Consider the following 226,981-nt stretch of genomic DNA (forward strand, 5'->3'; position numbering starts at 1 on the left):
CCGGGCACCCCGATCACACGACACCCCCGGTCGACCACCACACCTCGCCGGGCACCCCGATCACACGACACCCCCGGTCGACCACCACACCTCGCCGGGCACCCCGATCACACGACACCCCCGGCGCAGGCGCGGGCGCCTCGCGCGGGCGGGGCGCCGGGCGCCGGGATCACGCGACACGCGGGGTCGAGCGCCACCCGTCCCGGGCGCGAGTCGCCGAAGATCGCGCTCCACCGAGTGCGAGTCGCCGAAAAATGCGCTTCGCCGAGCGGTGAAGAGCACTTTTCGGAGACTCGGCGGTGCGGGCGCCACTCGCCACTCGCCACTCGCCACAAAGTGTCGTTCGCGGAAGAGGGAAGAGCACTTCATGGAGACTCGCGGTCGAGCCCCGCGGTTCGCGTCGGTCGGGCCCCCACGGCAGTTCTCGTCGACCGAGACCCCACGCGGTGGCTGTCGTCGACCGGGCTCGCGCCCGCGGCTCTCGTCCGCCGGGGCCCCGCGCGGCGGTTGTCGTCGGCCGGGGTCGGACGCGGCGGCTCTCGTCGGCCGGGCTCGGACGCGGCGGCTCGCGGCGGCCGGGGTCGAGCGCCGCGGTTCTCGTCGGCCGGGCTCGGGCCCGCGGCTCTCGTCGGCCGGGGCCCCGCACGGCGGCTCTCGTCGGTCGGGCTCCGGCCCCGCGGTTCGCGTCGGCCACGGGGCCGGACCACGGGGCCGGGGCCGGGGCCGTGGGGCGCAGCCCCCTCGTCCGACGGGCGACCCGGAGGGCGAGCCCCGATCAGCTGATCGCGGCGCCCGCGAGCGCCGCGAGGGCACGACGGTCGGGCTTGCCCGAGGCGAGCAGCGGCCAGGGGTCGGCGACCACGATCCGCACGGGTCGCGCCGCCGGGCCGAGGCCCGAAGCATCCGTCGTCTCGCGGAGGCGCCCGAGCTCGAACTCCTCATCGCCGACCACGACGCCCACCGTGCCCGCGCTCACGACCACCGCCGCGCGCTCGCCCCACTCCGCGTCCGACACCGCGACGACGACGGCGTCGCCGTAGCCCGGCAGGCGGCGCACTGCTCGCTCGACCTCACCGAGCACGACCTTCACGCCGCCCGAGATCATGACGTCGTCGGCGCGTCCGCGCACGCGCAGCCGGCCGGTCGCCTCGTCGAGTTCGCCGAGGTCGCCGGTTCGGTACCAGCGCACGCCGCGGTCGACGACGAAGGCCGACGCGGTGCGCTCGAGGTCGTCGAGGTAGCCGTCGGCCAGGCTCGAGCCGCTGAGCTCGATCGTGCCGCTCCGGCCGGGGCGGCCCGACGCGTCGACGAAGCGGATCCGGGTGTCGCCGATCGGCTCCCCGTCGTACACGCAGCCGCCCGCGGTCTCGCTCGAGCCGTACGTGCGCACGATGCGCGCGCCGAGCGCGTCGGCACGGGCCGCGACGTCGGCGCCGAGCGCCTGCCCGCCGACGAGGATCGCGTCGAACGACCGCAACGCCGCCGCGATGAACGCGTCGCGCTCGGCCGCCTCGACGACCCGTCCGAGCTGCACCGGCACGAGCGACGTGTAGTGCGGCACGTCGGGCAGCATGCGGGCGGATGCCTCGGCGAATGCGGCAGGTCGGAACGCGCCGTCGGCTGCTGAACCGTCGGCTCCGCCGCCGAGCACGATCGTCTCGGTGCCGGCGAGGATGCCCCGCACGAGCACCTGCGCGCCGGCGATGTAGTGGCCCGGCAGGGCGAGCAGCCACTGCCCCGGCCCGCCCAGTGCGTCGTGGGTGGCATGGGCGCTCGCCTCGAGCGCGTCGGCCGACAGCACGACGCGCTTCGGCCGGGCGGTCGACCCGCTCGTCTCCACGACGAGCGCGACCCGGTCGCCGACCTCGCCGGGACGATCGCCGGAGCGCTCGCCGCCCTCCACGGCGGGCCCGGCGGAGACAGCGGGCACGGGCCAGACGGCCGGGCCGCCGGCGAGCGCCTCGGCGAGCGCGACGGTCAGCGCCGAGACATCCGACGCCGTAACCTGCACGAGCGGTTTCATGTAACCGGCCGAGTCAGAAGTGCCACGGATAGGGTCCCCAGTCGGGGTCGCGCTTCTCGAGGAACGAGTCGCGACCTTCGACCGCCTCGTCGGTGCCGTAGGCGAGCCGGGTCGCCTCGCCGGCGAAGACCTGCTGCCCGACCATGCCGTCGTCGACCGCGTTGAACGCGAACTTCAGCATGCGGATCGCGGTCGGCGACTTCGTGAGGATCGTGCGGGCCATCGCGATCGCCTCGCGCTCGAGCTCGGCGTGCGGCACGACCCGGTTGACGGCGCCCATCTCGTAGGCGCGGTCGGCCGAGTACTCCTCGGCGAGGAAGAACACCTCGCGCGCGAACTTCTGCCCGATCTGGCGCGCGAAGTACGCCGAGCCGTAACCGGCATCGAAGGAACCGACGTCGGCGTCGGTCTGCTTGAAGCGCCCGTGCTCGCGCGACGCGATCGTCAGGTCGCAGACCACGTGCAGCGAGTGGCCGCCGCCCGCCGCCCAGCCGGGCACGACTGCGATAACGACCTTCGGCATGAACCGGATGAGCCGCTGCACCTCGAGGATGTGCAGCCGCCCGACCGCGGCGTGCCCGTGCGGGTCGGCCGTGCCGCCCGCGCCGTCGACGATCGCGGTCTCGGCGTCGGAGTACTTGTACCCGTCGCGGCCGCGGATGCGCTGGTCGCCGCCGGAGCAGAACGCCCAGCCGCCGTCCTTCGGGCTCGGGCCGTTGCCCGTCAGCAGCACGACGCCGATGCGCGGGTTCGTCCGCGCGTCCTCCAGGGCGCGGTAGAGCTCGTCGACCGTGTGCGGCCGGAAGGCGTTGCGCACCTCGGGCCGGTCGAACGCGATGCGCGCGATCCGGCCGTCGAGCGAGTGGTGGTAGGTGATGTCGGTGAACGACGCCGCGGCCGGAGCATCGGCCCACGCGCTCGGATCGAACAGTTCGGAGACCTCGGCGCTCATGCCGTCCAGCCTATTCGGCCTCGCCGCGCGCGGCCCACGGCGGCAGCGCCGTCAGACCCCGGTGCCCGTCGCCCCGGCGAGCATGCCCGTCACGAGCGCGTACGCCATGGTTCCGACGGTGAGTGCGCCCCATACGAGCGGGATCGCCGCCGCGATGACGACGAGGATGCCGCCGATGCCGATCGCGAGGTTGCGGCCCGTCGACTCCGCGGGCACCTCGGTCGTCTGGAGCCCGATCTCGTCGATGCCGCCTTCACCCATGCGTTCCACCCTATTCGCGCCGCTGCGCCGGATGCCAGACTTGGCCCATGCCGCCGACCGCCCCCGCTGCACTTCCCGCGCTCGATGACCTGCTCGCCACCGCACGGGTCGTGGCGCTGCCGCTCGTGACCCGGTTCCGCGGCATCGACGTGCGCGAGGCGATGCTCGTCGAGGGCCCCGAGGGATGGACCGAGTTCAGCCCGTTCGCCGAGTACGACGACGACGAGGCATCCGCCTGGCTGGCCGCGGCGATCGACTACGGCTGGAACGCGCCGCCGCCCGCCCTGCGCGACCGAATCCCGGTGAACGCGACCGTGCCGGCCGTCGACCCCGACAGCGTGCCCGCGGTGCTCGCACGGTTCGCCGGCTGCCGCACGGCGAAGGTGAAGGTCGCGGGCTCCGACCAGACGCTCGCGCAGGACGTCGCGCGCGTGCGCGCCGTGCGCGAGGCCCTCGGCCCCGAGGGGCGCGTTCGCGTCGACGCGAACGGCGGCTGGAACATCGACGAGGCCGAGCACGCCATCCACGCGCTCGCGCCGTTCGACCTCGAGTACGTCGAGCAGCCGTGCGCGACGGTCGACGAGCTCGCCGAGATCCGCCGGCGCACGAAGTACATGGGCATCCCGATCGCGGCCGACGAGAGCGTGCGCCGCGCCGACGACCCGCTCGCGGTCGCCGAGGCCGGCGCCGCCGACCTCCTCGTGATCAAGGCGCAGCCGCTCGGCGGCATCCGCCGGGCGCTCGCGATCGTCGCCGAGGCGGGCCTGCCCGTCGTCGTCTCGAGTGCGCTCGACACGAGCGTCGGGCTCGCCATGGGCGCGCGGTTGGCGGCGTCGGTGCCCACGCTCGAGTTCGACTGCGGGCTCGGCACCGCGTCGCTGCTGGCGGCGGATGTCACGGGGGCGCCGCTCCTCGCCGAGGGCGGGTCGATCGGGGTGCGGCGGGTCGTTCCCGACCCCGCGCTGCTCGACCGCTACGCCGCCTCCGAGGACCGGGTCGACTGGTGGATGGAACGCGTCGGCCGCTGCCACGAGGTGCTGCTGCGCGACGCGCGGTGACCCCCCGAATGCGGGCATAACCGGCACCGTCGGTTAGGTTTGCCGAGTCTGCCGATTTCCGACACGAAAGCCATCGATGACTTCACCACGACGACGTCTCACCCTACTGTTCGCCGCCGCCGCAGCGGTCGCCGCCCTCGCCGGCACCATCGTGGGACCGGCCGCTCCCGCGACCGCGGCCTGGACCCCGCAGGTCGAGCGCCTCTCCGGCTCCGACCGGTACCAGACGGCGCTCTCGATCTCGAAGAAGTTCCCCACTGACCGGCCGCGGGTCTTCATCGCGACCGGCGAGGCCTTCCCCGACGCGCTCAGCGCCTCGTGGCTGGCCGGCGCGCTCGACTCGCCCCTCCTGCTCGTCCAGAAGAACACGATCCCGGCCGGCGTGGTCACGGAGATCAAGCGCCTGAAGCCCCGAACCATCGTCATCGCCGGCGGTACGGGCGCGGTGAGCAGGACCGTCGAATCCCAGCTCGCGAAGCTCGCCCCGGTCGATCGCGTCTCCGGCGCCGACCGCTACGAGACCAGCCGTCGCATGGCCGACTACTACCCCATCTGGGAAGACGGCGCCCAGTTCGTCGCCACCGGTCGGGACTTCGCCGACGCCCTCACGGCCGGGCCCGTGGCCGCCGACAACGGCGCCCCGGTGATCCTCGTCGACGGACGCCGCTCGTCGCTCGACGCCGCGACGAAGACGGCCATGGACCAGCACGACATCTACGTCTCGGCGATCATCGGCGGCACGGGAGCCGTCTCCTCCGGCATCGAGCGCCAGCTCAAGGGCATGATGGACCCAGCGGACGTCCTCCGCGTCTCGGGAGCCGATCGGTACGCCACGGCCGCGAAGCTCAACGGCCTCCAGTTCCCCGAGGACTACGACGTCGCCTACCTCGCCGTCGGCAAGAACTACGCCGACGCCCTCGCCGGTGGCCCCCTTGCGGCGAAGAAGGGCCCGCTCTTCCTCGTCCAGAGCACGTGCGTGCCCGGTGTCGTGCTCGACTCGCTCAACAAGGCCCAGCCCGCGAAGATCGTGCTGCTCGGCGGCAAGGGCGTGCTCAGCGACAACGTGGCGAGGCTCAAGCGCTGCGCCTGATCTCGGGCTCACCGATCGAGGGGTCGCGGCGATTCGCCGCGGCCCCTCGTCGATTCCGGGGCGTGGTCTCGATACGGCGCTGCGCGCCTACTCGACCGGCGGCGGCGCTGCGCGCCTACTCGACCGGCGGCAGCCGCTCAGCCCGTGATCGTGGCGCGCTCGAGGTAGGCCGTGATCGCGTCGCGGTTCTTGGCGAGGCATCCGATGCGCTGGTCGAGCTGCGCCCGTCGCTCGGCGAGCGACTCGGCCAACGCCCGCTGGATGACGGGCGTCTCGGGGTCGGCGACGCTCGCGAGGCACGGGAGCATGTCGAGGATCACCGCGGTCGGGATGCCCGCGTCGATGAGATCGCGCACCTGCCCGACCCGTTCGAGCGCCCCCTCGGGGTAGTCGCGGTAGCCGTTGCTCTCTCGCGTCGACGTGATGAGGCCTTGGGCCTCGTAGTAGCGGAGCAGCCGGGTCGACACCCCGGTCTGCGCGGCGAGTTCACCGATGCGCATGGCGCCTCCTCGAGATCGACTTGACCTTAACACTAGTGTCAAGGTTCGACACTGGCGCCATGGCTTCTCCGATCACCGCTTCAGCTCCCGTCGTCGACAGCCCGCCCCGGCGGGCGCGACTCCCCTACAACGGCCTGCTCGCGCTCGCCTCGATCGTCTTCGTCGGCGTCGTCACCGAGATCATGCCGGCCGGACTGCTGCCGCAGATGAGCGCCGACCTCGGCGTCACCGAGGCCCAGATCGGATGGCTCGTGGCCGCGTACGCGGTCACGACGGCGGTGACGGCCATCCCCCTGACCGCCCTCACCCGTGCGGTGCCGCGCAAGCGCCTGCTGCTCTCGCTCGTGGTGGGCTTCGCGCTCGTCAGCGGCGTCACCGCGATCGCCGGCGACTACACGACGATCCTCGTGGCGCGCACGATCGGCGGCATGCTCGCCGGGCTCCTCTGGGCGATCGCCGCCGGCTACGCCATGCGCATGGTCGAGCCCGAGCACTCGGGCCGTGCGCTGTCGGTCGCGATGGTCGGCACACCGCTCGCCTTCGCCTTCGGCCTGCCGATCGCGACGACCCTCGGCGCGGCGCTCGGCTGGCGGGCCGCGTTCGCCGTGCTCGCGGGACTCGCGCTCGTGCTCGCCGTGTGGGCGGCGGTCGCGCTGCCCGCGTTCCCCGGCGAGCGGGCCGGCTCCCGGCCGCCCGGACTCCGCGCCGTGCTGCGGCTGCCCGGACTCGTCGCCGTGCTCGCGACGACCGCGGCCTTCGTGCTCGCCCACAACGTCGCGTACACCTACATCGCCCCGCTGACGGTGCCGGCCGGCCTCGACGCGCACCTCGATGTCGTGCTGCTCGTGTTCGGCGTGTTCGCGGTCGCGGGCGTGCTCGTCTCCGGCGCACTGGTCGACCGGCACCTGCGCACCATGGTGCTCGTCGCCGCCGCTGCGCTCGGCACGGCGATGATCACGATCGGATGCCTCGCCGCCGAGCCGATCGCCGTGTACGCCGCGGTCGCGCTGTGGGGTGTCGCCTACGGCGGTGCGCCGACGCTGCTGCAGTCCGCTCCCGCGCGGATCGCGGGCAGTGCCGCCGACGTCGCGCAGTCGATGGTCGTCGCGACCTGGAACGGCTCGATCGCGGTCGGCGCCTTCATCGGCGGCCTCGTGCTCGAGGCGACGGGCGTCGCCGCACTGCCCTGGGTGGCGCTCGCGCTCGTCGCGATCGCCGCGCTCATCGCCGCGACCTCGCGGGCCGCGTTCGCGCCGCTGCGCTGATCGCAGGCCGTGGACGCTGACGGGGCGTGGTCTCGATACGGCGCTTCGCGCCTACTCGACCGACGGGGTCACGACGCTTCGCGCCTACTCGATCGACGGGAGTCACGGCGCTTCGCGCCTACTCGTCCCATGAGGCTCGACGGGCGTCGGCGTCAACCCCCAGCACTGGGTGCAGCATCCGGGTCGAACGCCACCGGGATTCAGGGTGCACACCGATGTCCGGCGCCGCCCGACCCGCGACGGTGGAGATCGTGCGTGCGCGCCGCGCCCGCACGAACCGATTTCCACCCGAAGGAGACCAGATGTTCAAGAAGACCATGACCACGATCGGTGCGGGCGTCGCGCTCGCCGCGGCGGGCGTGCTCGCGAGCGGCACCGCCGCCTTCGCGCACGAGTGTTTCAACCCGAACCGCTCGGAGCAGGGCAACGCCGGCGCGTCGAACTCGCAGTCCTGGCTGACCGTGCATGTCGAGGAGCTCACCGCCGGCCTGCCCGAGGCCGACGCCGAGTGCGTGCTCGACGCGTACGCCGCCACCGGGGCGCCGACGTCGTTCACGATCATGGTGAAGGGTGCCGTCGGCCAGGACGGCACGATCGCCTCGAACAACCCGCACGCCGACAAGGCCGGCGACGGCTCGGGCATCGACGAGGTCTTCGCCGCGCACGGCGACGACATCGTCGGCAGCTTCGCGGAGTGCGGCGTCGAGATGCCGTTCTGACGAGTCGCGGCGTAGCCCGTCCCGCCGGTTGAGTAGCGCCGCGCGCAGCGCGACGCGTATCGAAACCCGGTGACCTGTCTCGAGACCGGCTCACGGGGTTTCGATACGCGTCCGACTTCGTCGAGCGCTACTCGACCAGCGCGGCGACTACCAGAGCACGAGCGGCACTGGCATGGTCGACGAGTTCGCGTAACCGTCTCCGCCGGTGAACTCGCCGCGCAGGAGGTGCAGCCCCGCGGGCAGCTTCGGCAGCTTGACGTTCACGCGGCCGTCGTCGCCGGCGGCGAGCACGAGCTCGGCGAGCTTCGTGTCGCCCTCGTAGATCGCGAAGGTGCCGACCGGCGCCGAGCCGTCGACCGCGACGACCTTGCCGACGTACTTCACGACCGAGCCGGCCTTCGCGAGCGACTTGCTCGGCGCACCGACGGCGATCGTCGCGACCGCGGGCGGCGGCTGCTCGTCGACCAGCACGGCGACGCTCCGAGCGGGCACGGTGACCGTCCCGGTCGAGGCATCCCACGTCGTCTGCTTCACGACCGCGTCGGAGCCCGACGCCTGCGCCTCGGCGAGCGCGAAGTCGCGGCCGGCGAGCCCGGTGACGCGCTCCGACACCGCCGACGGCGACGCGTTGAACACGACCAGGGCGCCCTCGAGCTCGGGGTCGACGTCATCGCCCACGAGGTCGTCGACCTGCATGACGATCACGCCGGGCGTCGCGTCGGGTCCCGAGTTCGGGAACGACACCTTCTGGTCGATGAGCTCCGCGGAGCCCAGCTGCAGCAGGTCGACCGACGAGCGCACGCGCAGCAGGTCGAGCGCGGATGCCTCGGCGGCGGCCATGTCTGCGGCGGTGGGCTTCAGCGCGGGGTCGGCCAGGAGCGGCTCCATGATCGACCACTTGCCGCCGTTGTCCGCCTCGCCCGGCAGGCCCGAGCCGAAGGTCGACTCCTGACCGGTCCAGTCGATCCGGTTGAACCAGTCGCCCGAGTTGTAGCTGTTGCGGTCGAGCGACTTCGAGCGCAGCAGCTCGGTGCCGGCGTGCCAGAACGAGGGCGACTGCGAGAGCGTCACCGTCGCGAGCGACAGCGTGTTCATGCGCACGCGGTCGGCCATCGGGGTGTCCTGCGGCAGCTTGAACACCGAGAGGTCGTAGAGCGTCTCGTTGTCGTGGGCGTCGACGTAGTTGATGACCTCGTCGGGCTCGTCGGCGTAGCCTGCGGGCGCGCCGCGGTAGTCGAGCTCGTCGCCGCGCACCGTCTCGCCCGAGGCATCCTCGAGCTCGTAGGCGCGCAGGTTGCCCGCGAGGCCGAGCTTCACGAGGTCGGTCTGGTGCCCGAGGTCGGCGAGCTGGTCGGCCTGCGACGGGGTGCCCGGTCGCCCGTTGGGGTCGGTGCCGAGGCCCGTGCCGAAGCCCTGCTGGAACGTCGACGAGCCGTCGACGGGGCTGCCGCCGTGCACGGCGTCGCGCAGCCGGTCGTTGAAGGTGCCGATGCCGGTGCCGCCGAGCTGGCCCTGGGTCGCCTGCTCGAAGAGCGCGTTGTTCGCGACCTCGCCGAAGTTCCAGCCCTCGCCGTAGAGGTAGACGGCCTTGCCGTCGACTCCGTCCTGCTCGAGGGTGAGCTCGTCGAGCGCGGCGCGCACGGCAAGCATGTTCTCCTTCGAGTGGTGGCCCATGAGGTCGAAGCGGAACCCGTCGACCTTGTACTCGCGAGCCCACAGCACGACCGAGTCGACCATGAGCTTCTGCGCCGCCTCGTGCTCGGTCGCGACGTTCTGGCAGCACGTCGAGGTCTCGACCGCGCCGACGGCGTTGAGCCGCTGGTAGTAGCCGGGCACGATGCGGTCGAGCACGCTCTTGCCGCCCTGGCCCGCCTCGGCGGTGTGGTTGTACACCTCGTCGAGCACGACCTGCAGGCCGTCGGCGTGCAGCGCGCCGACCATCTCGCGGAACTCCGCGACGCGCGCGCCGCCCTCGGCGTCGACGGCGTACGAGCCCTCGGGCGCCTGGTAGTGGTACGGGTCGTAGCCCCAGTTGAAGCCATCGGCGTCGCGCACCTGCTGGATGCACGCCTGCTGCTCGGCCGAGGCGGGCCCGTACGAGGCGAGGTCGCAGTCGGGCACGGCCTGCGCGTCGCGGCGCTCCTCGATCGTGGCGAGGTCGAACGTCGGCAGCAGGTGCACCGTGTTGATGCCCGCGTCGGCGAGTTCGCGCAGTTGCGCCGTGCCGGCCGAGTCGCGCGTGAAGGCGCGGTAGGTGCCGCGCTCGGCCTCGGGCACGGTCTCGTCGCCGATCGAGAAGTCGCGCACGTGCAGCTCGTAGATCGCCCGGTCGACCGGGCGCTCGACGATCGGAGCCGGGGTCTCCGCCCACTGCTCGGGCGCGAGGGCCGGGTCGTCGAGGTCGACGACGACGGTGCGCGCCGAATTCGTCGTAAGGGCTACGGAGTACGGGTCGGTGACCGAGTTCGTCTCGATCTTCCCCGTCGTGGGCGCGTACACCTCGACGCGCCAACGGTACTCGTCTCCCTTCGCGAGGGATGCCTCGGGCACGGACCAGGCGCCGGTCTCGGCGTCGAACGTCGCGTCGAGGAGCTCGGGCTCTGCACCCGCGTCGGCACCGGCCGCCCATCGCTCGAGCTGCACCGACTGCGCGGTCGGCGCCCAGACGGTCGCGGTCGCCGCGGCGGCGTCGCCGCTGCCCGACCAGTGCGTGCCGAGCGTCTCGTCGGCGAGCGCACCAGCGTAGAGGTCGTCGAGCACGCCGGGCACCTGCACGCCCGTGAACGCGGTCAGGTCGTCGCCGACCCGCTGCGCGACGGCGAGCTGCTCGGTGAGGAGCCCCGCGACGTCGCTGCGGTCGAGTCCGACCGGTTGCAGCGCGAGGGAACCCTTCAGCGCGGGGAAGCGCTCGAGCTGCGCGTCGGTGAGCCCATCGGGATCGAGCGCGAGCTCGACCGCTTCGCCGCCGCCGGTCACGGCGCCGTCGGCCACGTCGAGGCCCGCGTCGGCCGCGTGCTCGATCGACCACGAGGCATCCTGCGCCGCCGCGCCGCCGAGCAGGTCGGCCGGCCAGGCGAGGGTGTCCTCGTCGACCCAGTGCGCGCGCGACTGGCCCGTGCCCGCGAGCGGCGGGTCGGAGACGACGATCTCGAGCACGTGCGTCGCGAGCGTGTACCGGAACTCGACGAGCTTGCCGCCCGTCGCGCTGAACGTGTAGTTCGCGCCGCCCGGAGCGCCGCCGACGCCGTAGTTCTCGTCCCAGCTGAGGCCGTGCGCGACCTTCACCTCGTACGAGCCGTCGGGGATCTTCGTGGTCGCGAACGTGTAGACGCCGTCCTTGTCGCCGTCCTGCATGAGCGAGGCGAGGCAGTCGGGCGCCCAGTCACCGGGGCAGCCGATCTCCTGCTGGAAGCTGCCGGGCAGCGTGACGACGGGGCCTTCGGCGGTCGACGAGACGACGTGCGTCTCGGGGTTCCAGTAGAACGTGATCGGCTTCGTGCCGTCGGTCGAGTAGGCGATGTTGCCGCCGTTCTGCTCGCCGTTCGCGCCGTAGTTGACGTCCCAGCTGCCGTTGAGCGCGACCTTGTACTCGTAGTCGCCGGCGGGCACGTCGAAGGTGCCCGAGTAGATGCCGTCGGCGCGCAGCGTGAGCTTCGCGGCCTCGCAGCCCGGCGTCCAGTCGCCGGCGCAGCCCATCTCGCTGTTGTGCGAACCCGGCACCGTGACGAGGTCGATCGGCTGCTCGGGCTCCTCGCCGCCGTCGGCGAGGTTCACGGCGTTGCCGACGCTTGCGTACGTCGAGGCCGCCGAGCGGTTGCCCGCGGCGTCGGTCGAGATCGCGCGGTACTCGAGGAGCGTGCCCTTCGCGAGGCCCTTCGTGTCGTGGAACACCCGCGGGCTCGTGTCCTCGGCGGTGCCGAGGAGGTGCCACGCGTCGTCGCCCGTCGCACCGGCGACGCGCCAGGCGAAGCTCGTCTCCTGCCAGGTCGAGTCGTCGACGTCGGCGGCGACGGCGCTCACGCCGGTCACGCCGGCGCCGGCGGCGGGCGACGCGACGGCGATCGCGGGCGCCGCCTCGGGCGCGCTCACCTCCCGGTCGGCGCGCAGCACGACGGCGCCGCGCGCGGGCACCTCGACGGAGACGACACCGTCCGCGTCGGCGACGACCGCCGGCCCGTCGGTGCCGTAGAGCGGCGCGAACGCGCCGTCATTCGTGAGCGTGGGCACGTTCACCGTGCGGGCCTCGTTCGCGTTGTTGGCCGCCACGAGGTACTCGATCTTCTCCGTGCGGTCGACCCGGCTGAAGGCGTAGACGCCGGCGCCGTCATCGACGTAGCGCTCGATCTGCGCGCCGGTGGCGAGCGCTGCGTGCGCCTGCCGCAGCTCCGAGAGCGCGGCGATGTGCTCGTAGAGCGGCGCATCCGTGCCGTAGCGGTCGACGCTGCCCGCCTGCTCGCCCGTCACGAGCTGCTGGTTCTGGTACTCGGCGACCTGGCTCGCGAAGAGCGACTGGCGCGCGTCCTTGTCGCCGCCGGGACCGGCGAAGCCCTGCTCGTCGCCGTAGTAGACGACGGGCTGGCCGCGGGTGAGGAACATCAGTTCGTGCGCGAGGACGTCGCGCTCGAGCGGGGCGTCGGTCGACTGCAGGAAGGAGCCGACGCGACCCATGTCGTGGTTGCCGAGGAACGTCGGCAGGGCGGTCGCCGACGAGTCGGGCGTCGTGTAGTAGTCGTCGCCCGCGAAGAGCGACTGCAGGTTCTTCGCCGAGTTGCCGGCGGCGAAGCTCACCGCCTGCGATTGGAACGTGAAGTCGAGCACCGAGCTCATGTCGGTGTCGCGCACGTAGGGGCTCAGCTTCTTGGGGTCGGCGTCGTAGACCTCGCCGAACATGAAGAAGTCGTCGTTGCCGGCGGCGTGCGCGTAGGCGAGCACCTCGGTCGCCCACTGCTCCCAGAACTCGAAGTTCACGTGCTTCGCGGTGTCGATGCGGAAGCCGTCGATGCCGAGGTCGATCCACGTGTCGTAGACGTCGACGAAGCCGTTCACGACGGTCGGGTGCTCGGTCATGAGGTCGTCGAGGCCGACGAAGTCGCCGTAGGTGACCGACTCGCCCTCCCACGTCGAGTCGCCGCGGTTGTGGTACAGCGTCGGGTCGTTGAGCCACGCCGGCACCTTGAGGTCGGCGTCGGCGGCCGGGATCGTCGGCGTGTACGGGAAGCTCGTCGCCGCGTCGAGGGCCGGGAAGTCGGCACCCGAGTCGGCACCCGCGAAGTCGGCCGGGTCGAACTCCGCGCCGGACGCGTCGCGGTACGGGCTCGTCGCCTGGTCGATGTACGAGTACTGCTGCTCCTCGTAGTCGATGACGTCGGCGGTGTGGTTCGTGATGATGTCGAAGTAGACCTTGATGCCGCGGTCGTGCGCGTCGTCGATGAGCGCCTCGAGCTCGGCGTTCGTGCCGAGGTGCGGGTCGATCTGGGTGAAGTCGGTGACCCAGTAGCCGTGGTAGCCGGCGCTCGCGTTCGCACCCTCGCCCTGCACGGGGCGGTTCTTGAAGCTCGGGGTGAGCCAGATCGCGGTCGTGCCGAGCCCCTCGATGTAGTCGAGCTTCGACCGCAGGCCTGCGAGGTCGCCGCCCTGGTAGAAGCCCTTGTCGGTGGGGTCGAAGCCCGTGGCGAGCCGGTCGCCCGTGAGGCCGCCCTGGTCGTTCGCGGGGTCGCCGTTCGCGAAGCGGTCGGTCATCACGAAGTAGAACGTCTCTTCGCTGCCGGGCTGGCGCACGGGTGCGGCGACGAGATCGGCATCGGATGCCTCGTCATAGGCGCCGCGCATGGCGGCCTCCGTCAGCTCGAGGCCGACCTTCTTGAGGTTGTCGTCGAAGACGACCCGAACGGCCGTGTCTCCCGCCACGGTCAGCGGGATGTTGTCGCCGCCGCCGTTGAGCCCGTACGCCTCGTCCCACGAGTCGTTCACGGCGACCTTGTACTCCCAGGAGCCGGCCGGCACCGTGAACTCGGCGGCGTAGACGCCCGCGGTCGCCGTCGGCGCGAGCTCGGTCTCGGCGCAGTCGGGCGCCCAGTCGCCGGCGCAGCCGAGCTCGGACTGCAGGCTGCCGACGAGGGCGAAGCTGCGGTCGTCGGCCGCCGCCGCGCTGAGGCCGAGACCGGGGGCGAAGCTCAGCGCCGTGACGGCGAGCCCTCCCACCAGCGCTGAGGCGAACCACCTGCGAGCGAGCGCGCGTTGCGTCATCCTTGACTCCCGATTCCCGGCACGACCTCGTGCCACCGACACTGCTCGCGAAGGTAGCAGCGCTCGCGCCGTTAATGCAAGCGTTTGCAATGCGGATGTCTCGTCGCGACATGATCGCCGGATTCCTGCTGCTCGGCACCGTGCAAACGCTGCCAGAATCATGGGTTCGTGGGTCGGCCGAGGAGCGCCCGAACGAAGGGGACGCGTACCGACGTCACCGCGGTCCGGCCCGGGCTGCCCTGGGCCGCCCCGGCCCGCCCCGCATGGGCACCTCTCCCCATCGCACCCCGCCCGCGCAGGACCTATGCTGCCTGCGGCGCGATCGACGGGCGCCACACCACCGATCGGAAGCAGCACATGACCCGAACCCGTTCCCGCCGCCTCGCCGCGACCGCCGCCGCGCTCCTCACCGCGGCCGCCGTCACCATGACCGCCGTCGCCCCGGCCTCGGCGGCCGTCTGGGAGCCCGGGGTGACCCGTCTCGGCGGCACCGACCGCTACCAGACGGCCGTCACGATCGCGGCGCAGTACCCGGCCGGCACCGACGCCGTCGTGATCGCGACCGGCGAGGCCTTCCCCGACGCGCTGAGCGTCGCGGCCCTCGCAGCCGAGCTGTCCAGCCCGCTCCTGCTCGTCCGCCGGAACGCGATCCCGGCCGGCGTCGCCGCCCAGATCGAGCGGCTCGACCCCGACCGCATCATCATCGCCGGCGGAACCGGTGCGGTCAGCGCCTCGGTCGCCACGCAGCTCGCCGCGCACGCCCCGGTGGAGCGCCTCGCGGGTGCCGATCGCTACGCGACGAGCCGCAAGATCGCGCAGTACTTCTACGGGGCCGACGACGAGCCCGCCGTCTACGACCTGCTCGCGACCGGGCGCGACTTCCCCGACGCGCTCGCCGCGACCCCGCTCGCCGTCGGCGCCGGGCCGATCGTGCTCGTCGACGGCAAGCGCTCGTCGCTCGACGCCGCGACGAAGCAGACGCTCGCCGCCACCCGCACGGACTGGGCTCTCATCGCCGGAGGCACCGGAGCGGTCTCGTCGGGCATCGGCAGGCAGGTCGCCGCGAGCTTCACCGACCCCGACACGACGCGGATCTCGGGTGCCGACCGCTACGCGACCGCGGTCGCGCTCAACGACTGGCTGTTCGCCGACCAGTACGACGTCGCGTTCCTCGCGGTCGGCACCGGCTACGCCGATGCCCTCTCAGGCGGGGCACTCGCCGGCACGATCGGCGCGCCGATCTTCCTCGTCGAGCGCAACTGCGTGCCGAAGGCCGTGAAGGACTCGATCACGAAGGCGCAGCCCGAGTACCTCCTGCTGCTCGGCGGCAAGGGCGTGCTCACCGACGACGTCGCGAAGCTGCGCGTCTGCAGCTGATCCGGTCGTCGCGGCGCAACCGCGACGAGGAACGGCGCCGCACCCGTGGGTGCGGCGCCGTTCGCCGTGCCGGTCGAGTCGTGCGCCGGCCATCGCCCTCGACACTCAGAGCAGCCGGGCGAACGCGCCGGCGCGGAACTGCTCCTCGCGCAGCCGCCGCGCCTCCTGCCGCAGCTGGTGCCGCCGCGCCAGTTCCTCGTGCTCGAGCTCGTGCTCGTGCTCGTGCGCAGCCGCGGTGCGCGTCGCACGGAACTCGGAGAGGCGCCGTGCCATCCATCCGAGCAGCGTCGAGCGGCGGGCCGGGCGGATCGCCGTCGATGCGGATGCGGCGAGTGCGGTGTCCATGATGATCCCCTGTCGTTCACGTGCCCGCCATCCGCGGGCCGTGAGACCATCCCACCGCGCGGCGCCCGACGGGGAATCGGCGAGCGCTACCGAGATCAGCCGCACTCGCTACCGAGATCACGACGAGAGCAGGTCGCGGTCCTCGGCGATCCGCACGGCCTCCTGCCGCGACGCGACGCCGAGCTTCGCGAGCACCGCCGCGACATGGCTGTCGACCGTGCGCACCGAGACCACGAGACGATCGGCGATCTCGGCGTTCGTGAGCCCGTCGGCGAGCAGCCGCAGCACGTCGAGCTGCCGATCGGTCAGGCCGTCGGGGTTACGGCGGGTGAGACTCGAAGGACCGCGCGGGATGCTGCGGACGCCCCGGTCGCGGAGGTCGGCCCTGACCCGCCGGGCGAGCGGCACGGCGCCGATCCGGTCGAGGATCGCGAGCGCCTCGAGGACGTCGGCTTCGTGGGGGCTCTCGGCGAGCGCGGATGCCTCGTGGTACGGCGCGCCGGCGGCTCGCCACGCCTCGGCGGCGCGGCGCCAGTCGCCGCGCGCCTGGATCGCGAACGGGTGCGGGTCGTCGTCGGCCACGTCGACCTCGTCGCCGGCGCGCCGCAGCACGTACGCCAGCTCCGCGCGCAGCGCCCGGGCGTCGCGGCGGTCGGCCACCTCGAACTCGGGTCGCGCGATCTCCCGTGCCGCATCGGGGTCGCCGCGGAGCAGCGCGGCCTCGGCCCTGGCGGCCGCCACCGGTCCGCGCCGCTGCAGCTCGCCGAGCTGTGCGGCGAGCCGGTGCGCTTCGTCGAGGATCGCGTCGGCGCCGTCGTCGCCGCGCCGGAGACCCACGGTGCCGGTCACCGTGAGCGCGACGCAGCGGGCGTGCGGCATGTCGGGCGGCGGGTCGACCCGTGCGAGCGCGTCGTCCCAACGGGCGCGGGCGAGGTCGAGCCGTGCCTGCTCCATGCGCTGGTACGTCGCGAACCCGATGAACTCCGACCGCTCGGTCAGCTCGAGCGCGCGGGTGAGGTGCCGTTCGGCGTCGGCGAGGCGGTACTGGTCGAGGAGCGCCCAGACGAGGTTGACGAACGCACGCGCGGCGTCTTCGATGTCGTCGATGCCGAGCGCCGCCTCGGCCGCCTCGAGGAGCTCGCCGACGCCGTCGTCGTCACCGACGAACAGCAGTCCAGTGCCGTGGTTGTTGAGCGCGTGCGAGAGCACTCGACGATCGCCCGTGCGGCGCGAGATCTCGATCGCCCGCCCCGCGAGGTCGAGCGCCCGGCTCGTGTCGTGCGCGAGCAGCGCGAGCTGCGCCTCGTTGCTGAGGGCCATCGCGTGGAGGCTCTCGTCGCCCACGTCGGCGAGCACGGCGGACGCCTCGCGCGCGGCGGCCTCGGCGTCGAAGCGGAGCCCGTCGAACCAGTCGAACCGCGAGAGCCACCGCAGGCTCGCGCCGAGCCGTCGTGCGTCGCCGAGCTCCCGTCGCAGCGCGACCGCCCTGGTCTGGGCGACCACCGCCGCGTGCGACGCGCCGACGGTGTACGACTCGATCGCGTACCCCTCGTGGAGCTCGACGAGCTCGTCCGCCGGGTACCGGTCGCGGTGGTCGAGCGCCGCGCGATAGTGCTCGGCCGCCTGGCGATGCGCACCCGACGCCGCGGCGTCGCGTGCCGCGCGCGGCGCCCACGCCACGATCGCGTCGATGTCGCCGGCGGCCCCGGCGTGGTGCACGAGCCTCGCCGGATCGGCCGTGCCTGAATCGAGCAGTGCGGCGAGCACGGCGCGCTCGAGCTCGATCCTCCGTGAGGCGGGCAGCGCGTCGACGACGGCCCGGCGCGTGAGTTCGTGCCGGAACCGCACACCGTCGGGCCTGACGTCGAGGAGGCCGCCCTCCTCGGCCGCGCGGAGCGCACCCGCTCCGCCGGGCACGAGCCGCCCGAGCAGCGCCGGGTCGACGGCCGACGGCACGACGGCCAGCTGCTCGACGTGGTCCTGCGTGAGCACGTCGAGCCGTCGCAGCCGCCCCGTGACGGCGTCGACGACCGTCCGCGGCACACCCGCTTCGTCGGCCGACGCGATGACCTCGCTCACGAAGTAGGGGTTGCCCGCGGTCGTCGCGAACACGCGGTCGGCGTCGAGCCCGCTGCCCGCGATGAGCGCGTCGACGGCGCCGGGGCTCAGCCGGTGCGGCGCGAGCCGGCCGACCCGGTCGCCGTGACCGAGGTCGCCGAGCAGCCTCCCGAGCGGGTGGTCGCGGTCGAGTTCGTCGCGATAGGTCACGACGAGGGCGGCCGGCAGTTCGTCGATACGCCGCGCGAGGAACCGCAGCGCGTCGAGCGTCGCCTCGTCCGCCCAGTGCACGTCTTCGATGACGAGCACCGTGCCCGAGGCATCCGACAGCTCGTCACGGAGGGCCGCGAAGACCTCTTCGCGTTCACCCGTGCGCAGCGCCTCGCCGAGCCGCGGGCCGACGGCCGACTCCAGGTCGCGCAGCGGCCCCAGCGGTCGGGGCGTCGACATGTCGTCGCACGCCCCGAGCAGCACGCGCACGCCACCGGGCGGATCGGCCCGGAGCGCGTTCACGAGGCTCGACTTGCCGATGCCCGCCTCGCCGTGCAGCAGCACCACCCGGCCGCGCCCCATCGACGCGTCGCTCGCCGCGGCGCGCAGCTCGTCGAGCTCACGATCGCGCTCGAGCAGCTCCCTGCCCATGCAGCGATCGTGCTCCCGGTCGCCCCGCACCGCAACCGTGCCCACCCTGAGGCTTCATCGCGCGAGTCGCCGAAAGGTGCTGCTCATCTCGGGACGAAGAGCACTTTTCGGCGACTCGAGAATGCGCGGCGGGTGATCAGCCCCCGGGACGGGGCGCGACGCGCGGCCCGGGCTCAGAGCCCCGAGTACGCGTGCAGGCCCTTGAAGAAGAGGTTGACGACGGTGAAGTTGAAGAGCACCGTCGAGAAGCCGATGATCGCGAGCCAGGCCGACCGCGAACCGCGCCAGCCGCGCGTCGCGCGCGCGTGGATGTACCCGGCGTAGACCACCCAGATGATGAAGGTCCACACCTCCTTGGTGTCCCAGCCCCAGTAGCGGCCCCAGGCGCGCTCGGCCCAGATGGCGCCCGCCATGAGCGTGAACGTCCAGAGGATGAAGCCGATGATCGTCACCCGGTAGGCGAGCGTCTCGAGGGTCGCCGAGTCGGGCAGCGTCGCGAGGAAGCTCTTCTTCACCGACTCGGCGCGCGCGACGATCGCCTCGCGCCGCGCCTGCATGAGCTGCACGACCGAGAGCGCGAAGCTCAGTGCGAAGAACCCGACCGACGCGGTCGCGACGAACACGTGGATGACGAGCCACGCCGACTGCAGGGCCGGCGGCAGCGGCACGACCGAGACGTAGAAGTTCACGGTCGCGACGCCGAGCAGGATGAGCACGAGCCCGGTGACGAACGTGCCGAGGAACCGCAGGTCGTGCTTGGCGAACAGCAGCACGACGAGGTACACGGTCGTGATGACGAGCGTGCCGGTGAGCGCGAACTCGTACATGTTCGCCCACGGCACCCGCTCGGCGGCGAGGCCGCGCAGCACGTCGGCCGTGAGGTGCAGGAGCCACGCGACGACCGTCATCGCGACGGCGACGCGCAGCGCGGGCGAACGACCGTAGTCGACGGTCGCGCCGTCGTCGAGGGCGCTCTTCCAGCGCGAGCGGCGACCGCCCGCCGCAGCCGCATCGGTCGAGCCGGATGCCTCGGCCGGAGTCGGAGCAGCGGTCGACGCCTTCGCGGCGGCAGCCGCCTGCAGCACGCCCACGCGCTCGCGCTCGCCCGTCGCGGCGGCGGCGTCGCCCGAGGCATCCACCGCCGCATCGGCCGCCGCCGAAGCCGCGGCGCCGCGCTTCGCGAGGTCGATCGCGTAGGCGATGAACGCGATCGCGTACACGGCCATCGCCGAGTAGACGCAGAGGACCGAGAGTTCGTCGAGGGTGGGCACGTGACTACCTTACGTCGTGGGTTTCGCGGTGTCGTCTGGGGATTCGGCGGCGGCGGCCGATGCGGGCGCCGCGTCGTCGGTGTCGTCGGGCACGGGCCCGGCGAGCCGGTCGGCGAACGCCGCGACCGCCTGCTCGAGGTTCGGGTCCTCGCCGCGGGCGAGCCCGGCGAACTCGAGCACGCGGGTGCCGTCGCGGCGCGTGGCGACCTTCATCCACATGCGGCGGCGCGGCACGAAGAGCGAGAGCAGCAGCCCGCCGAGGATGAGGATCGCGAACACGAGGACCCAGCCCTGCGTCGGGTCGTGGTGGATGTCGAACGACGCGAACCGCTTCACCGCCGTGTCGAACGCGCGGTCGTCGGTCGGCACCGCGTCGGTGCGGTCGGCCGCGACCTCGGCCGCCGGGGCGGCCCCGTCGCTGTCGTCGACGAACTCGACCGTGCCGCGCCCGCCGGGCAGCTCGGTGACCTGGCCGGGCATGAGTTCGATCGAGGCGACGTCGGTGTTGCGCCCGTTGAGCTGCGTCATGTCCGACGGGTCGAGCGTGTAGACCGAGGTCGGCTTGCCGGCGTCGATGCCGAGGTCGCCCTCGTAGACCGTGAGCGACAGCACGGGGTAGACGAGGTCGGGATACGTCGAGGCCGACGCCCCGTTGTCCATCGTCTCCTGCGTCGGGTAGAAGAGGCCGATCATGCCGAGCTGGTCGTCGAGCCCGTCGGTCACCTTGACGACACCGATCGAGAACAGGTTCGCGTCCTGCGGCAGGAACGGCACGGCGTCGTCGAAGACCACCTCGCCCGACGGGTCGCGCACGACGATGTGCGGCGCGTAGCCGTTGCCGAGCAGGTACACGTCGGTGCCATGGGTGCGCAGCGGGTCGTTGACCTTGACCGCGCCCTCCTCCACGGCGTCCGACTGGTCGGTCACGGTGACGTGAGCGGTGAAGTCGATGGGCTGGCCGAGCGCGTCCTGGTTCTGCGTCTCGTACACGGCGTCGAGCTCGCCGAGCGAGAGCTTGTACGGGTCGAGTTCGCTGTCGCTGAAGAAGCGGCCGGGGTTGAACGAGTCGAACGCGGCGAGCGTGTTGACGAACGACTGCCCCTCGACGATGACGCGCTGGCCGGCGAAGCCGAACCCGCCGCCGACGCCGACGGCGACGAGCACGCCGAGCATCGCCGTGTGGAACACGAGGTTGCCGGTCTCGCGCAGGTAGCCGCGCTCGGCCGACACGCTCGGGTCGCCCCGCAGCTCGTACGGCTCGACGCGGTACCCCTGCTGCTTCAGCATCTTGGATGCCTCGGCCACCGCCGTCTCGGCGTCGACGCCGTCGGGGAGGGCCCGCTCGGTGTAGCCGGCGAGTCGGTTCAGCCGGGCCGGGGTGCGCGGCGGCCGGGCGCGGAGCGCCTCGAAGTGGTGCTTCGTGCGCGGGATGATGCACCCGATGAGCGACACGAACAGCAGCAGGTACACGGCCGAGAACCAGGCGGACGTGTAGACGTCGAACATCTGGAACCGGTCGAGCACCGGCGCGAGGTCGGGGTTGTCGGTGAAGTACTGGGTGACGCCGTTCGGGTCGCTCGAACGCTGCGGCACGAGCGATCCGGGCACCGCGGCGATCGCGAGGAGCAGCAGCAGCAGGATCGCCGTGCGCATGCTCGTGAGCTGCCGCCAGCCGAAGCGCAGCCAGCCGACGAAGCCGAGCTTCGGCTGGGCGATGCCGTCGCCGCCGTCGCCCGGGGCGAGCGCCTCGGGCTCGGGCGAGTCGATGTGATCGGCCGGCCGCAGTGGGTCGACGCCGTGGGTGTCAGAGGACGAGGTCGATGCCACTCATCACTCCCTGCAGGTCGCTCATCCAGGCGGTCCAGAGGCCCGACACCATGATCAGGCCGATCACGATGAGCAGGCCGCCGCCGATGAGGTTGATGGTGCGGATGTGCCGGCGCAGGAACGCCAGCGACCCCGTCATCCAGCCGAAGCCGAACGCGACGAGGAGGAAGGGGATGCCGAGGCCGATGCAGTACGCGAGGCCGAGCACGACGCCCCGGCCGACCGACTCGCTGTTGAGGCTCAGCGTGAGCACCGCGGCGAGCGCGGGGCCGATGCAGGGGGTCCAGCCGAGGCCGAAGACGACGCCGAGGAGCGGCGCACCTGCGAGCCCGGTCGCCGGGCGCCAGCTCGGCTTGAACTGGCGCTGCATGAAGGTGAACTGGCCGATGAAGACGAGGCCCATGCCGATGAGCACGACACCGAGCACGCGGGTGATCGGGTCCTGCCAGGCGCGCAGCCATGCGCCCGCGGCACCGGCGAGGGCCGCGTAGATGAGGAACACGACCGTGAAGCCGGCGACGAAGAGCAGCACGCCCAGGAGCAGCCGACGGCGATTGCGGCGCTCGGTCGCGGCGTCGGCCGAGGCATCCGTGAACCCGCCGATGTAGCCGAGGTACCCCGGAACCAGCGGGAGGACGCAGGGCGAGAGGAACGAGATGACGCCCGCCGCGAGCGCGATCGGCACGGCGACGAGGAGTTGGCCGCTGTAGACGAGTTCCCCCGGCGACATCAGGCGTCCTGCCTGCGGGGCGCCGCGACGAGACAGCGCGAATTCCTGGCCGGCGACACGTCAGCTCTCCTCGAGCAGGCTGTCGACGAGCCCGCGGAGGATTGAGGCATCCTCGAGCTGGCCGAGCACCCGGGCGGCGACGCGGCCCTGCTTGTCGAGCACGAGCGTCGTCGGCACCGCGGCCGGCGGCACGTCGCCCGCGAACGCGAGCTGCACGTCGCCCTCGTTCACGTCGAGGATCGACGGGTAGTCGACGCCGTAGGTCTCCTCGAAGGCGGTGGCGTTGCCGGCCTGGTCGCGCACGTTGACGCCGACGAACGAGACACCGTCTTCGCCTTCGCCGTAGTGCTCGTAGACCTCCTCGAGGATGGGCGCCTCGACCCGGCACGGGGCGCAGCCCGCGTACCAGAAGTTCACGACCGTGACGTCGCCCGCGGAGTCGGCCGAGTCGAACTCGCCGCCGTCGGCGGTCTCGCCCGAGAACACGACGGGCTCGCCGCGCGAGCCCTCGTCGAACTCCGAGATGCTGCCGTCACCGGCGATGTAGTTCTTGCCGCTGCCCTCGCGGAACTGCTCGGCGAGCGGGTCGCTCGTGCAGCCCGTCAGCAGCAGCGCGGTCGCCGCGGCGAGCGCGACGATCCCGACCGTCGGTCGAGTAGCGCCGCGCGCAGCGCGACGCACCTCCGTCGGTCGAGTAGCGCCGCGCGCAGCGCGACGCGTATCGAGACCACGTGCACGAACACGCATCACACCGCACCCACATCCGTCGCCTGTGCGGCGAGTCCCGCCGCGGGATCCGTGTATCCCACCTCGACGAAGCGGCGTCCGGCGGCACTGCCTGCGGCGCCCTGCATCTCGAGGGTCGTGATGCTCGACAGCGCGCAGCGTCGTCGCCGCGGGTCGTGCGAGAGTCGTTCGTCGGCGAGGTGGCGGTGCACCATCCAGATCGGCAGCTGGTGACTGACGATGACGACGTCGCCGCCGTCGGCCCCCGACCAGGCATCCTCGATCGCCGCCATCATGCGGGCCGCGATCGACCGGAACGGCTCGCCCCAGCTCGGCTCCCACGGGTTCACGAGCAGGCCCCAGTTGCGGATGTCGCGGAGCGCGCCGCCCGGACCGCGCATGCGCTTGCCCTCGAAGCGGTTCTCGGGCTCGATCACGCGTTCGTCGAGCGTCGGGGTGAGGCCGAACGCCGCGGCGATGGGCTCGCCCGACTGCTGGGTGCGCTGCAGCGGCGACGTGATGAGCGCGGCGACGGGACGCCCGCGTGCGACGAGGTCGTCGGCGGCGGCCTTCGCCATCTGGCGGCCGAGGTCGCTGAGCCCGTAACCGGGAAGACGGCCGTAGAGCACGCCCTGCGGGTTGAACACCTCGCCATGGCGCACGAGATGGATCTGCTCGGCCGGCACGGGTTCCAGTCTAGAGAGCCGCATCCTTTGAATCCGCCGAGACCTCCGTCGGTCGAGTAGCGCCACCCGGTCGGTCGAGTAGCGCCACCCGGTCGGTCGAGTAGCGCCACCCGGTCGGTCGAGTAGCGCCCGACGAAGGAGGGCGCGTATCGAGGCCACCGGGCCGCGGAGACAGCTCTCGACAACGCGACCACATCACCACACCGCCGACGACCACATGCCACATGACCACACGGCGGAGCGAGCGAGGCCCCGAGCGAGGCGCTCAGGAGGTGGACACGCCGTTCGCGAGCCCCTCGAGCAGCTGCAGTGAGGGCACGAAGAAGGTCGCGCCGGTCACGGCGGTCGAGACGTCGAGGAGTCGGTCGTGGTAACCGGGCGGGTCTCCGAGGAACATTCGCTGCAGCATCCGCTCGATCACCCACAGGCGGCGGGTGTACCCGATGAAGTACGTGCCGTACTCGCCGGCCGCGGGGCTGCCGAACGGCATGTTGTCGCGCAGGATCTCGAGCTCGTCGCCGTCGTCGTCGGTGATCGTCGCGAGCGTCTTGTGGGCGCGCTGCGGCTCGGTGTCGTCGAGTTCGACGTCATCGGCCTTGCGGCGGCCCATGACGGCCTCCTGCTGCTCGGTCGTCATCGCGTTCCACATGGCGAGGTCGTGCAGGTACTTCTGCACGACGACGTAGCTGCCGCCGGCGAACGCCTCGTCCTCGTCGCCGATGAGGGTCGCGTCCGCCATGCCGCGCCCCGTCGGGTTCGCAGTTCCGTCGACGAAGCCGAGCAGGTCGCGCGCGTCGAAGTAGCGGAATCCGTTGACCTCGTCGACGACCTCGACCGAGTCGCCGAGCTGCTCGAACAGCAGCCGTTCGAACTCGAAGCAGAAGTCGGGGCGCTCGGCGCGGATGTGGAACAGCAGGTCGCCCGGCGTCGACGGCGCCGTGTGCTTCGGGCCGTCGATGGCGACGAAGGGATGCAGCTCCGCGGGCCGATCGCTGCGGCCGAGCCGATCCCAGGCGCCGGATCCGATGCCGACGATGCACGAGAGGTTCGCCCCGAGGTCGCGGAACCCGACCGACTTCACGAGGTCGTCGATGCCGGCGACGACGTCGAGGGCGGTCTTCAGCTGCTCCGGGTTCGCGCCGATCGTCACGGTGACGAAGACGGCCGACCGCGAGAGCGGCGCGTCGACCTGCTGCGCGTCGAACGGGACCCGGCGGCCTGCTGCGTCCATCGTGTGCTCCCCCTCGGTCGGCGACGATCCTGCGGCCACCCTAGGAGATCGCCGTCGGCAGCGTCACGCTTTCTCGGTTAGAGCGGCGCGGCCCACCAGTTCGGGAGGAGCATGCCGAGCAGTATGCCCAGAAGCACGGCGGCGACGGTCGAGAGCACGAACGCGAGCACTGCCTCGACGAGTCGCTTGCCGCCTCGACGTCGGGCGTTCGCGATCGCCATCCCGCCCAGCATCGCCATCCAGACCGCGCAGCAGAGGACTACAGCAGTCAGCAGCGTCCACATGCTGAGCGAAGCGAAGCGATGGGCGATCGCCGGCATGGCGAACGCGACGATGACGAGAGCGCCGGCCGCCGCCAACGTGATCGATCCGCACACCAGCGACGCGACGGCGAGGTAGTTCGTCGGCGAATGCGGACTCAGGTCGCGATAGCTCGCGAAGTACCTTGCGATTTCGGAAGGCTCGGGCTTCGGCCGGAAGTCGGTGTCGGACCACCCTGAGCCGTCCCACCATCGCTCGAGATCGTGGGCTTCGGGATCTGGGTACCAGCCGGGGTGAGGCGGCAGCGTCACGATTCGTGATCCTAACCAGGATCGGTCGGTCGAGACATGTTGGGCTATTACAGGATGAGCTGACCACCACTCTCGCATGCGGGGGTGGCGGTCGGCTCATCCTGTTCCAGGTCGGCCCGGCGGGTGGTTTCGATGCGCGTCGACTTCGTCGGCGCTGCTCAGCCGACGGAGAACCGCTCGAATCGGGGGGATCGCCCTGCTCAAGTAGACTTTCCCGCTGTGAACAACCGCACCCTCGTCAAGAACCTCGCCGCGCTGCCCGACGGCCCCGTCACCGTGTCCGGATGGGTCGAGACGGTTCGCGATCAGAAGAAGGTGCAGTTCGTCATCCTGCGCGACGAGACCGGTGCGGTGCAGCTCGTCAACCCGGCGACGCGCGAACTCGACGAGAGCCAGCAGGGCGACGCCGAGGCATCCGCCCGCCTGGAGACCACCGAGGCGATCTCGGCGCTCGCGCACGGCTCGTTCATCACGGTGACCGGCGACCTCAAGCACGACGAGCGCGTCAAGCTCGGCGGCATCGAGGTGAAGATCGCGACGCTCGACGTCGTCGCCGCCGCGAACCCCGAGACGCCGATCGCGGCCGACTCGAGCCTCGACAAGCGCATGGACTGGCGCTTCCTCGACCTGCGCCACCCGAAGCAGAACCTGATCTTCCGCATCCAGACGACGTTCCTGCACGCGCTGCGCGGCGTCTGGGTCGAGAAGGGGCTCATCGAGATCCAGACCCCGAAGCTCATGGCGTCGGCCTCCGAGTCGCGCGCCGAGCTGTTCGAGGTCGACTACTTCGAGGGCAAGGCGTACCTCGCGCAGAGCCCGCAGTTCTTCAAGCAGATGGCCCAGGCCGCCGGCTTCGGCGGCGTGTTCGAGGTCGGGCCCGCGTTCCGCGCCGACCCCTCGTTCACGAGCCGCCACGCGACCGAGTTCACCTCGATCGACACCGAGATCAGCTGGATCGACTCGCACGAGGACGTCATGGCGCTCCACGAGGAGCTCATGGTCGCCGGCTTCCAGGCCGTCGTCGACAAGCACGGCGCCGAGATCAAGGAGCTCTTCGACCTCGAGATCCAGGTGCCGAGCCGCCCGTTCCCGCGCATCCCGCTCGCCGAGGCGAAGCAGATCGTCGCCGACCGCGGCTACGTCATCCCCCGCACCGACGCCGACATGGACCCCGAGGGCGAACGCCAGATCTCGGCGTACGTCAAGGAGACCTTCGGCCACGACTTCGTCTTCCTCACCGACTACGCGTCGAGCATCCGGCCGTTCTACCACATGCGTCACGCGGATGACTCGGGCCTGACGAACTCGTACGACCTCATCTACAACGGGGTCGAGATCTCCACGGGCGCGCAGCGCGAGCACCGCATCGACGTGCTCATCGCCCAGGCGCTCGACAAGGGCATGGACCCCGAGGAGCTCGAGTTCTACCTCGACTTCTTCCGCTACGGCGTGCCGCCGCACGGCGGGTTCGGCATGGGCCTCGCGCGCGTGCTGATGCTCATGCTCGAGGAGCACTCGATCCGCGAGACGACGTACCTGTTCCGGGGGCCGACGCGCCTGCTGCCGTAAGCGACGGCGGACCGCGGCCTGCTGCCAGCCCCTAGGCTCGAACCATGGTCGATCTCACGCCGCTGGTTCGCATCGAGGGCGGCACGTTCCGTATGGGCTCGAACGAGTTCTACGCCGACGAGACCCCGGTGCACGACCGCACGGTCGACGTGTTCGAGCTCGAGCAGCACCCGGTGACGACCGAGCAGTTCGCGGCGTTCGTCGAGGCGACCGGGTACGTGACGGTCGCCGAGCGACCGCTCGACCCGGCCGACTTCCCGGGAGCCGACCCCTCAGACCTCGTACCCGGCGGACTCGTCTTCACGCCGACGCCCGGCCCCGTCGACCTGCGCGATTGGCGGCAGTGGTGGCGCTGGGGTGCCGGCGCGAGCTGGCGGCATCCCTTCGGTGCCGACGGCCCCGACGCCCTCGCCGAGCGACCCACCCACCCAGTGGTGCAGGTGAGCTTCGAGGATGCCTCGGCCTACGCCGAGTGGGCCGGCCGGCGCCTGCCCACCGAGGCCGAGCTCGAATACGCCCACCGCGGCGGCCTCGACGGTGCGCGCTTCGCGTGGGGCGACGACGAGACACCGAACGGCGAGGTCATGGTCAACCGCTGGCTCGGGCACTTCCCGTACGAGACGAGCGTCGGCTGGGCCGGCACGTCTCCCGTGAAGACGTTCGCCGCGAACGGGTACGGGCTCTACGACGTCGCCGGCAACGTGTGGGAGTGGACGACCGACTACTACACCCCGCGCCACATCGTCCCCGGCTCCGAGGCCGATGCGGTCGACGCGGGCGCCCGTCCGAACCTGCTCGCCGCGGCGTCGGCCGAGCCGGGCTCGCGCATCCCACGGCGCGTGCTCAAGGGCGGCTCGCACCTCTGCTCGCCCGAGTACTGCCTGCGCTACCGTCCCGCGGCCCGCTCGCCGCAGGCCGACGACACGGCGACCTCGCACATCGGGTTCCGCTGCGCGCGCACCGTCGGCTGAGCCTGAGCCTGAGCCTGAGCCTGCGCACCGCACCGCACCGCACCGCACCGCACCGCACCGCACCGCACCGCACCGCACCGCACCGGCACAAAGGGATTCCCGCGCTGCTGTGCAAGTTCCGCCTCACGATGAGGCGGAACTGGCACAGCTCGAATGCGTCTCCGACGCGGCGCGACGGCCGCCCGGCCCGGGCTGCGAAGGGCGACCGCGAGCTCAGCTGATCGGACCCGCGACCGCCGCGTCGAGCGTCGGGTAGACGCGACCGCCCGCCTCGAGTCCGGCGAACCAGCGCCCTCGGCGGGCGGACGCGGCGCCTTCGGCGGGCACGGCGGCGAGCCGCAGCTCCACCCCGTCGCCGGCGAGTTCGCGGTCGAGCTCGGCGAGCGCGTCGAGCACCGTCACCGAGACGACGTCGAGCCGGGTGAGCTCGAGCGCAGCGACGGTCGTGCCGGGGTTCGCGCGCACGGCGTCGAGCACGGCGCTCTCGTAGGCGAGCACGTTGGCGGTGTACATGGGGCCGAGCAGTCGCAACGGCATCACGCCGTCGCGCGGCGCGCCGACGTCGAGGCGCACCCGGTTGAGCTCGCGCAGGATGACGACCATGGTCGCGATGATGCCGACGGCGACGGCGAGCAGCAGTCCCGCCGTAAGGCCGACGATCGCCGTCGAGACGGCGATCCAGAAGTCGTTGTGGCTGATGCGCCAGAAGCGCACGAGCGAGCCGATGTCGATGAGCCCGACGACCGCGACGAACACGAGCGAGGCGAGCGTCGCCTGCGGCAGGAGGCTCAGCACGGGCCCGAGGAACAGCGCGACGAGCACGGCGAGCACGACCGTGACGAGCGTCGACAGCTGCGTGCGCGCGCCGGCGCCCTGGTTGACCGCGCTCTGCGAGAAGCCGCCGGCCGCGGGCAGCACTTGGAAGAACGAGCCGACGGTGTTCGCGGCGCCGGTCGCGAAGAGCTCTTGGTTGCTGTCGACGCGCGGCTCGCCCTGGCGGCGGATGCCGCGCGCGACGGCCGCCGACTCGAGGAACGCCATGATCGCGATCGCGCACGCGCCCGGCAGCATCGGCACGATGTTGGTGAACGTCGGCAGCTCGAAGGGCGGGAAGCCCTGCGGCACGGGCGCGATGAGCTCGACGCCCTGGTCCTCGATGCCCGTGAACGCGACGAGCAGGATGCCCGCGGCCACCACGATGAGCGGCGCCGGCACCTTCTTCAGGAACGCCTTCATGAGGAACATCGCCGTGATCGACGCGACCGACAGCAGCACGGTCGTGACGTGCGCCGTCGGCAGCGCCGCGAGGGCCGCGGCGAGCGAGCTGAAGAACCCCTCGCCCGACGGGTTCGAGGTCTCGCCGAGCAGCTTCGGCAGCTGTCCGACGGCGACCGTCGCCCCGACGCCGATCTGGATTCCGACGGTCGTCGCCTGCGAGATGTTCTCGACGAGCGAGCCGAGCTTCGCAGCCCGCGCGATCAGCAGGATCAGCCCGACCATGAGCGTGAGCGCGATGAGGTCGGGCACCGGGTCGTCGGAACCCGCCGCGACGCCTGCCGAGACGAGCGTGGTCGCCGTGAGCGTCGCGATGGTCGATGTCGTCGACACGCTCATCGCCCGCGAACCGCCGAGCATCGCATAGACGAGCATCGGCACCATGCACGTGTAGAGTCCGAGCTGCACGGGCAGGTTCGCGATCGTCGCGTACGCCATCGCCTGCGGGATCACCACGGCACCGGCCGCGAGCCCCGCGATCAGGTCGGCCCCGAGCCATCCACGCTGATAGCCCGCAAGGGTCGGGAAGAGTCTGAAGCGCCGGGTCCCCGGCACGGTGCTGCTCATCGGCTCACGCCCCGGGGAAGACGCGGGTCCAGTCGCGCTTCACGCTCACGACCGTGTAGCCGTTGGCGGATGCCTCGGCCAGGACCTTCTCGGCCCCCTTGTCGTACGGGATGTCGCCCCGGTCGGTGTCGTCGTCGTGCCGCACGACGAGGGCGAACCCGCCGCCCTTGCGCGTGAAGTCGAGCATGGCCTGGTCGCCGTTCGAGTTGCCGCCGGCGAAGAGCGGTCGACGGCCGATGCGGCTCCAGATGCGCACGGGCTTCTCGGGCCCGTCGTCGAAGAAGTCGAGCCCGCCGGCGTAGCGCACGTCGTGGGTCTCGGGATCGTACGAGAGTCCGAACGCAGAGCCGACGACACGCTCGGGCGGGATGCCGTAGTTCGCGAGGGTCATCGGACGCATGAAGTCGCGTTCGCCTCCCGAGACGATGTACACCGTGAAGCCGTGCGCCTCGAGGTAGCGCAGCAGTTCGACCATGGGCGCGTAGATCGTCTGCGAGTACGGCGTGCCGAGCGTCGGGTGCTTCGCCGTTGCGAAGAACTGCTCGACCGAGGCGGCGTACTCCTCGATGCTCGCGCCGGCGGTCGCGCCGACGACCGCACCGATGAGGGTCTGCAGGTCGGAGTCGTCGCCCTGGTAGTGCTTCTCCACCGCACCTGCGAGCCACGCGAGGTCACCGCTCACGACCGCCTGGTACGGCTGGCGCTCGGCGAGCGCGGGATCGGCCTCCGCCTGCTGCTTCCACTGCTCGACGAGGTAGGCGAGCTGGGTGACGAGCGGCTTCTCGGTCCACAGCGTGCCGTCGTTGTCGAAGACGGCGACGCGCTCGGCCTCGGGCACGGCGTCGGGGCCGGTCGTCACGCGCTCGACGAAGTCGACGATCGCCCGCCGGGTCTCGGTGTCGGCCCACGAGGGCAGTTCGTTCGGCATGGCGTTCCTCTCGGAGTTCGTCGCGCAGACGCGGAAACGGGGGCGCGAGGCATCCGCACCCCCGTTCCGCCATTCTGGCAGCGGGTCGATCAGTCGCGCGCGTACGCCGCCGCGAGGTGCGCCTCGAGGTCGAGATACGCGTCGTCGGCGATGTCGAACACCACGCGCGCGATCTCGCCGCCCGTGAAGTCGAACCCGTGCCCGTACAGCGACGACACGGGGTCGGCGCTGTCGCGACCGATCGTGAGGCCCTCGCCGCAGAGCGAGAAGTGGCCGAGCACGGTGCGGATCTGCTTCTCGCCGACCTGCTGGTCGTCGATGTAGAGCTTCACCGGGCCGACGCCCTCGCGGTACTCGCCCATGCCCTCCTTGGTGAACTCGACGCCGATGATGTGCCTGCCCGAGGCGGGCACGGGCGCCGAGACCCGGTCTTCCGGCGGGATGCCGAGGAAGTTGTACACGTAGTGCACCTGGCCGTCCTTGACGACGAGCGCGTGCCCGCCGAACCGCGAGCCGTGCGCGAAGATGACGCCCTGGCTGTCGGGGGTGAGCTCGACCTCTGCCGCGATCTTGTACGAGACGCCGTGCGTGTTCGCCGCGCTGCGCTCGGGGATCTCGCTCGTGCCCGGGTAGTACACGTACCGTCCCGACGGCGGCGCGGGCTGGTGGTACTCCATGTGGATGAACGTGTCGAAGTCCTTCGGGTTGCCGATGACCTGCAGGTCGTTGAGCGGCAGCACGTTGTTGGCCTTCGCCTCCTGCATCCACAGCGCCTTCAGCTCCTCGAGCTTCTCGGGGTACTGGTCTGCGAGGTCGTTCGCCTCGGAGCGGTCGACCTCGGTGTGGTAGAGCTCCCACACATCCTCGTCGAAGTGCCCCTTGCCGCTCACCGGGCCGTGCACGGTGACGGCCTTCCACCCCTCGTGCCAGATGCCGCGCTGCCCGAACATCTCGTAGTACTGCGTCTGCTTGTTCGTCGGCGCGTCGGGTGCGGCGTCGAACGACGGCACCATCGAGACGCCCGAGAGCGGGGCCTGCTCCACGCCGTTGTACGTGTCGGGGAACGAGACGCCGCACGCCTCGAGGATCGTCGGCACGATGTCGGTCGAGTGGTGGTACTGGTGGCGCACCTCGCCGCGGGCCGTGATGCCCGCAGGCCACGAGATCACCAGCGGGTCGGCGATCCCGCCCTGGTAGGTGTAGCGCTTGAACATCTTGTACGGCGTCGTGAACGCGGCCGCCCACCCCGTCGGGTAGTGGTTGTACGTGTCGGGCGAGCCGAGCTTGTCGACGAGCTTGAGGTTCTCTTCGAGGCTGTCGGGGTAGCCGCCGAAGATCTTGCCCTCGTTGACCGAGCCGTTCGGCGAGCCCTCGCCCGAGGCGCCGTTGTCGGCGCAGTAGATGACGAGCGTGTTCTCGAGCTGTCCCGACTCCTCGAGGTAGTCGATGATGCGGCCGACCTGCGCGTCGGTGTACTCGCTGAAGCCGGCGTAGACCTCGGCCATGCGGCTGAACATCGCCTTCTGCTCGTCACTCAGCGACGCCCACGGCAGCACCTCGTCGCTCTGCGAGAACGTGCCGTCGGGCATGGGGTTCAGCTCGGTGAGCGCCGTGTCGGCGGGCAGGATGCCGCGCTCGATCATGCGCGGGAGCACCCACTCGCGGTACGCCTCGTAGCCGTCGTCGAACTTGCCCTTGTAGCGGTCGATGTACTCCTGGGGCGCATGGTGCGGGGCGTGGTTCGCACCGGGGCAGAACCACAGGTACCAGGGCTTGTCGGGCTCGGTCTGCTTGACGTCGCGGATCATCTTGAGCGCCTGGTCGGCGAGGTCCTTCGACAGGTGGTACCCGTCCTCCGGCAGGTACGGCTGGTCGATGTACTTGTTGTCCTCGGCGAGCGAGGGGTACCAGTTGTTCGTCTCGCCGCCGATGAAGCCGTAGAAGCGGTCGTAGCCCTGCGCGAGCGGCCAGTTCTTCTTCGACGACCCGGCCGTCCACTCGTCGATCGGCACGTTGTGGTTCTTGCCGACCCAGAACGTCGACCAGCCGGCGTCGCGCAGCAGGTGCGCCATCGGCACGTTCGACGGCGGGATGTGCGAGTTGTAGCCGGGGAAGCCCGTCGACGACTCCGAGATCGTGGCGAAGCCGTTGAGGTGGTGGTTGCGCCCCGTGAGGAACGTCGAGCGCGTCGGCGAGCACAGCGCCGTCGTGTGCCACTGCGAGTACGTCAGGCCGTTCTGCGCGAGCCGCTCCATCGTCGGCATCTGGATGCGGCCGCCATACGGCGACCAGGCGGCCATTCCGGTGTCGTCGTAGAGCACGACGAGCACGTTCGGCGCTCCCTCGGGCGCCTTCTCCGGGAGGAATGCCTCCCAGTCCCCCTGCGAGTCCCGAACGTCGAGTTCGATCTTCCCCTTGAATTCACGCGCCACGGCGGTCTCTCCCCTTCGAATACGGGGAACCGACCCGTGTCCCCCCGCTCGTCACCCTAGCCACGGCCGCGAAGCGGCGCCAGAGAATCGGGGCGGATTCGGAGTGATGAGGAGTGCTCGCCACGGAGCCGAACGATCGGGAGCGCTCAGCCCTTCGCGCAGATCGCCGTCTTCAGTCGCACCGGGTCGACGCGCCAGTAGTCGTGCACCTCGCCGTCGATGAGCAGCACGGGGATCTCCTCCGCGTAGCGGTTGCGCAGCGCCTCGTCATCGAGGATCGACTGCTCCTCGAGGTGCACGCTGCACGAGGCATCCCGCTCGAATTCGGACATGACCGCCTGCACGACCTCGCGGGCGTCGTCGCAGAGGTGGCAGCCGGGCTTGCCGATGAGGGTGAGCTGGATGTCTCGGGCCATGCCTCGATCGTACGTCGGCGCTGAGGTCGGTCGAGCGGTGGGTTGAGTAGGCGCGAAGCGCCGTATCGAAACCTAGGCGCGAAGCGCCGTATCGAGACCACCGCCGCACACAGCGAAAAGCGCCGAACCCCGAAGGGCTCGACGCTCAGCTGCAGTCGCGAGCGACTACTTCTTGTTGCGACGCTGGTGGCGCGTCTTGCGAAGAAGCTTGCGGTGCTTCTTCTTCGCCATGCGCTTGCGACGCTTCTTGATGACGGAACCCATCAGAACCTCACAGAGAAAGATCGTGCCGGCCGCGCGAGTCGCAGCCGAAGGCAGAAAGCCTCGGAGTAGTCTAGCCGATTCCCGGAGCGTTCTCGTTCACACCGACGGGTCGAGGAGCGAGCGACGCGCGAGCCCGCGTCTCGAACGCGCTACCGTCGAAGGATGCCCGACCTCGTGATCCGCTCGACGACCGCCGACGACTGGCAGGCGCTGCGCGCGCTGCGCCTCGAGATGCTGCGCGACTACCCGATCGCCTACGGCGAGACGCTCGAGCACGCGCTCGAGGTCGACGAGGCCGGGTGGCGCCTGCGCGGTGCGCGCGGCGAACGGGCCGACCAGTCGCTGAAGGTCGCCATCGACGGCAGCCGTTGGGCGGGCACGATGGCCGGCTACATCCCGGATGCCACGACCGGTCCGATGCTCGTCGGCGTGTACGTCGCTCCCGACTACCGCGGCGAGACCGCCGGGGTCGCGGTCGCGCTGCTCTCGGCCGTCGAGGCGTGGGCGGCCGGGCACGGCGACACGCTGCGGCTCGAGGTGCACGAGACGAACGCGCGGGCGATCCGCTTCTACGAGAAGCTCGGGTTCACGTTCACCGGGCGCAACCGCCCCTATGAACTCGCCCCCGGAGGCCTCGAGCTCGAGATGATCAAGCCCCTGCGCTGACCCGCGCGGTCTCCCGCGCACTCCGCGCGCACTCCGCGCCGGGTGCGCGAGTCGCCGAAAAGCGCTCCTTACCTGCCCGCGAACCACACTTCGTGGCGACTCGCATCCGGCGCGCTCGCCGCCGCGCTCGCCGCCGGGTGCGCGAGTCGCCGAAAAGCGCTCCTCACCTGCCCGCGAAGCGCACTTCGTGGCGACTCGAATCCGCCGCCCTCACCCCCGCCTGCGCGAGTCGCCGAAAAGCGCTCCCCACCTGCCCGCGAACCGCACTTCGTGGCGACTCGCATCATGGCGCGGCGGGCGAAGCCCCGGGGACAGGCCCGGGCGCAGCCCCGGCGAGCCCGAGTGAGCCCGGGCGGGGCACGCCTAGCGAGCGAGCAGCGCCATGACGAGGCCGACGCAGGCCGCGGCCGAGGTGAGCCAGCGCACGTGGTTCCAGGCGAGCCATCCCGGCCGGAACGCCCGCCAGGCTGCGCCGAGCGCGGTCGCGTCGGTCGCGGGCACGGCGGCCAGCCGGTTGTTGCGCGGTACGTTGGCGCCGCCCGTGACGCCGATCGCCCCGACCACGTAGACGACCGCGGCGGCGATCAGCCACCACGTCGCGTCGCCGAGCGGGCCGACGAATCCGAGCACGACGAGTGCGATGAGCACGAGACCCGTGCCGAACAGCGCGAGCATGAGCGGCGGGCGCGGCGCGGTCGCGTTGATCTCCTGCATCGCCCGCGCGGCGTCGGCGGCCGGCAGGCGATCGAGCCCCTGCATCACGAACGTCGAGAACGCGAAGAACACGCCCGAGACGATGCCGGTGCCGACGATGCCGATGACGAGGAGGACGGTGGCGACGACGCTCATCGGGCCAGTCTGCCGGAAGCCGCCGACGGGCGGGAGAGCGAAGGGCTACTTGCGCTTGACGACGGCGGTGACCTGGTGGGCGGTGTCGGCGAAGGCCTTGCCGATCTTCGAGGCGAACGCGCGCTGCTCGTCGTTGAGCGCCTCGTCGTGCGAGTCGGCGCCGGCGAGGGTCGCGGCGTCGGCCGCGGCATCCGATGCCGTGAACGGAATCAGCCAGTCCTCGATGGTCTCGAGCGGCGCGCGGTCGAGCCGGTAGTACCGGTGCTGCCCCTCCTCGCGCACCGCGACGAGGCCCGACTCCCGCAGGACCTTCAGGTGCTTCGACACCGTCGGCTGGCTCGTGCCGAGCGCCGCGACGATCTCCGAGACGCTGATCTCGCCGCCCGACTGCGGCACCGTCGACTCGCGCTCGAGCAGCACGGCGAGGATGTCTCGTCTGGTCGCGTCCGCCACGACGTCGAAGATGTCAGCCATGCCCCAAGGCTAGTCATTCGGGCCGGGGAGTACCATGACAGTCGCGCCGGATGACGACTGACAGGGGGGTCGATGCGCGCAGAGCGAGTGAGCCGGCTCGGTCGCGTCGACCGGCGTTCATGGCTCGGGCGCGTCCGCGACGGCCTCGACAGCCTCGTCAAGAGCTCGCCGTCGCGGTTCGCAATCCTCGTGTTCGCCGCGCTGATCCTGCTCTTCACGCTGCTCTTCTCGTTGCCGATCGCGCGCGCCGGCGAGGCATCCTCCGCGCCGCTCCACGACGCGCTGTTCACGGCCGTCTCGGTCATCTGCGTGACCGGTCTCGCCACGGTCGACATGGCGACCTACTGGTCGCCGTTCGGCCACGCGCTCGTCTACATCGGCGTCAACATCGGCGGCGTCGGCGTCCTCACGCTCGCGACGACGCTCGGCTTCGTCATCTCGCGCCGGCTCGGGCTGCGCGCGAAGCTGATGGCGGCGAGCGACACCAACCCGTCCCGCATCCACGTCGGGCCCGTCGCCGAACGCCAGGCCGTGCGGCTCGGCGAGGTCGGCGGGCTGCTGTTCACCGTCGCCGTGAGCGCGTTGGTCATCGAGGGCGTCATCGCCGCGGCCCTGATGCCGAGCATGCTCGCCGCGGGATACGACGCCGGCCACTCGATCTGGTACAGCCTCTACTACTCGGCGATGGCGTTCACCAACACCGGCTTCTCGCCGAACCCCGGAGGCCTCGAACCCTTCGCTCACGACTACTGGATGCAGTCGATGCTCATGATCGGGGTGTTCCTCGGCGCACTCGGCTTCCCCGTGATCTTCGCGCTCGCCCGAGCCTGGCGGAACCCCCGCAAGTGGAGCGTGCACGTCAAGCTCACCCTCGCGACGACGACGATCCTGCTCTTCGCGGGCGCCGCGATGTTCCTGCTGCTCGAGTACGCGAATCCGAAGACGTACGGCCACCTCGACGCCGGGGCGACGATCTTCCAGTCGTTCTTCATGTCGGTGATGACGCGTTCGGGCGGCTTCGCCACGATCGACATGCACGACCTCTACGGCTCGAGCCAGCTCGTCAGCAGCATGCTCATGTTCATCGGCGGCGGCTCGGCGTCGACGGCGGGCGGCATCAAGGTGACGACGCTCGCCGTGCTGTTCCTCGCCGCGTTCGCCGAGGCGCGCGGCAATCCCTCGATGGAGGCGTTCGGCCGCCGCATCCCCCGCGACATGCTGCGGCTGTCGGTGAGCGTCGTGCTCTGGGGGGCGACGATCGTCGCGGTCGCGTCGATCGCGATCCTGCAGATCACGAAGGCGCCGTTCGAGAACGTGCTCTTCGACGTCATCTCGGCGTTCGCGACGTGCGGACTCTCGACCGGGCTCACGGCCGACCTCCCGCCCGAGGGCGTCTACGTCATGGCGGCGACGATGTTCATGGGCCGCGTCGGCACCGTGACCCTCGCCGCCGCACTCGCCGCGAGCCAGCGGCGCCAGCTGTTCAAACGACCGGAAGAGAGGCCCATCGTTGGTTGACAAGATCAGGCACGACGCCCCGGTGCTGGTGATCGGCCTCGGCCGGTTCGGTGCCGCCACCGCCGGGCAGCTCGACCGGCTCGGCCGCGAGGTGCTCGCGGTCGACACCGACGAGGGCCTCGTGCAGAAGTGGTCGGAGCGGGTCACCCACGCGGTGGTCGCCGACGCGAAGAACATCGACGCGCTCAAGCAGATCGGCGCACAGGACTTCTCGATCGCCGTCTGCGCCGTCGGCTCGTCGATCGAGGCGTCCGTGCTGATCACGGCGAACCTCGTCGACCTCAAGATCCCGCAGATCTGGGCGAAGGCGATCTCGGCGTCGCACGGCAAGATCCTGCAGCGCATCGGCGCGAACCACGTCATCTACCCCGAGCGCGAGGCGGGCGAACGCACCGCGCACCTCGTGTCGGGCCGCATGCTCGACTTCATCGAGTTCGACGACGACTTCGCGCTCGTGAAGATGTACCCGCCGAAGCCGATCCGCGGCAAGAACCTCACCGAGTCGGGCGTGCGCTCGAAGCACCGGGTCACCGTCGTCGGCGTGAAGAGCCCCGGCAAGCCGTTCACCTACGCGACCGAGAACACGGTGGTGTCGAACCACGACCTCATCATCGTGTCGGGCACCGAGGGCGACATCGAGAAGTTCGCGGCGCTCGAGTAGGGCGGTCGAACCGGCGCGTTGCGCGTATCGGGGCCACCGGGTCGGCGTGGATGACTCGGGGTGGAGTTGCTCGTGACCTCGCGGTGGTCTCGATACGGCGCTACGCGCCTACTCGACCGACCGGCCTCAACTCGATACGGCGCTTCGCGCCTACTCGACCGACCGGGCCGAACTCGATACGGCGCTTCGCGCCTACTCGACCGACCGGCCCGAACCGGCGCGTTAGGGTTCCGTTAGGAAGATTCACAAATTTGTGAATCGGGCGTAACATCGCGCTCATGACGACAGTGATCAGCGCCAGCGGCCTCGAGAAGCGATTCGGCCGCACCGTCGCACTCGACGGCCTCGACCTCGAGGTCGGCACCGGCGAGGTGCACGGATTCCTCGGTCCGAACGGCGCAGGCAAGTCCACCACCATCCGCATCGTGCTCGGCCTCGCCCGGGCCTCGGGCGGGTCCGCGACGCTCTTCGGGCAGGACCCGTGGAAGCGAGCCGGCGAACTCCACCGCCGCGTCGCGTACGTGCCCGGCGACGTCAGCCTCTGGCCGAACCTGACCGGCGGCGAGGCGATCGACCTGCTCGCGCGTCTCCGCGGCGGCGCCCGCGACAAGGCCGCCTACGCCGCCCGCAAGCAGCGCCTGCTCGAGGTGTTCGACTTCGACCCGCGCAAGAAGGGTCGCGCGTACTCGAAGGGCAACCGGCAGAAGGTCGCCCTCATCGCGGCCTTCGCATCGCCCGCCGAGCTCTACATCCTCGACGAGCCCACGAGCGGTCTCGACCCCCTCATGGAGCAGGTGTTCAACCGCGAGATCGCCCGGGTCTCGCAGGAGGGGGCGACCGTGCTCCTCTCGAGCCACATCCTCTCCGAGGTCGAGGAGCTCTGCGACCGGGTGAGCATCATCCGCGCTGGCACGACCGTCGAGTCGGGCACCCTCGCCGAGCTCCGCCACCTCACCCGTACCGAGATCGCGTTCGCCGCCGACGGCCTCGACCCCGTCGCCTTGGCGGCGGAGATCGACCGGCTGCCCGACGCGCACGATCTCCTCATCGACCACGGACGTGTCAGCTTCACGGTCGACAGCGACCGCGTGGCATCCGTGCTGCCCGATCTCTCGCGTCTCGACGTGCGCGGCCTCACCGTCTCGCCGCCCTCGCTCGAAGAGCTCTTCCTCCGCCACTACGGCGACGAACTCACGCAGCGCGCAGCGAGCGTCTCGGAGGAGGCGCTGGCATGAGCACCTTCGGCACGCTGCTCAGGCAGCGGCTGCGCCGCGACCGCCTGCAGCTGACCCTCTGGCTCGTCGGCACCGCGCTGCTCGCGTACGCCTCGGTCACGGCGGTCGCCGACACCTTCGGCGACGAGGCCGAGCGCCGCGAGATCCTGCAGGTCGCGACGGTGAGCCGCACGATCCTCGTGTTCCGCGGCACCCCCGACGGCACCGACCTCGGCGCGTACGCCTTCTTCGCGATCTTCGCGTGGCTCGCGCTCATGGGCGGGCTCATGAGCACCTTCCTCGTCGTGCGCCACACCCGCGCCGAGGAGGAGCAGTCGCGAGCCGAACTCGTCGCCGCGACACCCGCAGGACGGGTCAAGCCGACGGTGGCCACCCTCGTGCACGGCGTGGTCGCGAACCTCGTCCTCGGCGCGCTCGTCGCCGTCGCGTTCATCGCCGCGGGATACGAGCTGGAGGGCTCGTGGGTCACGGGTGCGGCGATGGCCGCCACCGGGATCGCCTTCGTGGCGTTCGGACTGGTCGCGGCGCAGCTCTTCCGCACCTCGCGCGGGGCGAACGGGGCGGGCGTCGCCGTGGTCGTCGGCGCGTACCTGCTCCGGGGCATCGGGGATGCCGCGGGCACGCCCTCGGACGACCTCCTGCACGTGACGCCGGCGTGGCCGAGCTGGCTGTCGCCCATCGGCTGGGGTCAGATGACGGGGGCGTTCGTCGACAACGCCCTCGCCCCGCTCGGGATCTCGCTCGGCGTCGCGACCGTGCTCGTCGCGGTCGTCTTCGTGCTCCAGTCGGTCCGCGACCAGGGTGCCAGCCTGCTGCCGGGCCGTCGCGGTCGGGCCGGGGCGAGCCCGGTGCTGTCGAGCTCGTTCGGCCTCGCGTGGCGCCTCAACGTCTCCACGCTGATCGCGTGGGCGGTGGGCGGCGCGGTCGCGGGGCTCACCGCGAGTTCGCTCTCGGGCCTCGTCGACCAGATCGGCGGCGAGGCGCCGCAGATCGCCGAGACACTGCAGAACGCGCTCGGCGGCGGTGCCACGCTCGAGCAGGCGTTCATCGCGACCTTCTACGGCATCATCGGGGTGCTCGCCGCCTGCTGCGCGGTGCAGGTCGGCATCCGCGCCCGCCAGGAGGAGGCGCACGGCACGGCCGAAGTCGTGCTGGCGACCCCCGTTCCGCGCACCCGGTGGCTGCTCGAGTACTGGGTCGTCGGCGTGATCGTGATCGCCGTCGTGCTCGGAGCGGCCCTCCTGGCCGGGCTCGTCGGCGCCGCGTCGTCGGAGCGCGCCGACGAACTCGTGCCGCTCATCTCGCAGGCCGCGCTCGCACAGCTGCCCGTCTCGCTCGTCTTCCTCGGGCTGACGCTCGTCGTGTTCGCCTACCTGCCGCGGTGGACGATCGCGCTCGGCTGGACGGTGGTCGGCGTCGCCGCCATCCTCGGCACGTTCGGACCGCTGCTCGGAGCCCCTGATTGGATGACCGACCTCTCGCCGTTCACCCATTCGCCGGTGCCGACGGGCGATGACGTCGACTGGTCGGGCGGGCTGTGGATGATCGCCATCGGGGTGGCGGCCGCAGCACTGGCCGTCGTGTCGATGCGGCGCCGCGAATTGGCCTCGGGGGCCTGAGAGAATCGGAAGATGGCCCGCGACGAAGTCTCACTCAGGGCGGCGGTCGACAAGTCGGTCGCCGTCCTGGCGGGTGCCGGATTCCCCCGCATGCCGGCGCGCGTGCTCATGGCGCTGCTCGTCGCCGACCGCGGGCTGACGGCGGCCGAGCTCTCGGAGGAGCTCGGCGCGAGCGCCGCGGCGATCTCGGGAGCGGTGCGCTACCTCGAGCAGCTCGGCGTCGTGCACCGCATTCGCGATCGCGGCAGCCGGCGCGACCGGTTCGAGTTCAGCGACGACGCCTGGTACCGGGCGATCGTGCAGAAGTCGCCGATCTACGGCATCATCGCCGACCTCTCCGATCGCGCCGCCGACGCGATCGACGACGAGCAGCACGCGGGCTCGCAGCGACTGCGCGACACCGCCGGCTTCTACCGCTTCCTCGACGGCAGGATGCCCGAGCTGCTCGCCGAGTGGGACGCGATGCGCGACGCCGCGACCTCCGCCCCGACCGCCGGTTGAGGCGCGCCGTCGCGCGCCACCCGACCAGCGGGAGGGATGAGCGGCCCGTAGGGATGCCGCGGGCGGGCGTTAGGGCTCCGTAAGGGTCGGCGCCGAGGCATCCACGGCGGTGTTGCATCGGGGGTGCAGCGCAGGGGCGCTGCCCGCCGCCGCGGGTGCGGGGCGGATCCCGAACCCTGGAGTCCCCGTGCTCGACATCGTCACCCTCATCGGCATCCTCGCCGTGTTCGCGGTCGTCGGCCTCATCGCCAAGGGGGTCGAGAAGCTGTGATCGTGTTCGAGCTCCTCGCCGCCGCGCTGGCCGTCGCCGCCGTCGTCTACCTCGTGGTCGCCCTCGTCAAGCCCGAGCGGTTCTGATGGACGTGCTGTTCGCCGTCCTGCAGGCGGCCACCCTCGCGCTCGTCCTCGGCCTGCTCTACCGCCCCCTCGGCGACGTCATGGCCCGCATCTACACGAGCGACCGCGACCTGAAGGTCGAGCGCGGCCTCTACCGCCTCATCGGGGTCGACCCCCGCGGCGAGCAGTCGTGGCCCGCCTACCTGCGCGGCGTGCTCGCGTTCTCGCTCGTCGGTCTGCTGCTCGTCTACGCGCTGCAGCGCATGCAGGCCGTGCTGCCCTACTCGCTCGGCCTGCCGGCCGTGCCCGAGGGCCTCGCCTTCAACACCGCCGCGTCGTTCGTCGCCAACACGAACTGGCAGTCGTACTCGCCCGAGCTGACCATGGGCTACACCGTGCAGCTCGCGGGCCTCGCGGTGCAGAACTTCGTCTCCGCCGCCGTCGGCATCGCGGTCGCCGTCGCCCTCGTGCGCGGCTTCGCCCGCCGCGGCTCGGCCACCATCGGCAACTTCTGGGTCGACCTCGTGCGCGGCGCGTTCCGGCTGCTCCTGCCGCTGTCGATCGTGGGCGCGATCGTGCTCATCATCGGCGGCGTCGTGCAGAACTTCAACGGCTTCACGGAGGTGTCGACGCTCGCCGGCGGCACCCAGCAGCTGCCGGGCGGCCCGGTCGCGAGCCAGGAGGTCGTCAAGCTCCTCGGCACGAACGGCGGCGGATTCTTCAACGTGAACTCGGCCCACCCGTTCGAGAACCCGACCGCGTGGACGAACCTCTTCGAGATCGTGCTCATGCTCGCGATCCCGTTCGCCCTTCCCCGCACGTTCGGACGCATGGTCGGCTCGAACAAGCAGGGCTACGCGATCCTCGCGGTCATGGCCTCGCTCTTCGTCATCTCGCTCGTCGCGCTGAGCGCGCTCGAGTCGGCCGGCAACGGCACGGCGCCCGAGCTCGCGGGTGGCGCGATGGAGGGCAAGGAGGCGCGCTTCGGCATCTTCGGCTCGACCCTGTTCGGCACGACCTCCACGCTCACGTCGACGGGCGCGGTCGACTCGATGCACGACTCGTTCACCGCCCTCGGCGGCATGATGCCGATGCTCAACATGATGTTCGGCGAGGTCGCCCCCGGCGGCGTCGGCTCGGGTCTCTACGGCATGCTCGTGCTCGCCGTGATCGCGGTCTTCATCGCGGGCCTACTCGTCGGCCGCACGCCCGAGTACCTCGGCAAGAAGATCGGCCCGCGCGAGATCAAGCTCGCGAGCCTCTACATCCTCGTGACGCCGACGCTCGTGCTCGCGGGGACCGCGCTGAGCTTCGCGATCCCGGGCGTGCGCGAGGACGTCGAGCAGGTCTCGATCTGGAACCCCGGCGTGCACGGCATGAGCGAGGTGCTCTACGCCTTCACGAGCGCGTCGAACAACAACGGCTCGGCGTTCGCGGGCCTCACCGCGAACACGCCGTGGCTCAACACGGCACTCGGCGTCGCGATGCTGCTCGGCCGGTTCGTGCCGATCGTGTTCGTGCTCGCCCTCGCGGGCTCGCTCGCCGCGCAGCAGAAGGTGCCCGAGACCGCCGGCACCCTGCCGACCCACAAGCCGCAGTTCGTCGGCCTGCTCGTCGGCGTGACCGTGCTCATCACCGCCCTCACCTACTTCCCCGTGCTCACGCTCGGACCCCTCGCAGAAGGACTCAGCTAGTCATGTCGCTCACCACCGCTTCGCACGGTTCGGATGCCTCGGCCTCCGCCGCCGCGGCCGAAGAGCACCACCCGCACCCGCACCCGAAGCCGAAGGTCCCCTTCGGGCCCCGGCAGCTCGTCGCCGCCCTCCCCGGCGCGCTGCGCAAGCTCGACCCGCGGCAGATGTGGCGCAACCCCGTCATGTTCCTCGTCGAGGTCGGGGCGGCGCTCACGACCGTGCTCGCGATCGCCGAGCCGTTCCTCGGCGGGCCCGCCGCCTCGGGCGGCAGCGCCGTGCCGCCGAGCTTCACCTGGGCGATCGCCGCCTGGCTGTGGCTCACCGTCATCTTCGCGAACGTCGCCGAGGCGGTCGCCGAGGGTCGCGGCAAGGCGCAGGCCGACACCCTCCGCAAGACCCGCACCTCGACGGTCGCCCACCGCATCGACCTCTACGACGAGGTGTCCGACGCCCTCGCCGAACGCAGCGCGCTGACCGACATCTCGTCGGCCGATCTACGCCTCGGCGACCTCGTCGTCGTGTCGGCGGGCGAGCTCATCCCCGGCGACGGTGACATCGTGCAGGGCATCGCCTCGGTCGACGAGTCGGCGATCACGGGCGAGTCGGCCCCCGTCGTGCGCGAGTCGGGCGGCGACCGCTCGGCCGTGACGGGAGGGACCCGGGTGCTCAGCGACCGCATCGTGGTCCGCATCACCTCGAAGCCCGGCGAGACCTTCGTCGACCGCATGATCGCGCTCGTCGAGGGCGCCGCCCGGCAGAAGACGCCGAACGAGATCGCGCTCGACATCCTGCTCGCGAGTCTCTCGATCGTGTTCGTCGTCGTCGTGCTGACGCTCAACCCGATCGCGTCGTACGCGGCGTCGCCCGTCAGCATCACGGTGCTCGTGGCCCTCCTCGTCTGCCTCATCCCGACGACGATCGGCGCGCTGCTCTCGGCGATCGGCATCGCCGGCATGGACCGGCTCGTGCAGCGCAACGTGCTCGCGATGTCGGGCCGCGCGGTCGAGGCCGCGGGCGACGTGACGACGCTCCTGCTCGACAAGACCGGCACCATCACGTACGGCAACCGTCGCGCGAGCGAGTTCGTGCCGATGCCGGGCGTCGACGAGGCCGAGCTCGTGCGGGCCGCGGCGCTCGCCTCGCTCGCCGACCCCACGCCCGAGGGCTCCTCGATCGTGGAGCTGGCGGCCGCCCGAGGCATCCGGTTCGATCATGCGCCGGCCGGCGAGGTCGTGCCGTTCACCGCGCAGACCCGCATGTCGGGGCTCGACCTCGCCGACGGCACGATCGTGCGCAAGGGCGCCGGGTCGGCCGTGACGGCGTGGGTCGAGGCATCCGCGCCCATCGACCGCGCGACCGCGGCCGAGCTCGAGCAGCGCGTCGACGCGATCTCGACCGGCGGCGGCACGCCGCTCGTCGTCGCCGTGCACCAGCCGGGTACGGCGCCCCGCCTGCTCGGGGTCGTGCACCTCAAGGACATCGTCAAGGACGGCCTCGTCGACCGGTTCGCCGAGCTGCGCGCGATGGGCATCCGCACCGTCATGATCACGGGCGACAACCCGCTCACCGCCGCCGCGATCGCGAAGGAGGCCGGCGTCGACGACTACCTCGCGGAGGCCACGCCCGAGGACAAGCTCGCGCTCATCCGCCGCGAGCAGGAGGGCGGGAACCTCGTCGCGATGACGGGCGACGGCACGAACGACGCGCCCGCGCTCGCGCAGGCCGACGTCGGCGTCGCGATGAACACCGGCACGTCGGCCGCGAAGGAGGCCGGCAACATGGTCGACCTCGACAGCGACCCGACGAAGCTCATCGACATCGTGCGCATCGGCAAGCAACTGCTCATCACCCGGGGCGCACTCACGACGTTCTCGATCGCGAACGACGTCGCGAAGTACTTCGCGATCATCCCGGCGATGTTCGCGGGCGTGTTCCCGGGGCTCGCGGCGCTCAACCTGATGCAGCTGCACTCCCCCGCGTCGGCGGTGCTGTCGGCGATCATCTTCAACGCGATCGTGATCGTCTTCCTCATCCCGCTCGCGCTGCGGGGCGTGAAGTACCGGCCCGGCGACGCGAGCTCTATCCTCAGCCGCAACCTGCTCGTCTACGGGCTCGGCGGCATCATCGCCCCGTTCATCGGCATCAAGCTGATCGACCTCGTCGTCAGTCTCATCCCGGGCTTCTGAGGTTTCGAGACGCGTCCTCCTCCGTCGGGCGCTCCTCAGCCAGCGAAAGGAAATCATGACCTCCACCCGCACCACCCTCCGCACCCACTGGGTCGCGCTCCGCGCGATGATCGCCTTCACCCTCGTGCTCGGCGTCGCGTACACCGCCCTCGTCACCGCGATCGGCCAGGTCGCCCTCCCGGCCCAGGCGAACGGCTCGCTCGTGCGCGACGCCGGCGGCGACGTCGTCGGCTCCTCGCTCATCGGGCAGTCGTTCGCGGATGCCTCGGGCGCGCCGCTGCCCGAGTGGTTCCAGGCCCGACCGTCGGCGGCCGGACACGGCTACGACGGCGGCGCGTCGAGCGGCAGCAACTTCGGCCCCGAGAACCCCGACCTCGTCGCGGCGATCGAGTCGCGGAAGGCGGGGATCGCCGAGGCCGACGGCGTCGCGCCCGACGAGGTTCCAGCCGATGCGCTCACCGCCTCGGCATCGGGCCTCGACCCGCACATCAGCCCCGAGTACGCGCGCCTGCAGGTCGCCCGGGTCGCCGAGGCGCGCGGCCTGCCCGAGGCCGAGGTCGCGCAGCTCGTCGACGAGCACGTCCGGGGCCGCGACCTCGGCTACCTCGGCGACGAGACCGTGAACGTGCTCGAGCTCAACCTCGCGCTCGCCGCGCTGGTGGGAGACTGACCACATGAAGCGGGGGCGATTGCGGGTGCTGCTCGGCGCGGCACCCGGCGTCGGCAAGACCTACACGATGCTCGAGGAGGGCCGAAGGCTCCGCGCCGAGGGTCACGACGTGGTCGTCGGCCTCGTCGAGACGCACGGCCGGCGGGCGACCGCCGAGATGGCCGAGGGCCTCGAGATCGTGCCGCGCCGCCCCGTCGAGCACCGCGGCGTCACCCTCGACGAGATGGACCTCGACGCCGTGCTCGCACGCCGACCCGAGATCGCCCTCGTCGACGAGCTCGCCCACACGAACGCACCCGGTTCGCGCCACGCGAAGCGCTGGCAGGACGTCGAGGAGCTGCTCGACGCCGGCATCGACGTCATCTCGACCGTCAACGCCCAGCACATCGAGTCGCTCGGCGACGTCGTGCTGCAGATCACCGGCGTGCCGCAGCGCGAGACCATCCCCGACCGGGTGCTGCGGGCCGCCGACCAGATCGAGGTCGTCGACCTCTCGCCGCAGGCGCTGCGCGACCGTCTCTCGGGCGGGCTCGTCTACCCCGCCGAGCGCATCGACGCGGCGCTGTCGAACTACTTCCGCCTCGGCAACCTCACGGCGCTGCGCGAGCTCGCGCTGCTGTGGCTCGCCGACGAGGTCGACCAGGCGCTCAAGAAGTACCGCGCGGAGCACGGCATCGACCGCAAGTGGGAGGCGCGCGAGCGCGTCGTCGTCGCCCTCACCGGCGGGCCCGAGGGCGAGACGCTGCTGCGCCGCGGCGCCCGCATCGCGGCTCGCGCCTCGGGCGGCGAGCTCATCGCCGTGCACGTCACGAACCCCGACGGCATGCGGGCGAGGCATCCCGGCGCCCTCGACACCCAGCGAACGCTCGTCGAGCAGCTGGGCGGCACGTTCCACCAGGTCGTCGGCGAGGACGTGCCGCGCACGCTCGTCGAGTTCGCGCGCGGGGTCGACGCGACCCAGCTCGTCATCGGCGTCAGCCGGCGGTCGCGGCTCGCTGCGGCGTTCTCGCCGCCCGGCATCGGCGCGACCGTGATCCGCGAGTCGGGCGACATCGACGTGCACATCGTCACCCACGCCGCCGCCGGCGCCGCGGTCTCGCTGCCACGGCTCGCGCGCGGAGCGCTCGGCCGTACGCGCCTGATCCTCGGCTTCGCCGTCGCCCTCGTCGCCGGGCCGCTGCTCAGCTGGGTGCTCACGCGTTTCCATACCGAGTCGTCGATCACGAGCGACGTGCTCGCGTACCAGTTGCTCGTGATCATCGTGGCGCTCATCGGCGGCATCTGGCCCGCCCTGTTCGCCGCCGTGCTCTCGGGCCTCACCCTGAACTTCCTCTTCATCGAGCCGCTCTACACGCTCACGATCGCCGAGCCCCGGCAGTTGCTCGCCCTGGTCTTCTACGTCGCGAACGCCCTGCTCGTGAGCTACGTCGTCGACCAGGCCGCCCGTCGCACCCGCGAGGCGCGCCGGGCCGCCGCCGAGTCGCAGCTGCTCGCGACCATGGCCGGCAGCGTGCTGCGCGGCGAGGACGCCCTGCAGGCGATGGTCACGCGAACGCGCGAGGCCTTCGGCCTCACGGGCGTGCGGCTCGTGGTCGACGGCGAGTCGGTGGTCGCCGACGGCGAACCCTCGAACGACGACCGCGTCACCCTGCTCTCGATCGCGGACCGCGCCGTCCTCGAACTGCACGGCCACGACCCGGACGCCTCGGAGCGGCGCCTGCTGCAGGTCATCGCCACCCAGATGGATGCCGCCCTCGAGCACGGCGCGCTCGCGCGTGCCGCGGAGACGGCCGACGCCCTCGCCGAGACCGACCGGGTGCGCTCGGCGCTGCTCGCCGCCGTCGGCCACGACCTTCGGCGACCGCTCACCTCGGCGTCGGCGGCGATCAGCGCCCTGCGCTCGGCCGAGGTCCGGCTGCCCGACGCCGAGCGGCACGAACTCCTCGACACCGCCGCCGAGAGCCTCGACTCGCTCGCCGAGCTCGTCACGAACCTGCTCGACGTGAGCCGCGTGCAGGCCGGCGCACTCGCGGTGCGGCTCGCGCCGGTGGAGGCGGCCGACGTCGTGTTCCCCGCGCTCGACGAGCTCGGACTCGGGCCGGGCGAGGTCGAGCTCGACCTCGCCGACGAGGTGCCGCCCCTCCTCGCCGACGCGGGCCTGCTGCAGCGGGTGGTCGTCAACCTCCTCGCGAACGCGGTGCGCCACTCGCCCACCGGCGAGCGCGTGCGACTGTCGGCGTCGGGGTTCCGCGACCGCGTGCAGCTGCGGGTCGTCGACCGCGGGCCGGGCATCCCGCCCGAGCGCCGCGACGAGGTGTTCACCCCGTTCCAGCGCCTCGGCGACACCGACAACGAGACCGGTCTCGGGCTCGGACTCGCCCTGTCGAAGGGATTCGTCGAGGGCATGGACGGCACACTGGAGGTGGAGGACACACCGGGCGGCGGCCTCACCATGGTGGTCGCGCTGCCCGTCGCGCCCGTCGAACGACCCGAACGACCCGCGGATGCCGCGACCGATGAGGAGGCACGATGAGGATCCTCCTCGCCGACGACGACGAGCAGCTGCAGCGCGCGCTGCGCATCACGCTCGCGGCCCGCGGGTACGAGGTGCTCCACGCGCGCGACGGCGCCGAGGCGATCGACCAGGCGGCGAACGGGCATCCCGACCTCATCCTGCTCGACCTCGGCATGCCGAAGGTCGACGGGATCGACGTCATCCGGGCCGTGCGGGCGTGGTCGAGCGTGCCGATCCTCGTGCTGTCGGGCCGCGCAGACTCGGGCGAGAAGGTCGAGGCGCTCGACGCCGGCGCCGACGACTACGTGACGAAGCCGTTCGCGATGGACGAGCTGCTCGCCCGCATCCGGGCGCGGTCGCGCCGGCCCGCCGACGAGGGCGACACGGCGGCCGTGCACCGCGTGGGCGACCTCGAGGTCGACCTGTCGGCCCGGGTCGTGCGGCCCGCCGATTCCGACGGCGCCCGCCGCGAGGCATCCGTTCGCCTCACGCCCACCGAGTGGCGCCTGCTCGAGCTGTTCCTCAAACACCCCGGCAAGCTGCTCACGCGCGAGATGCTGCTGAGCGAGGTGTGGGGGCCGTACCACGCGAACGACGCCGGGTACCTGCGGCTGTACGTGGCGCAGCTGCGGCGCAAGCTCGAGCCGGTGCCGTCGGAGCCCCGGCACTTCCTCAACGAGCCCGGGCTGGGGTACCGCTTCGAGCCGTAGTCCCGCCTTCCCGACGTCGTTTCTCGTGCGACAGCTCGACCACTCGGCCGGCCGGCCGGACCGTGTCCGCGTACCGCCGAGGGAGTACCTCGGGTGCCGCCGGCGGGCGGATGTGCGGCGGGGTCGGCGCGCGAAGGATCGAGTCATGACCGATCACACCTTCCGATTCGGCGCCGTCGTCGGGCGGCGCGGCACCGCGGCCGCCTGGGGCGCCACGGCCCTCGAGCTCGAGCAGGCCGGCTTCTCGACGCTGCTCGTGCCCGACACGCTCGGAACCGCGTCGCCGTTCCTCGCGCTCGCGTCCGCGGCGACGACGACCGAACGGCTGCACCTCGGCACGTGGGTGCTCGCCGCACCGCTGCGCTCGGCTGCCGCGGTCGTCCGCGAGGCGTCGACCTTGCACGAGCTGTCGGGCGGACGCTTCGAACTGGGCATCGGCGCGGGGCGCCCGGGCGGCGAACACGACGCCACGCGGCTCGGCGTCGACTGGGGCGCACCCGGCCGTCGCGTCGACGCCGTCGAGCAGGCACTCGTCGCGGTGCGGGCCGAACTGCCCGAGCTTGCGGTCGTGATCGCGGGCAACGGCGACCGGATGCTGCGCCTCGCGGGATCGCATGCGCACACGCTCGCGCTCGCGATGCCGCCGACCGCGACGGTCGACGAGGTCGCCGCGCTCACCGCCCGGGCGCGCGATCGAGCCGGCGCCGACCTCGAGATCGCGCTGCAGATCGCGGGCGTCGGCGATGCCCTGCCCGAGTGGCTGCTCAGCCGGCTCGGCCTGACGGCGGCCGGCTTGCGCGAGGCCGATGCCGCGGCGCTCCTCTCGGGCGACGTCGACCGCGATGCGGACCATCTCGAACGGCTGCGCGAGGTCGCGGGCGTCTCGTACCTCACGATGTCTCACGAGCACGTCGAGGTGCTCGCGCCGCTCGTCGGGCTGCTCGCCGGGCGCTGATCGCGCTCGTCGTCGCGGTTCGTCACCGTCGCACGTCGGCGCCCCTCAGCCAGCCGCCGCGGCGAGGCGCTCGAACCACGCGACGGCCGTCGAGCCGTCGAACGGGGGCTCGCGCCGACGCACCGCGGCGAGCACCGCATCGGCGTCGGCGCGCACCCGTTCGACGAGCTCCAGCGGATACCCGAACCGGATGGCGTGGTCGGCGAACTCGTCCTCGTCGTCGATGAAGGCGTCCTCGCCGTCGCGGGCGACCACGTCGAGATCGAGGTCGACGTACGAGACCGTGAAGCCCGAGGCATCCGCCCGCCAATCGGGCACCGTCGCGAGGTCGACGTACGTCGCGAGGCCGCGCGGGTGCCCGAGATTGAACGCCGGTATCCAGCCGGCCGGAGCGACGAGCGCGAGCGACGGCCAGTCGGCGACGAACTCGGCGCCCGGGCGGGCGAAGGTCGTGCCGACGGGGAAGCCGATCCAGTCGCCGTGCTCGTCGGCGCCGAGCCAGACGCCGTCGAACGCCCAGTGCGGGCTGCCGTCGTACTTCGTGCCGCGCACGCGCACGGGCGTGCCGGAGGTCGTCGGGCGGTCGGTCGGTCCCGGAGTGCTCACCCGCCCACCGTAGCCCGCACCGCACCGGCGCCGCCCCGCTACGCAAGGCCGGTCCGCGCACGCCGATGCCATGTCCGGAACTCGCCGGACACCGGGCGCGCGCACGGCGAGGCTGGAATCCCACCAGGAAGGCGGCCCATGGGAACCCTCACCTCGCTCGACGCGCACGCGCACCGCACCCGGCACACGGCGATCTCGCCCGCCATCCTCTATTTCGGCAGCCAGGTGTCGCTGCTCTCGACCGTCGACGAGGAGGGGCATCCGAACCTCGCGCCGAACTCGTCGGTGTGGTGGCTCGGGCAGACCGCGATGCTCGGCGTCGGGGCTCGCAGCCAGACCGGCCGCAACCTGCTGGCGAACGGCGAGGCCGTCATCAACCTGCCGTCGGTCGACCACGTCGACGCGGTCGACCGGCTCGCCCTCACGACCGGTCGCGACCCGGTATCCGAGCGCAAGGCGGCCGCGGGTTACCGGCACGTGCGCGACAAGTTCGCCGCGGCGGGCGTGCGGCCGATCGCGTCCGAGACGGTCGCCCCGCCGAGGGTGGCCGAGTTCCCGGTGCACCTCGAGGGCCGGGTCGTCGCGATCCACCCGATGGGCGGCGCCGTGTCGCCGGCCGAGGCGAGCCTGCTCGCGGTCGAGCTCGGCATCACGCGCGTGCACGTGGTCGAGTCGCTGCGGCTGGCCGGCCACGCGAACCGCATCGACCCCGAACGCTGGCGGCCGCTCATCATGAACTTCCAGCGCTTCTTCGGCACCGGCGACGAGGCCATGCCGTCGCGGCTCGCGAGCATCGACGAGGAGTGGTACCGCGGCTGACCCGGCCGGCGATGTCGCACGCCGGCCGGGCCGCCCCGCGGCATCCGTCAGCTCAGCTCGGCGACCGCGCGGCTCGCCTCGTCGACGGCGGCGTGCGTGTAGCCGAACGCCTGGGCGTCGGAGTTCGCGATCGTGATGTTGCCGTGCCGGCGCCGCGCCGCCTGGAACGGCTGCTGCTCGAGCGGCTCGAAGATCGCGGGGTCGGCGATCGAGTTGTACTCGTACGCGTAGCCGTGCGACCAGCGGTTCACGGTGATCGCGGCGATGTCGCGCTTCGCCTCGAAGCCGAAGTCGCCGAGCGAGCGCTGCATGAGATCGCGGATGTCTCGCTCGAAGTCCGCGAACGTCACCTGCAACAGCTCGCGGCGACCCGCCTTGTGCTGCTCGCGCGTGATGCGCTCGCCGGGCAGGTTCGGCGTCTTCGACAGCGAGACGACGATCGGCTCCTCGGGGTCGCGCGCCGACCGGTAGCCGCCCTGATCGGTCGGGGTGGCGAGGCCGAGGCTGTCCCAGAAGTGGCCGTACGGCGTCACGCGGGAGACGCCCGCGTTCGCGAACGCCGTCCAGTTCTTCACGGCGACGCGCGCGTAGACGAGCGGCACCTTCACGCCGTAGCGCATCGCCTCGACCTGGTCGGCGGGCAGCCCGTCGACGATGTACGACGAAACGGCGTTCCAGCAGGCCATGACGACGTGCTTCGCCTCGACCCGGTACGCTCTGCCGCCGTTCACGTAGTCGACGTCGATGGGCCCGCTCGTGCCGCTGCGGTGCCGTACCGCCGTCGCCATGCTGTTGAGCCTGATCCGCACGGGCGACTTCGGGTGGTCGAGGAGGGCGTAGTTCGCCGATGCGCCGATGATGCTCTCCTGGGTCTGCACCCCGCCGAACGCCTGCGGGATGAGCCGCGAGACGAGCAGGCGCGACACCGTGGCCCCGCCGTCGGGGAAGTAGTAGAGCTCCTCGTCGGTGGTCGTGAGCGACATCGCGGGCGTGCGGCCGATGCCCGGGTACGGCTCGGGGCTCAGCCCGAGGCCTGCGAACCCCGGATAGCCGACGCCCCAGCAGTCGCCCGCGGGCACGGCCTCGATGCCCGCGCCCCACAGGCCGTGCGGGCGCTTCTGGTAATAGACGAGCGCCTCGTCGCCCACGCCGACGAGGTTCTGCAGGTACTCGCGATAGGTCATGCGCGCGAGCGCCTGCTTCTTCTCGGCGTCGCTGAGGCCCGGCAGCACGTCGTCGGCGAACGTCTCGATGCGCATGATGTCGTCGCGGGCCTGCTGGGACAGGGGCAGGCGCGACACGAGCGACGCGGTCGACTCCCCCGGCGCCCGTCGCAGGAAGGTGTCGGCGCCGAACGACTCCTCGGGGAAGAAGTACCCGTTCGTGAGGCCCATCGAGCCGTAGAGCCCGGTGTCGACGCCCTCGGCGAGCTCGGCGAAGTCGATGCCGAGGTCGTCCATGAGCTCGAGCGACGGTGCGTTCCAGGTGTCGGGGCTGTCGAGGTTGACCATGCCGCCGTTGCTGAGCAGCGTTCGTCCGCGCACCGAGAACTCGTTGCGGTGCTGGTGGCCGCCGAAGTCGGCGAGCGCTTCGATGACGAGGATGCGTGCCTCGGCACCGAAGCGCTTGCGGTAGAAGTGCGCGGCCGCGAGACCGCTCACCCCGCCGCCGACGACCACGAGGTCGTAGGCCTCGCCGGTCGGCTTGGGCGTGCCGAACGAGGCCCCGCCGAACGTCGCGCCGTGGCCGGCCTGGCGCGCCGAGTCGGTCTGCCCGACGAGGCCCGTCTGCCGCGGGCGGCTCGCCGCCACGTGGCCTCCGCCGGCCTGGGCGTGCGCCGCCCCGCCCGGCACGGCGGTGAGCGCCGCCGCCCCCGCCACGACGGCCATGCCGTTGAGCAGGTCGCGCCGGCTGATGCCCGCCGACATCCCGAGTTCTTCGTCTCCGTGCTTCGCCATGTCAGACCCCTTCGTCGTCCACTTCGTCTGCGTCGTCTGATGCTCGCGGGACTCGCGGCCCCGCGTGCCCGCAGGCTAACGAGCGCGTTCGACAGGGGTCAAGGATTTCGTTGAACAATCTGCGAAGTCAGCTGATCTCGACTGCGATTCGACCTCGATCCGACGGATTCCGCACCCGTCACCCGACCCGGGTGGGAGGATTGAACCCGTGGACTGTTCGTACTTCGACGCCGGGCGCTGCACCTCGTGCGCGCTCATGGGTCGACCGTACGAGGCGCAGCTCGCCGACAAGCAGGCGCACGCCGAAGCGCTCCTCGCACCGTTCGCCGTCGGCCGATGGGAGGCCCCGGTCGCAAGCCGCGAGAACGCGTACCGCAACAAGGCGAAGATGGTCGTCGGCGGCACCGTGGATGCCCCGACCATCGGCATCCTCGACGCCGACGGGTACGGGGTCGACCTGCAGGCGTGCGGCATCTGCTCGGACGGTCACCGGGCCGCCTTCCCCACGCTCGCCCGGTTCATCACCCTCGCCCGGATCACTCCGTACGACGTACGCCGTCGCTCGGGCGAGCTCAAGCATCTCATCGTCACCGAGTCGCCCGACGGCGAGCTCATGGTGCGATTCGTGCTGCGCTCGACCGAGCCGGTCGCCCGGATCCGGAAGCACCTGCCGAACCTCCTCGCCGAGCTGCCGAACGCGCGGGTCGTGACCGCGAACGTCCTGCCCGAGCACAAGGCCGTGCTCGAGGGCGACCACGAGATCGTGCTCACCGAGGCCGAGACCCTGCCGATGCGGCTCAATGACGTGACGATGCACCTGCGGCCGCAGAGCTTCTTCCAGACGAACACCGAGATCGCGGCCGCGCTGTACGCCGAGGCGCGCAGCTGGATCCGCGACCTCGCCCCCGACTCCGCGTGGGACCTCTACTCGGGGGTGGGCGGCTTCGCCCTGCACATCGCGGGCGCGGGCGGCGAGGCGAGCGCGGGCCCGGCGGTCACCGGCATCGAGACGAGCGTCGAGGCGGTCGCGAGCGCCGAGCTGAGCCGAACGGACGCCGCGCTCTCGCGCCTCGCGTTCGCCGCCGGCGACGCGACCGACTTCGCGCTGCGCGCGCGGCCCGCCGACACCCCCGATCTCGTCATCGTCAACCCGCCCCGGCGCGGCATCGGCGCCGAGCTCGCACGCTGGCTCGAGGCATCCCCCGTCTCGCACGTGCTGTACTCGAGCTGCAACGCCGCCTCGCTCGCGAAGGACCTCGCGGCCATGCCGTCGCTGCGACCGGTGAAGGCCCGCGTGTTCGACATGTTCCCGCAGACGACGCACTTCGAGGTGATGGTGCTGCTCGAGCGCCGCTGATCCGATGCCGCAGGCCTCGAGCGGCGGCCGACTCACCTCGGCGTCGGGTCGCCGCCTCGCGAACTCGGCGTCGACGCCCGGTCCCTGCCCTCCGCGATCGCGACGATCAGGTTCTGCATGCCGGCGAAGATGATGCCGTGGAACGGGAGGATCGCCCACCAGTAGAGGCGTCCGGTCAGACCCCTGGGGAAGTACACGGCCCGCTGGATGTACCGGGAACCGCTGTCGCTGGGCTCGCATCGCAGCTCCAGCCACGCACTGCCCGGCAGTTTCATCTCGGCGCGGAGCCTGAGCAGGCGTTCCTCCTCGCAAGCCTCGACCCGCCAGAAGTCGATCGCATCCCCGACCGCGACCCGCGTTCTGCTGCGGCGCCCGCGCGCGAGGCCGACACCGCCGACCAGACGGTCGGCCCAGCCCCTGAGCGACCAGAGGATCGGCGTCGAGTACCACCCGTTCTCGCCGCCGATGCCGGCGATCACCGACCACAACGCGGAAACGCTCGCCGACGTGTCGCGCGAGCGATCGTCGGTGAACACGGTGCGACCCGCCCAGTCGGGGTCGCTCGGCAACGGGTCGCTGGGCGCCTCGGGCACCTTGGCATCGAGCCAGCTGGTCTCGACCTCGTCGTGCTCGACGCGGCCGAGCGCCAGCGACACCGCCTCGCGGTACGGCGTGAGCCCGCCCGGCGGCGGCGGGATGAACCCGTCGATGTCGTGGTTCTGCATGACGCAGTTGTTCTGCAGCGACTCGACCAGCGGCCGGGCCAGCGCACGAGGTATCGGGGTCACGAGATTGACCCAGTGCGACGCGAGGCTCGGCGTGAGGACCGGGAGCGCGGCGATCCCGCGCTGGGGCAGGCCCGCTTCGATCGCATACCCGTTCATCATCTGGCCGTATCGCCAGACATCCGGGCCGCCGATGTCGAGCGCCCGGTTCACCGCGGCCGGGAGGTGCGCGGCGGCGAGGAGGTAGTAGAGCACGTCGCGGACCGCGATGGGCTGGATGAAGTTCCTCACCCATCGGGGCGCGGGCATGTACGGCAGCACCTCGGTGAGATGGCGGATCATCTCGAAGGATGCCGACCCCGACCCGATCACGACCCCCGCCTGCAGGGCCACGGTCGGCACTCCCGATCCGAGCAGGACCTCTCCGACCTCCACGCGGGAACGCAGGTGGTCGGAGAGTTCCGCCTCCGGCGGATGCAGGCCGCCCAGGTACACGATGCGGCGGACGTTCGCCTCACGTGCCGCCCGGGATGCGACGAGCGCCACCCTGCGATCGAGGTCCGCGAATCGTCGGCCGCTCGTCATCGAGTGGATGAGGTACCAGACGACATCGACGTCCTGCGTCGCACGACCGACGACGTCGACGTCGCGGGCGTCGCCGACGACCACGTCCACGTCGGAGCCCCACGCGAACGCCGCCAACCGCTCGGGGCTGCGCACGAGGACGCGCACGCGGTAGCCCGCCGCGAGCAGTCGCGGCACGAGCCGCCCGCCGAGGTAGCCCGTCGAGCCGAGGACCAGCGCCCGCTCCGCGGTGCCGTCGCCGCGCAGGCGCGACCGCAGTGCGGGCTCGCGCCCGGTCGGTGCCGTCAGGGCGTCCACGCTCATTCCCCGACCACCTCCCGGAGCAAGCCCTTCAGCCTCCCGCGAAGCCGTCGACGCAGCAAGCCCCTCCCGCGAATCCACCCCTGTTCAGGCGTTTCATTCCGCGTCGGCTATACTGGAAGGTCACGCGAAAGGAGGTGACATGCGAAGGATCGGAATCATCCCCACGACCGTCATCATCGCGGTGTGGGTGTTCGCAATCGGATTCACGTTCGGTTACCTGAACGAGCTCGAGGCCGGCTCGACGTCGTCGGCGACGAGTGCGGGGCTGCTCTCCGGAGCTGCCGCCCTCGCGCTCGGTGCCGCCACATACCTCGTGGTGAAGCTCGTGCGTGCCGTGGCCCACGCCCGGCGCGGGCACGACGCGAAGCACGCGGGCTGAGGCCCGGGCGGTCGAGGGCGCTGGGCGCCCGACCGCGCCTCATCGGCCGGGGAGCGATGGTCGCTCCCCGGCCGACGTGCGTCTCGGAGGCGGGCTCCTCGTGACGAGTGCGATGCAGCTCGGCTCAGCCGGTCGCCCGCGCCAGGCAGAACCGCCGCACGGGTTCGGTCGGCACGAGTTCGGCGAGCTCGGCGTACTGCGCCGACGCCTCGGCCCGCCGACCGGTGCGCCAGTCGAGGTCGGCGAGCGCGAGCCTCGCATCGACCGCCGCGTACGGCGCCGAGCCCTCGGCGAGCGCGCGCAGTTCGCTCGACACCCGCCGCAGCAGGGCCGTGCGCTCCCCCGACGGCGGTGCGAGGAGGGCCCGATGCAGCTCGGCCGACAGCCGGGCGACCGTCACCGACGGGGCACCCCAGACCCGCTCGAGCGCGCGGTAGAAGCCGACGACCCGGTCCCAGTCGGTGTCGGCGAAGCTCGGTGCCGTGCTGTGCAGCCCGGCGATCGCCGCCTCGAGCACGAAGCGCCCGTCACCGCGCTCGGCGGCCGCGGCGGCATCGTCGAGACCGGCCTCGATGAGCCGTCGGTCCCACCGGAGTCGGTCGACCTCGTCGAGCGGCACGGCCGCCCCCGCCGCGTCGAGCCGCCCCGGCGGGCGGGCGAGCCCCAACCGGATCACCGCCCGGAGCCCGCGCACCTCGGCGTCGTCGGGGTACTCGGCCACGAGCGCGTCGGCGATCGAAAGCGCCTGCCTGCCGAGGTCGTCGAACGGCGTCTGCGGATCGAGCACGTCGCGATGCGCGTGAACATGCCGGCCACGCTCGCGAGCACGACGGGCAGCCGCACCCGCCGCTCGGGCGCCTCGGGCACGTGGAACCGCCCGCGCGCCTCGGCGAGCGCTCGCTTCGCACGGGTCAGCCGGGCGGCCGCCGCCGACGGCTGCACGCCGAGATGCGCCGCGATGCGCGGCACGTCGAGCCCGCACACGAGCCGCAGCGCGAGCACGAGCCGCGCCTGCTCGGTGAGTGCCGGGTCGCACGCGACGAAGAGCAGGGCGAGGCGGTCGTCGAGCGCGCCGCCGACGGGCAGGTCGTCGAGCCGGGATGCCTCGGCCGAGGCATCCTCGTCGCCCTGCAGCATCGCGAGGTCGGCGGCGACCCGCTCGGCGTGGCGCTGCTCGGTCGCCGCACGCCGGCGGTCGTCGAGCCACGCGCGCTTGCCGACGGTGATGCACCAGGCGGCGAGCGAGCCGAGGGGCGGGCCGTCGCCGGCTCGGGCGACGGCCCGCGCGACGGCCTCGGCCGCGTACTCCTGCGCGTCGTCCACGCTGCCGGTGTAGGCGGCGAGGGCGCGCACGATCCGCGGCCAGGCGTCGACGAAGTCCTCGCCGAGGCCGGCGACCGACTCGCTCACGAGGTGGGGAACACCTTGCGCCACTCGATGTGCCCGCCCGTCGGCACGAGCGCCGCGATCCGCCGCGCGACCTGCTCGTCGTCGGTCTCGACGAGGTAGTAGCCCGAGACGACCTCGGTCGTGTCGGGATAGGGCCCGTCGGAGTAGACGGCGTCGTCGAGCACCCGGTCGCCGGCGCCGGGGGTGACCCGGCCGCCGTGCCGCGCATTCTGCAGCGCGGCCCCGCCCACGAGGCGGGCGCCGAGCTTCACGACGGCCTCCTGGAACGCCTTGTGGGCCGGGAAGTTCGCCTCGGGCTCGCCGCCCGGCACTCCGCCGCCGGTGTTGAGGAACGCGTCCGAGTCCCAGTCGGGCTCGTGGATGAGGTACATGTACGTGTCGGTCATGGCGTCTCCTTCGTCTGCCCTCGCGGGCCCGTGACGACGTTCGTCACACCATGGTGACGAACTCGGCCGCTCGAAATCGACATCGGGCATAAAAACATCCGCCGGTTGCGCAGCGCAGCCCGTGCATCGACATCGAACGGGCAATGGTTGCCCGCCGCGCACCCGGCATCGGACCACCATTGCCCGTTCGTTGCTCCGACGTCGGCGGGGAGCCTGCCGCTCGGGTGCGAAGGATCAGAGGTTCGCCGTGAGCCGTGCGAGCTCGGCGAGCCGGTCGGCCCGGTCGCGCGGCACGCCGGGCACGCCCGGCCGCTGCTGGTCGGGGCGCGGGCCCGCGAGCGGCCGGTAGGCGACGCCGCGGCCGTCGAGCCAGGCGAGGTAGTCGGGCAGGCGCCGGGCGAAGTCGTCGGGGTCGACGGGACCGCCGTTCCACGCGACCTCGGCGAACGCGCCGAGCCGCGGGAACACCGCGTAGTCGAGCCGGTCGCGACCGTCGAGGTGCTCGCACCAGACGTTCGCCTGCACGCCGACGACACGGTCGGCGAACCACGACGACGCGTCGGCTGGGACCGGGTCGAAGGTGCCCACGTCCTCGAGCGAGAGCACGGTGCCGACCGGGATCGGCTCGTCGTCGCGGTCGGACTGCCGGTAGTCGAAGTAGGTCCAGAGGTCGGGGCACAGGACGACGTCGTGCCCCAGCCGCGCGCCGAGCTCGGCGCCGACCGGCCCGCGCCACGAGGCGACGACCGCGTCGGGTGCGGGATCGCGGCCCTCGAGCATCTCGTCCCAGCCGACGACGCGGCGGCCGTGGCCGCGCAGGCGATCGGCGATGCGCGCGAGGAACCACGACTGCAGCTCCTCCTCGGAGGCGAGCCCGCGTTCGGCCATCAGCTCCCGCGTGCGCGGGTCGGCGCGCCACCGGTCCTTGCGCACCTCGTCGCCGCCGAGGCCGATGAACTCCGAGTCGAACACCTCGCACATTTCGTCGAACACCGTGCCGATGAACTCGAGCGTCGACTCCTCGACGTTCAGCACCTCGTCGCTGATGCCGAACCGCGGCCACGGCTCGGCGACGCGCTCGCGCACCGCGTCGGCGCCGCCGACCCCGAACTCGGGATACGCGGCGAGGATCGCCTGCGCGTGCCCGGGCACATCGACCTCCGGCACGATGCGGATGCCTCGGCCCGCCGCGAATCGCACGAGCCCGCGCAGCTCGTCCTGGGTGTACCAGCCCTCGTGCTGGACCCCGTCGAGGGTCGAGCGCGGCCCGTGGCCGAGCTGCGTCTGCGAGCGCCGGCCGCCGACCTCGGTGAGCCGCGGGTAGGCGCGCACCTCGAATCGCCAGCCCTGGTCGTCGGTGAGGTGCAGCTGCAGCACGTTGATGCGGTGCGCCGCGAGCAGGTCGATGAACCGCTCGATCTCTGCGACCGGACGGAAGCGCCGTGCGACGTCGAGCATGACGCCGCGCCACGCGAAGCGGGGGGTGCCGTCGAAGCGCAGGCCTGACGCCGTGGAGTCGGTCGAGTAGGCGCGGAGCGCCGTATCGAGACCTTCGCCGTCGTGGTCTCGATACGCTCCGCTACTCGACCGACTCGGAGCGGTCACGCGCCCGCCGCCAGCTCGCGCGCACGGGCGAGCGCGGCGTCGGTCGCGCGGTCGAAGGTCTGCTTGAGCTGCGCCTCCTCGAGCACGGCGACGGCGCGCTCGGTCGTGCCCTTCGGGCTCGTCACGCGGCGGCGCAGTTCGGCCGGCTCCTCCCCGGAGTCCGCGAGCAGCTCGCTCGCACCCCGGAACGTGCCCTGCACCATGACCGCGGCCTGCTCGGGCGTGAAGCCCTTGTCGATCGCCGTGGCCGTGAGCTGCTCGATGAGGTAGAAGACGTACGCGGGCCCCGAGCCCGAGATCGTCGAGAGCGCGTCGAGCTGCGCCTCGGGCACGACGAGCACCTCGCCGACGGTCTCGAAGAGGGCGACCGCGAGCGCGAGGTCGTCGTCGCTCGAGCGCGTCCCCGGCGAGACGCCCGTGACCGCGCGCCCGACGACGGCCGGTGTGTTCGGCATCGTGCGGATGACGCTCACCGAGTCGGGCAGCAGCGACTCGAACGTCGCGACCGTGACCCCGGCGGCGACCGACACCACGACCGTGCCGGGCTCGAGCGCGTCGGCGACCTCGCGCAGCAGGTCGGGCACCATGGCCGGCTTCACCCCGACGACCACGACCTTCGCACCGGCGACCGCGCGGCGGTTCGCCGAGGCATCCTCGTCGGTGGAGTAGCTGGTCACGCCGGGCAGCCCGGCCAGCGCCGCCGCCTTCGCCGCGGTGCGGTTCGTCGCCCGGATGCCCTCGGCCTCGACGCCCGGCCGGAGGAGGCCCGAGAGGATGGCCCCCGACATCGATCCGGCCCCGAGGAAGGCGATGACGGGCAGCTTCACGACGGCGTCGGCACTCATGCGACCATCCTAGGTTTCGTGAACGCGGCCGATCTCGAGCGTCCGTAGGATTGACGCCATGAGTGCATCCGGCGGTACGAAGGCGATCATCGCGGCGTTCCTCGCGAACCTGGGCATCGCGATCACGAAGCTCATCGCGTGGGCGGTCTCGGGCTCGGCCTCGATGCTCGCCGAGGCGGTGCACTCGTTCGCCGACTCGGGCAACCAGGTGCTGCTCATCTTCGGCGGCCGCAAGGCGCGCAAGGCGGCCGACAAGGAGCACCCGTTCGGCTACGGCCGCGAACGCTACGTGTACGCGTTCATCGTGTCGATCATCCTGTTCGCGGTCGGCGGCGTGTTCTCGATCTACGAGGGCATCGACAAGCTGCAGCACCCGCACGAGCTCGAGAACATCTGGGTGCCGATCGCGGTGCTCGTCATCGCGATCGTGCTCGAGTCGTTCTCGCTGCGCACCGCGGTGAAGGAGTCGAACCACGTGCGCGGCACGCAGAGCTGGGTGCAGTTCGTGCGTCGTGCGAAGGCGCCCGAGCTGCCCGTCGTGCTGCTCGAGGACATCGCCGCCCTCATCGGCCTCGTGTTCGCGCTCTTCGGCGTCGGCCTCACCGCGATCACGCACAACCCCCTGTTCGACGCGATCGGCACGCTCATGATCGGCACGCTGCTCGTCGTGGTCGCGATCGTGCTCGGCATCGAGACGAAGTCGCTGCTCGTCGGCGAGGGCGCCGGCGACGACGACGTGCAGAAGATCGAGCAGGCGATCCTGGCCGGCCCCGAGGCCGAGCGGATCATCCACATGAAGACCCTCTACCTCGGGCCCGACGAACTGCTCGTCGCCGCGAAGCTCGGCTTCGCCTCCGACCAGAAGCTGCTCGAGGTGGCCGCCGCGACGAACGTCATCGAGCAGCGCATCCGGCACGCCGTGCCCGCCGCCCGCGTCATCTACGTCGAGCCCGACGTCTACGTCGACCCGAACCAGTCGACGCCGCCGACCGACGCGATCGTCATCAAGGGCCTCGAGTGACGGAAGCGCCGCGGGCCGCGCGGACCGCGCTGGTCCTCCGCCACGACTCGGCGATCGGCCTCGGCAACCTCGGCCCGGTCCTCGAGGCGAACGGCTACGAGGTCGTCACGGTCGACACCCCGAGGGCGGATGTCTCGGGGCTCGACCCGCTCGCCGCCGACCTGGTCGTCGTGCTCGGCGGCGACGAGGCGGTCTACGAGACCGACCGCTACCCGTACCTCGCCGACGAGCTCGCGCTGCTGCGCGAACGCATCGCGGTCGAGGCGCCGGTGTTCGGCGTGTGCCTCGGCGCGCAACTGCTGGCCGAGTCGGTCGGCGGCCGTTCGTACAAGGGCGACCGCAAGGAGGTCGGCTGGCTCGAGGTCGAGCCGACCGCAGCGGGCGCCGCGTCGCCGCTCCGGCACTTCGCGGGCGTGCCGACCGTGCAGTGGCACGGCGACACGTTCTCGCTGCCCGACGACCCCGGCATCGTGCATCTCGCCTCGTCGCCGCAGTACGAGAACCAGGCCTTCGCGAAGGGCGACTGGCTGCTCGCGGTGCAGTTCCACCCCGAGGTCGACGACGCCATCCACGACGAGTGGCTCGAGGCGTGGGGCGACGAGCTGCCCGAGCACGGCACGAGCCGCGACGAACTGCGCGCCGGGCATGCCGAGCACGGACGGCGCGCGCAGGAGGCATCCGCCCGGCTCTTCGGCGAGTACCTCGCGGGGCTCGACGCCCGCGCGGCGACCGTGCGACCCCGAACGGCGACTCCCGGCGACCGGTGAGTCCGACCCGCCGTCGGCACCCCGCCGTTTCAGGAAGAAGTGCGCTGCTCAGGACGTTTCTCGCGAAATCGTCCTGAGCAGCGACCCTCTTCCTGATTCGGGACTCAGAAGTGGGTGCCGCCGTCGATGCGCACCTCGGTGCCGGTGATGAACCGGCCGTCGTCGCTCGCGAGCATCGCGACGACCGACGCGACCGTCTCGGGGCCGGCGAAGCCCTGGCCGAGCGCGGGCTGCAGCTTCATGAAGAGCATCATGTCGGCGTCCTCGGGGAGGCCGGGGCCCTGGCTCTGCTTCGACTCGCCCGAACCGTCGGTCATGCCCGACGAGATCGAACCGGGCTGCACGGCGGTGAAGCGGATGCCCTGCTTGGCGTACTCGGCGGCGAGCGCGTGGGTCATCGACTGCACGCCGCCCTTGCTGGCCGCGTAGGCCGCCATGTACGGGTGCGCGAACGCGGCCGAGGTGGAGCTGAAGTTCACGACCGCGGACCCCTCGCCCTCGAGCAGCGCGGGGATCGCCTCGCGGATCACGAGGAAGGTGCCGGTGAGGTTCACGCGGATGACCTGCTCGAACGCGTCGAGCGAGGTCTCGTGGGTGTGCGACGAGCGCAGGATGCCCGCCGCGTTCACGAGCGCGTCGAGCCCGCCGAGCCAGGCCACGGCGTCGGCGACGCCGGCCTTCACGGATGCCTCGTCGGCGATGTTCATCGTCACGGTGTGCAGGCGCTCGGCGGCGTCGCCGGCCTTGGCGACGGTGTCGGCGAGGCCCGCGGCGCTGACGTCGGCGGCGACGACGCGGCCGCCCTCGGCGAGCATGCGCAGCACGGTGGCCTGGCCGATGCCCGAGCCTCCGCCGGTGACGAGTGCGCGGCGACCTTCATAGCGGTTCATGTTTCGACCTTTCGAGAGTCCGGATGGTTTGCTACACGTTACGCCGGTATGGCATGACGTGCCACTATGTCAAACCACGACCAGCCGCGGAGTATTTCGCGTACGCTTCGAGGGTGGACCGCACCGACCCCGCCACCGCGCCGGCCGCACCGACGCCGACGCTCACCGCGCGACGCAAGGCCGCGACCCAACTCGAGATCGCCCGTGCCGCGGCGGTGCTCTTCACCGAGCACGGCGCCGACCAGGTGACCGCCGAGGCGATCGCCGCGAGCGCGGGGGTCTCCCTGCGTACGTTCTATCGCTACTTCCGGACCAAGGAGGATGCGGTCGGGCCGCTCCTCGCGGGCGGCGCCGACGCCTGGCAGCGGGCCCTCGCAGCGACGACGGGCAACCCCGTCTCGGCGATCCCCGCGGTCATCGAGGCGCAGCTCACGCCCGACGACGAGGTCGGCCACGAGGGCCTGCGATGGACCCGCGGGCTGCTGCGCGCGGCCGCCGACGATCCGGCCCTGCTCACGGTGTGGCACCGGGTGAACCACGACTCCGAGGCGCGGCTGCGCGGGATCATCGCGGGGCTCGCCGACGGCGCCGACCCGTTCGAGGTGCGCCTGGCCGCGGCGGCGGCGACCGACGCGGTGCGCGTGGGGCTCGAGGCGTGGGCCGCGGGCGACGGGCCCGATACCGGCCCGGGCTCTCCCGCCGACCTCGCGGTGCGCGCGTTCGAGCACCTCTCGCGCGGCATCACGCTCGCGCCGGGGTCCGACCCCGCTGCTTGAGGAGCGCCGCTACGGGCGGCGCAGCGGGTCCTCGAAGAAGTCGAGCAGCAACCGCGCGGATGCCTCGGCCTCGACCCCCGCGTAGACCTCGACCCGATGGTTGAGCCGCCGGTCGCGCAGCACGTCGTAGAGCGAACCGGCGGCACCGGCCTTCTCGTCCCAGGCACCGAAGACGACCGTCGGGACCCGCGCGGCGAGGATCGCGCCCGCGCACATGACGCACGGCTCGAGCGTGACGACGAGCGTGCAGCCCTCGAGTCGCCAGTCGCCCGTCGCCTCGGCCGCACGGCGGAGCGCGAGCACCTCGGCGTGCGCGGTGGGGTCGCCGTGCAGTTCCCGCTCGTTGCGGCTCGATGCGACCACCCTGCCGCCGGCGTCGACGACGACGGCGCCGACCGGCACGTCGCGGGTCGCTGGCGCCTGCGCCGCCTCGGCGAGCGCGAGCGCCATCCACTCGCGGTGGATCGCCGGCCCCGAAGCATCCATGCCGCTCTCCCCTCGCCGAACCCCCGAACAGGCCGACATTCCCGGAACAGAACGCGGGCCCCGCAATCTAGAATCGAGCCTATGCGAGTCCACGTTGCCGACCACCCGCTCATCACCCACAAACTGACGGTGCTCCGCGACGAGAACACGCCGTCGCCGGTCTTCCGCTCGCTCGTCGAAGAGCTCATGACCCTGCTCGCCTACGAGGGCACGCGCGGCGTTCGCGTCGAGCCGGTCGACATCGTGACTCCGGTCGCCCCGACCACCGGCGTGCGCATCGCCGACCCGAAGCCGCTCATCGTGCCCATCCTGCGCGCCGGCCTCGGCATGCTCGAGGGCATGGTGAAGCTGCTGCCGAGCGCCGAGGTCGGCTTCCTCGGCATGGCCCGCGACGAAGAGACGCTGCAGCCGACGACGTACGCCGAGCGGCTGCCCGACGACCTCTCCGACCGGCAGTGCTTCGTGCTCGACCCGATGCTCGCGACGGGCGGGTCGCTCAGCGCGGCGATCGAGTTCCTGCTCGCGCGCGGCGCGACCGACGTCACGGCGATCTGCATCCTCGCGACGCCCGAGGGGCTCGAGGCCGTCGAGAAGGCGCTGCACGGCCGCGAGGTGACGCTCGTGCTCGGCGCGATCGACGAGCGTCTCAACGAGCACGGTTTCATCGTGCCCGGCCTCGGCGATGCGGGCGATCGCCTCTACGGCACGGTATAAGCACGACTCCTACCTCTGCCGCTCGCAGGATCTGCGAGCTTGGACACGCCGGGGCGCAGTACCGATGAGGAAGATTTCTGAAATTCGCTCCTTGTCGAAGATTCTTTGATGCGGGGCATCCGGCTGTCTGAATCCTCCGGATGCCTCGCGCTGGCGCGCACCGGCTGCGACGTCATACCCCGTCATCCGAGGGTCACGAATTGACACACGCTCGACTCTCGGATTTACTCGCACCCATGACTGAGAACGCACGCTCCCTGACCACCCGCGAGGTGAACAGGACGACCGGCATCATGATGTCGGCGCGTGCGCCCATGTGTTGTCGAATGTGCCGCTGACCGCGACTCGACCGCCGAGTTCCGCAGCCGACCCGCATCCCGGTCGACACGGACTCCACTGAACCTCCCGGCTCTCGGGGGTTCGCCCGGCCGTATCGGCCTCTCGTTTCCGACCCCGCTGATCGGGGTCGTCTGCAGCACCCTTCGACTCGCAAGGATCCCCGTCATGTCTCTCGCTCTCGCCACCACTCCCGTCGCCCCCGCCGTCCGCCCGGTGCAGGCCCGCACAGCTCCGTCGCTCACCGCGGCCCCCTCGGCCGCGCCCCTCCGCTCGCTCTCGACGGCCGTCACCGCCGAGACCGCGTCGGTGCCCGCCCGCCCCGCCGCTCCGGCCCCCCGCGTCCGTGCCGTGCCCGAGGGCACCGAGGCCCGCGGCTTCGTGCTCTACGTCGGCATCGACGAGGCGAAGGCCGCCGAAGACGGCACCACGCTCCACCGCATCGTCGAGGCGCTGCGCGCCCTCACCGCCGAGGTCTCCCCGTCGTCGGAGACCTACGCCGCCGTGGCGCTGGCGCCCGAGGGCGCGGGCGGTCGCGACGTCGACGTCGTGCGCCTCGCCCTGCAGGACCCGGCCGCGCTCGCCAAGCAGCGCGAGGGCAAGGGCACCCGCAACGACGCCGACCGGCACCCGAACGGCGTCATCATCGACATCTCGCGCAAGCGCGTGCTGCTCGACGGCGAGGCCGCCGGCCTCACGTACAAGGAGTTCGAGCTGCTGCAGTACCTCGTGCTGCGCGAGGGCCGCACGATCGACCGCCACGAGCTCATCGAGAGCCTCTGGGACGCCGACGACGAGGCCCCGAGCGAGCGCACGATCGACGTGCACGTGCGCCGCCTGCGCTCGAAGCTCGCCCACTACCAGGACATCGTGCGCACCGTGCGCGGCGTCGGCTACCGCTTCGACCGTCACGCGGATGTCTCGATCCGCCAGGCCTCGACGCCGTCTCCCGACCTCTACTGAGCGTCGAGCCGGCGGCCGCCTCACCGGTGCAGGACGAGGCGACGCGCACGCTCGCGGGCACGGAACCGCTCTGCTCATCCTGTACGTCGTGGACGCCGCCGCGCACCCCGCTGGTCGCTCACTCCTCGATGGGCGGGGGTAAGCCCGTGCGGCGTGTGTGTGGTCATGTGGTCATGTGGTCGCGCAGGGTGTGGTCATGTGGTCGCAGTTGGGGAAGGCGACCCGCTTTCGGAACCGGCTCAGCAAGTTTCGAGACGCGTGCTCCTTCGTCGCTGGCTCCTCAACCAGCGGGCGGGGTCGCGCGCGCGACGTGACTCCGGGCGTGGGCGACCGCGAGGCCGAGGTCGTCGAACAGGTGGTTCTGGTGCCTGAGCGACGACACCACGCCGACGCGCGTCGCGACGCCGAGGTGGTCGGCCCGGATGCCCTTGACGAGCACCGTGACGCCGCGGCGCTCGAGCGCCGTGATGAGCTCGGTGATCACCTGCGCGCCCGTGGCGTCGAGCAGTTGCAGCTGCGACATCCGGATGATCACGACCTCGATGCCGCGGATGTCGCCGACGCGCTCGAGCATGCGCTCGGCCGCACCGAAGAAGAGCGCCCCCTCGAGCCGGAACAGGGCGATGCGCTCGTCGCCCGGCTCCGCGGGCGGCGGCAGCTCCTCGCGGTGCACCCCGCTCGACCGCGACAGGGCGCGCAGCGCGAAGAACGCGGCGACCGCGATGCCGATGAGCACGGCGTAGATGAGGTCGAAGCTCACCGTGATGACGGCGGTGACCACGAACACGGCCGCATCCGACCGGGTGGAGCCGAGAACCGTGCGCACGGTCGCGACGGAGATCATGCGCGTGGCCGTGACCATGAGCACACCCGCGAGCGCCGCGAGCGGGATGACGGCGACGACCGCGCCCCCGACGAGCACGATGACGAGCAGCAGCAGCGCGTGCACGACGGCCGCGAGCCGCGTGCGTCCGCCCGAGCGCACGTTGACGGCCGTGCGCGCGATCGCGCCCGTGGCGGGCATGCCGCCGAACAGCCCCGCAGCGACCGAGGCGAGGCCCTGCCCGACGAGCTCGCGGTCGGCGTCGTACGGCCCGGTGTCGGAGATCGATGCCGCGACGCGCGCCGAGAGCAGCGACTCGATCGCAGCGAGCGCCGCGACCGTGAGCGCCGCACCGACGAGCCCCGTGACCGTCGACCAGTCGGCGGTCGGCAGGGTCGGCGCCGGCAGTCCGGCCGGCAGCTCGCCGATGGTCGCGACCGGTGCCTGCGCGAGCACCGCCACGGCGCTCACGACGATGATCGCGATGATCGAGCCGGGCAGTTTCGGGTGCAGCCGCGGAGCGACGAGCATGATCGCGGCGACCACCACGACGATGGCGATCGACCACGCGGCATCCGGCCATTCGACCGACGCGAGCGACTGCACGGCGGCCACGGCGGCGTTCGTGCTGTCGCCGGGCGCCGCGCCGACCGCGGCCGGCACCTGCTGCAGGAAGATGATGATCGCGATGCCGAGCGTGAACCCCTCGATGACCGGCCATGGGATGTAGGTCACCGCGCGACCGAGCCGGAGCACGCCGGCCACCACGACGACCACCCCCGCGAGCACGCCGACGAGCGCGAGCACGCCCGCACCGTGAGCCGCGACGATCGGGGCCAGCACGACGACCATCGCCCCCGTCGGCCCCGACACCTGCACGTTCGAGCCGCCGAACACCGCGGCGACGACGCCGGCGACGATCGCCGTGACGAGTCCGGCCTCGGCGCCCGCGCCCGAGCTGACGCCGAACGCGAGTGCGAGGGGCAGGGCGACGATGCCCACGGTGATGCCCGCGACCACGTCGCCCCGCCAGGTGCGTCGCAGATCGCGGTAGTCGGCCGCGCTCGGCAGCAGCGTGACGGCCGAGCGCCCGAGTCGGGCGAGGGCGCCGGAACGTCGGGGGCCCCCGGCGCCGCCGTCGGCGGGCGTCGCCCCGGTCACGAGCCGACCGCTGCGGGCGGGATCTCGGGCAGTCCCGTGCGCTCGACGAGCTGCCGCTCGGTGGTCTGCAGGATCTCGCCGAGCAGGGCCCGGGCGACGCGCAGGAGGTCCGCGACCTGGGGATAGGCGAGCCGGTAGAACACCTGGTTGCCTCGCCGCTCGGCGACGACGAGCAGGTTGCGCTTGAGCACGGCGAGGTGCTGCGAGAGGTGCGAGGCCTCGAGGCCGGTCGCATCGAGCAGCTCCGACACGGATGCCTCGGGGTTCGCCGAGAGCACCTCGAGCACGCGCACCCGAAGGGGGTGCGCGAGCCCCTTGAACAGGTTCGCCTTGACTTCGTAGAGCGGCCGATGGGCGTCGGGGTGGGGCACGAGGCATCCTTCACTTGATGGATTGATGAATCCATCATGCGCTGAGATCGGCGCCTGGAAAAATCACAGAACGATAACTAGCGCCTGTTACCGATCCGTTATATATTCGGAAGTGCGCCGGCTGTTTGCTGTGGCGGACGGCGCGGAATGTGATTGCAGGACACTCTTGGTGCAAGGGAGAGGGCCGGTCGTCAGCCTCTACGACCGGCCCTCGACCGTTCCCCCCTGCGCCGTCTCCCGCGGTTCCCTATTGTTGGATGGGTCAATCCGTCGAAGGGAGCCGGCATGGCCGATCGTGCGACCACCGTGGCCGCGTGGGAGTCGCTCTTCCGCGCGCAGGTGACGATCATGCGGGCGCTCGCGGCCGAGTTCCCGAGCGACGTGATCTCGCTCAACGAGTACGACGTGCTGTTCAACATCTCCCGCTCGCCGGGCCGTCGGCTGCGCCTGAAGGACCTCAATCGGAACGTGCTCATCACCCAGCCGAGCGTCAGCCGCCTCGTCGACCGGCTCACGGCGCGCGGGTACGTGACGAAGGCCCCCGACCCCGCCGACGGACGCGGCACGATCGTCGGCATCACGGAAGAGGGCTTCGCCCTGTTCCGCCGTGTCGCCGTCTCGCACATGGACGCGATCAACCGCCAGTTCGGCGACATCCTCTCGGAGGACGAGCTCCGCACGCTCATCGAGCTCTGCACCCGCCTGCGCGCAGACCCGATGCGAGCCGACACCCTCCCGACCGACGAATAGGCGAACTCCCGAAGAAGGGTCTAGACGCGGAGGAGGCTCTCCGAATAGCCTCAGCCTCAAGTTGAGGCTTGGCTTGGGGAGGCTGCCGTGGACTATGTGCTCGTCACATTGCAGGCCTGCGTCGTCATCGGCGCGATCGTCATGGGTGTCCGGACCGGCGGCCTCGGCCTCGGTCTCTGGGGCGTCGTCGGCACGGTCATCCTGGTGTTCGTCTTCCAGTTGCCGCCGGGGTCGATCCCGGTCGACGCCTTCTTCATCATCATCGCGGTGATCACGGCGTCGTCGGCGATGCAGGCGGCGGGCGGCATCGACTACCTCGTGTCGATCGCGTCGAAGATCATCCAGGCGAACCCGAAGCGGCTGACCTACGTCGCCCCGCTCGTGGCCTTCGTCTTCACGGTGCTCTCCGGCACGTCGAACATCTTCTTCGCCCTCATCCCGGTGATCTACGAAACGGCGTACCGCAACGGGCAGCGCCCCGAGCGCGCGCTCGCGTCGTCGACCGTCACCTCGGGCCTCGGCATCACCGCGAGCCCCGTGTCGGCCGCCATGGCCGCCTACCTCGTGCTCATGGACGGCACCGGGTACGGCCTTCCGCAGATCCTGCTCATCACGATCCCCGCGGCGATCGTCGCGTGCATCGTCACCTCGATCGTGCAGCAGCGCGTCGGCAAGGACCTGCTCGACGACCCGGTGTTCCTCAAGCGCGTCGAGGAGGGCACCGTCGAGGTTCCCGCCGCGCTCAAGGCCCGCTACGAGGCCAAGGTCGGCGGCGGCACCGCCGGCGGCACCGCCACGGCCGTGAAGACCGGCGGGCCGGAGACCCCGGCCGAGGCGAAGCCGGTGCGGATCGAGCACCCGGTGCCCCCGGGCGGCGCGGTCTCGGCCTGGATCTTCGTCGCCGGCACGCTGCTCATCGTGCTGCTCGGCCTGTTCCCGAGCCTCCGCCCCGCGTTCCCCGATGAAGAGGGCGAGCTCGTGCCGATCGGCATGTCGACCGTGATCGAGATGGTCATGTTCACGGTGGCGCTCGTCATCATCCTCGTCCGCAAGGTGAAGCCCTCGGCGGTGGTCGAGCAGCCGCTGCTGAAGGCCGGCTTCGTCGCTGCGGTCGCCCTGTTCGGTATCGCCTGGATGGCCGACACCTTCATCTCGGCGAACGAGGAGACCATCATCGAGCCGCTCGGCGCGATGATCGAGGCCAACCCGCTGCTGCTCGCGGTCGCCCTCTTCATCGTCTGCGGTCTCACGACGAGCCAGTCGGCGACCACGAACACGATGATCCCGATCGCGCTGGCCGCCGGACTCGCCCCGGGCATCATCACCGCCATGTGGCCGTCGCTCATCGGCGTCTGGCTCTTCCCGGCCAACGGCTCGCAGATCGCCGCGGTCGAGACCGACCTCACCGGATCGACGAAGCTCACACAGGTGCCGGTCTGGCACTCGTTCACGATCCCGATGCTCGTGTCGTGGGTCGCCGTCGTGCTCGCCGGCCTGCTGATCCAGCTCGTCGTCCCGGCCTGATCCACCACCCGAACGGAGCGGGCGAGCGCCCGCTCCGTTCGGCACATCCCGGACTTCCGATCAGAAGCACCCATCGAAGGAGAGACCATGTCCGAGACCGATGACCTGAAGCGCGCCGCCGCCGACCTCATGCCCGAGGTGATCGATCGGCTCGAGGGGCTCGTTCGCATCCCGTCCGTCGCCTTCCCGGGCTTCGACCCCGAGCCGGTGCACCGCATGGGCGAGGCGGTCGTCGAGCTCTTCGAGGCCGCGGGGGCCGAGGGCGTGCGCCTCCTCGACGTGCCGGGCGGTTACCCGTGCGTGTACGCCGACCTGCCCGGGCCCGAGGGCTCGCCGACCGTGCTGCTCTACGCCCACTACGACGTGCAGCCGGCGCCCGAGAGCCAGGGCTGGTCGAGCTCGCCGTTCGAGCCGGTGACGAAGGAGGACGGCCGCATCTACGGTCGCGGCGCCGCCGACGACAAGTCGGGTCTCGTCATCCACTACGGCACCCTGAAGCTCATCGGTCCCGACCGGCCGTGCCGCATCAAGATCCTCGTCGAGGGCGAGGAGGAGACGATCTCGCACCTCGAGGACTTCGTCGAGGCCAACCCCGAGCTCTTCGCCGCCGACGCGTACGTCATCGGCGACATCGGCCCGCAGCAGGTGGGCCGCCCCGGTCTCACGACCGCGCTGCGCGGCGACGTCGCCTGCACGGTCACGGTGCGCACGCTCGCCAACCCCGTGCACTCGGGCATGTTCGGCGGCGCGGCCCCCGACGCGATGACGGCCATGATCCGCATCCTCGACACCCTGCACGACGAGCACGGCGACACGGTCATCCCCGGCGTCGACAGCTCGTCGTGGAGCGGCGCAGACATGGACGAGGACGTCTACCGCGAGGGCTCGGCGATCCTGCCCGGCGTCGACTTCCTCGGCACGGGCTCGCTCTCCGACCGCATCTGGGCGAAGCCCTCGGTCACGGTGCTCGGCATGGACCTGCCGAACACCGCCGAGGCCTCGAACGTGCTGCTGCCGTCGGTGACGGCGAAGCTCTCGATGCGCATCGTGCCCGGCTCCGACGGCGACGCGCAGCTCGAGGCGCTCATGTCGCACCTGCGGTCGCAGCGGCCGTGGAACTGCGAGGTCGAGGTCGAGAAGGTGAAGGTGGGTCACGCGTTCGCGGTGGATGCCTCGCACCCGGCCATCGTCGCCGCCGAGAGCGCCCTCGCCGACGCCTACGGCGCGCCCGTCGAGAACATCGGCAGCGGGGCCTCGATCCCGCTCGTGGCCAGCCTGCAGAAGGTGTCGCCGGGTTCGGCGATCATCCTCTGGGGCGCCGAGGACACCGCGCAGTCCCGCATCCACGCGTCGGACGAGTCGGTCGACCCCGGCGAGATCGAGCGCATGATCGCGGCGCAGACCCTCTTCATCAGGGGCGTCGCCGAGTCGGCGCAGTCCTGATCCGTGGGTGACCGAGGGGTGAGGTGCCCGTGAGCGCTGAGCAGCCGCCGGCCCGGCCGAACGCCGACGGGAGCGCCGCGGGCACACCCGAGAAGCGCATGACCGTGCTGCAGGCGACCTTCATCGGCGTCGGCTCGATGGTGGGCGCGGGCATCTTCGCCCTGCTCGGTGCCGCCGGCGCGGTCGCCGGCTCAGCCGTCTGGGTGTCGTTCCTCATCGCGGGAATCATCGCCGCCCTGCAGGGCTACTCGTTCGCGAAGCTCGGCGCGAAGTACCCGTCGGGCGGCGGCATCCTCACCTACCTCTCGAAGGGGTTCGGCGAGGGCCATCTGACGGGCATCGGCTCGTGGCTGTTCTTCACGGCCGGTTCGATCGTCGTCGCGATGATCGCGTCGTCGTTCGGCGGCTACGCGAGCTCGGTCGTCGCGGGCGGCGACCCCGGGTGGGCGAAGGTGCTCGGCGTGCTGCTCATCGTGGTCATGTCGTGCCTGAACGCGGTCGGCTCCCAGGTCGTCGCGCGGGTGCAGTCGGTGATCGTCGTCGTCGTGCTCGCGATCCTCGTCGTGTTCGCGGCCGTCACGATCGCGAACTGGGACCCCGCCCTCCTCGACCCGGCCGGGTACCCCGGCCTGCAGCAGATCATCTCGAGCGTCGCGCTGACCTTCTTCGCGTTCCTCGGATTCGGTGTCATCACCTTCACCGCGAAGGACCTGCCGAACCCGTCGCGTCAGCTGCCGAAGGCGATCTACTTCGCCCTCGCGATCGCGACGACGATCTACGTCGCCGTGTCGCTCGGCGTCTTCGGCACCCTGACGGCCGAGCAGGTGGTCGAGTACGGCACCACCGCCCTCGCCGAGGCCGCGAAGCCGACGCTCGGCCAGGCCGGGTACGTGCTCATGGTGATCACCGCACTGTTCTCGACGACGGGCGCCGTCAACGCGGGCCTCTACCCGTCCATCGGCATGACGCAGCACCTCGCGTCGGTCGGGCAGTTCCCGCCCGTCTTCGGCCGGTCGTTCGCGAGGTTCCCGTTCGGCCTCATCGTGATGGCGGTGCTCGCGACCGTGCTCGTGGTCGGCTTCGACCTCAACAAGATCGCGTCGATCGGCAGCGCGGTCGCGCTGCTCGTCTTCTCGGCCGTGACGGTGGCGCACTTCCGCATCTTCCGCGAGACGGGGGCGAACATCGTGGTGCTCGTCGTCGCCCTGATCGCGACGCTCGGCACGTTCGTCGTCTTCTGCACGACGACCCTCGTGAACGAGCCGGCCACGGCGATCGCGCTCGTCGCGATCATCGTCATCGCGACCGTCGTCGACTTCGCGTGGAAGGCCGCCGCCCGTCGCCGGACGACGGCCGCCTGAGCGCACGCCGCGAGCCCCCGGACGCGCTGTCGTCCGGGGGCTCGTCGCTGCCCGGTGCGGGGCACGGCGGAATGGGATTGCGGCACGACGATGGGGTGGGAACCCTACCTCCCACCCCATCGCGGTCTCGCGAAGAGACCGTCCCGCCGAGCGACCCGAACTGAGCTCGGCGAGCTTGGACCCGAGCGATCGATAGGGACATGTTCCGATCGCTCGGCCGTCAGGGGCAACGGGCCGGTCCGGTCGGGTCTGGACTCGGGTTGTGCTGGAATCGTAACCGCCCTCCCGACCACGGCGCATCGCCCCGAACGGGGGGATTCGCCCGGAGCGCCGGATTGTGGACGATCGGCCCTCCGCCCGGGTCGATCAGGGCCAGTCGACGGATGCCTCGTAGCCGGCGTGGTCGCGCAAGTAGGCCGCGATGAACGGGCACACGGGGACGATGCGCTCGCCTCGGGCCACCGCGTCGTCGAGCACGTGCTTCGCGAGTCGGCTGCCGAGCCCGCGGCCCTCGAACTCGGGCCGGATCACGGTGTGCGTGAACACGATCGAGCCGGGCAGCAGCCGGAACTGCGCGAAGCCGGCGCGTTCGCCGTCGACGACGATCTCGTACCGGAGACGGTCGTCGAGGCGCGTGATCTCGACGACGGCGGCGGGCCCGGCGGCGCGTGCCCCGCTCACGACTCGACCGGCTCGATGCGGTCGGCCCCGGCGACCTGGTCGACGGTCGTGGCCGACGGCGAGGCATCCCCGTGCTCGACCGCGATCTTGCGCGGCTTCGCCTTCTCACTGACGGGGATCGTGACGCTCAGCACTCCGTTCGTGTAGCTCGCGGAGATGCGGTCGGTGTCGACGCCCTGACCGAGGTTGAGCTGCCGCAGGAACGAGGCGGCCTCGCGCTCGCGGGTGATCCACTTCACGCCGTCGCCGGTCGTCAGGGTGCGCTCGGCGCGGATGGTGAGCAGCTGGCCGTCGACGTCGATGTCGACCGATCCGGGATCGATGCCCGGAAGGTCGGCGGTCAGCACGTAGTGGTCGCCGTCGCGGTAGAGGTCCATCGGCATCCTGCGCGGGCCGCGCCGGGTGTCGAAGAGGGCGGACGCGACCCGGTCGAGGTCGCGGAACGGGTCGTAGGCGGTGGACATCTTTCCTCCTGGTCGATGATGTTGAGTCGATTTGGCTCAACTCTCTATCGACCACAACGCCGTGCTCCGTCGGAGATTCCGCGTCGGCTTGCGCCGACAGCGAACGGCCGCGACCGACCTCGTGGATGCCTCGGCCGTCGTCCGCGTCATCCCCGTGCCGATGGTGGTGCCGGTGGCCGGACGTCGTCGCGACGAGCGCGATCAGCCACGCGAAGACGAGCGCGAAGGCGATGATCTCGAAGACCGTCAGGTTGAACCAGCCGAGCAGGTCGTAGCCGACCATCGCGAGCAGTTCGATGACGAGCGCGAGGTACGAGAAGCGCACGAAGCCCCGCGGCATGCGTCGCGCGTACCAGCGGGTGCCGAGGCAGAGCGACGCGAACGCGGCGGCGGCGAGCAGCGCGAACGCGTTGTGCAGCAGGGGCACCCGATCGATCGGCACCGCCCCGACGCCCATGAGCCCGAAGCCGACGAGGCCGATGTGCACGCGCATCGAGGTGCGGGCGCCGCGGCGGATGCCGAACCCGCCGAGGGCGAGCGCCCGCGTCAGCGCACCCGAGAGGCCCGCCATCCCCGCACCCGACACGACGACCGCGACGTTGAAGCAGGCCGCGGCGAGGTCGTTCGACGTGCCGAGCGTCGAGAAGTTGCGGGTCCACCAGTCGCCCGTCGGCGTGATGCTCATGCTCGCGAGACTGCCGGCCGCGAGCAGCATCGCGACCAGGTTGAAGGTGCGGTAGGCCTCGTGGTCGATCGCGTGCCGGTGCAGTCGGTACGTGCCCGCGCCGAACGCCCCGCCGAGGAGCATGCCGAAGAGGCCGTGTCCGCCGGGCAGCGGGTCGAAGGCGTCGGCGGTGAAATGCACGGCGAGCAGCGCGAGCGACGCCCAGGCCAGCCCGTTCGCGATCGCGCGGGCGCCGGGTCCGAGGCCCGGCAGGCGGAGATGGGCGACGGCCGCCAGGCTCGCCCTCGACGCCGAGGCGACGAGCAGCGCCGCGCACACGGCGGCACCGCCCGCGATCGCCGGAACGACCCCGGCCGGGTCGAGCGCACCGCGCTCGAACGCGCCCGCCGACCCGAAGGCCGCACCGTCGTCGAACGCCCGGTAGAGCACGATCGAGACGGCGGCCGCGATCAGCAGCGCGTAGAGGCGCCGCACCATCGACGCGATGCGGGCATGGCGGGCATCGGCCGGGACGGCGGCGAGCGGCGCCGGCTCGGCGACGGGGTCGGTGAGCGCGACGCGGTCGGTGAGCGCGACGGCCGACCACGAGGCGGGCGGCGCCGCGCCGGCCGATGCGGCGATGACGGCCGGGACGGTGAACGCCGGCGACCCCGCGGGCAGCACGATCAGCCGGCCGTGCCCCTCACGGTCGGTCGCGCCCGGCTGCATCGCTCCGAATGATGTTGCGAGCCCCCGGGCGAATGAAGCGGAGAACCTCTCCGCGATCGCACCCCGCATCGGTCGAATCCTTCACGGAAATCGGACGTCCTTTTGAGCCTAACCACCGCGTTCGCGCGGTGCCATCGTACGGATCGGGTGGAATCCGACGCGGGAGCCGCCGGAATCGGCCCCCGGCGAGCATCGCCGTTCCGCCCCGGCGGTTGCTTGGATACACTAGGGGGGTATCCCATGGCGAGGAGGTGGCCGACGATGCTCGATCGGATCCGCCGCGCCGCGCTGCCGGCCTCGCGCACCGTACGGGCGACGTTCGCCGGCGTGTTCGCCATGGCGATGCTCATCGTCGGCCTGCTCGCGATGCATGCGACCGGCTCGGGTCCCGAGCACACGGCGCACGCGGCCCCGTCGGCCGCCCACCACGCCGAGCCCGCGGCGACGGGCGCCGACGATCCGCACGGCACGGGGCACGAGGCCTCCACCCGGATCGCCGATCCGGCGCTCGACGACCTCGGCGGCTGCGCCCTCATGATGCTCGGGTGCGGCATGTTCGCGGCGGCGGTCGCGCTGCTCATGGCCGCGGCGCCCGGCACGATGCGCGGCGCCGCGCGCGCACTCGAGCCAGTGGTCGAGCGGCTGCGGAACCCGGCGCCGCCACGACCGCCCAGTCTCGTCGCCCTCTCCATCAGTCGGACCTGAATCGACGCCGCCCGGCGGCCGTAGCCGTGGCATCCCGTACCGGCCTGCGACCCGCCGCACCGCATCGACCCCACCGGGTCGCCTCCGCATCCGATTCAGAGACCCCGAAAGAAGAAGCAACGACCATGAACACGACCAAGACCCTGCGTGCCGCCGCCGCGATCGCCGTCACCGCCGCGCTCGCCCTGTCGGCCTGCGCCGCCTCGGGCCCCGGCGACGGCTCCGGCGACGGCTCCGGCATGATGGACGCCGAGTCCGCGAACGCCGCCGACGTGATGTTCGCCCAGATGATGATCCCCCACCACGAGCAGGCGATCGAGATGAGCGACGACCTGCTCGCGAAGGACGGCATCGACCCCGCCGTCCGCGAGCTCGCGACGCAGATCAAGGCCGCCCAGCAGCCCGAGATCGACCAGCTGAACGAGTGGGTCGACGAGTGGGTCGGCATGTCCGGCATGGACCACGGCACCGACACCGGGATGGACCACGGCGACGGCATGATGTCCGAGGACGACCTGGCCGCCCTCGCCGAGGCGACGGGCGACGAGGCGTCGCGACTGTTCCTCGAGCAGATGATCGTGCACCACGATGGCGCGATCGACATGGCCGAGGCCGAGCTCGCCGACGGCGAGCACCCGGGCGCCCTCGAGATGGCGCAGGCCATCGTCGAGACGCAGACCGCCGAGATCGCGACGATGCAGGAGCTGCTCGGCGAGCGCTGAGCGCGGCCCGGCGCGGCCCGCACGGGCGCCGGTTCCCGCCCGAACGCCGAAGCGGCCCCGCCTCATGGCGGGGCCGCTTCGGGTACGCGGTCGGGTGCGCCGTCGGGCGCTCGGCCTCAGGCGCGCGGGTCGCCCTCGCCGTGCTCGTGCAGCACCTCGCGGTCGGCCTCGCTGAGCGCCGCCTCGCCCTCTTCGCCTTCGGCGATGACGGCGTCCTCGTCGAACGACATGCGCAGGTTGCGCGTGAAGAAGCGGGTGATCACGAGCAGCACGATGAAGCCGATGAACAGCCAGACCAAGCCGGAGATCATCGCGTCGATGCTGAGGTTGACCCACAGCAGCACCGTGAGCACGATGCCGATGGCCGGCAGCACGATGTTGCGGAAGACCTGCGAGAAGCCCCTCACCTGCTTGTTGCGCACGGCGAAGTGGAGGATCACGGTCACGTTCACGATCGTGAACGCGATGAGCGCGCCGAAGTTGATGAGCGTGAAGATGAAGTCGAGGTCGGCGAACGCCGCGCCGAGCGAGACGATTCCGACGAAGACCACGGCGACGGCCGGCGTGCGGAACCTCGGGTGCACGAACGAGAAGAACTGGGAGATCGGCCCGGTGCCGTTGCGGCCCATGACGTAGATCATGCGCGAGACGCTCGCGTGCGAGGCGAGGCTCGAGGCGACGGCCGCGGCGACCGCCGCCGACACGAAGAAGATCTGGAAGATCATGCCGCCGACGGAGTTCGCGATCTCGGGCAGCGCGGTGCCCTCGAAGCCGGCGTCGGTCGGGAACAGCGACTGCGTGAACCAGGCGGCGGTGAAGAAGATGAGGCCGCCGATCAGCAGGGCGAGCACGATGGCCTTGGGCACGACGCTCGCGTGCTTCGCCTCCTCGGTGTACATCGTGATCGCGTCGAAGCCGATGAACGAGAAGCAGACGATCGTCGCGGCGCTCACGACCGCCATGATCTGCACGTTGGCGTTCCAGAAGGGCTCGAGGCTGAACGGCGTGCCGTTGCCGGCGCCCTGCGACAGGGCGGCCCAGGCGAGCACGATGAAGACGCCGATCAGCACGACCTGGAAGACGAGCAGCGTCGCGTTCACCCGAGAGGTCGACGTGATGCTCCAGAGGTTCAGCAGCGTGATCACGGCGACGTAGGCCACGACCCAGATCCATCCCGGCACCTCGGGGAAGAACGACTCGAGGTACTGCCGCACGAGCAGCGCGTTGACGAGCGGCAGCAGCAGGTAGTCGAGCAGCGCCGTCCAGCCGACGATCCAGCCGAAGTTCGGGTGGACGGTCTCGGACGCGTAGGTGTACGCGGAGCCGGCCGAGGGGTAGACGCGGGTCATGCGCCCGTAGCTGATCGCCGTGAAGAGCATGACGACGAGCGCGAAGACGTAGGCGAGCGGCACGACGCCGCCGCTCGCCTCGGAGACGTACCCGAAGGTGTCGAACACGGTCATCGGCGTCATGTAGCCCAGGCCGAGGGCGACGATCGCCCAGAGGCCGAGCGAGCGCTTCAGCGTCGGGTGAGCCGTGGTGGCGGTTCGGGTCATCATCGATCCTCTCGGGTCGTCATTGTCGAGCAGGGTGACGTTACCCGATCGACGAGCGATCGGAGACGACACTGTGTCCAGTCAAACGCGGCGGACCATCCAGTCCGTCCATCGACGGGACGTTTTCCGACCGCCGCATCACAGTACATGAATTCTGCGGAATCAGTTGACCGATGACGAAATCACCCACGAATCGGACGGTCTTGCTCTCAGAGACGGCTGAAAAGCACCGTGGGTCACCTGACGCGCACACGTCGCCTGAAAACGACGAAGGCGGCTCGCACAGTGCGAACCGCCTTCTTCCGCGCGCCCGGAGGGACTCGAACCCCCAACCTTCTGATCCGTAGTCAGATGCTCTATCCATTGAGCTACGGGCGCATGGCTCGTCGCCTGCCGCATCATCTGCGATCAGGCAACCACGTAACTCTAACCCACGCGGCGCGAGATCGCCAATCGGGCGACGGGCCTACCCCTTCACCGCGCCGCCGAGCCCGGCGCCGCGGAGGAACAACCGCTGGAACACGAGGAACAGCACGACCGGGATGAGCGTCGAGATCGCGAGCGCCGCGAGGAAGACGTCGAGCTCGGTCTGCGACTGCACCGCCGGCAGGCGCACCGACAGCGGCTGCACTGCGGGGTCGGGCAGCACGAGCAGCGGCCACAGGTAGTCCTTCCACGCGGCGATCACGGCGAACACCGAAACGACTCCGAGGATCGGCTTCGACATCGGCAGCACGATCGACCAGAACACCCGGAAGGGCCCGGCCCCGTCCGTGCGCGCCGCCTCGATCACCTCGCGCGGAAGCCCGTCGAAGAACCGCTTCACGAGCAGGATGTTGAAGGCGTTCGCCGCGGCCGGCAGCCACACCGCCCAGTACGTGTTCAGCAGCGAGGTGCCGACGAGGGGCGGGTCGAGGATCGTGAGGTAGAGCGGCACGAGCAGCACGAACGCCGGGATGAACAGCGTCGCGAGCACGAGCGCGTTGAGGACCGGGGCGTACCTCGGGCGCAGCACCGACAGCACGTAGCCGCCGGTCGTCGCGATGAGCACCTGGAAGAACCACGACCCCGCCGCGACCCACACCGTGTTGAGGAAGTACTGGTCGATGTGGAGGTCGTTCCACGCCGTGCCGAGGTTGGCCCAGTCGATGCCGCTCGGCCAGAACTCGAAGGGGTGGCTCAGCGTGTCCTGCGTCGTCGACACGGCCGACTTCGCGAGCCACAGCAAGGGTCCGAGCCCGGCGACGACGAGCCCGACGAGGAGCAGCACGTGCACGAGCGTCATCGACGCCCGTACGCTGCCCCGTCGCCGGTCGGAGGTCGAGAGGATGCCGCGATCGCCGAGGTCGTCGCGCGGGTCGCGCTCGCGCCGCCGCGACACGAGCAGGCTCGGGCGAGGGGCCGCGCCGTGCGGCCGGTCGAGCAGCGGCTCGTCGAGCAGCGGCTGGTCTGGTGCGCCGGTCAATTCGTGCTCCAACGGTCGGTGGCCTTGAAGTACACCCAGCTGAGGAGTGCGAGGAAGACGGCGAGCATGAGGCTCAGCGCGGTGGCCTCGCCCAGGGCCCCGCCGAGGCTGTTCTGGAAGGCGTAGCGGTAGATGAGCAGGAGGATCGTGAGCGTGGCGTTGTTCGGCCCGCCGCCCGTGAACAGGAACGGCTCGAGGAAGACCTGGCTCGTCGCGATCACCTGCAGGATCAGCATGATGAAGATGACCCCGCGCAGCTGCGGGAGGGTCACGTGCCAGGCCTTTCGCCAGATGCCGGCGCCGTCGACCTCGGCGGCGTCGTAGAGCTCGGGCGGCACGGCGATGAGGGCGGCGAGGTAGATGATGATCGAGCCGCCCGCGGCCGCCCACGTCGCCTCGAGCACGATCGAGGGCATCGCGGTCGCGGCCGACTGCAGCCACGGCTGCGGCGGGATGCCCACGAAGCCGAGGATCGTGTTGAAGACACCCTCGGGGCTCGCGTTGTAGAAGACCTTCCACAGGAGCACCGCGACGACGGGCGGCACGACGACGGGCAGGTAGGCGAGCGCACTGTAGAGCCCCTTGCCCCGGCGCACCTCGCTCATCAGCACCGCGAGCAGGATCGGCAGCGGGAACCCGAAGAGCAGGGCGAGCAGCGCGAAGTAGAGGGTGTTCACGATCGCGACGCCGAGGTTCGGGTCGGCGAGCACGCGTGCGAAGTTGTCGAGGCCGACCCACACCGGCGGGGCGACGAGGTTGGTCTTCTGGAAGCTCATGACGACGGCGCGCACGATCGGGCCCCAGCTGAACACCGCGAACACGATGACCAGCGGCGCCGCGAACACGAGGTTCGACAGGCCGCCGCGGCGGAGCCACGTGAGCGGGGTGCGCCGGCGGCGCCCACCCGGTTTCGAAGATGCGGGATGCCGCGGCGCGACCTCTGCCGCGGCATCCCGTTCGATCATCGTCGTCACTGGTCGAGCAGGGCCTGCGCGTCGGCGTCGACCTGCGCGAGCAGCGCGTCGATGTCGGCGTTCTCGTCGGTGAGCACGGCCTGCACGAGGTTGTCCATGAGGGCGTAGATCGGCTGCGTCTGCCCCTTGAACTCGCCCACGGGCGTCTGGTCGAAGATGCCCTCGGTGAAGCCCGTCATCTGGTCGAGCGGCACGTTGACGTACGGCTCGATCCAGGTGAGCGACTCCTCGTAGGTCTCGCGGTCGAGCACGGGCAGCACCGGGGTGCCGACCGCCTGGTCGCTCGCAGCGAGGGCCTTCGCGTCGGCGACGGCGGCGTCCTCGTTCAGGAGCTTCTGCATGTAGTACCAGTCGATCCAGCTGACCGCGGCGGCCTTGGTCGCGTCGTCGACCGTGGGTGCGACGACGGCGATGTCGCCGCCGCCGAGCACGCCGCCGCCGTCCTCGGTGGGGATGACGGTGAGGCCGTACTGGTCGGGGGCCATGCCGAAGTCGCGCACGAGCGCCGTGTAGACGTCCGACCCGGTCGTGTACATGCCGATGTTGCCGGCGGCGAACTCCTGGTTGATCGTGCCCCAGTCGAGGTCGAAGTTCGCGCCCATCGACTCGTCCTCCCAGCGGAGGTCGTGCAGGTACTCGAGCGTCGCCTTCGTCGCGTCGTTGTCGATCGTCGAGGTGTAGGTTCCGTCGTCGTTCGCCTCCTGCATCGAGGCGCCTCGCGAGTCGGCCTGCACCGAGAGCTGCCAGCCGCCGGTGTTGCCGGTCGTCATGGTCGAGTACCCGGCCTTGCCGGTCTTCTCGGCGATGGTCTTCGCCGCGGCGCGCACCTCGTCCCACGTCGTCGGCGGCTGGTCGGGGTCGAGGCCGGCCTGCTCGAACAGGTCGCGGTTGTAGTGCAGGCCGTTCGCGTACGCCTGCCGCGGGAAGCCGTACAGCTCGCCGTCGGCGCCGGTGACCTCCTCCAGGATGATCGGGTTGAACTTGTCGGTGTACCCGAGCTCGTCGATCTCGTCGGTGAGGTCCATGAGCTGGTCGTTCTCGAGGAGCGTCTTCGAGTCGGTGAACGGCACGGTGAACACGTCGGGTAGGCTGCCGCCGGCGAGCTGCGCGGCGAAGGTCGGGGCCGTCCACTCGTACTCGACGCCGATGACGTCGATGTCGGGGTTGGCCTCCTCGAACTGCTGCTCCTGCTCGGCGAAGGCGTCGTACGCGGCCTGGTCGGCCCCGGGCGGGAAGGTGGCGACGCGCAGTTCCAGCTTGCCGTCGTCACCGCCCGACGGGTCGGCGCTGCAGGCGGCGAGCGATCCGGCGACCACGAGGACGGTGAGCCCCGCGATCGCGATGCTGCGTGAGGACTTCATTGTCTGTTCCTTTCGGTGCGGTGCAGAGGGTGGTGCGGTGGTGCGGTTCAGGGATGCCGCGGCGCGGGCGCGACGCGCAGCCACGCCGTCGCATCGGCGGGGAGCAGGCCGGCCTCGAGCGGGGCGCTTGCGAGCAGGATGCTCTCGTGGTCGGGCAGGGCGACGGGCGCCTGACCGAGGTTCGTGATCGAGACGAGGTCGTCGCCCCGGCGGAAGCAGAGCACGTCGGGAGCGTGCTCGATCCAGGCCATCGGGCCGTCGCCGAGGGCCGCCTCGCGCTTGCGGAGCCGTAGCGCCTGCCGGTACAGCCAGAGCATCGACGACGGGTCGGCCTGCTGGGCCTGCACCGTGAGTGCCGCCCAGGCGGCGGGTTGCGGCAGCCAGGGTTCGCTTCGGGCCGGGCCGAACCCGAAGGGCGCCGACGTGCCGCGCCAGGGCAGGGGCACCCGGCATCCGTCGCGGCCGGGGTCGACGCCGCCCGAGCGGAAGTGCATCGGGTCGTCGATCGCCTCGCGCGGCAGCTCGACCTCGGGCAGCCCGAGCTCGTCGCCCTGGTAGACGTAGAGCGACCCGGGCAGTGCCGCCGTGAGCAGCGCCGCGGCACGGGCGCGACGCGTGCCGAGCGCGAGATCGGTCGGCGTGCCGAAGCGCTTCTTCGCGAAGGCGAACGACGAGTCGGTGCGGCCGTACCGGGTGACCGGGCGGGTGATGTCGTGGTTCGAGAGCACCCAGGTGCTCGGGGCGTCGACGGGCGCGTGGGCCGCGAGCATGAGGTCGATCGACGCCCGCAGCTCCGCCGCTTCCCACGGCCGCGACATGAAGTCGAAGTTGAACGCCGTGTGCATCTCGTCGGGCCGCAGGTAGGCCGCGAAGCGGGAGGCATCCGGCACCCAGACCTCGCCCACGAGCACGCGCGTGCCGTCGTACGAGTCGGCGATGCGCCGCCACGACCGATAGACCTCGTGCACCTCGTCGCGGTCCTCGGTCGGGTGCGCCCCGGGTGCGACCGTCTCGGGCACCTCGGGCAGGGACGGGTCCTTGATGAGGAGGCCCGCCGAGTCGATGCGCACGCCCGCGACGCCGCGGTCGAACCAGAACCGCAGGATGTCCTCGTGCTCGGCGCGCACGTCGGGGTGGTTCCAGTTGAGGTCGGGCTGCTCGGGGGTGAAGAGGTGCAGGTACCACTCCCCCGGCGTGCCGTCGGGGTTCACCGTGCGGGTCCAGGTGTCGCCCTGGAAGTTCGACACCCAGCGGGTCGGGATCTCGTCGCCGCCCTCGCCCTTGCCGGGGTGGAACCAGAAGCGCTCGCGCTCGGGGCTGCCGGGCCCGGCGGCGAGCGCGGCTTCGAACCAGGGATGCCGCGAGCTCACGTGGTTCGGGACGATGTCGATGATCGTGCGGATGCCGCGGTCGGCGGCCGCGGCGATGAGCCGCTCGGCGTCGGCGAGCGTGCCGAAGGCGGGGTGGATGTCGCGGTAGTCGGCGACGTCGTAGCCGCCGTCGGCGAGGGGGGACGGGTACCAGGGATTGAACCAGAGCGCGTCGACGCCGAGGTCGGCGAGGTAGTCGAGGCGGCTCAGCACGCCCCGCAGATCGCCCGTGCCGTCGCCGTCGGAGTCGGCGAAGCTGCGCACGTACACCTGGTAGATGACGGCGCTGCGCCACCAGAGCGGGTCGTGCTCGAGCGCGGCGGGCACGGTGCCGGGGGCGTCGGTGAGCGGCATGGTCACGCGGTCGTTCTCCTCGAGTCGGGCGGGCTTCGCGCCGAGCGGTGGAGACGTCGGCGTCGATGCGGCTCAACGTAATGAGAGCAACAGAATGATGCAACTATTCAACAATCCGACACAGGTTTGCGACAGTTTGCGCCGACTTGCGGCAGTCGCTTGCAGAAACAGGTCGGTCGAGTAGGTGCGGCCCGTAGGTCGAGTCGGCGCGCAGCGCCCCGCCCGTCGGTCGAGTAGACGCGCAGCGCGTATCGAGACCACCGTCGCGCAGAGCGGTGGTCTCGATACGCGCTGCGCGCTACTCGACCGACCGCAACGGCGCCGGCGCCGGCGCCGTCGACCCCCGCACGACGAGCTCCGGCGCGAAGAACACCTCGTCGCCGATGGTCCGTTCGCTCGACATCTGCCGCATGAGCAGCTCGATGATCATCTTGCCCATCGCCTCGATCGGCTGGCGCACGGTCGTGAGCGGCGGCTCGGTGCAGTTCATGAGCGCCGAGTCGTCGAAGCCGATCACCGAGACGTCGTCGGGCACGCGGAGCCCCGCGCGCCGCACCGCGCGCACCGCGCCGAGCGCCATCGGGTCGCTCGCGCACACGATGCCCGTCACGCCGGCCGCGAGCAGCTTCGCCGCGGCCGTCTGCCCCGATTCGAGCGAATAGAACGAGTGCACGATGCGCTCCTCGGGCAGTTCGACGCCGAGCCGCCCCGCCGTGGCCAGGGCGGCCGCGAGCTTGCGCTGCGAGGGCACGTGGTCGCTCGGCCCGAGCAGCAGGCCGATGCGCTCGTGGCCCAGCTGCGCGAGGTGTCCGAGCGCCTGCTCCGTCGAGACGGCGTCGTCGCACGACACCGTCGCGAAGCCGATGCCGTCGATCGGGGCGTTCACGAGCACGGTCGGCAGCTTGAGCTCGCGCAGTCGCTCGTAGTGGTCGTGGTTGACGTCGGCCTGCGCGTAAGCACCGCCCGCGAAGATCACGCCCGAGACCTGCTGGTGCAGCAGCAGTTCGACGTAGTCGGACTCGGAGATGCCGCCCGCCGTCTGGATGCAGAGCACGGGCGTGAAGCCGTTCTGCGCGAGCCCGCCGCCGATCACTTCGGCGAGCGCGGGGAAGATCGGGTTCTGCAGCTCGGGCATGACGAGCCCGACGAGGCGCGCTCGCTCGCCGCGCAGCTTCGTCGGCCGCTCGTAGCCGAGCACGTCGAGCGCGGTGAGCACGGCATCACGGGTCGACGGCGAGACGCCGGGCTTGCCGTTCAACACCCGGCTGACCGTCGCCTCGCTCACTCCGACCTTGCGTGCGACATCCGCGAGCCTTCTCGACATGGCGGCAATGCTACGCGAGGCATTGCAAGAACTCGACAACGTCGAGCGTGGAATCCGGGATGCCTGGTCAACCCCTTGCCGCTCCGTCGACGCGGCGGCAGCATCGCTCTCGAAGGGGGTCGGAATGGTGACGGAATCGACCGCGGCACGCTCGGCGAGACGCCCAGCGCGCGGACCGATGCGCTGGCTGCGCGAGCACGCGCTGTCCGTGGTCTGCCTCGCGATCTTCGCGCTGTGCATGATCGGCATGGCGGCGAGCGGCTACCAGGTCTACAACCAGGAGCAGCAGGATCACGGGGCGAACCCGGTCGGGCTCATCCAGTACCTCGGCTCCGGCCAGTTCATCGAGGCGACGTTCGAGAACTGGGAGTCGGAGTTCCTGCAGATGGGCGCGTACGTCGTGCTGACGATCTTCCTCTTCCAGAAGGGCTCGAGCGAGTCGAAGCCGATCGGCAGGAAGACGGCGCAGGACGCCGACCCGCGCAACGCGAAGATCGGGCCCGACACCCCGTGGCCGGTTCGCCGCGGCGGATTCGTGCTGGTGCTCTACGAGAACTCGCTCGCCATCTTCTTCTTCGTGCTCTTCGGCCTGTCGTTCGTCATGCACGCGGTCGGCGGCGCCGACGCCTACTCGGAGGAGCAACTGCAGCACGGCCTGCCCGGCGTCTCGGTGTGGGAGTACCTCGGCACCGCGCAGTTCTGGTTCGAGTCGATGCAGAACTGGCAGAGCGAGTTCCTCGCCGTCGCGGCGATCGTCGGGGCATCGGTTCTGCTCCGCCAGCGCGGATCGCCCGAGTCGAAGCCGGTCGCGACACCTCACCACGAGACCGGCGCGTGACTCGCTCCGCGCGAGCGGCTCCGGACGGTCACACCGTCGAGCGGCCGGATCGGACCGCGTCGGTCCCCCGCCGACCGAGCAGCACGCCGAGCAGGATCATCGCCACGGCGAGCGCCGCGTGCAGCCAGTTGTCGGCCGTGTTGAGCGGCACGAAGTTCGCCGGGTGATCCCCCGACAGGAAGAGCCCGTACACGAACAGCGCGGCGTAGACGGCACCACCCCAGATCAGGTATCCCCGCGAACCGGCGAAGCTCGTCGCGAAGAGCAGTCCCGCGAGGCCGAACAGGAGGTGCACGAAGTTGTGGAGGATCGAGACCTGGAAGACGCCGAGCAGCATCGCACCCGACTCGTGCCCCGTGAAGGTCATCGACCCGACGTCGGTCGTGAGTCCCGGGATGAACCCGGCGATGCCGACGACGATGAACACGGCGCCGACGATCGCCGCGGCCTTCTGCACGGGCGACTCGGCGTAGCGGACCTGCCGTGCGGATTCAGCGTTCGGGATGGACATTGGTGGCTCCCTCCGTGATCGGTGTTGCGGGCCTACGGGCGCATGACGACCTTGATGCAGCCGGCGGCCTTCTGCTTGAACTGCTCGTACATGTCGGGTGCCCGGTCGAGCGGCACCCGGTGCGTCGCGAGGTCCTCGAGCCCGAGCGGGTCGCCGTCGGCCTCCGCGAGGGGGAGCAGCTGCGGCATCCATCGCTGCACGTTCGCCTGCCCCGCGCGGATCGTGAGCTGCTTGTCGAAGACCTGCATCATCGGCATCGGATCGACCATGCCGGCGTACACGCCGACGACCGAGACCGTGCCGCCACGGGCCACGAGCTCGATCGCGAGGTGCAGCGCGGCGAGGCGGTCGAGCCCGGCCCTGCGCATCATCGCCTTCGAGAGGCCGTCGGGCATCATGCCGACCGCGTGCTGCACGAAGGCGGTCGCGCCGTTGCCGTCGGCCTCGAGACCCACCGCGTCGACGACGGCGTCGACGCCCCGGCCCTCGGTCCACCCTCGTACGGCATCGATGATCGCGTCGCGATCGTCGAGGTCGAGCGTCACCGCGCCGTACCGCTCGGCCATGAGTCGGCGCTCGACCACGGGCTCGACCGCGATGACGGCGACGCCCTCGCGGCGCGCGATCCGCACGACCATCTGCCCGACCGGGCCGAGCCCGATGACGCCGAGCGAGTCGCCCCGCGCGACGCCGGCGTTGCGCACCGCCTGCCAGGCGGTCGGCAGCACGTCGCTGAGGTAGAGATAGCGCTCATCGGGCAGGTCGTGCCCGACGACGACCGCGTTCGCGTCGGCGAGCCGCACGCGAAGGTACTCGGCTTGGCCCCCGGCCACCGCCCCGTAGAGCTCGGTGTATCCGTAGAGGTCGGCGCCCGTGCCGTGCCCGACGTTCTGCGTCGTCTCGCACTGGCTGGTGAGTCCCCGCTCGCAGGCCCGGCACACGCCGCAGGCGATCACGAACGGCACGACCACGCGGTCGCCGACGCGGATGCGATGGACGGCGGCGCCGACCTCCTCGACGACGCCCATGGCTTCGTGCCCGAGCACGTCACCGCGGTGCATGAACGGCCCGAACACGTCGTAGAGGTGCAGGTCCGACCCGCAGATCGCGGTCGCGGTCACCCGGATGACGGCGTCGGTCGCCTCGAGCACGGCCGCGTCGGCGACGTCCTCGACCGCGACCGACCTCGGCGACTGCCACACGACGGCTCTCATGGGCCGATCCTGTCGCGCCGCTCGCCCGTTCGGCAGGGCCTTGACAGCGGGACGCCCGGCACCGGGCCTGTGCCGAGACGGACCCGCCCGACTAGAGTTCGAGCATGGGCAAGCTCATCTACAACTCGTCGAACCGCGAACTCGACATCGACGACCGCACGCTCGCCCACCTGCGCATCGCGATCATCAACAAGCTGCGCCGCTCGGAGAGCTTCGCGATGACGTGGGAGCACGGCGTGGCGAACGGCAGCGGCCGCACGACGCTGTGGCTCAACGAGTCGATCCCCCTCCAGTTCGTGTTCAGCGGCAACCGGCCGCCGAAGCTCAACCGGCTCTGGATCGAGCAGTTCCTGCTCTCGGCGAACAGCACCGCGGGCCTGCACTTCGTGCCCGAGCCCGACGAGAACGAGGAGTTCGAGGGCGACTGAGCGGCCGTGCGCCGGCTCAGTCGACCGCCTCGATCTGGGTGAGCACGTAACGCTGCTCCGACTCGGTGAGCCGTTCGGGGGCGGCCGCCCCGGTGATGGCCTCGATCTCGCGCGACACCGTCTCGTCGAGCGGCCCCGAGAGGTCGTCGAGCACGTGATGCCTCGCCGTGATCGAGAGATGAGGCCACCAGCGTTCGATCGCCGGCCGGCCTTCGTCGACGGATCCCATGAGGCATCACCTCCACGGCCGGCAACCGATGCCGGCCCTCCTTCTCGTCTACCAGCACCGCCGCCGAGCGGCAAGCCCCTCGCCGTTCGGCGGGCATCGACCTACTGTGCTCGGCGAGGCACACCGTGCCCGCCGGGGCCGAACGGCCGCCGGTGAACCTGATCGAACGGAGGGACGCAATGACGACGACATTGACGGCGACGACGGAAGTGGACGTCCCCGTCCGGGTCGCCTACGACCAGTGGACGCAGTTCGAGACCTTCCCCGAGTTCATGACCGGGGTCGAGTCGATCACGCAGCTCGACGACGAACTCACCCACTGGGTGGTTTCGATCGGCGGGGTGCGCCGCGAGTTCGACGCCGAGATCGGCGACCAGGTGCCCGACGACCACGTCGCCTGGCGGAGCACGGGCGAGGTGGTGCACCGCGGACGCGTCGAGTTCACGTCCGAGGGCGCCGACCGCACCCGAGTCGACCTCGAGCTCGAGTGGGAGCCCGAGGGCTTCGTCGAGAACGCCGGCGCGGTGCTGCAACTCGACGACCTGCAGGTGAAGAACGACCTGCGCCGGTTCAAGGACTTCGTCGAGCACCGCGGCACGGAGACCGGCGCGTGGCGCGGCGAGATCCACGGCGGCGAGGCGACGAGCGACGGCGGTGTCCTGCCGGGCAGTCGCCCGGCCGGCGGGGCCGTGCCGGGCGGCACGACCCGATCGACGTCGGGCGATGACGCGGTGAAGGGCACCGACCCCGACATCGTCACCTGAGGGACCTCACTCGGACCGCGGCGCCCGCCGTTCCGACCGGTCGGTCACGACCCCGGAGCGGCGGGCGTCGTCTCGCGTTCGGAGTCCTTGCGGTCCCCGTCCCCGTCCCCGACCTCCTGAACGTCGACGCCCACCTGCACGGGTTGCGAGGGCATCGTCGCGATCGGCTCGGTGTCGAGCTGCTCGGGGACCAGCTGAATGCCACCCGTGCTGTTCGCCGACCGCATGAGGTCCTCGATCCACTTGCGGCTCAGGTCGGGTGCCTCGGGCTCATCGAAGACGAACCGCAGCGGGATCGACGCGTGCAGCCACAGCGTGCTGCGCCCGCGGGCCTGGTCGTCGGCGTGCTTCCACGACAGCGTGAAGCTCTCACCGCGTCGCAGCTTGGTGATGATCGCGACCTTGAGATGCGCAAGCGCACGGTCTTCGATGCCGATCGGGGTACCGGAGTCGCCGTAGTAGAGGGTCCCCACAGGATCACCGTATTCCTCTCCGTCGCGCGATGGCTCGAGTTTCGGGACGCGCGGCCTGGCCACATCCCACACGCCGGGAGGGGGCGTGTCAATCCCCTCCCGTCGCCGCGCCCGACCTGCGTACGGTGACTGGGTTCGAAGGAAGCGAGAGGTCCGCGACATGACAGATCGACTCATCCCAGATCAGCTCATCGACCCCACGACGAAGCACACCACCGACCGCTTTCCGAAACAGGAGCAGGAGCCGCCCGGCCTCACGGCAGCGATGGCACCCCAGCCCGACCACGGCGAGTACAGCTACCGCGGCGCCGGCCGGCTCGAGGGGTATCGCGCGCTCATCACGGGCGGCGACTCGGGGATCGGACGCGCCGTCGCGATCGCATTCGCGCGCGAGGGGGCGAAGGTCGCGATCTCGTACCTGCCCGAAGAGCAGGCCGACGCCGACGAGACCGCGGTCTGGGTGACCGACGCGGGCAGCGATCCCCTGCTGCTTCCAGGCGACCTGCGCGACGAGGCGTACTGCACGGAGCTCATCGACCGGGTCGAGCAGGCGTTCGGCGGCATCGACCTGCTCGTGCTCAACGCCGCGCACCAGCGCGATCGCGGCGGCATCGAGGGCGTGCCGACCGACGACTTCGAGAACGTCATGCGGGTCAACCTCTTCGCCCCGGTCTTCCTCGCGCGGGCCGCCGTGCCGCGGATGCAGCCCGGCGCGAGCATCATCACGACCGCCTCGATCCAGGGCTTCGAGCCGTCGCCCGGGCTCGTCGACTACGCGATGACCAAGGCCGCGCTCGTCGCGTTCACGCGCGCCCTCGCCGAGGAGCTCGGGCCACGAGGCATCCGCGTGAACGCCGTGGCGCCGGGCCCCATCTGGACCCCGCTCATCCCGGCGACCGGATGGCCCGACAAGCTGCCCGACTTCGGCAAGAACACGCCGATCGGCCGGGCCGGTCAGCCGGCCGAGCTCGCCGGCGCGTACGTCTACCTCGCCTCCGACGAGGCGTCGTACGTGTCGGGCGCGATCGTGCCGGTCACCGGAGGACGCTCGCTCTGAGCGGGCGACGGGAACAGGAAGGAGCACACGATGCCGGGACGCAGGAACGCGTCGCTCAAGGACCCGGAGCTGTACGAGGAGCTCCGGAAGGACGGAGCTTCGAAGGAGAAGGCCGCGCGCATCTCGAACGCCGCCGCGAAGCAGGGCCGCAGCGCGGTCGGCCGCAAGGGCGGCGAGCACGGCGACTACGAGGACTGGACGGTCGACGAGCTCAAGCGCCGCGCGAAGGAACTCGGACTGCGCGGCTACAGCGACAAGCGCAAGTCCGAGCTCATCTCGGCGCTGCGCAACCACTGAGCGCGCCGGCCGGGTGCGCTCGGGATGCCGCGCCTCAAGCGGGTCGTGCCCTACGTCTCGCCCGGCTACTCCCGGGTGAGACGGGGTCGCGGCTTCAGCTACGTGCACGCCGACGGCGGTGCCGCAGGTCGCGCCGAGCGCGCCCGCATCGCCGACCTCGCCGTGCCGCCGGCGTGGAACGACGTGTGGATCGCCGACGCCGCGAACGCCCACATCCTCGCCGTCGGCGTCGACGCTGCGGGCCGGCGCCAGTACCTCTACCACCCGGCCTGGCGCGAACGGCAGGACGCCGAGAAGTTCCAGCGCATGGCCGAGCTCGCCCTCGCACTGCCGGCGGCCCGCCGCAGCGCACGTCACGACCTCGCGAGCGAGGGGATGCCTCGGGCCCGCGTGCTCGCGGCGGCCTTCACGACGCTCGACCTGGGCGGCATCAGGATCGGGTCGGAGGAGTCGCTCGCGGGCTTCCGCAATCGCGGCCTGACCACGCTGCTCGTGCGCAATGCGGCGGTCGAGACGGCCGACACCGTGCGGTTCAGGTTCCGTGCGAAGGGCGGCATCGCCCAGGAACTGCGGGTCGCCGACGAGCGGCTCGCAGGGTTCGTGGGCGAGGCGGGCGAACGATCGGCGGCCGCTCGGCTCTACGCGTGGGCGGAGGGTCGCGGGATGCGCGCGGCGTCGCCCGCCGACGTGAACGACGACATCCGCGCCCGCACGGGCGGCGCGTTCACGGCGAAGGACTTCCGCACGCTGCGCGGCACGCTCGTCGCGGCCGAGCACCTCGCCGTGCTCGGCCCAGCGGCGAGCGCCCGGGCCAGGGCGGCCTCCGTGCGCGAGGCGATCGAGACGGCCGCGCGCGCGCTCGGGAACACCCCGGCCATCGCCCGCGCGAGCTACGTCGACCCGCGCGTCGTCGAGGCGTACGAGCGGGGCGTCGTCGTGGCATCCGGCCGTGATCGCGAACGTCGCCTGTTGGAACTGCTCGAGCCGCCGCCGTCGGCGTCGGACGGCTGAACGAGCGCCTCATTGCGAAACGCGGGTCGGCGAATCGCCGAAAAGTGCGCTTCCCGGCACGCTGAGGAGCACCTTTCGGCGACTCGCGCCGCGCGAAGGGCCGGGCGGGCGGGCGGCAGGCGGGCGGGCACGGGGGTCAGGGCTCGCGGTGGACGTCGGCGGGCGACTTGTCGGGGCGCAGGCCCCGCCAGCGCGGGTGACGCGCGACGCCCGTTCCGGTCCACTCGCCGAACTCGATCTCGCCGACGAGCTCGGGCCGCACCCAGACCGCGTCGCCGATGTCGGCCGCCGGCACCTCGAGGAACGGCGAGCGCGGTTGCACGAGCGCGTCGAGCCGCTCGAGGAGGCGTTCGAGCTCGCGCTCGCGGAATCCCGACCCGACCCGCCCCGCGTACTCGAGGCCGTCCTCCCCGGGGATGCCGACGAGCAGCGATCGGATGCGCCCCTCGCGTGTCCCGACGCCGCGACGGTAGCCGCCGATCACGACCTCCTGCGTGCGGGTGAGCTTGAGCTTCAGCCAGTCGTCCGAGCGCGCGCCGGGCCGATAGGTCGAGTCCGCCCGCTTCGCCATGAGCCCCTCGAGCCCGAGCAGCCGGCTCTCCTCGAGCGCGGCCTCGGGTGCCCCCTCAGCGAGCGCGGGCACCTCGACGGGGATGCCGCGCCGCGGACGCACGAGCGACTCGAGCCGGGCCCGACGGACCCGGTACGGCTCGTCGACGAGCGGTTCGCCGGCGGCCTCGAGCACGTCGAACAGCAGCAGGCGAACGGGCACGGATGCCGCGGCCTCGGCGATCTCGCGAGGCTTGGTGAGTCCCATCCGCTGCTGGAGCACCCCGAAGCTCGGCCGTCCCGCCTCGTCGAGCGCGACGATCTCCCCGTCGAGCAGGGCGTCGCCGTCGACGATCTCGGGCAGCCGGTGCAGCTCGGGATAGCGGGCCGTGACGTCGATGCCGTTGCGGCTGCGCAGGCGAACGGCGCCGCCCTCGACCCGTGCGAGCGCGCGGATGCCGTCCCACTTCCACTCCAGTACCCAGTCGTCGCCGTGCAGCAGTCCGAGCGTGCCCGCGGTCGCGAGCATGGGCTTCTCCTGGACCTTCCCACTCGCTTGCCGAGCAGCGCCCGACGACGGAGGACGCGTGTCAGAACCCCGTGCGCCGACCTCGGTACCGGTGGTCTCGATACGCTCCTTCGTCGCTACTCGACCGACCGGGTGGCCCCGCTCCTTCGTCGCTACTCGACCGACCGGGTGGCCCTGCTCCTTCGTCGCTACTCGACCGCCCGGGTGGCCCTGCTCCTTCATGCGGTGCAGCAGCCACGAGCTCTTCTCACCGCTGCCCTCGGTGCGGATGAGCGCGAGCCGCACGCGCCCCATCGGCCCGCCCGTCGCTCCCTCGAGCGTGAAGATCACCTCGTCGTCGCGCCACTTCTCGACGTCGTACACGCCGGTGTCCCACACGGTCATCGCGCCGGCGCCGTACTCCCCCGTCGGAATGGTTCCCTCGAAGGCGAGGTATTCGATCGGGTGGTCCTCGGTCTGCACGGCGAGGTGGTTCGTCCCCGAGTCCTCGGGCACCCCCTTGGGCACCGCCCAGCTCTTGAGCACGCCGTCGCGTTCGAGGCGCAGGTCGTAGTGCAGCCGGCGTGCGTGGTGCTCCTGGATGACGAAGCGCGCCGCCTCCGATGGTCTCGATGCGCGCCCTCCTTCGTCTGGCGCCGCTCGACCGACCGAGGGCTCGGGCGTGCGCCCGGCCCGCCGCATCGAGCGATAGGTCGCGAGCGGGTCGGGCCCCGAGGCATCCCCGAGGTGCGCCATGGGGTCGCCGAGCTCGGCGACCCGCCCGAGCACCTCGTGCGCCTCTAGGTGCCGCAGGCCCGGGTCGTCGAGCTCCTCCCACGTCCGCGGCACGGCGACGGTCGGGCGGTGCCGTCCGCGCAGCGAGTACGGCGCGATCGTCGTCTTCTTGCCGTTGTTCTGGCTCCAGTCGATGAGCACGCGCCCCGTGCGCAGCGACTTCCGCATGCTCGACACGACGAGGTCGGGATGATCGGCCTCGAGGGCGCGGGCGAGCTCGTGCGCGACGGAGGACACCTCGTCGGAGCTCTGGCCGCCGTCGAGCGCCGCATAGAGGTGGATGCCCTTGCTGCCGCTCGTCACGGGCATGACCTCGAGTCCCATGCCGGCCACGAGTTCGCGCACGTACCGGGCGACCTCTGCGCACTCGGCGAGCCCCATGCCCGGCCCGGGATCGAGATCGAACACCATGCGGTCGGGGTGCGACACCGCCGCGTCGGGCGCGAACCGCCACTGCGGCACGTGCAGCTCGAGCGCGGCCTGCTGTGCGAGCCACACGAGCGTGGCGCGGTCGCCCGCGATCGGGTACGTCTTCGGCCCGTCGGAGTGCTCGATGACTCCGCGCCGGATCCAGTCGGGCGCGTGCTCGGCGAGCGCCTTCTCGAAGAACGGCGCCTCGGGGTCGCGCTCGGTGCCGACGCCGTGCACCCAGCGCTTGCGCGTGATCGGCCGGCCGGCCACGTGGGGCAGCATGAACGGGGCGATCTCGGCGTAGTACGAGATCACCTCGCCCTTCGTCATGCCCGTCTCGGGATACATGACCTTCTCGAGGTTGGTCAGCTTGAGCCGCCGGCCGTCGACCTCGACGAGTTGCCGTTCCCCATCGGCCATGCCCCCATCCTGCCCGGCCAGACCCCGGGTTGCCCCGTTTTGCGCAGAATCGGGCAACTCGAGGTTGAGGGGGCGGGTTCCCACGAGGCATCCCTCGGGTGTGTACTGGTGGGTATGCGAGCCGTCTGGAAAGGGGCGGTCACATTCGGCCTCGTCAATGTGCCCGTCAAGTTGTACAGCGCGACCGAGGACCACGACGTGTCCCTGCACCAGGTGCACGACGAGGACGGCGGGCGCATCAGGTACCAGCGCAAGTGCGAGGTGTGCGGCAAGGTCGTCGCCTACCAGAACATCGACAAGGCGTACGACGACGGCGAACGCACCGTCGTCATCACCGACGACGACCTGAAGTCGCTGCCCGCCGAGCGCAGCCGCGAGATCGAGGTCGTCGAGTTCGTGCCGAGCGAGCAGATCGACCCGATCATGCTCGACCGCAGCTACTACCTCGAACCCGATTCGGCGTCGAACAAGGCGTACGTGCTGCTGCGCGAGACCCTCGAGTCGACCGACCGCACCGCGATCGTGCAGATGGCGCTGCGCCAGAAGACGCGCCTTGCAGCCCTGCGCGTGCGCGGCGACGTGCTCGTCGTGCAGACCCTGCTCTGGAGCGACGAGGTCCGCGCGGCCGAGTTCAAGTCGCTCGACGAGCCGGTGAAGATCTCGTCGAAGGAGCTCGACCTCTCGAAGCAGCTCGTCGAGAGCCTCGTCTCCGACTTCGAGCCCGAGCAGTACGTCGACGAGTACCAGCAGGAGCTGCGCACGCTCATCGAGGCGAAGCTCGAGCAGGGCGAGGCGGTCGACACCGCCGCCACGTTCGGCGAGGAGCCCGAGGAGGAGGGCGGCGAGGTCATCGACCTCATGGAGGCGCTGCGCAAGTCGATCGCCGCGAAGCGCGGCGGTGAGACGTCGGGCGGCAAGGGCGGCGCGAAGGCAGCCGGCGGCACGGGCACTTCGAAGGCGGATGCCTCGGCGAAGCCGAAATCCTCCTCGAAGACGAAGACGGCGGCCGACAAGCCGAAGAAGTCGAAGTCGGCCTGATCACGGCGGACGTCCCGCACGCCGAACACCGCATTCCGTCCGGCACCGCCGCGTCATCGTGCCGGCCGCGCGCGGCCCATCCCCACGACACGGGTGTGGTCATGTGGTCATGTGGTCGCTCGACCTGTGGTCATGTGGTCATGTGGTCGCACGACGTGTGGTCATGTGGCCATGTGGTCGGCCCTTGCGAAGCAACCCCTCCGCCGAGTCACTCGTGTCACCCGTTGCCGATCAGACCGTCGTCGCACGGCATCCACCGGAGCCATCCCCGAGCCGAAGGCATCCCCGGGGCCGAAGGCATCCCCGGGGCCGAAGGCATCCCCGGGGCCGAAGGCATCCCCGATGCCTGAGGGCATCCCCGGGGCCGAAGGCATCCCCGGGGCCCGGAGGCATCCGCACCGGATCGTCGAACGCGGAACGCGCGGCACCCGATGAACGGCTGCCGCGCGCTCGCGTGCTGCGGGAGGTGGTTACTCGGCCTCGCACGCCTCGGTGACGGTGACGGACGCGGTCTGGATGTCGCCCGTCACGGCGGCCTGCGCCTCGGCGTCGGCCTCGAAGGTCTCGTCGGGCGCGGTCGGCAGCGTCTGCGCGTACTCCTCGGCGGCGGTGACCTTCTCCTGGAGCGTGGCGATCGCCGCGGAGATGTCCTCGTCGTCGGCGTACTCGGTGGCGAGGTCGTCGAGGCGCGTCGAATAGCCGTCGAGCTTCTCGAGAACGGCCGCCTGCTCGGTGCCGGTGAGCACGGCGTTCTGCGCGCCGTTCGAGATGTCGCGGACCGCGACGCGGACCGTCTCGCACTTGTCCTCGGCGGCGTCGTTGGTGCCGCCGTTCGAAGCGCAGCCCGTGAACAGCAGGGCCCCGGCGAAGAGCAGTGCGGTGGTCTTCATGATTTTCTGCATGGTGGCAAGTCCCCCAAATCGAATGTGACGAATGAAGTCTAGTGAGATGCCACCGACACGCGCAGCGCCGTCGCCCGGTGCCACCCCACGGCCACCGGGCGACGGCGCGCTCATGCACCCCGTTCAGGCACGCTTCGGCGGATCGTCGTCGAGGATCGCCGGGATGCTTCCCGTCGGGATGATCTTCACCTCGCGGCCGTCGGCCGCGATGAGCTTGCCGCCGAGGTAGTAGTCGCCGTCCTCGAGGGCAGTGAGCTCCTCCTCGCGCACCATGCGCGGCGGCGATGCCACGAACACCGAGGAGTTCTTCGAGTTTCCGGCCTTGACGTGGTTGAAGAGGATGTTCAGCAGGATCGCCGACACGGCCGCGGACGAGATGCCCGAGTGGAAGATCGTCGAGAACCAGGTCGGGAAGGCGTCGTAGAACGCCGGGGCGGCGATGGGCAGCATGCCGATGCCGATCGACGTGGCGACGATGATGAGGTTCATGTTGCCGCGGTAGTCGACCTTCGACAGCGTGCGGATGCCGCTCGCCGCGACCGTGCCGAAGAGCACGATGCCGGCACCGCCGAGCACGGCGGGCGGCACGGCGGCCACGACGCGCCCGAGGATCGGCAGCAGGCCGAGCACGATGAGGATCGCACCTCCCGCGCTCACGACGAAGCGGCTCTTGATGCCCGTGATCGCGACGAGCCCCACGTTCTGCGCGAACGCGCTCTGCGGGAACGAGTTGAACAGCGGCGAGAGCATGCTCGAGAGCATGTCGGCGCGCAGGCCGTTGCCGATGCGCTTCGCGTCGACCTTGGTGCCGACGATCTCGCCGACGGCGAGGATGTCGGCCGTCGTCTCGGTGAGGATCACGAGGATGACGATGAGCATCGACACGATCGCGGCGAGGTCGAAGGTCGGCGGCCCGAAGGCGAAGACGGTCGGGAAGGCGAAGATCGGACCCGTGCCGACGTTCGAGAAGTCGGCCATGCCGAGCGGGATCGCGGCGAGGGTGCCGATGACGATCGCGAGCAGCACCGAGAGGCGCGAGACCGCCGCGTTGCCGAGCTTCGAGAGCAGCAGCACGACCGCGAGGGTGAGGGCGGCGAGGCCGATGTTGGCCATGCTGCCGTAGTTCTCGGCCTCGCGGTTGCCGCCCATCGCCCAGTTGGCCGCGACGGGAAGCAGCGAGAGCCCGATCATCGTGATGACCGTGCCGGTCACCACGGGCGGGAAGAACCGGATGATCTTCGAGAAGATCGGTGTGATCAGGAATCCGGTGGCCGCAGCGACGAGGACGGCGCCGAAGACCGCTTGGATGCCGCTGCCGTTCACGATCGCGACCATGGTCGCGACGCTCGCGAACGAGACGCCCTGCACGAGCGGCAGCTGCGCCCCGAAGAACGGGATGCCGACGGTCTGGAGGATCGTCGCGACGCCGCCCACGAAGAGACAGGCGGCGACGAGGAGCCCGATGTCGCTCGCGGAGAGTCCGGCCGCCGAGCCCACGATGAGCGGCGGGGCGATGATGCCGCCGTACATCGTCAGCACGTGCTGGAGCCCGAAGGCGAACGAGGTGGCGACGGGGAGCCGCTCATCCTCGGGACGTGGTGGGTTCGCGGCGCCGGCGCCCTGCGCACGTGCGGCCCGCTTCGTGATCTTCATGCTCATGCGACGCACCGCGCCTCCGAGCCCCGGGAGAATACTTCAAGCGTCACTGCTTGTCCTTCGTCCGTGGCCTCCGTGCTGTTTTCACATTACGGAAGTCATTTTCCACTGAGTGAAGACATTGAACGCCGCGCTCGGGGATCTGTCAACCCCCCGGGCGACGAACGGCTCGTGGCCGTCAGGCGCCGGTCGACTCGTTGCTCGCCTCGCCGTGCGAGTACGCGCTGATCGCGCGGACGAAGACCAGCAGCCAGGCGAACAGCAGGCCCGCGACGATGAACTCCGTGCCGGTCAGGTTGAAGTAGCCGATCGGCACCCAAAGGGCCACCGCCACCAGGATGCCGATCACGACGAACAGCGAGAACCCGGCGACCTCGGCCGGCAGGGCCGGCAGCACGCGCACCGCGCAGAACACGAAGACGCCGAAGATCACGACCATGCCCGACGCGGCGCTCACGTGCAGCGGCACGCTGACGGCGTCGGGCACGAGGCCCGCGATCGTCAGGCAGATGCCGATGCCGGCGAACAGCCACGCGAGCAGCCGCACCCGCCAGCGCGGGTCGACGCGGCGGGCGACGAGCCCGGCCTCGAGGTCATGCCCCACGTAGTTCGCGAGCACCGTCACGACGAGGCCCGTGAGGATGAGGGCGAGGTTGAACCGGTACGCCGAGCCGTCGTCGAGGTTGCCGAGTTGCGAGAAGTGCAGCTGCCACCACGACTCGTCAGGCGAGCTCAGCATGCTCGCCATCGTCCCGATGAAGAGGACGAGGGTCGCGAGGGTCGCGAGCCCGTCGGTCGTCACGCGGGCGCCGGAGAGGGCCGACGCATACGTGGCCGCCGCGGCCGCGCCGCCTGCGAGGGCGCCGCCGCCGAACGCGTCGACCGTGAGCCCGCGGAAGCCGAGCTGGAAGAGGTTGGCGACGGCGAGCACGACGAGGTAGGCGAGCATCGCCATCGCGAGCGACATGGCGACGAGGTCGACGGCGCGCTTGACCCACGGCAGCCTCCTGCGCCAGTCGGCGTGTCCCCGCCGCGACTCGATGATGAAGGAGACCGCGAACGCGAGCCCGGCGCACGCCGACGAGGCCCACGCGGCGATGTTGCCGAGGGAGTCGGGGCCGGCGAGCGGCCACCGAGCACCGGCCATCAGGATGACGGTGACCAGCAGGCCGCCGACGAGCGCGGCGAGACCCCATCGTTCCGCCCGCGCCTCGACCCGGGCCGCGGGACTGCCCGCGATCGCGTCGCGACGCGCCGGATGCGAATGCGGGATCACGACGCCTCCTTCGCGAACGGTGCTGCGGTCGGTCGTGCTCCGATTCTCGACCGGGGGCGGGGCCCGGCGGCTGAGGCCGCGCGGGTTTCGTCCACGTCGACCGAGGATGCCTCGGCTCGCGCGTCGCTCGACGAGGCTCAGCGGAGCCGGAGCTCCTCGGGCGCGACCACGAGGTCGACGAGCGCCCCGTTGCGCAGCACGGTCATCTCCATGCGACGGCCGATCGCGGCTTCGACCATCAGGCGCTGCAGCCCGGTCGGGTCGAACACCGGGGTGCGGTCGATGGTGATGACGATGTCGCCCGGGCGGGCCCCGGCGAGCGCGGCCGGGCTCCCGATCACCGTGGACATGACCTGCATCCCCGTCGGCGAGCCGATCCGCGCCGCGGCCTCGGGGCTCAGCGGCACCTTCGCGCCGGCGACGCCGAGCCACGCCCGGCGCACCCGCCCGTGCGTCGTGAGCGTCTCGATGATGCTCAGCGTCGTGGCGTTGATCGGCACGGCGAGACCGAGCCCGATCCCCGCGACGGCTGTGTTCATGCCGACGAGCCTCCCGCGACTGTCGGCGAGGGCGCCGCCGCTGCTGCCGGGGTTGAGCGCGGCATCGGTCTGGATCACCTCGTCGATCACCCGCCCCGAGCCGGTCGGCAGCGAGCGGCCGAGCGCCGAGACGATGCCGGCGGTGACACTGCCGGCGAGCCCGCGCGGATTGCCGAGGGCGACGACGAGCTGGCCGACCCGCAGCTGCGTCGCATCGCCGAGCGGCACCGGGCTGGGCGTCGGCCCGGTCGCCCGCAGCACGGCGAGGTCGGAGAGCACGTCGGCTCCGACCACCCGGGCGGGGGCCGAACTGCCGTCGGCGAAGGCGAGTTCGACCGTGGATGCCTCGGCGACGACGTGGGCGCTCGTGAGGAGGTGCCCGTCGCCGCTGATCACGGAGGCGCTTCCCGCGCCGGCACCGGCGGCCGTACGCACGCTCACCGCGGCGACCGAGGGGAGCACCGTCTCGGCGACGCGGACGACCGCCGCCGAGTAGGCGTCGAGGGCCTCGCTGTCGTCCATGCAGCAAGTCTCGACCCGTCGATCGGCCCGGTGTCCGGCGTTCGCGCAGGGCGGACTGCGAGCACCGCCGCCCGGGCACCGCTCGATTCCGTGCTAGCCCTGTTGAACGCACCGCGTCGTGGCGGTACTGCTCGTACATGGACCGGACGCCCGAGAGGAGCGCACCATGGCATTGCGGCACTACATCCTGAACGGTCCGTCGGTCGTGATCGCCGACGACGATCGCGATGCCTTCGTGTCGTGGCAGCACCATCTCGACCGGACCGAGGGCCTCCGCGGCGGCGTGGACCTCGTCGCCGCGGTCGGGACGCCCGTGCGCGCCCCGACCGCCGGGTGGGTCCGCCGCCGTCCCGACAACGGTTCGGCCGGCAACAGCATGCTGTTCGAGCATCGCGACAACCCGGGCTGGGGCGATGTGTTCAGTCACCTCGACCGCTACGTCGGCGTCGACGGCGACTTCTTCGAGCAGGGCGAGATCATCGCCTTCACGGGTGACACGGGCGGCGTCGTCGAGCACCTCCACCGCCACCTCGAGAGGGACGGCGTTCGCCACAACCCCTGGAGCCACTTCACCGACGGCGAGGACGCCGAGGAGGTCGACATGAGGAAGCACACCAGATTCCAGAACGCGCACGGGTTCCCCGTGCGGAGCGCCTGGCAGCCGATGCCGGTCGACGCCGATTCGGACGGCACGAACCTTGCCGCCGGAACGGGTGGGCCCGGCCTGTACCAGATGATCCTCAATCTGTATCTCGACGACTTCTTCGAGGATGCCCAGATCGAGGGGATGCTGGTCCTGTCCAAGAACGGCGACGACTCGCCCGGCTACCGGTTCACCATCGACGGTTCCCGCTCCGGCCTCGTCGAAGCGGCGATCCCGGCGCTCGTCAAGGTGCCGGGCGAGTCGACCCTGCGGTTCGAGCTGCACAAGATCCGCGGCGACGGGGTGCCGTTCCTCAAGCTCTGGGGCGCCGAGGTCATGAACCTCACCGCCGCGTGACGCACCGGTCGGCTACCGCGATCCGGTCGAGGCATCCCCGACGTCGATCGCCCCGACCATGCCCGCGCTGCCGAACAGGCGCTGCGGGGTGACGTGGATCGCCACGCGCCGCGGGTTCTCGCGAGGCCGCCGATAGCGCGCGGCGTACAGCTCGACGGCGAGCGCGACCTCGGCCGGGTCGTCGTGGACCGTCGCGACGCCCTGGAAGGTGACCCAGTGCGCACCTGCCATCTGGCTCACCGTGGCCGTCGGATCCCGCAGGACGTTCCGCACCTTCTGCGAATCGCCCGAGGTGATGATCCGCAGCACCCCGCCGTGCAGGGTGAACCCGACGGGCACCGCATGGATGCCGCCCCACGGCGCGAGCGTCGAGAGCGTCGCGAGATGCCGCTCGGTCACGAACTCGGTTCCGGCTGACGTCAGTTCCCGCACCCGGGCAATGCTACCGACGGCGCGACGCAGGGATCGACGAGGTGCGGCAGGCAAGGTCCCGAACGACGAATGCCCCTCGCGAACGAGGGGCTCTCAAGTGCGGAGACGGCGGGATTTGAACCCGCGGTCCCCTTACGGGGACTCCACCTTAGCAGGGTGGTGCACTCGACCGGACTATGCGACGTCTCCTCGCGGGTGCGCAGGCGCACACGCGACAGCCATCATAACCCGACGATCGCCGGAAAGACGATTCGGGATGCCTCGGGGTCGGCCCCGAGGCATCCCGACCGGCTATTGGTCTTCGAGGGTGCGGCCCGCCGAGCAACGGGTGTCGGCGGCCGTCTGGCCGGTGACGTCGATCGGCAGCGCCTCGGTCGTCGGCTCGGGCGCCGTCGTCTCGGCCGGGGCCTCACCCTCGGGCGTCTCCTCCGCGGGAGCCTCCTCGACGGGCGCCTCCTCCGCCGGCGGAGCGCTCGGGTCGCCCGCCGAGGCGAACGACGCGTCGTCGGCCTCGGGGTCGAAGGTCACGGGGGTGTCCTGCTGGAGCGCGGTGTTCACGATCGACGCCGAGTCGCTCGGCATGACGCCGCCCTCGACGGTGCCGGTCGGGTACTGGATGAACGCGATCTTCGCGAGATCGATGTCCTTCATGGCCTTCGCGATCGACACCATGGTGGTGGGGTTCGCGAGCGAGCTCGACAGCTCCATGTTCGCGAGGGCCGCCTTGGCGATCGAGTAGAGCGCGACGGGGTCGCCGAGCGTGCCGCCGTCCTGCAGCTTGCGGGCGAGCGACGACATGAAGACCTGCTGGTTCGAGATGCGGCCGAGGTCGGAGCCGTCGCCGACGCCGTGCCGGGTGCGCAGGAACTGCAGTGCCTGGAGCCCCTTGAGCTCGTGCATGCCGGCGTCGAGGTAGAGGTCGGTGTGCTCGTCCTCGATGGGCTCGGCCACGCAGACCTCGACGCCGCCGACGGCCTCGCTCATCGCGGCGACGCCCATGAACTGCACGGTGCCGGCGAACGGGATGGTGACGCCCGTGAGCTGTTCGACGGTCTTCACGACGCACGCCATGCCGCCGTAGTCGAGCACGGAGTTGATCTTCACGCCGTACTGCTCGTAGAGCGGTTCGCCGGCGGGGTCCTCGGGGTCGGTGCACGCGGGCACGTCGACGAACATGTCTCGCGGGAAGCTGATGACCTCGACGTGCGAGTGGTCCTGCGAGATGTGCAGGAGCATCGTGACGTCGTTGAGCACGGCGGTCTCTTCGTCGGGGTCGCCGAAGCCGTTGCCCTGGCCCTCGCGGCTGTCGCTGCCGACGAGCAGCACGTTGACGCCGCCCTCCATCGCTCCGACGTCGGGCACGCCCTCGAGCACGTCTTCGTTGCCGAGCGAGACGGTCGGCTTCAGGGTGTTCGCGAGGTCCCACGCGGCGTACGCGGCGACCGCACCGCCGGAGACGAGCGCGACGGCGACGAACGACGCCGCCACCTTCGCGAGCGTACGCACGATCGAACGACGGCCGAGCCGCCCGTGTCGTGCCACCGCAGGATTCTTGGCGGCGCGCCGCGAGCTGGGGCGCAACGCTTCGTTCACCGGGGTCCTCTCCTGTCGGGTGGTCGCGCGGAGGGCGTGGGATTCGAACCCACGAGGCATTGCTGCCCACTGGTTTTCAAGACCAGCTCCATCGGCCGCTCGGACAGCCCTCCATGCCCGCGCGACCCTCCGAGGCGGAGTTCATCGAGCAGGCAGGCCCCGATTCTAGCCGAATCGCGCTTCTGAGAGCCTCGCAGAGGCTCCTGAAAGAGCGCTGAAGCGCGGTCGGGTGCGGCGGTCAGCCCTCGTTCGCGGTGGTGCAGCGCACCTGGTCGCCGGTGGTTCCGGTCACGTCGGGCGGCAACTGGTCGGCGGGCGGCGTCGTGGCCGGAGCCTCGGTCGGCTCCTCCGCGGGCTCCTCGTCGACGCCGTCGCCCTCGCCCTCGCCCTCGGCCGGCGCGTTCGGGTCGACCGTGCCGAACTCGGCGTCGTCGAGCGCCGCCGGGTCGAGCACGATCGGGCGGTCCTCCTGCAGGGCGAGGTTCACGAGCTCGGCCGACGTCTCGGACGGGAGCACGTGCTGCCCGTCGCCGGCGCCGACCGTCGGGTACTGCACGAAGGCGATCTTCGACAGGTCGGTGTCCTGCAGGGCGCGGGCGATCGACATCAGGCGGGTCGGGTTCTGCAGCTCCTTCGAGAGCTCGATGTTCGAGAGCACGGCCTTCGCGATGGAGTAGAGCTTCACCGGGTCGCTGAGGGTGCCGCTCGACTGGAGGGTTCGGGCGAGCGATGCGAGGAACGCCTGCTGGCTCGCGATGCGCGCGAGGTCGCTGCCGTCGCCGACCGCATGCCGAGTGCGCAGGAAGGCGAGCGCGTCGTACCCCTTCAGGCTGTGCACGCCGGCCGGCAGGTGCAGGCCCGAGTCGATGTCGTCGATCGGGTCGGCGAGGCAGACCTCGACCCCGCCGACGGCTTCGGAGAGCGCGGCGACGCCCTTGAACTCGACGACGCCGCCGACCGGGATCTTCGTGCCCGTGAGCTGTTCGATCGTCATCGCGACGCACGTGAGGCCGCCGTGCTCGAGCACGCTGTTGAGCGGCACGCCCGACATCGCCGACAGGGGGCCGGTCCCAGGGTCGACCGGGTCGGGGCACTCCGGCACGGGCACGATCATGTCGCGGGGGAAGCTCACGACCTCCACATGCGAGTGGTCCTGCGACACGTGCAGCAGCATGTTGACGTCGTTGAGCGTGCCCGAGTCGAGCTCGGGGTCGCCGAACGAACCGTCCTTGGGGCGCTCGTCGCTGCCGACGAGCAGGAAGTTGAGTCCGCCGTCCATCGCACCGATATCGGGCACTCCCTCGAGGAGGGTCTCGCTCGCGAGCGAGGCGCCCTGCTTCACCGACCCCACGAGGTCGACGGCCGCGTAGGCGGCGACCGCGGTCGCGCTCACCGCGACGACGGCGACGACGGATGCCACGAGCTTGAGCGTCGCGCGGGGCCCGGTGTGGGGCGGGAGTCGGCCGTGGCGAGCGGGCTCGACCGCGGTCGCGGGCGGCGCCGACGTCGCGGCGTCGCCGACCCCGCCCGGCGTCGCCGGGCGCTCGTCGGCCGCACCGGCCCGCGTCGCGGCCGCTCCGCCCGGCTCCTCGGTCCCTCGTTCCACGTCGTCCCCTCCCGACCGGATGATTCTATTTTCCGCGCCCCCGCGCGGATGCGCACCGCCGGTCAGGGCAGTGTGTCGAGCGTCGACGCGAGACCCGCCTCGTGGACGGCCCCGGTCACCTCGAGCGCTGCGGCCCGCACCTCATCGGGCGCCTGGCCCATCGCGACCGAGCGGCCGGCCGCGCCGGCCCACGCGAACATCTCGAGGTCGTTGCGACCGTCGCCGACGGCGAGCACCCGATCGGCGTCGACCCCGAGCCATCCGCGCACCCGCTCGAGCGCGGTCGCCTTGTTGACCCCGTCGGGCGCGATGTCGAGCCACGCCGTCCACCCGATCGCGTAGCTCACGTGGTGCAGGCCCATCTTGTCGACGATCTCGAAGAACTCGTCGAGGCCGTGCTCGAGGCTCGTGACGACCACGCGCGTCGCGCGCTGGTCGAGCAGCTCGTCGAACACCACCTCGCGCGCGTCGTCGAGGTTCCACTCGGTCATGCCCGCCGTGTAGAGCCGGTGCCCGTCGGCGAGCTCGACCATGAACTTGCCCGACGGCAGGAACGCCCGGATGCGCTCGAGCACCGCGGTCGGGTCGAACGTCTCGACGTGCTCGCGCGTGTAACCACCATCGACGGTGTCGTCACGGCGCATCGTGATCGCGCCGTTCGCGCACACGACGTACTCGGGCACGAGTCCCAGCTCTTCGAGCACGGGCCGCGTCGTGGCCCACGAACGGCCGGTCGCGAGGGTCACGAGGTGGCCCCGCTCCGCCGCTGCGGCGACGGCGTCGGCGACGAGGCCGTCGATCGTGCCGTCCTCGTGCATGATCGTGCCGTCGACGTCGAGCGCGACGAACCACTGCTCCGCCGCGACGTCGTCCGCCGTCGTCCGCTCGATGCTCATCGCGCGACGGGCTCGAATCGCTCGAGCCCGCCGAGGTAGCCGCGCAGCGCCTCGGGCACGATCACCGATCCGTCCGCCTGCTGGTGGGTCTCGAGGATGGCGACGATCCATCGGGTCGTCGCGAGCGTGCCGTTGAGCGTCGCGACCGGCGCGGTCCTACCGCTCTCGGTGCGGTGGCGGATGTCGAGCCGGCGGGCCTGGAACGTCGTGCAGTTCGACGTCGACGTGAGCTCGCGGTACGCGTTCTGCGTCGGCACCCACGCCTCGACGTCGTACTTGCGTGCGGCGCTCGAGCCGAGGTCGCCCGCGGCGGTGTCGATCACCCGGTACGCGAGCCCGAGGCTCTGCAGCATGTCCTCCTGCCACGCGAGCAGCCGCTCGTGCTCGGCCTCGGCGTCGGCCGGGTCGATGTAGGTGAACATCTCGAGCTTGTTGAACTGGTGCACCCGGATGATGCCGCGCGTGTCCTTGCCGTGCGAGCCGGCTTCGCTGCGGTAACAGGTCGACCAGCCGGCGTAGCGGATGGGACCGTTCGACACGTCGATGATCTCGTCGGCGTGGTACCCGGCGAGCGCGACCTCGCTCGTACCGGTGAGGTACAGCTCCTGGTCGGGCAGGTAGTAGACCTCCTCGGCGTGCGAGCCGAGGAACCCGGTGCCGTTCATGATCTCGGGCCGCACGAGCGTCGGCGTGATGAGCGGCGTGAACCCGGCGGCGATCGCCCGGTCGAGGCCCATCGTCATGATCGCGAGCTCCAGGCGGGCGCCCACGCCCTTGAGGTAGTGGAAGCGCGCGCCCGACACCTTCGCGCCGCGCTGCATGTCGATCGCGTCGAGCAGCTCGCCGATCTCGAGGTGGTCGCGCGGCTCGAAGTCGAACGCGGGGATCTCGCCGACCTCGCGGAGGACGACGTAGTCGTCTTCGCCGCCGGCGGGCACCCCGTCGATGACGATGTTGCCGAGCTTCTGCACGGCGAGGGTGAACTCGGCCTCGGCATCGCTCACGGCCTGGTTCGCGGCCTTCACGCGACCGGCGAGCTCCTGGGCCTGGGCGACGAGGGCGGCCTTCGCGTCTTTCGGCGCCTGCGCGACCTGCTTGCCGAACGCGTTCTGCTCGGCGCGGAGCGTCTCGAAGACGGTGATCGCCGTGCGGCGCGCCGCATCGGCGGCGACGGCCTCGTCGACGAACGCCGAGGACTCGCCACGGAGCTCCTGCGAACGCTTGATCAGGTCGGGGTTCTCGCGGAGCAGCACGGGGTCGATCACCCGAGCAAGTCTAGCCCGCGGCATCCCCGGCCCTTCAGCGGACTCACGCACGCGCGTGCCGTACCGTTGGCAGGGTGACGGCCCACCACGAGAACCCGGCGGATGCCTCGGAGCCGCGCCCGCGCGCGGCGGTGATCAGCAACCCCACGAAGTCGGGCGTCGACGCCCTCCGGGCCGCCGTCGCACGGGCGGAGGAGCGGCAGGGCTTCGCCCCCTCGCTGTGGATCGACACGACACAGGACGACCCGGGCAAGGGCATGGCTCGCGAGGCGGTCGACGCCGGCGTCGACCTCGTGATCGCGGCGGGCGGCGACGGCACCGTTCGATCGGTCGCGGCGGGCCTGCGCGGCACGGGCGTGCCGATGGGCATCGTGCCGCTCGGCACGGGCAACCTGTTCGCGCGCAACCTCGACATCCCGGTGAACGACGTCGACGACGCCGTCGTGCTCGCGTTCGCCGGCCTCGACCGGGCGGTCGACGTGCTCATCGCCCGCGTACGGCGGCCCGACGGCACGACCGAGGCGCACGCGTCGCTCGTGATGGCCGGCATCGGCATCGACGCGACGATGATCGCGAACACGAACCCCGACCTCAAGAAGCGGGTCGGCTGGCTCGCCTACGTCGACGCCGGGCTGCGAGCGCTGCCGAACTCGGAGCCGTTCCGCGTCGTGCACCGGCTCGACGGCGGGCGGCACCACCGGTCGAGGGTGTCGAGCATCCTCGTCGCGAATCTCGGCTACCTGCCCGGCAACCTCGAGCTCATCCCCGACGCCGAGCTCGACGACGGGCGTCTCGACGTCGTCCGGCTGCAGCCGCGCAACCTCTTCGGCTGGCTGTTCGTGTGGCGCGTGATCGCCTGGGAGAACCGGGTCATGCGCAAGACCGCGATCGGCCGCCAGGTGCTCGACCTCACGGGCGGCAACCGCCGGCAGGTCGTCGCGTACTCGCGCGGGCGCACGGTCGACCTCGTCATCGAGGGCGGCCCGCAGGAGTTCGAGATCGACGGCGACGAGTTCGGCTCCGTCGTCGCGGCACGGTTCGAGGTCGATCCGGCGTCGCTCACGGTGCGCGTGCCGCGCTGAGTCAGCCGAGCATCGAGCCCTCGGTCGACGCCGAGGGGTTCGGGTCGGGCAGCCGGCGCATGCGGAACGCGTTCAGGACGCCGAGCAGGCCCGCGAGGATCGGCACGAGCAGCGCGACCTGCAGGGCGATGTCGCGCGAGTCGGTGTTGATGCGCAGGATCTCCTCCTGCACCGCGGGCGGCTGGTCGACGAGCAGCTCGGCGAGCCCCGTGTCGCTCATGATCTCGGCGTCCTCCTCGAGCACGGTCGAGACCTGCTGAGCCTCCTCGGCGCTCAGCACCGAGCTCGACTCGGCGCTCGCGGTGAAGGTGAACGCGAGGGTCGCGAGCATGATCGCGCCCGCGAAGGCGAGGCCGAACGAGAGGCCGAACGACCCCGCCGCCGAGTTGACGCCGGCCGCCTCGCTCACCCGCTCGTCGGAGATCGGCGAGAGCGTGTAGTTGTTGAGCTGCGAGACCAGGAACCCGAGCCCGCTGCCGGCGACGACGAGCGGAATCGTGAGGTACCAGCCCGAGTCGGCGATGGGCACGATCGGCACGATCACGCCGACGCCCACCACGACGAGCGCGAACCCCGTGAGGATGATCGTCGCGGGCCGCCGCTTGAGGCCCCGCCCGGCGAGCAGCGCGACGACGAACATGCTGAGCGAGAGCGGCGCGATCGAGAGGCCCGCCTGCAGCGCGTTGTACTCGAACACCATCTGCAGGTAGATCGGCAGCACGATCATCGTGCCGCCGAGCGCGATCTGCTGCAGCAGCTGGCCGCTCGCCCCGGTGCGGAACATCTTCGATTCGAACAGTGCCGGGTCGAGCAGCACGGGCTTGCCCGCACGCTTGCGGCCCCGCAGCCAGAAGACGAGGAGGCCGAGGCCGAGCACGCCGATGCCGATGATGAGGCCGACGTAGCCGCCGCCCTCCTGCCACACGAGGATGCCCGTGACGACCCCGCCCATGCCGACGATCGAGAGCAGCGCGCCGACGAGGTCGATCGATCGGTCGCCGGTGTACGGCACGTCCTTGACGAGCCCGATCCCCGCGAGCACGATCGCGATGATGAGCGCCTCGAGGGCGAAGCCCACCCGCCACGACAGGAACGTCGTGATGAACCCGCCGAGGAGCGGTCCGACGGCCGCGGCGATCGCGGCCGACGCCCCGACGAGCGCGTAGACCCGCTTCTGATGGGCGCCCTCGAAGTTGCCGTGGATGAGCGACTGCATCGCCGGCAGCAGCAGCGAGGCGCCGATGCCGCCGATGACGGCCCAGAAGATGATGATCGCGATGAGGTCCTGCGCGAGGACCATCGCGATCGCACCGATCGCGTAACCGAGCAGGCCCAGGATGTACGCGAGCTTGCGCCCGATGAGGTCGCCCGTCTTGCCGCCGATGAGGATGAACGCCGCCGAGACGAGCGCCTCGAGCGCGATCGCGCTCTGCACGCCGCTCACGGTCGTGTCGAGATCCTTCACGACCGCCGAGATCGACACGTTCATGAGCGACGTGTCGACGACGAGCACGAACATCGCCATCGCGAGCAGGAGCGCGAGCCTGCCGTTGAACTTCACCTCGGAGGGCGCGTCGTTCGAGTCCATGGCTCATGCAACCACACGCGTGCGCCCGGCCGGTAGAGCCCCCTACGGTGAGCCGCGACCGACGAGGGCGGGATCGGCCGGTTCGACCGATCCCGCCCCGCGGTGACGCCGTCGTCAGCCGCAGGTGACCGTCGCGTCGGCCCAGTCGGCGCGGTCGTACCACTCGGCCTGGCCGGCGGGCGAAGCGGCCGCGTTGGGGTCGACGACGAGCTCGAGCCGCTCGACGTCGGTGACGTCGACCGACGCTTCGGCCGCGAGGCCCTTCGTCATCGCGCCGCTGTCGTAGCGCACCTCGCCGTCGGCAACGACCCGGAAGATGACGTTGGCCGTCGAACCCGCCTTGTTCATGATGTCGTCGATGCCGACGACCGCCTCGAACGCCGTGCACTGCCCGCCCAGGTTGAACCCGATCGTCGTCGGCGAGTTCACGCCGAGGCCCTTCGCGTACTCGACGCCCGCGAGCCGAATGGGCTTGCCGTCGCCGTACGCCGCCTCGCCGATCTCGGTGTCGCGCTCGATCGGCCCGTAGGTGGGGTTGAGCGAAACCGTCGCGAACGGCAGGTCGGAGAGGAAGTGCTCACCCGCCGCCGGCGGCTCCGGCACGTCGGGCACCGTCGCGTCGTGCGCCTCGACGGCGTGCGCGGCGAGCTCCACGATGTCGCCCTCGGGGTCGGTGAGGAAGGCCGACGTGTCGGTCGAGCCGGTGAACTCGGCGCCGACGGCGTACCAGTCGATCGAGGCGGGCGCCTTGCCGGTGTCGAACGACGTCTGGATGCTCGCGAAGAAGCGCTCCCAGCGGTCCTTGTAGTACGTGCCGACGAGGCCCTGCCACTCGCGGTTCGCGTAGTCGTTGAGCCCCGCGTTCACCGCGTCGCGGTGACCCCACGTCGTGATGAGCGAGCGCGCGTCGAACTCGAGCCGGTCGGCCTCGGCGGCGTCGGCTCCGGTGGCCCGGGCATCGGCGATCCACCGGCCGAGCAGCATCTGCGGCTGGGTCGCGACGATCTCGTCGAGCAGGTCCATGTTCTCGAGCCACTCCTCGCTGAGCTGCGTGAAGGCGGCGCGGTCGCGCATGCCGTACGCCTGCTGCAGCTGCGGCAGCAGCACCCTCGAGGTGTTCGAGGTCACCTGGCGCGCGACATCCATGAGGTCGTAGCGGTAGCTCGCGTTCTCACCCGCGGCGGGTGCCGCGGCGAGCAGGTGGTCGAGCGCCTCGGCGAAGCGGTCGGGGTCGTACGAGAGGTTGCCCGGCGACCAGGTCGCGCCGTGGCTCGCCGAGAGCGAGGGACGAGCCCCGTAGAGGCCGTCGTGCGCCTCGGCGAATCCCTCGTTGTCGGGCAGCGTGTACGCGGTCTCGGCGAGGATGCGCCAGGCCGCCTTCAGCTCGGGGTCGTCGATGCCGTAGCGACGCTCGGTCCAGGCGTCGAACCACGCGTTCACGTCGACGGGGCCGTCGCGCCAGGCGAGGCCGGCGAAGAAGTCGATCGCGGCGGGGTTGTTGAGGCCGCCCTCGGGCAGCGCCGCGATGCCGTCGACGCGGCTGCCGTCGCGGTTCAGCCAGTCGTCGAACGTGTCGTTCCACTTCACGAGCTCGGCGCCCATCGTCGTGTGCCCGCCGTAGTTCCAGATCGTGCCGAAGGCGTACGGCACGCCGCTCCACTTCGCCTCGAGGTCGCCGCGCGCGAAGCGGTCCGACAGGCCGTCGACGATGAACGTCGTCTCGGGGTTCACCGCCGCCGCGACATCCGCCGGCGGGTTGTTCTGCCAGCCGAGCAGCACCCACGTCGCGCCGGGCCGCGCCGTCTGGAGGGCGGTCTCGATCGCCCGCGTGGCCGCGGGCACGTCGACCGAGCCGCGACGGCCGCCCTCGTGCAGCACGTCCATCTTGTAGGCGCCGGACGTGCCGAGCTTCGCTTCGGATGCCTCGTAGAACGCGTCGGCGACGGCCGGGAACACGGCCGAGTTCGGGTCGAGCCATCCCGGGCGCTGGAAGCCGACCCAGCCGCCCTGCGGCTCGACGCGGGCGTCGGCGTTGCGGTCGCCGAAGTCGGTCGGCACGGTGCCGAAGTAGCCGGGGAGCACGGGCGTCATGTCGAGCTCGCGCAGGCGGTCGGCGATCTTGCGGCCGAGCTCGGTGCGCTCCTCGAGCAGCGCCTCGCTCGTACCCGCGGGGTAGCTCGACATGTTCTGCAGGAGCCACCACGGCTGGTGCCCGGGCAGCGGGATCCACGCCCGTGCCTCCTCGGCCGAGTACCCGAACTGCTGCAGCACCTCGGCGTAGACCGCCTCGGACCCGACGGGCATGAACACCTCGTTGAAACCGAGGGCGGCGAGCTCGTCGATCTCGCGCTCCCATTCCTCCCACGTCCGATAGGCACCGGTGTAGCCGTCTTCGGTGTCGTTGCCGTAGAAGCGGTGCGACACGTTCGCGGTCGCCGAGATCGGCTCGGTCGGCAGCGGCAGCGCGGCTTCGGGATCGAGGTTGCGCACGTTCCACGACACCGACTGGCCGATCGTGCCGAGGTAGGCGTTGACGCCCGCGATCGCGGTCGCCGAGTCGGTCGCCGCCACGCGAACGTGGTTGCGCTTCGAGGTGATCTCGTAGCGGTCGGCACCGTCGGCCGCTACGAGCGTCGCGAGGTCGAACCCGTCGGATGCCTCGCCGAGGAGCCGCTCGACGGCCTCGCGCGCGGGCTCGAGGCCGGCGGCGGTCTGGGGCGGCACGTTGAGATTCGCGGTGCGCTCGGGCGGCTCGGCGCTCGCGCCGACGGCGGTGCCCGTCGTCAGCAGGAGTGCGGTCGCGATCGTCGCGAGCGGAGCCAGGGCCGCTCGTCGTCTGGGCGTTGGGTGCATCGTCGGGCCTTTCGCCGGTGGTTCTCCGGCGCGCGATCGCGCGCCGCCATCCCGACCCAACCAGAGGTCCGAGGCTTAAGCAAGGTCTTAACGTAAAGTCTCGGTTAAACTGACGCCGGAACGGAGCCCCATGAACGACCCGATCGTCGGCACGGCACGACTCAAGCGCTACAACACCGCCCGCGTCCTCGACGAGCTGCGCGCGGCCACGGCGCCCGTGCGCATCGTCGAGGTCGCCGAGCGCACCGGGCTCACGCGTTCGACGGTCGCCACGATCATCGAGGAGCTCGACGCCGACGGCTGGCTCGTGCGGCACGACCCGGTCGAATCGCTCGGGCGTCCCGCGGCGCGCTTCACGGTCGCCGCAGGGCGCTTCCACGTGCTCGGCGTCGACATCGGCCTGCACCGCGTCGTCGCGGAGGTCGCCGATGCCTCGGGCACCGTGCTCGCCGAGGCGAACGCCCTCCACGAACTGCGCGACGGGCGGGAGCTCCTGCGGCTCGTCAGCGCCACCGTCGATCGCGCGCTCGGCTCCGCAGGGCTCGCTCGCGGCGGAATCTCGGCGGTGTCGATCGCGAGTGTCGGCATGATCGACCGGGCGGGCGGTCGCGTGCGCGTCATCCGCGGAATCGACGCCTGGACCGACCTCGACCTGACGCGCGAGCTCGGCCGAGGATTCGGTGCCGCCGTCGAACTCGACAACGACGCGAACCTCGCGGCGCTCGCCATGTCGGAGCTCGACGACTGCCCGCCCTCGTTCCTCACGGTGCAATGGGGCGAACGGCTCGGCGCCGGCCTCGTGCTCGAGCGCCGCCTCTACCGCGGCCCGCTCGGGGCGGCGGGCGAGATCGGCGGCCTGATGGTGACCGACCCGTGGAGCGGCGAGCGCGCCCCACTCGAGGCCGTGGTGGGCGCAGAGCGCATCGACGAGGTCGCCCGCCTCGTCGCCGCTCGCGACCCGTTCACCCGGCTCGCCTCCGAGCTCGGCCCCGAGGCCGCCGCCGCGCACGTGTTCGAACGGGCGAACGACGGCGAACGCGCGGCGACCGAGATCGTCGACCTGCTCGCCGACGTCGCGGCTCGGGCGCTCACGCCGATCCTGCTCGCGCTCGACCTGCACCGCGTGTACGTCACGGGCGGCATCGCCCGCGGCGGCGACGTGCTCACCGCCGCCCTCGAGCGGCGCCTCACCGCGCGCGGGGCGGACCCGATCGAGGTCCGCCTCTCACCGTTCGCCGAGAACACGGTCGTGCGCGGCGCGGTCACCGCCGCCGTGCAGTCGGCGTGGCGATCGGCGCTCGACGGGGGGCTCGGCCCCGACGCCCGCGCGGTGATGGGGGGCGCAGCCCGCTGAGGCCGCACCCGCCCCGGCGCTCGGCGTCGTGATGTCTCAGCCGGCGGGGGCAGGGCGGTCGTTCGACCGCCGGAGCGAACGACGCGCCTCGAGCGACACGACGGCGACCACCGCCGCGACGGTCGTGAGCGTGAGTGGGCTCACGATCGCCTGCGCGAACTGCCCCCTCGCCATGGCGTCGAGCTGCGCCTGCTGCACATTGTCGGCGCCCGTGTCGTCGACGATGATGCCGGCGCCGGAGCTCAGCACGGTGTACTCGTGGATCGCGGCGATGAGGCCGGGCATCGCGATCAGCCCGGCGGCCGCGACGGCGACGAGCGCCCACCATGCCGCGGGGCGCGCGAACGCCCCCGCGAAGCCCGGCCGCCACGCGGTCCGCTCCGAGAGGCGGGCCGCGACGACCGTGACGACGACCATCCCGACACCGCCCGCCATCAGCAGCGAGGGCGCGAGCGACCAGCCCAGGGTGCGCAGCAGTTGCATGCCGAGGTCTTCCGCCGCGGGCCCCGCGGCCACGTACCAGCTGACGTCCGCGTTCACGATCCAGGTCAGCCAGACGCCGACGGCGATGACGGCTCCGGTGAACGCCCAGCCGGCGGCGAGCCACGCCCACGTTCGCCGGTCGAGCTGAGCGGATGCCGGTTCGGGCTCGGGATCGGCATGGCCGGCGGGTGCGCCCGCGCCCGCCGGGGCGGGCCGGGAAGGCTCCTCATCGTCCTCGTCGGCGGCGTCGACCTCCGCGGGGTCGTCGTCGAACTCCGCGTCGTCCCGCTCGTCGTCGGGCTCCGGCTCGAGCAGCCCGAAGAGGTCGAACGCCTCGTCGGGCTCGGCCGGCCGCGATCGCGCCTCGGCCGCGCGGCGGTCGGCCTCCACCGCCGCGGTCGGTGCCGGCGTCGGTGACGGCACCGGCACCGGCACCGACGGCACGGGGTCGGCAGCCCGCGCGGGAGTCTCGGCCGAGGCATCCGCCCCGTGCCCGTCGTAGCCGCGCTGGTACCGCGCGTCGTAGCGCGGGTCGATGCCCTCACGTGCCCCGGTCATCGTCGACCCCCTTCGTGAGCCCGCGTCGCCGTCAGGCGCCGTCGGGTTCGCCGCTCAAGAGTCCGCGCAGCCAGTCGCGGGCCTCGATGAAGATCTCGTCATCGTACTTCGAGTGGTACTCGACCTCACGCCGGTCGGCGCGCGGGTACGAGCCGAGGAAGATCACCTTCGGCGAGTAGCGCCGGAGGCCCAGCAGCGCGTCGGCGACCCGCTCGTCCTCGACGTGCCCCTCGAGGTCGATCACGAAGCGGTACCGGCCGAGCGCGTCGCCGATCGGCCGCGACTGGATGAGCGAGAGGTTGACGCCCCGGGTCGAGAACTGCTCGAGCATGGCGAGCAGGGCGCCCGGCTCGTCGTCGGGCAGCTCGACGATGAGGCTCGTCTTGTCGGCGCCGGTCGGCGCGGGCAGCGCGCGCGAACGGCTCACGAGCACGAAGCGGGTCACCGCGTTCGGGTTGTCGCCGATGTCGCGCGCGAGCACGTCGACGTCGAGGTGCTCGGTGATGCCGGGCGGCGCGACGGCCGCATCGGCCTGAGCCGATTCGAACAGGGATGCCGCGGCCTGCACGTTGCTCGTCGCCGGGATGTGGCCGTGGTCGGGCAGCTCGCGCTCGAGCCATCCGCGCGACTGGGCGTACGCGACGGGGTGGGCGTTCACGACGCGGACGTCGGCGAGCGCGGTGCCGGGCCGGGCGACGAGCACGAAGTTCACCGGCACGAGGTACTCGCCGATGATGCGCAGGCCCGGCACGGTGGCCAGGGCGTCCTGCGTGGCGGTCACGCCGCCGTCGATCGAGTTCTCGATCGCGATCATCGCGGCGACCGAGCGGCCCTCGACGACGTCGGCGAGCGCCTCGCCCACGTTGTTCACCGGGCGCCAGTGCCTCCCGTGCGCCTCGGGCACCTGCTTCAGCGCCGCCTCGGTGAACGTGCCCGCCGGCCCGAGGTACGAGTACGTCTCGTCAGGGGGCGTCGCCGAGGCATCCGTCGTCATGCGCCAAGCCTAACGAGCGGCGCGCGACCGGCCTGAAATACTGCGGACGTGGACACCAGGGCACTGCCGAGCGACGCCGAGCGGCTGGCCGCGCTGCGCCGCATGAAGCGGGTCGCGACGAGCCTGCTCGTCGTCGCGGCCGTCGTCTTCGCGGTGTCGTTCTCGCTGCAGGACGAGATCGCGTGGATGGGCTACGTGCGCGCGGCCGCCGAGGGCGCGATGGTCGGCGCGATCGCCGACTGGTTCGCCGTCACGGCGCTGTTCCGGCATCCGCTCGGCATCCCGATCCCGCACACCGCGATCATCCCGCGACGCAAGGACGAGATCGGTGCGACCCTCGGGGCGTTCGTCGAGCACGAGTTCCTCTCCGACGAGGTCGTGCTCGGCAAGCTGCGCTCGATCGGCATCGCGCGCCGCGTCGGCGGGTGGCTCGCCGACCCCGCGAACGCCGAGCGGGTCGCGGCCGAGGCCTCGGTCGCCGCCCGCGGCGTGCTCACGATGCTCGGCGACGACGATGTGGAGGACGTCATCGAGCGGCTCGCCCGCCGCCACCTGTTCGAACCCGAGTGGGGGCCCGCGATCGGCCGGATCGGGGCGCAGCTCGTCGCGGCCGACCAGCAGCGCGCGGCCGTCGACGCCGTGCTCGAGAAGGCGTCGTCCTGGTTGGAGACGCACCCCGAGGCGTTCGGGCGGATGGTCTCCGACCGGTTGCCGCGCTGGATGCCCGGGTTCGTCGACCGCCTCGTCGACGACCGCGCCCACCGCGAGGTGCTCGCGTTCGTGCGCGCCGTGCGCGCCGACGACGCGCACCCCCTGCGGCTCGCGATCGACCGCTACCTCGCGGAGCTCGCCGACGACCTGCAGCACGACCCCGCGATGATCGCGCGCGTCGAGCGGCTCAAGGCCGACCTGCTCGCGAGCCCACGGGTGCGCGAGTTCGCGAGCGAGACCTGGGGTGCCGTCAAGGCGACCCTCGTCGACGGGCTGGCCGACCCCTCGAGCGAACTGCGCACGGGGCTGCGCGCCGCGATCACGGAGGTGGGCACGCGGCTCGCGACCGACGAGGCGCTCGCCGCGAAGGTCGACGACTGGGTGACGGATGCCGCGGCCTACGTCGTGCGCAACTACCGGCACGAGATCGCCGGCGTCATCACGGAGACCGTCGAGCGGTGGGATCCGCGCGAGACGACGGAGAAGCTCGAGCTGCAGGTGGGGCGCGACCTGCAGTTCATCCGCATCAACGGCACGGTCGTCGGAGCGCTCGCGGGCCTCGCGATCTACTCGGTCGCGACGGCCGTGCACGCGATCGTGGCGTGACCAGAGGGCATCCGCGCGCGTCCGTCCTCCGTTGCGGAGATGCGCCCCCGTAACGCACCTGTCGGCATGCCGGGCACGGTGCCAGACTTGTGGGCATGCACGAGCGAGCGGGAACCCCGGCCATCGAGTCCGACCTCATCGACGTGGAGGCCCTCGTCAGGGCGTACTACGAGCTGAAGCCCGACCCCTCGGTGCCCGGGCAGCGCGTCGCGTTCGGCACGTCGGGCCACCGCGGGTCGTCGCTCACGACGAGCTTCAACGAGCACCACATCCTCGCGACGACGCAGGCGATCGTCGAGTACCGGGCGTCGCAGGGCATCACCGGCCCGCTCTTCATCGGCTCCGACACGCACGCGCTGAGCGCCCCCGCCCAGACGACCGCGCTCGACGTGCTCGTCGGCAACGAGGTCCGGGTGCTCGTCGACGAGTTCGACGACTACGTGCCGACGCCGGCCCTCTCGCACGCCATCCTCACCTGGAACAACGACCCCGCCAGGCGCGCGGAGGGCGAGGCCGACGGCATCGTCATCACGCCGTCGCACAACCCGCCGCAGGACGGCGGCTTCAAGTACAATCCGCCGCACGGGGGCCCCGCCGACAGCGACGCGACCGCGTGGATCGCCGCCCGCGCGAACGAGCTCATCGCCGACGGCCTGCGCGGGGTGAACCAGGCCGAGCCGAGCGGCGTCGAGACCTACGACTTCCGGGGCGCCTACGTCGACGACCTCGCGAACGTCATCGACATGGAGGCGATCCGCGACTCGGGGATCCGCATCGGCGCCGACCCGCTCGGCGGCGCCTCGGTGCACTACTGGGCCGCGATCCGCGACCGCTACGGACTCGACCTCACCGTCGTGAACGAGCGCGTCGACCCGACGTGGTCGTTCATGACCCTCGACTGGGACGGCAAGATCCGCATGGACCCGTCGAGCCGCAACGCGATGGCCTCGGTCGTCGCCAGGGCCGGCGAGTACGACCTGCTCACGGGCAACGACGCCGACGCCGACCGGCACGGCATCGTGACCCCCGACGGCGGGCTCATGAACCCCAACCACTACCTCGCGGTCGCGATCGAGTACCTCTTCGCGCACCGCCCCGGCTGGCGCGACGACGCGGCGATCGGGAAGACGCTGGTGTCGAGCTCGATGATCGACCGGGTCGCCGCGTCGCTCGGGCGCCGCCTCTGGGAGGTGCCGGTCGGCTTCAAGTGGTTCGTGCCCGGGCTCGTCGACGGCTCGGTCGGGTTCGGCGGAGAGGAGAGCGCGGGCGCGTCGTTCCTGCGCTTCGACGGCACCGTGTGGACGACCGACAAGGACGGCATCCTGCTCTGCCTGCTCGCCGCCGAGATCCGCGCCGTGACCGGCAAGTCCCCGTCCGAGCTGTACGGCGAGCTGGTGTCGCGCTTCGGCGACCCCGCCTACGAGCGCGTGGATGCCTCGGCGAACGCCGAGCAGAAGGCCGCGCTCGGCAAGCTCGACGGCGACGCGATCGCCGCGACCGAGCTCGCGGGCGATCCCGTCACGGCGAAGCTGTCGAAGGCGCCCGGCAACGACGCCGCCATCGGCGGCGTCAAGGTCGAGACGGCCGACGCGTGGTTCGCGGCACGGCCGAGCGGCACCGAGGACGTGTACAAGATCTACGCCGAGTCGTTCAAGGGTCCCGAGCACCTGCGCCTCGTGCAGGCCGAGGCGAAGCGCATCGTCGACGGCGCGCTCGGCGGCTGACGCCCCGGCGGGCTACTTCAGCGAGAAATAGGTGACCGAGCCGCCGCCCGAGGCGAGCGCCTCGTCGACGTCCCAGTAGTCGGCGTCCTTCGTGTGCCCGCCGACCCAGATGCGGGTCGACGCGCCCGAGTGCTCGACCCGGGTCACGACGGCGGTGTGGTCGCGGTCGCCCGAGTCATCCCAGTCGAACTGGGCGATGTCGCCGACCTTGACGAGGCCGCGCTGGGAGTCGTCGAGCGGCGTCGCCCGACCCGGCTGCCCCAGCAGGTAGTCGCGGAGCGCCGTCGAGCTTCCCCAGCTCGGCGACATCGCGCCCGTGGCGCGGTCGTAGTACCAGCCGTCGTCCATCTTCCAGCCACGGGCGACGAGCGACTGGCTGGTGAAGTTCGCGCAGTCGACCCCGCTCAGGACGGGGTACGCGTCGGTGTTGTAGCTGCTCCAATGGGCGAGCACGTAGTCGACCTGGGCGTCGATGCGGGGGTCGGTCGTGTAGTTCAGGGTGAGCGCCGTCGTCACCTCGTTCGTCGACGGGGCATCGACGCCCGCGACCGCCGACGCGGCGGGCGGCTCGACGGGGACGGGGTTGCCCGCGGCGTCGGAGAAGCTCACCTCGGCGCCGCCGAGCGAGTCGGCCGACGTCGCCGGCACCGCGAACGTCACCGTGCCCTCGTCGGCGGCGACGATCTTCGCCTCGGCGCCCGCGACCGTCACGCCGCCGACCTGGTCGAGACCCTCGCCGGTCACGGTCACCTGCGTTCCGCCCGTGAAGGGGGCGGAGGCGGTCGACAGGCCGCTCGTGATCGTGGGGCCCTCCTTCGCAGCGGCCGTCGCGACGATCTCGTCGAGGGCGGACGCCGCCTCGGGAGAGCCGGCGCGGGCGCCCGTCGCGTGCCCGGCGCCGCTCGCGGCCGTCGCAGAGGCCGCACCGCCTGGCGCGATCGCCGAGGCGACGGCGCCGAACGCGGTCACGCCGAAGAGCGCGGTCGTCGCGCCGAGCGCGACGAGCCGGCGCACCCCGCTCGACCGACGCCGGTTGCGGGCGTGGTCGGCGCGGTGCCGAGGATGACGGTCGGACGGGTCGGCGCCAGGGGCGGCCTCGCCCGCCTTCCCGGCGGGCGCGGCGGGCGCGGCGGGCGCGGCGGGCGCGGCGGAGTCGGTCGAGGTCGGCTCGCTCGGGTCGTCGAGCGGGCGACGGGACACCGGCGGGCCCGGGTTGCGGGGAACGGAACCCGGGCCCTGCGGCGTCCCGGCGTCGGGAGCCTCTTCCGCGGCCGTCGAGGCGTCGGGGGACGCGGCGCTTGCGGCCGAGCCGTCGCGGTCGCGCTTCGCGACGAAGCCGCGGCGCGCCTTCGCGGGGCGGGAGGGCTCGGCCGTATCGGGCTCGGCCGAGTCCTCCCGGGTGCCGACCGGTTCCACCGCCTGCTCGAACGCGGCTTCGCCGGTGCCGTCGGCCGTCGTCTCCGCGCCGTCGGCGAGGAGTGCGGGGTCGATCGCCGCCGGTGCGCGGAACGTCGCGCGCCGGCGGTGCGGCATGGGGGCAGGCGGAGCCTTGGAGATTCGTTTGAACACGGGATGGGTTCCGGTCGGCGTTTCGGGGGACACGAAACCTCATCACGCGAGTTTGTGAGGAACCCTCCCGAACTCTGGGAGGACGGTGAGAGCGTTCTCCCAAGCCGCTGCACGCGGCTTGCGTCGGAACGCCCCCAACTGTTCTAATATTCATAGAACAGTTATGAAGGAGGGGTCATCGTGCTGATCCGCGTCGATCCCGCGAGCGAGACGCCGATCTTCGCGCAGGTGGCCGCGTCGGTGCGGGCCGATGCCGCCGCGGGGCGCCTGCGCCCGGGCGACAAGCTGCCGTCGGCCCGCGAGGTCGCCGCTTCCCTCGGCGTCAACCTCCACACCGTGCTGCGGGCCTACCAGTCGCTGCGCGACGAGGGCCTCGTCGACATGCGCCGTGGTCGCGGCGCCGTGGTCACCGAAGCCGTCGAACCGCTCGCACGACTGCACCACGATGTCGCGGCCCTCGTCGCACGCGCCCGAGAGCTCGGGCTCTCCCCCGACACACTCGCCGCCCTCGTGAAGGAGACCTACCGATGACCGCATCCGACGACGTCCGGACCGCCCGCCGACGCTACCTCCTGGTGGGCTGCGCCGTCCCGGCCACGGTGACGCTCGTCGCCGTCGCGCTCATGCTCGCCTGGCTGCCCGACGTGCCGCCCACCGTCGCGACGCACTGGAGCGGCACCGGCGAACCCGACGCGTTCGCCCCGGCCTGGACCGTGCCGCTCGGCACCGCCGTGCTGGGGCTCGGCCTCACCGCGTTGTTCACGACGATCATGCTCACGAGCACGCGCGACGGCCACTGGGGCCCGATGATGCGACTGCTCGGCGCCGCCTCGCTCGGCACCACCGTGCTCATCGCCGTCGGGATGACCTGGTCCTTCGGCCTGCAGCGCGGCCTCGACGACCCGCACGATGCACCGGGCATCGGCCTGCCGTTCCTCGTGGCCGCGCTCACCGGCCTCGCAGCGGGTGCGGCGGGTTGGTTCGCGCAGCCGAACGTCACGACCGCGCCCGCGCCGATCCGGTCGGTCGAGGCGCTGCACCTCGCCCCCGGCGAGCGCGCCGTCTGGGTGAGCACGGCCACGATGTCCCGCGCCGCGATGGTCGCCATCGTCGCGAGCATCGTCGCGCTCGCCCTCGGCACCGTCGTCGTCGCCGCCACCGGTTCCCCGGTGTGGTGGGTGATGCTCGGCGTGACCGCGCTGCTCGTGCTGCTCGCCGTGACGACCTTCGTGTTCCGGGTGCGCGTCGACGAGCGGGGACTCACCGTCGGCTCGACGGTCGGCGTGCCGAGGTTCGCGGTGCCGCTCGACGACGTGGCGTCGGTCGCGGTCACGACCGTGAACCCGACCGCGGACTTCGGCGGCTGGGGCGTGCGGCTGGCGCCGAACGGGTCGTTCGGCATCGTGCTGCGCGCCGGCGAGGCGCTGCAGGTCACCCGCCGCGACGGCCGCCGGTTCACCGTGACCGTCGACGACGCCGCGACGGCGGCGGCGCTGCTCGAGGCCCTCAGCTCGCGGGTTCGCGGGGCTCGGGGCTGACGCCGCTCCGAGCCCGGGCCCGCGCCCGGAGGCCGGCGACGACGAGCGGCAGGAGCACGAGCATGCCGACGAGGCACACGCCGGCGAACCCGCCGAGGCCGAGCACGAAGCCGCTGAGGGCGGCCGCGATCGCCGCCGACAGGTTCATCGCCGCGTCGGTCGCACCCTGCAACGGGACCCGGATCGACGAGTCGACCGCGTCGGTCACGAGGGTCGAGCCGCCGATGAGCCCGCACGACCAGCCGAGCCCGAGCAGGCCGAGCGCGAGCGGCACGAGCAGCATGTCGTCGGCCGGCGCGAGGATGCCGATCAGCGTCGCAGCCACGAGCACGCCGACGCCGATGACGATCACCCGCTCGGAGCCGATCCGGTCGGCGAGCCAGCCGACGATCGGGCTCGCCCCGTACATCCCGAGGATGTGGATGCTGAGCACGATGCCGACCGCGGTCAGCGAGAGCCCGTGCGCCATCATGTGCACGGGCGTCATGACCATGACCCCGACCATGACGGTGTGCGAGCAGACGATCGCGAGGATCGCGAAGAGGGCACGCGGGTTGCGCGCCGCGATGCGCATCGCCTGCCAGGATCCGACCGGTCTCCCGGGCCCTGCGGCACCGTCGGCCGCCTCCGGCTGCGGGGATGCCTCGGCGCCGGCCTCGCTGGCGAGCCGACCGGCCTGCGGCAGGCGCAGGAGCGCCGCGACGAGCAGCGCCGAGAACGCGAAGGCCGCCCCCGAGAACAGGAACGGGCCGACGAGCGCCGGCAGCCCGAGCGTCTGCCCGACCGTGTCGCCGAGGTCGGACAGCAGCGGCCCCGCGACCGAGCCGAGCGTGGTCGCCCAGAGCACGAGCGACATCGAGCGGGCCTCGAACCCGGGCGCCGCGACCTCGGTCGCGGCGAACCGCGCCTGCAGCCCGGCGGCGGTGCCGGCGCCGAACGCCATGAGGCCGAGGAAGACGAGCGGCACGAACCCGCTGACGGCGGCGACGATGACGAGCACGGCGCCGAGGCATCCGAGCGCGTAACCCGTCGCGAGCGCGACGTGACGCCCGCGCCCGACGGCGAGCTTCGCGAGCGGGATCGCCGCGACCGCGGCGCCGAGCACGCTCGACGACTGGGCGAACCCGGCGAGTGCGACCACGCCGGTGAGCTCGTCCACGAGGAGGGCCGCGACCGCGATGCCCGACGCGACGCCGACGCCGGCGAGCAGCTGGTTGACGATGAGCACCGTGAGCGAGAGCCCCCGATGCGGCACCGGCTTCACCCGGGCCGTCGCCGGCTCGGGTGTGCTCGGCGCATCGCCCATCAGGCGCCGCCGCCCGGCACGCCGAAGAACTCCTCGAGCGTCGTGATGCCCTTCTCGTGCATCTCGGTCGCGAGCGGCACGCCGACGTAGCGGAAGTGCCACGACTCGTGCGGGTAGCCCGTCACCTCGACCTTGTCGGCCGGGTATCGCAGGATGAACCCGAACCGCCACGCGTTCGCCCGGACCCATTCGCCCTCGGCGGAGTCGTCCATGCACTCGAAGCTGCAGCCCCACTCGGCACCGATGTCCATCGCGAGCCCGGTCTGGTGCTCGGAGTGCCCGGGCGGCGCGGTCGTCGGATCGCTGCCGTCGCCGTAGAGCTCGACCTGGGTGTCGTAGCTGCGGTACGCGCTGTTGGAGGCCAGGTAGAGGTCGGCCTCGTCGGCCGCGGCGGCGAACATCGCGACGGCGGCGTCGGATGCCTCCTGCCGGAGCTCGGGCACCCAGGTGTGGGCGACCGGCACCTCGACGAGGTCGGCCGGGACGTAGTCCTCGGGGTTCAGCGCACGCTGCCGGTTGACGACGACCCAGATGCTCGCGGGGTCGTCGAGCGAGTGCGCCGTGCGGTCGAACGTGTCGACCGTCGCGGGCGGTGCGGCGGTCGGCGGGGCGGGTCGAGGCGTGGGGGTCGCCGAGGCGGATGCCCCGGCCCCGTCTCCCTCGGCGGCACCGGCGCCCGTATCGCCGCCGGCGACCGCGCCCACCACCACGACGCTGACCGCCACGAGGATCGCGATGAGCACGAGCGCCACGGTCATTCGCCGTCGCTGCGCCGCCTCGCTGACGGCGGGAAGATCTGCGGGATCGGACACCAGCCGAGTCTACGCGCCGGCGCCGGGGGTCGTGCAGCAGGTGTGAGAGCGCTCTCTTGACACGTCCGCCGATACTGCTATAGCCTCACTGCTCGAATCGTGAGAGCGCTCTCACGCTGCACCATGAGAGCGCTCTCTCATCGACCGCATTCCCACGCACACAAAGGAGTGACCGTGAAGCTCTCACGCCACACGAAGCTCGCGGCGGCCGCCACCGGCGCCGCGGCGATCGCCCTCATCGCAGCCGGCTGCGCGCCGACGTCCGACTCGGGCTCCGGCTCCGACGGCGGACCCGTCGAACTGACCGTCGCGACGTTCAACGACTTCGGCTACACCGACGAGCTCCTGCAGGAGTACATGGACGAGAACCCGAACGTCACGGTCGTGCAGACGAAGGCCGCGACCTCGAACGACGCTCGCGCCAACTACTTCCAGAAGCTCGGCAAGACCGGCCTGGCCGACGTCGAGGCGATCGAGGTCGACTGGCTGCCCGAGGTCATGCAGTACTCCGACCTGCTCGCCGAGGTGCCGTCGGACCTCGGCGACCGCTGGCTCGACTGGAAGGTCGACGCCGCGACCGACGCCGACGGGCGCCTCATCGGCTACGGCACCGACGTCGGCCCCGAGGGCGTCTGCTACCGCTCCGACCTGCTCGCCGCCGCCGGCCTGCCGACCGACCGCGAAGAGGTCGCGAAGCTGCTCGAGGGCGACTGGGCGAAGTACTTCGAGATCGGCGACCAGTACACGAAGGCGACCGGCAAGGCCTGGTTCGACTCGGCCGGCGGCACCTACCAGGGCATGATCAACCAGGTCGAGGCCGCCTACGAGGACCCCGAGTCGGGCGAGATCATCGCGACCGACAACGCCGAGGTCGAAGAGCTCTACAACCAGGTCCTCGACGCGAGCGCCACGCAGTCGGCCCACCTCGGCCAGTGGAGCGACGACTGGTTCGCGGGCCTGTCGAACGGCGCGTACGCGACCATGCTCTGCCCGGGCTGGATGCTCGGCGTCATCTCGGGCAACGCCGAGGACGTCACCACGTGGGACGTCGCGAACGTCTTCCCGAACGGCGGCGGCAACTGGGGCGGCTCGTACCTGACGGTGCCGGCCAACGGCGAGAACGTCGAGGAGGCGCAGAAGCTCGCCGACTGGCTGACCGACCCTGCGCAGCAGATCAAGGCCTTCGTGAACGCCGGCACCTTCCCGAGCCAGACCGAGGCGTACACCGACGAGGCGCTCACCGGCTTCACCAACGAGTACTTCAACAACGCCCCCGTCGGCGAGATCTTCATCGACCGGGCCAACGCCGTGACGGTCGCCCCGTACAAGGGCGAGTACTACTTCCAGGTCAACGACGCGATGCAGAAGGCGCTGACCCGCGTCGAGGACGGCACGCAGGACAAGCAGGCGTCGTGGGACCAGTGGGTCTCCGAGGTCGACGCGATCGGCTGAGCCGGTCGGCCCGACACCGTTCGCAGTCCAGGAGCGGAGCGCGTGTCGCGTCGGCGCACCAGCGCGCCGGCGCGACACGCCTCCGTACCTGAACACCGCACACCCAGCGACACGAGGACCCCACCATGACCGCAACCGACACGGATGTCTCGGCGAGCGCCCGCCCGCCGAGCGCGCCGCGCCCGCCCCGCGACATCCGGCGCCTGTCCTTCTCCCAGCGGCGCAGCCGGTGGGACCTGAAGCTCTCGCCCTTCCTCTACATCTCGCCGTTCTTCATCCTGTTCGTCGTGGTCGGGCTCTTCCCGATCGCGTACACGGCGGTCATCTCGTTCATGGACTGGGACCTGGTGCGAGGCCAGGGCGAGTTCATCGGCTTCGACCAGTACGTCTACGTGCTCACGCAGCCGAAGTTCTGGATCGCGCTGCGCAACACGTTCAGCATCTTCCTGCTGTCGAGCGTGCCGCAGCTCATCCTCGCGATCTTCATCGCGGCCATGCTCGACCAGAACATCCGGGCGAAGACGTTCTGGCGCATGGGCGTGCTCGTGCCCTACGTCATGGCGCCCGTCGCCGTGGCGCTCATCTTCAGCAACATGTTCGGCGACAAGTACGGCCTCGTGAACACGACGCTCGCCGACCTCGGCCTGCCGCCCGTCATGTGGCACAGCGACGCCTTCGCGAGCCACGTCGCGATCGCGACGATGGTCAACTTCCGCTGGACCGGCTACAACACGCTCATCCTCCTCGCGGCCATGCAGGCGATCCCGCGCGACTACTACGAGGCCGCCGCGATCGACGGGGCCGGCCGGCTGCGCCAGTTCTTCGCCATCACGGTGCCGAGCCTCAAGCCGACCCTCGTCTTCGTGATCATCACGTCCACCATCGGCGGCCTCCAGATCTTCGACGAGCCGCGCATGTACGACCAGTACGGCACCGGGGGCGCCGACTCGCAGTGGCTCACCATCACCCTCTACCTCTACGACATCGGCTGGGGCCAGTGGAACTTCGGCCGGGCGGCCGCGCTCGCCTGGATCCTCTTCCTCATCATCCTCGCCGTCGGCGTGATCAACCTGCTCGTGACCCGACGGGTCGTACGCGACGAAGGGAGCGTGCGTCGATGACCACGACCGACTCCACCAGCACCCGCGCGCTCCTCGAGGCCGAGGCGCTCACGGGCCGGCGCTCCCCCTGGAGCGGTGCCGACGGCCCCCGGCGCACGCGACGCTCGCGGGCGATCCGAGGCGCCCGCCCCGGCTGGTTCGTCTACTCCGCGCTCGCGATCGTGCTCGCCTCGGCGATCTTCCCCTTCTACTGGTCGTTCCTGATCGGCTCGGGCGACGCCTCCACGATCCGCGACCCGAACATGTCGTGGCTGCCGGGCGGCAACTTCCTCGAGAACGCGGCCACCGTGATCAACGACCCCGCCGTCAACTTCTGGCGAGCGCTGTGGAACTCGATCTACAGCTCGGCACTCATCGCGGCATCCGTGGTCTTCTTCTCGACCCTCGCGGGGTGGGCGTTCGCCAAGCTCCGCTTCCGCGGCGGCCGGTGGCTGCTCGTGTTCGTCGTCGCGACGATGGCGGTGCCGACCCAGCTCGGCGTCGTGCCGCTGTACATCCTGTTCGCCGACCTCGGCTGGACGGGAAACATCGGTGCGATCATCGTGCCCGCGCTCACGAGCGCGTTCGGCGTGTTCTGGATGACCCAGTACCTGCAGCAGACGGTGCCCGACGAACTCGTCGAGGCGGCGCGCGTCGACGGCGCGAGCTCGTTCCGCACGTTCTGGACGGTGGGCGTGCCCGCCGCACGCCCCGCCGCCGCGATGCTCGGCCTGTTCACCTTCGTCTCGGCCTGGAACAACTTCTTCTGGCCGTTCATCGTGCTCGACCGCAACGACCCGACCCTGCCGGTGGCGCTGTCGCTCCTGCAGTCCAACCACTTCGTCGACTACTCCATCGTGCTCGCGGGCGTGCTGCTGTCGACGATCCCCCTGTTGATCCTGTTCGCCTTCGCCGGAAAGCAGCTCGTGAGCGGCATCATGGCAGGAGCGGTCAAGGGATGACGATCGAACTTCGAGAGGACCACACCATGACCAACGGCTTCGCGGATGCCTCGCGTCGGCCCTTCCCCGACGGATTCCTGTTCGGCGCGGCCACCGCGGCCTTCCAGATCGAGGGCGCCGCCTTCGAAGACGGGCGCACGGCGTCGATCTGGGATGCGTTCTGCCGAGTGCCGGGCGCAGTGATCGACGGCGACACCGGCGATATCGCCTGCGACCATTACCACCGCATGCCGCAGGACGTCGCGCTCATGAAGGAGCTCGGCCTGGAGACCTATCGGTTCTCGACCTCCTGGGCGCGGGTGCGCCCCGACGGCGGACCGGTCAACCCCAAGGGGCTCGACTTCTACTCGCGCCTCGTCGACGAGCTGCTCGGCGCCGGCATCAAGCCCTGGCTCACGCTCTATCACTGGGACCTGCCGCAGGCGCTCGAGGAGCAGGGCGGCTGGACGAACCGGGACACCGCCTACCGGTTCCGCGACTACGCGCTCGACGTGCATGCCGCCCTCGGCGACCGGGTCGACGTGTGGACGACGCTCAACGAACCGTGGTGCTCGTCGTTCCTCAGCTACACGGCCGGCGCGCATGCGCCCGGCCGGTTCTCGAAGGAGGCCGGGCTCCAGGCGGCGCACCACCTCATGCTCGGCCACGGCCTCGCGATCGAAGCCCTGCGTTCCCGGGATGCCTCGCTCGAACTCGGCATCACGCTGAACCTGACCGTGGCGAAGCCCGTCGACCCGGCACGCCCCGGCGACGTCGACGCGGCGCGCCGGATCGACGCCCAGTTCAACCGGGTGTTCCTCGACCCGATCTTCCGCGGGGCGTATCCGGCCGACCTCGTCGCCGACCTGGCGTCGGAGGGCTCGGGGCTCGACCTGGTGCTCGACGAGGTCGTGCACGACGGCGACCTCGCGACGATCAGCACCCCGATCGATGCGCTCGGCGTGAACTACTACCACGGCGAGCTCGTGAGCGACCAGCCGGCCGAGCACCCGCTGCCCGGTCAGGCGCCGACCGACCGCGCGACCCGGTCGCCCTACCCGGCGGCCGACGGCGTGCACAACCACCCGCAGGGGCTGCCGCTCACCGTCATGGACTGGGAGGTGCAGCCGGCCGGGCTCACCGAGCTGCTCGAGCGGGTGCACCGCGAGTACGCGAGCGAGCGGGGGGTGAAGCTCTACGTCACGGAGAACGGCGCCGCATACGATGACGAGGTGTCGGTCGACGAGACGGGCGCGGCGCGCGTGCACGACGCCGAGCGAGTGGTGTTCCTCGAGCAGCATCTCGGGGCGATCCTCGACGCGATCGAGCAGGGCATCCCGGTGCACGGCTACTTCTACTGGTCGCTGCTCGACAACTTCGAGTGGGCCTGGGGGTACGACAAGCGGTTCGGCATCGTGCGCGTCGACTACGACACGCAGGTCCGCACCGTCAAGGACTCCGGGCTTGCGTACGCCCGCGCCATCCGCGACCGCGCGCTGGGCGGGGCCGTCTGAGGGGCGAGCGCAGTGAGCGTCTCGAAACGACGCGACCGACCGCGATCCGCCGCACGACGCGACCTAGACTGACGGACATGGCGAACGAACCGGGGCCCGGGGCCCCCACGCTCGAGATGGTCGCGCGCGCGGCCGGCGTCTCGCGCGCGACCGTGAGCCGGGTCGTGAACGGATCGCCGAAGGTGAGCGCCGACATCGTCGCGTCGGTGCAGGCCGCGATCGACGAGCTGCACTACGTGCCGAACCGGGCCGCCCGGTCGCTCGCCCGTCGCGCCTCGAACGCGATCGCGCTCGTCGTGCCCGAGGACGTGACGAGGTTCTTCGGCGACCCGTACTTCGCCGCCATCGTGAAGGGCATCACGAGCCGCATCGACGACAGCGAGGTGGTGCTCAACCTGCTCGTCGCGTCGACCGATCCGCACCACAAGACGCTGCGGTACCTGAACTCGGGCATCGTCGACGGCGCGATCGTCATCTCGCACCACGTGGGCGACGCGATCTTCGCCGACACCCGCCCCGGGGTGCCCCTCGTGTTCGGCGGCCGTCCCGCGCTCGACTCCGGCCGGGACGACTACTACGTCGACGTCGACAACCGCGCTGCGGCCGTCGTCGGCACGGAGCACCTCATCTCGCTCGGACGTCGTCGCATCGGCTCGATCACCGGTCCGGTCGACATGCCCGCCGGCATCGACCGACTCGACGGGTTCCTCGACGCGGTACGGTCGGCGGGACTGCGCGACGACCTCGTCGAGACCGCCGACTTCACGACGGCCGGCGCCGCGCTCGCGGCGCGCCGGCTGCTCGACCGCGTCGGCGACGACGGCGTCGACGCGCTGTTCGTCGCGAGCGACCTGATGGCCGGCGGGGTCGTCGGCGAACTGCGCGAGCGCGGCCTTCGCGTGCCCGACGATGTCGCGGTGGTCGGCTTCGACGACTCCCCCGCGGCGCTCGCGGGGCCGGTGCCGTTGACGACCGTCGCCCAGCCGTCCGAACAGGCCGGCGCGGCGATGGCCGACATGCTGCTGCGGCTCATCGCGGGCGACCGCGACGTGCCGCACGCGACGATCCTGCCGACCGAGCTCGTGGTGCGCGAGTCGGCGTAGGTCGGTCTCCCGGCGACCGCGCCGTCCTCGCGCGGTCCTCACTCATCGCCCGGGCCGCCCTGCCCCCTCACGAGTCGCCAGAGAGTGTCGTTCGTCGCGCGTTGAGCGACATCTTCTGGCGACTCGGTGGGCTGGGGTGAGGGGGCGGGCGGCGTAGGGCGGACGCGGACGCCACGACCCGGCGGTGCCGCCGCGGATCACACCCCGGCGAGGAGGCGCTCGACGAACCAGAAGAGGCCCACGGCGGCGACGGCCAGCTCGATCCACAGGGGCGCGACCGGCAGCCGGCGCCGCAGCAGCACGATGAGCGGGAACGCGATCGCGATGAGCACGAGCTGGGTGAGCTCGATGCCGACGTTGAAGACGAGCAGCGCGCCGAGGAGTCCCCACGAGAACGGCTCGTCGATGCCGAGCGCGCCCGCGAAGCCGACGCCGTGCACGAGGCCGAACACGAAGACGACCGCGACCCGCACCCAGTCCTCGCGGGAGAACCCGCGCGGCGGGGCGAGCACCGTCGGCAGCGCGGAGGGCGTCACCTTCACGGCGGTGCGCTCGCGGAGGGCGAGCCCGCCGCGCGCGCCGGAGGCCGCAACGCTGCCGGAGCCCGATCCCGCTCCCCTGCCCGGGCCGGAGCCAGGGCCGCCGGCCCCGACCGACCCGGCGCGGGCCGCCGCAGCGAGGTCGCCGTCGAGCGGCGTGCTCCGGCTCCACGGCAGCAGGCCGCCGAACCCGCCGCGCCCGCGCGACACCCAGACGCTCCAGAGCGCGACCGCGGCGATCGAGATCGCGATGACCGGCTCGACGAACGCGGGCGGCACGCTCACGAGCCCGAGCGCGGCGGCGATGAAGGTCATCGAGTGGGCCACGGTGAAGGCCGTCGCGACCACGACGATGTCGCGCAGCCGCCTCGCGCCCACGATGAGCGCGAGCAGGAACAGCAGGTGGTCGGGCCCGAACAGCAGGTGCTCGGCGCCGAGGATCAGGAACTCGCCCATCCGCGAGCCCCAGTCCTGCGTCGTCGTCATCGTCGGGCTCGTGTCGGTGTCGAGGTTCGCCACGCCCGACCCGGAGCCGAGGTCGTAGCTCACGATCGTCGTCGTCTTGCCGCCCGGCGCCGTCCCCGGGAAGAGCGCGGTGCTGATCCGATAGGCCGCCGCGGCCGCGCCGACCTCCGACCGGCAGTCGGCGTCGATCACGAGCCGGGCGTGCGGCACGCCGTCGCGGATCGTGATCCGGAACGGCTCGACGAGCGCGTTCGGACAGGCGGCCGACGCCGAGGCATCCCCCTCGACCGCGACCGCGTACCGCGGCAGGACGTACCCGAGCACGGTGTCGGCGTGGCGCTCGAGCACGTCGGTCGTGAGCTTCTGCGGGTCGCGGCCCGAGGCCTGCACGTCGGCGTAGGCGTCGGCCTCGAACGCGGCGTCGTCCATGGCGCGCGCCCCGTCGGTCGCGAGCAGCACGTACTCGATCTCGAGCACCGTGCGCACGAGGCCGGGCTCGGGCTCGGTGACGTCGGCGAAGACGGTCGCGGCGTAGCTGTGGGCGACCGCCGGGGCGGCCGGCACGAGCAGGGCGAGAACGGCGAACGCGAGCAGGAGCGCGCGCACGAGGCGCGCGCTCCGCTCGCGGAGTGGCTCAGGACGCACCGAGGTCCGCCCAGGCCGGGTGCTTCGCGGTGCCGGGCTCCTCGCCGCGGGTCCACCACTTGGCGCGGTACAGCCGGCCGTCGTGCTCGACGATCTCGCCGCCCGTGTAGATCCACGATCCGGTCCAGGCCCGCACGACACCCTGCGCGGTGCTCACCTCGACGCCCTGCTCGGCCCAGGCGCTGTTCACCCTGCCGTTCTTCGCGACGGCGCCGGGGGTCGCACCCTTCGTCCACCACTGGGCGACGAACACCCGTCCGTCGTGCAGCACGCGGTCGCCCGCGACGTACACGCGGTCGGCCTGCCAGTCCGGCAGGTCCGCGATCGCGACGGCCGGGGAGGTCGCCTCACCGGGCCGCGCGCCCTCACGGCTCGCCGTCACCGTCACCGCGATCTCGGCGCCGTCGAGCGGCCCGTCGACCTGCAGCTCGGCGCCGGTCTCGCCCGCGAGCTCCTCGCCGTCGGCGGTCCAGCGGTAGGCGAAGGTCAGGCCCTCCGCGTCCCACTCGCCCGGCTTCGCGAAGAGGATGCCGCCGACCTCGGCGGTTCCCGAGATGCTCGGCAGCATGGTGGCGACGGGCGCGGGCTCCTCGACGGTGACGTCGAACTCGGCCGTGGTGTCGTTGCCGGCGGCGTCGACCGCGAGATACCGGAGCGTGTACGCGCCGGCGGCCGGGGGCACGATCGTGCCCGGCTCGATCTCGACGTTCTCGCCGATCGGTCCCGATGCGGTGATCGTGAGCTCGACCGAGCCCGAGTCGTCACCGGCGAGGCCCGCGGGCACCGTGTACTCGGCGCCGACCGTCGCCGTCGCAGCCGGCTCGGGGTCGACCTCGACGAGCGGCGGCGTCGAGTCGTTGCTCTCCAGGGCGCTCGCGGCGAGCCGCTCGATCGACGCGGCCGCGAGCGGCTCGCTGAAGATCTTCGCCGTCGAGATGGCGCCCTCGAACGGGTACTCGACGGTGCCCGACGACGAGATGTCGCCGCCGACGACGAACGAGCGTGCGGCGCCCGTCGGGTTCTGCACCTTGCCGCCGCCGGCCGCCACGGCCGACCCGGCCTCGCGACCGTCGACGAAGACGCGCAGCGCGCCCGATGCGGCGTCGTAAGTAGCCACGACGTGCGACCACTGCCCCGCGGTCACGGCGTTCTCGGCGCGAGCGACGACGTACTTGCCGCCGACGCGCACCCAGAGCTCGGGCGAGACCTTGCCGGGCTGGGTGCCCGGCAGCATCTCGAGGCCCTGCCCCGCGCTCTGCGTGTTCGAGATCATGTCGCGCTCGGTCGTGATCGCGGGGGTCCTGACGACCGACTCGATCGTGAAGCCGTCCTCGGTCTTCGCGTAGTCCGCGTCGGACCACGCGATGCGCGAGCCCTGCGCGGAGCTGCCGGTGAAGGTCGCGACCTCGCTGTCGAGCGTCGCGTCGACCGCGATCGGCGCGTTGCCCGCGACGACGGCGTGCGCCCGCGGCGACCGGTCGACGGGCTTTCCGGCGACGTAGTCGAGGTCGAGCAGGTCGGCCGCCGGCAGCGGCTCGAGAAGGCCTGCCATCTCGGCCGATCCCTTCGCGGCCGTCACCGTGAACGTGGCCTGCGACTGGCGGGCCGCCGCATCGGTGGCGACGTAGGCGAGCGTGTGCGCGCCCGCAGCGGTCGGCGTGAACGTGAACCGCCCGTCGTCGGTGCGCTCGACCTCGACGACCCCGCCCGTCGGGTCGGTCACCTCGACGGCGACCTTCACCCGGCCCGAGTTGTCGACCGCCTGCGGCGCGGGGGCGATGTAGGGCCGGTCGACGACCGCGGCCGCGCCCGGCACGGGCCGCTCGGCCCTGACCTGCGGCGGCGTCGCGTCGATGAGCTTGAGCTCGCGGTTCGCGACCCGGTAGACGTTCTTGTCGCTCAGCGGCGTGCTGTAGAGCTCGATCCCCGCGATGCGCCCGTCGAGGGTCGCGTCGTCGAGCGTGCCGCTCGCGTTGGCGTCGCCGCCGATCGCCATGTAGCGCGCCGCCGTGTTCGTCGGCTTGACGGGGAACGAGGCGTCCTCGGTCGTGATCGCCTTGGCGCCGTTCACGTAGAGGCGGGCGTCGGTGCCGTCGTACCAGCCGGTGACGTGGTACCAGGTGCCGTACTCCAGCTCGACCGACGGGCGCGGGCTCGCGTACCAGAACCCGAGCTCGTACGTCTCGGCCGAGGCCGTGCGCACCGCCTCGAGGCCGATGCCGCCGCCCTGCATGCCGCCGAACACGTCGACGTACCCGCCGACGGGCTTGTCGATCGCGTCGAGCTTGAACGTCGCGTCGACCGTGAAGCCGTCCTGCAGCTTCGCGTAGTCGGCGTCGCTCCACAGCCCGGTCTTGAACGCGGAGGCCGAGCCCTGCTCGCCGACCGCGACCTGGGCGCCGAGATCGGCGTCGTCTTCGACCCGCGCCGCGCTGCCCGCCGTGAGCGCCCACGCCTTCGGCGAGGCATCCACGGCCTTGCCGTCGGCGAAGCCGACGTCGAGCAGGTCGGCCGTCGGCACCTGCTCGCGCAGGTCGTCGAAGGTGAGCTTCTCGGGGTCGAACGGCGGCTCGACGGGGCCGGTCGAGCCGGTCGTCGTGAACTTCGCCGTGAGCGGCGCGCCCTCCTTGCCCCACGCGTTGATCGGGGTGACCCGCACCTCGTACTCGCGCGACGGGCGCAGGTTCCACACCTCGTGGTTGCGGCTCGTCGGCATCGGCAGGTTGTAGAAGCCCGACCACTGCAGGAACGTGTTCACGGTCTGCCCGGTCGCGACGTCGACCGTCGTGTAGCGGTACTTGTGCACGATGTCCTGCACGGTGTTCGGCGCCGGCACGGCCTGCGGGAACGCGACCATCGCCTTGTCCTCGCCGATGCCGTTCACCGTCAGCGCCGAGCCGGCCTTCCACTCGGGGGCCTTGCTGAGGCTCGCCCGGTGCGTGTTGTTGAGCGGGAACCGCTCGTCGTAGGTCTTCGTCGTGTCGGCCGAGTCGGCGACGTCCCACGTCCAGGTCTGGTCGATCCACTGGTCGGCGAGCAGGTCGTAGTTCTTGATCGTGACGACGGAGCCGGTGATCTCGACGACGGCCGTCTGGCGGTTGTTGCCCGCATCGTCGGGCGTCGTGTCGTTGGAGCGGCTCGTCGGACTCGTATTGACGACACCCGACTCGAACTCGTAGTACGCGAGCGGCGGCGCGTTCACGGTCGTGAAGCCCTTGCCGGCCTTGTCGCCGGCGCGCTTCTCCTGGCCCTGCCAGACCGAGGTCGGGATGTTCTGCGGGGTGTGGATGTGCCCGCCCCAGACGACCGCCTGCGGGAAGTCGTCGAACACCGACTGCAGGGTGTCGCCGCAGCCGCTCGAGAGCCCCGTGCCGTACCACTCGTTCGACACGTAGTGGGTGCACTGCAACGGGTGGTGCACGAGCACCATGACGGGCTTCGTCGGGTCCTCGGCCGTCGCGGCCGCGAGGCGCTGCTGCAGCCACGAGGCGGCGTAGGCGTAGTTGCCCGAGCTCGCCTGGGACGGCTTGCCCGTCACCGGGTCGAGGGTGCCGGCGCCGGGCGAGACGGTGATGAAGTGGTAGCCGTCGATCGTGTAGTCGGCGTTCGGCTTCTGACCCCCGGTCGACTGCGTGAACAGGTCGTACGACGAGATCGCGCTGACGTCGTGGTTGCCGAGCGAGGCGACGAGGTCGATGCCGAGGTCGGCCTTCGAGTCGATCGTCGACTTCAGGCCGGCGTACTCGGCCGCGGTCGCGTTGTTGGTGAGGTCGCCGACGAACAGCGCGGTGCCGACGTCCTCTGCCTTCCAGAAGTCGTAGGCCTCGGCGAGCTCGCTCCAGTTGTTGTGGATGTCGCCGATGGCGGCGAACCGGATGTCGGGCTCGCCCTCGGCGGTCGCGGCCGGCTCGGTCGTCGGCGACACCGCTGCGGTCGCGGATGCCTCGGCGGCGGGCTGTTCGGCGGCCGACGCGTCCGTGGCCGACGGCGCCGCGGCATCCCCGGCGGTCGCCCCGGTGACCGTGACGGTGCGGGTCTCCTCGGTGATGCCGCCCTCGGCATCGGTGGCCGTGAAGGCGACGGTGTACTCGCCGGCGACGGCGGGCACGAACCGGTAGGCGCCGTCGTCGCCCGGGGTGACGGCGGCCACGACGCCGTCGGGGCTCTCGACCGTGACGACGAGGTCGCCGGTCGAGCCGGCGCCGCCCGTGAAGGCGACGGTTTCGCCGACCACCGCGTCGGTCGGGCCGCTGATGGCGGCGCCGAGCGAGGTGGTGCCGGTCGACGTGGCGCCGGTCGACTGGGCGTCACCGGTCGACGGCGCGACGGCCGTCGTGACGGGATCGAGCACCGGCTGCGCCTGGGCCGGCGCGGCGGCGATGCCGGTGAAGAGCACCGTCGCGGCGGCGACGGAGGTGACCATGAGGGCCGGACGGCGCCGAGATCGGCGGGGCACGGCGGAATCGGACGGGGGAACGGCTGACTGCGACACGGTACGTCCTTCGACTGACAGGGGCCGGAACGCTGCCACGAAATCGAGCGGAAGTGTCCGCCGGGTGAACGCCGCGGGACGGCTCGGCGGCGAGATCGCGAGTCGGCCCGGATCGGTCGGCCCGCTGCGCACAGTGGGTGGCGCCGCGCACCTCAGCCCGCGTCGGGCAGTTCGGCGGTGCCGGCGGCCTGCGCCTCGAACGAGATCGTGTGCGGCAGGTAGCGGTCCTCGCCGCATTCGACGGGGCGCCCGTTCGACGCGTAGGTCTCGCGCCGGACCTGCAGCATCGGGCTCGAACGGCGCACGCCGAGCAGCCGCGCGTCCTCGCTCGACGCGGCGACCGCCTCGATGCGATGGTTGCCGTGGGTGATGAGGATGCCGGCGTCGGCGAGGAGGCGCGTGGTGGAGTGCGCGTCGTCGGGCATCCGCTCGATGTGCGGCAGCACCCACGGCGCCCAGGTCGAGCGCTCGACCATGACGTCGCGCCCCTCGAGCGTGCGCACGCGGATCATGTACAGCACCTCGTCGCCCGTGCCGATGCCGAGCAGCCGTGCCTCGCGCGGCGTCGCCCTGCGCACGGTGCGCGCGACGACACGCCCGCCCGATTCACGGCCTCGCGCCTCCGCCCACTGGGTGAACGAGCGCATCCGGTCGAACCCCTGGGTCTTCGCCGACTGCACGAACCAGCCGGCGCCCCGGCGGGACTCGACGAGGCCCTGCCGGGCGAGCGCGGCGAGCGCGCCCCGCACGGCGCTGCGCGACGAACCCTGCGATTCGGCGAGGTCGAGTTCGCTCGGCAGCCGAGTGCCGGCGGGCAGCTCACCCGACGTGATCCGCCGCCGCAGGTCGTCGGCGAGATCGGGCTTGCGCGCTTCGGCGTCCACGTTCCACCTCGCAATCGCCCCGTCGTCGGCCCGCGGCAAGGCCGAGGCTACCGCTCCTCGACCGCGGTCGTCGCATGCTCCTCGAAGACGACGCCCGCGACCTCGGCGAACCGCCCGCGCATGACGGCGATCGCGTCGGGGTGCTCGTCGACGAGCACGAAGCGGCGGCCGAGGGTCGCGGCGACCGCGCCCGTCGTGCCCGAGCCGGCGAAGAAGTCGAGCACCCAGTCGCCCTCGCGGGTCGAGGCCTGCACGATGCGGCGCAGGATGCCCTCGGGCTTCTGCGTCGGGTACCCGGTCTTCTCGCGCCCGGTCGGCGAGACGATCGTGTGCCACCAGACGTCGGTCGGCAGCTTGCCGAGCTCGGCCTTCTCGGGGGTCACGAGTCCGGGCGCCATGTACGGCTCGCGGTCGACCGCGGTCGAGTCGAACCAGTAGGCGTCGGGGTTCTTCACGTACACGAGGATCGTGTCGTGCTTCGTCGGCCAGCGCCGCTTCGACTTGGCGCCGTAGTCGTACGCCCAGATCAGCTCGTTGAGGAAGCACTCGCGCCCGAACAGCGCATCGAGCAGCACCTTCGCGTAGTGCGCCTCGCGGTAGTCGAGGTGCAGGTAGAGGGTGCCGTCGTCGGCGAGCAGCCGCCAGGCCTCGACGAGCCGCGGCTCGAGGAACGCCCAGTAGTCGTCGAAGCGGTCGTCGTAGCGCAGCAGGTCGCCGCGGATGCGCTCGTACCGCTTCCCCGCGAAGCCGGTGATGGTGTTGGATGCCTCCGGCTCGTCGTCATCCGTCACGGTCTGCCGCACGTGGCGGAGCGACTGCCGCGCCTGCACCCGGCCGGTGTTGAACGGCGGGTCGAGGTAGATGAGCGTGAACCTGCCGTCGGGCAGCGTGGGCAGCACGTCGAGGTTGTCCGCATGGATGATGCGGTCGGGTTCGTCGGGGGCCACGCGCTCCAGTCTGCCAGTCGTCCACCGGCCGCTGGATCAGTGCATGTGCTCGTGCGCGTGGGCGTCGCCGACCTCACGGCCAGCGGCGGGGTCGGATGCCGGGGCCGAACCCACTGCCTCGGCGACCGCGCCGAGCGAGTGCACGACGCGCCCGCCCACCACGGTGACCTCGGCGTGCTCGGCGAGGAGCCCTGCCGGGTCGTGCTCGTGCGCGTACAGGTCGCCCGACCACACCACGAGGTCGGCGCCCATGCCGACGGCGAGCCGGCCGCGCGAACCCTCGAGGTGCCACGCCCTCGCGCCGTGCACGGTGTACGCCTCGAGCGACCGGTCGAGGCCGACCCGCTCCCCCGTCGTCCACGCGTCGGTGCCGTCCAGGGCCGAGCGGGTCGCGGCCGAGAAGACCCCGACGAGCGGGTCCATCTCGCCGACCTGCCAGTCGCTCGAGAACGCGACCGTCGCCCCCGAGTCGAGCAGGCTCCTGAACCGCCAGGCGCGGTCCCAGCGCTCCTCGCCGACGTTCTCCATCCAGGTGCCGGCGACGAGGTCGGGCGAGCAGTGGCGCGGCTGCATCGCGGCGGTCACGCCGAGCTCGGCGAAGCGCGGCAGGTCGTCGGGGTGCAGGCACTCGACGTGCACGACGCCGTGGCGCCGGTCGACGGTGCCGTTCGCCCGCTGCGCGTGCTCGATCGCGTCGAGCGCGAGGCGGATGCCGGCGTCGCCCGTCGCGTGCGTGTGAGTCTGGAGCCCGAGCCGATCGAGCTCGGTGACGACGTCGATGAGTTCGCGCCCGCCGTTGCCCGCGTAGCTCGGGCGTCCGCGCCGGCCGGGCCGGTTCGCGTAGTCGTCGAGCATGAGCGCGGTGTGCGGCTCGATGACGTCGTCGGAGTACAGCTTGATCGGCCCGAGCCGCAGGAGGCCCGAGGCATCCGCGTTGTTCGCCGCGTCGGTGATCGTGTCGCGCAGCGTGCGCCGGAACTCGCCGTCGGCCCCGACCGGGTGGAAGAGCGCCGCGATCACGCGCGAGCTCAGCACGCCCTCGGCGAGCGCCCGCTCGAAGAGCGGCAGCTCGGCGAGCGGCACCTGCGGCTCGACGACGGTCGTGATGCCGAGCGCGGTCGCCATGCGCATGCTCGACTGCAGCTTGCGGTAGCGGCGTTCGGGCGAGTACATCGGGATGTCGCGCTGCAGTGCCGCGAGCCCGGCGACCGTCATCGCGCTCGTGTAGAAGTCGGTGACCCATCCGGTCGCCGAGCCCTCGGTGTCGCGCTCGGCACGGCCCCAGGCGATCTCGCTGCCGCCCGAGATGCCGAGCACCTCGAGCGCGCGCCCGTCGAGCCAGACCGAGTGCTGGTCGTACGTCGTCACGAAGATCGGCCGGCCGAGCGGATCGAGCCCCGCGAGGTCGCGGGCGTTCGGGCGCCGGTCCTCGACGATCGCGTAGACGGCGTTCTCGGCGCAGATCCACGGCAGCTCGGGACGGGCCGCGGCGAAGGCCGCGATGCGCCGGCGCACCTCGTCGAGGGTGTGCGCGCCCTCGAGCGAGACCGCGTCCTCGTCGAAGCCGAGCAGCAGGTGGTTGTGGCTGTCGATCACGCCGGGCGTGACGAGCCGGCCGTCGGCCTCGACCCTGCGGCGGGCCGCCGGAGCCTCGGCCGCCGGGCCGACGTACGCGATCCGGTCGCCCGAGACGCCGATCGCCTCGGCCCAGGGCTGCTCGGGGTCGAACGTGCGCACGCGGGCGCCGGTGATGAGGAGGTCGAGGGTCATGGTGCTGGGCTTTCTGCGTTGGTGCGGCGGTTCGGTGGTTCGGCGGTTCGGTGGCTCGGCGGTTCGGTGCGCGATCACGGGGTCGAGGACGCCACCGGCGGAAGACGACCCACCCGCCCGAGGTGCTCGGCCTGCGAACGGTGTGGACGTGTGGACGAGTGGACATCGACCGCGTGGATTTGTGGACTTGTGGACTGCTTGCCGAAGGGCGACGCCCGGCCGGGATTCACTCCGCGGCGGCTGTGGTCATGTGGTCGAGTGGTCTCACCCGGTGTGGTCATGTGGTCATGTGGTCGCACTCCACGGGGAGACATCCCGCCCGTTTGCGAGTGGGTCGCGCTCCCGGGGAGACATCCCGCCCGTGGGCGACGGGATCGCGGCGCCGAAGCGGTCGGCCCGCCGCGATCCCGTCGCGTGCCGCTGCGACATCAGGCGAGGTCGTCGTCCTCGTCGGCGTCGAGCAGGTGCGCGGCGCCGGGGTGGGTGCGCAGGTAGAGCGCGTAGTAGAGGAAGCCTGCGGCGATGATGCCGGCGGCGATGCCGAGGCTCAGCCACTGCCCGGGGTCGAGGATGCCGATGACGAAGATCGTGGCGATCGCGGCGAGGGCGACGATCGGCGCGAGCGGCCAGAGCGGCATGCGGAAGTACGCCGTGGTCGAGGCGCCCGCCGCGGCTTCGCGGTTCGTCTGGCGGCGCACGACGAGGGCGGCGAGGGCGATGAAGCCGTAGCTGAAGGCGAGGGTCGAGCCGGTCGCATTGAGCAGCACGTCGAACGGCACGAAGCACGCGGCGAGCGCGAGCACGCCCATGACGATCGTCGCGACGACCGGCATCTTCGTCGACGGCGAGACCCTCGCGAGCGGGCGGGCCAGACCGGCGGGCATGGCCTGGTCCCGGGCGGCGGCGAAGAGCAGGCGGCCCGACTGGAGCGCGATGGCGATGATCGCGTTCACGATCGCGAGCGCGATCGCGACGAGCACGACGATCGTGACGGCGTCGCCGGCGCTCTCGGCGAGGAAGGTCTCGACCGGGAGGGCCGCGCCGAAGAGGTCCTCGAGCGAGTCGGCACCGAGCAGGATCGCGGTCAGCGGGATGAGCTCGGCGAGCACCGTGATGAGCGCGCTCCAGAGCACGGCGCGGGCGATGGTGCGACGGGCGTTGCGGGTCTCCTCGGCGAAGTAGATCGCACCGCCGTAGCCGTTGTACGAGAAGATGCCCTGGGTGATCGCGAGCACGAGGCCCGCGATGCCGAGCGGCGCGAGCCCGCCCGTCGCGGGGTCGAGCACCTGCGGGTCGAAGAGCGCCGTGAGCGGGCGCTCGACCTGCACGAGTCCGAGCACCGCGAGCAGCACGAGTGCCGCCATCTCGACGAAGAGGAAGGCGCCGGTGACCCACGCGTTCGTGCGGATGTTGAAGCACGCCGTCACCGTCGCGAGCACGATCACGATGATCGCCGTCCACAGCGGGTCGAGCCCCGCGATCGCGACGCCCAGGTAGTCCGCGACGCCCAGCGCGAAGATCGCGACGATGAGCGGCAGCGTGATCAGGTTGATGAAGAACACGGCGGCGCCCGAGGCCGGGCCGAGCACGCGGCTCACGAGCGAGTAGTCGCCGCCCGCGATCGGGTGCCGCGAGCCCAGCTCGGCGTAGCAGAGGGCGACGAGCAGGCTGATGACGCCCGCGAGCGCGAAGCCCCAGAACACGCCCGTGCCGTACGTGGCGAGCGCGGCGCCGCCGAGGATGAACACGCTCGAGGCGGGCGAGATGCCCGAGAGCGTGATGAGCACGTTTCCGCCGACGCCGAGCGAACGCGACAGCTGGGCGCCGTGCGTCGTCGTCGCGGCCGTATCGAGGGCGGGCGCCGGCGAGGGCGCGGGAGTGGGTGAGGGCATGGGTGGTCTCGCTTCGTCGGGGGAACCAGAACATTATTTGACTCAAGTGTCAAAGAATGCACCGAGCATGACAGGCCGATCGGTTAGTGTCAAGAACATGGCCCGACCCCGCAACCAGCACGCCCGGCGGGCGGAGCTCATCGAGGCGACGTATGCCGCGGGCCGCATGCACGGCCTGCGGTCGCTTTCGCTGACGGATGTCGCGGCCCAGGCCGGGCTCACGCGGGGCGCGATCCTCTACTACTTCGAAGACCTCGATGCGCTGCTCGTCGAGGCGCACTCGGCGGGCGTCGAGCGGTTCTGCGACGAACGCGACGCGCGGGTCGCCGGGCTCGCCGACCCGCGCGAGCAGCTCGCCGCGGCGATCGACGGCGGCCTGCCGAGCGGCCCCGACGACGCGCTCATGAGCCTGCTGTACGAGTTCGACGTGCTCGCCGGCAATTCCGAGCTGCACGACGAACTCGTCCAGAAGCTCTACCTGCGCCAGCTCGAGACGTACCGCCGCATCCTCGCGGCGGGGCGCGAGGCCGGCGTGTTCACCCCGAACCTCGGCGACGACGAGCTCGCGATGACCTTCGTCGCCCTCGAAGACGCGTACGGCCTGCACATCGTCGGCGGCAACGCGCTCATGACGGTCGAGACCGCCGCCGCCGCGATGCGCGCCGTCGCCGCCGAGCTCGGCTGTCCGGTGACCCTTCCGTCGGTCGAGTAGGCGCGAAGCGCCGTATCGAGACCACACCGACCTTCCGTCGGTCGAGTAGGCGCGCAGCGCCGTATCGAGACCACACCGACCTTCCGTCGGTCGAGTAGGCGCGCAGCGCCGTATCGAGACCACCGACCTTCCGTCGGTCGAGTAGGCGCGCAGCGCCGAATCGAGACCACAACCGCGATCGGACCGGCGGTCTCGATACGCTCGCTCGCGCTACTCGACCGACCGGGTATCAGACGTCGAGCCGGATCGAGCCCTTGAAGCGATCCGACCGCGCCGGAGGCGCGCCCGAGGCATCCGTCTCGTCATCGGCGAAGGCGATGCCCTTGTCGCCGTCGGGTGTCGGCGCGGGCGTGGGCAGGCGGTTCTGCCGGTCCATCTCGACCTGGGCCTCGTACTTGCGGGGCGCGAACACCTCATCGCCGATCATCATGACGGCGCTGCCCGAGGGCTTGCCCTTCTTGGTCTTGTCGGAGAGGTCGATCCAGCCGAGGCGCACGGCCACGGCGATGACGGCGAGCGCGCCGAGCGCGATCGCGAGCCAGATCCACCAATCCACCCGGCGATTCTAGCGGGGCGACCCTGAGCCTTCCTCGCGAGCCTCTTCTCGGGCGCGAGAGCCGACCGTCAGGGCACCCGGTACAGCCACTCCCGCGTGGCGAACTTCGTCTCGACGAGCTCCTCGGCCTCGGCGAGCTCGTCCGCCGTCACGCTGCCGGGCGTCGCCCCGTTGAGCGAGACGAACGTCTGCTTGAGGCTCTCGATGATCGCGCCGCGGCTGAGCCCCGTCTGCGACCGGAGCGGGTCGACGCGCTTCGCGGCCGAGGCGATGCCCTTGTCGCTGATCTTCTCGCGGCCGATGCGCAGCACCTCGAGCATCTTCTCGTTGTCGAGGTCGTACGCCATCGTGACGTGGTGCAGCACTCCCCCGTTGCCGAGGCGCTTCTGCGCGGCGCCGCCGATCTTGCCGAGCGGGCTCGTGATGTCGTTGAGCGGCTGGTAGGTCGCCTCGATGCCGAGCGCGCGAAGCCCCTGCAGCACCCAGTCGTCGAGGTAGGCGTACGAGTCGGCGAAGCTCATGCCCTGCACGAGCTCGGCCGGAACGTAGAGGGAGTAGGTGACGACGTTGCCCTGCTCCATCATCATCGCGCCGCCGCCCGAGATGCGGCGCACGACGTCGAAGCCGTAGCGCTCGGCGCCGTCGGGGTCGACCTCGTTCTTCACCGACTGGAACGAGCCGATGACGACGGCCGACTCGTCCCATTCCCAGATGCGCAGGGTGGGCTTGCGGCGACCGTCGCCGACGCGCGTGGCGAGCACCTCGTCGAGCGCGAGGTGCACGCGCGGCGGCACGGCGGGGTCGTGCACGACCTCCCAGTCGTAATCGGCCCAGCTCGTCGCCTCGGTGAGCGCACGGCGCACGGCCACCGCGACGGCGTCGGCCGAGAACCCGAGCATGACGGCGTCGCCGCGCAGGCGCGCGCTGATCGCCGCCGAGATCTGCTTCGAGTCGGATGCCGCGGGCAGGCCGTCGAGCGCGGCGTTGATGTCGTCGAGCGCTTCGTCGGGTTCGAGGAAGAAGTCGCCGGCCACCCGCGGATTGCGGATCGCCCCGCCCACCACGTCGAAGTCGACGATCACGAGCTTGCCGCCGGGCACCTTGTATTCACCGTGCATGGGGTCAAGCCTACGGATCCCGTTGGTCGGTCGAGTAGCGCCGGCGCGAAGCGACGACGCGTACCGAGACCACGCCCGGTCCGCACCGTGACGAGTCGAGTCGAGTCGAGTCGCAGGAGAATTCTGCCCGACACGTCGGGTCGGCCCGTCGAACGGCGGTTCAGTCCTGCGACTCGACGTCGGGCAGGTGGCGCAGGTTCGCCACCGTGGTCTCGATACGGCGCTGGCGCGCCTACTCGACCGACGGGTGCGTGCGTACGCTGGCGGAATGACGACGTTCTTCCTCGCTCGCCACGGCGAGACGGTCTGGCACGCCGACCACCGTTACGCGGGCAACTCGGATGTCGCGCTCACGCGTCATGGCCTCGGCCAGGCCGCGGCCCTCGGCGCGTGGGCGGTCGACGCCCGGCTCGACGCGATCGTCGCCTCCCCGCTGAGCCGCGCGCAGCGCTCGGCCGCACCGTCGGCGGAGACGACCGGCCTTCCGCTGCGCAGCGACGCCCGCCTCGTCGAGATCGACTTCGGGGCGGCCGAGGGCCTGACGCCCGACGAGCTCGTCGAGCGGTACCCGGCGGAGTGGGCCGCGTTCTGCGAGGCGCCGGCCTCGAATCCCTTCCCGGGCGGCGAGACGGGGCGCGCCGGCATCGCCAGGGCGCTGCCCGTGTTCGACGAGCTCGCCGCCGAGTTTCCCGACGGCCGGGTGCTCATCGTCGCGCACGCGACGCTCATCAGGCTGCTGTTCTGCGAGCTCGCCGGCATGGACCCCGACGGCTATCGCGACCTGCTGCCCGTGCTCGGCAACTGCAACGTGACGACGATCGTCTACCCATGGGCGACCGAGTCGCGTGCGGCGCACCATCCCCGCATCCGGCTGCTCGGGTACGACGTGCCGCCGTGGCACGCGGGGTTGTAGGCGCCGCGACGCGCTCGCTCGCTCGCTCGCTTCGGTGATCAGTCGACCGCGAACCGTTCGTCGAGCCAGCGCACGAGGTCGGCCCGCACCTCTTCGCGGTTCGTCTCGTTGAACGGCTCGTGCCGAGCCCCCTCGTACACGATGAGCTCGACGTCACGCAGCCCCGAGCGCTCGACGTACGCCTCGGCCAGGCGGCGCACGCTCCGCTCGCCGCCGACCGCGCATTCGGTGCCGCTCATGATGAGCACCGGCAGCTCGGGAGGCAGGTCGCGCGCAGGCCGGCCCAGCAGGCGGAGCGTGTCGGGCACCCCGAACAGCTTCGGCAGCGGCACCTCGGTCGCGTACGGGTCGGCCATGAACGCCTTCGCGACCTCGGGGTCGCGGCTGAGCCACTCCATCGGCGTCGGGCCGGTGTGGCCGAAGCGCTTGTTGCTCGGCGAGTGCAGGTCGAACAGGGTGCGATAGGCGGTGCCGGTGAGCACGAACCCGTCATAGCGCTCGGGGTGCCGGTTCATGATGATCTGCCCGAGGAACGACCCCCACGACTGGCCGAGGTAGACGAGCGGCAGGTCGGATGCCTCGGACTCGCGGATCACCCCGGTGAACTGCTCGACGGCGTCGACGGCGGCCCGCATCCCGCCGGGGCCGAGCCGGCCCATGCGCGTGAGGTCGCCGCCGTGCTGCTCGAAGCCGGTCTCGCCGTGCCCGCGGTGGTCGTCGGCCCAGACCGAGTACCCGGCCTCGTTGAGTGCCGCGATGAGTTCGCCGTAGCGCCCTCGGTGCTCGCCGACCCCGTGCGCGAGCTGGATGACCGCGCTCGGCTCGGCGACGCGCCACGACTCGTAGTGGATGCGAACGCCGTGCGGGTCGGTGAAGGTCGCCATGCCGACATCATGGCAGCCGCCGGGTCCACGGCGGTCGCGCGACGGGTCCGGCCGATCGTCCCGAACCCGAATCGCCCCTTGACGGAGATGATTCCGAAGTGATCTTATGTGAACGTTTGAGGGCGCTAAGCGTCATAAACCATCACTCTGAGATTGCGAGCAATGATGCAGCAACCGTGTACCGGGCCCTTCGGGCCATCGCGTCGCTTCACCGCACTCGGCCTCGCCGCCCTCGTCGCGATGACGGGCCTCGGCTCGTTCGCGCTCGCGGCGGGGTCGGCCCCGTCGCCCGCGGCGGCGGCGTCGAGCGAGCCGACGCCGATCACGCCGAAGAAGGTCAACCCCGAGGTTCCCGTCGACGACACCGGCGCGACGCTCGGCGCGATCACGGGCGTCGAGCAGGACGGCGCGACCGTCACCCTCGAGGCCGAGCACGGCGCGCTCCGCGCCACCTTCCTCGACGAGCGCACGCTGCGCCTCGAGGCGACCCCGACCGGCGAGTTCACCGACCCGGCGAACACCCCGCAGGGCGACCCGACGCGCACCGCGAACATCGTCGTCGGAGCCGACGACTTCGACGAGGCATCCGTCACGGTCGACGACGGTGACACGATCACCATCGCGACCGCGAAGGCGACCCTCGAGGTCGACCGCGCGACCGGCCGCACGGAGCTCGTGCGCGCCGACGGCTCGACGGTCTGGTCCGAGTCGGAGCCGCTCACCTTCGGCCGCAGCTCGACCACCCAGCACCTCGAGGCGATCGAGGGCGAGCAGTTCCTCGGCGGCGGCATGCAGAACGGCCGCTCGATCCACACGGGCGCGACGATCAACGTGGCCCGCAACTTCGACTGGGACGACGAGGGCTACCCGAACGCGGTGCCGTACTACATGTCGTCGAACGGCTACGGCGTGCTGCGCAACACCTTCGCCGCCGGCAGCTACGACTTCGCCGGGCGCACCACGACGCACGCCGAGCAGCGCTTCGACGCCTACTACTTCGTCGGCGACTACGAGGGCGCGCTCGACGGGTACACGAAGCTCACCGGCCGGCCGATGATGCCGCCGGTGTATGCACTCGAGTACGGCGACGCCGACTGCTACAACCGCTCGAGCCCCACCTACTCGGGCTCGAAGGACCCGGCGAAGCTCAAGACGCCGCAGGCGCTCGAGATCGCGAAGGACTTCGTCGAGCACGACATGCCGGGCGGTTGGATGCTCGTCAACGACGGCTACGGCTGCGAGTACCAGGAGCTGCCCGAGACGGTCGACGCGATCGAGGAGGAGACGGGCCTGAAGACCGGCCTGTGGACCCAGCGCTCGCTCACGCAGCAGGAGTACGAGGTCGGCGAGGCCGGCATCCGCCTGCGCAAGCTCGACGTCGCGTGGGTCGGCTCGGGCTACCGCCTCGCGCTCACGGGCTGCGAGGCCGCGCACGACGGCATCGAGCAGTACTCCGACGCCCGCGGCACCTCGCTCATGGTCGAGGGCTGGGCGGGCTCGCAGCGCTGCGGCATGCAGTGGACGGGCGACCACTCGGGCAACCTCGACGCCGTGCGCTGGCAGGTCTCGGCGCTCACGGGTGCCGGCAACTCGGGCCTGCCCTTCACGACCGGCGACGTCGACGGCATCTTCGGCGGCTCGGCCGAGAGCTACGTGCGCGACCTGCAGTGGAAGGCGTTCGCGCCCGCTCTGTACTCGATGAGCGGCTGGGCCTCGGTCGACAAGCGTCCGTGGCTCTACGGCGAGCAGGCGACGGCGATCAACCGCTCATACCTGCAGCTGCGCCAGCAGCTCATGCCGTACATCTACTCGCTCGCAGCCGAGTCGCACCGGAGCGGCCTGCCGATGATGCGGTCGATCGCGCTCGAGTACCCGAAGGACCCGGGCGCCTACAGCGTCGAGGCGAACAACGAGTTCCTGCTCGGCAGCGACTACCTCGTCGCCCCGGTCTTCACGAAGACGACCGTGCGCAACGGCATCTACCTGCCCGGGGGCGAGCAGTGGGTCGACTACTGGACGGGCAAGGTCTACGAGGGCGGCCAGGTGATCAACGGTCACCCGGCCCCGCTCGACAAACTGCCGATCTTCGTGCGCGCCGGCGCGCTCGTGCCGCAGGGCATCGTCGCCCGCAACGCCTCGTTCGTACCCGAGGACTCCCCCGTCACCCTGTCGGTCTACCCGCAGGACGAGAGCGAGTTCGCCCTCTACGAGGACGACAAGGTCACCCGCGGCTACGCCGAGGGCGAGTCGAGCACGCAGCGGTTCACGGTCGACGCACCCGAGCCCGGCAAGAAGGGCACCGTCACGATCGGCATCGGCGAGCGCGAGGGCGACTACGACGGCAAGGCCAACGCCCGCCCGTACGTCATCGAGGCGCACACGGGCTCGGCGCCCCAGAACGTCGCGGTCGACGGCACGGGCCTGAAGCAGGCCGCGTCGCTCGAGGCCCTCGAGTCCGCGGCATCCGGCTGGTTCTACGACGCCGACGACGCGGGCGGCGTCGTGACCGTGAAGGTCGCGCCGATCGCCTCCGGAGACCGTGCGGAGGTCGTGCTGGCCGCGACGAGCGCGGTGGGCGGGCGTGACGCGGATGCCGCGGCGGCATCGGTCTCGGTCGACCTGGCCGATCGCGTGTTCCAGGGCGACGAGACGACCGTGACGGCGACCTTCCGCAACACCGGCACGAAGGCGAAGGAGGACGTCGTGCTGACGCCCGCCGCGCCCGAGGGCTGGAGCCTCGTGTCGTCGTCGGGCGCCGAGCCCGGAACGGTGCAGGCCGGCGCGTCGGCGAAGGCCGAGTTCGTCTTCGAGGTCACGGAGGCCGCTGCGGCCGACCGCCAGACCGTGACGGTCGAGGCGGCGTACACGTCGCAGCGTTCACCGCAGACGGTGTCGGGCGCGAACCAGATCTACGTGGCCTACGGCTCGCTCGCGGGGGCCTACAACGCCGACGCCATCAGCGAGATCGCGACGGCGAAGGCCGCGAACTTCGACGGCGGCGGCGCGAGCTTCTCGGCCGAGGCGCTCGCCCGTGCGGGCGTCACCCCGGGCTCGACCGTCACGGTCGGCACGGGCGACGCGGCGATCGAGTACACGTGGCCCGCGCCGAGCGGCGCCGCCGACTCGGTCTCGCCGGCCGGGCAGACGATCGCGCTCTCGGGCACGGGCACGCACCTCGCGCTGCTCGCCTCGGCGGCGTCGGGCGGCGGGGTCAACCCCGAGCTCGAGCTCCACTACGCCGACGGCAGCGTCGCGAAGCAGTCCGTGTTCTTCCCGAACTGGCTCCCGCAGGCGTCGGGCCTCGGCGGTGCGAGCGTCGCGATCACCTCGCTCGGTCGCAACAGCGCCACGAACCCCGCCGTCTACGAGTACCCGACGTACAAGTACCAGGTGTACTCGAACGTGCTGCGGCTGAACCCGGCCAAGGAGCTCGCCTACGTCGTACTGCCGACCGAGTCGCGGCTGAAGATCTTCGACTGGAAGGTCGTCGACCAGCCGCTGCCCACGCCGCCGTCGGGCACCGTGTACGCCTCCGACCTGCCGTGGCTGAGCGCCACGAACGGCTGGGGCGTGATCGGCAAGGACGTCGCGAACAAGGACTCGGCGAGCTCGCCCGACGTCCCGCTCGCGATCAACTACGTCGACCCCGCGACCGGTGCCAACCCGACGTACGAGAAGGGCCTCGGGGTGCACGCGCTCTCGAAGATCACCTACTACGTCGGCGGCGCATGCTCGGCCTTCACGGCCGAGGTCGGCCTCGAGGCGAAGTTCGCGGGCAACGTGATCTTCAAGGTCGACGCCGACGGCGAGAACCGCTACCAGTCGCGCACGTTCACGCCCGGGTTCGCGCCCGAGTCGGTCGACGTCGACCTCAGCGGCGTGCAGTACGTCGACCTGATCGTCGAGGCGCCCGGCAGCATCAACGGCGCCCACGGCGTGTGGGGCGACGCGAAGTTCACCTGCGAGTGACGGCGGTGCGGGCGGGCACCCTGCGGCCCGCCCGTCACTGAACGGATGCCTCGGCGAGCGCCTGCTCGCCGGGGCATCCGTGCGTTCGGGGCCGGTCGGAGGTCATTCGATCCACTGCACGAGCTGCCAGATGAGCCCGTTCGGGTCGGCGAACTGGCAGTAGCGCTCGCCCCACGGCTCGGTCTCGGGTGCGGTCACGACGCGGACACCGGCCGCCTCGATGCGGGCGAACTCGGCGTCGAGGTCGTCGACCACGAAGACGAGCAGGAGCCCCTGGCCCGCACTGCCGGCGATCTCGTTCGGCTTGAAGGTGGCCAGGCCCGTCTCGAGGAAGATCAGGTTGGTACCCACGGCCGCGTGCTGCAGCGAGACGAACCCGTCGGCGGCCATCGCCTGCTCATAGCCGAAATGGGTCGTGGCGAAGCTCGCCGAGGCGGCGACGTCGGCGACGTTCAGCGAGATGGCGGTCTGCGTGATGTTCAAGGATTCTCCCGTCATTTACCCTGTACAACGTACAGTACTCTCTACAACGTACAATGTGAAGCGGCTATTCCGAAGCGAGGTGCGCGATGCCGAGACCCCTGGTCGACCTGCTGTGGCGCGACAGCCCGGCCGCCCCCGCCGGTGGCCGGCGCGGCCCCAGGGCGCGCTACTCGACGGGCGATGTCGTGCAGCGGGCGATCGCACTGGCCGACGCGGGCGGCCTCGCCGCCGTGACCGTGCGGGCCCTCGCGGAGTCGCTCGAGATGACCGCGATGTCGGTGTACACGCACGTCAACAGCCGCGCCGACCTGCTCGTGCTGATGGCCGACGACGCGCACGCGCAGCTCGTGCCGACGCCGTTCGGGCGCTCGGGCTGGCGCACCCGGGTGCGACGGGTCGCCGACGACAACCTGGAGTTGCTGCGCGCCCGCCCGTGGCTGCTCGAGGTCGACGACCCGCGCACCGCGCTCGGCCCGGGCACGATCGCGAAGTACGACCACGAGTTGCACGCCTTCGACGGCACGGCGCTCGGCGACGTCGACCGCGATGCGGCGCTGACCTTCGTGCTCGACTTCGTGCGAGCCTCGGCCGCCCGCATCGTGCCGCCCGAGGCCGGTGACCCAGACTTCGCCGAGGTCTGGGGCGAGTCGGTCGATCGGCTGGCGGGCTACCTCGGCGACGACCGTGCGCTCGCGCAACGGGTCGGCCGCGCCGCGGGCGAGGCGATGGGCGGCCCCGCCGACGCCGAGCGGGCATGGGAGTTCGGGCTCGCCCGGGTGATCGCCGGCCTCGGCGACCTCGCGGGCCTCACCGGCACGCCGTAGCCGAGCGTCAGCCGGTGCGCGGGGCCACGCCGTTCGCCGAGCGTCAGCCGGTGCGCGGGTGCAGCCGGCAGTTGGTGTGCAGGTAGCGGGCCGCAGCACGACGTGCGCGAGCGCGAGCACCTCGCGAGCGGTCGAGCCCACGTTGCCGCCCGGGCCGTACGCACGCGGCAGATGATCGAGCGGCGTGGGGATCGGCCCCTCCTCGACGGAGCGGATCAGGGATCGGGTGGCGGCACGAGCCGGGTCGACGTCGCCGGCCCGGCACGACGTCGCGGTCAGTCCCACCGGCCCGAAGAGCCGCCCTCGCATGATCGCGTGCCACGGCTCGCCGTCGGCGACCTCCATGATGTGGGCGAGGATCGCGTATCCGAGCGCCGCGCTGTATCCGTGCACGGCGCAGGCCGGGCTGACCCGCGGCGCGTCGACGACGGCCTCGACTATCCGCTCGTAGACGTCGTCGCCCTCACCGGGGTCGCCGAAGAGCTCTTCGAGGAGGCCGCTGCGGCATCACTGCACCGGTTCGTCGACGTGATCGACTCGGCCCGCACGCCGTCACCACGTGCACTCGTCGTCATCACCGGGGGCAAGCATGCCTACGCACGACCCGACGGCATGCATGTCGTACCGATCGGAGCGCTGGGGGCGTAGCGACGATTCGCGGCAGCTCCCCGTCGCCCATCCCAGTCGCGACGCCCGCTCAGCGCGCGGTGGGTGTGAGCTGCAGCACGGGGATGCGACGGTCGGTCTTGTCGAGGTAGCCGCCGAACTGCGGCTCCTCGGACACGATCTGGTCGTAGGCCGCGCGCCACTCGTCGTCGGGGATCTCGGTCGCCGTCACCGTCTGTACGACGATCTCGCCGTCGACGAGCGCCTCGAGCTCGAACGTCGGGTTCGCGCGCAGGTTGTGATACCAGGCGGGGTTCTCGGGTGCGCCGCCCTTGGAGGCGACCACCCGCCACCCCTGGTCGTTGCGGAAGCCGACGACCGGATTCAGGTGCGTCTCGCCCGACTTCGCGCCGATGGAGTGCAGGATCACCAGCTTCGGCCCCCAGTGGTTCTCGGTCCCCTTGGTGCTTCGGAACTGCTCGATGACGTCGTCATTCCAACCCATGCCGTCTGCAACCCGAGCGGGGCGCGGAATCTTCCCGACCACTCGCCCCGCCCCAGCGGGCGGCCGAGTGGATCATCCCCGTCGCCGGCGACGCTCCGCAAGGATGGGCATCAGGTTGTAGACGAGGACTCCGAGCGGCACGCCGATCGCCGCGGACACGATCGCTCTCCCCGCCGCCCCGGTCACCGCACCTGCCCACACGAGCAGCATGAATGCGAGAACGGAGATACCGGCCGCGATGCCGAAGTTCACGAACGCACCGCGCACGCGATGCGCGTTCCCGACGCCGTGCTTCGGCGGGATCTGATCGAAATCGCGCGGCGGCAGGGCGACCTGCGCCGCGGCCGGAACCCGATCATCGATGCCGACGATCACATCGGGGTTCATTCCGCGATGGAGATTCGGTTCGACGGAGACGGTGAAGCCGTCGGCGCCGAAGAGCAGGCGGGCGCCGTCCGGAACCATGAGCATCGCCACGCACTCGTCGTACCGCACGGTCGCCACACGGTCGCCGACCAGCCGAGAGATCCCCTCGTCTCCGACGATGAGCTCGTCATGCGGATCGGTGAAGTGGGGGTACCGCCGGCCGGCGACGGCGGACGCGGACTGCACGGGCGTCTGCACGAATCCGCGCCCGTTCAGGGACGTCACACCCAGCGGAACCTGCACGACGGCGTCGTCGAGCACCGACCGTGCGACGCGCGCGAGGTCGGCGCTGGTGAGGGCGTCGAACTCTCGATACGCCTCCTCGCGCGCACGGATCTCACCGCCCTCGAGCAGCCAGGTCGCGATCGCGGGGAGCATCGCCGCACCCAGGTCCGGCACCTGCGCCTGCTGTCGGGCCGACGCCTTGACCGCGTCGAGGTCGTGCTCATTCACATCGCCGGACGCGATCGCCTCGAAGACGTCGAGCACCCCATTGACGACTTCGTCACGAGTCTCCGGACGTGAGTCGGCGAACGCGATGAGCCGGCCGCCGCTCGAGCCGAAAGGCTGCCAGTCGCATTGCGCCGAATACGAGAAGCCACCCTCCTGCCGCAGCGCCCGGAACAGCGCCTTCGACGCGACGCCGGCAAGTGCACTCGCCGCTGTCCGCTCCCCGACGGTGGCGTGGAGCATCACGGCGTCCTGGTCGCGCTCGAACCAAGCGGGTTTGGGCTGATCCAGCTCACGCCACACGGGCGCCGGCCACCGCTCACCGTGCGGCAACTGAAAGTCGAGTCCGTCGGGCACTCCGTCGCCGGCGATCCACAGCACCGCGTTGCCGGTGGTGAACCGTGCACGCGCCCACCCACGCACGTCGTCGGGGCCGAGCGCGTCCAGCCCGAGCTCGTCGAACACCCCGAGTCCCGGACCGGTGGCACCGTACCGCTCGAGGTGAGGGGCCGCCCAGCGCAGGTCGCGTCGTGAACCCTCGGTGCGGAGGATCTCCTTCTCGATCTGCATGCGCTCGACAGGCAGGTCGGCGAGCCCGGTGCAGACTCCGTTGAGGTAGTCGACCACCTCCGCCTCGGTGCCGGTGATGTGGAAGAGCGTGAGCAACTCGTCCGTGGCGCCGTTGTGATGGGCATCAACCTGGCCGAGACCGTAGAGCGCGAGATGCTCCACGAGGTGGGTGATTCCGCGAGTGGCAAGCGTTTCGTCCGCCCAGCCGACACGGAAGAGCAGCCCCGCGGTGACCAGCTGGCCGCGGGCTGGCGCCACGATGGTCGGGATCCCGCACACGGTGGTGCTGTCGACGAGATCGCCGAGGGCGGCCAGTTCGGGCAGCGGCGGTGCGTCCGCGTCGGGCAGGGAGCGGGTCAACGTCGTCTCGTTCCTTCGATCATTCGGGCTTCGCCCGACGCTCGATTCGGGTCGGCAGCGCCGTCGAGCGTAGCGGCACTGTAGCAGCGCGCGCGGCTCACTCGATCACGCCGATCGCATGAATCGCCGCCGCCCCGGCGCAGATCGCCGAGACCCGGACGCCGACCGCGAATACTTAGCCACACTAATTTGTTAGACTAAGCATCATGACCGATGCCACGAGTACGACCGCGCCCGAGCGGCCCAGCCCCGCAGCATCCCCTCGCCCGACCCGCGACCGGCGCTCGCTCGCCGAGCAGTCGACCGAACTCCGCATCGCCGTCATGCGGCTCTCGCGGCGCCTGCGCCAGCAGCGCAGCGACACCGAGATCAGCGCCTCGCAGTTCTCGACCCTCGGGTGGATCCACAGCGAGGGGCCGCTCACGATCGGCCGGCTCGCCGAGCTCGAGCGCGTGACCGCCCCGAGCATGAACCGCACGGTCAACTGCCTCGTCGACGCCGGGTACGTCACCCGCCGCACCGACGACGACGACCGCCGCAAGGTGCTCGTCGAAGTGACCGAAGCGGGCGACACCGTCGTCCGCGAGACCCGCAAGCGCCGCGACGCTTGGATCGCCAAGCGCTACGCCGCCCTCAGCCCCGAAGACCGCGAGGTCCTCGCGCGCGCCACCACGATCCTCGGGAGGCTCATCGACCAGTGAGTGCCATGTTCCGTTCCCTCAGCCACGTCAACTACCGCATCTGGTTCATCGGCGCCCTCGTCTCGAACGTGGGCGCCTGGATGCAGGCCACCGCCCAGAACTGGGTCGTGCTCACCGAGCTCAGCGACAACGATGCGTTCGCCGTGGGCATCACGATGGCCCTGCAGTTCGCACCCCAGCTCCTGCTCGTGCCGGTCACGGGCCTCATCGCCGACCGCTTCGACCGCCGCAAGATCCTCATGTGCACGCAGACCGCGCTCATGCTGCTCGCGCTCGGCCTCGGCATCCTGCTCATCGGCGGCCACGCCGAGCTGTGGCAGCTCTACGTCTTCGCGGGCCTGCTCGGCATCGTGAACGCGATCGACAACCCCGCACGGCAGACCTTCGTCACCGACCTCGTCTCGAGCACCGACATGTCGAACGCGGTCGCCCTCAACTCGGCCTCGTTCAACACCGCGCGCCTGATCGGCCCGGCGGTCGCGGGCGTGCTCATCGTGCTCGTCGGCTCGGGCTGGGTCTTCATCATCAACGCGGCGACCTTCCTCGCGGTGATCGCGGCGCTCGTCATGCTCAGGGGCAAGAAGCTGAAGCGGATGCCTCGGGCGAGCCGCGAGCGCGGCGCCTTCGTGGCGGGCTTCCGCTACGTCTGGAGCCGGCCCGATCTCGTCGTCGTCTTCGTGATCGTGTTCCTCGTGGGAGCGTTCGGCATGAACTTCCCGATCTTCTCCTCGACGATGGCGGTCGAGTTCGGTCGCGGCGCCGGTGAGTACGGCCTGCTCAACTCGATCCTCGCGATCGGGTCGCTCGCGGGCGCGCTGCTGGCCGCCCGTCGCGAGCGGGCGCGCATCCGCGTCGTCATCCTCGCGGCCGCCGGCTTCGGCGTGGCCGCGCTCATCTCCGCCGTCATGCCGACGTTCCCGCTCTTCGCTGCGTCGACCGTGCTCATCGGCTTCGCCGCCGTCACGATGCTGACGACGGCCAACGGCTACGTGCAGACGACGACCGAGCCCGCACTGCGTGGCCGGGTGCTCGCGCTGTACTTCGCGATCCTCTCGGGCGGCACGCCGATCGGCGCACCGATCGTGGGCGCCGTCGCGAACAGCTGGGGCCCGCGCTGGGGCCTCGGCGTCGCCGCGATCGCCGCGGGCGTCGCCGCGCTCATCGGCGCGATCTGGCTGGTCGTGTCGCGCGGCATGCGGCTCACGAGGCATCCCGACCGGCGCTGGGCGGCCGCGGTGCGCTTCGACGCGCCGCCGACCGCGGCGATCGCGGTCGTGCCGACGGCGGCGATCTCGGTGCCGACCGAGGCGCTGCAGCTGCCGACGGAGGCACTGCAGGTGCCGACGGAGGCACTGCAGGTGCCGACGGAGGCGACACCGATCGTCGATGCGTCGGCGCCGGCGTCTCCCGCCGGCGCGTCCGCCGCGACCCGGTCGGGCGCCGCATCCCCCGTCTGCAACGCAGGACGCACGCCGCGACTCGCCGGCACCGACTGAGGTTCGACGGTGCGTCGCGCCCGTCGGGTGCCGCACGCCAGGCCGCGCTCGCCCTCGAGGCGGCAGCCGTCGCCTGACGCACTCCGCGTTGGGCGCTCAGCGCTCAACGCTCAGCGCCCACGCTCACCGCGACGCGAGCACCTCCGTGAGCCAGCGGCCGCTGTCCTTCACGATGCGCTCCTGCGTGTCGTAGTCGACGCGCACGATGCCGAACCGCTTCGAGTAGCCGTAGCCCCACTCGAAGTTGTCGAGCAGCGACCAGACGAGGTAGCCGCGCAGGTCGACGCCGCGGTCCATCGCCCGCCGAGCCGCAGCGAAGTGCCGCTGCAGGTAGTCGACGCGCTCGGCGTCGTGCACCCGCGGACCCTCGGGCGCGGGTGTGACGACGTCGGCGAACGCCGCACCGTTCTCGGTGATCATGAGCGGCTGGCCGGGGAACTGCTCGCCGAGCGAGACGAGCAGGTCCTCGAGCCCGTCGGGCGCGATGTTCCAGCCCATGTCGGTGTACGGGCCCGCCTGCGGCAGGAACTCGACGTGCTCGCTGCCGGGCCACGGCGTCCCGCCGACGTCCTTGTGCCCGTCGTTGCGGCTGCGCTCGCTCTCGCCGTCCCACATCGCGACGGTCACGGTCGAGTAGTAGTTCACGCCGAGCACGTCGAGCGGCTGGCGCACGAGCTCGAGGTCGCCGTCGCGCACGAACGACCAGTCGGTGACGCCGGCGGTGTCGGCGACGAGGTCGTCGTCGTAGCGGCCGAGCAGCATGGGGCTCGTGAAGGCGCGGTTGGCGAGCGCGTCGATGCGCCGGGTCGCCTCGGCGTCGCCACCGCGGATCACGTGGAAGTTCAGCGTCACCGAGACGTCCGGGTCGTTCGTCGCGTGCCGACGGATCTCGGGCACCGCGAGCCCGTGCGCGAGGTTCAGGTGGTGCACCGCGGCGAGCGCGGCAGCGCCGTCGGTGCGTCCCGGCGCGTGGGCGCCCGAGCCGTAGCCGAGGTAGGCCGAGCACCACGGCTCGTTGAGCGTGGTCCAGGTGTGCACGCGGTCGCCGAGCATGTCGACGGCACGGGCCGCGTAGTCGGCGAAGCGCAGCGCGGTGTCGCGGCTCGTCCAGCCGCCCGCGTCTTCCAGTTCCTGCGGCAGGTCCCAGTGGTAGAGGGTCGCGATGGGCCGGATGCCTCGGGCGAGCAGCCCGTCGACGAGGCGCGAGTAGAAGTCGGCGCCGGCCGGGTTCACCCGGTCGCCCGCGCCGGGCAGCAGCCGCGACCACGAGAGCGAGAACCGGTAGGCCTCGAGGCCGATCGACGCCATGAGGTCGAGGTCGGCCTCGAGCCGGTGGTAGTGGTCGCACGCCACGTCGCCCGTGTCGCCGTTCCAGGTGCGACCCGGCGTTCGGCTGAACGTGTCCCAGATCGACGGCGTGCGACCGCCTTCGTCGGCCGCCCCCTCGATCTGGTACGCGGCCGTCGCCGAGCCGATCACGAAGCCGGGAGGGAACGCGAACCGGACGACGTCGTCGCGTGCTGCACTGGTCACGGCGCTCATCCTCGCACCTTCCGCGCGCGGCGGTCGGGTGCGATCGTCACGATTCGTCAGCCGACCGCGACGAGTGCGAGCACCGCGCCCGCGACGGTCAGCGGGGCGACGACGAGCCCGAGCGCGGCGAACTTCGGCCACGAGATCTGCACCCCCATGGCGACGAGACGGTGATGCCAGAGGAGGGTCGCGAGCGACGCCCACGGAGTGACGAGGGCACCGGCGTTCACCCCGATGAGCAGGGCCGCCGTGCGCAGCGGACTCGTCGCGAACGGTTCGAGCGCCAGGTACGCCGGGAGGTTGTCGAATGCGTTCGCGCTCAACCCTGCGACCCCGGCGAGCCGCAGGAGCTCGAGCGGACCCTCCCCCTTGCCGGCCATCGACGCGAGGACCTCGGTCAGGCGGAGCTCGTGCGCGGCCTCCATCACGAGGAAGAGCCCCGCGACGAACACGACCAGCTGCCACGGCACGAGCCCCGGGCGCACCACCGCGGGCCGGCGCACCAGGAAGGTCACGAGCAGCACCGCCGCGCCGGCGGTCGCGGGGATCCACACCTCGAGGCCCGACACGAGGAGCGGGACGAGCAGGACGAGTACCGTCGCCGCGATCACCAGGAGTACGCGGTCGCGGGCCGGGACCGGCTCGTCGGGCTCGAATCGGGTTCGGAGCTGCCGCCACCGCGTCACCAGCAGGAACCCGGCCGGCACGAGCACGCCGACGACGGCGGGCGCCCACATGACGGCGGCGAACTCGAGCGGATGCACGCCGAGCCGCTCGGCCGCGAGCAGGTTCGTGAGGTTCGAAACGGGCAGCAGCAGCGAGCCCGTGTTCGCGAGCCAGACCGTCGTGAGCGCGAACGGGATCGGCGAGATACGGGCGTGCGCGGCGACCGCCACGACGACGGGCGTGAGCAGGACGGCGGTCGTGTCGAGCGACAGGAACACCGTCGACGCCGTCGCGAGGGCGACGACGAAGAGCCACAGCAGCACCGCGCGGCCTCGCGCGAGGCGGGCCAGCCGCTGCGCGATCGCCCGGAAGACCCCCGCCTCAGCGGCGAGTTCGGCGACGATCGTCATCGCGACGACGAACCCCAGGATGGGCGCCGATCGGGCGGCGAGGGCGCCGACCGCCTCGATCGGGAGCACACCGCTCACGACCGCGATGATTCCGAGCGCGACCAGCACGCTGCCGACGACTGCGATCCGCACCAAGCGAGATTAACCGACGCCGAGCACTCGGCCTCGCGTCAGATGACGCCGAGCGCGAGCATCGAGTCCGCCACGCGGATGAAACCGGCGATGTTCGCCCCGACGACGTAGTCGCCCGGCGCGCCGTACTCGTCGGCGGTCGTCGCGCACCGTTCGTGGATCGCCGCCATGATCTCGGCGAGGCGCTCCTCGGTGTGCTCGAAGCTCCACGAGTCGCGCGATGCGTTCTGCTGCATCTCGAGCGCGCTCGTCGCGACGCCGCCGGCGTTCGCCGCCTTGCCCGGCGCGAACAGCACGCCCGCCTCGCGCAGCACGGTGATCGCCTCGGGGGTCGTGGGCATGTTCGCGCCCTCGGCGACCGCGACGACGCCCGCGGCGACGAGCGCCCGCGCATGCGCGTCGCCGAGCTCGTTCTGGGTCGCGCACGGCAGGGCCACGTGCACGGGGCCGCGGTCGGCGAGGTCCCACACGGTCGCACCGGCGACGAATTCCGCCCGGCCGCCGCGTTCGCCCACGTAGCGCTCGATCCGCTCGCGGCGCACCTCCTTCACCTCGCGGAGGATCGCGACGTCGATGCCGTCGGGGTCGTACACGGCACCCGACGAGTCGGACGCGCCGACGACGGTGCCGCCGAGCTCGTGCACCTTCTCGATCGCGTAGACCGCGACGTTGCCCGAGCCCGACACGAGCACGCGCGCGCCGTCGAACGAGCTGCCCTTCGTCTCGAGCATGTGCTGCGTGAAGAACACGGCGCCGTAGCCGGTCGCCTCGGTGCGCACGAGCGAGCCGCCCCAGGTGAGGCCCTTGCCGGTGAGCACGCCCGACTCGTACTGGTTGGTGAGCCGCTTGTACTGACCGAAGAGGTAGCCGATCTCGCGGCCGCCGACGCCGATGTCGCCCGCGGGCACGTCGCGGTACTCGCCGACGTGCCGGTGCAGCTCGGTCATGAACGACTGGCAGAACCGCATGATCTCCGCGTCGCTGCGACCCTTGGGGTCGAAGTCGCTGCCGCCCTTGCCGCCGCCGATGGGCATGCCCGTGAGCGAGTTCTTGAAGACCTGCTCGAACCCGAGGAACTTGACCGTGCCGAGGCCGACGGTCGGGTGGAAGCGGAGCCCGCCCTTGTACGGGCCGAGCGCCGAGTTGAACTGCACGCGGAAGCCGCGGTTGATCTGCACGCGCCCGGCGTCGTCGACCCACGGCACCCGGAAGATGATCTGTCGCTCGGGCTCGCAGATGCGCTCGAGGATCGACGCCTGCACGTAGTGCGGGTTGCGCTCGAGCACCCTGTCGAGCGAGCCGAACACCTCGCGCACCGCCTGGTGGAACTCGAACTCGCCCGGGTTGCGGGCGAGGATCTGGGCGTAGACGTCGTCGATGGCGGTGCGAGGTTCGGTCACGCGCGCTCCTTCTTCGGTGAACGGGATGCCACGTGGTGCAGGTCGCGCGCGGCGTTCTCCACGATACCCAGCAGCGAGGATGCCTCGGAGAGTATGACGCGGCCGGCCGGCGCCGCACGGAACGACGGTTCAGTGCCCGTGCGCGAGCTGCTGCAGCAGCACCACGGCGAGGCCCAGCGCGACGAGCGCGCCGAGCGCGACGACCTGCTTCCACCAGGCGACCCGGGTGCGGCGCACCGCGACGTATCCGATCACGCCGAGGGTCGCGAGGTAGACGATCGACGACGCACGCAGCGCGAACTCGAGGTCGAGCACCCCGAACGCGGCGAGCCCGAGCAGGATGAGCGGCACCCCGGCCGACGCGATCGCCGATCCGGCGACGCGGATCATCGTGCCGGCCTCGGCGCGGTCGGGGAACGCGCTGTGCACGGCGAGATGCGCGATCACGCCCGCGACGAAGCCCGCAGCGGTGATCGCGACGACGCCGACGAAGAGGGTGACCACCGCACGCGTCGCGTCGACGTGCTCGACGTTCCCCAGCTGCACGAGCACGATCGCGAGACCCGTGAACGTCGCGTAGACGCGCTCCTTCAGCGCCTCACCCCGCTCGTCGTCGGGGCGGCCCTCGTGCCGGCTGTGCTCCATGCGCGCAACGGTAGCCGACGTCGTCGACCGGAGCGATCCCTACGGCGTGATGTTGTGGTTGAGCCGGAAGACGTTGTCCGGGTCGAAGGACCGCTTCACGGCGACGAGCCGATCCCATGCGGCGCCGTACCCGGCCCGGGTGCGGTCGGGGCCCTCGTCGCCGATGAAGTTGAGGTAGACGTGCCCGGTCGCCCAGGGCCGCATCGCCGATCGCACCGCCCTCGTCCAGTCGCGGGCGCGATCGTCATCGGCGGGATCCGACCAGAGCGCGAAGGGATGGGCCACCCATGGTGCAGTGCGCCACGGCACGGGATACTCCGCGCCCGTCCGGCTGACGACACCGCCACCGGGGAAGAGCACGTGCTGCGAGGCGGAGGGCACGAGCATTCCGTCGACGGCCGCCTCGAACGCCGTGATCGCCGCGTCCGGCAGGTCGCCCAGGTGCTCGGCCGACCAGTAGTTGCGGTAGTCGGGCGGATCGTCGAGCAGGCAGTTCAACTCGGCGTAGGGCAGCTCGACGATCATCTGTCCGGCCGGCCCGTGGGCGAGGATCGGCAGGAGGTGGCGTCGGGCCTGCTCCTCCGTGCCGATGAACGTCACCAGGATGAGCAGCGCGAGCCGCCCCTGCAGATGCCGCGGCATGAACTCCTCCTCCGGGCCGGTGCCGTACAGCACCCCGCCGCCGAGCTCGTCGGGCCCCTGTTCGATCACGTCGCGGAAGGTTCTGATCACCTGTTCGCCCTGCTCGGGCTCGAAGGCGAGCAGCGCCGCCGTCATGGTGGGCACCTCGTGCAGGCGGAAGGTCATCGACGTTGCGACGCCGAAGTTGCCGCCGCCGCCGTGCAGCGCCCAGAACAGCTCGGGGTGCTCGTCGGCCGACGCCGTCACGACCTCGGCCTCCGCGGTGACGAGTTCGACGGACACGAGGTTGTCGCAGGCGAGCCCGAACTTCCGGTCGAGCCAGCCTGATCCGCCGCCGAGGGCGAACCCGCCGACCCCGGTGGTCGAGACCCGTCCGCCGGTCGTCGCGAGGTCGAACGGCTGCGTCGCCCGGTCGAGGTCGCTCATGGTCGCCCCGCCTCCGACCCGTGCGGTCTTCGCGACCGGGTCGACGGCGACGGAGTTCATGCGGCGCAGGTCGACCACGAGCCCGCCGTCGGTGAGGGCGTTGCCGGCGACGGAGTGGCCGCCGCCGCGGACGGCGATCTCGAGGTCGCGCTCCCGGGCATGCCGGATCGCCGTCGCCACGTCGGCGACGGTCTCGCACTGGGCGATCACCGCGGGCCGCTTGTCGATCATCTTGTTGAAGACGACGCGCGCGTCGTCGTACTCGGCGTGAGCCGGGGTGAGCAGTCGCCCCGTCAGCTCGGTGGTGTGGAGTGTCATGCCCGCAACGCTAGGAAGCGCCGGCGGGGCGCCTCTTCGCCGGAATCGGCCAGATCCACCGCGCCGGGATGGCCCGATCGGGCCAGTCGTCAGAGCAGTTCGAGCGCCGCAGCCCGCGCGACGGCGGCTGCCCGAGTCGTGACCTCGAGCTTCGTCATGATGTTGGCGATGTGGCGGTGCACGGTGTGCTCGCTGAGGTGCAGCCGCGCGGCGACCTGCGCGTTGCTCATCCCCTCGGCGACGAGTCGGAGCACGTCGCACTCGCGCGGCGTGATCGGCCCGGCTGGGGCCGGAGCGTCGCGCCCGGCCGTCCCGGCGATGCGCTCCAGCAGCGCCCGGGACTCGGCCGCGGCGATCGGAGCGCCCGCCCGCTCGGACTTCACGACGGCGTCCTCGGCGGCTCGGCGAGCGGCCTCGAGGTCGCCCTGGGCGAACCGGACGACGGCGGTCGCGTGCAGCACGGCCGCGACGAGCACGCCGTCTCGCAGGGTCGACACCGTCTCCTGCAGCTCGCGAAGCGGCGTCTCCGCCTCCGCGCTCCGACCCGCCGCGACCAGCGCGAGCACCAGCAGTTCGAGCCCGCGGAACCGGCCGATCCGGTCGTCGGGGTCGTGCTGCCGGAGGTACCGCTCGGCGGAGCGACGTGCCTCCTCCGCGTCGCCGGTGTCCAGCGCGATCGCGCCGAGCCCGAGGATCGCGAGCGGCCGCCCCTCGCCCCGGCCGAAGAGCTCGATCGCCTCGGCGACGCGTCCCTGGCGCCGGCGCAGTTCGCCGAGCTGCACCATCGGCACCGTGACGAGAGGGGGTCGCCGCGCCGCGAGGATCTCCGCGGCGACGCGCAGCTCCTGGTCGGCGCGGTCCCAGTCGCCCTGTTCGACGAGCACGCCCGCATACTCCGTGCGGCAGATCTGCTGCAGTGCGTAGTACCCGGCGCTACGGCAGTGCTCGTCGAGCTTGGCGCACCATTCGCCGGCTCGTCCGACGTCGCGCACCTCCTGGCAGGCGGTGATCAGGTAGCAGCATGCGTAGCCGGCGTAGGCGGGATCGCTGATCTCGCCGGTGAGTGCGGCGACGGCCGTGGCCTCGAGCAGCCGCATGCCGCTCTCGACCTCGCCGTGCATGAGTCGGACGAGTCCCTGCTGCGCGCGCGCCAGCAGCTCGATGTCCGAGTCGTCGAGCAGTCGACCGATCTCGAGCGCCTCGGCCGACTTGCGCTCCGCGACGCCGAGATTCGAGTCGCTGAGCGCGAAGTCCGCCTCCCAGAGCGCCAGGTGTCCGTGCTCGGCGGCGACCTGCCGCCCGTCGAGCGCGCGGCCGGCGAGCTGCAGCCACCCCTCGGCCACCGAGTCCTCGTTGCGGAAGTTGACGTGGTCCCAGGCGAGGGCGATCGCGACCCGGGCCGCGCCGTACGGGTCACGGGCGGCGCGGTACTCGCGATAGGCCCGCTCCCGGACCTCGATCGTGGCCGCGCGGTCGGTCCAGAAGTACGCGGTGCCGAGCGCCTCGAGCACCGCCGCCGACGGCTCATCGGCGGCGGCCTGCTCCAGCAGCGTCGCCGCCTGCTCCCACTCGCGTGCGCCGAGGGCGTCCAGGCCCGCGTCGTACGCGCTCCTGCCGGTCACACGATCAGGCTAGACGATGGCCGTGCCGGGCGGTCGAGGCTCTGACAGGATGGCCGGATGACCCGCCTCCTCGTGACCGTGCCCGGCGAGACCCTGCGACGCGCGATCGGCGATGCGCCTGAGCACGTCGACATCCGGATCTGGGACATGGACGAGCCCGCACCGGCCTCCCGCATCGACATCGTCGTGCCGCCGTACATGGGCACGTCCGACCGCCTCGGCGCTCTCGCCGGCGTGACCACCCGGCTCGTGCAGTCCCAGTCGATCGGCTACGACGACATCGCCGCCGCCCTGCCGCCCGGGCACGTGTTCGCGAACGCCGCGAGCGTGCACGAGCCGTCGACCGCCGAGCTGGCGCTCGCCCTCGTGCTGGCCTCCCAGCGAGGCATCCCCGATTTCGTGCGCGCCGCGGCCGACGGCCGGTGGGCGCCCGCGCGGCACGCGAGCCTCGCCGACCGGCGCGTGCTCATCGTCGGCTACGGCGGCGTCGGTCGCGCGGTCGAGGCGCGCCTCGAGCCGTTCGAGGTCGAGATCACCCGGGTGGCCGCGCACGCGCGCGACGACGAGCGCGGCCGGATCCACGGCGTCGACGAGCTGCCGGAGCTGCTGCCGGGGGCCGACATCGTGATCGTGGGCGTGCCGCTCGACGACGCGACGACGGGCCTCGTCGACGCGGCCTTCCTCGCCGCCCTGCCCGACGGCGCGCTCGTCGTGAACGTCGCGCGCGGCCGGGTCGCCGACACCGACGCGATCCTCGCCGAGGCGCGCACCGGCCGGCTGCGCTTCGCGCTCGACGTCACCGAGCCCGAGCCGCTGCCCGACGGCCACCCGCTGTTCTCCCTGCCGAACGTGCTCGTGACGCCGCACGTCGGCGGCGCCTCGACCGCGATGATGCCCCGTATGGCGCGGCTCGTACGCCGCCAGATCGAGCGGATGCTGCGCGGCGACGAACCGCTCAACGTCGTGCTCCGCAGTTGAATCCGTGCCGGCCGCGTCGGGTCAACGAGTCCAGGTGCCGAGGCGGTTGCCGTCGAAGAACTGCAGCGTCATCGTCGACGCCCCGGTGCCTCCGAGCACGAACGTCGCCGACGAGCGCGAGCCCTCGGGCGCATTCTCGCCGCTGGGCGTGAACGCGAAGACGTCGCCGTCCCAGTGCTCGAGCGGCACCTCGTAGCCGCCGTCGGGTCCCAGGTGCACGACGAGCGAGTCGCCGGCGACGGCCACCTCGGCCGGGCCGAAGTACTCGTTCGACCAGGTGCCGGCGAAGTCCCCGAGCGGTGCCGACGGAGCCGCAGGCGATGCCGGGGGCGTCTCGTCGACGAGGTCCCCCGCCGGCTCGCGGTAGTGCGCGAGGGCCGCGCCATAGGCCTCGACCCAGTCGCGCGTCGACTCGCCGTACTGCACGAGGTCGAGGAACGCGCTCACGATCGCCTCGGCGGCGCCGACCGGCGCCCCGTTCGTGAGCGCGACGACGCCGAGCCCGAGCGACGGCACGAGCTGGAAGTTCGTGCCCGCCCCGAGCACGAAGGCGCCCGAGTGCGAGGCGGTGGCGCGTCCGCTCGTCTGCGTGCCGACGTTGAACCCGAAGCCGTACGACCCCGACCGCATGCCGGGCACGTTCGCGGGTGCCGACGTGACCTGCGGGCGCATCGCGGCGGCGAGGTGGGCGGGGTCGATGAGCGTCTCGCCGTCGACGACGCCGTCGGCGAGCACGAAGCCCATCCACCTCGCCACGTCGACGACGTTCGAACTCACGCCGCCGGCGGGCGACTGCGCGTCGGGGTCGCGTTCGTACAGCGACCGGAACTCGCCGTCGACGCGCGCGTGCAGCGCGGCGCGGTTCTCGTGCGCGACGAAGTCGTCGTGGCGCGAACTCGTCGACGTCATGCCGAGCGGCTCGTAGATCTCGCGCTCCGAGAGCGTCTCCCAGTCGAGCCCGGCCGCGTTCGCGACGGCCTCGGCGCCCGTCGTCATGCCGAAGTTCGCGTAGCCGTAGCTGATGCGGAACGGGTCCAGCGGCTGGTACCGCAGGTGGTCGATGACGTAGTCGCGGTCGTACCCGATGTCCTCGAGGTCGTCTCCGGCGGCGAGCGGCAGGCCCGACCGGTGGGCGTAGAGATCGCCGACGGTGAGGTGCTCGGTGACCCACGGGTCGGCGAGCGCGAAGCCGGGCAGCAGCGGCGCGACCGGGGTGTCCCATCCGACGACGCCGTCGGTGACCTGCGTCGCGACGACGGTCGCCCCGATCGGCTTCGACATCGACGCGACCTGGAACACGGTCTCGGCGTCCACGGGGTCGCCATCGCCCACCTTCCGCACCCCGAAACCGTCGGCGAACACCGTCTCGCCGTCGTGCACGACCGCCACGGCGGCCCCCGGCACCCCCGTCTCGTCGAGCACCCGTTCGACGAGGTCGGGCAGCGACTCGAGCGCGGGATCGAGGCCGCCGTCGGCGAGCTCGACCGCGTCGGCGGGCGGCGCATCGCCGAGCTCGATCCTCGGAGCGTACGGCTCGGCGGCAGTGCAGCCCGCGAGCGCGGCGGCCACGATCACGACCGCCGGAAGGGCGACTCCTCGGACGACGCGCATGGCGTTCCTCCCCCATTCGCACCGGGCTGCCCCGGCCCCGGCTCCACCACGAACCCGACGAGCGCAGCCTAACGGCCGGCCCCGCCCCGACGCACGCCCTCGAAACGGCCGCGCGGCCTGCGCGATCGGCGGTACCGGGCATAGGCTCGAAGGTGACGCCAACCGACGGAAGGTCGACATGCCCGCTTCGGCAGAGCCCCGCGTGGCCCTCTACTTCGACTTCGACAACATCGTCATCTCGCGCTACGACCAGTTGCACGGCGACTTCGCGTACCGCAAGGACACGTCGCGCTCGAAGGCGCCGGCCGCGGGCACGAAGACCGCCGAGAAGCTGCGCGAGGCGACCGTCGACATCGACGCCGTGCTCGACTTCGCCGCGACCTTCGGCACGATCGCGATCGCCCGCGCCTACGCCGACTGGTCGACGCCCGTGAACGCGAGCTACCGCGGCCAGCTCATCGACCGCGCGGTCGACCTCGTGCAGCTGTTCCCGCTGTCGGCGACGAAGAACGGCGCCGACATCCGGCTCGCGGTCGACGCGGTGGAAGACATGTTCCGCATCGACGATCTGTCGCACATCGTGATCGTCGCGGGCGACTCCGACTACGTCGCGCTCGCGCAGAAGGCGAAGCGGCTCGGCCGTTACGTCGTCGGCATCGGGGTGGCCGGCGGCACGAGCCGGGCGCTGACGGCGGCCGTCGACGAGTTCGCCGACTACGACGCGCTGCTCACGACCGAGGCCGCGGTCGACGACGAGGCCGACGAGCAGGCACCCGAGCCGGCGCCGTCGCGGCGGCGCAGGTCGGGCACGAAACCGACGGATGCCGCGACCGACGCCGCGCCCGAGGCATCCACCCGCGGCCGGAGGGCGAAGAGCGAGCCGAAGGAGGACGCGAAGTCCGAGCCCGCGGCGCCGGTCGAGCGACCGTCGGCGCGAGTCATCCAGTTCGTCTCGCCGACCGACCACGTTCCGGCCGAGCCGACGGGGAGCCCGCGCAACCCGGGCCGCCTGCTGCAGAAGGCGATCGAGCTGCTGCACGCGAAGAACGACGAGGAGTGGCAGTCGTCGAGCGCCGTGAAGAACCAGATGCTGCGCATGGACCCGTCGTTCCAGGAGCGGCGGCTCGGCTTCGCCTCGTTCACCGAGTTCCTGAAGTCGCGCGGCGGCGTCGTCGAACTCGACGAGACGGGCCGGGGGCGGGTGCGCATCCGGCCGACGAAGGACTGAGCGGGGTTCCGGGGCGCCGGTCATCACGAAAGGGGAGTCGAGATGAAGGCACTGCAGTACCGTACGATCGGGCAGCCGCCCGAGGTCGTCGAGATCGACACGCCCGAGCCCGGGCCCGGCGAGGTGCGCCTCAGGGTGACCGCGGCGGGCGCCTGCCACTCCGACAGCTTCATCATGGGGCTGGGCGAGGAGCAGTACGTCTACGGGCTGCCGCTCACGCTCGGGCACGAAGGCGCCGGGGTCGTCGACAAGCTCGGTGAGGGCGTCACGGGCGTCGAGGTCGGCGAGGCCGTCGCCGTGTACGGGCCGTGGGGCTGCGGCCGCTGCGTGCAGTGCGCGCAGGGCAAGGAGAACTACTGCGAGCGGGCCGCCGAACTCGGCATCCGCCCGCCCGGGCTCGGCGCACCCGGCGCGATGGCGGAGTACCTCGTGGTGCCCGACGCGCGGTTCCTGCTGCCGCTCGGCGACCTCGACCCGGTCGAGCACGTCGCCCTCACCGACGCGGGGCTCACGCCGTACCACGCGATCAAGATGTCGCTGGCGAAGCTCGTGCCCGGCTCGACGGCCGTCGTGATCGGGGCCGGCGGGCTCGGCCACGTCGCGATCCAGATCCTGCGGGCGCTCACGCCGGCGACGGTCATCGCGCTCGACGTCAGCCAGGACAAGCTGCGGCTCGCGACCGAGGTCGGGGCGCACCACGTGTTCCCCTCCGACGCAGAGTCGGCCGACCGCGTGAAGGAGCTCACGGGCGGCAAGGGCGCGGCGGCCGTGTTCGACTTCGTCGCGATCCAGCCGACGCTCGACGCCGGGCACGCGATGCTCGCCGTCGAGGGCGACCAGGTCCTCGTCGGCGTGGGCGCCGGAATGCTGCCCGCCGGGATGCTCCTGACGCCGTACGACGCCACCGTGCGCTCTCCCTACTGGGGCTCGCGGGCCGAGCTGTTCGAGGTGTTCGAGCTCGCGCGGGCGGGGCTCGTGAAGATCGAGACCGAGCGCTTCACGCTCGACGAGGCACCCGAGGCGTACCGACGCCTGCACGACGGCACCCTGCGGGGCCGTGCGGTCGTCGTGCCCTGAGCCCCTCCACCTCCCCCTCCTCCCGCCTCGTCACGGTCGCGTGACGAGGCATCCCGATGTGGTCTGACCACATCTGGTACGCTGTGGTCTGACCACAAGCGGTGCGAGCACGGAGGCGACGACATGAGCGAGACGCGCGCGTGGCGCACCGTGCTCGAGCACATCGAGACGCAGCTCCTCGAGGGGCGGCTGCGCCCCGGCGACCGGCTGCCCGGCGAGCGCGCCCTCTCGGCCGATCTCGGCGTCGGCCGCTCGAGCGTGCGCGAGGCGCTGCGGGTGCTCGAGGTGCTCGGGCTCATCCGCACGCAGGCGGGCTCGGGCCCGAACGCGGGCGCGATCATCATCGCCACCCCGTCGGGTGGCATGAGCACGCTCATGCGGCTGCAGGTCGCGGCGAGCGGGTTCCCCGTCGCCGACATCGTGCGCACCCGGCTGCTGCTCGAGAGCGCGGTCGCGGGCGAGCTCGCGGAGCGCCATCGACACGACGGGACGCCCGACGGCCCCGACCTGGCCTCCGCCGACCGGCTGCTCGACGCGATGGACTCCCCCGGGCTCGAGCCCGCCGAGTTCCTCGCGCTCGACGCAGAGTTCCACCTGGCGCTCGCCGAGGCATCCGGCAACCAGGTGATCACCGCGACCATGGCGGGCCTGCGCAGCGGCATCGAGGGCTACGCGCTCGAGGGCCTCGCCCGCATCGCCGACTGGCGGGCGACCGCGGCGCGCCTGCGGGGCGAGCACCGCGGTGTCGTCGACGCCATCCGCTCGGGCGATGCCGCCGCCGCCCGCACCCGCATCCACGACCACATCTCGGGCTACTACGCCGAGACCTTCGTCGACCACCACTGAGACACCGAGAGGCACGCACCCACGATGGTCCAGCGCCAGTTCCCGAAGCCCAAGGAGCTCGCCGAGCTCATGCGCTTCAAGAAGCCCGAGCTCAACGCGACGAAGCGCCGGCTCGACGCCGCCCTCACGATCGCCGACCTCCGCGCGATCGCGAAGCGCCGCACGCCGAAGGCGCCGTTCGACTACACCGACGGCGCCGCCGAAGGAGAGCTGTCGCTCGCGCGCGCCCGCCAGGCGTTCGAGGACATCGAATTCCACCCCGGCATCCTCCGCAACGTGCCCGAGGTCGACACCAGCCGCGAGGTGCTCGGCGGCCCGACCGCGCTGCCGTTCGGCATCGCGCCGACCGGGTTCACCCGCATGATGCAGACCGAGGGCGAGGTCGCCGGCGCCGGCGCGGCGGGCGCCGCGGGCATCCCGTTCACCCTCTCGACGATGGGCACCACCTCGATCGAGGACGTGAAGGCCGCGAACCCGAACGGGCGCAACTGGTTCCAGCTCTACGTCATGCGCGACCGCGAGCGTTCGTACGAACTCGTGCACCGCGCCGCGGCCGCCGGGTTCGACACCCTCTTCTTCACGGTCGACACCCCGGTCGCCGGCGCGCGCCTGCGCGACACCCGCAACGGCTTCTCGATCCCGCCGCAGCTCACGCCCGGCACGGTCGTCAACGCGATCCCCCGCCCCAACTGGTGGATCGACTTCCTCACCACGCCGAAGCTCGAGTTCGCGTCGCTGCAGTCGACGGGCGGCACCGTCGGCGAGCTCATCGACGGCATGTTCGACCCGACGATCGGGTGGAACGACCTCGACACGATCCGCGCGATGTGGCCGGGCAAGATCGTGGTGAAGGGCGTGCAGACGCTCGCCGACGCGAAGGAGCTCGCGGGTCGCGGCGTCGACGGCATCGTGCTCTCGAACCACGGCGGCCGCCAGCTCGACCGGGCGCCGATCCCCTTCCACCTGCTGCCCGTGGTCGCGCGGGAGGTCGGCGCCGACCTCGAGGTGCACCTCGACACGGGCATCATGTCGGGCGCCGACATCGTCGCCTCGGTCGCGCTCGGGGCCCGCTTCACGCTCATCGGCCGCGCCTACCTCTACGGGCTCATGGCCGGAGGTCGCGCGGGCGTCGACAAGACCATCGAGATCCTGTCGAAGCAGGTCGTGCGCACGATGAAGCTGCTCGAGGTGGAGTCGCTCGACGAGCTCGGACCCCGGCACGTCACGCAACTGGCCCGCCTGCAGCCCATCGCACGCCCGGTGCAGGATGCCGCGGCCGAGGCCTCGTCGGCGAAGCCGGCCGCCGTCCGGACCTCGCGCGCGGCGAAGCCCGCGACGAAGGCCGCGGCCGCCGCGAAGGCGGCCTCGACGACGGCCGCCGTGACGTCGCGCTCCGCCGGTGCGACGAAGCCGAGGGCCGCAGCCGCCTCCGAGTGAGGCGACCGGGGCGAGCGGCGGCCCGTGAGCCGACGTCTCGTCGACGTGCTCAGCGCGCCCGCCCGGAGCGCCCCTTCGGCACGATGATCGACTGGCCGATCGTGAGCGCGGCCGCCCGGGTCGCCATCTTGCGCACCTGGTCGGCCTGCTTGCGGCGGCGCTCGACGAGCTTCGCGCGCCGTCGGGCCCGCAACGCGGCATCGGCACCGACCGCCGGCTCGCCGCCGCGACCCGCCGACGATGCGGTGGCCGGGCCGTACCGGACGGAGGCCCGGTCCAGCCGCGCGGCCGCGCGTGCCGCGCGCTCGGCGGCGAAGCGAGGCGAAGTCCGTCGCTCCGTATCGGCTGCGCGCGCCGAGGCCTCGGCGAACTCGACGGCCGACTCGAGGCGCCGCCTCGCACGCGCATCGCTCGGCAGGCGCTTGGCCATGCGCCGCACCTCGGTCTCCATCTCGCGCACCGCGGCGATCGCCTGCTTCGCGCGACGGCGCTCGGCCCGCTTCGAGGTCCGCATGCTCACCCCTCGTCGATCAGCTCGAGGAGGCGCTCGGCCGCGTCGCGGATCTCGTCGTGGTCGTACTGCCCGGCACGGCTCTCGAGCGAGATCACGGCGCACCGGTGCACCCGGCGGAAGTCGCCGTAGGGGAACGAATACGCCTCCTTCGTCTCCTCGTCGGCGTCGTCGTCGATGCCCAGGTGCCAGTGCCGGTACTCGGTCCAGCCCTCGTCGTCGATGAACGCGTTCTCGTCGTCGGTGGTCGGCGCGTGCTCGCTCCAGTCGTCGCGCTCGTCGCGTTCGACGTCGCCGTCGCGCACGAGCGACCGCGCGTGGCGGAGCGCCGTCTCGTTCAGTCGGATCGCCATGTCGTGCTCCCTTCCGTCCTCCCCGGTCTACGTCGTGCGTGCGGAGCGGACAAGGGGGTTGCGGGCGGGGCGCTCGGGCACGCGACTCAGCGCCGCCGAGCGAACTCCGCGATCGTCACGCCCGAGGCATGGGGCGTGCTCTCGACCGGTTCGAAGCCGCGCGGCCGGTAGTCGAGGCCCGCGAACAGCGGGATGCCGGCTCCGAAGAGCTTCGGATTCACCTTGAGCACGAGCCGGTCGATCTCGTCGACGAGCTGCCCGGCGAGCGCCCCTCCGCCGCAGAGCCAGATGTCGCTGCCGCCGGGTTCGGCCTTGAGCGAGCGCACGACCTCGGTCGGGTCGTCGTCGGTGACGACGAGGTTCTCGCCCTCGGCCTCGTGCGACCGCGAGAAGACGATCTGCCGCAGGTGCGCGTAGGGGCTCGTCATGCCGAAGGGCAGGCCGACCGCGTAGGTGTTCCACCCCATGAGCACGGTGTCGAAGACCTCGCCCGTCTGCTCGAGGCCGAGCGCCGTCGCGCCCGCCGTGGGCACCGCGTCGGCGTACTGATCGAAGATCGTCGCCATATGGTCGCCCTCGGCGTCGAGGGCGTCGTACTCGCCGTTCGGCCCGGCGATGAAGCCGTCGAGGCTGACGGCCACGTAGTACACGAGTTCTCGCATCGTTTCCTATCCACTACTGATGTTGTGGTTGCGAAACTACTACAGATGTCGTGATCTTGTCTAGACTCGGTCGCATGGCCCGGAACGACGAACGCCGTCGACTGCTCGCCGATGCGGGGCTCGCCGTGCTCGCCCGCGAAGGCGCGCGCGGGCTCACGCACCGCGCGGTCGACGACGAGGCCGGCGTGCCGACGGGCACCGCGTCCAACTACTTCCGCAGCCGCGACGCCCTCATCGCCGGGCTCGTCACCCGCATCGGCGAACGGCTCGGCCCGACCGACGACGATCTCGGCGTCCGGGCCGCACAGCCGGCCGGCCCCGCGCTGTTCGCCGACTACGTACGCGACATCGTGCGCCGGCTGAGCCGCGAGCGCGACGTCACCCTCGCCCTGTTCGAGTTGCGACTCGAGAGCACCCGACGGCCCGAGGTCGCGTCCGTGCTGCGCGAGTGGCAGCGCACCGCGTTCGCCGGCGACGTCGCCTTCAACGCCGCGGCCGGGCTGCCGGGCGGGCGCGCCGAGATCGCGCTCTTCCACTACGCGATCGACGGGCTGCTGCTCGACCGACTGACCGAGCCGATCGACCCCGAGACCTCGACCGACGAGGTGATCGACGCACTCGTGGCGGGCCTGCTGCCCGACGACTGACACGGCCGCCTACGATGAGCGCGGGAGGTCGGAGATGACGGAAGCCGTGAACGGGGGCGCGCCCGACGGCGCCGACGACCTCGCCCCGCCGCCCGCGGCGACCGGACCCGCGCCCCACCCGCTGCGCCGCTACCTGGCCCGCTTCGGCACTCGGCGCACGCTGCTCTCCGACGCTCGCGCCGGCCTCGTGCTCGGCATCGAGAGCATCCCCGACGGACTCGCGTCCGGCGTGCTCGCGGGCGTGAACCCGGTCTACGGCCTCTACGGCTACCTGTTCGGCACGCTCGGCGGCGCGCTCGCCACCGGTTCGGTCTTCATGTCCGTGCAGGCCACGGGGGCCATGTCGGTCATGATCGCCGACGTGCCGGCCGTCGTGGGCTCCGACCGGCAGGGCGTCGCCGTGGCGACGCTGTCGATCCTCACGGGCCTCGTCATGCTGGGGCTCGGCCTCGCCCGCCTCGGCTCGCTCGTCCGGTTCATCCCGACCGCCGTGCTCGTCGGATTCATCAACGCCGTCGCGGTGAACATCGTGCTGGGCCAGCTCGCCAACCTCACGGGCTACGCGGGCGTCGGCGAGAACCGCCTCTCGCGCACCTTCGACACGCTGCTCCACCTCGCCTCGATCCACTGGCCGAGCCTCGTCATCGGTGCCGTGACGATCGGACTCATCCTGCTGCTCGAGCGCACCTTCCTCGGCCCGCTCTCGCTCGTCGCCGCCGTCGCCCTCGCCTCGCTGCTGCCGCTCGTCCCGTGGTTCGGCGACGTCGCGCTCGTCGGCGACCTGACCGACGTGCCGAACGCGCTGCCGCTGCCGGCGTTGCCCGACCCCGCGCTCACCCTCGACCTGCTCGTGCCGGCGCTCTCGCTCGCCCTGGTCGGCCTCGTGCAGGGCGCCGCGATCTCGGGCTCGATCGCCAACCCCGACGGCACCTACCCCGACGCGTCGTCCGACTTCCGCGGGCAGGGCATCGCGAACCTCGCGAGCGGACTCTTCCAGGGCATGCCGGTGGGCGGTTCGATGTCGGCGACGGCCATCGTGCGTGCCGCGGGCGCCCGGAGCGCGCTCGCGAACCTCAGCGCCGCGATCGCGATGATCGTCGGCATCCTGCTGCTCGGCGGCGTCATCACGCAGGTGGCGATGCCGGCGCTGGCGGGCCTCCTCATCCTCGTCGGCGTGCGCACGTTCAAGCCGCGCGACCTCGTGATGGTGTGGCGCACCGGGCCGATCCAGGCGACCGTGCTCGCGGTGACCTTCGTGCTCACGCTCATCGTGCCGCTGCAGTACGCGGTGCTCGTCGGCGTCGGCCTCGCCGTGGTGCTGCACGTCGCCCGGCAGTCGAACCGCGTCGTGATCCGCCGCTGGGTCTACGACGAGTCGAGCCCGCACCCCGTCGAGACCGATCCGCCCGCGACGCTCGCGCCCGGCGAGGTGGTCGTGCTCGTGCCCTACGGCAGCCTCTTCTTCGCGGCCGCGCCGATCTTCGCCGGCCAGCTCCCCGAGATCCCCGATCGCTGCGAACGGGCGGTCGTGGTGCTGCGCATGCGCGGCACCGACGAGCTCGGCTCGACGTTCATCCGCGTGGTGACCGACTACTCCGAGCGGCTGCGGCGCGCGGGCGGCGCGCTCATGCTCGTGGGCCTCGGCGATCGCGTGATGACCCAGCTCGACGCCACGCGGGCGACCGTGGTGATCGGGCGCGACCGCGTCTTCGCCGCGACCCCGCGCATCGGCGACTCGCTCGACGCCGGGCTCGCCGCGGCACGCGCGTTCGCCGCAGCCGGCTCGCCGGCGACGCCGGCCGCTTCGTCGCCCGCCGCAGAACCCGACGAGCCGGCCGAACCCGACGAGCCCGAGGCATCCGACCGCGACCGGTAGCGCACGAACCAGACGAGCATGAGGGCCGAGGCGCCCAGGTAGAAGCCGTGCAGGAACCAGATCGGCCCGAACGGCATGCTCACGACGTACACGGTGTGCAGCGCGTTGCCGACGTTCGTGATGACGAGGTTGCCGACGCTGTATGACGACAGGTCCCTCGTGCGCGCCGCCTTCACCAGCATGGGCACGTAGCTCATGGCGAAGAGGCCGGTCGAGATCGCGCCGGCGACGACGGCGAGGTCCATGCCGCGAACGCTACGGGGCGGCCGGATGCCTCGCACCCGGGCCGCCCCGCAACCACGCGCTCCGCGTGGACCGGGGCGGTTCGGTGACCGCCCCGAGTCGAGCCGCTTCGCTACGCGGCGCCCTCCGCTCCCGCGTTCGCGGCGGCGATCAGCTGCTCGATCTGCTCGACCGAGACCGGGACTCCCGGGAACCCGACGAGTCGCCCGATCGGGAACGACGCCATCATCTTCGCCATGCCCTCGTCGGTGAACACGTCGGTGTCGCCCATGCCGTCGGCGAGCGACGTGAGCGCCGCCGCGGCGGCCGGGCCGGCGATGGGGTCGGCCATGACGTCGGCGATCGACGACTCGAGCGAGAGCGGGAGACGCACGACGTCGCCGTCGATCGCGACCGTTCCGGTGAGCCGGATGTCGCGGCTGGACGCCCCGACCTCGACCGTGAGCTCGCCGCCCTCGACGACCCAGCGGTCGACCCGCACGTCCCAGTACGCGAGGTCCTCGCGGCGCACCCGCACCTCGACCTCGCGCGACTCGCCCGCGGCCAAAGCGACCGAGGCGAATCCGCCGAGCGCGCGGGGTGCGCGCTGCACGGCCGAGCCGGCGAGGCCGGTGTAGACCTGCACGACCTCGCGCCCGTCGCGCGAGCCCGTGTTCTCGACGGTCACGCGCACGGAGAGGCCCGAGGCATCCGCGGCGATCGAGATGCCCGAGTACGCGAACGTCGTGTACGAGAGGCCGTGGCCGAACGGGTACCGCACGGCCGTGTCACGGGCGTCGTACCAGCGGTAGCCGACGAACAGTCCCTCGCCGTAGCGCACGTGCCCGAACTCGCCGGGGAAGTCGAGGAACGCGGGGGTGTCCTCGAGGCGCAGCGGGATGGTCTCGGCGAGCCGGCCCGAGGGGTTCACGACCCCGTAGAGCACGTCGGCGATGCCGCTGCCGCCCGCCTGGCCGCCGAGCCAGCCCTCCACGATCGCGGGCACGTCGCCCGCGAACGGCAGTTCGACGACCCCGCCGTTGGCGAGCACGACGACCGTGTTCGGGTTCGCCGCGCGCACGGCCTCGACGAGGGCGAGCTGGCTCGCGGGCAGCCGCAGGTGCTCGCGGTCGAAGCCCTCCGACTCCGCCGCGGCCGGGAGTCCGAGGAACAGCACGGCGACGTCCTTCGACGCGGCGAGCGCGACGGCGTCGGCGGCGAGTGCGGCGTCGGCCGCGGCATCCCGCCCGTCGATCGTGAAGCCCGCCGCGTACCCGACGTTCGCCGAACCCGCGGCCTCGGTGATCGCGTCGAGCGCGTTGTCGAGCCGGGTCGGGTTGATGAGCGAGGAGCCCGCCCCCTGGTAGCGGGGCGTCTCGGCGAAGGCGCCGATGACCGCGACGGTCCGCGACGCATCGAGCGGCAGCAGGCCGCCCTCGTTGCGCAGCAGCACGGCGCCGCGGGCGGCGGCCTCGCGGGCGAGGGCGTGGTGGGCGTCGACGTCGTAGGTCGCCTCGGCGTCGGCGCCCGCGACGGCCTTCTGCGCGAGCTCGACGGCGCGCCTCGCCGCGAGGTCGAGCGCCGACTCCGCGAGGCGGCCGTCGCGCACGGCCGCGACGAGCTGGGCGTCGGTGCGGCCGTCGGAGGCGGGCATCTCGAGGTCGAGGCCCGCGGGAAGGCCCGAGACGCGGTCGTTCACGGCGCCCCAGTCGCTGACGACGAGGCCCTCGAAGCCCCACTCGTCGCGCAGCACGCTCGTGAGCAGCCACGGGTCCTCGCTCGCGTAGACGCCGTTGATGCGGTTGTACGAGCACATGACCGTCCACGGCTGCGCGTCCTCGACGACCCGCTGGAACCCGCGCAGGTAGATCTCGCGCAGCGGCCGCGGGTCGACGTCGCTCGACGCGCGCATGCGGTCGTGCTCCTGGTTGTTCGCGGCGAAGTGCTTGAGCGAGGCGCCGACGCCCTGCGACTGCAGGCCGCGCACGAGCGCGCTGCCGAGCACGCCCGAGACGAGGGGGTCCTCCGAGAGGTACTCGAAGTTGCGGCCGCACAGCGGCGAGCGCTTGATGTTGATGCCCGGACCGAGGAGCACCCCGACGCCCTCGGCGCGCGCCTCCTCGCCGAGCGCGCGGCCCACGCGCTCGAGCAGTTCGGGGTCGAAGGTCGACCCGAGCGCGACCGCGGGTGGGAAGCACGTCGCCGGCACGCTGTCGCCGATGCCGAGGTGGTCGGCGCTCCCCCGCTGGAGGCGGACGCCGTGCGGGCCGTCGGTGAGCACGATCGACGGGATGCCAGCGCGCTCGACGGCCTTCGTCGTCCAGAAGCTCGCGCCGCTCGTGAGCGACGCCTTCTCCTCGAGGGTCAGTCCGGCGACGATCTCGGCGGCGTCGCGCGCGGCGAATGCCGCGGCGTCGCCTCGGTCGGTCGTGGTCGGTTCGTTCTGCAGGGTGTCGGTCATGCTGCTCCTTCATCGAGAGGGGTTTCGGTCGTCGCGAGCAGGCGCTCGCCCGAGGCATCCGCCATCACTTCACCGCCTTGATCGGCCACACGGCGAAGGCGCCGAGCACCGAGAGCACGATGCCCACGGGGAAGAGCCCGGCGAAGCCGAAGGCGAGCACGATCGCGCCGGCGACGCCGGGGGCGAGGGTCTGCGGCAGGGTCGCCGCGATGTTGACGACGCCGAGGTCCTTCGCGAACGACTTCGACGACGGCAGGACCTCGCTCATGAGGGCGGTGTCGACGGCCTGGAACATGCCGAAGCCGAGGCCCGAGACGAACGTGAAGACCATCCACGCCGTGAGGTCGGGCCAGACCCACGGCACGACGAGCGCGAGCCCGGTGACGATCGACGAGGCGAAGACGAAGGGCTTGCGCCGCCCCACCTTGTCGGAGAGGGGACCCGAGACGACGGTCGCGATCAGGATGCCGACGAGGCTGATGAGGCCGAGCATCGGGATGACCTCGCCCGGCTTCTCGATGCCGAAGTAGTCGGTGAGCAGGAAGAACTGGTAGCCGGTCACTGCGAAGTAGCCGGTGTAGAGCAGCAGGCGGCCGGTGAAGGCCCAGAAGAAGTCGCGGTGCTCGACCGGGTTCACCCAGAACGTGCGCAGGAAGTCGATGAGCTTGAACGGCTCGGGCTCGAGGTCCTTCGACGAGTGGTCGGGGTTGAAGACGACGAACAGGGTGAGGATGACGAGCGAGAAGACCGCGAACGTGACGTAGCCCGCGGCGATCGAGCCGAGGAAGAGCGAGCCGACGATCTGGCCGCCGAGCGCGCCGACCATGAGGCCGATGCCGGAGAGCGCGGCGAAGGTGCCGCGTCGCTTCAGCGGCACCCGGTCGGGCATGATCGCGCTCAACGGGCCCTGCGCGAAGTTGTAGGTGATCTGCACGAGGGTCCACGCGATCACGACGCCGACGAGCGAGTCGGCGAAGGCGAGCCCGACGAGCGCGAGGCCGCCCGCGAGCGAGCCGAGCACGATCCACGGAGCGCGTCGCCCGAAGCGCGAGCGGGTGCGGTCGGAGAGCTGCCCGGCGATGGGCTGGGCGATCATCGAGAAGAACGCGCCGATGGTCATGACGATCGCGAGGTTCGCGACCTTGTCGGCCTCGCCGAACTGCTCGGTGATCTGGGCGGGCAGCAGGATGCCGGGCACGGCGCCCCAGATCAGGAAGATGCCGAGGTTCGCGGGGATTATCCACCCGAGCAGGCGTCGCACGCCGGTGATCGGGGCGGGCGGGTCTTCGTTGCCCGCGGCGGCGTCGAACGCGGCGAGCGCCGCCTCCGGGTCGTCGAGGCGGGGATCGGTGGCGGGTTCAGGGGTTGACGCCGTCGTCATGGGGGAATCCTTCTCGAGGCGGTCTCGCCGATGAGACCGGGTGCGAAAACCATACGCTGCTTGGTTTTGAATCTCAAGCGTCATTCGGCTTCGACGCCGTGCGATTACCATGCAGGTATGGCACGCAGGGGTTCGTACGCGAAGGGCGTCGCGAAGCGCGAGGAGATCCTCACGACGGCGCTCGACGTGATCGCGCGCAACGGCTACCGCGGCGCGAGCGTGCGCGAGCTCGCCGACGCGGTCGGACTCAGCCAGGCGGGCCTGCTGCACTACTTCTCGTCGAAGGAGGAGCTCTTCCAGGAGATCCTGCGCAAGCGCGACGAGGTCGACAGCCGGGCATTCGAGGGCGAGCGCGACCAGCAGATCGACGGCTTCTTCGCGGTGATCCGGCACAACGCCGAGGTGCCCGGGCTCGTGCGCCTCTACGCCCAGCTCTCGACCGAGGCGGGCGACCCCGACCACCCCGCGCGCGAGTTCTTCATCGAGCGGTACGAGCAGTTCCGCAAGCTCTTCTCCGACCTCATCCGCGACGAACAGGCGGCCGGCAGGGTGCCGGCCGACATCGACCCGGACCTCACGGCGAACCTCTTCCTCGCGGCCGCCGACGGGCTGCAGACGCAGTGGATGCTCGACCCCTCGATCGACATGGTCGAGAACGTCGCCTACCTCTGGCACCTCGTCACCCGGCGCGGCTGAGCGGATGCCCCGACAGAGCCTCGTCTCCGGCGATGTCCGCCGGCACAACCTGTCGCTCGTGCTCGGGCACGTCGCGACGGCGGGCCCGAGCGCCCGCAGCGAGATCGCCGCGGCGACGGGCCTCACGCGCGGGGCCGTGACCGCGCTCGTCGCCTCGCTCGCCGACGCCGGGGTGCTGCGTGAACAGGCGCCCGAACCCGGCGGCGCCGGACGCCCCGTGACCCGGCTCGAGCTCGACGCACCCGGCGTCGCGATCATCGTGGCGCAGGTCGACGCCGACACGACGACCGCGCTCGTGACGGACCTCGCCGGCACGACGCTGCACCGCGCCTCGCGCCAGCACGGCCGCCCGATGGGCGAACCCGGCCGCGTGCTCGACGTGCTCGCCGGCGTCGTCGCCGAAGCGCTCGACGCCACGGGGGCGCTCGGTCGTCGCGTCGTCGACCTGTCGATCGTCGTCTTCGCCCCGGTCGGCGGCGAACCCCCGGTCGTGCTCGCCGACACCGACCTCGGCTGGGGCGAGGTCGACGTGGTCGCCGGCCTGCGCGACCGACTGTCCGGGCTCGGCGTCGACACCGCCCTGACGCTCGCCTCCGACGGCTGGCTCGCGGCCCTCGCGGAGCGCGCCCTGCTGCCGGGCGCCGACGCCCTGCTCTACCTCAAGAGCAACTCGGGCATCGGCGGCGCGATCGTCTCGAGCGGCCTCATCCTCGAGGGCGCGCACGGGGCGGGCGGCGCGCTCGGCCACCTGCCCGTCGTGCCCGGCGGCGCCGCCTGCGCGTGCGGCCAGCACGGCTGCCTCGTGACGGTCGCCGGCCCCGACGTGCTGCTCGACCGCGCGGGCCTGGCGCACCTCGTCGACGAGCTCGGCCTCGGCGCGACCCTCGACGAGCTCGCCGCGCGCATCCTCGCGGGCGACCCGCTCGCGGCCGCGGCCTGGCAGGAGGCCCTCCCCTGGATCGCGCGAACGCTGCAGATCCTCTCACTCGCGGTCGACCCCGAGGTGATCGTCATCGGCGGCTACTGGTCGCAGCTCACCGCGTCGATCGAGGCGGCCTTCCGCGAGAACCGTCCGACGATCGCACGGGCGGATGGCTCGCGGCCGGCCGTTCCGGCGATCGAGGCCGGCCGGCTCGGCGCCGACGCGGCGCTCCTCGGGGCCGTGCACGAGGCGCGCGACCGGCTGCTCGCCGACCCGCAGCGCCTGCTCGCCCTCTGAGCAGCGGCCACGCCGCCGGCCGAGCGCCGACGTGGCCGCGCGACCAGCCGGACCGATTAGTTCAACGGTTGAATTTATCGCCGCCGCGATGCATACTCATTGCCGAGCAGCATTCGGCTTTCATGTCGCGCTCGCACCCCATCCCGCCCAGTCCCCTGCTCGGCCGCTCGACGAAGAGGAGCCATCGTGTCCGTCCCGCCCCCCAGCGATCCCGCCACCGAACTCGCCCCCACCGGGGTGATCACCGCCGCCGAGCCGCTGCCCGGCGACCCGCCCGCGAGCCCGCCGCCCACGTGGCGCACCCTGCCGGGCCTGCTCACCACGGGCCTCGTGCTCTTCGGCATCTACGGCGGCATCGGCGCGATCCTGCTGCCGATGCAGGTGGCGATGATCGACGACGCGAACAAGGTGCAGAACCTCGCGATCGTCTCGACCGTCTCGTTCGTGTTCACGCTCTTCGCGCAGCCCATCGTCGGCGCGATCAGCGACCGCACCCGCTCGCGCCTCGGGCGCCGTGCCCCGTGGATGGTCGGCGGCGCGCTCATCGGCGGCGTGATGCTGCTCGGCATGGGCTTCCTCGACTCGGTGCTGTGGGTCACGATCTTCTGGGTCGTCATCCAGGTGTCGCTCAACGCCGTGCAGGGCCCGCTGTCGGCGATCACGCCCGACCGCTTCCCCCGCGACAAGCGCGGCGGCGCGAGCGCGATGTTCGGCATCGGCACCCAGGTCGGCATGACCCTCGGCATCATGGCGGCCGGCGTCTTCGCCGAGACGCTCGACCTCGGCCTCGGCTACGCGTCGTTCGGCATCGCGATCATCGTCGTGACCGTGGTCTTCGTCGTCGTCGACCGCGACTGGTCGTCGAAGGAGGCGACCGTCGAGCCCTGGAGCTGGAAGCAGTTCCTCGCCGGCTTCTGGGTGAACCCGAAGCGCTACCCCGACTTCGCCTGGGCGTTCACCGCGCGCTTCGCGCTCATGCTCGGCTACTTCGTCGTCGTCGCCATGTCGTTCTACATGCTCACCGACTACATCGGCATGTCGCTCGCGGAGGCCGGCTCGGCCACGGTCATGCTGACCCTCATCTCGCTCGTGCCCACCCTCGCGGCGATCGCGCTCTCGGGCTGGTGGAGCGACCGGATCGGCAAGCGCAAGGTCTTCATCTACGTCTCGTCGGTCATCATGGCCGCCGGCTTCGTCGTGCCGATCGTCATGCCCGACATGACCGGCATGATCATCTTCAACCTCGTCAACGGCATCGGCTTCGGCCTCTACATGTCGGTCGACGCGGCGCTCATGACCGAGGTGCTCCCGGGCGGAGGCACGGCCGCCGCGAAGGACCTCGGCATCCTCAACATCGCCACGAACGTGCCGCAGGCGCTGAGCGCCGCGATCGCGGGCATCATCATCACCTCGCTCGGCGGCTATGCCATGCTGTTCGTCTTCGGCATCGTGCTCACGATCGTCGCGGCGATCGCCACGGCACCCATCAAGAGCGTGCGTTAGGAGTTCCACGTATGTCGCACACCCCCGCCCAGTCCTCCGCCACCGAGCAGGATGCCGCCGCGGCATCCCCGTTCGTCGAGGTCGACACCCTCGCCGGCCGCGTGCGCGGCCAGTGGCGCCCGACCGTCCGCCACGCGGGCGACGCGACCGGCGGCCTCGGCGCCGACAGGTCGGCGGCGTTCCTCGGCATCCCGTTCGCCGAGGCGCCCGTCGGCGAGCTGCGCTTCGCGGCTCCGGTGCCCAAGGCGCCGTGGGCGGGGGTGCGCGACGCGCTCGAGTTCGCGCCGACCGCGCAGCGCGGCGACCCCGGCGTGACACTCATCCCCGAGCCGTCGATCCCGGGCGACTCGACCCTCAACGTGAACGTCTTCACCCCGTCGCCCGAGCTCCCCGCCGACGGCGAGGCCGGGCTGCCCGTGCTCGTGTGGATCCACGGCGGCGGCTACTTCGCGGGCTCCCCCGCGAGCCCCTGGTACGACGGCCGCAGCTTCAACCGCGACGGCGTCGTGACCGTGACCGTCTCCTACCGGCTCGGCTTCGACGGCTTCGGCTGGATCGAGGACGCCCCGTCGAACCGAGGCGTCCGCGACTGGCTGCTCGCGCTCGAGTGGGTGCAGCAGAACATCGCCGCGTTCGGCGGCGACCCGTCGCGCGTGACGATCACGGGCCAGTCGGCCGGCGGCGGCGCGGTGCTCACGCTCCTCGGCATGGAGGCCGCGCAGCACCTGTTCCACGGCGTCTACGCGATCTCGGGCGCGACGGCCGATGTCACGCCCGAGCGGGCCGAGGCGCTCGGCCGCAGGGTCGCGGGCGAGCTCGGCGTCGCGCCGACCCTCGCGGGCTTCCGCTCGGTCGACGAGGCGCGCCTGCTCGAGGTGCAGAAGTCAGCGACCGCACTCGAGGGCCCCGACGCGATGAACGACCTGCTCGAGCTCGGGCTCCAGCTCGGGCCGACGATCGACGGCGAGCTGCTGCATCGTTCGACGATCGACTCGTTCGCGGCGGGGGTGGGTGCCGGCAAGCCACTCGTGCTCGGCGCGACCGACGACGAGTTCGCGATGGCCCTGCTCGACGCGCCGAAGCTGCTCCGCTTCGTGCCGAAGTCGATGCTGCTGAAGAAGTCCGGCCTCTCGACGGCGGTCGCCCGCGACTACCTCGCCGCGAACCGCGATGTCGCGAAGCTCGGCAACCCCCGTCTCCTCGGCCGGCTCATCACCGACCGCATGTTCAAGGTGCCGATGCTGAAGGCGATCGCGGCCCGAGCGACCTCGGCCGAGGCATCCACCTGGCTCTACCGATTCTCGTGGCCGAGCGGCACCTTCGGCTTCGCCGAGCACTGCCTCGACGTGCCGTTCTTCTTCGACTGCCTCGACGGCCCCGCCATGGTGCCGCTCGCAGGTCCCAACCCGCCGCAGGAACTCGCCGACGAGCTGCACGCCGCCGCCGTCGCGTTCATCACGACGGGCGTCCCCGGCGAGGGGTGGCCGGCCTGGTCGGATGCCTCGCGCTCCACCCGCGTGTACGACACCCCGTCGCGCGTGGCGAACGACGGATACGCGAGCGTGCACCCCCTGCTCTGACCTGCCGCCCGTGCCGCACCGCGCCGGGGTCGCGGTACGGAATCACCCCCGAACGGGGTACGTGACCGTCGGGCGCGACCCGAGCATGCTTGCGACATGACCGCGGCCGGCGAACCTCCCGTACCCACCACGACCGGCCCGCTCGACGAGGTGCACCGCGCGCAGTCGGCCCGGCTGCTCGACCACCTCGTCGTGCACGGGCCCGCGACCCGTTCGGAGCTCGCCTCGGCGACGGGCCTCGGTCGCGGCACGATCGCCGGGCTCACCTCGCGCCTCCTCGACGCCGGGGTGCTCCGACCCGGCGCGGAGTCGACGGGCGACGGCCGCGCCGCACCGCTCGCGCTCACCGCAGCCGACCGCGTGCTCGTCACCGCGATGTTCGGCGTCGACGACGCGATCGCCACGGTCGCCTCGCTCGGCGGCGACGAGATCGCCCGGTTCGCCGAGCCGCTCGGGGGCGCCTCGGCGGACGCCTCGGCCGTCGAAGCCGCCCCACCCGACCCGCTCGACGCGCTGTCGCTCGTGCTCGGCCGCGCGATCGCGCGGGCGCGCCGTTCGGGGCACCCGATCGCCGACGTCACCGTGCTCACGGGCGGCGCCGTCGTCGGACGGCCGCCCGTCGTCATCGGCGACTCGCGGCTCGGCGCCGAGCCCGTCGACGTCCTCGCCCGGCTGCGCGAGGACCCGGCGTTCGCCGAACTCGAGCCGGAGCTCGCCCTGCCCGTCGCGCTGCGCCCGGCGGCGACCGCTGCGGCCGCAGCCGAGCACGGCGAGCTGCCCGGCATCGACGACCTCGTGCGCATCTCGGGCGACGACGAGCCGGCGGCGGCCGCGATCGCGGGCGGGCGCCCCCTCGTCGGCGCGCACGGGCTCGCGCTCACGTTCGCGCACCTTCCCGTGGTGCCGAACGGCGCACGCTGCGACTGCGGGCAGCAGGGATGCCTCGTCACGGTCGCCGCGCCCGGCCTCGTGCTCGAGCGGGCGGGGCTGGCCGAGTTCGCCGCGGCGAACGGGCGGTCCGCCGCCCTCGCCGAGCTCGTGACGCGCATCGAGGGGTCCGACGACCGGGCCCGGTGGTCGTGGCTCGACGCCGCGCTGTGGATCGGCCGGGCACTGCAGCTCGTGGTGCCGACGATCGATCCGACCGTGGTCGTCGTCGGCGGCTACTGGGGTCGGCTCATCGGCGACATCGACGCCGCGTTCCGGGCGAACCGCCCGTCGATCGGCGCAGGAGCGCTCGAGGCGATCCCGACGCTCGCCCCGAGCCGGGCCGGGCACGACGCCGCCCTCATCGGCGCCCGTCGCCAGGCGCGCGAGCGCCTCGTGGCCGAGCCGCTGCTGCTCGCCGGCTGAGACGCCGGCCTCGCCGGGCTCCTGAGCGCGCCATCTTGCGCGGGGAACAGGCGCTTTCGACCGACACGCCGACCACGAGTGACGACACGCCGCGCAGCCGGCGGAAGTGCCTGCGAACGGCCGCCGTGCTCAGCGCGCGGGCCGGCGGAACCGGCTCGAGATGCCCCAGCCCGTCACGCGCAGCATCGCCTCGACGACGATGCCGGCGCTCATCTTCGACCGGCCGTGGGCGCGCTCGACGAAGGTCACGGGCACCTCGACGACGGTGAGCCCGGCCTCGCGAGCATGCCACAGCATGTCGACCTGGAACCCGTAGCCGCGAGTGTGCACGTCCTCCAGCCTGATCCGGCGCAACGCGTCGGCGCGGAACGCCCGGTATCCCGCGGTCGCGTCGCGCGTCGGCAGGCGCAGCACCCAGCGCGCGTAGGCGCTGCCCCCGCGCGAGAGCAGCTGTCGGCGGCGGGGCCAGTTCTCGATCGCCCCTCCGGGGACCCAGCGCGAGCCGATCACGAGGTCGACCGGTTCGCCCGCGGGGTCGGTGCCGGCGAGCGCGGCGAGCATCGCCGGCAGCTGCTCGGGCTGGTGCGAGCCGTCGGCGTCGAGCTGCACGATCGGGTCGAAGCCGTGTCCGAGCGCCCAGTCGAAGGCCTCGAGGTAGGCGGCGCCGAGCCCCTCCTTGCCCCGCCGGTGCAGCACCTGCACCGCGGGGTCGGCGGCCGCGAGCTCGTCGGCCAGCACGCCGGTGCCGTCGGGCGACGCGTCGTCGACGACCAGCACCGAGGCATCCGGAACCGACGTGCGCACCCGCGCCACGATCGCGGCGAGGTTCTCACGTTCGTTGTACGTGGGGATCACCACGAGCGGTCGGGACATCCAGAGAATCGTAACCGGTTCCCGTCGGTCGAGCAGCGAGCGCAGCGAGGTATCGAGACCACGCCCGCGACGGCTCAGCGCACGCCCGCCATGAGCTTCAGCACGCCGCGGCTGCCGAGTGCGAGCGCGGCGCCGAGCACGATCGCGATGGCGCCGAGCACCCCGAAGTAGGTCGCCTCGTCGACCACCGTGTAGAACTCGGCGAGCAGGCCGGCGATCGACGTGCCGAGCGCGACCGAGAGGAAGAACAGCGCGACCATCTGGGTATGGAACCGCTTCGGTGCGAGCTTCGTCGTGACCGAGAGCCCCACGGGCGAGAGCAGCAGCTCGGCGACCGTGAACACGAACAGGATGAGCACCATCCACAGCAACGGCGTCGACCCCGCGCCACCGCCCGCGAACGGCAGGAACAGCAGGAACGCGAGACCCATGATGATCGTGCCGAGCGCGAACTTCACGGGCGTCGACGGCTGCCGGTCGCCGAGCTTCGTCCAGATCGCGGCGAACACGCCCGACAGGATGATGATGAAGATCGGGTTGATCGACTGCACCCACGACACCGGCATCTCCCAGCCGAACAGGTCGCGGTCGAGCTGCTCGTCGGAGTAGATCGTGAGCACCGTGAACTGCTGCTGGTAGAGCGACCAGAATGCGACGCTCGCGATGAACAGCGGGATGAACGCGAACACGCGGCTGCGCTCGGTCGACGAGAGGTGCTTGCTCGCGAGGATCACGATGAAGTACGCGACCGCCGCGGCGATCGTGCCGCCGATGACCCAGTTCACGAGGTTCGTCGCGGTGACGAGCCCGGTCAGCACGAGCACCGCGATGAGGATGACGGCCGCGACCGCGATGCCGATCACGAGTCCGATGCGGTCGCGCCGCAGCGGGTTCGGCACGACGGATGCCTCGGCCGGCAGTTTCCTGCGGCCGAAGGAGTACTGGATGAGTCCGAAGGAGTACTGGATGAGTCCGAAGGCCATGCCGGCCGCGGCGAGGCCGAAGCCCCAGTGGAAGCCGAGCGTGGTCTGCGCGAGCCCCGTGAGGATCGGCCCGAGGAACGCGCCGAGGTTGATGCCGAGGTAGAAGATCGAGAAGCCCGCGTCGCGACGCGGGTCGTGCTCGTCGTACAGGGTGCCGACGACGCTCGTGGCGTTCGCCTTGAGCCCGCCCGAGCCGAACGCGACGAGCACGAGCCCGACGCCCACGCCCCAGAAGCCGGGCAGGAACGCGAGGGCGAGGTGGCCGGCCATGATGATGCTCGCGCTGGTGAACAGCACGCGTTCGCTGCCGAGCAGGCGGTCGGCGATCCACGCGCCGAGGATGGTCGAGAGGTAGACCGTGCCGCCGTAGGCGCCGACGATGCCGGCCGCGGCGGTCTGGTCCATGCCGAGCCCGCCGTCGGCGACCGAGTAGTACAGGTACAGCAGCAGGATGCCCTGCATGCCGTAGAAGCTGAACCGCCCACATCTCGACGCCGAAGATGTGGATCAGCGGTCGCGGCTGCCCGAAGAATCCGCGGTCGCCCCGGGTGTCGCGTTCGCCGCCGGCGGTGACGCCGGGCTCGGGCGGCCCGTACTCTCCCGGGGCGGGTTCGGTGACCCTGCCCATGGGGGTCACCATACTCCCGCTCCCAACTCGCCGGTCGAGTGGCGCCCGACGGAGGAGGGCGCGTGTCGAGACCCCCGGGGGTTCTCCCCCGTGCGTCCGGCCGGCCCGCGTGCCAGCATCGAACGGGGGCGGGGAGATGCCGCGCCCGAGGGGGAGGACATGATGACCACGACGCGCACCGCGCGGACCATCGCACTCGCCGGCGCCGCGACCGCGCTGCTCGCCGGCTGCGCCTGGCTGCAGCCGCTCGAGCGCTTCAGTGACGGCTCGACGATCGACGAGGCGGTGCAGTCGATCGAGATCGACGACCCCGAGGGCAGGATCACGGTCGAGGGCTCGGCCGACGCCGACGGCGTGTCGGTCGAACGCACGGTCTCGTACCGGGGCGACCGCCGCCCCGGCTCCACGTACGAGGTCCGCGGCGACACGCTCGTGCTCGGCGGGTGCGGCCGCAACTGCTCGGTCGACTACACGGTCGTGCTCCCCGCCGGCGTCGACGTCGGCGGCTCGACGACGAACGGCTCGATCGAGCTGACCGGCGTCGCCGAGGTCGACGTCGAGACGAGCAACGGACGCATCGAACTCGACGAGGTGACGGGTTCGATCGACGCCCGCACGAGCAACGGGCGCATCGAGGGCCGGGGGCTCGGCGGCACCGGGGTCCGAGCCGTGACCTCGAACGGTGCGATCGACCTGCGCCTCGACACCGCGCAGGACGTCGAGGCCCGAACCTCGAACGGCGCCATCGACCTCGCCGTGCCGACCGACGGGTCGACCTACCGGGTCGAGACCGACACCTCGAACGGCTCGATCGACGTCGACATCGACGACCTGGCCGACGGCGAGTTCCTGCTCGACCTCTCGACCTCGAACGGGGCGATCCGCGTCGTCGGGCGCTGACGCCGCCCGGCACCCGCGCGTCCTTGACTCGAGGCCTCGCCTGCGGCATCCTGAGCCGACCCGGCTCCCGCCGGCCCGGCCGTGGAGGGCGAGTGGACGGTACCGAGCACGACGAACGACGACGACGACTGCAACGCATCGCCTACGGGGCGGATGCCTCGCCCGAGGAGCGCGAAGCCGCCGAGGCGGAACTGCAGCAGCTGGCGGATGCCGCGGTGAGCGCGCGACCGGCCGCCGATGTCGATGAACCCCCCGGGGTGAGGCCCGGCGGGTCGGCGCCCCCGTCCGCCGAAGACGGCGACGCCACCGCCCCGGCCGCACGCCGCCCGACGCCGTCGGTCGTGCGGTGGGCGGTCGGTGCGGGCGTCGCCGCCCTCGTGGTCGGCGTCGTGGCCGGCGTGGCGCTCGGCTCGCAGGTCTCGGCGCTCGCATCGGCCGACCCGACTGACCCGCTCGCACCAGGCGTCGTCCACGCCGACGGCGCGAACATGCCCGGCGCCACGGTCTCGGTGGATCCGGGGACGGGCACCGTCTCGTCGGGGTCGACCCCCGTCGAGCTCACCCCGGCGTACGCCGTGTTCGAGCGCGAACCGCAGGCGTCCGACACGGTCAGGTCCGATATCGTCGCGGGCGTCGGGATCGATCCGGCCAGCCCGCGGCTCCTGCTGACGCGCTCCGACGGGGTGGCGTTGTTCGCCGCGACCAAGGGCGACGGCACGGAGCTCTGTCTCGTCGTCACGGTGCCGGACAGCGGTGCCGGTGCGACCTGCACCGATGACGGGCTGCTGCCACCTGACGGCCTGCTGCTCAACGTCGGGATGGAGATGATGCCGCCGATCACGGCCTCGCTGCGGGTCGACGGCACGGCGGGGCTCAGCGTCGCGGAGCTGCCCGCCGACGGGTGACGCGGCGCCCAGTGCGCCCACGCGCGACCGTCGAGCTCAGCTGTTGCGCGCGTCGCGCCAGGCGAGCCAGCGCTTCACCGGCCCGAGGTCGTAGTCGGGCCCGTCGACGCCGATCGTGAACAGGCGCACGCCGGCGTCGTACAGGGCGTCGGCGTGCTCGACGTCGACCCCGCGACGATCGAGCTCGTTCGAGACCGTGATCTCCGAGACATCCCGGCCGACGTCGTCGCCCCAGTGGCGCAGCACGTCGAGCTTGTGCGCGATCTCGTCGGGGGCGACGAACGAGTGCCAGATGTCGGCGTGCTTCGCGACGAGGCGCAGCGTCTTCTGCTCGCCCTTGCCGCCGATCATGACGGGGATGGCACGGGTCGGCGCCGGGTTGAGCTTCGCCCAGCGCGCCTCGATGCGCGGCAGCGCAGCCGCGAGGTCGTTCAGGCGAGATCCGCGGGTGCCGAACTCGTAGCCGTACTCGTCGTAGTCGCGCTCGAACCAGCCGGCACCGGTGCCGAACACGAAGCGGCCGACGCCCGTGCCCTTCGCCGAGATGTGGTCGAGCGTGCGGGCCATGTCGGCCTGCAGGTCGGCGTTGCGGTACGAGTTGCAGTTGACGAGCGTGCCGAATTCGATGCGCTCGGTCTGCTCGGCCCAGGCGCCGAGCATCGTCCACGCCTCGAAGTGCAGGCCGTCGCGGTCGCCGTGCAGCGGGAAGAAGTGGTCCCAGTTGAAGACCAGGTCGGCGCCGAGGTCTTCGAGCCGGAGCACCGCATCGCGGATCGACTCGTACCGGGCGTGCTCGGGCTGGAGCTGCACGCCGAGGCGTACGCGATCGTCGTAGGGCATGCGCACAGCCTATGGCGGATCCGGGCGGCCTCCCGACCGCCCGGATTCACGGGATGACGACCTCGACGCTCAGCGTGTCGGCCTGCTGCCCGTAGTCCTGCACGTCGGCGTCGAGCACGAGGGTCGTGCCCGATTCGAGCGGCTCGAGCGCGTACTCGATCGACGGCAGGTCGGCCGCGATGCCCTCGTCGTCGGTGCGCTGGTACTCCCACTCCTCGTCATCGACGAGGACGAGCGCGACGGGATGGATCCGCGCGTCGGGGTCGGGCGACATCGCCCCGTAGGTGCCCGACTCGTCGAGCACGTAGAAGTCCTCCTCGACGACCGACCCGTCGGTGTCGACGATGATCGAGAGCAGGGCGTCCTGATACTCGTCGTCGCCCGGCGCGACGTACTCGAGCGGCACGTCGATCGTGCGGTAGCCCGTGTCGGGGTCGGTCGTGATGTCCTGGTAGACGGCCATCTCGGAGTCGCCGTCGCTGAGTGTCAGGTACGTGAGGTCGACCTGCGCCGTCATCGACGCCTCGTCGTCGCCCACGGTGAGCGGCGCCGGCATCTCGGCGACGTAGACCACGTCGTCGCCGTCGCGGTACCCCACCGACACCGTCGAGCTGATCACCGCGGCCGCCGACGCCGGCGGCAGGTAGGCGGTGAAGCTGACGCCGTCGTCGTCGAACACGACCTCGGTCGCGTCGTCACCCGTCTCGAACTGCGCGCGCACGTCGTCGGCGAGACGGCTGCCGCTGTCGAAGAACGCCGAGAGCGCGTCGGGCCAGGCCGGCACGTTCCTGAGGGTGTAGTAGTCGTCCGAGAAGTACTCCTCGACCTCGGGGAAGTAGATGGAGAGGCCGGACGCCGCGTCGGTCGCCGGACCGGTCGTCTCGTCGAGCACGAGCGCCTCGAGCGACTGCGTGACCGCGTCGGCGGCGGCGGCCACCTCGGGCCCGCCCGTCTCGGCAAGGCTCTGCACGTAGCCGCCGAGGTCGATCTGGTTCGTGGCGAGCTCGGGGTCGGGGTTGCGGCCGAACTCGAGCACGTCGGACTGCGCGGTCGCCATCTCGGGGCCGAGCCCGTCGGGGTCGGCCTCGTAGACGTCGGCGAGCCGGGTGACGGCGTCCTGCACGCCGGTGACCTGGGCGAGATCGAGCATGGCGAGCGTGATGTCGGCGCCGGTCCCCCACTCCTCGGCCTGCTCGGCGTAGCCCTCGATGAAGGCCGAGCCGAGGTCGGTCGGAGTCGTGGCCGGGTCGTCGACGAGCACCGAGAGCTCCTCGTAGTTCCAGCCGTGACCGGGCTCGAGCTCCTGCGAGGCGACCATCGTGCCGGCGTGCGCAGACATGACGCTCGCGACCTCGTACGTCGACATCAGGCAGGCGTCGAAGCCGATGAAGTCGAGCGCGTCGATGCCCGCGCGGTCCAGTCCGTCGGTGAGCGCGACGTCCATCTCGTCGAGGTCGAGCACGTCGTAGCCGTCGGTCTCGTCGGGGCCGATGCCGGGCCAGCCCGCGCCGTGGTCCCACAGCACGAGGCCGTACCGGTCGGCCGGGAACCGCGTCGCGGTGTCCGCGACGAAGTCGGCGAGCGTGTCGGGATCGCCCATGTTGAGCTCGCCGGGTTCGTCGATGATCGCGAGGTGATCCTGCTGCACCTGGAACGCGACGGTGTCCTCCCAGTCGGCGAGGTCGACCGCGGGGTCGGTCGTGTAGTCGGCGCTCCGGTCGACGAGGGCGATGATGTTGACCTCATCGTCGGAGCCGACCGACGCCATCTCGGCGATGTCGTCGAGCGCGTAGGGCTCGAGATCGGTGTCGCCGATCATGTAGACCATGAACGTCCAGCTCTTCTGCTCACCCTCGCCCCGGGCTCCGGGCCCGGTCGCGACCGTCGCCGGCGACGACGAGTTGTAGAGCATCGCGACCACGAAGACGAACACCCCGAAGATCGCTGCCAGGATTCCCCACCACACCTTTGGCACCATGTCCCCCATCGTCGCGACCGATGGGGGACAGGCTCAAGGGCGACGCACGCGCGGGGCCGGATTTCACACAGATCGCACGACCCCGCGCGGCCCGTGCTACTCCTTCAGGTCGAGCATGGGCGTCGGCCGGCGGAAGCCCCTCGTGGCGACCGCGAGGATGATCACGCCGACGACGAGCCAGATGCCGCCGATCAGGAACGTGCGCGGCGACAGGCTCGTCCAGAGCCACACGGTCAGGCCGAAGCCGATCAGCGGCAGGATCAGGTTGCGCAGCACGCCGACCCCCGAGCGCTCCTTGCGGTCGAAGTAGTAGTGCTTCATGACCGCGAGGTTGACCACCGAGAACGCGATGAGCGCGCCGAAGCTGATCATCTCGGTGAGCGCCAGCAGTTCGATCCAGATCGCGAGCAGCGACACGGCCGACACGATGAGGATCGCCACGTGCGGCGTGCCGAAGCGCTTGTTGAGGTGCCCGAAGATCGACCGGGGCAGCACGCCGTCGCGGCCCATCGCGAACAGGATGCGCGCGACCGACGCCTGCGACGTGAGCGCCGAGCCGAAGGCGCCCGACACGAACCCGGCGATGAAGAGCGGCGTCAGCCACTGACCGCCGACCGCGGCCACGACGTCGAACGCCGCGGTGTCGGCCGAGCCGAACTCGTTCGACGGGAAGCCGATCTGCGCGCAGTACGCGAGCAGGATGAAGAGCAGGCCCGCGCCGATCGTGGTGATCATGATGGCCCGGGGCACGGTGCGGGTCGAGTCCTTCGCCTCCTCCGAGAGCGTCGATACGGCGTCGAAGCCGAGGAACGAGAGACACAGGATCGCCGCCCCCGCGAACAGCGGCGCGAAGCCCTCGACGGTACCGTCGCCCGTGAACGGCGCCATGAGGTCGACCTCGCTCCCGCCGGCCGCGGCGAGGACGAGCGAGACGAACACGACGATGAAGATCACCTGCACGGCGATGATCACGAAGTTCGCCCGCGCGACCGAGACGATGCCGATGAGGTTCAGCACGGTGACGATGGCGATCGCGAGCACGATCCACACCCACGGCGGGACCGCGGGGAACGAGGTGTTCAGGTAGAGCCCGAGCACCAGGTAGTTGATCATCGGCAGGAAGAGGTAGTCGAGCAGCAGCGCCCAGCCGGAGAGGAACCCGACCGCGCCCCCGAAGCTGCGCTGCGCGTACACGTAGGCCGATCCCGCGTAGGGGTAGGCCACCGCCATGCGCGCGTACGAGCGGGCCGTGAACACCATGACGACGAGCGTGATGATGTACGACGCCGCCACGCGGCCGCCGGTGATCTCGGTGACGATGCCGTAGGTCGTGAACACCGTGAGCGGCACCATGTAGGCGAGGCCGAAGAGGGTGAGCGAGGGTACGCCGAGCACCCGCCTGAAGCGGCCCTCGGTGACCTGGGCGGTGGCCGTCGTGGGCGAGATCAACGGCTCGGGGCCGGTCGACTGGGACATGGTGGGGGATCCTTTCGTGGGCGTCGCTACGTTGCGGCGCGGTATCGGGGGCTTCCTGCGAGATAGGTGGCGCGGATGGGGAGGGCGGGCAGTCCGCCCGGTTCGAGTTCGCGCGGATCGCGCGCGAACAGGACGAGGTCGGCGCTCGCACCGGGTTCGATGCGGCCCCAGAATGCGGATGCCTCGTGGCGGGCGTCGGCCGCCGAGGCATCCCCGAACGCCTGGTAGGCGACCGAGGCCGAGTACGAGTCGAGGGCGCGCGCGATGGGGAGGATCTCGTCGGGCGTCCAGCCGCCGGCGGGCACGCCGTCGGCGGTCGTCCGCGAGGCGGCGATCGCGAGCCCGTCGAGCGGCGCGCCCGAGCTCACGGGCCAGTCGGAGCCGAACGAGAGCACCGCGCCCGACTCGTCGATCGAGTGCATCCGATACTGCCGGTCGGCGCGCTCCCGGCCGAGGCGCGGAACCGTGAGCACGGTCATCAGCGGGTCGAGCTGGGCCCAGAGAGGCTGCATGCAGGCGATGACGCCGAGCTCCGCGAAGCGGGCGAGGTCGGCGTCGTCGACGAGCTGGGCGTGGGCGATGACGGGGCGACGGTCGCGCGGACCGTTCGCGTCGATCGCGCGCTCGACGGCGTCGAGCGCCTGCCGCACCGCGGCATCGCCGATGGCGTGGATGTGCACCTGGAAACCGGCGGCGTCGACGGCGCGCACGGCGTCGTCGAGGTCGCGGCCCTGCCAGACCGACATGCCGTGCTTGTGGAGTGCCGAGCAGTAGGGCTCGAGCAGCGCGCCCGTCTCCGACTCGATGACGCCGTCGGCGAAGAACTTGACCGTGTTCGCGGTGAGCAGCGGCGAGCCGAGCGCCTCGACGCGGCGGCGCGAGTCGAGCATGCGCGGCAGCTGCACCGCGAAGCGGCGCGGGTCGGCGTAGAGCGCGAGGTTGAAGCGCACGGGCAGCAGGTCGTGCTCGGCCGCGTCGAGGTAGCTGTCGACGTCGCCGGGCTCGACCCACGCGTCCTGCACCCAGGTGACGCCGCGGGCGAGGTAGTACTCCCCCGCGCGCTGCAGGGCGCGGCGGCGCTCGTCGGCCGGCCGGAGAGGAGCGACGTCGAGCACGAGGTCCACGGCGCCCCACTCCCGCAGCGTGCCGAGCGGGCTGCCGTCGGCGCGGCGGGTGATCTCGCCGAGCTCGGGCTCGGGCGTCGCGGCGTCGATGCCCGCGAGCTCGAGCGCCTTCGAGTTGACCCAGATCGTGTGGTAGTCGTAGGCGCGCAGCACGACGGGGCGGTCGGAGACCGCCTCGTCGAGCCACCGCGCGTCGAACAGGCCCTCCTCGACGAGGGCCGGGTCGTACGAGGCGCCGAAGATCCACTCGGCGTCGGGGTGCGCATCGGCGTACTCGGCCACGGCGGCGACGACCGCCTCGACGGAGCGACAGTCGCGCACCGCGGGCCCCTCGGCCTCGAGGCCGCCGAATAGCGGGTGCGCATGGCCGTCGCCGAACGACGGCATGAGGAAGCCGCCGTCGAGATCGACCCGCTCGAGCTCGGCGGGCGACGTCGCGGCGAGGGCTTCCGCCGCGGCATCCGCATCGTCGTCGAGTGCGACGATCACGCCGCCCTGCACGAGGAGCGAGCGCGACGTGGCCGTGCCGGCCCCCCGCCAGATGGTTCCGCCGAAGAAGTGGGTCGAGGTCAATGCACCGTTGCTTTCCGTGAGTTGCAGTCGTCCGCGCGCGCGGACACGATACGAACGCTGTTCATACGAACACTGTTCGTATCGAGTGGTGAGAGGTTACACTCTCCGCAGGGCGGACGGAAGAGGCGGGGCGCAAGATGTCGACGGTGAATCGCGAGCAGCTCGTGCGCGTCGCGCTCGAGATCGTCGACGAACAGGGCAGCGACGCGCTCACGATGCGCACGCTCGCCGGCCGCGTGCACCGGCAGGTCTCGTCCCTCTACAACCACATCGGCAGCCGCGACGAGCTCATCGAACTCGTCCGCGCGCGCATCGTACGCGATATCGACACCTCGGCCTTCGCCCAGCACCCGTGGGACATCGCGCTCGAAGCCTGGGCCCGCTCGTACCTCGCGGTGTTCGCCGCGCATCCCAACCTCATCCGGGTGCTCGCGACCACGCCGATCCGCGACGTGTCGACGTTCGAGATCTACGACGTCGTCATCGGCGCCCTCATCCGCGCCGGCTGGCCGCTCCACGACGCCGTCGCGGTGATGCGCACGGTCGAGGCCCACGTGCTCGGCTCGGCGCTCGACATCGTCGCGCCGAGCGACATGCTCGACCAGGCCTCGGTCCCCGCCGAACTCGAGATGGTGCACGCCGCCCTCGCACCCGAGTACGAGCAGACCACGAGCGCGATCGCGGCCTTCGAGGTCGGCATCGCCGCCCTCCTCGACGGACTGCGCACGCGTCGAGCAGCGGCCCTCGCCTCGGTCGAGTAGCCAGGGTCGGCCTCGTCCACCCTGCACGATTTCGGCGCGAGCGGGTGCCGTCGCGCAAAGAATCCGCGTACACTCCCACCATGGACAACCTCGATCGCGCGATCCTCGACCTGCTGCGGCAGAACTCCCGGGCGGGCTACGGCGACATCGGCTCGTCGGTCGGGCTCAGCGCCTCGGCGGTGAAGCGCCGCGTCGACCGGCTCGTCGCCGACGGCGTCATCAGGTCGTTCACGATCCAGGTCGACCCCGCCGTCGACGGCATGTCGACCGAGGCCTACGTCGAGCTCTTCTGCCGGGGCACCGTCGCCCCCGACGAGCTCAAGCGGATCCTTCAGGACGTGCCCGAGGTCGTCTACGCCGGCACCGTGACGGGTTCGGCCGACGCGATCGTGCAGATCCGCGCGCGCGACATCGCCTCGCTCGAGGACGCGCTCGAGCGCGTGCGCATCGCCCCCAACGTCGACCACACCCGCAGCGCGATCGTGCTCTCGCGCCTCGTCAACCGCAATCGCGACTGACGGCGCGACCACCGACATGGATGCCTCGGGCCTCGGCCTCTCGATCGGCCAGGCTTCCCCGCTGCCGCCCTACGAGCAACTGCACGCGGCCGTCGTCGACGCGGTGCGCACCGGCCGGGCGGCGCCCGGCACGAAACTGCCGACCGTCCGCGCCCTCGCCGAAGAGCTCGGCCTCGCGGTGAACACCGTCGCGAAGGCGTACAAGGCGCTCGAGGCCGACGGGGTCATCGAGGGGCGCGGGCGCAACGGCACCTTCGTCGCCGAGCACGGCGACCCGGCCGAGCGGGCCTTGCAGGCGGCCGCTGCCGACTACGCGGCGCTCGCGAAGCGACTCGGCGTCGCGGCATCCCCCGCCCTGAAAATCGTGCGCACCGCGCTCGACGCCGGCTGAGCCTCCTCCTGCGCGCTACTCCTGCGGCGGCAGCGGCTGCTTCGGCAGCTTGCGCACCTTCGCCCGGCGGCGACGCCGCTCGGGGATCATCGAGCGCATCTCCTCCAGCTTGCCGAAGCAGAGCAGCCGGTCGTCGGCCTCGAGCACGACGCCCTTTCGCGGGTTCGGGATGACGGTCGTGCCGCGGTGCAGCGTGAGCACCGTGATGTCGCGCTCCCACAGGCCCGATTCGCCGAGCGTCTTGCCGACGAGGTCGGCGGCGCCGTGCACGAGCAGCTCGGCGACGCCGTAACCCGTCGAGACGGTCAGCCGCTGGCGCACGTCGATCTCGGGGAAGGCGACCTGGTTCGCGATGTAGTCGATGATCGCGCCCGCGATGTCGAGGTTCGTCGCCGTCTCGATGCCCTGCAGGCCCGGCGACGAGTTGACCTCCATCACGAGCGGGCCCTCGTCGCCCTCGAGCATGTCGACGCCCGCGACCTTGAGGCCCATGATCTGGGCCGACCGCACCGCCGCCTGCTCGTACTCGGGCGTGAGCTCGACGGGTTCGACGGTGCCGCCGCGGTGCACGTTCGAGCGGAACTCGTCGCCGTGCGCGACGCGCCGCATCGCCGCGACGACGCGGTCGCCGACGACGAGGGCGCGGATGTCGCGGCCCCGGCTCTCGGCGATGAACTTCTGGATCAGCACGTTCTGCTTCGTCGAGTGCAGCGTCTCGATGATCGCCTCGGCGACCTTGACCTGCGGGGCGAGGATGACGCCGATGCCCTGCGTGCCCTCGAGCAGCTTGATGACGACCGGGGCGCCGCCGACCCGCTCGATCGCCGGCCGCACGTCGGCGCGATTGCGCACGAACGCCGTCGGCGGCAGCGCGATGTTGTGCCGCGAGAGGATCTGGTTCGCACGCAGCTTGTCGCGGGCGTTCGAGATGCCGTTCGCCGTGTTCGGCGTGTAGACGTCCATCTGCTCGAACTGGCGCACCACGGCCGTGCCGAAGTACGTGATCGAGTTGCCGATGCGCGGCAGGATCGCGTCGTAGTCGCTCAGCTGCCGGCCGCGGAACTGCAGGTCGGGCTCGGGCCCCGCGAGGTCGATCGCGAAGCGCAGCGTGTTGAGCACCTTCACCTGGTGCCCGCGCTGCTGCGCGGCCGCGCGCAGACGCTGGGTCGAGTACGCCTGCGGCGCGCGCGAGAGGATCGCGAGTTTCATGCGTGGTGCCCTGCCAAGATGGACGATGTGACTGAGATCTCCCATTCAAGCACCATCGCGGGATGGCGCGAATGGGTTTCGTTGCCGGCACTCGGGGTGCCGTGGATCAAGGCGAAACTCGACACCGGCGCGCGCAGTTCGTCGCTGCACGCGTTCGACCTCGAGGAGCTGCCGGGCGATCAGGATGCCTCGGGCGAGGCGCCGCTCGGACGCGTCCGCTTCGGCGTGCACCCGTGGCAGGAGAGCGAGGACGACGCGGTCGTGGTCGAACTGCCGGTGCACGACCGCCGTCAGGTGCGCAGCTCGTCGGGGCACACCGAGGAGCGCATCGTCGTGCTGATGGACGTCGTGCTGCAGGGCCGCACCGTCACCGCCGAGGTCACGCTCACGAACCGCGACGAGATGGGCTTCCGCATGCTCATCGGCCGCGAGGCGCTCCGCCAGGGCTTCGTCGTCGACTCGGCCCAGTCGTTCGTCGGCGGGCGCGCGCCCCGAGGCATCCGCCGCCGCAACCGCGGGCGCTGAGCCCGACTCGTCGGTCGAGTGGCGCGGAGCGCGTATCGAGACCACGCAAACGGTGGTCTCGATACGGACGCTCCTCCGTCGCGGCCTACTCGACCGACCGAGCAGGGCTCAGATGACTCCGTCGCGGCCTACTCGACCGACCGAGCAGGGCTCAGATGACCCCGTCGGAGAGGGTCGTCGGGTTGCCGAAGCGGTGGTTCGTGATCGAGATCGCCTGCTCGTGGAGGAACGGCAGCAGCTCGACGCGACCCGACGGGGTCACGGGGTGCGACCACACGGCCACGTCGGGCGAACCGCCGAGCGCCGACGCGAGCGCCGAGGCATCCCCGCCGACGAGCCGCACGCGGCTCGCCCCGGCGAGCGCCATCGCCCGGTTGGTGCGCACCCGCTCGAGCCAGGCGGCGTCGCCCTCGCGGACGACCCGGACCTCGCGGGCGGAGAGCACGGTGCGAACGCTCTTGGGCAGTTCGAGGCCGCTCGACACCGTGATCGGCGCCTTCGCGAGCAGGCCGGCCGCGATGACGCGCAGCCCCTCGGCGAGGGTCGCCTGCTCACTGATGCGCACGGCGACGGGCAGCGGCCGGTAGCGGAACACGTTGCGCTCGACGCCGAGGCCCGAGACATCGCGGGTGGTGCCGTACTCCTCGGTCCACGCGACCTCGTCTGAGAGGGCCGAACGGCGCAGCACCTCGAACGAGTCGTAGTCGAGGGCCGACTGCGCCGCCTCGATGAGCTCGGTCACGCGGCGCTCGAGGCCGCGCAGGTGCAGCGACTTCGAGGCGTCGCCGTGCTCGGGCATCCAGTCGCCGAGACCGAACAGGTAGTTCGGGCCGCCGGCCTTGGCGCCGGCGCCGACGGCCGACTTCTTCCAGCCGCCGAAGGGCTGGCGCTGCACGATCGCGCCGGTGATGCCGCGATTGACGTAGAGGTTGCCCGCCTCGACGCGGTCGAGCCACGTGGCGAGCTCCTCCGAGTCGAGCGAGTGCAGGCCGGCGGTGAGGCCGTAGTCGACCGCGTTCTGGAAGCGGATCGCCTCGTCGAGGTCCTTCGCGTGCATGATGCCGAGCACCGGCCCGAAGAACTCGGTGAGGTGGAAGTACGAGCCGGGCGCGACGCCCGCCTTCACGCCGGGCGACCACAGCTTGCCGGTGTCGTCGAGCTGCTTGGGCTCGACGAGCCACTCCTCGCCGATGCCGAGCTCGGTCAGCGCGTTGAGCAGCTTGCCGTTCGCGGGCTCGATGATCGGGCCCATCTGGCTCTGCGCGTCGGCCGGGTAGCCGACCCGCAGCGAGGTCGCCGCGTCGACGAGCTGGCGGCGGAACCGCTCGGACTTCGCGACCGAGCCGACGAGGATGACGAGCGACGCGGCCGAGCACTTCTGGCCGGCGTGGCCGAACGCGCTCTTCACGACGTCGGAGGCCGCGAGGTCGAGGTCGGCCGACGGGGTGACGATGATCGCGTTCTTGCCGCTCGTCTCGGCGAGCAGCGGCAGGTCTTCGCGGAACGAGCGGAACAGCTGCGCCGTCTCGTACGCACCGGTGAGGATGACGCGGTCGACCGTCGGGTGCGAGACGAGCTGCTTGCCGAGCTCGCGCTCGCCGATGTCGACGAGGGCGAGCAGGTCCTTGGGAATGCCCGCCTCCCACAGCGCCTCGACCATGACGGCGCCCGAGCGCTGCGCGAGCTTCGCGGGCTTGATGATGACGCCCGAGCCCGCGGCGAGCGCGGCGAGCACACCGCCCGCGGGGATCGCGACGGGGAAGTTCCACGGCGGCGTGACGACCGTCAGCTTCGACGGCACGAAGGTCGCGCCCTGCACGTGGTCGAGCTCGCGGGCGCGCTCGGCGTAGTAGTGCGCGAAGTCGATCGCCTCGCTGATCTCGGGGTCGGCCTCGGCGATCGTCTTGCCGGCCTCGGCCGCCATGATCTCGATGAGGCGGTCGCGGTTCGCGGCGAGCGCGAGGCCCGCGCGGTGCAGCACCGCGGCGCGCTCGGCGCCGGGCAGTTCGCCCCACGCCTTGCCGCGCTCGGCGACGGTCGCGATGAGGCGCTCGAGGGTCGCCTCGTCATCGACGCGGGCGGCCGCGATGGCGTCGAGGCCGAGCTTCGTGTCGGGCACCCGGGCGAGGATGCGGCGGCCCCACTCGCGGTTCGCGGCGAGGGCGGGGTCGGTGTCGGGCTCGTTGCGGAAGCCGGGCGTGACGCCCGGGCCGGTGAGGTCGGTCGCGTCGGTCGCGGATGCCTCGGGCGCGACGAGCTCGTCGCCGGCCGAGCCGCGCGTGATGCCGAGGACGACGCTCGTGAGCGAGCCCTCGTGCTCGCTGCCGGGGGCGGGCGCCTCGGAGGCGGCCATCGCGGTGGCGAGGGCGTCGCCCTCCCACTCGGTGCGGCGGTTCTGGGTGCGGTTGGGCGCCGGCGCCGAGCCATCCGCCTTCGACGCCTCGAGCGCGTCGAGCGAGCGCTGGTACCGCTCGCGCTCGCGCTCGAACAGGCGCTGGTCGGCGCCGAGCTCGAACACGGCCGACATGAAGTTCTCCTGGCTCGCGTTCTCCTCGAGGCGGCGGATCAGGTACGCGATCGCGACGTCGAACTCGGAGGGGTTCACGACGGGCGTGTAGAGCAGCAGGTTGCCGACGTCGCCGCGCACGGCCTCGGCCTGGCCGGTCGCCATGCCGAGCAGCATCTCGAACTCGACCCGGCTCTCGACGCCGCGCTCGCGCGCGGTGAGCCACGCGTGGGCGACGTCGAAGAGGTTGTGGCCGGCGACGCCGAGCTTCACGGCGTCGGCGCGCTCGGGCGTCATCGACCAGTCGAGCACGCGCTTGTAGTTGGTGTCGGAGTCCTGCTTCGACGAGTACGTGGCGAGCGGCCAGTCGTGCACCGCGGCGTCGACGTGCTCCATCGCGAGGTTCGCGCCCTTGACGATGCGCACCTTGATGGGGGCGCCGCCCTCGGCGCGACGGGCCTGCGCCCACGCGGTGAGCTCCTGCATCGCGCCGAGCGCGTCGGGCAGGTAGGTCTGCAGCACGATGCCGGCCTCGAGGCCGCGCAGCTGCGGCTGGTCGAGGAGCGCCGTGAAGACCGCGATCGTGAGGTCGAGGTCGCGGTACTCCTCCATGTCGAGGTTGATGAACTTGGCCTTGCCCTTGGCGCTTCCGGCGGCGGCGAGCTCGTAGAGCGGCGTGAGCTTGGCGACGACCTTCGCGACGGCTTCGTCGAACGACCACATCGAGAGCTGGCTGACGACCGACGACACCTTGATCGACACGTAGTCGACGTCGTCGCGGGCGAGGAACTCGTAGGTGCCCTTCAGGCGGCGGTCGGCCTCGTCCTCACCCAGCACGGCCTCGCCGAGGAGGTTGAGGTTCAGGCGGTTGCCCGTCTCGCGCAGCTTCGCGATCGCCGGGCCGAGCTTGGCGGGGGTGGCGTCGAGCACGAGGTGGCCGACCATCGCGCGCAGCACGCGACGCGCGATCGGGATCACGACCCACGGCAGCACGGGCGCGACGACGCCGCCGACGCGGATCGCCGCCTTGAGGTACCAGGGCAGGAACTTCGGGGTGAGCTTCGCGACCTGGGCGAGGTTTCGGCCGGCGACGCCGAGGTCTTCGGGGCGCATGACGCCGTCGACGAAGCCGACGGTGAACGCGAGCCCGTTGGGGTCCTTCAGCACGCCGGCGAGTCGCTCGGCGGCGGGGTCGACGGGGTGGTTCGCGCTCTCTTCGAGCCAGCGCCGCACGAGGGCGACGACGTGATCGGTGTTCGGCCGTGCGTCAGTGGCGGCGTTCGACATGGTCACGAGGGTAGTGTCCTTTGCTTCGGGCACGCCGGGGGTTCGCGCGCCTGTCGGTTCCAGTGTGCGCCGAGGCATCCTTCAGGTACAGCGAATGATTCCGATGCATACTGTTCGGAGAAACCGAATGATCGATGGATGCCTCGGAGGAGTCCGTGCTCGATGTGCGACGACTGCGCCTGCTGGTCGAACTGAGCCAGCGCGGCACCCTCGCCGCGGTCGCGGAGGCCCTCTCGTACAGCCCGTCGTCGGTGTCGCAGCAGCTCAGCCAGCTCGAGCGCGAGGCGGGCGTTCCCCTGCTCGTCCAGGTCGGCCGGCGCGTGCAGCTCACGCCGCAGGCGCTCGTGCTCGTCGAGCACGCGCGGGCGATCCTCGACCGGCTCGAGGAGGCCGAGTCGGACGTCGCCCGCTCGCTCACGTCGGTCGGCGGCACCGTGCGCATCGCGGTGTTCCAGTCGGCCGCGCACGCGGTCGTGCCGCAGGCGCTCACGCTGCTGCGCGCCGAGCACCCCGCGCTGCGCGTCGAGATCACCGAGCGCGAGCCCGATGTCGGCCTCTTCGAGGTCGCCGCGCGCGACTTCGACCTCGTCATCGCCGAGCAGTACCCCGGCCACACGCGCTCGCACCGTGCCGAGCTCGACCGCGTGCACCTCGCCGCCGACACGATCCGGCTCGCCCTGCCGCCGCACCCCTCGACGTCCGTCGGTCGAGGACCGGGCACCGGCGAGCGCATCGAGACCACGGCTGCTAACGGGCTCCGAAACGCGGCATCCATGCCCTGGGTGCTCGAGCCCGCGGGCACCGCCTCTCGCGAGTGGGCCGAGCAGCTCTGCCGCGACGCGGGGTTCGAGCCCGACGTGCGGTTCGAGACCGCCGACCTCATGGCGCACATCCGCCTCATCCGCTCGGGCAACGCCGTCGGCCTCCTGCCCGACCTCGTCTGGGCGGGCGAGGCGCCGAGCGTCCGCCTCCTCGACCTGCCGGGGCATCCCGAGCGCGAGGTCTTCACCTCGACCCGGCAGGCCGCAGCCGCCCGCCCCGCCGTCGTCGCCTGCCGCGACGCGCTCGCCCGCGCCGCCCGGGCGACCGCCACGCCCGCCGCCGACTGATCCGGCGACCGCCCGCGTCCTTCGCCGACGCCACGGGGCCGAGGGCTACGCTCATCGCATGGAACCGACGACGCTCCGGAACCACGCCCGCCGATCCCTCCTCACCGCGGTCATCGCCGTTGCGACGATCGCCTTCGCCGCCGGCTGCGCGAGTCCGGGCGGATCGGACGACTCGCCGCCGACGGGCGACGCAGCCGCGATCGCCGTGGGCACGTGGGGCGATGCCGCCGACGCCTCGGCGCCGTCGCTCTCGCTCGCGGCCGACGGCACGCTGACCGGCACCGACGGCTGCAACCTGCTCAACGGCCGCTGGGAGGACCAGGGCGGGGGACGCATCGAGTTCGACGACGTCGCCTCGACGATGATGGCGTGCGAGGGCGTCGACACCTGGCTGTCGGCCCTCGACGAGGCGACGATCGACGGCGACACGATGACCGTGCTCGGCGACGACGACGTCGAGATCGGGGTGCTCGAGCGCACCTCCGACGAACCGACGGTCGCCGGAGCCGGCAGCAGTCCGGCCGCGACGGGCGCCGCGAGCGCGTTCGTCGGCACGTGGGGCACCGAGGGCCCGCAGCAGGCGTTCCTCGTGATCGCCGCCGACGGCACCGTGACCGGCAGCGACGGGTGCAACTCGCTCACCGGCCGCTGGGAGGCGGAGGACGACGGCGGAATCGAGTTCGACCGGATGGCGTCGACGATGATGGCGTGCGAGGGCGTCGACACGTCGCTCGCGGGCCTCGACTCGGCCACGGTCGACGGCGACACGCTCACCGTCTACGACGACCACGACGCGGTCCTGGCGACGCTGCCCCGCACGGCGTAGGCGGGCCGGCTCAACCGAGCATCCGCCCGAGTCGCGCAGCCATCGACTCCGGGTCCCAGCTGTGCCAGGCGCCGGCGACCGTCTCGCTGCGACCGTCGACCGCGGCGGCCGCGATTCCGTCGGCCGCCTCGGCCATGCCGGGGAACGTCTCGGTGCCGACGACGGTGAGCACCGGAAGGTCGAGGTGCCCGATCGAGGCGCCGGGACCATCGGACTCGACGGCGGCGAGCGCGGTCCCGTCTGGGATCCAGCTCAGCACGAGCTGCGGATAGTCGGGCGAGCGGCGCAGCTCGTCGAGCCACTCGGGCGGCATGTCGACCATGTAGGCGGCGACCGCCTCCTCGAGCTCACCCGCAGCGACGTGCCGCTCGACGCCGGCCCACCACGCAGGGGCGCCCTCGGTGAACTGCCCGAGCGGCGCCTCCCACAGCACGAGGCCCGCGAGCCGCTCGACCCGATTCGCGGCGAGCATCGCGATCGCGCAACCCGACGAGTGGCCGACGAGCACGACGGGTCCGCCGGCCGCGTCGGCGACGGCCTCGACCGCGTCGAGTTCGCGCTCGAGCGGGATCGGCCCCGCTGCCGGCGAGTCGCCGCGACCGACGCGGTCGTGCACGAGCCCTTGGAACCCCTGTTCGGCGAGCAGCGCCGCCGTCGCCGCGGTCACGGGGTCGTCGGCGCGCGTCGGACCCGCGCCCTGGATGAACACGGCCGCGGGTGCACCGGGCTCGCCGCACCGGTCGAACACGACCCGGTCGCCCGCCCGGGTCTCGATGGTCTCGGTGGCTTTCGTCGTGCTGGACATGTCGCCCTCCTCGATTATTAGACTGTCGAGTCTGATTTTGAATATAGACTCGTCGGTATGATGTTGCAAGGAGGTCTTGCGATGCGCCCGAGTTCACGGCAGAAGCGCGAAGCCGCACTGCTCGCCGCGGAGCGGCAGTTCCTGTCGACCGGGTACGAGTCGGTGACGATGGACTCCATCGCGAAGGAATGCGGGGTCGCGAAGCAGACGCTCTACAGCCACTTCGGCAGCAAGCGCGCGCTGTTCCTCGAGCTCGTCACCGCCACGACCGTCGCGACGCGGCGCGCGGTGCCCTCGCCGCCCGTGATCGACCCCGGCGCCGACCCGCGCCCGGTGCTGCGCGAGCTCCTCATCGCGCAGCTCACCGCCGTCATGGCCCCGAGGGTGCTGAGCCTCCGCCGCCTCGTTATCGGCGAGTCGACGCGATCGCCCGAGCTCGCGGCGGCGCTCTACGAGCAGGGCCCGAAGCGCGCGATCGTCAAGCTCGCCGTGCTGATCGCCGCGCTGCGCGACGCCGGGAGGCTGCGTGTCGACGACCCCGAGCGTGCCGCCGGCCAGCTCAACTGGCTCGTCATGGGCGAACCGGTGAACCGCGCGATGCTCCTCGGCGACGAGGCGGCGCCGACGCCGTCCGAGATCGAGACGCAGGTCGACAGCGCCCTCGACGTGTTCTTCGCCGCCTACGGCCCCGCTGCCGGCTGACCACCGACTCGAGCAGCCCGGCGGCCACCGCGGGCAGGCGCGACGCACCTGGGACCGATTCGGGCCGTGGCGGCCGACGCGGCCGCAGACTACCCTGACCGGCATGACCATCATGCGGAGGGTCGCGCTCGGTTCGGGCGCAGCGGTCGTGCTGCTCCTCCTGACGGGATGCCTCGGCGAGGAGGGGTCGGTTCGGGGCGGCTCGATCGACCCGTCCGGAACGTGGGGCGACACGGCCGACACGAGCGCCCCGTCGCTCACCTTGGACGAGGGCGGCGACTTCAGCGGCACCGACGGGTGCAACCGGCTGAGCGGCACATGGACGGTCGACGAGGCCGACCACGTCCACTTCGAGGACGTGGTCACCACGGAGATGGCGTGCGAGGGCGTCGACACCTGGCTCGCCGGCCTCGACGAGGCGACGGTCGGCGACGACACGATGACCGTGCTCGGCCAGGACGGCTACGAGATCGGGACCCTCGAGCGAACCGACTGAGCCGCTCAGGCGGCAGCTGCCGCGGCGAACCGAGCCGACTGCGCTTCGAGGAAGCCCGCCAGCTCGGGAGACCCCTCGACGCGGTATCGCGCACCGGCCGGCAGCCACAGGAGCGCCGACGCGAGCAACTCGACCGCCTCGGCCTCGAGCGGCCAGGCGCAGTGCGTCGCATCGATCGCCTCGACCTCGCGCCCGTACCAGCCGAGGTGCTCCACGAGCTCGTCGCGCGGCAGGTCGACGACGACGCGAGCCGAGAGCACGCGACGCCGATAGCGCACGGCCCGCTCGACGCGCTCGCGCGCCTCCTGCTCGGTGAGCTCCCGTGGCTCGAACCGCACCCGGGTCGGGAAGACATCGCTGATGCGGTCGAGCCGGAAGGTGCGCCAGTCCTCGCGATCCCGATCCCAGGCGAGCAGGTACCAGCGCCGGGCGAGGGGCACGAGCCGGTACGGCTCGATGCTGCGAGCGGACCCCGCGCCCGAGGCATCCGTGTACCTGAATCTCAGCCGCTCGCTGTCGCGGCAGCCGAGCGCGAGCAGTCCGAGCAGTTCGGCGTCGACTTCCGGTGACGGCCGGCCCGCTCGGCTCCAGCCGCCGGCGCCGCCGACCGCGGTGTGCGACTGCAGCGCCTCGATGCGGCGGCGAAGCGCGGGTGGCAGCACCTGTTCGATCTTGGCGAGCGCCGAGAGCGTCGTGTGCTCGGCGCCGCGCAGCCCGGCGGTCGCCTGCGAGCGCAGGCCGAGCGCGATCGCGACGCCCTCGTCGTCGGTGAGGAGGAGCGGCGGAAGGCCGGTGCCCGCCTCGAGCCGGTAGCCGCCCGCGCTGCCGCGCAACGACTCGATGCCGTAGCCGAGCTCGCGGAGGCGCTCGACGTCGCGGCGCAGGGTGCGCTCGCTCACGCCGAGCCGGTCGACGAGTTCGCGCGCCGACCAGTGCCGGTGGCTCTGCAGCAGGGAGAGCAGTTCGAGGGTTCTCGACGTGGTGGCGGCCATATTCCGATTCTCTCGCTCATCCGGACGGAAAGTGACCGGATTGCTGGAGAAGCTGGCGGTATGACGAACCAGATGATCACCGCTCAGGGCCTCACGAAGACCTTCCGCTCCAAGGGGCAGACGGTCGAGGCCGTCCGCTCGCTCGACCTCGCCGTCGGCGAGGGCGAGCTCGTCGCGTTCCTCGGCCCGAACGGCGCCGGCAAGTCGACGACCCTCCGCATGCTCACGACCCTGCTGCCCGCGACGAGCGGCGAGGCGACGGTCGCCGGCTGCGACATCCGCACCGACGCCGCGGGCGTCCGCCGGCGTATCGGCTACGTCGGCCAGGGCAGCTCGGGCGGGCACACCCAGCGCGTGCGCGACGAGCTGCACGCGCAGGGCGCCTTCTACGGGCTCGGGCGGCGCGAGACGCGCGCCCGGGCTGCCGAGCTCATCGAGTCGCTCGAGCTCGGGCAGGTCGCGAACCGAACCGTGCAGCAGCTGTCGGGCGGGCAGAAGCGCCGGCTCGACATCGCGCTCGGACTGATCCACCGCCCCGGACTCCTCTTCCTCGACGAGCCGTCGACGGGCCTCGACCCGCACAGCCGCGCGAACCTGTGGCAGCACATCGTCGACCTGCGCCGCGAGACGGGCACGACGATCTTCCTCACGACCCACTATCTCGACGAGGCCGACCAGCTGGCCGAGCGCGTCATGGTCATGGACCACGGCTCGGTCATCGCCGACGACACCGCCCGAGCGCTCAAGGACTCGCTGGCGGGCGACCGCGTGACGCTCGCGTTCGACACCGCGTCGGATGCCTCGGCCGCCGCCGCTCGCCTCCGGGGCGACCTCGACCCGGCCGACCCCCGAGTCGTCGCGGTCACGGCACCGGGCGGCGATCGGGCGCTCCCGCGGTACATCCGCGACCTGGCGGACGCGGGACTCGAGGTCGTCGCCGCCACCCACCGGCAGCCGACGCTCGACGACGTCTTCCTGGCCCTCACCGGGCGCAGCCTCCGCGAGGAGGCCGCGCATGCCGAGGCCGACGCGCCCGAGCCCGCCCTCGCCTGACCTCACGATCACCTGGAAGGACCCACCATCATGACCGCCATCGCTCCCACCGCCCGCCCCACCGGATTCGTCCGCGACACCGCCGCCGTCTTCGTGCGCGAGTCGAAGCCGCTCATCCGCGACCCGTTCAGCGTCGTGTTCTCGCTCGTGCAGCCGCTCGTCTTCCTCGGACTGTTCGGCCCGCTGCTCATCGGCGCCGCGGGCGGCGACGTCGCCGGCACGCTGCAGTGGTTCGTGCCCGGCATCCTCGTCATGGTCGCCCTGTTCGGCACCGCGTCGACGGGCGCGAACCTGCTCTTCGAGATGCAGACGGGATCGCACGAGCGCACCCTCGTCGCCCCGCTCTCGCGGAGCGCGCTGCTCGTGGGCCGCGCCCTCAAGGAAGTCGTGCCGCTCGTCATCCAGGGCACGATCGTCGTGCTCGTCGCCGTGCCGTTCGGGTTCACCGTGAACGTCGCAGGGCTCGTCGTCGGCCTCGTCGTGCTCGCGGTGTTCGGCATCGGGTTCGGCGCGCTGAGCTACTCGCTCGCGCTCGCCTGCCGCAACCGCGACTGGATGTTCTGGATGGTGCACCAGACCCTGCTGTTCCCGCTCATGATCCTCTCGGGCATGCTGCTGCCGCTCGACGACGGCCCCGGCTGGATGAAGGTCGCCGCCGCCGTGAACCCGCTGAGCTACCTCGTCGGCGCCGAGCGGGCGCTGCTCGCGGGCGACTTCGGCGCCCCGGCCGTCGTCGGCGGTGCGATCGCCGCCGTCGTCACGTGCGCGATCGGCGTCGTCGTCGGCGTGCGCGCGATGCGCCGCGCCCGCTGAGCGGGCTCAGCGCCTGAAACCGCGACGCCGGTTCCGCCTCATCGTGAGGCGGAACCGGCATTGCCGTCCGCGACACGCGTTCGGCGGCAGGGCGCCTACGCTCGGAGGATGCCGCTCCCCCGAACCGCACCCGAGCCCGCCGCCGTCGAGCCCTCCGCGCACGACGTCGTGATCGTCGGCGGCGGCCACAACGGGCTGACCGCCGCGGCCTACCTCGCCCGAGCCGGCCTCGACGTGCTGCTGCTCGAGCGCGACGACCACCTCGGCGGCGCGGCGATCTCGGCCCAGGCGTTCGAGGGCGTCGACGCCCGGCTCAGCCGCTACTCGTACCTCGTGAGCCTGCTGCCGCAGCGCATCATCGACGACCTCGGCCTCGACGTCGAGCTCGTGCGCCGGCGCTTCTCGTCGTACACGCCCGACCCGGCCGACCCCGCGCGGGGCCTGCTCGTCGACCGCGACGCGGGCCCCGAGGCATCCGCCGACGCGTTCGGGCGGATCGACGCACCGGACGACGCCGAGGCGTGGCGCGCGTTCGGCGCGCAGACCGCACGCCTGGCCGAGCGCCTGTTCCCCACCCTGACCGAGCCGCTGCCGACCCGCGCCGAGGCTCGCGCGCTCGTCGACGACGACGCGATCTGGCAGGCGTTCGTCGAACGCCCGCTCGGCGAGACGATCGACGCGACCTTCACGAGCGACCTCGTCCGGGGCGTGGTGGCGACCGACGGCCTGATCGGCACGTTCACCGCGCTCGACGACCCGTCGCTCGACGCGAACCGCTGCTTCCTATACCACGTGATCGGCGGCGGCACGGGCGACTGGGACGTACCGGTCGGCGGCATGGGCGCGGTGAGCGGCGAGCTCGAACGGGCGGCCCGCGAGGCCGGTGCGCGCCTGCTGACCGGCGCCGAGGTACTCGGCGTCGACCCCGCCGGACGAGTGCGCTACCGCACCGCCGACGGCGAGCGCGTCGCGGCCGGGCACACCGTGCTCGCGAACGTCGCGCCCGCCGTGCTCGACGAGCTCATCGACGCGGATGCCGCGGCGAACGCCCGCCCGGGAGGCGTGCCGCCCGTCGTCGCCGCTCGCCTGCGCGCCCTGCACGCACCCGAGGGCGCCCAGGTCAAGGTCAACCTGCTGCTCGAGCGACTGCCCCGCCTCCGCGACGCCGAGGTCGCGCCCGAGCAGGCGTTCGCGGGCACGTTCCACATCAACGAGCTCGGCACGCAGCTCGATGCGGCGTTCTCGACGGCGTCGCGCGGCGGCATCCCCTCGCCGCTGCCGTGCGAGGTGTACTGCCACACGCTGAGCGACCCGTCGATCCTCGCCCCCGAGCTCGCGGTCGCCGGCCTGCACACGCTCACCGTGTTCGGCCTGCACGTGCCGCACCGGCTGCTCGAGCGTCACGGCAACGACGAACTGCGCGAGCGCCTGCAGCGGGCGGTGCTCGACTCGCTCGACTCGGTACTCGCCGAACCCGTCGAGGGCCTCATCGCGAGGGATGCCTCGGGCCGCCCGTGCATCGAGACGAAGACGACGCTCGACCTCGAGGAGTCGCTCCGTATGCCGGGCGGCAACATCTTCCACGGTCCGCTGTCGTGGCCCTGGGCCGACGACCACGCGACGCTCACCACGCCGGCCCGGCGATGGGGCGTCGCCACGCGGCATCCCCGCGTGCTCCTGTGCGGATCGGGTGCCGTACGCGGCGGCGCGGTGAGCGGCATCGGCGGGCACAACGCGGCGATGGCGGTGCTCGAGGAGCTCACGGGCTGAGGCGCCGTTGCCGGCCGGAGCGCCGCCGACCATACCTCCCGGTATGGTGAGGGCATGGCCATCACACGGGAGCGCTGGCTCGACGAAGGACTCGACGTGCTCGCCGGCGAAGGCGCGGCCGGCCTGCGGATCGACCGGCTGGCGGCTCGGCTCGGCGTGACGAAGGGCTCGTTCCACCATCACTTCGCGGGCGCCGGCGCCTACAAGGACGCCTTGCTCGCGTACTACGAGCAACGCACGATCGACGCGATCGACGCGGGAATCGCGGCGCGGGGCGATCAAGGCACGCGGGCCACCCTCGCCTGGCTCGGCGAGCTGGCGATCTCGGGCGAACCGTCGATCCGCCCCACCGAACTCGACGCGGCCGTGCGGGCGTGGGCGCACTCCGACGACGACGCCCGCGCCACTCAGGCGCGCATCGACGCCCGCGTCATCGATGCACTGCAGGCGGTGTGGCGACCGGCGACGTCGTCCGACGCCGACGCCCGCACGGCCGCGCTCGTGCCGTACCTGGTCTCGATCGGCGCCGCGGCGACGGTACCGCCGATCGACCGCGAGCAGCTCCGGGCGGTCTACGAGCTGCTGCTCGAGATCGCCCCGGTGGCGGCCGACGCCGGCGAAGGCGGGGCCGGCACCGCCGGCTGAGGCCGCTCCCCGGCGATCCCCGGGCAGTTCCCCGCGTTCAGAGCACGAAGCAGAAGAGCCCGGTCGCGAGGCAGATCACGAGCATGCCCGTCGCGTTGACGAAGAGGTTGCGCCCGAAGTCGCGCGCACGGATGTGCATGCCGATCGCGACGACGAAGTAGACGATGAGCGCGGCGCACGTGAAGGCGGCGAGGTACGGGATCCAGATGCCGGCGACGAGCCCGGCAGCCGCAGCGAACTTGATCGGCGGCATGACCCACCACCACTTCCGCGGGAAGCCCACGTCTTCGAAGCACTTCGCGATGAACGCGACGGGCTTCAGGCAGAGCAGGCCGTCGCCGAAGCAGATGACGGCGAGGAGCACCACGGGCCAGACCGGATAGGGAAGCGCGACATCCATGTCCATACCATACCGTATGGTATGGATTTCTCGTCAAGACCTCGCAGATGCCGAGCCGGGGTCGCCGGCTCCGCCGGCGCGACCGCTCAGGCGAGCACGACCCACGCGATGCCGACGGCCAGCGAGACGAGACCCAGCACGAGGCTCGGCACGAACGACTCCCTGCGCTTGACGTGCAGGGCGACGGCGACGCCCATCGTGATGGCGAGCGCGAACGCGGCCGTCGGCGTCAGCCAGGGCAGGATGCCCGTCGCGGCGGGCAGCACGAGCCCGATGCCGCCGAGCACCTCGAGGATGCCGATCGTCTTCAACTGTCCGGCACTCACCTCCTCGACCCAGGGCATGTTCACGAGGACGGCCTCGCGCGACTTCAGGGCCTTCATGCTTCCGGCCATGACGAACATGACGGCGAGCAGGCCGGTGACGATCCACAGCGCGATGATCAAGTGCTTCTCCAGTCGGTCGGTTACCGTGCGTGCGTAACGCACGGTCGGTGACTCTAACCGACGACCGCCACGCACTTCACCGTGCGTCACGCACCTCGGTGTGCGTACCGGAGAACGAAGCAGGCGGCGTCGAGCACGACGCCGCCTGCTTCAGGAGTGGTCTGGAACTCAGAAGACGAACATCTGTCCGAGCACGATGATCGCGATCACGAACAGGGCGATGATGCCGCCCGCGATCGCGAGCGACTTGGCCGACAGCTTCGCGACGACGTAGCCCGCGAGGATCGGCAGCGCGACGAGGAAGAGCGTGACGATCCACCAGAACGTCTGGTAGGCCCCGGCGCCCACCTCTTCGAGGCGCCCGGCGAACAGCTGCTGCGTGCGCGGGTTCGTCGCGAACGCGAACGCCGCCGACAGCGGCACCGCGACGAGCGCGAGCACGATGAGGCCGACGAGCCAGCCCCACAGCCCCGACTTGCCCTCGGTGAGGTCCAACGCTTCTTCGTGCGCCACGCGCCCCTTCGAACTCATGGCTCCGACTCTAGTGCTTCGCGCACGCGCGGGCTTAGCCTGAATTGAGTGAAACTTCAGGCTTCATGACGCGACTGGGGGCGACGATGACCGCGAAACCGACCGGCCACTACGTGCTGAAGGCCGACGGCCTCTACCTGCAGTTCGACCGGCTGTTCCATGCGCCGATCGAAGACGTCTGGTACAGCCTCACGAACCCCAATGCCATGAAGGGGTGGATCGGCACGTACACCGGCAGCCCGTCGACGGGCGGTGTGCGCTTCCAGATGAGCGAAGAGGGCGCCGAGTGGATGAACGTCAGCATCCTCGAGTGCGATGCGCCGCATCGGTTCACGGCCGACTCCGGGTCGGGCCCGAGTGGAGTGCGCGTGTTCTGCCACCTCGTCGAGGGCGGCGGCATGACCACGCTCACGCTCGGTCAGCGTGTGAAGGACGGCGCCGACGCCGCGAGCATCGGCCCCGGCTGGGACTTCTACCTCGACCGTCTCATCGCATCGCGCTCAGGGGCGACGCTGCCCGCCTGGGAGACCTACTACCCCCAGTTCTCACCGCACTACAAGGCGCTCAAGGTCCCCGACGCGGCCAAGGGCTGACCCGTCGGGCCGCTTCGGCGAGCGGATGCCTCGCCCGCGGCATCCGGCGTCGGAAGGCCGCCCGACCCTAGACTGGCGCGCGTGAACACGGCAGAACGCCTCCGGCGGCGACGCGACCGCCACCCGACGACGCGCGACGGGCTCTTCGTGAACCATCCCCTCCGCTGGGGGTTCATCGTCACGCTCGGGGTGCTGCTCGCCCTCATGCTCGCATCGGCGCTCATCGCCCTGCAGGGCGTCGTGCTCTCCGTGTTCGTCGCCGCATTCGTCGCGCTCGGGCTCGATCCGCTCATCCGCTGGTTCCAACGACGCGGGATGCCTCGGGGCGCCGCGATCGTGACCGTGATCCTCATCTTCGTCGCGGTCGTGATCGGCATCGTGTGGCTCGTCGTGCCGCCGGTCGTCAACCAGGCGGCGGTCTTCATCAAGACGATGCCGACGGAGATCCACCACCTGGTCGACTCCGGGTGGTTCGAGCGGTACGACGAGTCGACGAACGGGGTGCTGTCGTCGATCGTCGAGTGGATCGGCGGAGTGCTCACCGACCCCGACACGTGGGCCGCGATCGGCGGCGGCGCGCTGGCGTTCGGAGCCGCCCTGCTCGACGGCATCTCGACGAGCGTCTTCGTCGTCGTGCTCTCGATCTACTTCATCGCGACGCTCGACACCACCAAGCGCGCCTGCTACACGCTCGTCGCCGCGAGCCACCGCGCCCGCGTCGAGAGCCTCGCCGAGCGCATCATGCTCTCGGTCGGCAAGTACCTCAGCGGCATGGTCGTGCTCGCGTTCTTCAACTCGGTGTTCTCGACGATCCTGCTCTCGCTCGTGGGCGTGCGGTACGCGCTCTTCATCGGTGTGCTCGCCTTCTTCATCACGCTGATCCCGCTCATCGGTACGGTCATCACGACCGTGATCATGACGATCGTCGCGCTCTTCGTCTCGCCCGTGGCCGGCCTAATCGTGCTCATCGCGATGCTCGTCTACATGCAGGTCGAGGCGTACGTGCTGACGCCGAAGGTCATGGGCAAGGCCGTGCAGGTGCCCGGCACGATCGTGCTCATCTCCGCGCTCGCGGGCGGCACGCTGCTGGGCCTGCTCGGCGCGCTCGTCGCGATCCCGATCTCCGCGGGCATCCTGCTCATCATCCGCGAGATCGTGATCCCGAAGCAGGCGCACAGCTAGCGTTCGCCGCCCGCGCACCGCACGTCCCGGCGCTACACGGCGGCGGGCTCGCGCTCGACCGCGGGCCCGTCGACGGGAGCGGATGCCTCGGCCGAGGCGCCCTCGGCCGTCGACGCGTGCTCGCCGGTGCCGCGCCCCGCGGGCAGGAAGAGCGCCGCGACGAGGGCGACCACGAGGCCCGCGGCACCGACGAGCACGGCCGGCACCGCGGCATCCGTGAAGCCGGTCGGGGTGAGCTCGCCGCCCGCGCCGGTGAAGACCGCGGTCAGCACCGCGACGCCGAGCGCGACGCCGACCTCGCGCAGCGTGGAGTTCGTGCCCGACGCCTTGGCGTGGTCGTCTTCGGGCATGTGGGCGAGCACCGCCGTCGACATGGGCGCGAAGACGAGCGACATGCCGACGCCCGCCATGAGGAACGGTGCGATCAGGGCGCTGTAGGCGACGCCGGGGTCGAGCACGAGCGCGATCCAGGTGAGCGCCGCCGCCTGCAGTGCGAGGCCGGCCACCATGAGGTTGCGCGTGCCGACGCGGGGCGCGATCGCGCCGGCGATCGGGGCGATGAACATGGGCGCGAGCGTCCACGGCATCGTCTGCACGCCCGCCTCGAGCGGCGACGCGCCCTGCACGACCTGCAGGAACTGGATGAGCACGAACACCGACCCGAACATGCCGAAGCTGAACCAGAAGCCGACGAGGTTCGCGGCGGTGAAGCTGCGGTCGCGGAACAGGCGCAGCGGCAGCAGCGGCGCACTCGCCCGCGTCTCCCACCAGATGAACGAAGCCAGCAGCGCCGCGCCCGCGACGAGCGAACCGATCACCTCGCCGCTGTCCCATCCGGCGTCGTTGCCCCGCACGATGCCGAAGACGACGCCCAGCACACCGAGGCCGGCGAGCGCGACCCCGACGAGGTCGATGCGCGCCTTCGCACCGAGGGTGTTGGGCAGCACGGCGAGCGCGAGCGGGATGGCGACGAGCCCGACGGGGACGTTGAGCCAGAAGATCGCCTGCCAGTTCCACCCCTCGATGACGGCGCCGCCGATGAGCGGGCCGAGCGCGACGCCGAGGCCGGCGACGCCGCCCCAGATGCCGATCGCCATCGGCCGCAGTCGCTTGGGCACGCTGCCCGCGAGGAGGGTGAGCGAGAGCGGCATGATGCCGGCCGCGCCGAAGCCCTGCACGGCGCGGCTCGCGATGACCTGCCACGGCTCGGTGCTGAGCGCGACGAGCACGCTCGCGCCGGTGAAGATCGCGATCGCGACCACGAAGACGGTGCGCCGGCCGATGCGGTCGCCGAGCGCGGCGGCGGCGAGGATGAACGTCGCGAACGCGAGCGTGAAGGCGTTGACGAACCACTGCAGCTCCTCGATCGAGGCGCCGAGGTCGACGGCCATCGCGGGCAGTGCGTTCGTGATGACGAGGTTGTCGAGCGTCGCCATGAACATCGGCAGGGATGCCGCGACGATCGCGAGCCACACCGGGATGCGGCGTGCGGTGGTGGACATCGGAAGCTCCTTCGAGGTGGTGGTAATCGACTGATAACCAATACGGGAGCAAATGTAGTAATCGACTGATAACATGTCAAGCATGAGTTCCACCACGGATCGCATTCCCGCAACGGAGCGGCGCGAACAGATCCTCGAGGCCGCCACCCGGGTCTTCGGCGAGCAGGGCTACGCCGGGGCGACGACCGACCGCGTGGCGAAGGCCGCCGGCATCAGCCAGCCCTACGTCGTGCGCCTCTTCGGCACGAAGGAGCAGCTGTTCATCGACGTCGTCGAGCGGGCGTGCGCGCGCATCGACGAGGCGATCGATGCGGCGATCGCCGACGAGTCGTCGGACCATCCGGTCGGGCCCCGCATCGGTGCGGCGTACGTCGACCTCGTGCAGACCGACCGCGGCATCCTGCTCTCGCTCATGCAGGGGTTCATCCTGGGCCGGGACCCGGCGATCGGGCCCGTCGCGCGAGCCGGCTTCATGGGCATCTACGACCGCATGCGCAGCGTGATGGACGCCGAGGAGGCCATGCGCTTCATGGCGCAGGGCATGCTCATCAACACGCTCATCGCCTCGAACCTCACGGAGGGCATCCACGACGACGACCACGTCGACGAGCTGTTCGCCTGCACGTTCGGCGACAAGCTCGGCCTGGTGCTCGAAGGGCTCAGCAAGGCGGGCTGAGGCGGGCCTCCATACGGCGCCTCGCGCCTACTCGAGCGACCTCGGGCGGCCCGTCGCGCTCACTCCCAGACCGAGGGCGCCGCGGCACGCGTCGCGGGCAGCGCCACATCGTCGCCCCAGCGCTCCATCCACTCGGGGATGCCCTCGAAGCCGTCGACGCCGAACGCCTCGACGAGCTCGGCCATCGGCACCGTACCGCCGGCCTTGCGCAGGAACCGCGCCCGGATGTAGCCCGTCGCATAGATCTCGGGGGCGCCGTTCGCGTCGGGCCGCACGAAACGCTGCTCCATGTAGACGGCCTTGTCGTCGTGCCCGACGATGCGCGACTCGATCGTGAAGCGGTCCCACGGGTTGAGCGACTTGCGGAACGTGATCGTCTCGCTCGCGACGACCGGGTACCAGCCGCGCTCCTTCATGAGCTGCCACACGCCGTTGCGCACGAGCATCTCGAACCGCGCGACATCCATGATCGAGAAGTAGACCCCGTTGTTCATGTGGTTGAGGATGTCGAGGTCGGTCGGCAGCGTGATGAAGTTCGTGCGCGCGACGTCGCCGTGACCGAGCCGCGACCGGAACCGGGCGAACGCGAAATGCAGCATCGTGCGGAAGAACATGTGCATGATCCACGACCTTATGCGGAGATCGCAGTGGATCCCGATAATCCGTCGATCCTGACAACGACCGGCGGGATGCCTCGCGCCGATCTTGTGGCGAACGGGCAGTCGGGCCCGCCGTAGACTCCGAGGCATGTCGACCGCCGCCTCCGCCACCATCACCGACCGCCTGAGCCGGCTCGCCGAGGCGGCGCGCGACGCCGGGATCGACGCCGTGCTCGTCGCGCCCGGGCCCGATCTCGCCTACCTCGTCGGCCATTCGGTGGCCTCGCACGAGCGACTCACGCTGCTCGCGGTGCCGTCGGCCTCCCCCGGCGACGCGGTCATGATCCTGCCCGCGCTCGAGCGCGGCGGCTGGGAGGGCAGCACGGCGGAGGCGGCGGGCATCCGCTTCGTCACCTGGCTCGACGGCGAGGACCCGTACGCGGCACTCCTCGACGAGCTCGGCGTCGGCGTCCTCGCCAGCGCGGCCGTCGACGACCACCTGCCGTACCTGCACGCGTTCCGCCTGCAGCAGGCCCGGCCCGAGCTCCGTCTGCAGCCGGCGGGCGAGCTCATCGCCGAGCTGCGCATGCGCAAGCAGCCCGCCGAGATCGACGAGCTCGCCTCGGTCGGCGCCGCGATCGATCGCGTGCACCTGCGCATCGGCGAGTGGCTGCGCGCCGGCCGCACCGAGAACGAGGTCGCCGCCGACATCGCCGAGGCGCTCGTCGAAGAGGGGCACCGCACAGCCGACTTCGTCATCGTCGCCTCGGGGCCGAACGGCGCCTCGCCCCACCACGAGGCCTCCGACCGCGTCATCCAGGCCGGCGACCCGGTGGTCGTCGACATCGGCGGCCCGAACCCGGCCGGGTACAACTCCGACAGCACCCGCACGTACCTCGTCGCGGGCGGCGAGCCCGACCCCGAGTTCGCGAAGGTGCACGAGCTCGTACGTACGGCGCAGCGCGCGGCGGTCGCCGCGGTGCGCCCCGGCGCGACCGCCGAGTCGATCGACCGCGCCGCGCGCGAGGTGCTCGAGCAGGCCGGCTACGGCGAGTACTTCATCACGCGCACCGGGCACGGCATCGGGCTCGAGGTGCACGAGCACCCCTACATCGTCGCGGGCAACACCCTTCAGCTCGAACCCGGCATGGCGTTCTCGATCGAGCCCGGCGTTTACCTGCCCGGCCGGTTCGGGGTGCGCATCGAGGACATCGTGGTCGTCGGCGACGACGGGGCGGTGCTCATGAACACCTCGCCGGTCGAGCTGATCGTCGTGTGAGGTCGGTCGGTCGAGTAGGCGCGCAGCGCCGTATCGAGACCACCGGCATCGTGGTCTCGATACGCTCGCTGGCGCTCGCTACTCGACCGACGAGCGCGAGCGCAGCACGCGATAGCGCAGGTGCGTGGCCTCGGCGCCCTGCGCGACGCTCAGCGTCTCGAGTTCGACGCGGTGCGCCGCCGAGTCGGGGAAGAGCCGCGAACCTCCCCCGAGCAGCACGGGCACGAGATGCAGCCGCGCCTCGTCCACGAGGCCCGCGGCGAGCGCCTGACGGGCGACCTCGGCACCGCCCATGACGCACACCGCGGCGGCGCTCGCCGCCGCGCTTGCGCGCTCGATCGCCTCGGCGATGCCGCCCGTGACGAACTCGAAGCGCGAGCCCCCGCGCTCGATCGGCGCGCGCTCACGGCTCGTGACGACGAAGCACGGCCGGCCCTCGAACACGGGCGCATCGCCCCAGGCCGATTCGCCGACATCGAACGTGCGACGACCGAGCACGAACGCCCCGGTCGACTCGAACAGGCGCTCGGCCGCCTCGCGATCGACGCGCTGCGGCGCGGTGTCGACCACGGCGTCGCTGTCGCGGGGCACCGTGCCGTCGAACACCGAGTTGCGGATCCACTCGTGCACGCGTTCGCCGTCGATGCCGAGCGGGTGCTCGAGGCTCACCCCGTGGGCGGCGGTGAACCCGTCGAGCGTCATCGTCATCTCGAGGAACACGTGCGACATGGCTCAGCTCCCGGTATCAGCCCTTGGCGGGTACGTGCCGTTCGTCGACGCCGTTGTACACCGAGAGCGGACGGATGAGCGCGTTCGCCGCCGCCTGCTCCATGATGTGCGCCGTCCACCCGGTGACCCGCGACGCGACGAAGAGCGGCGTGAAGGTGAGGGTGTCGAAACCCATCAGGTGATAGGTCGGTCCTGCCGGGTAGTCGAGGTTCGGCTTGATGCCCTTGCGCTCCCCCATCGCCTTCTCGAGCGCGACGTACAGCTCGAGCAGGTCCGGCCGGTCGGTGAACTCGACCATGCGCTCCATCGCGTCGCGCATCGTCGGCACCCGCGAGTCGCCGTTCTTGTAGACGCGGTGCCCGAAGCCCATGATCTTGCGCTTCGACGCGAGCGCGTCGTCGAGCCAGGCGACCGCGCGCTCGGCGCCGCCCTCGCCCGGGCCGATCTCGTCGAACGCGTGCATCACCGCTTCGTTCGCCCCGCCGTGCAGCGGTCCCTTGAGGGCGCCGATCGCGCCGGTGACCGCCGAGTACAGGTCGGCGAGCGTCGACGTGATGACGCGCGCAGTGAACGTCGACGCGTTGAACGAGTGCTCGGCGTAGAGGGTCATCGACACGTCGAACGCGTTCACGACCGGCAGCTCGGGCACCTCGCCGAACGTCTGCCAGAGGAAGTTCGCCGAGTAGCCGAGGTCGTCGCGCGGCTCGACGAACTCGAGCTCGTGCCGACGGCGCTGGTCGTACGAGACGATCGACGGCAGCTTCGCGAAGAGCCGCATCGCCTTGTCGAGGTTCGCCTCGCGCGAGTCATCCGGCGTCGTCGGGTCGCTCGCGCCGATGACGCTCACGGCCGTGCGCACCACATCCATCGGGTGGGCGGTGAGCGGCAGCTCGTCGATGATGCGCGTGACCTCGTGGTCGAGTCCGCGCAGCGCCCGCTCGCGGTCCTCGAACGCGGCGAGCTCGTCGTCGTTCGGCAGCTCGCCGTACCAGAGCAGGTACGCGACCTCCTCGAACGTGCACGACGCCGCGAGCTCCTGCACGGGGTAGCCGCGGTAGAGCAGCGAGTTCGTCTCGGGGTTGACCTTCGAGATGGCGGTGTAGTCGACCGGCACCCCGGCCAGCCCCTTGTAGATCTCCTGCTCGGCCATGGATGCTCCCTTGCGTTGGCGTTCTGCGGTCGTCAGCGTGCGACGGTGAAGTTGAAGATCGAGGTGTCGAAGTGGTTGTACGCCTCGTAGTCGACGAGCTCGTAGAGCTCGGCCCGGTGCTGCATGTCGCCGAGCTTGGCGTTGAGCGAGCCGGATGCCTCGAGCTCGTCCAGTCCGCGCATCGCGCTGCCCATCGCGAGGCGGAGCAGCGACACGGGCCAGATGACGATGTTCATGCCCACGTCGGCCAGCTGCTGCACCGTGAAGAGCTCGCTCTTGCCGAACTCGGTCATGTTGGCGAGCAGCGGCACGTCGACCGCGGCGCGGATCGCGGCGAACTCCTCGAGCGAGCGCATCGCCTCGGGGAAGATCGCGTCGGCGCCGGCGTCGACGAGGGCCTTCGCCCGGTCGATCGCGGCTTGCAGCCCGTCGACCGCGGCGATGTCGGTGCGCGCCATGATGAGGAAGTTCTCGTCGCGGCGGGCGTCGACGGCGGCGCGGATGCGGCGCAGGGCCGTCTCGTCGTCGACGACCTGCTTGCCGTCGAGGTGGCCGCAGCGCTTCGGGTTGACCTGGTCCTCGATGTGGAGGCCCGCGAGGCCCGCGTCCTCCATCTCCTGCACCGTTCGGGCGACGTTCATCGGCTCGCCGAAGCCGGTGTCGGCGTCGATGATGGCGGGCAGCTCGGTCATGCGGGCGATCTGCTTGCCGCGACCGGCGACCTCGCTGAGCGTCGTGAGCCCGATGTCGGGCAGGCCGAGGTCGGCCGAGAGCACCGCGCCCGAGATGTAGACGCCCTCGAAGCCGCGCTCGCCGATGAGCTTCGCCGACAGCGGGTTGAACGCGCCCGGGAACCGCATGATCTCACCGGTCGCGAGCCGCTCGCGGAACAGGCGCCGCTTCTCGTGCGCCGAGGTCCGGGAGTACAGCATCAGAACACCTCTCCGGTCGAGTAGGCGCGCAGCGTCGTATCGAGACCACGCATCAGAACAGCCCCTCGGGGATCTCGACGCCCGTGAGGGCACCGGGAGCGACGGTGAAGGTGAGGCCGCCGAGCTCGTCGGGACCGAGCTCGGGCAGTCGCTGCGCGACGTCGAGGAACCGCTCGATCTCCTCGGGCGCGAGGGCCCACTCGGCGAGCGTGCGGAACTTGTTCACGTACTGCTCGCGGGCGAACGGCCGGGCCCCGAGCGGGTGGGCGTCGGCCACCGCGATCTCGTCGACGATCTCGCCGCCGTCGGCGAGCTTGATCACGACGCGGCCGCCGAACGCCTTCTCGGCGATGTCGAGCGAGTGGTAGCGACGGGTCCACTCGGGGTCCTCGACGGTCGACACCTTCTTCCACAGGGCGATCGTCTCGGGGCGGTGCGCCCGCTCGGGCGAGTACGAGGTCTCGTGGTCCCACGCCCCGTCCTGCAGGGCGACCGTGAAGATGTACGGGATCGAGTGGTCGAGGGTCTCGCGCGACGCGTCGGGGTCGTACTTCTGCGGGTCGTTCGCACCGGAACCGATGACGTAGTGCGTGTGGTGCGAGGTGTGCAGGGTGATCGACTCGATGTGCTCGGCGTCGAGGATGAGCGGGTACTCGTCGTGGAGCTTGCGGGCGAGGTCGATCCACGCCTGCGCCTGGTACTCGGCCGAGTGCTCCTTCGTGTACGAGTCGAGGATCGCGCGCTTCGCCTCGCCCTCGTCGGGCAGCGGCACCTCGTACGAGGCATCCGGCCCGTCGAGCAGCCACGCGATCACCCCGTCCTCGCCCTCGTAGATCGGCACGGGGCTCGTCTGGCCGCGCATCGCGCGGTCGACGGCCTCGATCGCCATCTTGCCGGCGAAGGCGGGGGCGTGCGCCTTCCACGTCGAGATCTCGCCCTTGCGCGACTGGCGGGTCGCGGTCGTCGTGTGCAAGGCCTGGCCGATCGCCTGGAAGATCGTCTCGCGGTCGAGGCCGAGGAGCGTGCCGATGCCGGCGGCGGCCGACGGCCCGAGGTGGGCGACGTGGTCGATCTTGTGCTTGTGCAGGCTGATCGCCTTGGCGAGGTCGACCTGGATCTCGTAGCCGGTCGCGATGCCGCGCACGAGGTCTCGGCCGGAGAGGCCGCGGCCCTGCGCGAGGTGCTGGGCGACGGCGGTGATCGGGGGGATGTTGTCGCCCGGGTGCGAGTACTCGGCCGCGAGGAACGTGTCGTGGTAGTCGAGCTCGCGCACGGCGACCCCGTTCGCCCACGCCGCCCACTCGGGGCTCGTGCGACGCGCGGCGTCGGCGCCGAACACGGTGGCGCCGTCGCCGCCGATCGAGACGGGGTGCGCGAGCGCCTGGCTGCGGGCCGACACGACGGGGCGGCGGGCGATCGCGGCCGCCGCGACCGCCGCGTTGTCGATGACGCGGTTCACCACCATGTCGACGACGTCGTCGTCGAGCTCGACCGGGTCGGTCGCGACGCCGGCGAGCGCCCAGGCGAGCTGGCCCTCGCGCTGCAGGTTCTCGTCGCTGCGGTGCGTGCGGACGTGGTGGTTGTGCATGGAGTGGACCTTTCTGAAGTGTTCCATCGGTCAGGCTACGCGGTGCCCGTCGGGCTGACGAGCACGGATCTCGCCTCGATCGACGCGAGCGCGTGACGGAGGCTGAGGTGCAGGTGCACGTGGGTGGCGTGCGCCGCGAGGTCGGTGTCGCCGGCGATGATCGCGTCGACGATGAGCAGGTGCTCGGATGCCGCGGCGCGCAG

General features: G+C 71.6%; 195 protein-coding genes, 3 tRNA genes and 3 pseudogenes (1 of these 201 cut by a window edge). 91 read left to right on the forward strand and 110 right to left on the reverse strand.

The window, feature by feature from the left end; genetic code table 11:
* Positions 1–775: 775 nt before the first annotated feature.
* The 3 genes from AC3RJ7_RS13635 to AC3RJ7_RS13645 are packed head-to-tail and all read right to left on the reverse strand — an operon-like array spanning position 776 to position 3,236.
* The gene (locus tag AC3RJ7_RS13635) at positions 776–2,023 is read right to left on the reverse strand and encodes an AMP-binding protein (protein WP_491456396.1); all 1,248 of its coding nucleotides are present in this window, start codon (positions 2,021–2,023) and stop codon (positions 776–778) included.
* A 13-nt stretch (positions 2,024–2,036) separates the two neighbouring features.
* Positions 2,037–2,975 (reverse strand): 1,4-dihydroxy-2-naphthoyl-CoA synthase, encoded by a 939-nt coding sequence (locus AC3RJ7_RS13640; RefSeq protein WP_491456397.1) that lies wholly within the window; start codon positions 2,973–2,975, stop codon positions 2,037–2,039.
* A gap of 51 nt (positions 2,976–3,026) precedes the next feature.
* Positions 3,027–3,236: a hypothetical protein gene (locus AC3RJ7_RS13645; protein WP_491456398.1), complete on the reverse strand. Its 210-nt coding sequence runs from the start codon at positions 3,234–3,236 to the stop codon at positions 3,027–3,029.
* Between the two features lie 47 nt (positions 3,237–3,283).
* On the opposite strand from AC3RJ7_RS13645, the gene AC3RJ7_RS13650 reads away from it, so the two are divergent.
* Positions 3,284–4,294 (forward strand): o-succinylbenzoate synthase, encoded by a 1,011-nt coding sequence (locus tag AC3RJ7_RS13650; RefSeq protein WP_491456399.1) that lies wholly within the window; start codon positions 3,284–3,286, stop codon positions 4,292–4,294.
* A gap of 76 nt (positions 4,295–4,370) precedes the next feature.
* Positions 4,371–5,384, forward strand: coding sequence for a cell wall-binding repeat-containing protein (locus AC3RJ7_RS13655; protein WP_491456400.1), 1,014 nt, complete (start codon positions 4,371–4,373; stop codon positions 5,382–5,384).
* A 137-nt stretch (positions 5,385–5,521) separates the two neighbouring features.
* On the opposite strand, the gene AC3RJ7_RS13660 is transcribed toward AC3RJ7_RS13655, so the two are convergent.
* Positions 5,522–5,884 (reverse strand): MerR family transcriptional regulator, encoded by a 363-nt coding sequence (locus AC3RJ7_RS13660; RefSeq protein ID WP_491456401.1) that lies wholly within the window; start codon positions 5,882–5,884, stop codon positions 5,522–5,524.
* A 59-nt stretch (positions 5,885–5,943) separates the two neighbouring features.
* Between AC3RJ7_RS13660 and AC3RJ7_RS13665 the strand changes: the two genes are divergently transcribed.
* Both AC3RJ7_RS13665 and AC3RJ7_RS13670 read left to right on the forward strand, forming a co-directional pair.
* Positions 5,944–7,149 (forward strand): MFS transporter, encoded by a 1,206-nt coding sequence (locus AC3RJ7_RS13665; RefSeq protein ID WP_491456402.1) that lies wholly within the window; start codon positions 5,944–5,946, stop codon positions 7,147–7,149.
* A gap of 302 nt (positions 7,150–7,451) precedes the next feature.
* Positions 7,452–7,868 carry a hypothetical protein gene (locus AC3RJ7_RS13670; protein WP_491456403.1) on the forward strand — a complete coding sequence of 139 codons (417 nt, stop codon included), beginning with the start codon at positions 7,452–7,454 and terminating at the stop codon, positions 7,866–7,868.
* A gap of 147 nt (positions 7,869–8,015) precedes the next feature.
* On the opposite strand, the gene pulA is transcribed toward AC3RJ7_RS13670, so the two are convergent.
* The gene (gene pulA / locus AC3RJ7_RS13675) at positions 8,016–14,114 is read right to left on the reverse strand and encodes a pullulanase-type alpha-1,6-glucosidase (protein WP_491456404.1); all 6,099 of its coding nucleotides are present in this window, start codon (positions 14,112–14,114) and stop codon (positions 8,016–8,018) included.
* Between the two features lie 357 nt (positions 14,115–14,471).
* Here pulA and AC3RJ7_RS13680 point away from each other — a divergent pair, with 357 nt between their 5' ends.
* On the forward strand, positions 14,472–15,491 hold the full coding sequence (locus AC3RJ7_RS13680; protein WP_491456405.1) for a cell wall-binding repeat-containing protein: 1,020 nt from the start codon (positions 14,472–14,474) through the stop codon (positions 15,489–15,491).
* A gap of 105 nt (positions 15,492–15,596) precedes the next feature.
* Here the strand turns inward: AC3RJ7_RS13680 and AC3RJ7_RS13685 are convergent, their stop codons facing one another.
* The 9 genes from AC3RJ7_RS13685 to AC3RJ7_RS13725 all read right to left on the reverse strand — a co-directional run bounded on the left by AC3RJ7_RS13685 (position 15,597) and on the right by AC3RJ7_RS13725 (position 25,579).
* Positions 15,597–15,836, reverse strand: a complete 240-nt coding sequence (locus tag AC3RJ7_RS13685; RefSeq protein WP_491456406.1) for a hypothetical protein — start codon at positions 15,834–15,836, stop codon at positions 15,597–15,599.
* 117 nt (positions 15,837–15,953) lie between these two features.
* Positions 15,954–18,536 (reverse strand): helix-turn-helix transcriptional regulator, encoded by a 2,583-nt coding sequence (locus tag AC3RJ7_RS13690; RefSeq protein ID WP_491456407.1) that lies wholly within the window; start codon positions 18,534–18,536, stop codon positions 15,954–15,956.
* Positions 18,537–18,709: 173 nt separating this feature from the next.
* On the reverse strand, positions 18,710–19,762 hold the full coding sequence (gene ccsB, locus AC3RJ7_RS13695) for a c-type cytochrome biogenesis protein CcsB (RefSeq protein WP_491456960.1): 1,053 nt from the start codon (positions 19,760–19,762) through the stop codon (positions 18,710–18,712).
* 54 nt (positions 19,763–19,816) lie between these two features.
* Complete coding sequence (resB, locus tag AC3RJ7_RS13700) at positions 19,817–21,634, reverse strand: cytochrome c biogenesis protein ResB (protein WP_491456408.1); 1,818 nt, start codon at positions 21,632–21,634, stop codon at positions 19,817–19,819.
* Positions 21,612–22,364 carry a cytochrome c biogenesis CcdA family protein gene (locus AC3RJ7_RS13705; protein WP_491456409.1) on the reverse strand — a complete coding sequence of 251 codons (753 nt, stop codon included), beginning with the start codon at positions 22,362–22,364 and terminating at the stop codon, positions 21,612–21,614. Before AC3RJ7_RS13705 ends, resB begins: the two co-directional genes overlap by 23 nt.
* A gap of 60 nt (positions 22,365–22,424) precedes the next feature.
* Positions 22,425–23,045: a TlpA family protein disulfide reductase gene (locus AC3RJ7_RS13710; RefSeq protein WP_491456410.1), complete on the reverse strand. Its 621-nt coding sequence runs from the start codon at positions 23,043–23,045 to the stop codon at positions 22,425–22,427.
* 65 nt (positions 23,046–23,110) lie between these two features.
* Complete coding sequence (locus tag AC3RJ7_RS13715; protein WP_491456411.1) at positions 23,111–23,776, reverse strand: histidine phosphatase family protein; 666 nt, start codon at positions 23,774–23,776, stop codon at positions 23,111–23,113.
* Positions 23,777–24,041: 265 nt separating this feature from the next.
* Positions 24,042–25,007 (reverse strand): Dyp-type peroxidase, encoded by a 966-nt coding sequence (locus AC3RJ7_RS13720; RefSeq protein ID WP_491456412.1) that lies wholly within the window; start codon positions 25,005–25,007, stop codon positions 24,042–24,044.
* Positions 25,008–25,084: 77 nt separating this feature from the next.
* Entirely contained in the window at positions 25,085–25,579 is a 495-nt protein-coding gene (locus AC3RJ7_RS13725; RefSeq protein WP_491456413.1) for a DUF2510 domain-containing protein, read from the reverse strand.
* Between the two features lie 219 nt (positions 25,580–25,798).
* On the opposite strand from AC3RJ7_RS13725, the gene aspS reads away from it, so the two are divergent.
* Positions 25,799–27,148: an aspartate--tRNA(Asn) ligase gene (gene aspS, locus AC3RJ7_RS13730; protein WP_491456414.1), complete on the forward strand. Its 1,350-nt coding sequence runs from the start codon at positions 25,799–25,801 to the stop codon at positions 27,146–27,148.
* Positions 27,149–27,192: 44 nt separating this feature from the next.
* Entirely contained in the window at positions 27,193–28,119 is a 927-nt protein-coding gene (locus AC3RJ7_RS13735; protein ID WP_491456415.1) for a formylglycine-generating enzyme family protein, read from the forward strand.
* Positions 28,120–28,332: 213 nt separating this feature from the next.
* On the opposite strand, the gene AC3RJ7_RS13740 is transcribed toward AC3RJ7_RS13735, so the two are convergent.
* From AC3RJ7_RS13740 to AC3RJ7_RS13760, 5 genes are all read right to left on the reverse strand, one after another.
* A complete protein-coding gene (locus AC3RJ7_RS13740) occupies positions 28,333–29,961 on the reverse strand; it encodes a SulP family inorganic anion transporter (protein WP_491456416.1) in 1,629 nt (542 codons plus the stop codon).
* 4 nt (positions 29,962–29,965) lie between these two features.
* A complete protein-coding gene (locus AC3RJ7_RS13745) occupies positions 29,966–30,889 on the reverse strand; it encodes an HAD family hydrolase (RefSeq protein WP_491456417.1) in 924 nt (307 codons plus the stop codon).
* An 89-nt stretch (positions 30,890–30,978) separates the two neighbouring features.
* Complete coding sequence (locus tag AC3RJ7_RS13750; protein WP_491456418.1) at positions 30,979–33,321, reverse strand: arylsulfatase; 2,343 nt, start codon at positions 33,319–33,321, stop codon at positions 30,979–30,981.
* Between the two features lie 146 nt (positions 33,322–33,467).
* Entirely contained in the window at positions 33,468–33,737 is a 270-nt protein-coding gene (locus AC3RJ7_RS13755; protein ID WP_491456419.1) for a glutaredoxin family protein, read from the reverse strand.
* Between the two features lie 165 nt (positions 33,738–33,902).
* The gene (locus tag AC3RJ7_RS13760) at positions 33,903–34,001 is read right to left on the reverse strand and encodes a 30S ribosomal protein bS22 (RefSeq protein WP_003792170.1); all 99 of its coding nucleotides are present in this window, start codon (positions 33,999–34,001) and stop codon (positions 33,903–33,905) included.
* A 162-nt stretch (positions 34,002–34,163) separates the two neighbouring features.
* Between AC3RJ7_RS13760 and AC3RJ7_RS13765 the strand changes: the two genes are divergently transcribed.
* Positions 34,164–34,667, forward strand: a complete 504-nt coding sequence (locus AC3RJ7_RS13765) for a GNAT family N-acetyltransferase (RefSeq protein ID WP_491456420.1) — start codon at positions 34,164–34,166, stop codon at positions 34,665–34,667.
* 363 nt (positions 34,668–35,030) lie between these two features.
* Here AC3RJ7_RS13765 and AC3RJ7_RS13770 read toward each other — a convergent pair whose 3' ends face one another.
* Positions 35,031–35,516, reverse strand: a complete 486-nt coding sequence (locus tag AC3RJ7_RS13770) for an anthrone oxygenase family protein (protein WP_491456421.1) — start codon at positions 35,514–35,516, stop codon at positions 35,031–35,033.
* A 45-nt stretch (positions 35,517–35,561) separates the two neighbouring features.
* Entirely contained in the window at positions 35,562–35,990 is a 429-nt protein-coding gene (locus tag AC3RJ7_RS13775; protein WP_491456422.1) for an ArsR/SmtB family transcription factor, read from the reverse strand.
* Between the two features lie 72 nt (positions 35,991–36,062).
* On the opposite strand from AC3RJ7_RS13775, the gene AC3RJ7_RS13780 reads away from it, so the two are divergent.
* The 13 genes from AC3RJ7_RS13780 (at position 36,063) to AC3RJ7_RS13840 (ending at position 50,590) form a co-directional block, all read left to right on the forward strand.
* The gene (locus tag AC3RJ7_RS13780) at positions 36,063–37,508 is read left to right on the forward strand and encodes a TrkH family potassium uptake protein (RefSeq protein WP_491456423.1); all 1,446 of its coding nucleotides are present in this window, start codon (positions 36,063–36,065) and stop codon (positions 37,506–37,508) included.
* A complete protein-coding gene (locus AC3RJ7_RS13785) occupies positions 37,501–38,169 on the forward strand; it encodes a potassium channel family protein (RefSeq protein ID WP_491456424.1) in 669 nt (222 codons plus the stop codon). Before AC3RJ7_RS13780 ends, AC3RJ7_RS13785 begins: the two co-directional genes overlap by 8 nt.
* Positions 38,170–38,447: 278 nt before the next feature.
* Positions 38,448–39,404, forward strand: coding sequence for an ABC transporter ATP-binding protein (locus tag AC3RJ7_RS13790; RefSeq protein WP_491456425.1), 957 nt, complete (start codon positions 38,448–38,450; stop codon positions 39,402–39,404).
* The gene (locus AC3RJ7_RS13795) at positions 39,401–41,023 is read left to right on the forward strand and encodes an ABC transporter permease (RefSeq protein ID WP_491456426.1); all 1,623 of its coding nucleotides are present in this window, start codon (positions 39,401–39,403) and stop codon (positions 41,021–41,023) included. Before AC3RJ7_RS13790 ends, AC3RJ7_RS13795 begins: the two co-directional genes overlap by 4 nt.
* Positions 41,024–41,035: 12 nt before the next feature.
* Complete coding sequence (locus AC3RJ7_RS13800) at positions 41,036–41,524, forward strand: GbsR/MarR family transcriptional regulator (RefSeq protein ID WP_491456427.1); 489 nt, start codon at positions 41,036–41,038, stop codon at positions 41,522–41,524.
* A 109-nt stretch (positions 41,525–41,633) separates the two neighbouring features.
* The gene (locus tag AC3RJ7_RS13805; protein WP_491456428.1) at positions 41,634–41,795 is read left to right on the forward strand and encodes a hypothetical protein; all 162 of its coding nucleotides are present in this window, start codon (positions 41,634–41,636) and stop codon (positions 41,793–41,795) included.
* Entirely contained in the window at positions 41,792–41,881 is a 90-nt protein-coding gene (locus AC3RJ7_RS13810; protein WP_491456429.1) for a potassium-transporting ATPase subunit F, read from the forward strand. The genes AC3RJ7_RS13805 and AC3RJ7_RS13810 overlap by 4 nt, the downstream gene beginning before the upstream one ends.
* A complete protein-coding gene (gene kdpA, locus AC3RJ7_RS13815) occupies positions 41,881–43,554 on the forward strand; it encodes a potassium-transporting ATPase subunit KdpA (RefSeq protein ID WP_491456430.1) in 1,674 nt (557 codons plus the stop codon). The genes AC3RJ7_RS13810 and kdpA overlap by 1 nt, the downstream gene beginning before the upstream one ends.
* A gap of 2 nt (positions 43,555–43,556) precedes the next feature.
* Positions 43,557–45,740, forward strand: a complete 2,184-nt coding sequence (kdpB, locus tag AC3RJ7_RS13820) for a potassium-transporting ATPase subunit KdpB (RefSeq protein ID WP_491456431.1) — start codon at positions 43,557–43,559, stop codon at positions 45,738–45,740.
* Between the two features lie 55 nt (positions 45,741–45,795).
* Entirely contained in the window at positions 45,796–46,410 is a 615-nt protein-coding gene (gene kdpC, locus AC3RJ7_RS13825; protein ID WP_491456432.1) for a potassium-transporting ATPase subunit KdpC, read from the forward strand.
* A 4-nt stretch (positions 46,411–46,414) separates the two neighbouring features.
* On the forward strand, positions 46,415–48,943 hold the full coding sequence (locus tag AC3RJ7_RS13830) for an ATP-binding protein (protein ID WP_491456433.1): 2,529 nt from the start codon (positions 46,415–46,417) through the stop codon (positions 48,941–48,943).
* Entirely contained in the window at positions 48,940–49,635 is a 696-nt protein-coding gene (locus AC3RJ7_RS13835) for a response regulator (RefSeq protein WP_491456434.1), read from the forward strand. Before AC3RJ7_RS13830 ends, AC3RJ7_RS13835 begins: the two co-directional genes overlap by 4 nt.
* A gap of 145 nt (positions 49,636–49,780) precedes the next feature.
* Positions 49,781–50,590 (forward strand): LLM class flavin-dependent oxidoreductase, encoded by an 810-nt coding sequence (locus tag AC3RJ7_RS13840; RefSeq protein WP_491456435.1) that lies wholly within the window; start codon positions 49,781–49,783, stop codon positions 50,588–50,590.
* 45 nt (positions 50,591–50,635) lie between these two features.
* On the opposite strand, the gene AC3RJ7_RS13845 is transcribed toward AC3RJ7_RS13840, so the two are convergent.
* Positions 50,636–51,196, reverse strand: coding sequence for a DUF402 domain-containing protein (locus AC3RJ7_RS13845; protein ID WP_491456436.1), 561 nt, complete (start codon positions 51,194–51,196; stop codon positions 50,636–50,638).
* A 138-nt stretch (positions 51,197–51,334) separates the two neighbouring features.
* Here AC3RJ7_RS13845 and AC3RJ7_RS13850 point away from each other — a divergent pair, with 138 nt between their 5' ends.
* The gene (locus AC3RJ7_RS13850) at positions 51,335–52,015 is read left to right on the forward strand and encodes a flavin reductase family protein (protein ID WP_491456437.1); all 681 of its coding nucleotides are present in this window, start codon (positions 51,335–51,337) and stop codon (positions 52,013–52,015) included.
* 47 nt (positions 52,016–52,062) lie between these two features.
* Here the strand turns inward: AC3RJ7_RS13850 and AC3RJ7_RS13855 are convergent, their stop codons facing one another.
* Positions 52,063–53,973, reverse strand: coding sequence for an NAD(P)-binding protein (locus AC3RJ7_RS13855; RefSeq protein WP_491456438.1), 1,911 nt, complete (start codon positions 53,971–53,973; stop codon positions 52,063–52,065).
* Positions 53,974–54,181: 208 nt separating this feature from the next.
* On the opposite strand from AC3RJ7_RS13855, the gene rlmC reads away from it, so the two are divergent.
* Positions 54,182–55,330 carry a 23S rRNA (uracil(747)-C(5))-methyltransferase RlmC gene (gene rlmC, locus AC3RJ7_RS13860; protein WP_491456439.1) on the forward strand — a complete coding sequence of 383 codons (1,149 nt, stop codon included), beginning with the start codon at positions 54,182–54,184 and terminating at the stop codon, positions 55,328–55,330.
* Positions 55,331–55,362: 32 nt separating this feature from the next.
* On the opposite strand, the gene AC3RJ7_RS13865 is transcribed toward rlmC, so the two are convergent.
* A complete protein-coding gene (locus AC3RJ7_RS13865; protein ID WP_491456440.1) occupies positions 55,363–56,943 on the reverse strand; it encodes an SDR family oxidoreductase in 1,581 nt (526 codons plus the stop codon).
* A gap of 139 nt (positions 56,944–57,082) precedes the next feature.
* On the opposite strand from AC3RJ7_RS13865, the gene AC3RJ7_RS13870 reads away from it, so the two are divergent.
* Positions 57,083–57,322 (forward strand): hypothetical protein, encoded by a 240-nt coding sequence (locus AC3RJ7_RS13870; RefSeq protein WP_491456441.1) that lies wholly within the window; start codon positions 57,083–57,085, stop codon positions 57,320–57,322.
* Positions 57,323–57,446: 124 nt separating this feature from the next.
* Here the strand turns inward: AC3RJ7_RS13870 and AC3RJ7_RS13875 are convergent, their stop codons facing one another.
* The 5 genes from AC3RJ7_RS13875 to proC all read right to left on the reverse strand — a co-directional run bounded on the left by AC3RJ7_RS13875 (position 57,447) and on the right by proC (position 61,568).
* A complete protein-coding gene (locus AC3RJ7_RS13875; protein WP_491456442.1) occupies positions 57,447–58,043 on the reverse strand; it encodes a DUF6596 domain-containing protein in 597 nt (198 codons plus the stop codon).
* A complete protein-coding gene (locus AC3RJ7_RS13880; RefSeq protein ID WP_491456443.1) occupies positions 57,995–58,732 on the reverse strand; it encodes a sigma factor-like helix-turn-helix DNA-binding protein in 738 nt (245 codons plus the stop codon). The genes AC3RJ7_RS13875 and AC3RJ7_RS13880 overlap by 49 nt, the downstream gene beginning before the upstream one ends.
* Positions 58,729–59,118 (reverse strand): YciI family protein, encoded by a 390-nt coding sequence (locus AC3RJ7_RS13885; protein WP_491456444.1) that lies wholly within the window; start codon positions 59,116–59,118, stop codon positions 58,729–58,731. The genes AC3RJ7_RS13880 and AC3RJ7_RS13885 overlap by 4 nt, the downstream gene beginning before the upstream one ends.
* A 234-nt stretch (positions 59,119–59,352) precedes the next feature.
* Positions 59,353–60,723, reverse strand: coding sequence for a beta-N-acetylhexosaminidase (locus tag AC3RJ7_RS13890; RefSeq protein WP_491456445.1), 1,371 nt, complete (start codon positions 60,721–60,723; stop codon positions 59,353–59,355).
* Positions 60,720–61,568, reverse strand: coding sequence for a pyrroline-5-carboxylate reductase (proC, locus tag AC3RJ7_RS13895; RefSeq protein ID WP_491456446.1), 849 nt, complete (start codon positions 61,566–61,568; stop codon positions 60,720–60,722). The genes AC3RJ7_RS13890 and proC overlap by 4 nt, the downstream gene beginning before the upstream one ends.
* Positions 61,569–61,626: 58 nt before the next feature.
* On the opposite strand from proC, the gene AC3RJ7_RS13900 reads away from it, so the two are divergent.
* Together AC3RJ7_RS13900 and AC3RJ7_RS13905 are read left to right on the forward strand one after the other, a co-directional pair.
* Positions 61,627–62,589, forward strand: a complete 963-nt coding sequence (locus tag AC3RJ7_RS13900; protein ID WP_491456447.1) for a cation diffusion facilitator family transporter — start codon at positions 61,627–61,629, stop codon at positions 62,587–62,589.
* Positions 62,586–63,356, forward strand: coding sequence for a glutamine amidotransferase-related protein (locus AC3RJ7_RS13905; protein WP_491456448.1), 771 nt, complete (start codon positions 62,586–62,588; stop codon positions 63,354–63,356). The genes AC3RJ7_RS13900 and AC3RJ7_RS13905 overlap by 4 nt, the downstream gene beginning before the upstream one ends.
* Before the next feature lie 104 nt (positions 63,357–63,460).
* On the opposite strand, the gene AC3RJ7_RS13910 is transcribed toward AC3RJ7_RS13905, so the two are convergent.
* Positions 63,461–64,246 (reverse strand): SDR family NAD(P)-dependent oxidoreductase, encoded by a 786-nt coding sequence (locus AC3RJ7_RS13910; RefSeq protein ID WP_491456449.1) that lies wholly within the window; start codon positions 64,244–64,246, stop codon positions 63,461–63,463.
* Positions 64,247–64,359: 113 nt separating this feature from the next.
* On the opposite strand from AC3RJ7_RS13910, the gene AC3RJ7_RS13915 reads away from it, so the two are divergent.
* On the forward strand, positions 64,360–65,022 hold the full coding sequence (locus AC3RJ7_RS13915) for a TetR family transcriptional regulator (protein ID WP_491456450.1): 663 nt from the start codon (positions 64,360–64,362) through the stop codon (positions 65,020–65,022).
* Positions 65,023–65,031: 9 nt separating this feature from the next.
* Here AC3RJ7_RS13915 and tadA read toward each other — a convergent pair whose 3' ends face one another.
* Positions 65,032–65,508: a tRNA adenosine(34) deaminase TadA gene (gene tadA / locus AC3RJ7_RS13920; protein WP_491456451.1), complete on the reverse strand. Its 477-nt coding sequence runs from the start codon at positions 65,506–65,508 to the stop codon at positions 65,032–65,034.
* Positions 65,509–65,589: 81 nt separating this feature from the next.
* Between tadA and upp the strand changes: the two genes are divergently transcribed.
* Both upp and AC3RJ7_RS13930 read left to right on the forward strand, forming a co-directional pair.
* A complete protein-coding gene (upp, locus tag AC3RJ7_RS13925) occupies positions 65,590–66,222 on the forward strand; it encodes a uracil phosphoribosyltransferase (protein ID WP_491456452.1) in 633 nt (210 codons plus the stop codon).
* A 504-nt stretch (positions 66,223–66,726) separates the two neighbouring features.
* Positions 66,727–67,521, forward strand: coding sequence for a winged helix-turn-helix domain-containing protein (locus tag AC3RJ7_RS13930; protein WP_491456453.1), 795 nt, complete (start codon positions 66,727–66,729; stop codon positions 67,519–67,521).
* 280 nt (positions 67,522–67,801) lie between these two features.
* Here the strand turns inward: AC3RJ7_RS13930 and AC3RJ7_RS13935 are convergent, their stop codons facing one another.
* Both AC3RJ7_RS13935 and AC3RJ7_RS13940 read right to left on the reverse strand, forming a co-directional pair.
* Positions 67,802–69,418 carry a SulP family inorganic anion transporter gene (locus AC3RJ7_RS13935; RefSeq protein ID WP_491456961.1) on the reverse strand — a complete coding sequence of 539 codons (1,617 nt, stop codon included), beginning with the start codon at positions 69,416–69,418 and terminating at the stop codon, positions 67,802–67,804.
* An 83-nt stretch (positions 69,419–69,501) separates the two neighbouring features.
* Entirely contained in the window at positions 69,502–69,876 is a 375-nt protein-coding gene (locus AC3RJ7_RS13940) for an ArsR/SmtB family transcription factor (RefSeq protein ID WP_491456454.1), read from the reverse strand.
* A gap of 285 nt (positions 69,877–70,161) precedes the next feature.
* Here AC3RJ7_RS13940 and AC3RJ7_RS13945 point away from each other — a divergent pair, with 285 nt between their 5' ends.
* The 4 genes from AC3RJ7_RS13945 to AC3RJ7_RS13960 all read left to right on the forward strand — a co-directional run bounded on the left by AC3RJ7_RS13945 (position 70,162) and on the right by AC3RJ7_RS13960 (position 74,954).
* Positions 70,162–70,626, forward strand: coding sequence for a MarR family winged helix-turn-helix transcriptional regulator (locus AC3RJ7_RS13945; RefSeq protein WP_491456455.1), 465 nt, complete (start codon positions 70,162–70,164; stop codon positions 70,624–70,626).
* Positions 70,627–70,713: 87 nt separating this feature from the next.
* Positions 70,714–72,150 (forward strand): SLC13 family permease, encoded by a 1,437-nt coding sequence (locus AC3RJ7_RS13950; RefSeq protein WP_491456456.1) that lies wholly within the window; start codon positions 70,714–70,716, stop codon positions 72,148–72,150.
* An 87-nt stretch (positions 72,151–72,237) separates the two neighbouring features.
* The gene (locus AC3RJ7_RS13955) at positions 72,238–73,593 is read left to right on the forward strand and encodes a M20/M25/M40 family metallo-hydrolase (protein WP_491456457.1); all 1,356 of its coding nucleotides are present in this window, start codon (positions 72,238–72,240) and stop codon (positions 73,591–73,593) included.
* A 29-nt stretch (positions 73,594–73,622) separates the two neighbouring features.
* Positions 73,623–74,954: an APC family permease gene (locus AC3RJ7_RS13960; protein ID WP_491456458.1), complete on the forward strand. Its 1,332-nt coding sequence runs from the start codon at positions 73,623–73,625 to the stop codon at positions 74,952–74,954.
* A 366-nt stretch (positions 74,955–75,320) separates the two neighbouring features.
* On the opposite strand, the gene AC3RJ7_RS13965 is transcribed toward AC3RJ7_RS13960, so the two are convergent.
* Positions 75,321–75,635, reverse strand: coding sequence for a GNAT family N-acetyltransferase (locus AC3RJ7_RS13965; protein ID WP_491456459.1), 315 nt, complete (start codon positions 75,633–75,635; stop codon positions 75,321–75,323).
* Entirely contained in the window at positions 75,632–76,099 is a 468-nt protein-coding gene (locus tag AC3RJ7_RS13970; RefSeq protein WP_491456460.1) for an Hsp20/alpha crystallin family protein, read from the reverse strand. Before AC3RJ7_RS13970 ends, AC3RJ7_RS13965 begins: the two co-directional genes overlap by 4 nt.
* A gap of 31 nt (positions 76,100–76,130) precedes the next feature.
* Here AC3RJ7_RS13970 and AC3RJ7_RS13975 point away from each other — a divergent pair, with 31 nt between their 5' ends.
* The 3 genes from AC3RJ7_RS13975 (at position 76,131) to AC3RJ7_RS13985 (ending at position 78,919) form a co-directional block, all read left to right on the forward strand.
* Entirely contained in the window at positions 76,131–77,504 is a 1,374-nt protein-coding gene (locus AC3RJ7_RS13975) for a hypothetical protein (protein WP_491456461.1), read from the forward strand.
* A 249-nt stretch (positions 77,505–77,753) separates the two neighbouring features.
* Complete coding sequence (locus tag AC3RJ7_RS13980) at positions 77,754–78,197, forward strand: hypothetical protein (protein WP_491456462.1); 444 nt, start codon at positions 77,754–77,756, stop codon at positions 78,195–78,197.
* Between the two features lie 125 nt (positions 78,198–78,322).
* Positions 78,323–78,919, forward strand: a complete 597-nt coding sequence (locus AC3RJ7_RS13985) for a DUF305 domain-containing protein (protein ID WP_491456463.1) — start codon at positions 78,323–78,325, stop codon at positions 78,917–78,919.
* A 116-nt stretch (positions 78,920–79,035) separates the two neighbouring features.
* On the opposite strand, the gene AC3RJ7_RS13990 is transcribed toward AC3RJ7_RS13985, so the two are convergent.
* The 7 genes from AC3RJ7_RS13990 to AC3RJ7_RS14020 form a co-directional block, all read right to left on the reverse strand.
* On the reverse strand, positions 79,036–80,475 hold the full coding sequence (locus tag AC3RJ7_RS13990) for an APC family permease (RefSeq protein ID WP_491456464.1): 1,440 nt from the start codon (positions 80,473–80,475) through the stop codon (positions 79,036–79,038).
* A gap of 305 nt (positions 80,476–80,780) precedes the next feature.
* A tRNA-Arg gene (locus AC3RJ7_RS13995) sits at positions 80,781–80,853 on the reverse strand.
* Positions 80,854–80,941: 88 nt separating this feature from the next.
* Positions 80,942–81,862, reverse strand: a complete 921-nt coding sequence (locus AC3RJ7_RS14000) for a carbohydrate ABC transporter permease (RefSeq protein WP_491456962.1) — start codon at positions 81,860–81,862, stop codon at positions 80,942–80,944.
* A 74-nt stretch (positions 81,863–81,936) separates the two neighbouring features.
* Positions 81,937–82,905, reverse strand: a complete 969-nt coding sequence (locus AC3RJ7_RS14005) for a carbohydrate ABC transporter permease (protein ID WP_491456963.1) — start codon at positions 82,903–82,905, stop codon at positions 81,937–81,939.
* A gap of 5 nt (positions 82,906–82,910) precedes the next feature.
* Positions 82,911–84,275 carry an ABC transporter substrate-binding protein gene (locus AC3RJ7_RS14010; RefSeq protein WP_491456465.1) on the reverse strand — a complete coding sequence of 455 codons (1,365 nt, stop codon included), beginning with the start codon at positions 84,273–84,275 and terminating at the stop codon, positions 82,911–82,913.
* A 47-nt stretch (positions 84,276–84,322) separates the two neighbouring features.
* On the reverse strand, positions 84,323–85,999 hold the full coding sequence (locus AC3RJ7_RS14015) for a glycoside hydrolase family 13 protein (protein WP_491456964.1): 1,677 nt from the start codon (positions 85,997–85,999) through the stop codon (positions 84,323–84,325).
* Between the two features lie 298 nt (positions 86,000–86,297).
* Positions 86,298–87,323: a LacI family DNA-binding transcriptional regulator gene (locus tag AC3RJ7_RS14020; RefSeq protein ID WP_491456466.1), complete on the reverse strand. Its 1,026-nt coding sequence runs from the start codon at positions 87,321–87,323 to the stop codon at positions 86,298–86,300.
* 124 nt (positions 87,324–87,447) lie between these two features.
* Between AC3RJ7_RS14020 and AC3RJ7_RS14025 the strand changes: the two genes are divergently transcribed.
* On the forward strand, positions 87,448–88,161 hold the full coding sequence (locus AC3RJ7_RS14025; RefSeq protein ID WP_491456467.1) for a DUF6766 family protein: 714 nt from the start codon (positions 87,448–87,450) through the stop codon (positions 88,159–88,161).
* Positions 88,162–88,189: 28 nt separating this feature from the next.
* Here AC3RJ7_RS14025 and AC3RJ7_RS14030 read toward each other — a convergent pair whose 3' ends face one another.
* Positions 88,190–88,672, reverse strand: coding sequence for a DUF4383 domain-containing protein (locus AC3RJ7_RS14030; protein WP_491456468.1), 483 nt, complete (start codon positions 88,670–88,672; stop codon positions 88,190–88,192).
* 32 nt (positions 88,673–88,704) lie between these two features.
* Positions 88,705–89,886 carry an alcohol dehydrogenase catalytic domain-containing protein gene (locus tag AC3RJ7_RS14035; protein ID WP_491456469.1) on the reverse strand — a complete coding sequence of 394 codons (1,182 nt, stop codon included), beginning with the start codon at positions 89,884–89,886 and terminating at the stop codon, positions 88,705–88,707.
* 104 nt (positions 89,887–89,990) lie between these two features.
* Here AC3RJ7_RS14035 and AC3RJ7_RS14040 point away from each other — a divergent pair, with 104 nt between their 5' ends.
* Positions 89,991–90,314: a DUF7882 family protein gene (locus AC3RJ7_RS14040; RefSeq protein WP_491456470.1), complete on the forward strand. Its 324-nt coding sequence runs from the start codon at positions 89,991–89,993 to the stop codon at positions 90,312–90,314.
* A gap of 16 nt (positions 90,315–90,330) precedes the next feature.
* On the opposite strand, the gene AC3RJ7_RS14045 is transcribed toward AC3RJ7_RS14040, so the two are convergent.
* Entirely contained in the window at positions 90,331–90,543 is a 213-nt protein-coding gene (locus AC3RJ7_RS14045; RefSeq protein WP_491456471.1) for a hypothetical protein, read from the reverse strand.
* Positions 90,544–90,722: 179 nt separating this feature from the next.
* Here AC3RJ7_RS14045 and AC3RJ7_RS14050 point away from each other — a divergent pair, with 179 nt between their 5' ends.
* A complete protein-coding gene (locus AC3RJ7_RS14050; RefSeq protein ID WP_491456472.1) occupies positions 90,723–91,307 on the forward strand; it encodes an SRPBCC family protein in 585 nt (194 codons plus the stop codon).
* A 170-nt stretch (positions 91,308–91,477) separates the two neighbouring features.
* Here the strand turns inward: AC3RJ7_RS14050 and AC3RJ7_RS14055 are convergent.
* Positions 91,478–91,780: pseudogene (locus AC3RJ7_RS14055) on the reverse strand (DUF7882 family protein); the annotation flags it as partial.
* A gap of 160 nt (positions 91,781–91,940) precedes the next feature.
* On the opposite strand from AC3RJ7_RS14055, the gene AC3RJ7_RS14060 reads away from it, so the two are divergent.
* Genes AC3RJ7_RS14060 through AC3RJ7_RS14070 form a run of 3 tightly spaced genes read left to right on the forward strand, consistent with a single transcriptional unit; the run spans position 91,941 to position 94,145 of the window.
* Positions 91,941–92,837, forward strand: a complete 897-nt coding sequence (locus AC3RJ7_RS14060) for an SDR family oxidoreductase (protein ID WP_491456473.1) — start codon at positions 91,941–91,943, stop codon at positions 92,835–92,837.
* 30 nt (positions 92,838–92,867) lie between these two features.
* Positions 92,868–93,134: a DUF7218 family protein gene (locus tag AC3RJ7_RS14065; protein ID WP_491456474.1), complete on the forward strand. Its 267-nt coding sequence runs from the start codon at positions 92,868–92,870 to the stop codon at positions 93,132–93,134.
* 24 nt (positions 93,135–93,158) lie between these two features.
* Entirely contained in the window at positions 93,159–94,145 is a 987-nt protein-coding gene (locus AC3RJ7_RS14070) for a DNA topoisomerase IB (RefSeq protein ID WP_491456475.1), read from the forward strand.
* 136 nt (positions 94,146–94,281) lie between these two features.
* On the opposite strand, the gene AC3RJ7_RS14075 is transcribed toward AC3RJ7_RS14070, so the two are convergent.
* Positions 94,282–96,828, reverse strand: coding sequence for an ATP-dependent DNA ligase (locus tag AC3RJ7_RS14075; protein ID WP_491456476.1), 2,547 nt, complete (start codon positions 96,826–96,828; stop codon positions 94,282–94,284).
* 114 nt (positions 96,829–96,942) lie between these two features.
* On the opposite strand from AC3RJ7_RS14075, the gene ku reads away from it, so the two are divergent.
* Positions 96,943–97,866 carry a non-homologous end joining protein Ku gene (gene ku, locus AC3RJ7_RS14080; RefSeq protein WP_491456477.1) on the forward strand — a complete coding sequence of 308 codons (924 nt, stop codon included), beginning with the start codon at positions 96,943–96,945 and terminating at the stop codon, positions 97,864–97,866.
* A gap of 470 nt (positions 97,867–98,336) precedes the next feature.
* On the opposite strand, the gene AC3RJ7_RS14085 is transcribed toward ku, so the two are convergent.
* From AC3RJ7_RS14085 to AC3RJ7_RS14100, 4 genes are all read right to left on the reverse strand, one after another.
* Complete coding sequence (locus AC3RJ7_RS14085; protein ID WP_491456478.1) at positions 98,337–98,756, reverse strand: hypothetical protein; 420 nt, start codon at positions 98,754–98,756, stop codon at positions 98,337–98,339.
* 135 nt (positions 98,757–98,891) lie between these two features.
* Positions 98,892–100,421 carry a nucleobase:cation symporter-2 family protein gene (locus tag AC3RJ7_RS14090; protein WP_491456965.1) on the reverse strand — a complete coding sequence of 510 codons (1,530 nt, stop codon included), beginning with the start codon at positions 100,419–100,421 and terminating at the stop codon, positions 98,892–98,894.
* A gap of 181 nt (positions 100,422–100,602) precedes the next feature.
* Positions 100,603–101,700 (reverse strand): DUF998 domain-containing protein, encoded by a 1,098-nt coding sequence (locus AC3RJ7_RS14095; RefSeq protein WP_491456479.1) that lies wholly within the window; start codon positions 101,698–101,700, stop codon positions 100,603–100,605.
* A 137-nt stretch (positions 101,701–101,837) separates the two neighbouring features.
* On the reverse strand, positions 101,838–102,761 hold the full coding sequence (locus AC3RJ7_RS14100; protein ID WP_491456480.1) for a S1C family serine protease: 924 nt from the start codon (positions 102,759–102,761) through the stop codon (positions 101,838–101,840).
* 166 nt (positions 102,762–102,927) lie between these two features.
* On the opposite strand from AC3RJ7_RS14100, the gene AC3RJ7_RS14105 reads away from it, so the two are divergent.
* A complete protein-coding gene (locus tag AC3RJ7_RS14105; RefSeq protein WP_491456481.1) occupies positions 102,928–103,761 on the forward strand; it encodes a M23 family metallopeptidase in 834 nt (277 codons plus the stop codon).
* 12 nt (positions 103,762–103,773) lie between these two features.
* Here AC3RJ7_RS14105 and AC3RJ7_RS14110 read toward each other — a convergent pair whose 3' ends face one another.
* From AC3RJ7_RS14110 to serS, 7 genes are all read right to left on the reverse strand, one after another.
* Positions 103,774–104,193, reverse strand: a complete 420-nt coding sequence (locus AC3RJ7_RS14110; RefSeq protein ID WP_491456482.1) for a PPOX class F420-dependent oxidoreductase — start codon at positions 104,191–104,193, stop codon at positions 103,774–103,776.
* 100 nt (positions 104,194–104,293) lie between these two features.
* A tRNA-Ser gene (locus tag AC3RJ7_RS14115) sits at positions 104,294–104,382 on the reverse strand.
* Between the two features lie 102 nt (positions 104,383–104,484).
* Positions 104,485–105,735, reverse strand: a complete 1,251-nt coding sequence (locus tag AC3RJ7_RS14120; RefSeq protein ID WP_491456483.1) for an LCP family protein — start codon at positions 105,733–105,735, stop codon at positions 104,485–104,487.
* Between the two features lie 79 nt (positions 105,736–105,814).
* Positions 105,815–105,899: transfer RNA gene (locus tag AC3RJ7_RS14125), tRNA-Ser, on the reverse strand.
* Positions 105,900–106,024: 125 nt separating this feature from the next.
* Entirely contained in the window at positions 106,025–107,392 is a 1,368-nt protein-coding gene (locus tag AC3RJ7_RS14130; protein WP_491456484.1) for an LCP family protein, read from the reverse strand.
* A gap of 62 nt (positions 107,393–107,454) precedes the next feature.
* On the reverse strand, positions 107,455–108,288 hold the full coding sequence (locus AC3RJ7_RS14135) for an HAD family hydrolase (protein ID WP_491456485.1): 834 nt from the start codon (positions 108,286–108,288) through the stop codon (positions 107,455–107,457).
* The gene (gene serS, locus AC3RJ7_RS14140) at positions 108,285–109,553 is read right to left on the reverse strand and encodes a serine--tRNA ligase (protein ID WP_491456486.1); all 1,269 of its coding nucleotides are present in this window, start codon (positions 109,551–109,553) and stop codon (positions 108,285–108,287) included. Before serS ends, AC3RJ7_RS14135 begins: the two co-directional genes overlap by 4 nt.
* A 74-nt stretch (positions 109,554–109,627) precedes the next feature.
* On the opposite strand from serS, the gene AC3RJ7_RS14145 reads away from it, so the two are divergent.
* The gene (locus tag AC3RJ7_RS14145) at positions 109,628–110,635 is read left to right on the forward strand and encodes a diacylglycerol/lipid kinase family protein (RefSeq protein WP_491456487.1); all 1,008 of its coding nucleotides are present in this window, start codon (positions 109,628–109,630) and stop codon (positions 110,633–110,635) included.
* Between the two features lies 1 nt (position 110,636).
* Here AC3RJ7_RS14145 and AC3RJ7_RS14150 read toward each other — a convergent pair whose 3' ends face one another.
* Together AC3RJ7_RS14150 and AC3RJ7_RS14155 are read right to left on the reverse strand one after the other, a co-directional pair.
* On the reverse strand, positions 110,637–112,223 hold the full coding sequence (locus AC3RJ7_RS14150) for an MFS transporter (protein ID WP_491456488.1): 1,587 nt from the start codon (positions 112,221–112,223) through the stop codon (positions 110,637–110,639).
* 114 nt (positions 112,224–112,337) lie between these two features.
* Positions 112,338–115,076, reverse strand: a complete 2,739-nt coding sequence (locus AC3RJ7_RS14155) for an alpha-N-acetylglucosaminidase TIM-barrel domain-containing protein (RefSeq protein ID WP_491456489.1) — start codon at positions 115,074–115,076, stop codon at positions 112,338–112,340.
* Positions 115,077–115,206: 130 nt separating this feature from the next.
* Here AC3RJ7_RS14155 and AC3RJ7_RS14160 point away from each other — a divergent pair, with 130 nt between their 5' ends.
* Positions 115,207–116,430, forward strand: a complete 1,224-nt coding sequence (locus AC3RJ7_RS14160; protein ID WP_491456490.1) for an ROK family protein — start codon at positions 115,207–115,209, stop codon at positions 116,428–116,430.
* Positions 116,431–116,466: 36 nt separating this feature from the next.
* Here the strand turns inward: AC3RJ7_RS14160 and AC3RJ7_RS14165 are convergent, their stop codons facing one another.
* Both AC3RJ7_RS14165 and pheA read right to left on the reverse strand, forming a co-directional pair.
* Positions 116,467–117,471 (reverse strand): hypothetical protein, encoded by a 1,005-nt coding sequence (locus AC3RJ7_RS14165; RefSeq protein ID WP_491456491.1) that lies wholly within the window; start codon positions 117,469–117,471, stop codon positions 116,467–116,469.
* Between the two features lie 31 nt (positions 117,472–117,502).
* Positions 117,503–118,465 (reverse strand): prephenate dehydratase, encoded by a 963-nt coding sequence (gene pheA / locus AC3RJ7_RS14170; protein WP_491456492.1) that lies wholly within the window; start codon positions 118,463–118,465, stop codon positions 117,503–117,505.
* A gap of 48 nt (positions 118,466–118,513) precedes the next feature.
* On the opposite strand from pheA, the gene AC3RJ7_RS14175 reads away from it, so the two are divergent.
* Positions 118,514–119,782, forward strand: a complete 1,269-nt coding sequence (locus AC3RJ7_RS14175) for a DUF445 domain-containing protein (RefSeq protein WP_491456493.1) — start codon at positions 118,514–118,516, stop codon at positions 119,780–119,782.
* A gap of 95 nt (positions 119,783–119,877) precedes the next feature.
* Positions 119,878–121,506 carry a phosphoglucomutase (alpha-D-glucose-1,6-bisphosphate-dependent) gene (gene pgm, locus AC3RJ7_RS14180; protein WP_491456494.1) on the forward strand — a complete coding sequence of 543 codons (1,629 nt, stop codon included), beginning with the start codon at positions 119,878–119,880 and terminating at the stop codon, positions 121,504–121,506.
* A gap of 12 nt (positions 121,507–121,518) precedes the next feature.
* Here pgm and AC3RJ7_RS14185 read toward each other — a convergent pair whose 3' ends face one another.
* Positions 121,519–123,039 (reverse strand): amidase domain-containing protein, encoded by a 1,521-nt coding sequence (locus tag AC3RJ7_RS14185; RefSeq protein WP_491456495.1) that lies wholly within the window; start codon positions 123,037–123,039, stop codon positions 121,519–121,521.
* Positions 123,040–123,255: 216 nt separating this feature from the next.
* Here AC3RJ7_RS14185 and AC3RJ7_RS14190 point away from each other — a divergent pair, with 216 nt between their 5' ends.
* Complete coding sequence (locus AC3RJ7_RS14190) at positions 123,256–123,606, forward strand: GntR family transcriptional regulator (protein ID WP_491456496.1); 351 nt, start codon at positions 123,256–123,258, stop codon at positions 123,604–123,606.
* Positions 123,603–124,613, forward strand: coding sequence for a DUF1648 domain-containing protein (locus tag AC3RJ7_RS14195; protein WP_491456497.1), 1,011 nt, complete (start codon positions 123,603–123,605; stop codon positions 124,611–124,613). Before AC3RJ7_RS14190 ends, AC3RJ7_RS14195 begins: the two co-directional genes overlap by 4 nt.
* On the opposite strand, the gene AC3RJ7_RS14200 is transcribed toward AC3RJ7_RS14195, so the two are convergent.
* Together AC3RJ7_RS14200 and AC3RJ7_RS14205 are read right to left on the reverse strand one after the other, a co-directional pair.
* A complete protein-coding gene (locus tag AC3RJ7_RS14200; protein ID WP_491456498.1) occupies positions 124,582–125,919 on the reverse strand; it encodes an MFS transporter in 1,338 nt (445 codons plus the stop codon). The two genes, AC3RJ7_RS14195 and AC3RJ7_RS14200, sit on opposite strands and share 32 nt — an antisense overlap.
* Positions 125,919–126,731: a M15 family metallopeptidase gene (locus AC3RJ7_RS14205; protein ID WP_491456499.1), complete on the reverse strand. Its 813-nt coding sequence runs from the start codon at positions 126,729–126,731 to the stop codon at positions 125,919–125,921. The genes AC3RJ7_RS14200 and AC3RJ7_RS14205 overlap by 1 nt, the downstream gene beginning before the upstream one ends.
* A gap of 174 nt (positions 126,732–126,905) precedes the next feature.
* Here AC3RJ7_RS14205 and AC3RJ7_RS14210 point away from each other — a divergent pair, with 174 nt between their 5' ends.
* From AC3RJ7_RS14210 to AC3RJ7_RS14230, 5 genes are all read left to right on the forward strand, one after another.
* Complete coding sequence (locus tag AC3RJ7_RS14210) at positions 126,906–128,183, forward strand: ABC transporter substrate-binding protein (RefSeq protein ID WP_491456500.1); 1,278 nt, start codon at positions 126,906–126,908, stop codon at positions 128,181–128,183.
* Between the two features lie 125 nt (positions 128,184–128,308).
* The gene (locus AC3RJ7_RS14215) at positions 128,309–129,304 is read left to right on the forward strand and encodes a carbohydrate ABC transporter permease (protein WP_491456501.1); all 996 of its coding nucleotides are present in this window, start codon (positions 128,309–128,311) and stop codon (positions 129,302–129,304) included.
* Positions 129,301–130,245 carry a carbohydrate ABC transporter permease gene (locus AC3RJ7_RS14220; RefSeq protein ID WP_491456502.1) on the forward strand — a complete coding sequence of 315 codons (945 nt, stop codon included), beginning with the start codon at positions 129,301–129,303 and terminating at the stop codon, positions 130,243–130,245. Before AC3RJ7_RS14215 ends, AC3RJ7_RS14220 begins: the two co-directional genes overlap by 4 nt.
* Positions 130,246–130,271: 26 nt before the next feature.
* Entirely contained in the window at positions 130,272–131,738 is a 1,467-nt protein-coding gene (locus tag AC3RJ7_RS14225; protein ID WP_491456503.1) for a GH1 family beta-glucosidase, read from the forward strand.
* A 77-nt stretch (positions 131,739–131,815) separates the two neighbouring features.
* Positions 131,816–132,841, forward strand: a complete 1,026-nt coding sequence (locus tag AC3RJ7_RS14230; RefSeq protein ID WP_491456504.1) for a LacI family DNA-binding transcriptional regulator — start codon at positions 131,816–131,818, stop codon at positions 132,839–132,841.
* Positions 132,842–133,038: 197 nt separating this feature from the next.
* Here AC3RJ7_RS14230 and AC3RJ7_RS14235 read toward each other — a convergent pair whose 3' ends face one another.
* The 6 genes from AC3RJ7_RS14235 to AC3RJ7_RS14260 form a co-directional block, all read right to left on the reverse strand.
* Positions 133,039–134,490, reverse strand: coding sequence for a HupE/UreJ family protein (locus AC3RJ7_RS14235; RefSeq protein ID WP_491456505.1), 1,452 nt, complete (start codon positions 134,488–134,490; stop codon positions 133,039–133,041).
* Entirely contained in the window at positions 134,480–138,946 is a 4,467-nt protein-coding gene (locus AC3RJ7_RS14240; protein WP_491456506.1) for a LamG-like jellyroll fold domain-containing protein, read from the reverse strand. Before AC3RJ7_RS14240 ends, AC3RJ7_RS14235 begins: the two co-directional genes overlap by 11 nt.
* Before the next feature lie 188 nt (positions 138,947–139,134).
* Entirely contained in the window at positions 139,135–139,866 is a 732-nt protein-coding gene (locus AC3RJ7_RS14245; RefSeq protein WP_491456507.1) for a GntR family transcriptional regulator, read from the reverse strand.
* Positions 139,867–139,913: 47 nt separating this feature from the next.
* Positions 139,914–140,822, reverse strand: coding sequence for a DNA-methyltransferase (locus AC3RJ7_RS14250; protein ID WP_491456966.1), 909 nt, complete (start codon positions 140,820–140,822; stop codon positions 139,914–139,916).
* A 27-nt stretch (positions 140,823–140,849) separates the two neighbouring features.
* Positions 140,850–142,583, reverse strand: coding sequence for an amidohydrolase (locus AC3RJ7_RS14255; RefSeq protein ID WP_491456508.1), 1,734 nt, complete (start codon positions 142,581–142,583; stop codon positions 140,850–140,852).
* A gap of 428 nt (positions 142,584–143,011) precedes the next feature.
* Positions 143,012–144,475 (reverse strand): APC family permease, encoded by a 1,464-nt coding sequence (locus AC3RJ7_RS14260; RefSeq protein ID WP_491456509.1) that lies wholly within the window; start codon positions 144,473–144,475, stop codon positions 143,012–143,014.
* Between the two features lie 97 nt (positions 144,476–144,572).
* Here AC3RJ7_RS14260 and AC3RJ7_RS14265 point away from each other — a divergent pair, with 97 nt between their 5' ends.
* Positions 144,573–145,187: a TetR/AcrR family transcriptional regulator gene (locus AC3RJ7_RS14265; protein ID WP_491456510.1), complete on the forward strand. Its 615-nt coding sequence runs from the start codon at positions 144,573–144,575 to the stop codon at positions 145,185–145,187.
* A gap of 229 nt (positions 145,188–145,416) precedes the next feature.
* Here the strand turns inward: AC3RJ7_RS14265 and AC3RJ7_RS14270 are convergent, their stop codons facing one another.
* Together AC3RJ7_RS14270 and lplAB are read right to left on the reverse strand one after the other, a co-directional pair.
* Positions 145,417–145,743: a hypothetical protein gene (locus AC3RJ7_RS14270; RefSeq protein WP_491456511.1), complete on the reverse strand. Its 327-nt coding sequence runs from the start codon at positions 145,741–145,743 to the stop codon at positions 145,417–145,419.
* A gap of 68 nt (positions 145,744–145,811) precedes the next feature.
* A complete protein-coding gene (lplAB, locus tag AC3RJ7_RS14275) occupies positions 145,812–146,861 on the reverse strand; it encodes a lipoate-protein ligase LplAB (RefSeq protein WP_491456512.1) in 1,050 nt (349 codons plus the stop codon).
* Between the two features lie 268 nt (positions 146,862–147,129).
* Here lplAB and AC3RJ7_RS14280 point away from each other — a divergent pair, with 268 nt between their 5' ends.
* On the forward strand, positions 147,130–147,774 hold the full coding sequence (locus AC3RJ7_RS14280; RefSeq protein WP_491456513.1) for a histidine phosphatase family protein: 645 nt from the start codon (positions 147,130–147,132) through the stop codon (positions 147,772–147,774).
* Positions 147,775–147,812: 38 nt separating this feature from the next.
* Here AC3RJ7_RS14280 and AC3RJ7_RS14285 read toward each other — a convergent pair whose 3' ends face one another.
* Positions 147,813–148,658, reverse strand: a complete 846-nt coding sequence (locus tag AC3RJ7_RS14285) for an alpha/beta hydrolase (protein WP_491456514.1) — start codon at positions 148,656–148,658, stop codon at positions 147,813–147,815.
* Positions 148,659–148,820: 162 nt separating this feature from the next.
* On the opposite strand from AC3RJ7_RS14285, the gene AC3RJ7_RS14290 reads away from it, so the two are divergent.
* Positions 148,821–152,627, forward strand: a complete 3,807-nt coding sequence (locus AC3RJ7_RS14290; protein WP_491456515.1) for an NPCBM/NEW2 domain-containing protein — start codon at positions 148,821–148,823, stop codon at positions 152,625–152,627.
* Positions 152,628–152,729: 102 nt separating this feature from the next.
* Here AC3RJ7_RS14290 and AC3RJ7_RS14295 read toward each other — a convergent pair whose 3' ends face one another.
* The gene (locus AC3RJ7_RS14295) at positions 152,730–153,110 is read right to left on the reverse strand and encodes a VOC family protein (protein ID WP_491456516.1); all 381 of its coding nucleotides are present in this window, start codon (positions 153,108–153,110) and stop codon (positions 152,730–152,732) included.
* Between the two features lie 86 nt (positions 153,111–153,196).
* Here AC3RJ7_RS14295 and AC3RJ7_RS14300 point away from each other — a divergent pair, with 86 nt between their 5' ends.
* Positions 153,197–153,934, forward strand: coding sequence for a TetR/AcrR family transcriptional regulator C-terminal domain-containing protein (locus AC3RJ7_RS14300; protein ID WP_491456517.1), 738 nt, complete (start codon positions 153,197–153,199; stop codon positions 153,932–153,934).
* A gap of 147 nt (positions 153,935–154,081) precedes the next feature.
* Here the strand turns inward: AC3RJ7_RS14300 and AC3RJ7_RS14305 are convergent.
* The 3 genes and pseudogenes from AC3RJ7_RS14305 to AC3RJ7_RS14315 all read right to left on the reverse strand — a co-directional run.
* A pseudogene (locus AC3RJ7_RS14305) lies at positions 154,082–154,378 on the reverse strand (serine hydrolase); the annotation flags it as partial.
* Positions 154,379–154,631: 253 nt separating this feature from the next.
* Positions 154,632–155,045 (reverse strand): nitroreductase/quinone reductase family protein, encoded by a 414-nt coding sequence (locus AC3RJ7_RS14310; RefSeq protein WP_491456518.1) that lies wholly within the window; start codon positions 155,043–155,045, stop codon positions 154,632–154,634.
* 72 nt (positions 155,046–155,117) lie between these two features.
* Positions 155,118–156,851, reverse strand: coding sequence for a M16 family metallopeptidase (locus AC3RJ7_RS14315; protein ID WP_491456519.1), 1,734 nt, complete (start codon positions 156,849–156,851; stop codon positions 155,118–155,120).
* A gap of 206 nt (positions 156,852–157,057) precedes the next feature.
* Here AC3RJ7_RS14315 and AC3RJ7_RS14320 point away from each other — a divergent pair, with 206 nt between their 5' ends.
* Together AC3RJ7_RS14320 and AC3RJ7_RS14325 are read left to right on the forward strand one after the other, a co-directional pair.
* Positions 157,058–157,552: a MarR family winged helix-turn-helix transcriptional regulator gene (locus AC3RJ7_RS14320; protein ID WP_491456520.1), complete on the forward strand. Its 495-nt coding sequence runs from the start codon at positions 157,058–157,060 to the stop codon at positions 157,550–157,552.
* A gap of 5 nt (positions 157,553–157,557) precedes the next feature.
* Positions 157,558–159,048 carry an MFS transporter gene (locus AC3RJ7_RS14325; protein ID WP_491456521.1) on the forward strand — a complete coding sequence of 497 codons (1,491 nt, stop codon included), beginning with the start codon at positions 157,558–157,560 and terminating at the stop codon, positions 159,046–159,048.
* 123 nt (positions 159,049–159,171) lie between these two features.
* Here the strand turns inward: AC3RJ7_RS14325 and AC3RJ7_RS14330 are convergent, their stop codons facing one another.
* From AC3RJ7_RS14330 to AC3RJ7_RS14355, 6 genes are all read right to left on the reverse strand, one after another.
* Positions 159,172–160,590 (reverse strand): GH1 family beta-glucosidase, encoded by a 1,419-nt coding sequence (locus tag AC3RJ7_RS14330; RefSeq protein ID WP_491456522.1) that lies wholly within the window; start codon positions 160,588–160,590, stop codon positions 159,172–159,174.
* Positions 160,591–160,637: 47 nt separating this feature from the next.
* Positions 160,638–161,789 (reverse strand): SLC13 family permease, encoded by a 1,152-nt coding sequence (locus AC3RJ7_RS14335; RefSeq protein WP_491456523.1) that lies wholly within the window; start codon positions 161,787–161,789, stop codon positions 160,638–160,640.
* 38 nt (positions 161,790–161,827) lie between these two features.
* The gene (gdhA, locus tag AC3RJ7_RS14340) at positions 161,828–163,189 is read right to left on the reverse strand and encodes an NADP-specific glutamate dehydrogenase (RefSeq protein ID WP_491456524.1); all 1,362 of its coding nucleotides are present in this window, start codon (positions 163,187–163,189) and stop codon (positions 161,828–161,830) included.
* 129 nt (positions 163,190–163,318) lie between these two features.
* Positions 163,319–163,834, reverse strand: coding sequence for a hypothetical protein (locus AC3RJ7_RS14345; RefSeq protein ID WP_491456525.1), 516 nt, complete (start codon positions 163,832–163,834; stop codon positions 163,319–163,321).
* Between the two features lie 39 nt (positions 163,835–163,873).
* On the reverse strand, positions 163,874–165,220 hold the full coding sequence (locus tag AC3RJ7_RS14350) for an FAD-binding oxidoreductase (RefSeq protein WP_491456526.1): 1,347 nt from the start codon (positions 165,218–165,220) through the stop codon (positions 163,874–163,876).
* A gap of 89 nt (positions 165,221–165,309) precedes the next feature.
* A complete protein-coding gene (locus AC3RJ7_RS14355) occupies positions 165,310–166,842 on the reverse strand; it encodes a helix-turn-helix transcriptional regulator (protein WP_491456527.1) in 1,533 nt (510 codons plus the stop codon).
* Between the two features lie 57 nt (positions 166,843–166,899).
* Here AC3RJ7_RS14355 and AC3RJ7_RS14360 point away from each other — a divergent pair, with 57 nt between their 5' ends.
* Positions 166,900–167,820 (forward strand): 2-hydroxyacid dehydrogenase, encoded by a 921-nt coding sequence (locus AC3RJ7_RS14360; RefSeq protein ID WP_491456528.1) that lies wholly within the window; start codon positions 166,900–166,902, stop codon positions 167,818–167,820.
* Positions 167,821–167,841: 21 nt separating this feature from the next.
* On the opposite strand, the gene AC3RJ7_RS14365 is transcribed toward AC3RJ7_RS14360, so the two are convergent.
* Positions 167,842–169,431: a serine hydrolase gene (locus AC3RJ7_RS14365; protein WP_491456529.1), complete on the reverse strand. Its 1,590-nt coding sequence runs from the start codon at positions 169,429–169,431 to the stop codon at positions 167,842–167,844.
* Positions 169,432–169,609: 178 nt separating this feature from the next.
* Here AC3RJ7_RS14365 and AC3RJ7_RS14370 point away from each other — a divergent pair, with 178 nt between their 5' ends.
* The 4 genes from AC3RJ7_RS14370 to AC3RJ7_RS14385 all read left to right on the forward strand — a co-directional run bounded on the left by AC3RJ7_RS14370 (position 169,610) and on the right by AC3RJ7_RS14385 (position 174,019).
* On the forward strand, positions 169,610–170,659 hold the full coding sequence (locus AC3RJ7_RS14370) for an NYN domain-containing protein (protein ID WP_491456530.1): 1,050 nt from the start codon (positions 169,610–169,612) through the stop codon (positions 170,657–170,659).
* Positions 170,660–170,701: 42 nt separating this feature from the next.
* On the forward strand, positions 170,702–171,736 hold the full coding sequence (locus AC3RJ7_RS14375; protein WP_491456531.1) for an NAD(P)-dependent alcohol dehydrogenase: 1,035 nt from the start codon (positions 170,702–170,704) through the stop codon (positions 171,734–171,736).
* A gap of 123 nt (positions 171,737–171,859) precedes the next feature.
* On the forward strand, positions 171,860–172,582 hold the full coding sequence (locus AC3RJ7_RS14380; RefSeq protein WP_491456532.1) for a FadR/GntR family transcriptional regulator: 723 nt from the start codon (positions 171,860–171,862) through the stop codon (positions 172,580–172,582).
* Between the two features lie 24 nt (positions 172,583–172,606).
* Positions 172,607–174,019 carry an alpha-hydroxy acid oxidase gene (locus AC3RJ7_RS14385; protein ID WP_491456533.1) on the forward strand — a complete coding sequence of 471 codons (1,413 nt, stop codon included), beginning with the start codon at positions 172,607–172,609 and terminating at the stop codon, positions 174,017–174,019.
* A 49-nt stretch (positions 174,020–174,068) separates the two neighbouring features.
* Here AC3RJ7_RS14385 and AC3RJ7_RS14390 read toward each other — a convergent pair whose 3' ends face one another.
* From AC3RJ7_RS14390 to AC3RJ7_RS14400, 3 genes are all read right to left on the reverse strand, one after another.
* Positions 174,069–174,533, reverse strand: coding sequence for a hypothetical protein (locus AC3RJ7_RS14390; protein ID WP_491456534.1), 465 nt, complete (start codon positions 174,531–174,533; stop codon positions 174,069–174,071).
* Positions 174,534–174,535: 2 nt separating this feature from the next.
* The gene (locus AC3RJ7_RS14395; protein WP_491456535.1) at positions 174,536–174,883 is read right to left on the reverse strand and encodes a hypothetical protein; all 348 of its coding nucleotides are present in this window, start codon (positions 174,881–174,883) and stop codon (positions 174,536–174,538) included.
* Between the two features lie 86 nt (positions 174,884–174,969).
* Positions 174,970–175,545, reverse strand: coding sequence for a dihydrofolate reductase family protein (locus AC3RJ7_RS14400; RefSeq protein WP_491456536.1), 576 nt, complete (start codon positions 175,543–175,545; stop codon positions 174,970–174,972).
* A gap of 74 nt (positions 175,546–175,619) precedes the next feature.
* Here AC3RJ7_RS14400 and AC3RJ7_RS14405 point away from each other — a divergent pair, with 74 nt between their 5' ends.
* Both AC3RJ7_RS14405 and AC3RJ7_RS14410 read left to right on the forward strand, forming a co-directional pair.
* A complete protein-coding gene (locus tag AC3RJ7_RS14405) occupies positions 175,620–176,192 on the forward strand; it encodes a TetR/AcrR family transcriptional regulator (protein WP_491456537.1) in 573 nt (190 codons plus the stop codon).
* 34 nt (positions 176,193–176,226) lie between these two features.
* Positions 176,227–178,068, forward strand: a complete 1,842-nt coding sequence (locus AC3RJ7_RS14410) for a SulP family inorganic anion transporter (RefSeq protein ID WP_491456538.1) — start codon at positions 176,227–176,229, stop codon at positions 178,066–178,068.
* A gap of 355 nt (positions 178,069–178,423) precedes the next feature.
* On the opposite strand, the gene AC3RJ7_RS14415 is transcribed toward AC3RJ7_RS14410, so the two are convergent.
* Positions 178,424–180,751 carry a glycoside hydrolase family 3 C-terminal domain-containing protein gene (locus AC3RJ7_RS14415; protein WP_491456539.1) on the reverse strand — a complete coding sequence of 776 codons (2,328 nt, stop codon included), beginning with the start codon at positions 180,749–180,751 and terminating at the stop codon, positions 178,424–178,426.
* Between the two features lie 64 nt (positions 180,752–180,815).
* Entirely contained in the window at positions 180,816–182,132 is a 1,317-nt protein-coding gene (locus AC3RJ7_RS14420) for an MFS transporter (RefSeq protein WP_491456540.1), read from the reverse strand.
* A gap of 117 nt (positions 182,133–182,249) precedes the next feature.
* Here AC3RJ7_RS14420 and AC3RJ7_RS14425 point away from each other — a divergent pair, with 117 nt between their 5' ends.
* The 5 genes from AC3RJ7_RS14425 to AC3RJ7_RS14445 all read left to right on the forward strand — a co-directional run bounded on the left by AC3RJ7_RS14425 (position 182,250) and on the right by AC3RJ7_RS14445 (position 188,483).
* Entirely contained in the window at positions 182,250–182,828 is a 579-nt protein-coding gene (locus AC3RJ7_RS14425) for a TetR/AcrR family transcriptional regulator (protein ID WP_491456541.1), read from the forward strand.
* A gap of 4 nt (positions 182,829–182,832) precedes the next feature.
* Positions 182,833–184,047 (forward strand): ROK family protein, encoded by a 1,215-nt coding sequence (locus tag AC3RJ7_RS14430; protein ID WP_491456542.1) that lies wholly within the window; start codon positions 182,833–182,835, stop codon positions 184,045–184,047.
* Positions 184,048–184,233: 186 nt separating this feature from the next.
* Positions 184,234–185,550 carry an MFS transporter gene (locus AC3RJ7_RS14435; RefSeq protein ID WP_491456543.1) on the forward strand — a complete coding sequence of 439 codons (1,317 nt, stop codon included), beginning with the start codon at positions 184,234–184,236 and terminating at the stop codon, positions 185,548–185,550.
* A gap of 11 nt (positions 185,551–185,561) precedes the next feature.
* The gene (locus tag AC3RJ7_RS14440; protein WP_491456544.1) at positions 185,562–187,130 is read left to right on the forward strand and encodes a carboxylesterase/lipase family protein; all 1,569 of its coding nucleotides are present in this window, start codon (positions 185,562–185,564) and stop codon (positions 187,128–187,130) included.
* A gap of 96 nt (positions 187,131–187,226) precedes the next feature.
* On the forward strand, positions 187,227–188,483 hold the full coding sequence (locus tag AC3RJ7_RS14445) for an ROK family protein (RefSeq protein WP_491456545.1): 1,257 nt from the start codon (positions 187,227–187,229) through the stop codon (positions 188,481–188,483).
* A 129-nt stretch (positions 188,484–188,612) separates the two neighbouring features.
* On the opposite strand, the gene AC3RJ7_RS14450 is transcribed toward AC3RJ7_RS14445, so the two are convergent.
* Positions 188,613–189,356: a polyprenol monophosphomannose synthase gene (locus AC3RJ7_RS14450; protein ID WP_491456546.1), complete on the reverse strand. Its 744-nt coding sequence runs from the start codon at positions 189,354–189,356 to the stop codon at positions 188,613–188,615.
* Between the two features lie 74 nt (positions 189,357–189,430).
* Positions 189,431–190,967: pseudogene (locus AC3RJ7_RS14455) on the reverse strand (peptide MFS transporter).
* 159 nt (positions 190,968–191,126) lie between these two features.
* Between AC3RJ7_RS14455 and AC3RJ7_RS14460 the strand changes: the two are divergent.
* Positions 191,127–191,867, forward strand: coding sequence for a DUF4097 family beta strand repeat-containing protein (locus tag AC3RJ7_RS14460; protein WP_491456547.1), 741 nt, complete (start codon positions 191,127–191,129; stop codon positions 191,865–191,867).
* Between the two features lie 92 nt (positions 191,868–191,959).
* Positions 191,960–192,772: a hypothetical protein gene (locus AC3RJ7_RS14465; protein WP_491456548.1), complete on the forward strand. Its 813-nt coding sequence runs from the start codon at positions 191,960–191,962 to the stop codon at positions 192,770–192,772.
* 36 nt (positions 192,773–192,808) lie between these two features.
* Here the strand turns inward: AC3RJ7_RS14465 and AC3RJ7_RS14470 are convergent, their stop codons facing one another.
* The 4 genes from AC3RJ7_RS14470 to AC3RJ7_RS14485 form a co-directional block, all read right to left on the reverse strand.
* Complete coding sequence (locus AC3RJ7_RS14470; RefSeq protein ID WP_491456549.1) at positions 192,809–193,612, reverse strand: LLM class F420-dependent oxidoreductase; 804 nt, start codon at positions 193,610–193,612, stop codon at positions 192,809–192,811.
* A 46-nt stretch (positions 193,613–193,658) separates the two neighbouring features.
* The gene (locus tag AC3RJ7_RS14475) at positions 193,659–195,590 is read right to left on the reverse strand and encodes a clostripain-related cysteine peptidase (RefSeq protein WP_491456550.1); all 1,932 of its coding nucleotides are present in this window, start codon (positions 195,588–195,590) and stop codon (positions 193,659–193,661) included.
* A 96-nt stretch (positions 195,591–195,686) separates the two neighbouring features.
* Positions 195,687–197,066 (reverse strand): APC family permease, encoded by a 1,380-nt coding sequence (locus AC3RJ7_RS14480; protein WP_491456551.1) that lies wholly within the window; start codon positions 197,064–197,066, stop codon positions 195,687–195,689.
* Positions 197,067–197,092: 26 nt separating this feature from the next.
* Positions 197,093–198,763 (reverse strand): amidohydrolase, encoded by a 1,671-nt coding sequence (locus AC3RJ7_RS14485; protein ID WP_491456552.1) that lies wholly within the window; start codon positions 198,761–198,763, stop codon positions 197,093–197,095.
* A gap of 137 nt (positions 198,764–198,900) precedes the next feature.
* Here AC3RJ7_RS14485 and AC3RJ7_RS14490 point away from each other — a divergent pair, with 137 nt between their 5' ends.
* From AC3RJ7_RS14490 to AC3RJ7_RS14500, 3 genes are all read left to right on the forward strand, one after another.
* Positions 198,901–199,524 (forward strand): TetR/AcrR family transcriptional regulator C-terminal domain-containing protein, encoded by a 624-nt coding sequence (locus tag AC3RJ7_RS14490; protein WP_491456553.1) that lies wholly within the window; start codon positions 198,901–198,903, stop codon positions 199,522–199,524.
* A gap of 80 nt (positions 199,525–199,604) precedes the next feature.
* Positions 199,605–200,042 carry an Lrp/AsnC family transcriptional regulator gene (locus AC3RJ7_RS14495; RefSeq protein ID WP_244855900.1) on the forward strand — a complete coding sequence of 146 codons (438 nt, stop codon included), beginning with the start codon at positions 199,605–199,607 and terminating at the stop codon, positions 200,040–200,042.
* Between the two features lie 16 nt (positions 200,043–200,058).
* A complete protein-coding gene (locus AC3RJ7_RS14500; protein WP_491456554.1) occupies positions 200,059–200,433 on the forward strand; it encodes a GntR family transcriptional regulator in 375 nt (124 codons plus the stop codon).
* Positions 200,434–200,448: 15 nt separating this feature from the next.
* Here the strand turns inward: AC3RJ7_RS14500 and AC3RJ7_RS14505 are convergent, their stop codons facing one another.
* A complete protein-coding gene (locus tag AC3RJ7_RS14505; RefSeq protein WP_491456555.1) occupies positions 200,449–201,642 on the reverse strand; it encodes a RimK family alpha-L-glutamate ligase in 1,194 nt (397 codons plus the stop codon).
* 18 nt (positions 201,643–201,660) lie between these two features.
* On the opposite strand from AC3RJ7_RS14505, the gene AC3RJ7_RS14510 reads away from it, so the two are divergent.
* Positions 201,661–202,167: an ATP-dependent zinc protease family protein gene (locus AC3RJ7_RS14510; protein ID WP_491456556.1), complete on the forward strand. Its 507-nt coding sequence runs from the start codon at positions 201,661–201,663 to the stop codon at positions 202,165–202,167.
* Between the two features lie 151 nt (positions 202,168–202,318).
* Here AC3RJ7_RS14510 and AC3RJ7_RS14515 read toward each other — a convergent pair whose 3' ends face one another.
* Positions 202,319–205,960, reverse strand: a complete 3,642-nt coding sequence (locus tag AC3RJ7_RS14515; protein ID WP_491456557.1) for a proline dehydrogenase family protein — start codon at positions 205,958–205,960, stop codon at positions 202,319–202,321.
* Between the two features lie 155 nt (positions 205,961–206,115).
* Here AC3RJ7_RS14515 and AC3RJ7_RS14520 point away from each other — a divergent pair, with 155 nt between their 5' ends.
* Complete coding sequence (locus AC3RJ7_RS14520) at positions 206,116–207,069, forward strand: LysR family transcriptional regulator (RefSeq protein ID WP_491456967.1); 954 nt, start codon at positions 206,116–206,118, stop codon at positions 207,067–207,069.
* 58 nt (positions 207,070–207,127) lie between these two features.
* Positions 207,128–207,895: an META domain-containing protein gene (locus tag AC3RJ7_RS14525; protein WP_491456558.1), complete on the forward strand. Its 768-nt coding sequence runs from the start codon at positions 207,128–207,130 to the stop codon at positions 207,893–207,895.
* Positions 207,896–207,905: 10 nt separating this feature from the next.
* On the opposite strand, the gene AC3RJ7_RS14530 is transcribed toward AC3RJ7_RS14525, so the two are convergent.
* A complete protein-coding gene (locus AC3RJ7_RS14530) occupies positions 207,906–208,700 on the reverse strand; it encodes an alpha/beta fold hydrolase (RefSeq protein WP_491456559.1) in 795 nt (264 codons plus the stop codon).
* Between the two features lie 81 nt (positions 208,701–208,781).
* On the opposite strand from AC3RJ7_RS14530, the gene AC3RJ7_RS14535 reads away from it, so the two are divergent.
* Both AC3RJ7_RS14535 and AC3RJ7_RS14540 read left to right on the forward strand, forming a co-directional pair.
* Positions 208,782–209,402, forward strand: a complete 621-nt coding sequence (locus AC3RJ7_RS14535) for a TetR/AcrR family transcriptional regulator (protein WP_491456560.1) — start codon at positions 208,782–208,784, stop codon at positions 209,400–209,402.
* Between the two features lie 103 nt (positions 209,403–209,505).
* Positions 209,506–209,898, forward strand: a complete 393-nt coding sequence (locus AC3RJ7_RS14540; RefSeq protein WP_491456561.1) for an META domain-containing protein — start codon at positions 209,506–209,508, stop codon at positions 209,896–209,898.
* Positions 209,899–209,903: 5 nt separating this feature from the next.
* On the opposite strand, the gene AC3RJ7_RS14545 is transcribed toward AC3RJ7_RS14540, so the two are convergent.
* Entirely contained in the window at positions 209,904–210,890 is a 987-nt protein-coding gene (locus AC3RJ7_RS14545) for a helix-turn-helix transcriptional regulator (RefSeq protein WP_491456562.1), read from the reverse strand.
* A 60-nt stretch (positions 210,891–210,950) separates the two neighbouring features.
* Between AC3RJ7_RS14545 and AC3RJ7_RS14550 the strand changes: the two genes are divergently transcribed.
* From AC3RJ7_RS14550 to AC3RJ7_RS14565, 4 genes are all read left to right on the forward strand, one after another.
* The gene (locus AC3RJ7_RS14550) at positions 210,951–211,943 is read left to right on the forward strand and encodes an ATP-binding cassette domain-containing protein (protein WP_491456563.1); all 993 of its coding nucleotides are present in this window, start codon (positions 210,951–210,953) and stop codon (positions 211,941–211,943) included.
* 30 nt (positions 211,944–211,973) lie between these two features.
* On the forward strand, positions 211,974–212,756 hold the full coding sequence (locus AC3RJ7_RS14555) for an ABC transporter permease (protein ID WP_491456564.1): 783 nt from the start codon (positions 211,974–211,976) through the stop codon (positions 212,754–212,756).
* A gap of 108 nt (positions 212,757–212,864) precedes the next feature.
* Positions 212,865–214,526 (forward strand): phytoene desaturase family protein, encoded by a 1,662-nt coding sequence (locus AC3RJ7_RS14560; protein ID WP_491456565.1) that lies wholly within the window; start codon positions 212,865–212,867, stop codon positions 214,524–214,526.
* 54 nt (positions 214,527–214,580) lie between these two features.
* Positions 214,581–215,171, forward strand: a complete 591-nt coding sequence (locus AC3RJ7_RS14565) for a TetR/AcrR family transcriptional regulator (protein WP_491456566.1) — start codon at positions 214,581–214,583, stop codon at positions 215,169–215,171.
* A gap of 37 nt (positions 215,172–215,208) precedes the next feature.
* On the opposite strand, the gene AC3RJ7_RS14570 is transcribed toward AC3RJ7_RS14565, so the two are convergent.
* From AC3RJ7_RS14570 to AC3RJ7_RS14580, 3 genes are all read right to left on the reverse strand, one after another.
* A complete protein-coding gene (locus tag AC3RJ7_RS14570; protein ID WP_491456567.1) occupies positions 215,209–215,571 on the reverse strand; it encodes a DoxX family protein in 363 nt (120 codons plus the stop codon).
* An 86-nt stretch (positions 215,572–215,657) separates the two neighbouring features.
* Positions 215,658–216,017, reverse strand: a complete 360-nt coding sequence (locus tag AC3RJ7_RS14575; RefSeq protein WP_491456568.1) for a DoxX family protein — start codon at positions 216,015–216,017, stop codon at positions 215,658–215,660.
* A gap of 168 nt (positions 216,018–216,185) precedes the next feature.
* On the reverse strand, positions 216,186–216,548 hold the full coding sequence (locus AC3RJ7_RS14580; RefSeq protein ID WP_491456569.1) for a hypothetical protein: 363 nt from the start codon (positions 216,546–216,548) through the stop codon (positions 216,186–216,188).
* Positions 216,549–216,634: 86 nt separating this feature from the next.
* Between AC3RJ7_RS14580 and AC3RJ7_RS14585 the strand changes: the two genes are divergently transcribed.
* Positions 216,635–217,141, forward strand: coding sequence for an SRPBCC family protein (locus AC3RJ7_RS14585; RefSeq protein ID WP_491456570.1), 507 nt, complete (start codon positions 216,635–216,637; stop codon positions 217,139–217,141).
* A gap of 81 nt (positions 217,142–217,222) precedes the next feature.
* Positions 217,223–218,323: an AI-2E family transporter gene (locus AC3RJ7_RS14590; RefSeq protein ID WP_491456571.1), complete on the forward strand. Its 1,101-nt coding sequence runs from the start codon at positions 217,223–217,225 to the stop codon at positions 218,321–218,323.
* 32 nt (positions 218,324–218,355) lie between these two features.
* Here the strand turns inward: AC3RJ7_RS14590 and AC3RJ7_RS14595 are convergent, their stop codons facing one another.
* A complete protein-coding gene (locus AC3RJ7_RS14595) occupies positions 218,356–219,825 on the reverse strand; it encodes a DHA2 family efflux MFS transporter permease subunit (RefSeq protein ID WP_491456572.1) in 1,470 nt (489 codons plus the stop codon).
* A gap of 82 nt (positions 219,826–219,907) precedes the next feature.
* Here AC3RJ7_RS14595 and AC3RJ7_RS14600 point away from each other — a divergent pair, with 82 nt between their 5' ends.
* Entirely contained in the window at positions 219,908–220,501 is a 594-nt protein-coding gene (locus AC3RJ7_RS14600) for a TetR/AcrR family transcriptional regulator (protein WP_491456573.1), read from the forward strand.
* A gap of 59 nt (positions 220,502–220,560) precedes the next feature.
* Here AC3RJ7_RS14600 and AC3RJ7_RS14605 read toward each other — a convergent pair whose 3' ends face one another.
* Entirely contained in the window at positions 220,561–221,121 is a 561-nt protein-coding gene (locus tag AC3RJ7_RS14605) for an acyl-CoA thioesterase (RefSeq protein ID WP_491456574.1), read from the reverse strand.
* Between the two features lie 127 nt (positions 221,122–221,248).
* Here AC3RJ7_RS14605 and AC3RJ7_RS14610 point away from each other — a divergent pair, with 127 nt between their 5' ends.
* The gene (locus AC3RJ7_RS14610; RefSeq protein WP_491456575.1) at positions 221,249–222,379 is read left to right on the forward strand and encodes a M24 family metallopeptidase; all 1,131 of its coding nucleotides are present in this window, start codon (positions 221,249–221,251) and stop codon (positions 222,377–222,379) included.
* Between the two features lie 78 nt (positions 222,380–222,457).
* Here AC3RJ7_RS14610 and AC3RJ7_RS14615 read toward each other — a convergent pair whose 3' ends face one another.
* The 5 genes in view from AC3RJ7_RS14615 to AC3RJ7_RS14635 are tightly spaced (at most 52 nt apart) and all read right to left on the reverse strand, a layout consistent with a single transcriptional unit that may run on beyond the window.
* Positions 222,458–223,108: a dihydrofolate reductase family protein gene (locus AC3RJ7_RS14615; RefSeq protein WP_491456576.1), complete on the reverse strand. Its 651-nt coding sequence runs from the start codon at positions 223,106–223,108 to the stop codon at positions 222,458–222,460.
* A 16-nt stretch (positions 223,109–223,124) separates the two neighbouring features.
* Entirely contained in the window at positions 223,125–224,258 is a 1,134-nt protein-coding gene (locus AC3RJ7_RS14620) for a bifunctional 2-methylcitrate synthase/citrate synthase (RefSeq protein ID WP_491456577.1), read from the reverse strand.
* A 32-nt stretch (positions 224,259–224,290) separates the two neighbouring features.
* On the reverse strand, positions 224,291–225,190 hold the full coding sequence (gene prpB, locus AC3RJ7_RS14625; protein WP_491456578.1) for a methylisocitrate lyase: 900 nt from the start codon (positions 225,188–225,190) through the stop codon (positions 224,291–224,293).
* Between the two features lie 52 nt (positions 225,191–225,242).
* Complete coding sequence (locus AC3RJ7_RS14630) at positions 225,243–226,778, reverse strand: MmgE/PrpD family protein (RefSeq protein WP_491456968.1); 1,536 nt, start codon at positions 226,776–226,778, stop codon at positions 225,243–225,245.
* A 35-nt stretch (positions 226,779–226,813) separates the two neighbouring features.
* Positions 226,814–226,981, reverse strand: partial view of a GntR family transcriptional regulator gene (locus AC3RJ7_RS14635; RefSeq protein ID WP_491456579.1) — the final stretch only. The gene runs 504 nt beyond the window's last position; the window shows 168 of its 672 coding nt (coding positions 505–672); its start codon lies beyond the right edge, outside the window; the stop codon is at positions 226,814–226,816.

Source organism: Agromyces solani, assembly GCF_058349925.1.

What these genes read in the sequence shown, in the direction of transcription:
- AC3RJ7_RS14535 (WP_491456560.1), top strand. Translation starts at nt 208,782, where the DNA reads ATGCGCCCGAGTTCACGGCAGAAGCGCGAAGCCGCACTGCTCGCCGCG.
- proC (WP_491456446.1), bottom strand. Translation starts at nt 61,568, where the DNA reads ATGAGTGCCGACGCCGTCGTGAAGCTGCCCGTCATCGCCTTCCTCGGG.
- AC3RJ7_RS14420 (WP_491456540.1), bottom strand. Translation starts at nt 182,132, where the DNA reads ATGACGACGGCGTCAACCCCTGAACCCGCCACCGATCCCCGCCTCGAC.
- AC3RJ7_RS14225 (WP_491456503.1), top strand. Translation starts at nt 130,272, where the DNA reads ATGACCAACGGCTTCGCGGATGCCTCGCGTCGGCCCTTCCCCGACGGA.
- pheA (WP_491456492.1), bottom strand. Translation starts at nt 118,465, where the DNA reads ATGACGACGGATGCCTCGGCGACGCCCCCTGACGAGACGTACTCGTAC.
- AC3RJ7_RS13790 (WP_491456425.1), top strand. Translation starts at nt 38,448, where the DNA reads ATGACGACAGTGATCAGCGCCAGCGGCCTCGAGAAGCGATTCGGCCGC.
- AC3RJ7_RS13770 (WP_491456421.1), bottom strand. Translation starts at nt 35,516, where the DNA reads ATGAGCGTCGTCGCCACCGTCCTCCTCGTCATCGGCATCGTCGGCACC.
- AC3RJ7_RS14585 (WP_491456570.1), top strand. Translation starts at nt 216,635, where the DNA reads ATGACCGCGAAACCGACCGGCCACTACGTGCTGAAGGCCGACGGCCTC.
- AC3RJ7_RS14375 (WP_491456531.1), top strand. Translation starts at nt 170,702, where the DNA reads ATGAAGGCACTGCAGTACCGTACGATCGGGCAGCCGCCCGAGGTCGTC.
- AC3RJ7_RS14595 (WP_491456572.1), bottom strand. Translation starts at nt 219,825, where the DNA reads ATGTCCACCACCGCACGCCGCATCCCGGTGTGGCTCGCGATCGTCGCG.
- AC3RJ7_RS14540 (WP_491456561.1), top strand. Translation starts at nt 209,506, where the DNA reads ATGACCATCATGCGGAGGGTCGCGCTCGGTTCGGGCGCAGCGGTCGTG.
- AC3RJ7_RS14025 (WP_491456467.1), top strand. Translation starts at nt 87,448, where the DNA reads ATGGTGACGGAATCGACCGCGGCACGCTCGGCGAGACGCCCAGCGCGC.
- AC3RJ7_RS14105 (WP_491456481.1), top strand. Translation starts at nt 102,928, where the DNA reads ATGGCATTGCGGCACTACATCCTGAACGGTCCGTCGGTCGTGATCGCC.
- AC3RJ7_RS13655 (WP_491456400.1), top strand. Translation starts at nt 4,371, where the DNA reads ATGACTTCACCACGACGACGTCTCACCCTACTGTTCGCCGCCGCCGCA.
- AC3RJ7_RS14290 (WP_491456515.1), top strand. Translation starts at nt 148,821, where the DNA reads ATGATGCAGCAACCGTGTACCGGGCCCTTCGGGCCATCGCGTCGCTTC.
- AC3RJ7_RS14075 (WP_491456476.1), bottom strand. Translation starts at nt 96,828, where the DNA reads ATGGCCGATGGGGAACGGCAACTCGTCGAGGTCGACGGCCGGCGGCTC.
- AC3RJ7_RS13735 (WP_491456415.1), top strand. Translation starts at nt 27,193, where the DNA reads ATGGTCGATCTCACGCCGCTGGTTCGCATCGAGGGCGGCACGTTCCGT.
- AC3RJ7_RS13795 (WP_491456426.1), top strand. Translation starts at nt 39,401, where the DNA reads ATGAGCACCTTCGGCACGCTGCTCAGGCAGCGGCTGCGCCGCGACCGC.
- AC3RJ7_RS14050 (WP_491456472.1), top strand. Translation starts at nt 90,723, where the DNA reads ATGACGACGACATTGACGGCGACGACGGAAGTGGACGTCCCCGTCCGG.
- kdpA (WP_491456430.1), top strand. Translation starts at nt 41,881, where the DNA reads ATGGACGTGCTGTTCGCCGTCCTGCAGGCGGCCACCCTCGCGCTCGTC.
- AC3RJ7_RS14325 (WP_491456521.1), top strand. Translation starts at nt 157,558, where the DNA reads ATGTTCCGTTCCCTCAGCCACGTCAACTACCGCATCTGGTTCATCGGC.
- AC3RJ7_RS14195 (WP_491456497.1), top strand. Translation starts at nt 123,603, where the DNA reads ATGACCGCATCCGACGACGTCCGGACCGCCCGCCGACGCTACCTCCTG.
- AC3RJ7_RS13780 (WP_491456423.1), top strand. Translation starts at nt 36,063, where the DNA reads ATGCGCGCAGAGCGAGTGAGCCGGCTCGGTCGCGTCGACCGGCGTTCA.
- AC3RJ7_RS13745 (WP_491456417.1), bottom strand. Translation starts at nt 30,889, where the DNA reads ATGCCGAACGAACTGCCCTCGTGGGCCGACACCGAGACCCGGCGGGCG.
- AC3RJ7_RS14390 (WP_491456534.1), bottom strand. Translation starts at nt 174,533, where the DNA reads ATGCGGACCTCGAAGCGGGCCGAGCGCCGTCGCGCGAAGCAGGCGATC.
- AC3RJ7_RS14500 (WP_491456554.1), top strand. Translation starts at nt 200,059, where the DNA reads ATGGATGCCTCGGGCCTCGGCCTCTCGATCGGCCAGGCTTCCCCGCTG.
- AC3RJ7_RS13645 (WP_491456398.1), bottom strand. Translation starts at nt 3,236, where the DNA reads ATGGGTGAAGGCGGCATCGACGAGATCGGGCTCCAGACGACCGAGGTG.
- tadA (WP_491456451.1), bottom strand. Translation starts at nt 65,508, where the DNA reads ATGGATGCTTCGGGGCCGGCGATCCACCGCGAGTGGATGGCGCTCGCG.
- AC3RJ7_RS13720 (WP_491456412.1), bottom strand. Translation starts at nt 25,007, where the DNA reads ATGGACGCAGCAGGCCGCCGGGTCCCGTTCGACGCGCAGCAGGTCGAC.
- AC3RJ7_RS14570 (WP_491456567.1), bottom strand. Translation starts at nt 215,571, where the DNA reads ATGGATGTCGCGCTTCCCTATCCGGTCTGGCCCGTGGTGCTCCTCGCC.
- AC3RJ7_RS14370 (WP_491456530.1), top strand. Translation starts at nt 169,610, where the DNA reads ATGCCCGCTTCGGCAGAGCCCCGCGTGGCCCTCTACTTCGACTTCGAC.
- AC3RJ7_RS13955 (WP_491456457.1), top strand. Translation starts at nt 72,238, where the DNA reads ATGTCCGAGACCGATGACCTGAAGCGCGCCGCCGCCGACCTCATGCCC.
- AC3RJ7_RS14620 (WP_491456577.1), bottom strand. Translation starts at nt 224,258, where the DNA reads ATGGCCGAGCAGGAGATCTACAAGGGGCTGGCCGGGGTGCCGGTCGAC.
- AC3RJ7_RS14450 (WP_491456546.1), bottom strand. Translation starts at nt 189,356, where the DNA reads ATGTCCCGACCGCTCGTGGTGATCCCCACGTACAACGAACGTGAGAAC.
- AC3RJ7_RS14030 (WP_491456468.1), bottom strand. Translation starts at nt 88,672, where the DNA reads ATGTCCATCCCGAACGCTGAATCCGCACGGCAGGTCCGCTACGCCGAG.
- ccsB (WP_491456960.1), bottom strand. Translation starts at nt 19,762, where the DNA reads ATGGCCGTGTACGCGATCGCGTTCATCGCCTACGCGATCGACCTCGCG.
- AC3RJ7_RS14160 (WP_491456490.1), top strand. Translation starts at nt 115,207, where the DNA reads ATGAACGACCCGATCGTCGGCACGGCACGACTCAAGCGCTACAACACC.
- AC3RJ7_RS14260 (WP_491456509.1), bottom strand. Translation starts at nt 144,475, where the DNA reads ATGCCCTCACCCACTCCCGCGCCCTCGCCGGCGCCCGCCCTCGATACG.
- AC3RJ7_RS13685 (WP_491456406.1), bottom strand. Translation starts at nt 15,836, where the DNA reads ATGGACACCGCACTCGCCGCATCCGCATCGACGGCGATCCGCCCGGCC.
- AC3RJ7_RS14415 (WP_491456539.1), bottom strand. Translation starts at nt 180,751, where the DNA reads ATGACCGACACCCTGCAGAACGAACCGACCACGACCGACCGAGGCGAC.
- AC3RJ7_RS14395 (WP_491456535.1), bottom strand. Translation starts at nt 174,883, where the DNA reads ATGGCGATCCGACTGAACGAGACGGCGCTCCGCCACGCGCGGTCGCTC.
- AC3RJ7_RS14400 (WP_491456536.1), bottom strand. Translation starts at nt 175,545, where the DNA reads ATGCGAGAACTCGTGTACTACGTGGCCGTCAGCCTCGACGGCTTCATC.
- AC3RJ7_RS14310 (WP_491456518.1), bottom strand. Translation starts at nt 155,045, where the DNA reads ATGGGTTGGAATGACGACGTCATCGAGCAGTTCCGAAGCACCAAGGGG.
- AC3RJ7_RS13800 (WP_491456427.1), top strand. Translation starts at nt 41,036, where the DNA reads ATGGCCCGCGACGAAGTCTCACTCAGGGCGGCGGTCGACAAGTCGGTC.
- AC3RJ7_RS14430 (WP_491456542.1), top strand. Translation starts at nt 182,833, where the DNA reads ATGCCCCGACAGAGCCTCGTCTCCGGCGATGTCCGCCGGCACAACCTG.
- AC3RJ7_RS13740 (WP_491456416.1), bottom strand. Translation starts at nt 29,961, where the DNA reads ATGAGCAGCACCGTGCCGGGGACCCGGCGCTTCAGACTCTTCCCGACC.
- AC3RJ7_RS13910 (WP_491456449.1), bottom strand. Translation starts at nt 64,246, where the DNA reads ATGAACCGCTATGAAGGTCGCCGCGCACTCGTCACCGGCGGAGGCTCG.
- AC3RJ7_RS14515 (WP_491456557.1), bottom strand. Translation starts at nt 205,960, where the DNA reads ATGTCGAACGCCGCCACTGACGCACGGCCGAACACCGATCACGTCGTC.
- lplAB (WP_491456512.1), bottom strand. Translation starts at nt 146,861, where the DNA reads ATGCACGGTGAATACAAGGTGCCCGGCGGCAAGCTCGTGATCGTCGAC.
- AC3RJ7_RS14090 (WP_491456965.1), bottom strand. Translation starts at nt 100,421, where the DNA reads ATGAAGATCACGAAGCGGGCCGCACGTGCGCAGGGCGCCGGCGCCGCG.
- AC3RJ7_RS14410 (WP_491456538.1), top strand. Translation starts at nt 176,227, where the DNA reads ATGACGGAAGCCGTGAACGGGGGCGCGCCCGACGGCGCCGACGACCTC.
- AC3RJ7_RS13855 (WP_491456438.1), bottom strand. Translation starts at nt 53,973, where the DNA reads ATGGCGAAGCACGGAGACGAAGAACTCGGGATGTCGGCGGGCATCAGC.
- AC3RJ7_RS14230 (WP_491456504.1), top strand. Translation starts at nt 131,816, where the DNA reads ATGGCGAACGAACCGGGGCCCGGGGCCCCCACGCTCGAGATGGTCGCG.
- AC3RJ7_RS13755 (WP_491456419.1), bottom strand. Translation starts at nt 33,737, where the DNA reads ATGGCCCGAGACATCCAGCTCACCCTCATCGGCAAGCCCGGCTGCCAC.
- AC3RJ7_RS14470 (WP_491456549.1), bottom strand. Translation starts at nt 193,612, where the DNA reads ATGCCCTACGACGATCGCGTACGCCTCGGCGTGCAGCTCCAGCCCGAG.
- pulA (WP_491456404.1), bottom strand. Translation starts at nt 14,114, where the DNA reads ATGACGCAACGCGCGCTCGCTCGCAGGTGGTTCGCCTCAGCGCTGGTG.
- AC3RJ7_RS13705 (WP_491456409.1), bottom strand. Translation starts at nt 22,364, where the DNA reads ATGTCGCCGGGGGAACTCGTCTACAGCGGCCAACTCCTCGTCGCCGTG.
- AC3RJ7_RS13665 (WP_491456402.1), top strand. Translation starts at nt 5,944, where the DNA reads ATGGCTTCTCCGATCACCGCTTCAGCTCCCGTCGTCGACAGCCCGCCC.
- AC3RJ7_RS14555 (WP_491456564.1), top strand. Translation starts at nt 211,974, where the DNA reads ATGACCGCCATCGCTCCCACCGCCCGCCCCACCGGATTCGTCCGCGAC.
- AC3RJ7_RS13900 (WP_491456447.1), top strand. Translation starts at nt 61,627, where the DNA reads ATGAGTGCATCCGGCGGTACGAAGGCGATCATCGCGGCGTTCCTCGCG.
- AC3RJ7_RS14065 (WP_491456474.1), top strand. Translation starts at nt 92,868, where the DNA reads ATGCCGGGACGCAGGAACGCGTCGCTCAAGGACCCGGAGCTGTACGAG.
- AC3RJ7_RS14505 (WP_491456555.1), bottom strand. Translation starts at nt 201,642, where the DNA reads ATGAAACTCGCGATCCTCTCGCGCGCGCCGCAGGCGTACTCGACCCAG.
- AC3RJ7_RS13765 (WP_491456420.1), top strand. Translation starts at nt 34,164, where the DNA reads ATGCCCGACCTCGTGATCCGCTCGACGACCGCCGACGACTGGCAGGCG.
- AC3RJ7_RS13650 (WP_491456399.1), top strand. Translation starts at nt 3,284, where the DNA reads ATGCCGCCGACCGCCCCCGCTGCACTTCCCGCGCTCGATGACCTGCTC.
- AC3RJ7_RS13690 (WP_491456407.1), bottom strand. Translation starts at nt 18,536, where the DNA reads ATGGGCAGGGAGCTGCTCGAGCGCGATCGTGAGCTCGACGAGCTGCGC.
- AC3RJ7_RS14445 (WP_491456545.1), top strand. Translation starts at nt 187,227, where the DNA reads ATGACCGCGGCCGGCGAACCTCCCGTACCCACCACGACCGGCCCGCTC.
- AC3RJ7_RS13660 (WP_491456401.1), bottom strand. Translation starts at nt 5,884, where the DNA reads ATGCGCATCGGTGAACTCGCCGCGCAGACCGGGGTGTCGACCCGGCTG.
- AC3RJ7_RS13870 (WP_491456441.1), top strand. Translation starts at nt 57,083, where the DNA reads ATGCGAAGGATCGGAATCATCCCCACGACCGTCATCATCGCGGTGTGG.
- AC3RJ7_RS13640 (WP_491456397.1), bottom strand. Translation starts at nt 2,975, where the DNA reads ATGAGCGCCGAGGTCTCCGAACTGTTCGATCCGAGCGCGTGGGCCGAT.
- AC3RJ7_RS14610 (WP_491456575.1), top strand. Translation starts at nt 221,249, where the DNA reads ATGTCGACCGCCGCCTCCGCCACCATCACCGACCGCCTGAGCCGGCTC.
- AC3RJ7_RS14525 (WP_491456558.1), top strand. Translation starts at nt 207,128, where the DNA reads ATGGAACCGACGACGCTCCGGAACCACGCCCGCCGATCCCTCCTCACC.
- AC3RJ7_RS14605 (WP_491456574.1), bottom strand. Translation starts at nt 221,121, where the DNA reads ATGCACATGTTCTTCCGCACGATGCTGCATTTCGCGTTCGCCCGGTTC.
- AC3RJ7_RS14425 (WP_491456541.1), top strand. Translation starts at nt 182,250, where the DNA reads ATGGCACGCAGGGGTTCGTACGCGAAGGGCGTCGCGAAGCGCGAGGAG.
- AC3RJ7_RS13775 (WP_491456422.1), bottom strand. Translation starts at nt 35,990, where the DNA reads ATGGCTGACATCTTCGACGTCGTGGCGGACGCGACCAGACGAGACATC.
- AC3RJ7_RS13930 (WP_491456453.1), top strand. Translation starts at nt 66,727, where the DNA reads ATGTCTCTCGCTCTCGCCACCACTCCCGTCGCCCCCGCCGTCCGCCCG.
- AC3RJ7_RS13980 (WP_491456462.1), top strand. Translation starts at nt 77,754, where the DNA reads ATGCTCGATCGGATCCGCCGCGCCGCGCTGCCGGCCTCGCGCACCGTA.
- AC3RJ7_RS14015 (WP_491456964.1), bottom strand. Translation starts at nt 85,999, where the DNA reads ATGCCGCTCACCGACGCCCCCGGCACCGTGCCCGCCGCGCTCGAGCAC.
- AC3RJ7_RS14085 (WP_491456478.1), bottom strand. Translation starts at nt 98,756, where the DNA reads ATGAAGACCACCGCACTGCTCTTCGCCGGGGCCCTGCTGTTCACGGGC.
- AC3RJ7_RS14630 (WP_491456968.1), bottom strand. Translation starts at nt 226,778, where the DNA reads ATGCACAACCACCACGTCCGCACGCACCGCAGCGACGAGAACCTGCAG.
- AC3RJ7_RS14440 (WP_491456544.1), top strand. Translation starts at nt 185,562, where the DNA reads ATGTCGCACACCCCCGCCCAGTCCTCCGCCACCGAGCAGGATGCCGCC.
- AC3RJ7_RS14530 (WP_491456559.1), bottom strand. Translation starts at nt 208,700, where the DNA reads ATGTCCAGCACGACGAAAGCCACCGAGACCATCGAGACCCGGGCGGGC.
- AC3RJ7_RS13680 (WP_491456405.1), top strand. Translation starts at nt 14,472, where the DNA reads ATGACCCGAACCCGTTCCCGCCGCCTCGCCGCGACCGCCGCCGCGCTC.
- AC3RJ7_RS14220 (WP_491456502.1), top strand. Translation starts at nt 129,301, where the DNA reads ATGACCACGACCGACTCCACCAGCACCCGCGCGCTCCTCGAGGCCGAG.
- AC3RJ7_RS13830 (WP_491456433.1), top strand. Translation starts at nt 46,415, where the DNA reads ATGAAGCGGGGGCGATTGCGGGTGCTGCTCGGCGCGGCACCCGGCGTC.
- AC3RJ7_RS13865 (WP_491456440.1), bottom strand. Translation starts at nt 56,943, where the DNA reads ATGAGCGTGGACGCCCTGACGGCACCGACCGGGCGCGAGCCCGCACTG.
- AC3RJ7_RS14040 (WP_491456470.1), top strand. Translation starts at nt 89,991, where the DNA reads ATGGGCAAGCTCATCTACAACTCGTCGAACCGCGAACTCGACATCGAC.
- AC3RJ7_RS14100 (WP_491456480.1), bottom strand. Translation starts at nt 102,761, where the DNA reads ATGGACGACAGCGAGGCCCTCGACGCCTACTCGGCGGCGGTCGTCCGC.
- AC3RJ7_RS14365 (WP_491456529.1), bottom strand. Translation starts at nt 169,431, where the DNA reads ATGCGCGTCGTCCGAGGAGTCGCCCTTCCGGCGGTCGTGATCGTGGCC.
- AC3RJ7_RS13990 (WP_491456464.1), bottom strand. Translation starts at nt 80,475, where the DNA reads ATGACCCGAACCGCCACCACGGCTCACCCGACGCTGAAGCGCTCGCTC.
- kdpB (WP_491456431.1), top strand. Translation starts at nt 43,557, where the DNA reads ATGTCGCTCACCACCGCTTCGCACGGTTCGGATGCCTCGGCCTCCGCC.
- AC3RJ7_RS14460 (WP_491456547.1), top strand. Translation starts at nt 191,127, where the DNA reads ATGATGACCACGACGCGCACCGCGCGGACCATCGCACTCGCCGGCGCC.
- AC3RJ7_RS14560 (WP_491456565.1), top strand. Translation starts at nt 212,865, where the DNA reads ATGCCGCTCCCCCGAACCGCACCCGAGCCCGCCGCCGTCGAGCCCTCC.
- AC3RJ7_RS14550 (WP_491456563.1), top strand. Translation starts at nt 210,951, where the DNA reads ATGACGAACCAGATGATCACCGCTCAGGGCCTCACGAAGACCTTCCGC.
- upp (WP_491456452.1), top strand. Translation starts at nt 65,590, where the DNA reads ATGCGAGTCCACGTTGCCGACCACCCGCTCATCACCCACAAACTGACG.
- AC3RJ7_RS14600 (WP_491456573.1), top strand. Translation starts at nt 219,908, where the DNA reads ATGAGTTCCACCACGGATCGCATTCCCGCAACGGAGCGGCGCGAACAG.
- AC3RJ7_RS13970 (WP_491456460.1), bottom strand. Translation starts at nt 76,099, where the DNA reads ATGTCCACCGCCTACGACCCGTTCCGCGACCTCGACCGGGTCGCGTCC.
- AC3RJ7_RS14345 (WP_491456525.1), bottom strand. Translation starts at nt 163,834, where the DNA reads ATGGAGCACAGCCGGCACGAGGGCCGCCCCGACGACGAGCGGGGTGAG.
- AC3RJ7_RS14300 (WP_491456517.1), top strand. Translation starts at nt 153,197, where the DNA reads ATGCCGAGACCCCTGGTCGACCTGCTGTGGCGCGACAGCCCGGCCGCC.
- AC3RJ7_RS14405 (WP_491456537.1), top strand. Translation starts at nt 175,620, where the DNA reads ATGGCCCGGAACGACGAACGCCGTCGACTGCTCGCCGATGCGGGGCTC.
- AC3RJ7_RS14580 (WP_491456569.1), bottom strand. Translation starts at nt 216,548, where the DNA reads ATGAGTTCGAAGGGGCGCGTGGCGCACGAAGAAGCGTTGGACCTCACC.
- AC3RJ7_RS14475 (WP_491456550.1), bottom strand. Translation starts at nt 195,590, where the DNA reads ATGGTGCCAAAGGTGTGGTGGGGAATCCTGGCAGCGATCTTCGGGGTG.
- AC3RJ7_RS13635 (WP_491456396.1), bottom strand. Translation starts at nt 2,023, where the DNA reads ATGAAACCGCTCGTGCAGGTTACGGCGTCGGATGTCTCGGCGCTGACC.
- AC3RJ7_RS13945 (WP_491456455.1), top strand. Translation starts at nt 70,162, where the DNA reads ATGGCCGATCGTGCGACCACCGTGGCCGCGTGGGAGTCGCTCTTCCGC.
- AC3RJ7_RS14280 (WP_491456513.1), top strand. Translation starts at nt 147,130, where the DNA reads ATGACGACGTTCTTCCTCGCTCGCCACGGCGAGACGGTCTGGCACGCC.
- AC3RJ7_RS14360 (WP_491456528.1), top strand. Translation starts at nt 166,900, where the DNA reads ATGACCCGCCTCCTCGTGACCGTGCCCGGCGAGACCCTGCGACGCGCG.
- kdpC (WP_491456432.1), top strand. Translation starts at nt 45,796, where the DNA reads ATGACCTCCACCCGCACCACCCTCCGCACCCACTGGGTCGCGCTCCGC.
- AC3RJ7_RS14010 (WP_491456465.1), bottom strand. Translation starts at nt 84,275, where the DNA reads ATGAAGTCCTCACGCAGCATCGCGATCGCGGGGCTCACCGTCCTCGTG.
- AC3RJ7_RS14155 (WP_491456489.1), bottom strand. Translation starts at nt 115,076, where the DNA reads ATGCACCCAACGCCCAGACGACGAGCGGCCCTGGCTCCGCTCGCGACG.
- AC3RJ7_RS14545 (WP_491456562.1), bottom strand. Translation starts at nt 210,890, where the DNA reads ATGGCCGCCACCACGTCGAGAACCCTCGAACTGCTCTCCCTGCTGCAG.
- AC3RJ7_RS14320 (WP_491456520.1), top strand. Translation starts at nt 157,058, where the DNA reads ATGACCGATGCCACGAGTACGACCGCGCCCGAGCGGCCCAGCCCCGCA.
- AC3RJ7_RS14510 (WP_491456556.1), top strand. Translation starts at nt 201,661, where the DNA reads ATGGACGATGTGACTGAGATCTCCCATTCAAGCACCATCGCGGGATGG.
- AC3RJ7_RS13835 (WP_491456434.1), top strand. Translation starts at nt 48,940, where the DNA reads ATGAGGATCCTCCTCGCCGACGACGACGAGCAGCTGCAGCGCGCGCTG.
- AC3RJ7_RS14490 (WP_491456553.1), top strand. Translation starts at nt 198,901, where the DNA reads ATGTCGACGGTGAATCGCGAGCAGCTCGTGCGCGTCGCGCTCGAGATC.
- AC3RJ7_RS14135 (WP_491456485.1), bottom strand. Translation starts at nt 108,288, where the DNA reads ATGAGCATCGAGCGGACGACGGCGGACGACGTCGCGGCGGAGCAGTGG.
- AC3RJ7_RS13840 (WP_491456435.1), top strand. Translation starts at nt 49,781, where the DNA reads ATGACCGATCACACCTTCCGATTCGGCGCCGTCGTCGGGCGGCGCGGC.
- pgm (WP_491456494.1), top strand. Translation starts at nt 119,878, where the DNA reads ATGCACGAGCGAGCGGGAACCCCGGCCATCGAGTCCGACCTCATCGAC.
- AC3RJ7_RS14215 (WP_491456501.1), top strand. Translation starts at nt 128,309, where the DNA reads ATGACCGCAACCGACACGGATGTCTCGGCGAGCGCCCGCCCGCCGAGC.
- AC3RJ7_RS14255 (WP_491456508.1), bottom strand. Translation starts at nt 142,583, where the DNA reads ATGACCCTCGACCTCCTCATCACCGGCGCCCGCGTGCGCACGTTCGAC.
- AC3RJ7_RS14495 (WP_244855900.1), top strand. Translation starts at nt 199,605, where the DNA reads ATGGACAACCTCGATCGCGCGATCCTCGACCTGCTGCGGCAGAACTCC.
- ku (WP_491456477.1), top strand. Translation starts at nt 96,943, where the DNA reads ATGCGAGCCGTCTGGAAAGGGGCGGTCACATTCGGCCTCGTCAATGTG.
- AC3RJ7_RS14020 (WP_491456466.1), bottom strand. Translation starts at nt 87,323, where the DNA reads ATGTCGAGAAGGCTCGCGGATGTCGCACGCAAGGTCGGAGTGAGCGAG.
- AC3RJ7_RS13850 (WP_491456437.1), top strand. Translation starts at nt 51,335, where the DNA reads ATGGGAACCCTCACCTCGCTCGACGCGCACGCGCACCGCACCCGGCAC.
- AC3RJ7_RS14265 (WP_491456510.1), top strand. Translation starts at nt 144,573, where the DNA reads ATGGCCCGACCCCGCAACCAGCACGCCCGGCGGGCGGAGCTCATCGAG.
- AC3RJ7_RS14150 (WP_491456488.1), bottom strand. Translation starts at nt 112,223, where the DNA reads ATGGACTCGAACGACGCGCCCTCCGAGGTGAAGTTCAACGGCAGGCTC.
- AC3RJ7_RS14165 (WP_491456491.1), bottom strand. Translation starts at nt 117,471, where the DNA reads ATGACCGGGGCACGTGAGGGCATCGACCCGCGCTACGACGCGCGGTAC.
- AC3RJ7_RS14200 (WP_491456498.1), bottom strand. Translation starts at nt 125,919, where the DNA reads ATGGGCGATGCGCCGAGCACACCCGAGCCGGCGACGGCCCGGGTGAAG.
- AC3RJ7_RS14380 (WP_491456532.1), top strand. Translation starts at nt 171,860, where the DNA reads ATGAGCGAGACGCGCGCGTGGCGCACCGTGCTCGAGCACATCGAGACG.
- prpB (WP_491456578.1), bottom strand. Translation starts at nt 225,190, where the DNA reads ATGCTGTACTCCCGGACCTCGGCGCACGAGAAGCGGCGCCTGTTCCGC.
- AC3RJ7_RS14480 (WP_491456551.1), bottom strand. Translation starts at nt 197,066, where the DNA reads ATGTCCCAGTCGACCGGCCCCGAGCCGTTGATCTCGCCCACGACGGCC.
- AC3RJ7_RS14060 (WP_491456473.1), top strand. Translation starts at nt 91,941, where the DNA reads ATGACAGATCGACTCATCCCAGATCAGCTCATCGACCCCACGACGAAG.
- AC3RJ7_RS14185 (WP_491456495.1), bottom strand. Translation starts at nt 123,039, where the DNA reads ATGCCGCACCGCCGGCGCGCGACGTTCCGCGCACCGGCGGCGATCGAC.
- AC3RJ7_RS14285 (WP_491456514.1), bottom strand. Translation starts at nt 148,658, where the DNA reads ATGGCGACCTTCACCGACCCGCACGGCGTTCGCATCCACTACGAGTCG.
- AC3RJ7_RS14070 (WP_491456475.1), top strand. Translation starts at nt 93,159, where the DNA reads ATGCCGCGCCTCAAGCGGGTCGTGCCCTACGTCTCGCCCGGCTACTCC.
- AC3RJ7_RS13885 (WP_491456444.1), bottom strand. Translation starts at nt 59,118, where the DNA reads ATGACCGACACGTACATGTACCTCATCCACGAGCCCGACTGGGACTCG.
- AC3RJ7_RS13670 (WP_491456403.1), top strand. Translation starts at nt 7,452, where the DNA reads ATGTTCAAGAAGACCATGACCACGATCGGTGCGGGCGTCGCGCTCGCC.
- AC3RJ7_RS14035 (WP_491456469.1), bottom strand. Translation starts at nt 89,886, where the DNA reads ATGAGAGCCGTCGTGTGGCAGTCGCCGAGGTCGGTCGCGGTCGAGGAC.
- AC3RJ7_RS14350 (WP_491456526.1), bottom strand. Translation starts at nt 165,220, where the DNA reads ATGACACTCCACACCACCGAGCTGACGGGGCGACTGCTCACCCCGGCT.
- AC3RJ7_RS13985 (WP_491456463.1), top strand. Translation starts at nt 78,323, where the DNA reads ATGAACACGACCAAGACCCTGCGTGCCGCCGCCGCGATCGCCGTCACC.
- AC3RJ7_RS14005 (WP_491456963.1), bottom strand. Translation starts at nt 82,905, where the DNA reads ATGATCGAACGGGATGCCGCGGCAGAGGTCGCGCCGCGGCATCCCGCA.
- AC3RJ7_RS14330 (WP_491456522.1), bottom strand. Translation starts at nt 160,590, where the DNA reads ATGAGCGCCGTGACCAGTGCAGCACGCGACGACGTCGTCCGGTTCGCG.
- AC3RJ7_RS14385 (WP_491456533.1), top strand. Translation starts at nt 172,607, where the DNA reads ATGGTCCAGCGCCAGTTCCCGAAGCCCAAGGAGCTCGCCGAGCTCATG.
- AC3RJ7_RS14565 (WP_491456566.1), top strand. Translation starts at nt 214,581, where the DNA reads ATGGCCATCACACGGGAGCGCTGGCTCGACGAAGGACTCGACGTGCTC.
- AC3RJ7_RS13760 (WP_003792170.1), bottom strand. Translation starts at nt 34,001, where the DNA reads ATGGGTTCCGTCATCAAGAAGCGTCGCAAGCGCATGGCGAAGAAGAAG.
- AC3RJ7_RS14615 (WP_491456576.1), bottom strand. Translation starts at nt 223,108, where the DNA reads ATGTCGCACGTGTTCCTCGAGATGACGATGACGCTCGACGGGTTCACC.
- AC3RJ7_RS14045 (WP_491456471.1), bottom strand. Translation starts at nt 90,543, where the DNA reads ATGGGATCCGTCGACGAAGGCCGGCCGGCGATCGAACGCTGGTGGCCT.